This window comes from Vibrio sp. ZF 223 (genome assembly GCF_003050585.1).
In the GTDB taxonomy this organism is placed as follows: domain Bacteria; phylum Pseudomonadota; class Gammaproteobacteria; order Enterobacterales; family Vibrionaceae; genus Vibrio; species Vibrio crassostreae.
In genome coordinates this window covers 1-230,686 of the sequence record NZ_PIGB01000002.1, presented here as the reverse complement: position 1 = coordinate 230,686, position 230,686 = coordinate 1, and the positions used below count along the sequence as shown (strand labels likewise).

The 230,686-nt window shown below is 44.3% G+C and carries 199 protein-coding genes, 4 tRNA genes, 1 pseudogene and 1 riboswitch (1 of these 205 cut by a window edge); of the genes and pseudogenes, 90 read left to right on the top strand and 114 right to left on the bottom strand.

Annotated elements, in window-relative coordinates; translation table 11 throughout:
- A protein-coding gene (gene rne, locus CWO13_RS05765; protein WP_102432557.1) for a ribonuclease E crosses the window boundary here: on the top strand, window positions 1–2,488 show its 3' portion. The gene continues 629 nt to the left of window position 1, outside the view; 2,488 of the gene's 3,117 nt are visible here — the last part of the coding sequence; its start codon lies off the left edge, out of view; it ends in the stop codon at window positions 2,486–2,488.
- 258 nt (window positions 2,489–2,746) lie between these two features.
- On the top strand, window positions 2,747–4,294 hold the full coding sequence (locus CWO13_RS05760; RefSeq protein WP_060982310.1) for a SulP family inorganic anion transporter: 1,548 nt from the start codon (window positions 2,747–2,749) through the stop codon (window positions 4,292–4,294).
- Between the two features lie 114 nt (window positions 4,295–4,408).
- Here the strand turns inward: CWO13_RS05760 and CWO13_RS05755 are convergent, their stop codons facing one another.
- Window positions 4,409–4,858, bottom strand: a complete 450-nt coding sequence (locus CWO13_RS05755; protein WP_102432558.1) for a low molecular weight protein-tyrosine-phosphatase — start codon at window positions 4,856–4,858, stop codon at window positions 4,409–4,411.
- 84 nt (window positions 4,859–4,942) lie between these two features.
- Between CWO13_RS05755 and cobO the strand changes: the two genes are divergently transcribed.
- The gene (gene cobO, locus CWO13_RS05750) at window positions 4,943–5,548 is read left to right on the top strand and encodes a cob(I)yrinic acid a,c-diamide adenosyltransferase (RefSeq protein ID WP_048659722.1); all 606 of its coding nucleotides are present in this window, start codon (window positions 4,943–4,945) and stop codon (window positions 5,546–5,548) included.
- A 221-nt stretch (window positions 5,549–5,769) separates the two neighbouring features.
- Here the strand turns inward: cobO and CWO13_RS05745 are convergent, their stop codons facing one another.
- The 3 genes from CWO13_RS05745 to apbC all read right to left on the bottom strand — a co-directional run bounded on the left by CWO13_RS05745 (window position 5,770) and on the right by apbC (window position 9,978).
- Window positions 5,770–7,896 (bottom strand): AsmA family protein, encoded by a 2,127-nt coding sequence (locus CWO13_RS05745; protein WP_102479579.1) that lies wholly within the window; start codon window positions 7,894–7,896, stop codon window positions 5,770–5,772.
- 106 nt (window positions 7,897–8,002) lie between these two features.
- On the bottom strand, window positions 8,003–8,644 hold the full coding sequence (gene udk / locus CWO13_RS05740; RefSeq protein WP_004734002.1) for a uridine kinase: 642 nt from the start codon (window positions 8,642–8,644) through the stop codon (window positions 8,003–8,005).
- A gap of 257 nt (window positions 8,645–8,901) precedes the next feature.
- A complete protein-coding gene (gene apbC, locus CWO13_RS05735; RefSeq protein ID WP_048659724.1) occupies window positions 8,902–9,978 on the bottom strand; it encodes an iron-sulfur cluster carrier protein ApbC in 1,077 nt (358 codons plus the stop codon).
- Between the two features lie 158 nt (window positions 9,979–10,136).
- Here apbC and metG point away from each other — a divergent pair, with 158 nt between their 5' ends.
- The gene (gene metG / locus CWO13_RS05730) at window positions 10,137–12,197 is read left to right on the top strand and encodes a methionine--tRNA ligase (protein WP_060982307.1); all 2,061 of its coding nucleotides are present in this window, start codon (window positions 10,137–10,139) and stop codon (window positions 12,195–12,197) included.
- Window positions 12,198–12,417: 220 nt separating this feature from the next.
- Window positions 12,418–12,897 (top strand): DUF1456 family protein, encoded by a 480-nt coding sequence (locus CWO13_RS05725; RefSeq protein WP_010437231.1) that lies wholly within the window; start codon window positions 12,418–12,420, stop codon window positions 12,895–12,897.
- Window positions 12,898–13,084: 187 nt separating this feature from the next.
- Here the strand turns inward: CWO13_RS05725 and fadR are convergent, their stop codons facing one another.
- Window positions 13,085–13,924, bottom strand: a complete 840-nt coding sequence (fadR, locus tag CWO13_RS05720) for a fatty acid metabolism transcriptional regulator FadR (protein WP_017062161.1) — start codon at window positions 13,922–13,924, stop codon at window positions 13,085–13,087.
- A gap of 640 nt (window positions 13,925–14,564) precedes the next feature.
- Between fadR and nhaB the strand changes: the two genes are divergently transcribed.
- Together nhaB and dsbB are read left to right on the top strand one after the other, a co-directional pair.
- Window positions 14,565–16,157, top strand: coding sequence for a Na(+)/H(+) antiporter NhaB (gene nhaB / locus CWO13_RS05715; RefSeq protein ID WP_048659726.1), 1,593 nt, complete (start codon window positions 14,565–14,567; stop codon window positions 16,155–16,157).
- 132 nt (window positions 16,158–16,289) lie between these two features.
- The gene (dsbB, locus tag CWO13_RS05710) at window positions 16,290–16,814 is read left to right on the top strand and encodes a disulfide bond formation protein DsbB (protein ID WP_258186366.1); all 525 of its coding nucleotides are present in this window, start codon (window positions 16,290–16,292) and stop codon (window positions 16,812–16,814) included.
- Between the two features lie 106 nt (window positions 16,815–16,920).
- On the opposite strand, the gene CWO13_RS05705 is transcribed toward dsbB, so the two are convergent.
- Window positions 16,921–17,541, bottom strand: a complete 621-nt coding sequence (locus CWO13_RS05705) for a YecA family protein (protein WP_048659727.1) — start codon at window positions 17,539–17,541, stop codon at window positions 16,921–16,923.
- A 178-nt stretch (window positions 17,542–17,719) separates the two neighbouring features.
- Between CWO13_RS05705 and dusC the strand changes: the two genes are divergently transcribed.
- A complete protein-coding gene (dusC, locus tag CWO13_RS05700) occupies window positions 17,720–18,676 on the top strand; it encodes a tRNA dihydrouridine(16) synthase DusC (protein ID WP_048662073.1) in 957 nt (318 codons plus the stop codon).
- A gap of 30 nt (window positions 18,677–18,706) precedes the next feature.
- Here the strand turns inward: dusC and CWO13_RS05695 are convergent, their stop codons facing one another.
- The 3 genes from CWO13_RS05695 to yfbV form a co-directional block, all read right to left on the bottom strand.
- Window positions 18,707–20,173, bottom strand: coding sequence for a GGDEF domain-containing protein (locus tag CWO13_RS05695; RefSeq protein ID WP_048659729.1), 1,467 nt, complete (start codon window positions 20,171–20,173; stop codon window positions 18,707–18,709).
- A gap of 253 nt (window positions 20,174–20,426) precedes the next feature.
- Window positions 20,427–21,392: an ABC transporter substrate binding protein gene (locus tag CWO13_RS05690; RefSeq protein ID WP_102530178.1), complete on the bottom strand. Its 966-nt coding sequence runs from the start codon at window positions 21,390–21,392 to the stop codon at window positions 20,427–20,429.
- 317 nt (window positions 21,393–21,709) lie between these two features.
- Window positions 21,710–22,162 (bottom strand): terminus macrodomain insulation protein YfbV, encoded by a 453-nt coding sequence (gene yfbV / locus CWO13_RS05685; RefSeq protein WP_017062168.1) that lies wholly within the window; start codon window positions 22,160–22,162, stop codon window positions 21,710–21,712.
- A gap of 343 nt (window positions 22,163–22,505) precedes the next feature.
- Here yfbV and CWO13_RS05680 point away from each other — a divergent pair, with 343 nt between their 5' ends.
- Both CWO13_RS05680 and pta read left to right on the top strand, forming a co-directional pair.
- Window positions 22,506–23,702, top strand: a complete 1,197-nt coding sequence (locus tag CWO13_RS05680) for an acetate kinase (protein WP_017107306.1) — start codon at window positions 22,506–22,508, stop codon at window positions 23,700–23,702.
- Between the two features lie 147 nt (window positions 23,703–23,849).
- Window positions 23,850–26,015 carry a phosphate acetyltransferase gene (pta, locus tag CWO13_RS05675; RefSeq protein WP_048659731.1) on the top strand — a complete coding sequence of 722 codons (2,166 nt, stop codon included), beginning with the start codon at window positions 23,850–23,852 and terminating at the stop codon, window positions 26,013–26,015.
- Window positions 26,016–26,097: 82 nt separating this feature from the next.
- Here pta and CWO13_RS05670 read toward each other — a convergent pair whose 3' ends face one another.
- The 11 genes from CWO13_RS05670 to moaA form a co-directional block, all read right to left on the bottom strand.
- Window positions 26,098–27,036: a glutathione S-transferase family protein gene (locus tag CWO13_RS05670; protein WP_108082635.1), complete on the bottom strand. Its 939-nt coding sequence runs from the start codon at window positions 27,034–27,036 to the stop codon at window positions 26,098–26,100.
- A 198-nt stretch (window positions 27,037–27,234) separates the two neighbouring features.
- Window positions 27,235–28,227 (bottom strand): murein tripeptide/oligopeptide ABC transporter ATP binding protein OppF, encoded by a 993-nt coding sequence (gene oppF / locus CWO13_RS05665; protein WP_017632507.1) that lies wholly within the window; start codon window positions 28,225–28,227, stop codon window positions 27,235–27,237.
- Window positions 28,224–29,195, bottom strand: coding sequence for an ABC transporter ATP-binding protein (locus CWO13_RS05660; protein WP_048659733.1), 972 nt, complete (start codon window positions 29,193–29,195; stop codon window positions 28,224–28,226). Before CWO13_RS05660 ends, oppF begins: the two co-directional genes overlap by 4 nt.
- Window positions 29,196–29,237: 42 nt before the next feature.
- Window positions 29,238–30,140, bottom strand: coding sequence for an oligopeptide ABC transporter permease OppC (gene oppC, locus CWO13_RS05655; protein WP_048662067.1), 903 nt, complete (start codon window positions 30,138–30,140; stop codon window positions 29,238–29,240).
- Window positions 30,141–30,152: 12 nt separating this feature from the next.
- Window positions 30,153–31,073 carry an oligopeptide ABC transporter permease OppB gene (oppB, locus tag CWO13_RS05650; RefSeq protein WP_017062174.1) on the bottom strand — a complete coding sequence of 307 codons (921 nt, stop codon included), beginning with the start codon at window positions 31,071–31,073 and terminating at the stop codon, window positions 30,153–30,155.
- A 114-nt stretch (window positions 31,074–31,187) separates the two neighbouring features.
- Window positions 31,188–32,819: an ABC transporter substrate-binding protein gene (locus tag CWO13_RS05645; protein ID WP_102433496.1), complete on the bottom strand. Its 1,632-nt coding sequence runs from the start codon at window positions 32,817–32,819 to the stop codon at window positions 31,188–31,190.
- Window positions 32,820–33,469: 650 nt separating this feature from the next.
- On the bottom strand, window positions 33,470–33,943 hold the full coding sequence (gene moaE, locus CWO13_RS05640) for a molybdopterin synthase catalytic subunit MoaE (RefSeq protein WP_102433497.1): 474 nt from the start codon (window positions 33,941–33,943) through the stop codon (window positions 33,470–33,472).
- A gap of 2 nt (window positions 33,944–33,945) precedes the next feature.
- Window positions 33,946–34,191, bottom strand: a complete 246-nt coding sequence (gene moaD / locus CWO13_RS05635; protein ID WP_048662065.1) for a molybdopterin synthase sulfur carrier subunit — start codon at window positions 34,189–34,191, stop codon at window positions 33,946–33,948.
- Window positions 34,188–34,667, bottom strand: coding sequence for a cyclic pyranopterin monophosphate synthase MoaC (moaC, locus tag CWO13_RS05630; RefSeq protein ID WP_017093480.1), 480 nt, complete (start codon window positions 34,665–34,667; stop codon window positions 34,188–34,190). The genes moaD and moaC overlap by 4 nt, the downstream gene beginning before the upstream one ends.
- Before the next feature lie 12 nt (window positions 34,668–34,679).
- Window positions 34,680–35,192: a molybdenum cofactor biosynthesis protein B gene (moaB, locus tag CWO13_RS05625; RefSeq protein ID WP_004734027.1), complete on the bottom strand. Its 513-nt coding sequence runs from the start codon at window positions 35,190–35,192 to the stop codon at window positions 34,680–34,682.
- Window positions 35,193–35,562: 370 nt separating this feature from the next.
- Window positions 35,563–36,552 (bottom strand): GTP 3',8-cyclase MoaA, encoded by a 990-nt coding sequence (moaA, locus tag CWO13_RS05615; RefSeq protein ID WP_017632500.1) that lies wholly within the window; start codon window positions 36,550–36,552, stop codon window positions 35,563–35,565.
- Window positions 36,541–36,693, bottom strand: a riboswitch (molybdenum cofactor riboswitch). (Overlaps the previous gene by 12 nt.)
- A 194-nt stretch (window positions 36,694–36,887) precedes the next feature.
- On the opposite strand from moaA, the gene CWO13_RS05610 reads away from it, so the two are divergent.
- Window positions 36,888–37,775 carry a YvcK family protein gene (locus CWO13_RS05610; RefSeq protein ID WP_102433498.1) on the top strand — a complete coding sequence of 296 codons (888 nt, stop codon included), beginning with the start codon at window positions 36,888–36,890 and terminating at the stop codon, window positions 37,773–37,775.
- A gap of 108 nt (window positions 37,776–37,883) precedes the next feature.
- Here CWO13_RS05610 and luxU read toward each other — a convergent pair whose 3' ends face one another.
- From luxU to uvrB, 3 genes are all read right to left on the bottom strand, one after another.
- A complete protein-coding gene (luxU, locus tag CWO13_RS05605) occupies window positions 37,884–38,228 on the bottom strand; it encodes a quorum-sensing phosphorelay protein LuxU (protein WP_102433499.1) in 345 nt (114 codons plus the stop codon).
- Window positions 38,229–38,252: 24 nt separating this feature from the next.
- Window positions 38,253–39,641, bottom strand: coding sequence for a quorum-sensing sigma-54 dependent transcriptional regulator LuxO (luxO, locus tag CWO13_RS05600; protein ID WP_004734031.1), 1,389 nt, complete (start codon window positions 39,639–39,641; stop codon window positions 38,253–38,255).
- A gap of 302 nt (window positions 39,642–39,943) precedes the next feature.
- Window positions 39,944–41,974 (bottom strand): excinuclease ABC subunit UvrB, encoded by a 2,031-nt coding sequence (gene uvrB, locus CWO13_RS05595; protein ID WP_055319718.1) that lies wholly within the window; start codon window positions 41,972–41,974, stop codon window positions 39,944–39,946.
- A 509-nt stretch (window positions 41,975–42,483) separates the two neighbouring features.
- Between uvrB and CWO13_RS05590 the strand changes: the two genes are divergently transcribed.
- Window positions 42,484–42,559, top strand: a tRNA-Asn gene (locus CWO13_RS05590).
- A 205-nt stretch (window positions 42,560–42,764) separates the two neighbouring features.
- On the opposite strand, the gene CWO13_RS05585 is transcribed toward CWO13_RS05590, so the two are convergent.
- The 5 genes from CWO13_RS05585 to CWO13_RS05560 form a co-directional block, all read right to left on the bottom strand.
- The gene (locus tag CWO13_RS05585; protein ID WP_102286074.1) at window positions 42,765–43,205 is read right to left on the bottom strand and encodes a hypothetical protein; all 441 of its coding nucleotides are present in this window, start codon (window positions 43,203–43,205) and stop codon (window positions 42,765–42,767) included.
- 19 nt (window positions 43,206–43,224) lie between these two features.
- Window positions 43,225–44,556 carry an excinuclease ABC subunit B gene (locus CWO13_RS05580; RefSeq protein WP_102530173.1) on the bottom strand — a complete coding sequence of 444 codons (1,332 nt, stop codon included), beginning with the start codon at window positions 44,554–44,556 and terminating at the stop codon, window positions 43,225–43,227.
- Window positions 44,557–45,234: 678 nt separating this feature from the next.
- Window positions 45,235–46,722, bottom strand: coding sequence for a sphingomyelin phosphodiesterase (gene sph / locus CWO13_RS05570; protein ID WP_258186365.1), 1,488 nt, complete (start codon window positions 46,720–46,722; stop codon window positions 45,235–45,237).
- A gap of 102 nt (window positions 46,723–46,824) precedes the next feature.
- Window positions 46,825–47,190, bottom strand: coding sequence for a hypothetical protein (locus CWO13_RS05565; protein ID WP_241902320.1), 366 nt, complete (start codon window positions 47,188–47,190; stop codon window positions 46,825–46,827).
- Window positions 47,191–47,335: 145 nt separating this feature from the next.
- A complete protein-coding gene (locus tag CWO13_RS05560) occupies window positions 47,336–48,103 on the bottom strand; it encodes a winged helix-turn-helix domain-containing protein (RefSeq protein ID WP_240699189.1) in 768 nt (255 codons plus the stop codon).
- An 874-nt stretch (window positions 48,104–48,977) separates the two neighbouring features.
- Between CWO13_RS05560 and rsxA the strand changes: the two genes are divergently transcribed.
- The 9 genes from rsxA to CWO13_RS05515 all read left to right on the top strand — a co-directional run bounded on the left by rsxA (window position 48,978) and on the right by CWO13_RS05515 (window position 57,090).
- Complete coding sequence (rsxA, locus tag CWO13_RS05555; protein WP_004734039.1) at window positions 48,978–49,556, top strand: electron transport complex subunit RsxA; 579 nt, start codon at window positions 48,978–48,980, stop codon at window positions 49,554–49,556.
- A 2-nt stretch (window positions 49,557–49,558) separates the two neighbouring features.
- Window positions 49,559–50,152, top strand: coding sequence for an electron transport complex subunit RsxB (gene rsxB, locus CWO13_RS05550; RefSeq protein WP_017103577.1), 594 nt, complete (start codon window positions 49,559–49,561; stop codon window positions 50,150–50,152).
- Window positions 50,153–50,159: 7 nt separating this feature from the next.
- Window positions 50,160–52,730 carry an electron transport complex subunit RsxC gene (gene rsxC / locus CWO13_RS05545; protein ID WP_102431662.1) on the top strand — a complete coding sequence of 857 codons (2,571 nt, stop codon included), beginning with the start codon at window positions 50,160–50,162 and terminating at the stop codon, window positions 52,728–52,730.
- Window positions 52,730–53,776, top strand: coding sequence for an electron transport complex subunit RsxD (gene rsxD / locus CWO13_RS05540; protein ID WP_048662061.1), 1,047 nt, complete (start codon window positions 52,730–52,732; stop codon window positions 53,774–53,776). The genes rsxC and rsxD overlap by 1 nt, the downstream gene beginning before the upstream one ends.
- Before the next feature lie 12 nt (window positions 53,777–53,788).
- On the top strand, window positions 53,789–54,418 hold the full coding sequence (rsxG, locus tag CWO13_RS05535; RefSeq protein WP_048662060.1) for an electron transport complex subunit RsxG: 630 nt from the start codon (window positions 53,789–53,791) through the stop codon (window positions 54,416–54,418).
- Window positions 54,418–55,110 carry an electron transport complex subunit E gene (locus CWO13_RS05530; RefSeq protein ID WP_012603531.1) on the top strand — a complete coding sequence of 231 codons (693 nt, stop codon included), beginning with the start codon at window positions 54,418–54,420 and terminating at the stop codon, window positions 55,108–55,110. Before rsxG ends, CWO13_RS05530 begins: the two co-directional genes overlap by 1 nt.
- Window positions 55,111–55,274: 164 nt before the next feature.
- A complete protein-coding gene (nth, locus tag CWO13_RS05525; RefSeq protein WP_010437137.1) occupies window positions 55,275–55,910 on the top strand; it encodes an endonuclease III in 636 nt (211 codons plus the stop codon).
- A 127-nt stretch (window positions 55,911–56,037) separates the two neighbouring features.
- The gene (gene gloA / locus CWO13_RS05520; protein WP_004734046.1) at window positions 56,038–56,454 is read left to right on the top strand and encodes a lactoylglutathione lyase; all 417 of its coding nucleotides are present in this window, start codon (window positions 56,038–56,040) and stop codon (window positions 56,452–56,454) included.
- A gap of 201 nt (window positions 56,455–56,655) precedes the next feature.
- Window positions 56,656–57,090, top strand: coding sequence for a DUF2753 domain-containing protein (locus tag CWO13_RS05515; RefSeq protein WP_004734047.1), 435 nt, complete (start codon window positions 56,656–56,658; stop codon window positions 57,088–57,090).
- 95 nt (window positions 57,091–57,185) lie between these two features.
- Here the strand turns inward: CWO13_RS05515 and motY are convergent, their stop codons facing one another.
- A complete protein-coding gene (motY, locus tag CWO13_RS05510) occupies window positions 57,186–58,067 on the bottom strand; it encodes a flagellar protein MotY (RefSeq protein WP_004734048.1) in 882 nt (293 codons plus the stop codon).
- 188 nt (window positions 58,068–58,255) lie between these two features.
- Here motY and rnt point away from each other — a divergent pair, with 188 nt between their 5' ends.
- From rnt to CWO13_RS05490, 4 genes are all read left to right on the top strand, one after another.
- Window positions 58,256–58,900, top strand: a complete 645-nt coding sequence (gene rnt, locus CWO13_RS05505; RefSeq protein WP_017061178.1) for a ribonuclease T — start codon at window positions 58,256–58,258, stop codon at window positions 58,898–58,900.
- A gap of 65 nt (window positions 58,901–58,965) precedes the next feature.
- Entirely contained in the window at window positions 58,966–60,291 is a 1,326-nt protein-coding gene (locus tag CWO13_RS05500) for a Na+/H+ antiporter family protein (protein WP_048659751.1), read from the top strand.
- A 412-nt stretch (window positions 60,292–60,703) separates the two neighbouring features.
- On the top strand, window positions 60,704–62,047 hold the full coding sequence (locus tag CWO13_RS05495; protein WP_240699570.1) for a response regulator: 1,344 nt from the start codon (window positions 60,704–60,706) through the stop codon (window positions 62,045–62,047).
- 46 nt (window positions 62,048–62,093) lie between these two features.
- Entirely contained in the window at window positions 62,094–66,443 is a 4,350-nt protein-coding gene (locus CWO13_RS05490; protein WP_108082633.1) for a transporter substrate-binding domain-containing protein, read from the top strand.
- 42 nt (window positions 66,444–66,485) lie between these two features.
- On the opposite strand, the gene CWO13_RS05485 is transcribed toward CWO13_RS05490, so the two are convergent.
- Complete coding sequence (locus CWO13_RS05485) at window positions 66,486–67,115, bottom strand: DsbA family protein (protein ID WP_057622342.1); 630 nt, start codon at window positions 67,113–67,115, stop codon at window positions 66,486–66,488.
- A 98-nt stretch (window positions 67,116–67,213) separates the two neighbouring features.
- A complete protein-coding gene (locus CWO13_RS05480) occupies window positions 67,214–67,552 on the bottom strand; it encodes a Grx4 family monothiol glutaredoxin (protein WP_004741702.1) in 339 nt (112 codons plus the stop codon).
- Window positions 67,553–67,821: 269 nt separating this feature from the next.
- On the opposite strand from CWO13_RS05480, the gene sodB reads away from it, so the two are divergent.
- From sodB to CWO13_RS05465, 3 genes are all read left to right on the top strand, one after another.
- Window positions 67,822–68,406, top strand: coding sequence for a superoxide dismutase [Fe] (sodB, locus tag CWO13_RS05475; RefSeq protein WP_004734050.1), 585 nt, complete (start codon window positions 67,822–67,824; stop codon window positions 68,404–68,406).
- A 247-nt stretch (window positions 68,407–68,653) separates the two neighbouring features.
- Window positions 68,654–69,157, top strand: coding sequence for a VC2046/SO_2500 family protein (locus CWO13_RS05470; RefSeq protein WP_261378607.1), 504 nt, complete (start codon window positions 68,654–68,656; stop codon window positions 69,155–69,157).
- Window positions 69,158–69,435: 278 nt separating this feature from the next.
- The gene (locus CWO13_RS05465) at window positions 69,436–70,119 is read left to right on the top strand and encodes an SDR family oxidoreductase (RefSeq protein ID WP_048659756.1); all 684 of its coding nucleotides are present in this window, start codon (window positions 69,436–69,438) and stop codon (window positions 70,117–70,119) included.
- Between the two features lie 192 nt (window positions 70,120–70,311).
- Here the strand turns inward: CWO13_RS05465 and adhE are convergent, their stop codons facing one another.
- The gene (gene adhE / locus CWO13_RS05460) at window positions 70,312–73,017 is read right to left on the bottom strand and encodes a bifunctional acetaldehyde-CoA/alcohol dehydrogenase (protein ID WP_048659757.1); all 2,706 of its coding nucleotides are present in this window, start codon (window positions 73,015–73,017) and stop codon (window positions 70,312–70,314) included.
- Between the two features lie 639 nt (window positions 73,018–73,656).
- Here adhE and CWO13_RS05455 point away from each other — a divergent pair.
- Window positions 73,657–74,295 (top strand): YchE family NAAT transporter, encoded by a 639-nt coding sequence (locus CWO13_RS05455; RefSeq protein ID WP_004734056.1) that lies wholly within the window; start codon window positions 73,657–73,659, stop codon window positions 74,293–74,295.
- Window positions 74,296–74,444: 149 nt separating this feature from the next.
- The gene (locus CWO13_RS05450) at window positions 74,445–75,287 is read left to right on the top strand and encodes an ion transporter (protein WP_102478337.1); all 843 of its coding nucleotides are present in this window, start codon (window positions 74,445–74,447) and stop codon (window positions 75,285–75,287) included.
- Between the two features lie 410 nt (window positions 75,288–75,697).
- Here CWO13_RS05450 and asd read toward each other — a convergent pair whose 3' ends face one another.
- The gene (asd, locus tag CWO13_RS05440; RefSeq protein ID WP_017629874.1) at window positions 75,698–76,816 is read right to left on the bottom strand and encodes an aspartate-semialdehyde dehydrogenase; all 1,119 of its coding nucleotides are present in this window, start codon (window positions 76,814–76,816) and stop codon (window positions 75,698–75,700) included.
- Window positions 76,817–77,316: 500 nt separating this feature from the next.
- On the opposite strand from asd, the gene nhaC reads away from it, so the two are divergent.
- Complete coding sequence (nhaC, locus tag CWO13_RS05435) at window positions 77,317–78,753, top strand: Na+/H+ antiporter NhaC (RefSeq protein ID WP_017063453.1); 1,437 nt, start codon at window positions 77,317–77,319, stop codon at window positions 78,751–78,753.
- A 95-nt stretch (window positions 78,754–78,848) separates the two neighbouring features.
- Here nhaC and CWO13_RS05430 read toward each other — a convergent pair whose 3' ends face one another.
- The 3 genes from CWO13_RS05430 to yejK form a co-directional block, all read right to left on the bottom strand.
- Window positions 78,849–80,027, bottom strand: a complete 1,179-nt coding sequence (locus CWO13_RS05430) for a chemotaxis protein (RefSeq protein ID WP_102433624.1) — start codon at window positions 80,025–80,027, stop codon at window positions 78,849–78,851.
- 76 nt (window positions 80,028–80,103) lie between these two features.
- Entirely contained in the window at window positions 80,104–81,501 is a 1,398-nt protein-coding gene (locus tag CWO13_RS05425; RefSeq protein ID WP_102433623.1) for an Hpt domain-containing protein, read from the bottom strand.
- Between the two features lie 105 nt (window positions 81,502–81,606).
- Entirely contained in the window at window positions 81,607–82,611 is a 1,005-nt protein-coding gene (yejK, locus tag CWO13_RS05420; protein WP_017061190.1) for a nucleoid-associated protein YejK, read from the bottom strand.
- An 84-nt stretch (window positions 82,612–82,695) separates the two neighbouring features.
- Here yejK and CWO13_RS05415 point away from each other — a divergent pair, with 84 nt between their 5' ends.
- The 4 genes from CWO13_RS05415 to CWO13_RS05400 all read left to right on the top strand — a co-directional run bounded on the left by CWO13_RS05415 (window position 82,696) and on the right by CWO13_RS05400 (window position 85,525).
- Entirely contained in the window at window positions 82,696–82,923 is a 228-nt protein-coding gene (locus tag CWO13_RS05415) for a YejL family protein (RefSeq protein ID WP_017068253.1), read from the top strand.
- Window positions 82,924–82,951: 28 nt separating this feature from the next.
- Window positions 82,952–84,760 (top strand): DUF3413 domain-containing protein, encoded by a 1,809-nt coding sequence (locus CWO13_RS05410; RefSeq protein ID WP_108082632.1) that lies wholly within the window; start codon window positions 82,952–82,954, stop codon window positions 84,758–84,760.
- Between the two features lie 138 nt (window positions 84,761–84,898).
- Window positions 84,899–84,989 (top strand) — tRNA-Ser (locus CWO13_RS05405).
- A 445-nt stretch (window positions 84,990–85,434) separates the two neighbouring features.
- Window positions 85,435–85,525, top strand: a tRNA-Ser gene (locus CWO13_RS05400).
- Between the two features lie 65 nt (window positions 85,526–85,590).
- Here the strand turns inward: CWO13_RS05400 and CWO13_RS05395 are convergent.
- Window positions 85,591–86,511 carry a histone deacetylase family protein gene (locus CWO13_RS05395; RefSeq protein WP_108082631.1) on the bottom strand — a complete coding sequence of 307 codons (921 nt, stop codon included), beginning with the start codon at window positions 86,509–86,511 and terminating at the stop codon, window positions 85,591–85,593.
- Window positions 86,512–86,772: 261 nt separating this feature from the next.
- Here CWO13_RS05395 and CWO13_RS05385 point away from each other — a divergent pair, with 261 nt between their 5' ends.
- Both CWO13_RS05385 and CWO13_RS05380 read left to right on the top strand, forming a co-directional pair.
- Window positions 86,773–87,459 (top strand): SDR family oxidoreductase, encoded by a 687-nt coding sequence (locus CWO13_RS05385; RefSeq protein ID WP_102433614.1) that lies wholly within the window; start codon window positions 86,773–86,775, stop codon window positions 87,457–87,459.
- A 7-nt stretch (window positions 87,460–87,466) separates the two neighbouring features.
- Window positions 87,467–88,468 (top strand): DUF3080 domain-containing protein, encoded by a 1,002-nt coding sequence (locus tag CWO13_RS05380; protein WP_108082630.1) that lies wholly within the window; start codon window positions 87,467–87,469, stop codon window positions 88,466–88,468.
- Between the two features lie 18 nt (window positions 88,469–88,486).
- On the opposite strand, the gene CWO13_RS05375 is transcribed toward CWO13_RS05380, so the two are convergent.
- The 3 genes from CWO13_RS05375 to CWO13_RS05365 form a co-directional block, all read right to left on the bottom strand.
- Window positions 88,487–90,499, bottom strand: a complete 2,013-nt coding sequence (locus CWO13_RS05375; protein ID WP_108082629.1) for a DNA topoisomerase III — start codon at window positions 90,497–90,499, stop codon at window positions 88,487–88,489.
- A gap of 115 nt (window positions 90,500–90,614) precedes the next feature.
- Window positions 90,615–91,163, bottom strand: a complete 549-nt coding sequence (locus CWO13_RS05370) for an NAD(P)H nitroreductase (protein ID WP_017070328.1) — start codon at window positions 91,161–91,163, stop codon at window positions 90,615–90,617.
- Between the two features lie 206 nt (window positions 91,164–91,369).
- On the bottom strand, window positions 91,370–93,379 hold the full coding sequence (locus tag CWO13_RS05365; protein WP_048660802.1) for an NADPH-dependent 2,4-dienoyl-CoA reductase: 2,010 nt from the start codon (window positions 93,377–93,379) through the stop codon (window positions 91,370–91,372).
- 279 nt (window positions 93,380–93,658) lie between these two features.
- Here CWO13_RS05365 and sppA point away from each other — a divergent pair, with 279 nt between their 5' ends.
- Together sppA and ansA are read left to right on the top strand one after the other, a co-directional pair.
- The gene (sppA, locus tag CWO13_RS05360) at window positions 93,659–95,509 is read left to right on the top strand and encodes a signal peptide peptidase SppA (RefSeq protein ID WP_102478319.1); all 1,851 of its coding nucleotides are present in this window, start codon (window positions 93,659–93,661) and stop codon (window positions 95,507–95,509) included.
- Between the two features lie 118 nt (window positions 95,510–95,627).
- A complete protein-coding gene (gene ansA / locus CWO13_RS05355; protein ID WP_019823767.1) occupies window positions 95,628–96,644 on the top strand; it encodes an asparaginase in 1,017 nt (338 codons plus the stop codon).
- Between the two features lie 143 nt (window positions 96,645–96,787).
- Here ansA and CWO13_RS05350 read toward each other — a convergent pair whose 3' ends face one another.
- Window positions 96,788–97,069 carry a YeaC family protein gene (locus tag CWO13_RS05350; RefSeq protein WP_010437067.1) on the bottom strand — a complete coding sequence of 94 codons (282 nt, stop codon included), beginning with the start codon at window positions 97,067–97,069 and terminating at the stop codon, window positions 96,788–96,790.
- A gap of 113 nt (window positions 97,070–97,182) precedes the next feature.
- Here CWO13_RS05350 and CWO13_RS05345 point away from each other — a divergent pair, with 113 nt between their 5' ends.
- A complete protein-coding gene (locus CWO13_RS05345) occupies window positions 97,183–97,989 on the top strand; it encodes a DUF2989 domain-containing protein (protein ID WP_108019977.1) in 807 nt (268 codons plus the stop codon).
- Between the two features lie 178 nt (window positions 97,990–98,167).
- On the opposite strand, the gene msrB is transcribed toward CWO13_RS05345, so the two are convergent.
- Window positions 98,168–98,605: a peptide-methionine (R)-S-oxide reductase MsrB gene (gene msrB, locus CWO13_RS05340; RefSeq protein ID WP_080967323.1), complete on the bottom strand. Its 438-nt coding sequence runs from the start codon at window positions 98,603–98,605 to the stop codon at window positions 98,168–98,170.
- 319 nt (window positions 98,606–98,924) lie between these two features.
- Here msrB and gap point away from each other — a divergent pair, with 319 nt between their 5' ends.
- Together gap and CWO13_RS05330 are read left to right on the top strand one after the other, a co-directional pair.
- Window positions 98,925–99,920 (top strand): type I glyceraldehyde-3-phosphate dehydrogenase, encoded by a 996-nt coding sequence (gene gap / locus CWO13_RS05335; protein WP_017059382.1) that lies wholly within the window; start codon window positions 98,925–98,927, stop codon window positions 99,918–99,920.
- Between the two features lie 242 nt (window positions 99,921–100,162).
- Window positions 100,163–101,047, top strand: coding sequence for a D-hexose-6-phosphate mutarotase (locus CWO13_RS05330; RefSeq protein ID WP_102433609.1), 885 nt, complete (start codon window positions 100,163–100,165; stop codon window positions 101,045–101,047).
- A gap of 86 nt (window positions 101,048–101,133) precedes the next feature.
- Here CWO13_RS05330 and CWO13_RS05325 read toward each other — a convergent pair whose 3' ends face one another.
- On the bottom strand, window positions 101,134–102,102 hold the full coding sequence (locus tag CWO13_RS05325; protein WP_017063437.1) for a nucleoside hydrolase: 969 nt from the start codon (window positions 102,100–102,102) through the stop codon (window positions 101,134–101,136).
- A 204-nt stretch (window positions 102,103–102,306) separates the two neighbouring features.
- On the opposite strand from CWO13_RS05325, the gene rlmA reads away from it, so the two are divergent.
- The 5 genes from rlmA to CWO13_RS05300 all read left to right on the top strand — a co-directional run bounded on the left by rlmA (window position 102,307) and on the right by CWO13_RS05300 (window position 108,557).
- Window positions 102,307–103,122, top strand: coding sequence for a 23S rRNA (guanine(745)-N(1))-methyltransferase (rlmA, locus tag CWO13_RS05320; protein WP_048660809.1), 816 nt, complete (start codon window positions 102,307–102,309; stop codon window positions 103,120–103,122).
- Between the two features lie 75 nt (window positions 103,123–103,197).
- Window positions 103,198–104,151 (top strand): ChaN family lipoprotein, encoded by a 954-nt coding sequence (locus CWO13_RS05315; RefSeq protein ID WP_102530161.1) that lies wholly within the window; start codon window positions 103,198–103,200, stop codon window positions 104,149–104,151.
- 266 nt (window positions 104,152–104,417) lie between these two features.
- Window positions 104,418–104,771 carry a hypothetical protein gene (locus CWO13_RS05310; protein WP_048611520.1) on the top strand — a complete coding sequence of 118 codons (354 nt, stop codon included), beginning with the start codon at window positions 104,418–104,420 and terminating at the stop codon, window positions 104,769–104,771.
- Window positions 104,772–104,899: 128 nt separating this feature from the next.
- On the top strand, window positions 104,900–106,786 hold the full coding sequence (locus tag CWO13_RS05305; RefSeq protein WP_060982255.1) for a BCCT family transporter: 1,887 nt from the start codon (window positions 104,900–104,902) through the stop codon (window positions 106,784–106,786).
- Between the two features lie 193 nt (window positions 106,787–106,979).
- Complete coding sequence (locus tag CWO13_RS05300) at window positions 106,980–108,557, top strand: alkaline phosphatase (protein ID WP_108082628.1); 1,578 nt, start codon at window positions 106,980–106,982, stop codon at window positions 108,555–108,557.
- Window positions 108,558–108,732: 175 nt separating this feature from the next.
- Here the strand turns inward: CWO13_RS05300 and CWO13_RS05295 are convergent, their stop codons facing one another.
- A complete protein-coding gene (locus CWO13_RS05295) occupies window positions 108,733–109,170 on the bottom strand; it encodes a YcgN family cysteine cluster protein (protein ID WP_017059388.1) in 438 nt (145 codons plus the stop codon).
- Between the two features lie 159 nt (window positions 109,171–109,329).
- Between CWO13_RS05295 and CWO13_RS05290 the strand changes: the two genes are divergently transcribed.
- The 3 genes from CWO13_RS05290 (at window position 109,330) to CWO13_RS05280 (ending at window position 111,238) form a co-directional block, all read left to right on the top strand.
- Complete coding sequence (locus CWO13_RS05290; RefSeq protein ID WP_017059389.1) at window positions 109,330–109,578, top strand: YkgJ family cysteine cluster protein; 249 nt, start codon at window positions 109,330–109,332, stop codon at window positions 109,576–109,578.
- 93 nt (window positions 109,579–109,671) lie between these two features.
- Window positions 109,672–110,361, top strand: coding sequence for an aquaporin Z (gene aqpZ / locus CWO13_RS05285; protein ID WP_102433604.1), 690 nt, complete (start codon window positions 109,672–109,674; stop codon window positions 110,359–110,361).
- Between the two features lie 229 nt (window positions 110,362–110,590).
- Window positions 110,591–111,238 carry a porin family protein gene (locus CWO13_RS05280; protein ID WP_107898528.1) on the top strand — a complete coding sequence of 216 codons (648 nt, stop codon included), beginning with the start codon at window positions 110,591–110,593 and terminating at the stop codon, window positions 111,236–111,238.
- A 99-nt stretch (window positions 111,239–111,337) separates the two neighbouring features.
- Here the strand turns inward: CWO13_RS05280 and recR are convergent, their stop codons facing one another.
- From recR to CWO13_RS05250, 7 genes are all read right to left on the bottom strand, one after another.
- Entirely contained in the window at window positions 111,338–111,937 is a 600-nt protein-coding gene (gene recR / locus CWO13_RS05275) for a recombination mediator RecR (protein ID WP_019823189.1), read from the bottom strand.
- A 78-nt stretch (window positions 111,938–112,015) separates the two neighbouring features.
- Window positions 112,016–112,345 carry a YbaB/EbfC family nucleoid-associated protein gene (locus CWO13_RS05270; RefSeq protein WP_017062338.1) on the bottom strand — a complete coding sequence of 110 codons (330 nt, stop codon included), beginning with the start codon at window positions 112,343–112,345 and terminating at the stop codon, window positions 112,016–112,018.
- 152 nt (window positions 112,346–112,497) lie between these two features.
- Window positions 112,498–114,732 carry a DNA polymerase III subunit gamma/tau gene (gene dnaX, locus CWO13_RS05265; RefSeq protein WP_108082627.1) on the bottom strand — a complete coding sequence of 745 codons (2,235 nt, stop codon included), beginning with the start codon at window positions 114,730–114,732 and terminating at the stop codon, window positions 112,498–112,500.
- 18 nt (window positions 114,733–114,750) lie between these two features.
- On the bottom strand, window positions 114,751–115,296 hold the full coding sequence (gene apt, locus CWO13_RS05260) for an adenine phosphoribosyltransferase (RefSeq protein WP_019823185.1): 546 nt from the start codon (window positions 115,294–115,296) through the stop codon (window positions 114,751–114,753).
- 161 nt (window positions 115,297–115,457) lie between these two features.
- Entirely contained in the window at window positions 115,458–115,829 is a 372-nt protein-coding gene (locus tag CWO13_RS05255; RefSeq protein WP_029225617.1) for a YbaN family protein, read from the bottom strand.
- Window positions 115,830–115,903: 74 nt separating this feature from the next.
- A complete protein-coding gene (locus CWO13_RS23405; protein WP_017067606.1) occupies window positions 115,904–116,041 on the bottom strand; it encodes a hypothetical protein in 138 nt (45 codons plus the stop codon).
- A 148-nt stretch (window positions 116,042–116,189) separates the two neighbouring features.
- The gene (locus CWO13_RS05250) at window positions 116,190–117,293 is read right to left on the bottom strand and encodes a response regulator (protein ID WP_048660821.1); all 1,104 of its coding nucleotides are present in this window, start codon (window positions 117,291–117,293) and stop codon (window positions 116,190–116,192) included.
- Window positions 117,294–117,521: 228 nt separating this feature from the next.
- On the opposite strand from CWO13_RS05250, the gene CWO13_RS05245 reads away from it, so the two are divergent.
- Window positions 117,522–118,397, top strand: a complete 876-nt coding sequence (locus tag CWO13_RS05245; protein ID WP_048660822.1) for a LysR family transcriptional regulator — start codon at window positions 117,522–117,524, stop codon at window positions 118,395–118,397.
- 76 nt (window positions 118,398–118,473) lie between these two features.
- On the opposite strand, the gene purF is transcribed toward CWO13_RS05245, so the two are convergent.
- The 9 genes from purF to CWO13_RS05195 form a co-directional block, all read right to left on the bottom strand.
- Complete coding sequence (purF, locus tag CWO13_RS05240) at window positions 118,474–119,988, bottom strand: amidophosphoribosyltransferase (RefSeq protein WP_048660823.1); 1,515 nt, start codon at window positions 119,986–119,988, stop codon at window positions 118,474–118,476.
- Between the two features lie 34 nt (window positions 119,989–120,022).
- The gene (locus CWO13_RS05235; protein ID WP_009848678.1) at window positions 120,023–120,514 is read right to left on the bottom strand and encodes a CvpA family protein; all 492 of its coding nucleotides are present in this window, start codon (window positions 120,512–120,514) and stop codon (window positions 120,023–120,025) included.
- Window positions 120,515–120,575: 61 nt separating this feature from the next.
- On the bottom strand, window positions 120,576–121,151 hold the full coding sequence (locus tag CWO13_RS05230; RefSeq protein ID WP_048660824.1) for an SPOR domain-containing protein: 576 nt from the start codon (window positions 121,149–121,151) through the stop codon (window positions 120,576–120,578).
- Complete coding sequence (folC, locus tag CWO13_RS05225; RefSeq protein WP_108082626.1) at window positions 121,152–122,414, bottom strand: bifunctional tetrahydrofolate synthase/dihydrofolate synthase; 1,263 nt, start codon at window positions 122,412–122,414, stop codon at window positions 121,152–121,154.
- A gap of 42 nt (window positions 122,415–122,456) precedes the next feature.
- Window positions 122,457–123,383, bottom strand: a complete 927-nt coding sequence (accD, locus tag CWO13_RS05220; RefSeq protein ID WP_010436898.1) for an acetyl-CoA carboxylase, carboxyltransferase subunit beta — start codon at window positions 123,381–123,383, stop codon at window positions 122,457–122,459.
- A gap of 176 nt (window positions 123,384–123,559) precedes the next feature.
- Window positions 123,560–124,354, bottom strand: a complete 795-nt coding sequence (gene truA / locus CWO13_RS05210) for a tRNA pseudouridine(38-40) synthase TruA (protein ID WP_004734161.1) — start codon at window positions 124,352–124,354, stop codon at window positions 123,560–123,562.
- A gap of 193 nt (window positions 124,355–124,547) precedes the next feature.
- Complete coding sequence (locus tag CWO13_RS05205) at window positions 124,548–129,431, bottom strand: FimV/HubP family polar landmark protein (protein ID WP_108082625.1); 4,884 nt, start codon at window positions 129,429–129,431, stop codon at window positions 124,548–124,550.
- Window positions 129,432–129,638: 207 nt separating this feature from the next.
- Window positions 129,639–130,652 (bottom strand): aspartate-semialdehyde dehydrogenase, encoded by a 1,014-nt coding sequence (locus CWO13_RS05200; protein ID WP_052878954.1) that lies wholly within the window; start codon window positions 130,650–130,652, stop codon window positions 129,639–129,641.
- 12 nt (window positions 130,653–130,664) lie between these two features.
- Window positions 130,665–131,798, bottom strand: coding sequence for a 4-phosphoerythronate dehydrogenase (locus CWO13_RS05195; protein ID WP_048660828.1), 1,134 nt, complete (start codon window positions 131,796–131,798; stop codon window positions 130,665–130,667).
- Window positions 131,799–131,884: 86 nt separating this feature from the next.
- Between CWO13_RS05195 and CWO13_RS23760 the strand changes: the two are divergent.
- Window positions 131,885–132,178: pseudogene (locus tag CWO13_RS23760) on the top strand (hypothetical protein).
- A 79-nt stretch (window positions 132,179–132,257) separates the two neighbouring features.
- On the opposite strand, the gene fabB reads toward CWO13_RS23760, so the two are convergent.
- Complete coding sequence (gene fabB, locus CWO13_RS05185) at window positions 132,258–133,484, bottom strand: beta-ketoacyl-ACP synthase I (protein ID WP_057622324.1); 1,227 nt, start codon at window positions 133,482–133,484, stop codon at window positions 132,258–132,260.
- A gap of 56 nt (window positions 133,485–133,540) precedes the next feature.
- Here fabB and mnmC point away from each other — a divergent pair, with 56 nt between their 5' ends.
- Window positions 133,541–135,691 carry a bifunctional tRNA (5-methylaminomethyl-2-thiouridine)(34)-methyltransferase MnmD/FAD-dependent 5-carboxymethylaminomethyl-2-thiouridine(34) oxidoreductase MnmC gene (mnmC, locus tag CWO13_RS05180; RefSeq protein ID WP_102433598.1) on the top strand — a complete coding sequence of 717 codons (2,151 nt, stop codon included), beginning with the start codon at window positions 133,541–133,543 and terminating at the stop codon, window positions 135,689–135,691.
- 120 nt (window positions 135,692–135,811) lie between these two features.
- Here mnmC and CWO13_RS05175 read toward each other — a convergent pair whose 3' ends face one another.
- The 3 genes from CWO13_RS05175 to CWO13_RS05165 form a co-directional block, all read right to left on the bottom strand.
- Window positions 135,812–136,333, bottom strand: coding sequence for an NADPH-dependent FMN reductase (locus tag CWO13_RS05175; RefSeq protein WP_017632536.1), 522 nt, complete (start codon window positions 136,331–136,333; stop codon window positions 135,812–135,814).
- Window positions 136,334–136,508: 175 nt separating this feature from the next.
- A complete protein-coding gene (locus CWO13_RS05170) occupies window positions 136,509–136,772 on the bottom strand; it encodes a YfcL family protein (protein WP_017632537.1) in 264 nt (87 codons plus the stop codon).
- Between the two features lie 9 nt (window positions 136,773–136,781).
- On the bottom strand, window positions 136,782–137,312 hold the full coding sequence (locus CWO13_RS05165; protein ID WP_102433596.1) for an elongation factor P hydroxylase: 531 nt from the start codon (window positions 137,310–137,312) through the stop codon (window positions 136,782–136,784).
- Between the two features lie 299 nt (window positions 137,313–137,611).
- Here CWO13_RS05165 and CWO13_RS05160 point away from each other — a divergent pair, with 299 nt between their 5' ends.
- Window positions 137,612–138,235: a trimeric intracellular cation channel family protein gene (locus CWO13_RS05160; RefSeq protein WP_004734183.1), complete on the top strand. Its 624-nt coding sequence runs from the start codon at window positions 137,612–137,614 to the stop codon at window positions 138,233–138,235.
- A 112-nt stretch (window positions 138,236–138,347) separates the two neighbouring features.
- Here CWO13_RS05160 and aroC read toward each other — a convergent pair whose 3' ends face one another.
- Both aroC and CWO13_RS05150 read right to left on the bottom strand, forming a co-directional pair.
- Window positions 138,348–139,433 (bottom strand): chorismate synthase, encoded by a 1,086-nt coding sequence (aroC, locus tag CWO13_RS05155; protein ID WP_004734182.1) that lies wholly within the window; start codon window positions 139,431–139,433, stop codon window positions 138,348–138,350.
- A gap of 270 nt (window positions 139,434–139,703) precedes the next feature.
- Window positions 139,704–139,780, bottom strand: a tRNA-Arg gene (locus CWO13_RS05150).
- Between the two features lie 211 nt (window positions 139,781–139,991).
- On the opposite strand from CWO13_RS05150, the gene folD reads away from it, so the two are divergent.
- Complete coding sequence (folD, locus tag CWO13_RS05145) at window positions 139,992–140,849, top strand: bifunctional methylenetetrahydrofolate dehydrogenase/methenyltetrahydrofolate cyclohydrolase FolD (RefSeq protein WP_017629535.1); 858 nt, start codon at window positions 139,992–139,994, stop codon at window positions 140,847–140,849.
- Between the two features lie 117 nt (window positions 140,850–140,966).
- Here the strand turns inward: folD and CWO13_RS05140 are convergent, their stop codons facing one another.
- From CWO13_RS05140 to CWO13_RS05120, 5 genes are all read right to left on the bottom strand, one after another.
- Window positions 140,967–142,781 carry a cation:proton antiporter gene (locus CWO13_RS05140; RefSeq protein ID WP_108082624.1) on the bottom strand — a complete coding sequence of 605 codons (1,815 nt, stop codon included), beginning with the start codon at window positions 142,779–142,781 and terminating at the stop codon, window positions 140,967–140,969.
- A 164-nt stretch (window positions 142,782–142,945) separates the two neighbouring features.
- Complete coding sequence (locus CWO13_RS05135) at window positions 142,946–144,145, bottom strand: NupC/NupG family nucleoside CNT transporter (protein WP_019826134.1); 1,200 nt, start codon at window positions 144,143–144,145, stop codon at window positions 142,946–142,948.
- Between the two features lie 205 nt (window positions 144,146–144,350).
- Complete coding sequence (locus tag CWO13_RS05130; protein WP_108082623.1) at window positions 144,351–145,271, bottom strand: LysR family transcriptional regulator; 921 nt, start codon at window positions 145,269–145,271, stop codon at window positions 144,351–144,353.
- Window positions 145,272–145,405: 134 nt separating this feature from the next.
- Entirely contained in the window at window positions 145,406–146,404 is a 999-nt protein-coding gene (locus CWO13_RS05125; RefSeq protein ID WP_108082703.1) for a lytic murein transglycosylase, read from the bottom strand.
- Window positions 146,405–146,434: 30 nt separating this feature from the next.
- Window positions 146,435–146,725: a YcgL domain-containing protein gene (locus CWO13_RS05120; protein WP_017062372.1), complete on the bottom strand. Its 291-nt coding sequence runs from the start codon at window positions 146,723–146,725 to the stop codon at window positions 146,435–146,437.
- A 220-nt stretch (window positions 146,726–146,945) separates the two neighbouring features.
- Here CWO13_RS05120 and minC point away from each other — a divergent pair, with 220 nt between their 5' ends.
- From minC to minE, 3 genes are read left to right on the top strand one after another with little or no spacing between them, the layout of a single operon-like run.
- Complete coding sequence (minC, locus tag CWO13_RS05115; RefSeq protein WP_017629530.1) at window positions 146,946–147,608, top strand: septum site-determining protein MinC; 663 nt, start codon at window positions 146,946–146,948, stop codon at window positions 147,606–147,608.
- Window positions 147,609–147,629: 21 nt separating this feature from the next.
- Window positions 147,630–148,442 carry a septum site-determining protein MinD gene (gene minD, locus CWO13_RS05110; protein WP_009848498.1) on the top strand — a complete coding sequence of 271 codons (813 nt, stop codon included), beginning with the start codon at window positions 147,630–147,632 and terminating at the stop codon, window positions 148,440–148,442.
- Between the two features lie 6 nt (window positions 148,443–148,448).
- The gene (minE, locus tag CWO13_RS05105; protein ID WP_004737949.1) at window positions 148,449–148,712 is read left to right on the top strand and encodes a cell division topological specificity factor MinE; all 264 of its coding nucleotides are present in this window, start codon (window positions 148,449–148,451) and stop codon (window positions 148,710–148,712) included.
- Between the two features lie 113 nt (window positions 148,713–148,825).
- Here the strand turns inward: minE and rnd are convergent, their stop codons facing one another.
- The 8 genes from rnd to CWO13_RS05065 form a co-directional block, all read right to left on the bottom strand.
- Window positions 148,826–149,944: a ribonuclease D gene (rnd, locus tag CWO13_RS05100; RefSeq protein WP_102433594.1), complete on the bottom strand. Its 1,119-nt coding sequence runs from the start codon at window positions 149,942–149,944 to the stop codon at window positions 148,826–148,828.
- A 143-nt stretch (window positions 149,945–150,087) separates the two neighbouring features.
- Entirely contained in the window at window positions 150,088–151,782 is a 1,695-nt protein-coding gene (fadD, locus tag CWO13_RS05095; protein WP_048660836.1) for a long-chain-fatty-acid--CoA ligase FadD, read from the bottom strand.
- Window positions 151,783–151,888: 106 nt separating this feature from the next.
- Complete coding sequence (locus CWO13_RS05090; protein WP_048664622.1) at window positions 151,889–152,740, bottom strand: alpha/beta fold hydrolase; 852 nt, start codon at window positions 152,738–152,740, stop codon at window positions 151,889–151,891.
- 47 nt (window positions 152,741–152,787) lie between these two features.
- On the bottom strand, window positions 152,788–153,348 hold the full coding sequence (locus tag CWO13_RS05085; protein WP_048664623.1) for a Slp family lipoprotein: 561 nt from the start codon (window positions 153,346–153,348) through the stop codon (window positions 152,788–152,790).
- Window positions 153,349–153,387: 39 nt separating this feature from the next.
- Window positions 153,388–153,693 carry a hypothetical protein gene (locus tag CWO13_RS05080; RefSeq protein WP_017074520.1) on the bottom strand — a complete coding sequence of 102 codons (306 nt, stop codon included), beginning with the start codon at window positions 153,691–153,693 and terminating at the stop codon, window positions 153,388–153,390.
- Window positions 153,694–153,784: 91 nt separating this feature from the next.
- Window positions 153,785–154,486, bottom strand: a complete 702-nt coding sequence (gene tsaB / locus CWO13_RS05075; protein WP_048664625.1) for a tRNA (adenosine(37)-N6)-threonylcarbamoyltransferase complex dimerization subunit type 1 TsaB — start codon at window positions 154,484–154,486, stop codon at window positions 153,785–153,787.
- 59 nt (window positions 154,487–154,545) lie between these two features.
- Window positions 154,546–156,474, bottom strand: coding sequence for an ATP-dependent DNA helicase (locus CWO13_RS05070; RefSeq protein WP_048660840.1), 1,929 nt, complete (start codon window positions 156,472–156,474; stop codon window positions 154,546–154,548).
- A 160-nt stretch (window positions 156,475–156,634) separates the two neighbouring features.
- A complete protein-coding gene (locus CWO13_RS05065) occupies window positions 156,635–156,835 on the bottom strand; it encodes a hypothetical protein (RefSeq protein WP_102480712.1) in 201 nt (66 codons plus the stop codon).
- Between the two features lie 281 nt (window positions 156,836–157,116).
- Between CWO13_RS05065 and purU the strand changes: the two genes are divergently transcribed.
- Window positions 157,117–157,950: a formyltetrahydrofolate deformylase gene (purU, locus tag CWO13_RS05060; RefSeq protein WP_048660881.1), complete on the top strand. Its 834-nt coding sequence runs from the start codon at window positions 157,117–157,119 to the stop codon at window positions 157,948–157,950.
- 288 nt (window positions 157,951–158,238) lie between these two features.
- On the opposite strand, the gene CWO13_RS05055 is transcribed toward purU, so the two are convergent.
- Window positions 158,239–158,835: a VOC family protein gene (locus CWO13_RS05055; RefSeq protein WP_102433591.1), complete on the bottom strand. Its 597-nt coding sequence runs from the start codon at window positions 158,833–158,835 to the stop codon at window positions 158,239–158,241.
- A gap of 347 nt (window positions 158,836–159,182) precedes the next feature.
- Between CWO13_RS05055 and argS the strand changes: the two genes are divergently transcribed.
- From argS to CWO13_RS05040, 3 genes are all read left to right on the top strand, one after another.
- Window positions 159,183–160,916 carry an arginine--tRNA ligase gene (gene argS, locus CWO13_RS05050; RefSeq protein WP_048660842.1) on the top strand — a complete coding sequence of 578 codons (1,734 nt, stop codon included), beginning with the start codon at window positions 159,183–159,185 and terminating at the stop codon, window positions 160,914–160,916.
- Window positions 160,917–161,022: 106 nt separating this feature from the next.
- Window positions 161,023–161,451, top strand: coding sequence for an HIT domain-containing protein (locus tag CWO13_RS05045; protein WP_048660843.1), 429 nt, complete (start codon window positions 161,023–161,025; stop codon window positions 161,449–161,451).
- A 137-nt stretch (window positions 161,452–161,588) separates the two neighbouring features.
- Window positions 161,589–162,116, top strand: a complete 528-nt coding sequence (locus CWO13_RS05040) for a YqhA family protein (RefSeq protein ID WP_102433590.1) — start codon at window positions 161,589–161,591, stop codon at window positions 162,114–162,116.
- A 66-nt stretch (window positions 162,117–162,182) separates the two neighbouring features.
- Here CWO13_RS05040 and CWO13_RS05035 read toward each other — a convergent pair whose 3' ends face one another.
- From CWO13_RS05035 to znuA, 5 genes are all read right to left on the bottom strand, one after another.
- Window positions 162,183–162,413 (bottom strand): FeoC-like transcriptional regulator, encoded by a 231-nt coding sequence (locus CWO13_RS05035; RefSeq protein WP_048660845.1) that lies wholly within the window; start codon window positions 162,411–162,413, stop codon window positions 162,183–162,185.
- Window positions 162,410–164,683, bottom strand: a complete 2,274-nt coding sequence (feoB, locus tag CWO13_RS05030) for a Fe(2+) transporter permease subunit FeoB (RefSeq protein WP_055319700.1) — start codon at window positions 164,681–164,683, stop codon at window positions 162,410–162,412. Before feoB ends, CWO13_RS05035 begins: the two co-directional genes overlap by 4 nt.
- On the bottom strand, window positions 164,684–164,905 hold the full coding sequence (locus tag CWO13_RS05025) for a FeoA family protein (RefSeq protein WP_004734203.1): 222 nt from the start codon (window positions 164,903–164,905) through the stop codon (window positions 164,684–164,686).
- Between the two features lie 646 nt (window positions 164,906–165,551).
- On the bottom strand, window positions 165,552–168,935 hold the full coding sequence (locus tag CWO13_RS05015) for a helix-turn-helix domain-containing protein (RefSeq protein ID WP_108082622.1): 3,384 nt from the start codon (window positions 168,933–168,935) through the stop codon (window positions 165,552–165,554).
- 247 nt (window positions 168,936–169,182) lie between these two features.
- Window positions 169,183–170,067 (bottom strand): zinc ABC transporter substrate-binding protein ZnuA, encoded by an 885-nt coding sequence (gene znuA / locus CWO13_RS05010; protein ID WP_102433588.1) that lies wholly within the window; start codon window positions 170,065–170,067, stop codon window positions 169,183–169,185.
- An 83-nt stretch (window positions 170,068–170,150) separates the two neighbouring features.
- Between znuA and znuC the strand changes: the two genes are divergently transcribed.
- Entirely contained in the window at window positions 170,151–170,930 is a 780-nt protein-coding gene (gene znuC / locus CWO13_RS05005; protein ID WP_108082621.1) for a zinc ABC transporter ATP-binding protein ZnuC, read from the top strand.
- On the top strand, window positions 170,930–171,715 hold the full coding sequence (znuB, locus tag CWO13_RS05000) for a zinc ABC transporter permease subunit ZnuB (protein ID WP_048660851.1): 786 nt from the start codon (window positions 170,930–170,932) through the stop codon (window positions 171,713–171,715). Before znuC ends, znuB begins: the two co-directional genes overlap by 1 nt.
- Window positions 171,716–171,831: 116 nt before the next feature.
- Here znuB and sucD read toward each other — a convergent pair whose 3' ends face one another.
- The 8 genes from sucD to sdhC form a co-directional block, all read right to left on the bottom strand.
- Window positions 171,832–172,704 carry a succinate--CoA ligase subunit alpha gene (gene sucD / locus CWO13_RS04995; RefSeq protein ID WP_004734209.1) on the bottom strand — a complete coding sequence of 291 codons (873 nt, stop codon included), beginning with the start codon at window positions 172,702–172,704 and terminating at the stop codon, window positions 171,832–171,834.
- Window positions 172,704–173,870, bottom strand: a complete 1,167-nt coding sequence (sucC, locus tag CWO13_RS04990; RefSeq protein ID WP_010436793.1) for an ADP-forming succinate--CoA ligase subunit beta — start codon at window positions 173,868–173,870, stop codon at window positions 172,704–172,706. Before sucC ends, sucD begins: the two co-directional genes overlap by 1 nt.
- A gap of 206 nt (window positions 173,871–174,076) precedes the next feature.
- On the bottom strand, window positions 174,077–175,285 hold the full coding sequence (odhB, locus tag CWO13_RS04985) for a 2-oxoglutarate dehydrogenase complex dihydrolipoyllysine-residue succinyltransferase (protein ID WP_009847318.1): 1,209 nt from the start codon (window positions 175,283–175,285) through the stop codon (window positions 174,077–174,079).
- A 21-nt stretch (window positions 175,286–175,306) separates the two neighbouring features.
- The gene (gene sucA / locus CWO13_RS04980; RefSeq protein WP_102433587.1) at window positions 175,307–178,123 is read right to left on the bottom strand and encodes a 2-oxoglutarate dehydrogenase E1 component; all 2,817 of its coding nucleotides are present in this window, start codon (window positions 178,121–178,123) and stop codon (window positions 175,307–175,309) included.
- 97 nt (window positions 178,124–178,220) lie between these two features.
- On the bottom strand, window positions 178,221–178,934 hold the full coding sequence (locus CWO13_RS04975) for a succinate dehydrogenase iron-sulfur subunit (protein WP_010436773.1): 714 nt from the start codon (window positions 178,932–178,934) through the stop codon (window positions 178,221–178,223).
- 12 nt (window positions 178,935–178,946) lie between these two features.
- On the bottom strand, window positions 178,947–180,713 hold the full coding sequence (gene sdhA / locus CWO13_RS04970; RefSeq protein WP_048606450.1) for a succinate dehydrogenase flavoprotein subunit: 1,767 nt from the start codon (window positions 180,711–180,713) through the stop codon (window positions 178,947–178,949).
- A complete protein-coding gene (gene sdhD, locus CWO13_RS04965) occupies window positions 180,714–181,061 on the bottom strand; it encodes a succinate dehydrogenase, hydrophobic membrane anchor protein (protein ID WP_010436768.1) in 348 nt (115 codons plus the stop codon).
- On the bottom strand, window positions 181,055–181,447 hold the full coding sequence (gene sdhC, locus CWO13_RS04960) for a succinate dehydrogenase cytochrome b556 subunit (protein WP_019820486.1): 393 nt from the start codon (window positions 181,445–181,447) through the stop codon (window positions 181,055–181,057). Before sdhC ends, sdhD begins: the two co-directional genes overlap by 7 nt.
- A 417-nt stretch (window positions 181,448–181,864) precedes the next feature.
- Between sdhC and CWO13_RS04955 the strand changes: the two genes are divergently transcribed.
- Window positions 181,865–183,154 (top strand): citrate synthase, encoded by a 1,290-nt coding sequence (locus tag CWO13_RS04955; protein WP_019820487.1) that lies wholly within the window; start codon window positions 181,865–181,867, stop codon window positions 183,152–183,154.
- Window positions 183,155–183,257: 103 nt separating this feature from the next.
- Here the strand turns inward: CWO13_RS04955 and CWO13_RS04950 are convergent, their stop codons facing one another.
- Entirely contained in the window at window positions 183,258–184,016 is a 759-nt protein-coding gene (locus tag CWO13_RS04950) for a Nif3-like dinuclear metal center hexameric protein (protein WP_019820488.1), read from the bottom strand.
- Between the two features lie 90 nt (window positions 184,017–184,106).
- Between CWO13_RS04950 and CWO13_RS04945 the strand changes: the two genes are divergently transcribed.
- Window positions 184,107–184,865 carry a DUF1853 family protein gene (locus CWO13_RS04945; RefSeq protein ID WP_102433586.1) on the top strand — a complete coding sequence of 253 codons (759 nt, stop codon included), beginning with the start codon at window positions 184,107–184,109 and terminating at the stop codon, window positions 184,863–184,865.
- A 126-nt stretch (window positions 184,866–184,991) separates the two neighbouring features.
- On the opposite strand, the gene pgm is transcribed toward CWO13_RS04945, so the two are convergent.
- Both pgm and seqA read right to left on the bottom strand, forming a co-directional pair.
- On the bottom strand, window positions 184,992–186,638 hold the full coding sequence (pgm, locus tag CWO13_RS04940; protein ID WP_019820492.1) for a phosphoglucomutase (alpha-D-glucose-1,6-bisphosphate-dependent): 1,647 nt from the start codon (window positions 186,636–186,638) through the stop codon (window positions 184,992–184,994).
- A 92-nt stretch (window positions 186,639–186,730) separates the two neighbouring features.
- Window positions 186,731–187,270: a replication initiation negative regulator SeqA gene (gene seqA, locus CWO13_RS04935; RefSeq protein ID WP_019820493.1), complete on the bottom strand. Its 540-nt coding sequence runs from the start codon at window positions 187,268–187,270 to the stop codon at window positions 186,731–186,733.
- Window positions 187,271–187,363: 93 nt separating this feature from the next.
- Here seqA and CWO13_RS04930 point away from each other — a divergent pair, with 93 nt between their 5' ends.
- The 3 genes from CWO13_RS04930 to fldA all read left to right on the top strand — a co-directional run bounded on the left by CWO13_RS04930 (window position 187,364) and on the right by fldA (window position 189,044).
- Complete coding sequence (locus tag CWO13_RS04930) at window positions 187,364–188,125, top strand: alpha/beta fold hydrolase (protein ID WP_048660854.1); 762 nt, start codon at window positions 187,364–187,366, stop codon at window positions 188,123–188,125.
- A gap of 108 nt (window positions 188,126–188,233) precedes the next feature.
- Window positions 188,234–188,452 (top strand): DUF2788 domain-containing protein, encoded by a 219-nt coding sequence (locus tag CWO13_RS04925; protein ID WP_004737900.1) that lies wholly within the window; start codon window positions 188,234–188,236, stop codon window positions 188,450–188,452.
- Between the two features lie 58 nt (window positions 188,453–188,510).
- Complete coding sequence (gene fldA, locus CWO13_RS04920) at window positions 188,511–189,044, top strand: flavodoxin FldA (protein WP_010436745.1); 534 nt, start codon at window positions 188,511–188,513, stop codon at window positions 189,042–189,044.
- A 96-nt stretch (window positions 189,045–189,140) separates the two neighbouring features.
- Here fldA and CWO13_RS04915 read toward each other — a convergent pair whose 3' ends face one another.
- Complete coding sequence (locus CWO13_RS04915; RefSeq protein WP_019820496.1) at window positions 189,141–189,647, bottom strand: DUF4442 domain-containing protein; 507 nt, start codon at window positions 189,645–189,647, stop codon at window positions 189,141–189,143.
- 207 nt (window positions 189,648–189,854) lie between these two features.
- Here CWO13_RS04915 and fcrX point away from each other — a divergent pair, with 207 nt between their 5' ends.
- Both fcrX and CWO13_RS04905 read left to right on the top strand, forming a co-directional pair.
- Window positions 189,855–190,304, top strand: a complete 450-nt coding sequence (gene fcrX / locus CWO13_RS04910) for a ferric iron uptake transcriptional regulator FcrX (protein ID WP_048606469.1) — start codon at window positions 189,855–189,857, stop codon at window positions 190,302–190,304.
- A gap of 54 nt (window positions 190,305–190,358) precedes the next feature.
- Entirely contained in the window at window positions 190,359–190,976 is a 618-nt protein-coding gene (locus CWO13_RS04905) for a prepilin-type N-terminal cleavage/methylation domain-containing protein (RefSeq protein ID WP_102432779.1), read from the top strand.
- 119 nt (window positions 190,977–191,095) lie between these two features.
- Here CWO13_RS04905 and glnS read toward each other — a convergent pair whose 3' ends face one another.
- Together glnS and nagE are read right to left on the bottom strand one after the other, a co-directional pair.
- Window positions 191,096–192,763, bottom strand: coding sequence for a glutamine--tRNA ligase (glnS, locus tag CWO13_RS04900; RefSeq protein WP_108082620.1), 1,668 nt, complete (start codon window positions 192,761–192,763; stop codon window positions 191,096–191,098).
- 302 nt (window positions 192,764–193,065) lie between these two features.
- Complete coding sequence (gene nagE / locus CWO13_RS04895) at window positions 193,066–194,625, bottom strand: N-acetylglucosamine-specific PTS transporter subunit IIBC (protein ID WP_048612171.1); 1,560 nt, start codon at window positions 194,623–194,625, stop codon at window positions 193,066–193,068.
- 475 nt (window positions 194,626–195,100) lie between these two features.
- Between nagE and nagA the strand changes: the two genes are divergently transcribed.
- From nagA to asnB, 4 genes are all read left to right on the top strand, one after another.
- On the top strand, window positions 195,101–196,237 hold the full coding sequence (nagA, locus tag CWO13_RS04890) for an N-acetylglucosamine-6-phosphate deacetylase (RefSeq protein ID WP_019820501.1): 1,137 nt from the start codon (window positions 195,101–195,103) through the stop codon (window positions 196,235–196,237).
- 2 nt (window positions 196,238–196,239) lie between these two features.
- The gene (gene nagC, locus CWO13_RS04885; RefSeq protein WP_017062194.1) at window positions 196,240–197,454 is read left to right on the top strand and encodes a DNA-binding transcriptional regulator NagC; all 1,215 of its coding nucleotides are present in this window, start codon (window positions 196,240–196,242) and stop codon (window positions 197,452–197,454) included.
- An 84-nt stretch (window positions 197,455–197,538) separates the two neighbouring features.
- Window positions 197,539–199,125 carry a cation:proton antiporter family protein gene (locus tag CWO13_RS04880; protein ID WP_019820253.1) on the top strand — a complete coding sequence of 529 codons (1,587 nt, stop codon included), beginning with the start codon at window positions 197,539–197,541 and terminating at the stop codon, window positions 199,123–199,125.
- A 235-nt stretch (window positions 199,126–199,360) separates the two neighbouring features.
- On the top strand, window positions 199,361–201,031 hold the full coding sequence (asnB, locus tag CWO13_RS04875) for an asparagine synthase B (RefSeq protein WP_048664650.1): 1,671 nt from the start codon (window positions 199,361–199,363) through the stop codon (window positions 201,029–201,031).
- 81 nt (window positions 201,032–201,112) lie between these two features.
- Here asnB and rfaH read toward each other — a convergent pair whose 3' ends face one another.
- The gene (gene rfaH / locus CWO13_RS04870; protein ID WP_102432777.1) at window positions 201,113–201,619 is read right to left on the bottom strand and encodes a transcription/translation regulatory transformer protein RfaH; all 507 of its coding nucleotides are present in this window, start codon (window positions 201,617–201,619) and stop codon (window positions 201,113–201,115) included.
- A gap of 503 nt (window positions 201,620–202,122) precedes the next feature.
- Between rfaH and CWO13_RS04865 the strand changes: the two genes are divergently transcribed.
- Window positions 202,123–203,517 (top strand): peptide MFS transporter, encoded by a 1,395-nt coding sequence (locus CWO13_RS04865; RefSeq protein WP_017629610.1) that lies wholly within the window; start codon window positions 202,123–202,125, stop codon window positions 203,515–203,517.
- A gap of 105 nt (window positions 203,518–203,622) precedes the next feature.
- Here CWO13_RS04865 and hemH read toward each other — a convergent pair whose 3' ends face one another.
- The 3 genes from hemH to htpG form a co-directional block, all read right to left on the bottom strand.
- Window positions 203,623–204,585, bottom strand: a complete 963-nt coding sequence (gene hemH, locus CWO13_RS04860; RefSeq protein WP_048660859.1) for a ferrochelatase — start codon at window positions 204,583–204,585, stop codon at window positions 203,623–203,625.
- A 279-nt stretch (window positions 204,586–204,864) separates the two neighbouring features.
- Window positions 204,865–205,509 (bottom strand): adenylate kinase, encoded by a 645-nt coding sequence (gene adk, locus CWO13_RS04855; RefSeq protein ID WP_048660860.1) that lies wholly within the window; start codon window positions 205,507–205,509, stop codon window positions 204,865–204,867.
- 388 nt (window positions 205,510–205,897) lie between these two features.
- Window positions 205,898–207,802, bottom strand: coding sequence for a molecular chaperone HtpG (htpG, locus tag CWO13_RS04850; protein WP_048660861.1), 1,905 nt, complete (start codon window positions 207,800–207,802; stop codon window positions 205,898–205,900).
- A 272-nt stretch (window positions 207,803–208,074) separates the two neighbouring features.
- Between htpG and CWO13_RS04845 the strand changes: the two genes are divergently transcribed.
- The 3 genes from CWO13_RS04845 (at window position 208,075) to CWO13_RS04835 (ending at window position 209,949) form a co-directional block, all read left to right on the top strand.
- Window positions 208,075–208,986, top strand: a complete 912-nt coding sequence (locus tag CWO13_RS04845; protein ID WP_048660862.1) for a transcriptional regulator — start codon at window positions 208,075–208,077, stop codon at window positions 208,984–208,986.
- A gap of 1 nt (window position 208,987) precedes the next feature.
- Window positions 208,988–209,503 (top strand): regulatory protein ToxS, encoded by a 516-nt coding sequence (locus CWO13_RS04840; RefSeq protein WP_017066005.1) that lies wholly within the window; start codon window positions 208,988–208,990, stop codon window positions 209,501–209,503.
- A 134-nt stretch (window positions 209,504–209,637) separates the two neighbouring features.
- The gene (locus CWO13_RS04835) at window positions 209,638–209,949 is read left to right on the top strand and encodes a SelT/SelW/SelH family protein (protein ID WP_048660863.1); all 312 of its coding nucleotides are present in this window, start codon (window positions 209,638–209,640) and stop codon (window positions 209,947–209,949) included.
- A 25-nt stretch (window positions 209,950–209,974) separates the two neighbouring features.
- On the opposite strand, the gene yfcE is transcribed toward CWO13_RS04835, so the two are convergent.
- Genes yfcE through CWO13_RS04810 form a run of 5 tightly spaced genes read right to left on the bottom strand, consistent with a single transcriptional unit; the run spans window position 209,975 to window position 212,837 of the window.
- A complete protein-coding gene (yfcE, locus tag CWO13_RS04830; protein ID WP_102432776.1) occupies window positions 209,975–210,520 on the bottom strand; it encodes a phosphodiesterase in 546 nt (181 codons plus the stop codon).
- A 47-nt stretch (window positions 210,521–210,567) separates the two neighbouring features.
- Entirely contained in the window at window positions 210,568–210,975 is a 408-nt protein-coding gene (locus CWO13_RS04825) for a CBS domain-containing protein (protein WP_048660865.1), read from the bottom strand.
- The gene (locus tag CWO13_RS04820) at window positions 210,972–211,322 is read right to left on the bottom strand and encodes a P-II family nitrogen regulator (protein ID WP_048660866.1); all 351 of its coding nucleotides are present in this window, start codon (window positions 211,320–211,322) and stop codon (window positions 210,972–210,974) included. Before CWO13_RS04820 ends, CWO13_RS04825 begins: the two co-directional genes overlap by 4 nt.
- On the bottom strand, window positions 211,312–212,106 hold the full coding sequence (locus CWO13_RS04815) for a DUF1538 domain-containing protein (RefSeq protein WP_102479480.1): 795 nt from the start codon (window positions 212,104–212,106) through the stop codon (window positions 211,312–211,314). The genes CWO13_RS04820 and CWO13_RS04815 overlap by 11 nt, the downstream gene beginning before the upstream one ends.
- Window positions 212,103–212,837 carry a DUF1538 domain-containing protein gene (locus tag CWO13_RS04810; protein ID WP_048660868.1) on the bottom strand — a complete coding sequence of 245 codons (735 nt, stop codon included), beginning with the start codon at window positions 212,835–212,837 and terminating at the stop codon, window positions 212,103–212,105. Before CWO13_RS04810 ends, CWO13_RS04815 begins: the two co-directional genes overlap by 4 nt.
- A 289-nt stretch (window positions 212,838–213,126) precedes the next feature.
- Here CWO13_RS04810 and CWO13_RS04805 point away from each other — a divergent pair, with 289 nt between their 5' ends.
- The 6 genes from CWO13_RS04805 (at window position 213,127) to CWO13_RS04780 (ending at window position 218,257) form a co-directional block, all read left to right on the top strand.
- The gene (locus tag CWO13_RS04805; RefSeq protein WP_102432773.1) at window positions 213,127–214,041 is read left to right on the top strand and encodes a TIGR01777 family oxidoreductase; all 915 of its coding nucleotides are present in this window, start codon (window positions 213,127–213,129) and stop codon (window positions 214,039–214,041) included.
- 43 nt (window positions 214,042–214,084) lie between these two features.
- Window positions 214,085–214,912 (top strand): SDR family oxidoreductase, encoded by an 828-nt coding sequence (locus CWO13_RS04800; protein WP_102432772.1) that lies wholly within the window; start codon window positions 214,085–214,087, stop codon window positions 214,910–214,912.
- 398 nt (window positions 214,913–215,310) lie between these two features.
- Window positions 215,311–216,165 (top strand): co-chaperone YbbN, encoded by an 855-nt coding sequence (locus tag CWO13_RS04795; RefSeq protein WP_102432771.1) that lies wholly within the window; start codon window positions 215,311–215,313, stop codon window positions 216,163–216,165.
- A 210-nt stretch (window positions 216,166–216,375) separates the two neighbouring features.
- Window positions 216,376–217,305 carry an SPFH domain-containing protein gene (locus tag CWO13_RS04790; RefSeq protein ID WP_017063395.1) on the top strand — a complete coding sequence of 310 codons (930 nt, stop codon included), beginning with the start codon at window positions 216,376–216,378 and terminating at the stop codon, window positions 217,303–217,305.
- A 3-nt stretch (window positions 217,306–217,308) separates the two neighbouring features.
- Window positions 217,309–217,758, top strand: a complete 450-nt coding sequence (locus tag CWO13_RS04785) for an NfeD family protein (protein WP_048660872.1) — start codon at window positions 217,309–217,311, stop codon at window positions 217,756–217,758.
- A gap of 319 nt (window positions 217,759–218,077) precedes the next feature.
- Window positions 218,078–218,257, top strand: coding sequence for a hypothetical protein (locus tag CWO13_RS04780; protein WP_017061927.1), 180 nt, complete (start codon window positions 218,078–218,080; stop codon window positions 218,255–218,257).
- Between the two features lie 64 nt (window positions 218,258–218,321).
- Here the strand turns inward: CWO13_RS04780 and cueR are convergent, their stop codons facing one another.
- The 5 genes from cueR to zipA form a co-directional block, all read right to left on the bottom strand.
- Window positions 218,322–218,714, bottom strand: coding sequence for a Cu(I)-responsive transcriptional regulator (cueR, locus tag CWO13_RS04775; RefSeq protein ID WP_048660873.1), 393 nt, complete (start codon window positions 218,712–218,714; stop codon window positions 218,322–218,324).
- 93 nt (window positions 218,715–218,807) lie between these two features.
- Window positions 218,808–219,611 (bottom strand): DUF2057 family protein, encoded by an 804-nt coding sequence (locus tag CWO13_RS04770; protein WP_048660874.1) that lies wholly within the window; start codon window positions 219,609–219,611, stop codon window positions 218,808–218,810.
- A 98-nt stretch (window positions 219,612–219,709) separates the two neighbouring features.
- Window positions 219,710–220,849 (bottom strand): porin, encoded by a 1,140-nt coding sequence (locus tag CWO13_RS04765; RefSeq protein WP_048660875.1) that lies wholly within the window; start codon window positions 220,847–220,849, stop codon window positions 219,710–219,712.
- 525 nt (window positions 220,850–221,374) lie between these two features.
- Window positions 221,375–223,387, bottom strand: a complete 2,013-nt coding sequence (gene ligA, locus CWO13_RS04755) for an NAD-dependent DNA ligase LigA (protein WP_102432765.1) — start codon at window positions 223,385–223,387, stop codon at window positions 221,375–221,377.
- 92 nt (window positions 223,388–223,479) lie between these two features.
- Complete coding sequence (gene zipA, locus CWO13_RS04750) at window positions 223,480–224,523, bottom strand: cell division protein ZipA (protein ID WP_108082619.1); 1,044 nt, start codon at window positions 224,521–224,523, stop codon at window positions 223,480–223,482.
- Window positions 224,524–224,752: 229 nt separating this feature from the next.
- On the opposite strand from zipA, the gene cysZ reads away from it, so the two are divergent.
- The 5 genes from cysZ to crr all read left to right on the top strand — a co-directional run bounded on the left by cysZ (window position 224,753) and on the right by crr (window position 229,754).
- Window positions 224,753–225,511 (top strand): sulfate transporter CysZ, encoded by a 759-nt coding sequence (gene cysZ, locus CWO13_RS04745; RefSeq protein WP_108019956.1) that lies wholly within the window; start codon window positions 224,753–224,755, stop codon window positions 225,509–225,511.
- A gap of 237 nt (window positions 225,512–225,748) precedes the next feature.
- Window positions 225,749–226,717, top strand: coding sequence for a cysteine synthase A (gene cysK, locus CWO13_RS04740; RefSeq protein ID WP_060982183.1), 969 nt, complete (start codon window positions 225,749–225,751; stop codon window positions 226,715–226,717).
- Between the two features lie 302 nt (window positions 226,718–227,019).
- Window positions 227,020–227,277: an HPr family phosphocarrier protein gene (locus CWO13_RS04735; RefSeq protein WP_004734263.1), complete on the top strand. Its 258-nt coding sequence runs from the start codon at window positions 227,020–227,022 to the stop codon at window positions 227,275–227,277.
- 136 nt (window positions 227,278–227,413) lie between these two features.
- Window positions 227,414–229,138: a phosphoenolpyruvate-protein phosphotransferase PtsI gene (ptsI, locus tag CWO13_RS04730; protein WP_108019955.1), complete on the top strand. Its 1,725-nt coding sequence runs from the start codon at window positions 227,414–227,416 to the stop codon at window positions 229,136–229,138.
- Window positions 229,139–229,244: 106 nt separating this feature from the next.
- Window positions 229,245–229,754 (top strand): PTS glucose transporter subunit IIA, encoded by a 510-nt coding sequence (gene crr, locus CWO13_RS04725; protein WP_004737851.1) that lies wholly within the window; start codon window positions 229,245–229,247, stop codon window positions 229,752–229,754.
- 575 nt (window positions 229,755–230,329) lie between these two features.
- Here the strand turns inward: crr and CWO13_RS04720 are convergent.
- Window positions 230,330–230,686 (bottom strand): flagellin (locus tag CWO13_RS04720; RefSeq protein WP_258186364.1); only part of this gene is annotated, 357 nt, incomplete at its 5' end.

Here is a 230,686-nt window from a genome sequence, read left to right as displayed (position 1 = left end):
GAGTAACGTTATCGTTCGTGCGATTCGTGACTACCTACGTCGTGATATTGGCGAGATTCTAATCGACAGCAATACTATTTTTGAACGTGCACAAGCGCACATTCAATTAATACGCCCAGATTTCATGAATCGCGTTAAGAAATACGATGGTGAAGTACCACTATTCAGCCATTACCAGATTGAAAGCCAGATCGAATCTGCTTTCCAACGTGAAGTTCGCCTTCCATCTGGTGGTTCTATCGTAATCGACCCAACAGAAGCACTGACTTCTATCGATATCAACTCTGCTCGTGCAACAAAGGGCGGCGATATTGAAGAAACAGCACTTAATACTAACCTAGAAGCTGCCGATGAAATTGCACGTCAATTACGTCTACGTGACCTAGGTGGTCTTGTTGTAATCGACTTCATCGATATGACTCCGGTTCGCCACCAACGTGAAGTAGAAAGCCGTCTACGTGATGCCGTTCGTTTAGATCGCGCACGTGTTCAGATTGGTCGTATTTCTCGCTTTGGTCTTCTAGAGATGTCTCGTCAACGTTTGAGCCCATCACTAGCAGAAGCAAGCCACCACATTTGTCCTCGTTGTACAGGTACTGGTGTTGTTCGTGATAACGAATCTCTAGCACTGTCTGTTCTACGTTTGATCGAAGAAGAAGCTCTGAAAGACAACACAGCGCAAGTACTTGCAGTTGTGCCTGTGCCAATCGCTTCTTACCTTCTGAACGAAAAACGTCGCTCAGTAAACCACATCGAGAAGAACCAAGAAGTTAAGATCACTGTTGTTCCTAACTCAGACATGGAAACGCCGCATTTTGAGGTTATCCGTGTTCGTGAAGGTGAAGAGTTCGATCTACTGTCTTACTTGCTGCCGAACAAGCTAGAAGCTCTAAAAGAAGCGGAAAGCAAAGAGCCAGCTGAACAGACTATTCGTCCTAAGAAGATCGAAGAACCTGCTCTGAAAGGCTTTGCAGCTCCTGCTCAATCAGCACCAACTCCTGCTCCAGCACCTAAAGCTGTAGAAGAGAAGAAAGCTGAGCCAGCAGCGACTCAAGAACCAGGTCTAATTGGTCGTTTCTTCAAAGCTATCGGTAGCTTCTTATTCGGCTCTTCAACTCAAGAAGAGAAGAAAGAAGAAGAGAAGAAAGAAGAAGAAAAACCTAAGAACAATCGCAACAACGGCAACCGTCAACGCCGTGATCGTAACGATAACCGTCGTCGTAACCAACGTGGCGAACGTGGTGATAATCGTAACGAAAACCGCGACAACAAACGCCGTCGTAAGCCAGCTCGTGATGAGAAGCCTGAAGAGCAAAAAGAAACAGCTCCACAGCAAACTCGTCAGCCTCGTAAGCCAAAGCAAGACCGTCGCAACAAGCCACGTGATGAGCAGAAGCAACGCGAAGAGCAAGCTCCATCTAAATTAGCAGAAGAAGGTCTACAGCTAGCGGCAGAAGCACAAGCTGGAAAACCGGAAGCGCCTAAGGCTAAGCCTGAAGCGAAAGCAGCTAAGATTAAAGAGCGTCGTCAGCGTCGTAAACTGAACAAGCAAGTTCGCGTTAAAGACCAACAAGCTCAAGCTGAAGATAACGCTTCAAAAGAGCAAGTTGTTGCTAAAGAACTATCTGTTTCAAAAGAACAGTCAGTAGCTCAAGAGCAAAAAGTTGCGGAACAAGTAGAAGCAACTCAAGCGAATGCAGAGCAAACTGAACAGGAAGAGCCGAAACAACGTCGTAACCGTCGTTCTCCACGTCACCTACGTGCAAGTGGTCAGCGTCGTCGTCGCGGTCGTGATCGTCGCCCTAACCCATTCCGCCTACGTAAAGGTGGTGTAGCTTCTCCTGAGATGGCTATGGGTAAAGTGATGCCTCGCTTCATTCCAAAACCTCACCACAAGCAGGCAAAACCTGAAGTGACTGAAGTTCAAGTAGCAGCTGAAGCTCAAACATCTGTTCAAGATCAGAATGTTGCTCTCGAGACGGCACCACAAAGCACAGTAGTAATGGCAGGCGGTTTCGCATGTCCTGAACTTGCAATGGGTAAAGTTATCATCCGCCGTGAAGATGCTGCTGTTGAAGCTCAAGTAACTGAGACTCCTGCTGTAGTTGCAGAAGCACCAGTTGTTGAAGCACAAAAAGTTGAAGCTCCGGTTGAAACTGTGAAAGCAGAAGAAGTCGTAGTTGAAGCACCAGTTGTTGAAACTGCTGTGGTTGAACCAACAAAAGCAGTTGAAGCTCCTAAAGCTGAAAGTGCAAAAGTTGAAGAAGCACCTGTCGTAAAAGCAGAAGCTCCTAAAGCGGCACCAAAGGCAGCAGTTGCTAAGAAGCAAGCCAGTTCACCAATGACTAAAGCTCCTGGTCCTCAAGAGATCAAAGAGATTGAAGTGATTGCAGCTCCGTTCCGCACTGAACGTTTTGTATCGAAAGGTGCAGGCAGTCAGGCAGCGTCGAACAAGGCTGGCGCGGCGATGACTAAGCCAAACTACTAGTGATTACTGATAGATAATCGCAAGTAAATAGAATCAAAGGCTGCTTATTAAAGCAGCCTTTTTCATATCTACTAATCGAATAAAAATTAACAGATATATTACTCAAAGTTAGGTTCAACCTTGAACTTAATCACATTTTTGGGTAGCATTCGCGCACTTATCTTTTCGACACTTCGCTATTGCCGCTCTTTTCCATCACTGTTTGGCTACGCAATACACCCGTGTCGGTAAATCCATCTTAAGCATAGCTGAGCAAACATGTTCGAATTCCCACAATTTTCAAAGCACTCTGTAAAGAATGACGTGCTTTCAGGTCTTACAGTAGCCCTAGCTCTGGTACCTGAAGCCGTAGCATTCGCCTTTGTTGCTGGCGTTGACCCAATGGTTGGTCTTTACGCAGCATTCATCGTAGGTTTAATCACTTCTGTCTTCGGCGGTCGTCCAGGTATGATTTCTGGTGCTACCGGTGCAATGGCCGTTGTAATGGTTAGCCTAGTAGCAACCCATGGCGTTCAATACCTATTCGCAGCAGTCATGCTCGCGGGCCTTCTGCAAATTGCGGCGGGTGTATTCAAGTTGGGTAAATTTATCCGTATCGTTCCACACCCAGTAATGATTGGTTTCGTGAACGGTTTGGCAATTGTTATCTTCCTAGCTCAGCTTGGTCAGTTTAAAGCGCCAGACGTAACAGGTGCATTAACTTGGCTACCAAGCGGTCAAATGACACTCATGCTGGGTTTAGTAGCCCTTACAATGGCTATCATCCACTTCCTACCTAAGCTAACAACAGCGGTACCATCTTCACTGGTTGCTATTGTTACAGTAACGGCTTTGGTTGTCGGTCTTGACCTTGAAACTCGAACTGTTGTCGACTTCCTACGTACAATGTCTGGTGACGAAGCTGCAACGCTAGCGGGTTCTCTACCAACGTTCTCTATTCCTGCTGTTCCGTTTTCTTTTGAGACACTACAGATCATCCTACCGTACGCAATTATCCTTGCGGCTATCGGCCTGATCGAGTCTCTACTGACACTGACAGTACTAGATGAAATGACAAACACTCGTGGTCAATCTAACCGTGAATGTGTTGGTCAAGGTATGGCTAACGTAACGTGTTCAGTATTTGGCGCGATGGGTGGTTGTGCGATGATCGGTCAATCGATGATCAACGTAAACTCAGGCGGTCGTGGTCGCCTTTCAGGTATTGTAGCGGCAGTTGCACTACTGATGTTCATCCTGTTCGGTTCTGCACTGATTGAAATGATTCCTCTAGCAGCACTTGTGGGCGTAATGTTCATGGTTGTTATCGGTACATTTGAGTGGGCAACCTTCAAGCTTGCACGTCGCGTTCCTAAGCAAGACTTCTTCGTTATCGTTCTTGTTACCGTAGTAACAGTACTGACTGACCTTGCTGTAGCAGTGGGCGTTGGTGTTGTAGCTTCAGCGCTGATGTTTGCGTGGCAACATGCTAAACACATCTACGCCGACACGTCTGTAAACGCTGAAGGCTCTAAAGAGTACAAAGTTAACGGTCCAATCTTCTTTGGTTCAACGGCTAACTTCCTAGAGTTGTTTGACGCATACAACGATCCACAAGATGTGGTCGTTGATTTCGCAAACTCACGCGTTACCGACCACTCTGCAATTGAAGCGATCGATACGATTGCTGAACGTTACGCGGCATTAGGTAAAACACTTCACCTTCGCCACCTAAGCCAAGACTGTGTTGCTATGCTGCACAAAGCAGGTAGCTTAGTTGAAGCGAACGTTGCAGAAGACCCAATCTACAAAGTAATGTCTAAGTAATCTTAGCTGTAGCTTTAAGTTAGATTTAGAAAGGCCGACATTCAATGTCGGCCTTTTTTATACCTGTCGCTCAGCCCTTAGACTTATAACCCAACGACGTACATTGTTTCCACACTACACTGAACGTAATATCGCTTCGCTAGACTCTTCGATTAAGTCCAACACCAATTCAAAACCATTTCCCTCACCATAATATGGATCGGGGATCTCTTGATATTGTGACTCTCCAAAGCTTAAAAATAACGCTAGCTTGTATTGGAGGTGGGCGGGGCACTGGCTCATTAAGTCGTCTAAATTGTCCCTATCTGCCGCAAGTATCAGGTCAAATTCTTCGAAGTCATGACCAACCACTTTACGAGAAGTAATCCCCTTAAAGCTGTAGCCTCGCTTCTCTCCTGCAGATTTCGAACGCGAGTCTGGCGGGTTGCCTTGATGAAAACCAATCGTCCCTGCAGAGTCAACCACAACGTCAATATCCAGCTGTTGCGCTTTCTTCCTTAGCACCGCTTCACCTGTTGGCGAACGGCAAATATTCCCCATACAAACTACGAGTATCTTTTTCATCCCTAATCACCTGTTCTTCCGATGGTTTTTGCTATCGTTAAGTTAGGCTATGATAGGCGCAATCACAACTTAAAAGGATTTGTTATGTCGACTGAAGACAACAAAGAACAACGCCACAAAGCAAGACAACAGAAAGTAAAAGAACAAGTCGATGCACGTGTGGCTGCTGCCCAAGAAGTCAAAGGCCTATTGTTGGTCATCACGGGTAACGGTAAAGGTAAATCAACATCCGGTTTTGGTACGATTACACGTGCAGTCGGTCATGGTAAAAAGTGTGCCGTCGCTCAGTTTGTTAAAGGCACTTGGGATAACGGCGAAAAGAACGTTCTCCAAAAGCTCGACGTAGAGTTCCAAGTGATGGGTACCGGCTTTACTTGGGAAACTCAAAACAAGGCTCAAGATATCGAAGCCGCACAGCGCGTGTGGAAAGAGTGTCAGCGCATGCTAGCCGATGAGTCGATTGATGTAATTCTGTTTGATGAGCTGACTTACATGGTGAGTTATGGCTACATTGAACTGGATGAAGTGGTACAAGCTCTAAACAACCGTCCGAAAATGCAATCAGTAATCATTACTGGCCGTGGAGCGCACCGCACTTTAACGGACATGGCCGATACCGTGTCTGAAGTTCGTAATGTGAAGCACGCATTCGAATCTGGTGTTAAAGCGCTTCAAGGCGTTGACTGGTAATCACATGCAACCAGAGATCCCCGACTCGGCCACTCTTCCCTCTCGAGGATGACGACCACTAGACTGGCACGCCCTTAAACAAAGGACGAGTACCTGTCGTCATTCCCTAGAACGAGGGCCGAGTGTCATAGGGAATCTCTCGAAAGTATTATAAGCATCCAAAAAAAAGCGCCATTCCTACAACAGGAATGGCGCTTCTTTTATATACGAGTTAGAAACGTTTAGTTAAAGAAACCTTTCAATAAACCATCGACTGCTTCTTTAGTTTTCTCGTCTTTGATCTTGTCCGTTAGCTTGTTCACACCACGGTCAATTTCTTTCTGTGCTTTCTGTTTCAACACATCATCAAAAACAAGTGCGAATTTCGGGTCAGCCCACTGGCCAGTTACCTTAATTGGGATGGTCACATCTTTCAGGTCGTCAATGCTCTTACCGCCCTGACCTTCAAGTGAACCCACAATTGATGTACGTACAAGGAAGTCGACCGTCTCATTGATGAAGTTTGCTTTACCTTGACCTGTCACGCGTAACAGTGGCGACTGTGCTGATAAGTCGTTTGTTGAAACCCAACCTTTGTTGACCTTCAGCGTCGCTTTCATTGCACTGAAGTCCGTTTTTTGAGCTTCATTTGTGCTTTCAACTTTTTCGCCTTTGATCTTCGCGTAATTCTCACGAATCAGTTGAGCTACGTTGATGCCGTTAACTGCACCATCTTCAAAGTTAATCGCGATAGTACCGACTAGGTTTTTCTTGATACCCGTCGGAGTCAGACTCTTACCTTTCACGTTGACATCGATATTACCGGTACCTTCCAGCATATCGTTATCTGCAACATCAACCAGTAACGGCTGAACTTTCACACCTTTGATTTTCTTCTTAGCTGTGTAAGTCGCTGGTGTTTTACGTGCGTCTAACTTAGCTGTCGCAGAAATAGAGCCTTGGTAAAGGTTCGATGTGAATGAGGTAAGCTCTGCGATACCACGGTTAACCGAGAATGCTGTTTTAACATTCTGCATTTTCGCATTGTTCGCCTTAAACTTATCAATCGTGATGTCACCTTTCACATCTAATGTTTTCAGTGCCGACAGATCAGGTTCTACTTCTTTCGCAGGTGCAGAGCTGCCTGAGTTTGACGTTGAACCACCAGCAGACTCAGAGGGAGCCGTGCTCGCCGTTTCTGTTGTATTACCTAAGCCTAAGAACTCATCAAGGTCGATGTTCGGACTATGAAGAGAGAAACGCACCTTTGGTATTTCAGATAGGGTTACGTCTGCTTTACCGTCTAATGCAATAGCGTTAGCTTGTAGCTTCTCTAACACAAAGCTCAGGTGGCTCTTGTTAAGATCAAAGCTTAAGTCAGACAGCATGTCGACTTTCATTGGAGACTGAGGAAGCGTGTCGCCTTTGAATGTTGAGTCTAACGTCAATTTGTTCAACGTTACTTTTGAGATCGCGCTATCAACCGTAAGTTCACCGCCACCTTTAAGATCAAGGTCAAGACCCGCTGCATTACCGATTACAGCGTAAGTCAGTTGGTTGACCTTATCGAACTCAAACGTATTCAAGCCAATTTTTGCTGACTCAATCGACGTCGCTGGATCATTGAACTTAGCGTTTAAATCAATGTTACGAAGTGCGTAACTTGCAAAGCCTTCAGCTAATTTGAATTCGGCACTGCCCTCCGCTAAGAACTTCTGTTGGTTGTTTTCACCAGAAGCCGCAAATGTCGCGGTTGTCCATGTATCAACGGCAAACTCAGAAAGGTTCAAAGACACATCGTATAGCTTAGTGAATGAACCCGCTTGCTTGTCGTCCATTTCAAACAATGCGTTTGAGACAGTTACACCTGCAAGGTTGATCGTCCAAGCAGATGCGTCTGTAGCACTTTGCTCTTGAGGTGCAGGTGTTGATTCAGAACTTGCGCCAGCGACAGGCTCAGACTCTTGAGGCGCTGACGCTTGCGTTAGCGCATCAATGTTCTTACGACCATCTTTAAGCGTTTCTAAGTAAAATTCTGCACCATCTAGAGTAATGTTGCCTATCTCTAGTTGGTTGCTAAATAGCGGAGTAACCGAAACATCAACGCCAACGGTATCAACCTTAAATAGGTTTGGTTGGGTGAACCCTTCAGGGTTACGTAATTCAGTTTGACCAAGTTCGAAGCCAATAGATGGGAAGAATTGCCAGCTGATATCCCCTTCAATCACAAGCTCTAGGCCTGTGTGTTTTTGAGCTTGTTCGACAATTAATGGCTTAAATTGATTGGGATTCACTAACAGCACTAGTGCCAGAATTGCTGCAACGACAACAAACACTGGTACAGCTATGAAAATGAGTAGTTTCTTCATCCGCATATTCCTTGCTTAGATTCCAAAAGAAAGTGGCACTATAAAAGTGCCACTGATTCGGTAAAAAATAAAGCTAAGTGAGTCACTTAGGCAAAATTTTATTCGATTAAGACTTCAACAACTTCGCAATGTGCGCTTTTAGTACATCAATCGCAATACGGTTTTTACCACCACGAGGAACGATGATGTCTGCATGTTGTTTTGAAGGCTCGATAAACTGCATGAACATTGGACGTACTGTTTCTTGGTATTGCTTAAGTACAGTGTCCATTGTACGACCACGCTCTTCTACATCACGCTTAACACGACGTAGTAGACAGATGTCTAATGGTGTATCCATAAACACACTTGCGTGCATTAGTTTACGAAGACGCGGGTCTGTTAGAAGCAGAATACCCTCTAAAATGATCACTTTCTTTGGAGTAAGTGTAGTCGTTTCAGAAGTACGTGTGTGCTCTGTGTAGCTGTATTCAGGAACTTCTACGGCGTTGCCACTCATTAGCTGCTGTAGATGTTCACATAAAAGATCATGATCTAGTGCATTTGGGTGATCGTAGTTAGTTTTAACACGCTCTTCCATACTCAAGTGGCTTTGGTCGCTGTAATAGCAATCTTCCGTGATAACACCAATTTGATGGTCGCCTACTTTTTCGCGCAATTCATTATAAATTGTACTAGCAATCAGACTTTTTCCTGAAGCTGAAGCGCCAGCGATACCTACGATGACACATTGATTATTATCAGACATTAATTTTGCACCCGATATGGTTTGGTGGTGGGAAGAGATAAACCGCCTGATTATAGGGGCTAAAGCACATAGATTCTAGTCGCGATTTTAGCTAATTGCAGTCAAATTGATGATCTCAATACATTTACTTAAAACAATCGTTTGCTTTCAAATAACTTGCCTACAACTATTTGCACAAGCCCAATGGCTATCTGCCCAATCCAACCGTTGTTTATCTAATCCAAACTGTATTTAAACGACCCAGTAATTAACTTGCGCTATTCAACCATAGAGAAGTTAATCGCTTCTGGCCTTGCTTTCCCTGTCCAGAACATTTTCGCAGCCACATTTTCTGCGAGCTCTAGGTAGTGACGTGTATGTTCACTATCAGGACGACGAATCACCGTCGGGCAACCAGCATCGATATCTTCTCGCACGTCAATATGAAGAGGGATTTGGGCCAAGATATCGAGGTAAAACTCTTCTGACATCGCTTCTGCACCACCAGCACCAAAGATATGCTCTTTCTCACCACAGTGACTACAAATATGATAGCTCATGTTTTCAACTAAGCCTGCGACTGGCACACTCACCTTATCAAACATCGCTACGCCTTTACGCGCATCCGCTAATGCCAAATCTTGAGGGGTGGTCACCACTACTGCGCCCGTCACTGGGATCTGTTGCGACAACGTCAGCTGAATATCACCGGTGCCCGGTGGCATGTCGATAACAAGGTAATCCAACTCTGGCCATACAGTTTCATTAACTAGCTGCCCCAAAGCCTTCGCTGCCATAGGGCCACGCCAGATTGCCGCATCGTCTTTCGACACAAGATAGCCAATAGAGTGAGTGAAAATGCCATGAGCCTCGATTGGCATCATCCATTTATTGTTCTGTACTTCTGGTTTTGCGTCTAATTGGCCGAGCATCATAGGCACTGATGGACCATAGATATCTGCATCCAATAAGCCCACTTTTGAACCAGACTTAGATAAAGCAAGCGCAAGGTTTACAGAGGTTGTGGATTTACCTACCCCACCCTTTGCCGACGTCACGGCGATAATGTTCTTAACGCCCTTCAAAGGTGTCGCGACGGTTGTTTCTAACGCAGATGGCTTCACCTTCACTTCAAATTGGAAAGCACTCACAAGCTTTTGCTCAATCTGGGCATTAATCCAATCTTCAAGATCAACAGCAAGCTGATTGGCAGCAAAAGGCAAGGTAATAACAAATGATCCACGCGGATCAACCGATACAATATTTTGGTGTAGCGCCCACTCTGGTATGAGGATTGGTGACTCGAACTCATTCAACCATGAACAGAAATCTTGCTTAGAAGTAAAGTTACGCATTGAGGCTCCTTTTTTTATTTATGCTATCACCCACGAGATGAAGACTGAACCCCTAAAAAACTAGGGGAATCCTTTGTCTGATACCTTGGCGTATCACACGTTATAAAGTAGTATTACCTCTCAAAATTTATACCTATCAAAAAAGCGAATTATTAAGTATGGCAACTGATCCAAGACAACTTTTGGTAACTTGTGCGCTTCCGTACGCTAACGGCTCTATTCACCTTGGCCATATGCTTGAGCATATCCAAGCTGATATCTGGGTTCGATACCAGCGTCTACGTGGCAACACTGTAAACTTCATCTGTGCTGACGATGCTCACGGCACGCCAATTATGCTTAAAGCTCAACAGATGGGTATCACACCAGAAGAGATGATCGCTGCTGTTAGTGAAGAGCACCAAAAAGACTTCGCTGGCTTTGATATCAGCTTTGATAACTACCACAGCACACACAGCGAAGAGAACCGTGAACTGGCTTCTCACATCTACCTAGAACTTAAAAAGAACGGCTTCATTTCTAGCCGTACTATTTCTCAGCTTTTCGACCCTGAGAAAGAGATGTTCCTACCAGACCGCTTCGTAAAAGGTACTTGCCCTAAGTGTAAGTCAGAAGACCAGTATGGTGATAACTGTGATAACTGTGGTGAGACATACAGCCCAACTGAACTGATTAACCCTAAATCGGCGGTTTCTGGCGCAACTCCAGTAATGAAAGACTCTGAGCACTTCTTCTTCGACCTACCTCAGTTCGAAAGCATGCTGAAAGAGTGGACTCGTTCTGGCTCTCTACAGAATGAAACTGCAAACAAAATGCAGGAATGGTTTGAGTCTGGCCTGCAACAGTGGGATATCTCACGTGATGCACCTTACTTTGGCTTTGAAATCCCAGGCGAAAAAGACAAGTTCTTCTACGTATGGCTAGACGCACCTGTTGGCTACATGGCTTCTTTCAAGAACCTATGTGACAAGCGTGACGATCTAAACTTCGACGAATACTGGAAGAAAGACAGCACAACTGAGCTTTACCACTTCATCGGTAAAGACATCGTTTACTTCCACAGCCTATTCTGGCCAGCAATGCTAGACGGCGCAGGTTTCCGCAAGCCAAACAACGTATTCGTACACGGTTACGTGACTGTAAACGGCGCGAAAATGTCTAAGTCAAAAGGTACATTCATCAAAGCAAGCACGTACCTAAACCACCTAGACCCAGAGTGTCTACGTTACTACTACGCAGCTAAGCTAAACAGCCGTATCGATGATTTAGACCTTAACCTTGAAGACTTCACTCAACGTGTAAACGCTGACGTAGTAAACAAGATTGTTAACCTAGCTTCGCGTAACGCTGGCTTCATCACTAAGCGTTTTGAAGGCAAGCTTTCTGCTGAATTTGCCGAACCAGAACTTTACAACGAATTCGTTGCTGCTGCTGAGCGTATCGGTGAGCTATACGAAACTCGAGAGTTCAGCCGCGCTATCCGTGAAATTACTGCACTAGCAGACAAAGCTAACCAGTACATCGATGAGAAAGCACCTTGGGTTCTTGCAAAAGAAGAAGGTAAAGAGAAAGAGCTTCAAGAAGTTTCTTCTGTTGGTATCAACCTATTCCGCGTACTAATGGCTTACCTGAAACCTGTGATGCCTGAGCTTGCGGCTCGCACTGAAGCTTTCCTAAACGAAGAGCTAACGTGGGAAGCGATTGCTACTCCGCTAACTGATCACGAGATCACTAAGTTCAAAGCGCTATTCAGCCGTATTGATCCTAAGAAAGTGGAAGCAATGGTTGAGTCTTCTAAAGAAGATGCAGCCGCTGAAGCAGCAGCGAAAGAAAAAGCAGAAGCTGAAAAAGAGCAAGCAAGCCAAACTGAGTTAGACAAAGAGCCAATCGCAGACGAGATTGAGTTCGATGCCTTTGCTGCAGTAGACATGCGTATTGCTCGTATCATCTCTTGTGAAGAAGTACCAAAAGCGAACAAACTACTGAAGTTCCAACTGGACATCGGTGGTGAGACTCGCCAAGTATTCTCTGGTATCAAATCAGCATACAAACCTGAAGAGCTAGAAGGTAAGCTAACTGTAATGGTAGCAAACCTAAAACCTCGTAAGATGAAGTTTGGTATGTCTGAAGGCATGATCCTAGCCGCGGGCCCTGGCGGCAGCGACCTATGGATCCTTGAGCCACACGAAGGTGCACAACCTGGTATGCGTGTAATGTAATTCTGATTTCAGTCAGATAACAAGCACTCATCGCTAAATCCCTAATGCACTTATAACTTGAAAGAGTTAATAAGCATTGGGGATTTTTTATATCTACCGAAAATTTACGTTCTCTGTTAGAGTCGCCGTCAACTATGCTATGTAGAGTAGAAATTGGTTTGTCGACGATAATGGACTAACCAACACCTCTTTACTCTAAAACCCTTTTTAGGAATCCCCAGTGACTAACAACGAAATCTTGCGTCGTATTCAACACGCACTAAACCTTAAAAATGCACAAATCATCAAAGCTATCGAACAAGCTGATGTGACCGTTGCTCATGACCAAGTGATTAACTGGCTAAAAGACGACAACGACAAGTCATGCTCTAAGATGAAAGACAAAGAGTTAGCGGTATTCCTAAATGGTTTCATCAACCTTAAGCGTGGCAAAAAAGAGGGCGAGCAACCTAAACCTGAAGTTGCACTGACGAACAACATGATCTTCATGAAGCTTCGTATCGCATTAAACATGAAAGCAGAAGATGTTTTGGATGTACTAGAAGTGGTTGGCATTAGCTTGAGCAAGTACGAAATCGGCGCTTACTTCCGCAAGCCAGAAAACAAAAACTACAAAGTGTGCGAAGACCAACTACTTTGCGATTTTCTAAACGGTGTGCAATTTACCAACCGTCCAGACTCAGAAGAGTTTGCGGGTTAAGTCGCTACTCATAGATAAATTACTCGTCATAGGTAAGTAACTACTCGTAGGTAAATTAATGCCCCACGGGTAATTTTCTAGCAACGACAGATAAATAAAAAGCGGCGAGATAATTGAATTATCTCGCCGCTTTTTCGTTTTCTTTACGTCACTGACTAAACAGGAGCAACAATAGTAAACCTATAGCTTAGCTGTCGTCTTCAGTGAAGTTCGTTGGCAATGTCGTTTTCATTTCATTCCAAACTTGTGCACTTGCAATACCGTAGTTACGAATCACTAATGGCAAAGTTTCGCGCTCACCACTTTCACAGATAATGAACAACTCTTTATAAAAGTCCATCGCTAAACGTCGTGCTTCTGGGTTAGAGAAGTAGTAGCTACCGATACGGTCATACAGTTTACGCACACCGTTAAAGATTAGGCCGTAAATCTGGTTGCCTGAGTGGAATGCCAAACGTTGGAAAAGCATATAATCATAGAAGTTGAAAGTCTTCGCGATTAAGATCGTCTGACGTTTCGCTTCATCTTTTTCTGAATCTTCTTTTACCGCTTGCTTGATCTTGTCAGCGTATGGCGACGATTCTAAGAACTCATCCCAAGTCGGTGCCGCAAGTAGCGCTTCACAAGATTCAATCACGTTGCTGATAGTACGCTCTGAAGCTTCTTTGTTTGCTTTAAATGCATAACGCATAAAGATCGGGCTGATATTAGTACGGGCAGCAAGTAGGTCTTCTACCATTTTGCTTGCGTTATCAACGTCCAACGTCATTAGCGTATCAAGGATATGAAGACCTGAGGTTTCCATAAACTGGTTAACTTTAGTGGGTTTGCCGTGCTGGATTGTCAACCAACCATCACGAGCAAGACGTTGTAGTACTTCACGAAGCGTAGTACGTGTAACACCAATCAGCTCAGAAAGCTCACGCTCTGCGGGCAAGATAGAACCTGGAGGGAAACGGCCATTCCAAATACTTTCAATGATATACTTTTCTGCAAATCCTGCCGGGCTCTTCGCCTTAATGACCATCTACACTTCAATCCAATTTAATTATTCTGTTCTAATTTACTCATCATACCACTAGTTCACACCTAGCGGAAACACCCGCAAAAATTTTACTCACTCAAAATAGCAGTAGAGTTAAAACTCTAAAGTTCAGCACACGTTTGCACCCTAGGTTTGGAAAGCAAGCGACTATAAATCACCATTTCAACAAACCATTAACACAATAAATTTTCTTTTAAATCAATGAGATTAGTCATATTTTCAAAGTTATTAATTTGCAATATTAAGTTGTAATAATCATATATAAACCGTCGTTATTCTGTAAATTTCAATCATTTCGCTGAAATATTGATTCTAGTCGGTTTTTATCACATTTTAAGTGGTATGCTTGCGCTACTTTGATCGCGTTTCTCAACAAAAAAGAGGTATTTTTAGTGCTACAGGGCTTTTCCTGTTGACTAAATGTTATCGAAGAGTAGAGTTGCGCTCAAAAATAAGCAGTGCTTGAGTTTCTAAGGGAGTGACTTGGCAAGACCACAGAACATTACATGGAATGTAGTTTTTCTAAGTCACTGTTAGTTATAGTTTTTAACAATTTCTATAGCTCGATTCTCAAAATGTTGTATTGCTTGTCTATTCATAATCAACATAAAAGAGTATTAACATGCCGATGTCTCTCGGAAACGCTTTTATCAAGAACTTCCTTGGTAAAGCTCCTGATTGGTATAAACTTGCCATCATTTCCTTTTTAATCATCAACCCGTTTGTTTTCTTCCTAGTTGACCCATTTGTTGCGGGCTGGCTGTTGGTGGTTGAGTTTATTTTCACTCTAGCTATGGCTCTAAAGTGCTACCCTCTTCAACCGGGTGGCTTATTGGCAATTCAAGCCGTCGCCATTGGCATGACCAAACCAGAAATGGTTTATCACGAGCTACAAGCAAACCTTCCAGTATTACTCTTACTTGTATTCATGGTTGCTGGTATCTACTTCATGAAAGAACTACTTCTGTTCATTTTCACGAAGATCCTGCTCGGCATCCAATCAAAAATCTTACTCTCTGTCGCTTTCTGTGTCGCTGCAGCGTTTTTGTCTGCCTTCCTAGATGCGCTGACAGTAATCGCTGTAGTTATTAGCGTTGCGGTAGGCTTCTACTCTATCTACCACAAGGTTGCATCGGGCAAGGGCACGACGTCTGCACACGATCATACTCATGATGAAGAGATCTCTGAGCTAACTCGTGATGACCTAGAAAACTACCGTGCTTTCCTACGTTCACTGCTTATGCATGCCGGTGTTGGTACTGCACTGGGTGGTGTAATGACCATGGTAGGTGAACCACAAAACTTGGTAATTGCTAAGCAAGCGGGTTGGGAGTTCGGTGAATTTATCATCCGTATGCTGCCAGTAACACTGCCTGTTTTCTTCTGCGGCATTCTAACTTGTGCACTTGTAGAGAAATTCAAAGTGTTTGGTTACGGCGCAGAGCTACCAACGAATGTTCGCCAAATCTTGGTTGAATTTGACAACAAAGAACGTGCAAACCGTACAAAGCAAGACGTAGCAAAGCTATGGGTTCAAAGTGCAATCGCAGTTTGGCTGATTGTTGGCCTTGCACTTCACGTTGCTGAAGTAGGTTTAATTGGTCTTTCTGTAATCATCTTAGCAACTGCATTTACTGGTGTTATAGAAGAGCACTCTATGGGTAAAGCCTTTGAAGAAGCTCTGCCATTTACTGCACTTCTTGCCGTTTTCTTCGCGGTTGTTGCTGTAATCATCGACCAAGCTTTATTTAAGCCAGTAATCGATGCAGTACTTCACGTTGAAGATAAAGGTGCACAACTCGCTCTCTTCTATGTTGCCAACGGTATTCTATCGATGGTTTCAGATAACGTATTCGTCGGTACGGTTTACATCAACGAAGTGAAAACTGCATTAGTAGAAGGCATCATCACTCGTGACCAGTTCGACCTACTTGCTGTTGCTATCAACACAGGTACTAACCTACCTTCTGTTGCTACGCCAAACGGCCAGGCTGCATTCCTATTCCTATTAACATCAGCACTTGCTCCGTTAATTCGACTGTCTTACGGCCGCATGGTTATCATGGCACTGCCATACACCATCGTATTAGCACTGGTTGGCCTTGCAGGTATCGTGTTCTTCGTAGAGCCAATGACAGCATGGTTCTACGACGCAGGTTGGATCATTCAACGCACTGGTGAAGTCGTTGCTCCAGTTATCTCTGGTGGTCACTAAGCTAAACACTGTGTCGCAAACCAAAATAACTATAACTAACTAATCAAAAATATTAGTTGATTAGGAAACTTATCCAAGATAAAAAGCTCTGAGTAATCAGGGCTTTTTTATTTTATAGACGGGATTAAATTCGTGAACTTTTTAGCAATGATCAAAGACTTCTCTAAGGGACGTTTATCTTGGCTTTTACTGCTGGCTTTTATTGTCTTTTTTGAGGCATGTGCTCTCTTCTTTCAACACGTGATGATGCTTGGCCCTTGCGTAATGTGCATCTATGAGCGCGTTGCGATGCTTGCTATCGGTGTTGCAGCCATGATTGGTGCTATTTCCCCGAATAACCCAATATCACGTTGGTTAGGCCTTGCTAGCTGGGGATTTGGCGCATACAAAGGTTTGACGCTGGCTTTAGAGCACGTTGACTACCAGTTTAATCCGTCTCCTTTTGCTACTTGTGACCTGTTCGTGACCTTCCCAAGTTGGGCACCTTTAAACCAATGGGCTCCGTGGATGTTTGAAGCTTACGGCGACTGTAGCAAGGTTGTGTGGCAGTTCTTAGAACTTTCGATGCCACAATGGCTTGTGATTATCTTCGCGGGTAACTTAGTTGCTTTCGGTTTTGTAGCGCTTTCTCAATTCGTTAAATCAAAAAATGACTAACAATTAGCTCATCATCTTCAGAAACAAAAAGTCGACCCAAAGGTCGACTTTTTATTACTTAAACTTTTTATCACTTAAAGAAAGTCTGTTACTCAACAAGCCGTAATTAGCTGTTTTTACCACAGCATTGTTTAAACTTCTTGCCGCTTTCACAAGGACAAAGGTCGTTTCGACCAATATCTTTAAACGGGTTCACGCTCTGGGACTTATTGCCCAACATAGCTTCATCCGCTGCCATTGCCACTTCTGAGATCATCAGATCGACCTGGCCCACTAAATCAGCAAGCGATGGTGGGTTTTGAAGCCCAGCCGCAACCATTTGTTGTTGAGTTTGCTCTTCATCAATCGCGAGCATTAATGTAGTCAGCAGAGCTTGCAGCATGCGCAGAGTGCCGTCCGCAACCGTAATGCTTTGCCACTGCTCTTCCACTGTCGGCCAAACCATCATAAAACCTTCCGCAAAATCTGCGAACTGCTCATTGAAGTCGCCTTCTGCAAACACATCAGTCAGTAAGTATTCACTACGCTGAATCAGATTGTGCTGGCGGTTAATCTGTTCCGTCACTAATGTTACAAGCTCTTTGCCCGCTTCAGGTGCTACGATAGCAATCCATTCTTCAGGATCGAGTGGCTTGGTCGCTAAGTTAGACGCAAGGATTGCACCTTCAATAAACTGCGGCGTAATGTCTGAAATAGATTCTGGTAGGCTTAATAATTGGTATGTCATGAAAGCTCTGGATATTTGGGCATTTTCGATATTATAACGCCATACTCTCCAAGATGTCGCTATTAAGAGACGAAACCATCATTAAGGTAGACACACCACACTCATAGTGACAATCCTGTAAGCAAACCGTACAATCACGCCTCGATTTTTTCGGTTCACTCAGTTTAGGTAAAGCAACATGCGCGTAATACTTGGCCCTATGGAGGGCGTTCTAGACCACCTAATGCGTGAAATTCTCACAGAGATAAATGATTACGATCTCTGTGTGACAGAGTTTGTGCGCGTCGTGGATCAACTTCTTCCTCCGCATGTGTTCCACCGTATTTGCCCAGAGCTGCACCAAGGTTCTCAGACCATGGCTGGTGTGCCAATCCATCTTCAACTTCTAGGTCAACACCCAAATTGGATGGCCGAGAATGCTTTTCAAGCTGCTAGCTTAGGCGCTAAAGGCATCGATCTTAATTTTGGTTGCCCAGCAAAGGCGGTAAACAAAAGTAATGGTGGCGCTTCATTGCTAAAAGAACCAGAACTCATCTATCAAGTGGTGAAATCTTGTCGAGAAGCGGTACCTGCACACATTCCTGTATCCGCAAAGATCCGATTAGGTTGGGAGCATCCGGAAGAGTGCTTTGAAATTGTCGACGCCATCGAACAAGCTAAAGCTGACGAACTCACCGTGCACGCAAGAACCAAAGTTGGCGGTTATAAAGCCAGCGAAATTAAATGGGATTACATCAATAAAATAAGAGAGAAAACATCTCTGCCATTGATTGCTAACGGGGAAATCTGGAACTATCAAGATGGTCAAGATTGCATAGAAGCAACAGGCGTCGATTCATTGATGGTCTGCCGTGGTGCTTTCAATATTCCAAACCTTGGTAACGTCGTTAAGCACAACCACCAGAAAATGCCGTGGGATAAAGTCATTGAACTTTTGCTGCGCTATTCAGAGTTTCAAATTAAAGGGGACAAAGGTATGTACTACCCCAATAGAGTGAAGCAGTGGTTTGTTTATTTAAGTAAAGGCTACCCTGAAGCGAACGAACTATTTAAAGAAATTCGCACTTTCAAGAAGGCGCCGCCGATTGTAGAACGTCTTCAACGTTATCAAGAAGAACGCCGTCAACCTGTTTAAGACGAAGCACTTAATGATTCAATAACGTGGCTAAAATTCAAGACGGTCTTTACCCGTCGTCTTAGCCACGTACAGCTTTTCATCGGCGTACTTAAATATCTCATCGAAGTTAAGCTTACTTTGCTCAGTTTCAACAATGCAGACACCGCCAGATACCGTAAATCCATTTGGAATAATGTCGGCTGAAGTGGAACAAATCGCATTCTTCACCCGCTCTAAAGTTCTCATCAAAGTTTCACGATCTTCGCCTCTCATATAAACGACAAACTCTTCACCGCCAAATCGTGCTGCTACGTCACTGCTTCGTACACTGTTACCTATCTGACGTGACATATAACGAATCACATCATCACCCTTGTCGTGGCCGTAGGTGTCGTTAATTGACTTAAAATCATCGATATCAAATACAGTTAAGGCAAACAATTGATCGTGCTCTACGCTGCGCCAGAATGCTTCTAAGCCGCGACGATTCAATAAACCTGTCATTGGGTCTTTGGCCGCGAGATCTTTGAAGTAACCACGTTCAATATTGGAATTGACGTAGAAAAAGATAGTTACAGAGAACAGATAGACAATGATGGCAACAATAAGACTGTCTTTCTCATAAACGAAAAAGTGCTCAACCTCTTTCTCGATGTCTAACTCGTAATACATCGCATGGTGAGACGCGACACCATCTAGTTTGATCTCATGGTAGAAAGCTGCAGAATCTATCGGGGTAGCTAAAGTGGTGTCAATAATATCGATTCGACCTGCTAGATGTTGGTTCGAATTAGCAAGCAGCCTGCCAACATTAATATCCACCGACAGCATCCCTTGGTGAACGCCTTTATGGAATACAGGGATCGTCATACTAATTATACGGTCAAGGGAATCAAAACGATAACCAGGGCCTGAAAGGGTGAGTTGGTCAGGGTTGTTGGCTGTTTTCTGCCAGTAAGGACGACTCTTTATAGTCGAGAGCAGCTCTTTGCTCAGCCCTTTGGCAAAATCTTCTGGTGAAGAGATCACATAGCCGCTCGTATCAATAAAGTGCACGCCGTCATGGTATTCATCAAGCTGGGATAAAAATGAAAGAATAGGAGCTAACGCTATTTTTTCTGACGCGCTCTTATAACTATCACTGCTTTCAGAACAAAGAGACTCTTGACCGATTAGCATATAGTCGATATCGACAGAAGGAATGTCTGAAGTTTTACCATCTGCGAGGAGTAACACATCAATAGGCCAGATTTGGCAAAGCCCATCCACAACTTGTTTGTTGTGATCGAGAAAGAGAGGGTTTCCAGATTTGTAGTAGTTGGAGAAGCTGTAGTCTAGGGCAGTCACCACTTTTGTGGTTCTTTTGAACACATCTTCAATACGATGAAACTCACTACTGATATCTTTTTCTACCGCGTCAAAATGATTCTTTCCTATTAGGCCAAGTAACATCGCGGCGATCACTGCGGGAAACCCGAAGACAAAGGTAAGGCTAAAGTGCCTATTTACTTTCATATAGTGTGCTCTTAGCGTTCAGCTATTTTCATTTGCCCCATTAATATTATTACATTAATCGGCAATTCGCTCGACGTAAAATAATGTAAATTGATATTAACAACGCACCTGACGGTAAAATAACCGCTTACAAATGAATAAAATAGAGAAGCGCGAACATATAGAGCAGGTTAGTTCTGTTTATCTGAGCCCATTCCTATGCTGTTAATAATATGACTTATGACCTATTAGTTCACCTAACACCAAACTCAATTCACCGGCTAACGATTGCACGATCAATCACAGACTGAGGCACTGTCACGCCAAGCTGACGAGCAGCTTCTAAATTCACCACCAGCTGAGAACTCTGCGCAGTTTTGACACTTAGCTTCCCGGGCTTCTGTCCGTTCAGAATGGCAGCCACATAGTCTGCGGTTTGTACACCAACGTCATAGTAATCTAAGCCTAAACCTGCAATCGCGCCCTTTCCGACATAAGATGTGGCACCTGCGACGACGGGTGTATCCGCTTGGTTAGCCGCGTTGATAAGACCTTCCATGCCGCTCGCAACAGTATTGTCCGTTAAGGCGTAGATAACATCCGATTTCTTTGCCACTGATTCTGCTTTTGATTCCACATCATCAATGGTGAGTGCTCTTTCTGTGTAAAGAGTAAAACCAAAGTCTCGCGTCGCTTTCTTTAACAGCCCAACCAAGGCAACTGCATTTGCCTCTGCAGGGTTGTACACCACACCAATTGAATTAGCTTCAGGAAGCAGTTCTTTGATTAATGACACATGTTGAGTGATCGGAGATAAATCAGAAAGTCCCGTAACATTGCGCCCCGGCTTTTCCAGTTGTTTAACTAGCCTAGCGCCGATAGGATCGGTAACCGCAGTAAACACGATAGGAATAGAGCGAGTCGCCGAAACTAGGGCTTGTGAAGTCGGTGTTGCAATACCAACCAATACATGAGGATTTTCACTGACAAGCTCTCTGGCAATTTTGGCGGCTTGCGCTGGATTTCCGTCCGCCATTTCATAAGAAAACTCTAAGTTCTTACCGGGTTCATAACCTTTAGCTCTTAATCCTTCAAGAAGCCCTAGACGTGTCGCATTCAAATCTGGATGGTCTACGACCTGTGACACCGATACCTTGGCAATATTTGCTACCGCACTACTAGCCCACAACAACAGACAACCACTCAACGCCGTCGTTAATACTTTTCTTACAAAACCCATCAATACTTCCTTCATCAAGCGCTCATTGTTATTGCTCGCTCTAGAGAGAACACAACATTAAACTCACTATTGACATTATTACCAGTAAGCTTTGATGACTTGAAGTGATATTTAACAAAAACACAACAAAGCTCGAATTATGCGTCAAAAGGCTAGTTGGGTTGAATCCGCAGGTAAGAAACGAAGTGAATAACAAGAGGTAATTGAAACGATCAACAAAGAGTAAGATGAACCAACAGGATCAAGAGGAACTAATCTGAGAACATGCCATCACAATGTAGAGCTGTTCTCAGAAGATAGGGAGAAGTGAGGTTTTCTTAGAACCAGCGTTCCATTGAAGATTTGTCTAACTGACGAAATGCACGATTCAGAATGATCGCCAATTCCTTATAACGAGGGCGTGGCTTCATTGGCTCTAACGCAAAACCCGTTTCAGTGATCTTCTCGTGCAGTTCGCGGTACCAGGATACTAACGCTGGCGGAAGTTGTGTATTTGAGCGGTTACCTAACCACCACATGCCTTGAAGCGGCAAACTAATAGCAAACAAAGCCATAACCACAGCTTGTGGCATCGCTTGGTAATTATTAAAGACCATTTGCGTAAGAACGCTGATAGCAGCTATCGCGGGCATCACCTTAACACCAAAGCGCGTCGCTTTAATGATGCGTTGCTCAGGGAAAATAGCGTTTAACTCTTTTCGAACAGGCCAGAGATCCATGTACTTTTGGCCATCTTTTAAACTGCTAGCTAAACCAACTCTATTGCTCATATGAGTCTCCCATTAAAAAAAAGTTGAAATCATCAACTAAAAACACAAAAATTTGACGAAAAATAATATTCTTTCAAATTTTTTTGTTATATTTGCACAATATCGCTATTATTTGCAGACCTCAATCTCATTGTTGCCCTTATTCACAATTTAAGCAACTTTGAGAAGACTTCTGCAAGGAATGCACAAGCCTCTTTTTTTGAAAAAGTGCGCTTTCACTTTATACGGAAATTAACGTTTTTTTGACCAAGGTTAGTACGCAAGCTACCGTGCTTCGTCTATTCTTGAGATTAATTTTCATCCTTAACTGATTTCGATCAGAAAAATTAACAGGTAGTCATTAATGTCTAAGCTAGTTTTAGTTTTAAACTGTGGTAGTTCTTCTCTTAAATTCGCTGTGGTTGATGCAGAAACAGGTGCTGAGCACCTAACTGGTCTTGCTGAGTGTCTGGGTCTTCCAGAAGCTCGTATGAAGTGGAAACTTGATGGCAAGCATGAAGCACAACTAGGCGCGGGCGCAGCTCACGTAGAAGCACTATCTTTCATGGTAGAAACTATTCTTGCTTCTAAGCCTGAGCTTAAAGCTAACCTTGGCGCTATCGGTCACCGTATCGTACACGGCGGCGAGCAGTTCACTTCTTCTGCACTTATCACTGATGAAGTACTTAAGGGTATTCAAGACGCTGCGACTTTCGCACCTCTTCACAACCCAGCTCACCTTATCGGTATCGAAGCGGCTCAACAGAACTTCCCTGGTCTACAAAACGTTGCTGTATTTGACACTGCGTTCCACCAAACAATGCCTTCTGAGTCTTACCTATACGCTCTACCGTACAACCTGTACAAAGAGCACGGCATCCGTCGTTACGGCATGCACGGTACTTCTCACCTATTCATCACTCGTGAAGTTGCAGGCCTACTAAACAAGCCAGTTGAAGAAGTTAACATCATCAACTGTCACCTAGGTAACGGCGCTTCTGTATGTGCTATCAAGAACGGTCAATCTGTAGATACTTCTATGGGTCTTACTCCTCTTGAAGGTCTTGTAATGGGTACTCGTTGTGGTGACCTAGATCCTGCGATCATCTTCCACCTACACGACGCTCTTGGTTACTCTGTTGAAGAAATCAACAACATGCTAACTAAAGAGTCTGGTCTTGCTGGTCTAACTGAAGTGACTTCTGACTGTCGTTTCGTTGAAGACAACTACGGTGAGAAAGAAGAAGCAACTCGTGCAATGGACGTGTTCTGTCACCGTCTAGCTAAGTACGTTGCTGGTTACACTGCAACTCTAGAAGGTCGTCTAGACGCAATCACTTTCACTGGCGGCATCGGCGAGAACTCTGGCCCAATCCGTGAAATGGTTCTTAACCGCCTAGGCATCTTCGGCATCGAAGTTGACGGTGAAGCTAACCTTAAAGCTCGTTTCGGCGGCGAAGGTACTATCACTACAGCTAACAGCCGTATCCCTGCAATGGTTATCTCTACTAACGAAGAGCTAGTAATTGCTGAAGACACTGCGAAACTAGCAGGTCTTTAATTGATTTTCCTGACTAGCTTCACTCGAAGCTAGTCAGTTTTTCATATCAAGAAAATGGGGCTCAACTTCTATTCCTACCCCAATTTAAATATCGGTGGGAATAGCAGTTGAGCTTTTTTTATTTCCAATAGTCAAAGGTGTTCGTCAATGTCACGTACTATTATGCTTATCCCTACAAGCGCTGGTGTTGGTCTTACTAGTGTTAGCATGGGTGTTCTTCGCGCTATGGAGCGTAAGGGCGTAAGTGTTTCTTTCTACAAGCCAATCGCTCAGCCTCGCAGCGGTGGTAACCAGCCAGATCTAACGTCTACTATCATCAGCGCAAACAGCGACATTAAGATTGGTGAGCCAATCGCAATGACTAAAGCTGAAGCTTTGATCGGTAGCGAAAAAATGGACGAGCTTCTTGAGTCTGTTGTTGAGCAATACAACAAGATCAACAAAGACGCAGAAGTAACGCTAATCGAAGGTCTAGTACCTACTCGTAAGCACCCATTTGCTAACCAAGTGAACGCGGAAATCGCGAAAACACTTGGCGCGGAGATCGTATTCGTTGCGACTCCTGGTACTGACAACCCTACGCAACTTAAAGAGCGTATCGAAGTAGCATGTTCTAACTTCGGCGGTACTAAGAACAAGAACATCAAAGGCGTAATCATCAACAAGCTTAACGCTCCTGTTGATGAAGCTGGCCGTACTCGCCCTGACCTATCTGAAATCTTTGATGATGCAGACAGCGCTCAGCAAGCGAACCTTGAAGTAATGCAAATCTTCAACTCTAGCCCTATCCGTGTTCTTGGCTGCGTGCCATGGAGCATCGACCTAATCGCAACTCGTGCGGTTGATATGGCTAAGCACCTTAACGCTGAAATCATCAACGAAGGTGAAATCGCGACTCGTCGTATTAAGAGCATCACTTTCTGTGCACGTTCTCTACCGCACATGATTGAGCACTTTAAGCCAGGTTCACTGCTAGTAACTTCTGCAGACCGTCCTGACGTTATCGTTGCTGCGGCTCTTGCTGCGAAAAACGGTGTTGAGATTGGCGCAATCCTACTGACTGGCGGTTACGACATTCCAGAAAGCATTGCTAACCTTTGTGCACCAGCATTCGCTTCAGGTCTACCGATCTTCAAAGCTCAAGGTAACACTTGGCAGACGTCTCTAAACCTACAGAGCTTCAACCTAGAAGTTCCTGCAGACGATAAAGAGCGTATCGAGTTCGTTAACGATCACGTTGCAAGCCACATCGATGGCCCTTGGATTGATTCTCTATCTGAAGGTACTCAAGGCATTCGTCGTCTAAGTCCACCAGCATTCCGTTACCAGCTAACTGAATTTGCTCGTAAAGCGGCTAAGCGTATCGTTCTTCCTGAAGGTGACGAGCCACGTACAGTTAAAGCTGCGGCTATCTGTGCTGAGCGCGGTATCGCGACTTGTGTACTTCTAGGTAACCCAGAAGAAATTCGTCGTGTTGCTGCACAGCAAGGTGTTGAGCTTGGCGCTGGCGTTGAAATCATCGATTCTGCATCAGTTCGCGAAAACTACGTAGCTCGTCTAGTAGAACTTCGTGGCGCTAAAGGTATGACTGAAGTTGTAGCTCGTGAGAAGCTAGAAGATTCAGTATTCCTAGGTACTATGATGCTTGAAGCTGGTGAGGTTGACGGCCTAGTTTCTGGTGCTGTTCACACAACGGCGAACACTATCGTTCCTCCGTTCCAGATCATCAAGACTGCCCCTGATGCTTCTATCGTATCTTCAATCTTCTTCATGCTTCTGCCTGATCAAGTTCTTGTATACGGTGACTGTGCGATCAACCCAGATCCAACAGCTGAACAGCTTGCTGAAATCGCTATCCAATCTGCAGATTCTGCTGCGGCATTCGGTATCGACCCACGTGTTGCTATGATCTCTTACTCTACTGGTGAATCTGGTAAGGGTGCAGACGTAGATAAAGTACGTGAAGCAACCAAACTTGCTCAAGAGAAACGTCCTGATCTAGTGATCGACGGTCCTCTACAGTACGATGCGGCTATCATGGAAAACGTTGCTGCTTCTAAAGCACCAAACTCTCCAGTAGCGGGTAAAGCGACTGTATTCGTATTCCCAGACCTAAACACGGGTAACACGACTTACAAAGCGGTACAACGTTCAGCAGATCTAGTATCTATCGGTCCAATGCTTCAAGGTATGCGCAAGCCAGTAAATGACTTGTCTCGTGGCGCTCTAGTAGACGATATCGTTTACACGGTAGCTCTAACGGCTATCCAAGCAGACCAAGCTGCACAAGCTGAAGAAAAAGTAATTAACTAATTTTTCTTTTGTAGAAAGCAAAAACCCTAGATTTTTATCTAGGGTTTTTTTATGTCTGGAGTAAAAGAACTATTTGGTAAGCCTAGACTCGTCCATGTGGCGATTCTAAATCTAGCGTGGGTCCTTTAGGGACAACCTGAGTTGGGTTAATGCCCGAGTGGCTGTAATAGTAGTGACGTTTGATATGGTAAAAATCCGTCGTCTCTTGGATGCCTTCGATCTGATACAACTCTTTTAGGTAACCTTGAATATGTTTGTAATCGGCAATTCGTTGCTTGTTACACTTAAAGTGCCCTACATATATCGCATCAAACCGAATCAGAGTGGTAAACAACCGCCAATCCGCTTCTGTAATCTCGTTACCCGCCAGATAACGGTGTTCGCTAAGATGGGCATCCACTTTGTCTAACGCTTCAAATAACGCGTCATACGCTTCTTCGTAGGCCTCTTGTGTGGTCGCAAAGCCGGTACGATAAACGCCGTTATTGATGTTCGGATAGATGTAGTCGTTCCATTCATCAATCTTGCTCGCCAATTCCCATGGGTAGTAATCATCAGTGTTGCCCGTTAGCTCATTAAACTCTGAGTTGAACATGCGGATGATTTCAGACGACTCGTTACTCACAATGGTATTGGTTTTCTTATCCCATAAAACAGGAACCGTGACTCGACCTGAATAGTCCGGTTTGGCTTGGGTGTAGATTTGGTGCATTCGAGTGTGACCGAACAGAGGCTCAGGCAAGCCCATTTGCCAACCTTCACTCATCATGTCGGGGCAAACTACTGTCACATCAATATGATCGGTTAGGTCTTTCAGTTCACGGAAGATCAGCGTGCGATGCGCCCACGGACAAGCTAACGATACGTATAAGTGGTAACGACCACTTTCTGGCTCAAATTGCGCACCGGCTTTATTTTCAACCCAGTTGCGAAAGCCCGCATCTTCACGAACGAACTTGCCACCGCTTTCTTTGGTGTCGTACCACACATCGTGCCAAACACCTTCAACTAACTTACCCATATCCAAACCTCTGTGATGCTAACTTTTCTCTAGTATAAAAAAAGCCAACTTTTTCAAAACTAGAAGAAGTTGGCTTAGTTGTTCGAATATTTTGATGAAGCTTGTTGAGCGGACCTATAAGCCTAAGACAAAAAAAGCGCGACTCTAATAACTAGTCGCGCTTAAGCCTGTCACAGGCTGAACCGTTTTAAATAGGCTCTAGACTTGTACGTGCAAGCAAGATACTGCGTGAACGTCATCGCCTTGAATCGTTGGCTTAGTTTGCGCACACGCCTCTGTTGCTTGTGGGCAACGAGTACGGAACACACAACCTGATGGCGGATTGATTGGTGATGGTAGATCACCTTCCAACATCTGAATGGTTTTGCTGCGCTCTAAGCGAGGATCTGGAATTGGAACTGCAGACATCAACGCTTTTGTGTACGGGTGCTTAGGATCAGAGAACAAGGCATCTGATTCGCCAAGTTCTACCGCGTTGCCTAAGTACATCACCAACACGCGGTCAGAAATGTGTTTAACAACCGACAAATCGTGTGCGATGAATACCAAAGACAAACCTAACTCTTTTTGTAGCTCCTTCAGAAGGTTAACTACTTGAGCTTGGATAGATACATCCAATGCCGAAACCGGTTCATCACAGATGATCATCTTAGGCTTCAAGATAAGAGCACGTGCGATACCGATACGTTGACACTGACCACCAGAGAATTCATGTGGGTAACGGTTGATTACGTTTGGTAGTAGACCAACCTTTGCCATCATCTCTTTAACTCGGTCCTTCACTTCCTGTTTAGAAAGTTCTGGGTAAAAAGTCTCTAGAGGCTCAGCAATGATGTCACCAACAGACATACGCGGGTTAAGCGATGCTAGTGGGTCTTGGAAGATCATCTGAATCTCTTTACGAGTTTCACGACGCTGCACTTCCTGCATTTTAGTTAGGTCTTGACCTAACCACATAACTTCGCCGTCTGTCGCTTCAACCAAACCAATGATTGCGCGAGCAAATGTCGATTTACCACAACCAGACTCACCTACTACACCCAGCGTCTCCCCTTCGTAAAGGTGAATATCAACGCCATCAACAGCTTTCAGGTTTGACGGTTTTGCCCAAGGCCACGCTGATTTAGCTGCGATGCTAAAGTGAACTTTCAGGTCTTTAATATCTAATAATAACTGCTTATCTACACTCATTTTGTCCAAGTCTCCCAGTCAGAAAAACAAGCACGCTGACGGTCATTACCAAATGGCGTCAAAATAGGTGCTTCTTGCTTACAACGGTCCATTACACGGTGACAACGGTCTTGGTAAGGACAGCCTGTTGGCAGGCGAAGTAAGTTTGGTGGATTACCTGGAATCGTCGGTAGAATTTCACCTTCTGTATCCAAACGAGGAATCGCTTTCAGTAGGCCTTCTGCATATGGGTGGCTTGGCTCGTAAAAGATTTCATCAACCGTGCCGTACTCCATTGTACGACCAGCGTACATCACAAGTACCTTGTCACATGAACCTGCAACTACACCCAAATCGTGGGTGATCATGATGATTGCCGTGTTGAACTCATCTTTCAATTCGTTCAGCAATTCCATGATTTGCGCTTGAATAGTTACATCCAAAGCGGTTGTTGGTTCATCAGCGATAAGCAGTTTAGGACGACACAATAGTGCCATTGCGATCATCACACGCTGACGCATACCACCAGAAAACTCGTGTGGGTACATGGTGATACGCTTGCGTGCTTCAGGGATTTTCACCGCTTCAAGCATGCGTACTGATTCTTCAAACGCCTCTGCTTTACCCATGCCTTTGTGCAGCATAAGTACTTCCATCAGCTGATCACTTACTTTCATGTAAGGGTTCAGTGATGTCATCGGATCTTGGAAGATCATCGCGATCTGTTCAGCACGAACTTTGTTCAGTTCTTTCTCTGGAAGGTTAAGAATCTCTTTACCTTCAAACTTCGCGCTACCCGAGATGATGCCGTTCTTAGCCAGCAGACCCATGATAGAGAATACAGTTTGTGATTTACCTGAACCTGACTCACCCACGATACCCAGCGTTTCGCCTTGGTTGAGTGAGAAGTTCAGATCGTTTACTGCGGTTACGATACCATCTTGCGTGGTAAATTCGACGCGCAGATCTTTGACATCTAATAAGCTCATTATTGCTTCCTTAATCTTTTATAGCTTTTAATTGCTATTTCTTTATCTGTCTTTTGGATCAAGCGCGTCGCGCAGACCATCACCTACGTAGTTAAAGCAGAACAGCGTAACTACCATGAATGCCGCAGGGAACGTCAGTTGCCAGATTGCAACTTCCATTGTTTGCGAACCTTCTTGAAGCAATGCGCCCCAGCTTGTCATAGGCTCTTGAACACCAAGACCAAGGAAAGATAAGAATGATTCTGTAAGGATCATGCTTGGAATAAGCAGCGTAGAGTAAACCGCTACGATACCCAGTACGTTAGGTACGATGTGACGTGTAATGATCTTCCATTTACTCACACCACATACGTGTGCTGCTTCAATGAACTCTTTACTACGTAAGCTCAGCGTTTGACCACGTACAATACGCGCCATATCTAGCCAAGCAATCGCACCAATAGCAACGAAGATTAGGATGATGTTACGACCAAAGAATGTTACTAGAACGATAACTAGGAACATGAATGGAACCGCGTACAAGATCTCTAGGATACGCATCATCACTCGGTCAGTACGACCACCGATGAAGCCAGAAGCGGCACCGTAAAGCGTACCAATCAGTACCGCTACGAATGCACCCATCACACCAACCATCAGTGAGATACGGCCACCGATAAGCGTACGAACGTACAAGTCACGGCCTAAGCTATCAGTACCAAACCAGTGATCCGCATTAGGACCCACGTGCATTGCGTACCAGTCAGTATCATCATAAGTATACTGAGCTAGCATCGGTAAGAAGATAACCGCCAGTACCATAATAGTAAGGATGAACAGGCTGACCATCGCAGCTTTGTTACGCATAAAACGAATGCGAGCATCCTGCCACAAACTACGACCTTCAATCTCTAAACTCTCAGAGAACTTTTCGATCGCTTCTAAATTTTCTTTTTTCTTCAACATAACCAGTCCCTGTTAGTAGCGAATTTTCGGGTCAATCAGCGCTAGCAAAATATCAACGATTGCGTTGAACAAGATGAATAGGAAACCAATCAAGATGGTTACACCCATTACTAGCGAGTAGTCACGGTTAAACGCGGCGTTAACAAACAGCTTACCGATACCTGGTAGGCCGAAGATGGTTTCAACAACAACTGAACCTGTGATGATACCTACGAACGCAGGGCCCATGTAAGAAACAACAGGTAGCATTGCTGGCTTAAGTGCATGTTTTAGAATGATGTAACGGTAGCTTAGGCCTTTTGCACGTGCAGTTCGGATAAAGTTACTGTTTAGCGTTTCAATCATGCTACCGCGAGTAATACGAGCAAAGGTTGCTACGTAAAGAAGAGACATCGCGATAACAGGCAGCACGATGTACATGAATGTACCGCCATGCCAACCACCTGCTGGGAATATGTTCCAGTGCAGGGAGAAAAGGTAAATAAGCGCCGGTGCCAACACGAAGGATGGCATCACCACCCCGAGCATGGCGGTCGACATTATGGTGTAGTCGACCCAGGTATTGTGCTTCAAGGCAGCAATCGTCCCGACGGTGACCCCCATCAATAGTGTGAAGATAAAGGCAACGAAACCTACCTTCGCAGATACTGGAAGTGCAACCGCGATCAGCTCATTTACTGTGTAATCTTGGTATTTAAAAGAGGGACCGAAGTCACCTTGTAAGATATTTGTCAAATACGTGGTGTATTGTTCAAATACTGGTTTATCTAAGCCGTATTTAGCTTCGATGTTAGCCATAACTTCTGGCGGTAATGGACGCTCGCTTGAAAACGGGTTACCCGGTGCGAAACGCATGAGAAAGAAAGATATAGTGATCAACACCAACATGGTTGGAATCGCTTCAAATATCCTTTTCATAATGAATTTAAGCATAAACTCACTCTTTCAGTCTGTGACAATTAAAATTAGAAAGACGCTACATGCGCGCCCTGCGCATGTAGTGTCTGTATCGTTATAGTTATATTAACTTTTTAGAATCGAAGCTTATTATTGAGCTTTGATGTATAGGTCTTTCGAGAAGATCTTATCTTCCGCGTTGTTGATTGGGAAACCACCAACATGCGGGTTAAGTAGACGAGATTTAACGTATTGGTAGATAGGAGCGATTGGCATGTCGTTTGCCATTAGCGCCTCAGCTTCTAGGTAAAGTGCTTTACGCTCTTCTTCTGAAGTTGAGTTAAGTGCTTTATCGATGATTTGGTCGTAAGCCGCGCTGTCGTAGTGAACACCACCGGTAGTGTTGTTACTCTTCATTAGCGTTAGGAACGAAGACGCTTCGTTGTAGTCACCACACCAACCAGCACGTGCTACTTCGAAGTCACCAGAATCTTTAGAAGATAGGTACGTTTTCCACTCTTGGTTCTCAAGTGTTACAGAAAGACCCAGTGTTTTCTTCCACATAGAACCTAGCGCTACAGCAATCTTCTTGTGGTTCTCTGAAGTGTTGTAAAGTAGGTTGAATTTAAGTGGGTTATCTTTTCCGTAACCCGCTTCTTCAAGAAGACGTTCCGCTTCTGCGTTACGCTCTTTCTGAGACATCTTGCCGTAAGCAGGCAGCTCAGGATCGAAGCCAGCTGTGATTTCAGGCGTTAGGAAATACGCAGGTTTTTGACCTTGCGCTAGGATAGCACCTGTTACGATATCACGGTCGATCGCGTAAGAGATTGCCTGACGAACACGAACATCATCAAATGGTGCTTTCTTCGTGTTGAAGATGTAGTAGTAAGTACATAGGTTACCCGCTACAGATACATCTTCCGCGTACTCTTTTTGAAGACGCTTGAAGTGCTCAGTTGGAAGTTCGTTTGTGAAATCGATTTCGCCAGATAGGAAGCGGTTCATTTCCGCTACTTGATTTTCGATTGGTAGGAAGGTTACTTTATTTAGAACCGTCTTATCGTTGTTCCAATATTGGTCGTTACGCTTTAGAACTAAACGCTCGTTAACAACCCATTTATCAACAGAGAATGCACCGTTACCAACGAAGTGGTCAGGCTTAGTCCATTGATCACCGAATTCTTCAACAGTAGCCTTGTGTACTGGCTTCATTGTTGTGTGGCCCATCATCATTACGAAGTATGGTACCGCTGCTTCTAATTCAACAACAAGCGTGTTTGCATCTACAGCTTTAACGCCTAGCTCACTCTTGTCTTTCTTACCCGCTACGATGTCCTTCGCATTCGCCATCTTGGTATATTCCATGTACCAAGCGTATGGAGAAGCCGTTGCAGGATCAACTGCACGTTGCCAGCTGTAAACGAAATCTTCAGCTGTTACAGGATCGCCGTTAGACCATTTTGCGTCTTTACGTAGGTGGAAAGTGAATGTTTTGTTGTCTGTCGTTTCCCAGCTTTCAGCAACACCAGGGATAGTATTACCGTCGCCATCTTGGTTCACTAGACCTTCTAGAAGATCACGAATTACGTGAGATTCTGGTACACCTTGAGATTTGTGTGGGTCGATAGTCGCAACTTCAGTACCGTTACCACGAACAAGTTCCTGAACTTTTGCTAGTTCTGTGCCTGCTGGAACTTCAGCAGCGATAGAAAGAGTAGAAGAGGCAGCCACTGCCAAACCAGCACCTAGAAGAAGGGCCTGAGTGATTTTATTCTTGTACATTTAATAAACTCCAAGTTTTATGTATTGCATCCATGACTTCTTTGCTTGGTTCACTGAACGGCAGTGATTTAGATTTATTTAGCTCAAAATTTAAGCACAAAAATCTAAAACCTTACAAAGATTGAGGCACACACTATCAACCATTGAAGTAATTTGCCATAAACAAGTCGCAAAAAATCGGATAATTCTCCGAATTACTCAAGGTAATAGTGTAAATCTCTAATAAAAACCTTATGAATAGTGAGTTACACATAGGGATTAATTAAAAAACAGCCTTTAGTGTTGATGTATCTGTATTGATACTTTTTTTTAGCATCTTATGCTAGAACACTGTCGGCAAATTAACATTAATGCCACATGAAATCTAATTGCACATCACATATCCCCTAAATCGACTCCACTATTTGTGAGGGTTATCACTTTATACAAAACAGCATAATGCACTGCACCAAAACAGATTTAGAAATGCACCAAGACAGACAAAATCACGTATCGAATTTATATGCAACCTGAATGAGTAATCATTTATTAATACACCACTCATTTATAAATAGCTTTATAGCACGCACAAAAAAGCCGACCTTAATAGTCGGCTTTTTACTGTCTCAATCAACAGAACAAATTTTTGAAGCAACATCATATTGCGAGAATTATTTCTCCCAACGCTCCGCAGCTTTGGTATCTGAATCGCGAGAATCAACCCAACGAGTTGTTTCAGTGGTACGTTCTTTTTTCCAAAACGGCGCTTTGGTTTTCAGAAAGTCCATAACAAACTCACACGCTTCGAAGGCAGCGCCACGATGTGCACTTGATACACCAACGTAAACAATCTGGTCACCGATATCTAGGTCACCAACGCGATGAATCACTCGCATCTTCTGAATAGGCCAGCGCGCTTCAGCTTGATCACAGATCTCGCTCAGCGACTTCTCTGTCATACCCGGATAGTGCTCTAGAGACAAACCAATCACGTTGTCGCCAAGGTTCATGTCGCGAACTTTACCAACAAACGTCACTACCGCTCCTGCAGCTGTGCCTTGAGCTAGATAATCGTATTCGTCACCCACAGAAAAGTCTTCTGCAGTAACTACTACTCTTAGATCTATAACTCGAGAATCATTCATGACTAGCCTCCAGTCACTGGTGGGAAGAAAGCCACTTCATCGCCGTCTTTCACTTCAGTCGTCAAAGGTACGATTGATTGGTTAAGCGCAGCCAAAAGCTTGCCCTCTTCCAATGCGATATCCCATTTGCCTTCTTGTGTTACAAGGTGGCTGCGAATCGCTGCAATCGTCTTGAACTGTGCATCAACTTCAACGCTGTCCACACCAACAAGTTCACGAGTTTGAGCAAAGAAAAGAACTGTAATCATGATTCCACCTTAAAGTGACCAGACTTACCACCCGTCTTCTCTAACAGACGTACATTCTCGATAACAATATCTTTCTGAACAGCTTTACACATATCGTAAATCGTTAACGCAGCAACAGAAGCAGCCGTTAGCGCTTCCATTTCTACGCCTGTCTTACCCGCAAGCTTACAAACAGATTCGATGCGAACCTTGTTTTCAGACTCGATAGCTTCAAGCTGCACTTCTACTTTGGTTAATAGCAGAGGGTGACACAGTGGAATCAGATCCCACGTCTTCTTAGCCGCTTGAATACCCGCAATGCGTGCCGTTGCGAAAACATCGCCTTTATGGTGGCTACCAGAAACAATCAGCTCTAGCGTTTCAGCAGACATTTTTACGAAAGCTTCCGCTCTCGCTTCACGTACTGTCTCAGCTTTTGCCGATACATCGACCATGTTTGCTTCGCCAGACGCGTTAATGTGTGTAAATTGGCTCATACTCAAACCGCCTTATACAGAAAGGTGTGGCATGAAGTTACAAGGGCGGTGACTAGCATCCATTTGTTGCTTGATGATCTTAGTCCAACCTGTGCGACAAGCACCTGTAGAACCTGGCATCGCAAAGATAACTGTGTGGTTAGCAAAGCCCGCAATCGCACGAGATTGAATTGTCGATGTACCGATCTCTTCATAAGATACTTGACGGAATAGCTCACCGAAGCCTTCTACTTCTTTGTCAAATAGTGGCTTAAGCGCTTCAGGCGTGCTGTCACGAGAAGTAAAACCAGTACCGCCAGTGATCATGATCGCTTGTACGCTTTCATCAGCGATCCACTTGGATACGATCGCACGGATCTTGTACATGTCATCGATAACAATTTGCTTATCAACCACGTTGTGGCCTGCTTCTTTAGCATGCTCAGCTAGGTAACCACCGGACGTGTCATTTTCTTCTGTACGAGTATCTGAAACGGTTAGTACTGCGATGTTTGCTGCTTGGAATTTGCTTTCTGCGTGACCCATTTGTTCACCTATATAAATTTTTCAATTGTGAGGGCGTGTTGACCTTTCGTGATTAAATTTTGTTCGAGATAAAAGCGTTTTAATCGCGGCGAGGGGGAAGTAGCCTAGTCATTCTAAGCAAATCTCCCTCAACAAAGAGTAAAACGCTTTTTGCGGGGGCGCCCAGCTCGAACCCTTCGGGCAGCGTTTGCTGGTCATTTCTACTACGTTATCGGCTTCTCATGTAGGCTAGCTACACATCAAAGCCTCTGCCTTGTATAAATACCCAGCAACTCGCTGCAAAAATCAGCTCGAAAGAGCAACACGCCCTAGACTGATTCGCCCAGCCTAAAGAAGCTGAGCGATAAAATGCTTTAGAGTATATAGCGGGTTAACCGCCGATTGACGCCAAGTTTGGAGTCATGCCGCTGTTGCCATCATGTAAGAAGTGGCTAACAGACTTGGTTTGAAGCTGAGCCTGAATTCGATCAATGAGCTCTTGCTCTTGTTGATCTTCTTGAATCAGATCTCGCAGTTCAACACCGTGGTCGCCAAACAGACATAGGTGAAGTTTACCAGTCGCAGAAACACGCAGTCGGTTACAACTCTCACAGAAGTCTTTCTCGTAAGGCATGATCAAACCAATTTCACCCTTGTAGTCTGGGTGGACAAACACTTGTGCTGGACCATCGTTAACCGCTTTGACTTTTAACAGCCAACCGTTAGCAATAAGCTGATTGCGAATCGCAACGCCAGACACATGATGTTTATCGAACAACTCGTCCATCTCGCCGGTTTTCATCAGCTCGATAAAACGTAATTGAATAGGTTTGTCTTTGATCCAATTAAGGAAGGCTGGTAATTCCTGACTGTTGAGGTCTTTCATCAATACAACGTTGACTTTGACTTGTTCATAGCCAACCTCAAACGCTTTATCAATGCCTCGCATAACCTCAGTAAACTTATTCTCACCAGTGATCTGATGGAACATACGTGAATCTAAACTATCCACGCTAACGTTTATATGGGTTAAACCAGCATCACGCCATTGCCCTACTTGTTTCTCCATGCGGTAGCCATTCGTTGTCGTGGCTACTTTTTCGATGCCTGGAGTAGAAGCAACGGTATGTATGATTTCAGGAAAGTCTTTACGCAGACTCGGCTCTCCGCCTGTAATGCGGATCTTTGAGGTACCACAATCTGCAAACGCTTTTACAACGCGTTTGATCTCGGGAACACTTAAAAAAGACGAGTTTTTTTGCCCTGACGGTTTGTAACCATCCGGCAAGCAGTAAGTACATTTAAAGTTACAGACGTCTGTAACCGACAAGCGCAAGTAATAAAACTTGCGATGGAATCTATCTTCGAATTGTTGCGCCACGGAACACCTTTCCAAACACGGGAGGCATAATCATTTCCAATTAAGCCCTTGTGACAACATGTCACTGGCTCTTGATGCGTATCGGTACAGCAAATACCACTGTGCGACTTAGCATGCGAGAGCTCGGAGTTATGGCAACCGCACGTCATATTCATACGTGCAGTAGCTGAGTAATAAAATACTTAATATTTGTACGTGAATCTAGCTCTGATGGTAAAAAACGGGTCACATCGGCAAAAAAAACGTATCAAACGCTCAAAATAACTCTTGTTGAGTATATAGCGAGAAGCATTTAACCTAAATTATAGTTGGTAATAACCTAACAAGAACAAAAAATGAATATTTACGCTTCAAAGAAGGTCGTAGCAATCGGTGGAGGCCATGGCTTAGGTCGTATGCTTGCTGCACTAAAAGACTTTGGTAACAACGCAACTGGCATTGTTGCAACAACGGATAATGGCGGCTCAACCGGACGAATTAGAGACTGCCAAGGTGGTATCGCTTGGGGAGATACTCGTAACTGTATCAACCAATTGATCACTGAACCTTCAATCAGCTCGATGATGTTTGAATACCGCTTTCGCGGCCAAGGTGAACTCGACGGTCATAACTTGGGTAACCTGATGCTCACAGCATTAGACAACCTCTCGGTTCGCCCACTAGAAGCGATTAACCTAATTCGAAATATGCTCAAGGTCGACGTCAATATCGTGCCGATGACCGAGCACCCTTCTGACCTCACAGCCCTATCAATGGACGGACGTTGGGTAACCGGCGAAACCAACGTTGATGACATGACAGAAAAACTGCGCATGATGGATCTGTCTCCAGAAGTGCCCGCAACCAAAGAAGCCGTTGCAGCCGTCGAACAAGCCGACTGTATCGTTCTTGGCCCTGGCAGCTTCCTGACCAGTGTGATGCCCCCTCTTCTCCTTCCAGAGATTGGGAAAGCCATCGCTGAGAACACCAAGGCTAAGGTTATCTTCATTGAAAACCTATCTCCAGAACACGGTCCTGCAGGAAAAATGACGCTTCAAGAACAGCTTGAATGGTGTGAACGTACCTGCAAAGCGAGAAAAATTGATGTTGTGCTGGGCAATGCGCCGCACCCTGAACTTGAAGGGCTTTGGAACTGCGTGACCACCGATCTTGCCTCTCCTAATCGAGATTGGCGACATGACCGTTTAAAACTTCAACAAGCGATTCGGGCTCAACTGGCTTAATGCTTGCAGCCTAGGCTAAACCACAGAAACCAGTAAAAACAAAAAAGGAGCATCATGCTCCTTTTTTAGTCTCTGTATCTCTACCTGTAGATTTAGCGATTAACCGCTTTAGAGATCAGTCATCAACTGCTGATATTCAGTATAAGTCGATAGTAGAAGTTCCTGCATATCTTGAAAATCAATATCTGTCACAGGCAATGCTTGCTTCACTTTTGCGTCTAAGCTAATAGCAAAACTACACAAAGAATCGGCACCAAAACTCGCAGCACTGCTCTTCAACGCATGGCTGATATCGGCCAAATACTTAGACGTATCGGTATCTTTGTTTAGCTCTAGGTGCTCGTGGTATCCCTTCAATTCACCTAAAAATATTTCCAGTAATACTGGGACATTCTCTTGCCCTATTTCGCCGGCAAGTTCATCAACTTTTTGCTGATTTAATACTTTCGTCATTATTATTTTCTTATTGTTTGGTGATTACTGCTTCGCATTCCACGTTTGCAACTTACGGTATATGGTCGAAGGACTCACATCTAAGAAGCCTGCTGCTCGGGGGATATTGCCATCACACGCTTTAATGGCCTGTTCGATGGCCGTTTTCTCAGTGATCCACAATGGGAAAATATCTTTTACCGTGATGTCTTCATTCTGCTTTTCTTTCAATCGCAGGCTGTTTTCAATCGGTTGGTTCAATGGGGGCGGAAGCATGTTTAGAGTAATCTCTTTACCGTTATTCAAAACCACCACGTTTCGCAACACGTTTTGTAGCTGACGAACGTTACCCGGCCACTCATATTGATTAAAGCGATCAAGTACTTCTTGAGCAAAACGTACAAACGCCTTCCCTTCCTCTACCGACATATAGCCTAGTAACGAGTACGCAATCTCGATGACATCTTCACCACGCTCACGTAATGGCGGCAAGTGCAGCGGAATCACGTATAAACGATAGTATAAATCTTCTCTAAAGCGACCTTCTTGTACTTCTTTCCAAGGGTCACGGTTGGTCGCACACACAAAACGAACGTCCACACTCTTCATCTTCGAAGAGCCGACTTTTTGAAAAGTACCGGTTTGAATAAAACGCAGAAGCTTGGTTTGCAGTTCAAGGTCCATCTCACACAACTCATCGAGGAACAGTGTTCCACCGTCAGCCAATTCAGCAGCACCTTGGCGATCCGTTGCCGCGCCAGTAAAGGCACCTTTTACGTGGCCAAACAGCTCACTTTCAATCAAGTCTTTAGGAATTGCCGCACAGTTGATGGCGATGAAAGGCTTATCACCACGCTTACTCGCCGCGTGAATCGCTTCTGCACATACCTCTTTACCCGTACCACTTTCACCGGTAATGAAAATACTCGCTTTACTCGATGCGGCGGAATCGATAGTTCGGTAAACCTGCTGCATAGTTTGGCTACTGCCAATAAAACCTTGATAGTTCTGGTTTCCCGGATGTTCCGAACTGTTCTTAAGCTTGGTAGCCTTACGGATTGCGTTGTTCACCGTAATACGAAGTCGGTCGGCTTCACATGGCTTGATAAGGAAATCTTGAGAACCATGACGCATTGCTTCTACGGCGGTATCGATAGAGCCGTGCGCTGTCATGAAGATAACGGGCACTTCAGGGTACTTTTGTTTTACAGCAAAGAGCACATCCATACCCGTCATATCAGGCAGACGTAGATCTAATAAAATAAGGTCAGGGATTCGATGATTCAAACTCTCAATTGCATCGCGGCCAGTGCCGACAATGTTGATATCAATTTCGAGCGGTGTAAGATACGAGCGATATAACGCTGCGACTGAAGCCGTATCCTCCACCATCAACAAATACTTTGATTTGTTATCTAACGTTTTTGATTGCATATCCTAGCCATTTATAATTTGCATTTCTTATTATAGTCGCATTCCGCTTTGCATTATGCAAATTAGCCACAATATTTGTGATGTATTTTTTTACTTACTTCAAACAATCAATGTTTTATCTATCTGGCACGAACGATGCAGTAATATAAATGACCTTCGGGTCACCTAGCCAACTGACGTTGTTAGTGAACCGAGTGTTCACAAACGTAAGCCAGTAGAACAATTACTACTGGCTGTTTTTTTGTCTGAACCACTCTCAATTCTTATCTTGAGGGTATGAACTTCTTGAGTAAGAAGTGAGACTAGCTGTTGGTAATGAATTGCTTTCTCATCTGTTCAATCTCATCACGCTTTTGCGCCGCCAACTCAAACTCCAGATTCTGAGCATGCTGATACATCGCAGCTTCTAGCTTACTGATCTCTTTATCAAGCTGCTGTGGCGTAAGCACTGCATAACTTTCAGATGGCTCAGCCACCTTAGATAGTGGAACTTGCTTAGATTGACGCTGCTGTTTCGACTTGGTGATGTCACCCAGCTCCATAATATCTTTGATATTACGTTTCAGCGCTTGTGGTGTAATACCTTGCTCTTCGTTGTAGGCCTGTTGTTTCTCACGACGACGATCGGTTTCATCAATCGCTTTTCTCATCGACTTAGTAATCGAGTCACCATATAAGATCGCCTTACCTTCGAGGTTACGCGCGGCACGACCAATGGTTTGGATCAGAGAACGCTCAGAACGCAAGAAGCCCTCTTTGTCTGCATCAAGAATCGCCACCAACGATACTTCCGGCATATCCAAACCTTCACGAAGTAAGTTAATACCCACTAACACGTCAAACTCGCCCAAACGTAAGTCTCGGATGATCTCGACACGCTCAACGGTATCGATATCAGAGTGCAAGTAACGCACTTTAACGCCATGCTCACTTAAGTATTCGGTTAAGTCTTCCGCCATTCTCTTAGTTAATGTTGTGACCAACACGCGCTCTTCTTTCACTGAACGGATTCTGATTTCAGACAACAAGTCATCCACCTGAGTCGCGACCGGTCTTACTTCAATGATCGGGTCTAACAGGCCAGTAGGACGCACCACTTGATCAGCAATCTCGCCATCTGATTTTTCAATCTCGTAATTACCCGGCGTTGCCGACACAAAAATCGTTTGTGGAGCTATAGACTCAAATTCTTCAAACTTCATTGGACGGTTATCCAATGCAGAAGGCAATCTAAAGCCAAACTCGACCAAGGTTTCTTTACGAGAACGGTCACCTTTATACATCGCACCAATTTGCGGCACAGTCACGTGTGACTCATCGATGATCAGCAAACCATCCTCAGGCAGGTAATCAAATAACGTTGGAGGCGCTTCCCCTTCCGCACGGCCGCTCAAGTATCGTGAATAGTTTTCGATACCGGAACAGAAGCCAAGCTCAGTCATCATTTCAATATCAAACTGAGTTCTTTGAGAAATACGCTGCTCTTCGAGAAGCTTATTGTTGTCTTTTAAGTATTGAGCACGATCTCGCAATTCATCCTTGATGTTCTCAATCGCCTCGAGGATTTTTTCTCTTGGGGTTACATAGTGAGTTTTTGGATAAACGGTAAAGCGCGGTAAGTCTCTTTGCTTAATCGCACCAGTCAGTGGATCAAAGATACTAATGCAATCGACTTCGTCATCGAACATCTCAATTCGAACCGCATCTTGGTCAGATTCAGCCGGAAAGATATCGATCACTTCACCACGAACTCGAAACTGACCACGTTCAAAAGCGACGTCGTTTCTTGAATATTGCAGTTCAGCCAAACGGCGCAAAATATCACGCTGATCCATCACCTCACCACGACTCAAGTGAAGCATCATCTTCAAATACGACTTAGGGTCACCAAGACCGTAGATCGCCGACACAGAAGCCACAATGATGGCGTCTTTTCGTTCTAGTAAGGCTTTGGTTGCCGAGAGCCTCATCTGTTCAATATGAGCGTTCACAGACGCATCTTTCTCGATGAACGTGTCCGTGGTTGGAACGTAGGCTTCAGGTTGGTAGTAATCATAGTAAGAAACGAAATACTCAACGGCATTGTTTGGAAAGAAAGATTTCATCTCACCGTAAAGTTGAGCCGCCAATGTCTTGTTAGGCGCTAATAGGATCGCAGGTCTTTGAGATTGGGAAATGACGTTGGCAAGGGTAAAGGTTTTACCAGAGCCCGTTACCCCTAATAGAGTTTGATGTGCCAAACCAGAATCTAGTCCATCTAATAATTTGGTTATCGCCGTCGGCTGGTCACCGGACGGGCTGTAGTCCGATACCAAGTCAAAGAGTTTGCTCATAGGTCGCCATTTCCATACTGTTTTTTTAATCAGGTCATTGTCACTCTAGGTGGAGTGTCGTTGCAACTATTATCTAGAGAAATGCATCTTAAGATCAGATATCAGTTATAGCTTTTATTTTTAGAACTTGGTATTATCCGTGCCCCTGCAAGATCTCTTCAGCTAAATTACTCGATTTTTAATCCACTACTTTTCCCCAAAAAATCTAAAAATACCGCTTGTTTTACTGTTCGGTTTATAATCTACAAAAGTTATACAATCGCGATATTTTGATATAAATCTTTTAAATACATTGAGTTAGATAAAATTTTTACATTTTTCGATTTATCCCAATGATTGTTGTTAAAGTTTCACACACACACTTATCCACAATTTTGGTGGATAACTAAAGCAAAGCTAAATCCAATAAGGTGTTCAAGAAAGTAAAGTTTTTTATCTTACTTTTTTCTGATATTTTTTATTGACAGAAATTCGGACAATTATTAGAATTCGCGTCGCTAACAAGCAATTCCCCTTTAGTTCAGTTGGTAGAACGGCGGACTGTTAATCCGTATGTCGCAAGTTCAAGTCTTGCAAGGGGAGCCAAATTCAGAAAAAAGCCCAATCTTTCGATTGGGCTTTTTTCGTATGTAACTGCGACTAACTTGTTCCAAGTTAATGTCACAAACTTAGCCGCTCACGTTCATCGTTGATCAAAAAAGCCACGAACTAATCCGTGGCTCACTTAACTTTTGAGACTACAAACTACCCGAGAAGTAATGGGTATCTCGTAGAATCCATTTATATTGCATTATAGGTGACGAGCGATCGTGTCCGTCAAAACCGCAGCTACCTTATCATCGCCAGCTTGATCGCCTTTACTGTAGGTATTGATCTGACGCTTCGATGAATCGTGGATATTAGTGATGGCTACCACTTCTCTCTCAATACCAAATCCAACCAACTTAATCATCAATTCTTTATTTTTGAATGAGTCGCCAACGATCACGATAGAGTTAAAATCTTTCAGTAGCTCTTTAGTCAGATCTTCAACTTGAACATCATTACTATTAATAAAAAAGATATCCGCAGATTTCGCAGAGCTTCGCTCTCCAGCAGACTTCAGTTGGATTTGCTGCATCTCATTGAACACACCATTATCTTGCGTTCCAATGGTAGATAGGCTCGCAGCATTAGAAGCCAAAGACAATAGCAGTGTACTAGCAAAAACAGTACTTTTAACAAAATTCATTCTCTTTACCCTCTAATAACTAAAGAATTGTTTCTTTCATGATGCGGAACGTTTGACCTTTATCGTCAATATCGCAATCGGTATCGATCGTAATGCCGTAGTTAGAATCTCTTTGGTATAAAGTTGACTCATTCTCATTAATTGACCAACTACTGCCATACATATTGAGATAGGCGCGCGAAACCGTCACCGCATTGCCGAATACCAGTTTTTGGTCAACACAAGTATTCCAATCAGCAGTGTAGTTTTCTTGCCACGTCTCATAGCTCTTTAGGTCGTAAACTCGGTACAGGTCTTCACCCCAAATTTCAGCAGCGTTCTTTACATGCCAAAATTCTGCAGATGGAGCATCTCTGTAATACCCAGCTTCTCCCACAGCTTTTGTATTAATAGTCTGGACAACCGAGTGGCCGATATCATTGCCTTCATCAACCGAGGTGTAATTCAACATATTGTGTGTCTGACTCGATTCTTTAGTTTGGCTAAAACCAAACCCAACACCCAGACCAGCAGACGGACCATCTGATTTGCTCGCTTCAAAAGAGCCAGTAATATCGAAACTAAAAGACGTACTCTCAGCTAACGAAATCTCTTTGTTCAAATTACTCGAACTTGGAAAGCTTTGCTGGTTCACAAACAGATTTCCATGTCGTCTTTGAGGGAGACAGTAATCGTTGTTTTTATCGTTTTCACACTCTTCAGACAAGTACTTCCAAGTCAGCCTTGATTGCTCTTTCGCATTATTAGGAGCCTCATCAACGGCTTTCTTGTGAGCCCAATTGTAGGCATTGTCACCTGACATGAAATTAAATTGAGAATTACCATGGAAGATCTGACCTAAGTATCCTTCTGGGTAATAAAAGTGTGGCGCAACTTTCTCATCTTCCCACTCGAAAAAATAGCCTCCGTCGGCAAGGGTTTGACGCGTGACATTCATGCTACCGTCAACCGCCATAATATAGTTAGTCTTATTTGACTGAGAAAACATCAACAAATCGATGGTACGTGCGACATCAACCTGTTCATGAATTTTGTACTTCTCCTTACCATAGCTATAAGCACCATTCTGAGAAGTGATAATAAATTGCTCTTCAATTTGACCATCTTCTATTCTGGCATGCTGACAGAGGTTCGCAATTTTTCCAGGTAAACCCTGCTGCTCTAGGTGATTGTTAATGTATTCTACTTTGGCATTAAAGATATCACAGGCTGTCGCAGGATCATCGTACGCAACATACTCATCAGCCCCTTTGAAGTAGGCATCATCAATTCCAGGGATAGGAGATGCATTAACATAGCCAGATAACATAGAGACTGTTATCAAGCTCAAACTGAAGTGTTTTAATTTCATCACTCGTTCCTTTTAACTGCATTTGCACCAATATCGATGCCTTTTAAAATTAGCGAGTAAAAAAAATATATTCACAATAAAGTTGTAATAAAAAAATCTATTTATCGTTGAATATACCTGAAAATACCAAATTGGACATTTTATATATCGCAGGAGAAGTTAAGACCGTTCATTTTAGATTCTTCGTCCTTAAACCTCCGATAACAATGGGAAATAAGCCGACCTTGTTCTACACGATACGAGAGGCCTGAATGTCCTATGTTAATTCTCTTCCGCCATATTAGTAGGTCTTCAAGTGAATCTACCTTCTCTATTTGAATTTGTATTTTTTCAAAGTATCCATCAAAGTTCATAATTCAACATCTTACCAAAGCCAAAAACCATACCAACTAGTTTTTATAATTAAGGTACTTATAAAAACCAAATTTCAAAAATTCGGTTAGCCAATCACTAACCAACCGATAATTGAGAGAATTATTTTTTTATAATGTAAAAAGCCACACTAAAGTGGCTTTTTATTTAACGATGGTGACCTCTGGGCTGCATTGATGGCTAATCAACCTCACAGCTTACTATCACCAAACACACTCTAATGTTTCACTATTTACAATAAACCAAATGAGTCAAGTAGTACTGAAAATCAAGTAATTTCAAGAAAAATCAACATTTAGAATATGTTCATTTATAAGTTAGACTCAATTCCCAGTCAGAGAATTCAAAGTTATCCATCTCAATAATGAACAGCCCATTTTCGCTAACTGGCAGCTCCTTAGTCGCTTTGATGTACGTATTTATAGGCTCAAGATATTTGTCCGCTGATGTCCACAAATGATGCGCATGATCATAAATATATACGACATCACCATTCTGGATGCAGCTTTCGGATTCTGTTGGGCGGCTGATCTTCATGAAGTCAGAAGAGTCGTGATCTTCGGTATAATACGTATTACTACTATAGGTCCAGTAGTAATCTTTATAATCATCTTTCCTTGAGATCTGAACATAGTCATTGTCGTGAATACAAGTACCATTATATGGATGCCAGTTATCTAACTTAAACTTAGCGTTGGATTGCTCTCCATCGCGACCGTAGGTAAGCCAGCCATTAGGCACATTTGGATCCGCGTAAACATATTCACCAGTCGATCGATGCTTTAGCCTGATTGAGTTATATGGCTTATTGATTGGACGCACACTATGAATTGGCGTGCTTTCATCTGCATACTCAAACGCAGCGACAGGGAAATGGTCTGAATACTCATAAAAGTAATACGGCTCCTGTGTGCCAGGTAAAGCAACTCTATCCGATGCGATATCTAACACTTGGTTGTGCCAGTTCTTGGGTTGCTTGTGACTACGCTCGACCAGAACATAGTCAAGTAATTGCCCTTTTAGATCAGAATAGTTTGCGTGTGCTAAACCATTTACTGCAGGGTCCCATGAGTAAGGCGCACCGGCGTAATTGGTCGGCTCTGCTACATTTAAGGTCTCGAGCATTGAAGAAAACTCTTGTGACTCTTTTGCTACATTTAGATCACCAGCAATAAAAAACATTTCGTCAGCTGAGCGATTTGCCCCGAAAATATAATTCTCTATTTGTGCAAACTGGTCTTGTCTAACCACAGAGGGAGGAGTTTTGCAGGTATCATCATCAGCTTGAACGTGAGTGCCGATAATATTGTATCTCTCTCCACCTTTATTAATGACGGTATGTATAAAACCTTTTTGAGATGCCCAGTCTGCACCGCACCCATCTCTGAAGATCACTTGTGACTTGTACTCAATCGGATATTTACTGAATACAATCACGCCGCCATCATCAAGAGATGTCGATCGCCAACCTTCAGTGTGATCCCAGCCATTTTTTGTACGGCCTAAGACAGGAGTTAAATATCCAAACTTCTGAGCGAGTGCATCGATAAGTATTTGGCTCGCTTGGTTGTCGAACACTTCGTTAAATATAACCACGTCAGTATCATCAAAAACCGAAGAGTTCGCCAATAACTGTGCTCGTTTATTTGGATTAGTCCCACCAACGAAAACGCCGAGACGATGATCCAGCATATAAATGTTATAATTCATTATCTTGGGGGGTGAGCTGATCTCCTCAGCTAGCGAATTAAGACTGATCAGTATGAGCAAGACTGATATTAGATATTTAGTCATGGTTAGTGCATCTCCTATTAAACTGAGATGCATCCTCCCATAATGACACAATTGATAATAATGAAATAGACCTAAAAAAAATATCAAACCATAGTTAAAATATTAATAGTCATCATAAAAACCTTCAATTGGTAAATCCTCAACTTTTACAGCAACCATTTTCTTTACAGGACTATTTGAAATGATAAGCATATATTGGTTCGGCAACTCTTCAACAACTTGAACCGATTTAAAAAACGATAGCTTTTTTCGCGCTTCAATATATTTATCATAAACGAGCATGTCGTCATCATGTTCAAAATCAATGTCTCCATGATCAACGCGTTCTTCACGCAAGCTTACATTAAATAGCCCATTACTCTTGCGAATAAATTTTCCTTTTGTGTAAATATCTAAGGTGTTATTGAGTCCAGCTTCTTTTATAATCGTAACCGCCTCAAAATTTTCATCACTGATCACGACGTCCATGTGCTCCGTGGCCATATAGTCACCATCTATTGTCATATAAAGGGTCGTAGAGTTGACCAAAACATTATTTTTCGAACGTAGACTATATGCAATGGAAACCAGCATTAAACAAAGACAACACAGAAGAAAGTAAACACTTTTATTTTTAGTGAACATAGCGACTAAGCTCCGCTTTAACCATACCAACCAGATCATCCGTTGATTGAGGAGATTCAAACAAAACCACTAAATTGACAGGCGGTGCCAGTGGCTTGAGTATTACAATAGATAAACTTTCTTGAGAATGAGCAAGGATCAATCGGCTTAACCTACCTTGTTTAACTTCTTGAGAAACCAAAAGCTTAACGCCTTTTGCAACCAATTTGGCCTCTTCTTCATTATCACAATAGACAGTTAAAGCTTCGCTAGAAAACATTTTAGTCAGTGGAAGCCAGCTCGTTAACTTAGGGGCTTTTGCAGTGAACACCAACGGAAACAATGCCGCAATCGCTATGAATAAGCAGCCTAGAACAATATAGATTTGATTACGTCCGAATGTGAATCGTGTGTTTTTTTCGGAACTCTCTTCAAAGCTCTCAGTCTTACAACTTGGGTCTCCAGCTAATAAGTTGTCTTGGTTATCTGATTTATCATCATCGTCTTCTAGCCACAACACCGCCTCACTTTCGAGTTTATAACCAACCTTAGCGACCGTTTTTAGATACTTTTGTTGCTTCCCATTATCCTCAAGCAAAGTACGTATCGCGCTGATCGATTGTGTCAGTGAGCCTTCAGAGACATGTTTTCCTGGCCAAGCTCTTTTCAACAAATCTTCTTTAGTATTAATTTTTCCAGCGTTTTCACACAACATTAGAATCACAAGATGATCGTGATAGCCGATGCGCTTTTCTTCATTTTTGAGTAAATCAGTCACTAACGGGTGGTCTAAGTGGATTAACCAATCATTTACTTTGTACATAAATTAGCCTTGAAAAATGAATAACCATAATATTTATACAAATATATTTTCCATGGATAAATATTGGGGTTATTTAAAATAATTTTTATATGTCACTTGATTCATTCAACCATTTACCACTAACCGAACGTTAACAGGATTAATTAAATGGTTATTTAAAAAGGCAAAATAAGTAACTTTTTTGTAAACGCAACTATATATAAAAAAAACACCGTCATGAAACAAAAAAAACTAAAATACAGATATTTAAAAATTGACAACTAATTCATAAAAAAATAACAGATAATTACATTGGATTATTAAGAAATATTTAAACTTAGTTCAAAAATTGACTAATAATGACAAGAAATGTCTTTTAATTTTTTTTCTTACTTATAAGCACATCCGGTTATCTACGTTCACTAAAGGTTTCACTTACAACAAATTAATGTTTACAGATTAAGTTTTTGCGCACGTTAGGCTCATTTTAGGCTGACTATATTGGCTATCACCACCATCTCTATCGTGAAACCGATTTCTTAAAAGCTGATGCGTATAAGTCCTAAATCAAAGTAAAACTCCTAGCTTTAAACAAGAAAGATTGACAACATACTCGTTAAAATTGTTAATTTCATGCTCAAGAAAACCATACCCAACAGCCGTTGTACTTCCATGCCGCGAGCGTTTGTCGTAGGTTTTAGCCCAACCGATTTGTTGCGATTACATCTGCTATCCTCTTATTAAGCGTATAAATTTCCATCAGACATACAAAACCACACCGTTCACTGGTTGTTATTAGGTGAGCAAAGCAGGATAATATCGGGATCGGAATCTCAAGAATTAATCCATTATGACCGAATACCTTTTGTTGTTGGTTGGCACAGTGCTGGTCAATAACTTTGTGCTAGTGAAGTTTTTAGGGCTATGTCCTTTCATGGGAGTCTCCAAGAAACTGGAGACTGCGATTGGCATGGGCCTCGCGACGACTTTCGTTCTGACGTTAGCGTCGGTCTCTGCATACCTAGTAGAAACCTACATCCTTACCCCTCTGGGTATTGAATACCTGCGTACCATGAGCTTCATCTTGGTTATCGCGGTGGTTGTTCAATTTACGGAAATGGTGGTTCACAAAACCAGCCCGACTCTTTATCGCCTATTGGGTATCTTCCTACCTCTTATCACTACCAACTGCGCGGTGTTAGGTGTGGCACTTTTGAACATCAATGAAAACCACAACTTCATTCAGTCGATCATCTATGGTTTCGGCGCAGCGGTGGGTTTCTCTCTTGTTCTGATCCTGTTTGCTGCGATGCGTGAGCGTATTGCGGTTGCTGATGTTCCAATGCCATTCAAAGGTGCTTCGATTGCGATGATCACAGCAGGCCTAATGTCTCTGGCATTTATGGGCTTTACTGGGTTGGTGAAATAAGCATGAGTACCATTTTAATTGCGATCATTGCGCTAGCCGTTTTAGCCGCTATTTTTGGCGCTATTTTAGGCTTTGCTTCTATCCGTTTTAAAGTAGAAGCCGATCCTATCGTTGATCAAATCGATACCATTTTACCGCAAACTCAATGTGGCCAATGTGGCTACCCAGGTTGTCGCCCATACGCAGAGGCGATCGCTAACGGAGACAAGATCAACAAATGTCCTCCTGGCGGCCAAGCAACCATTGAGAAGCTAGCAGACTTAATGGGCGTAGAAGTTGAAGATTCCGCTCACGACTTAGATAACAAAGTAAAAACTGTTGCTTTCATTCATGAAGACATGTGTATCGGTTGTACTAAGTGTATTCAAGCTTGCCCTGTCGACGCTATTGTTGGCGGTACCAAGGCTCTGCACACAGTAATCAAAGACGAATGTACAGGTTGTGACTTATGTGTCGCACCGTGCCCTACTGACTGTATCGAAATGATTCCAGTGGCAACAACGACTGAAAATTGGAAATGGCAGATGAACATCATTCCTGTTACTGACATCACTAACCAAGCGACTGATGCGACTGCGTCAGAGCCTAAGGCATAGGGTTAGTATGATCTCTTTAATTGAACAAATTCGCACGGGCTCTATTTGGAACTTTCCGGGCGGCGTGCACCCTGCTGAAAACAAGAAACAGTCCAATACCACTGACATCGTTCATGCCAGACTTCCCGAGGAAATCGTTCTTCCTGTAAAACAACACATCGGTAAGCCAGGTAACTTATTGGTTGCTGCGGGTGACACCGTGCTAAAAGGCCAACAACTTACTGCCTTAGATACTGGTTTTACGTTACCTGTACACGCACCAACGTCAGGTGTGATTACCGCTATCGAACCAAGAACTACCGCTCACCCTTCAGGCTTGAGCGAAATGTGCGTAGTTATTAAACCTGATGGCTTAGACACTTGGATTGAAAAAAATCCAGTTGAAGATTTCTCGACAAAGACTTCTGACGAACTGCTTGATGTGATTCGCCAAGCCGGTATTTCAGGCATGGGCGGCGCAGGCTTCCCTACGGCTAAGAAGCTTCAATCAGGCCTTGGTCGTACCGACATTTTGATCGTCAACGCTGCGGAATGTGAACCTTACATCACCTCTGATGACAAGTTGCTTCAAGAACATGCCGACGAAGTATTAAAAGGCATCGAAGTCGTTGAACACATCCTTCAGCCAAAGCTGACGGTTATCGGTATTGAAGACAACAAGCCAAACGCGATAAAAGCGCTTGAGATTGCAGCGAAAGACAAAGATATCGTCATTCGTGTTATCCCAACTAAGTATCCTTCTGGTGGTGAGAAACAGCTGATCAAGATCCTCACCAACAAAGAGGTTCCGGCTGGCGGCATTCCTGCAGACATTGGTGTTTTGGTTCAAAACGTCGGCTCGCTTTACTCAATTAAGAGAGCGGTAATCGACGGTGAACCAGTGGTCAACCGCGTGGTGACTTTAACCGGTAAAACCTTTAAGCAACCTCGTAACGTGTGGGCACTATTAGGTACACCAGTACACGAGTTACTAGAAGAGTTTGGCTACAAAGCGGATAAAAAACTGCCACGTTTGATTTTGGGCGGCCCGATGATGGGCTTTACCTTGCCGCATGCCAATGTGCCAATCACTAAAACGTCGAACTGTATTTTAGCGCCAACGCGTCGTGAGATCTCACCAAGCACTTACGAGATGGAATGTATTCGTTGCAGCGCGTGTGCTGAAGCTTGTCCTGCGTCTCTACTTCCTCAACAACTGCAATGGCATGCCAAAGCCAACGAGTTGGATAAGTGTGAAGAGCTGAATATTAAAGACTGTATTGAATGTGGTGCTTGTGCGTTTGTCTGCCCAAGTGAAATCCCTCTTGTTCAGTACTATCGCCAAGCGAAAGCCGAAATCAAAACTCGAAAAGATGAAGCCGCTGCTGCAGAGCGCGCCAAGATTCGTTTCGAAGAGAAAAACGCTCGTATGGAGCGTGACAAAGCAGAACGTGAAAACCGCTTCAAGAAAGCTGCTGACAACCGTCGTAAAGATATGAAGTCTGCGGATGGGGATGATGCGATTGCAGCTGCAATTGCTCGCGTTAAAGCGCAAAAAGCTGCGGCAGACCAAGCTCCTAATACGGAATCCGCAGTGAAACCTGCGGTAGCCGCTGCAATTGCGAAGGCAAAAGCGAAACAAGCTGCGGCTCAGAAAGCGGATAGCACTGAACCTGACAATTCTGAAATGTCAAAACTGCGCGAAGAGCGTAAACGACAAGCTAGAGAACGCAAAGCACAACAAGCTTCAGCTGAGACTCAAGCCGAAAACTCTGGTGATGGCAAGAAAGATGCCGTTGCTGCGGCCATTGCTCGTGCTAAAGCCAAGAAAGCACAACAAGCGGAATCTGCTGCTGACGCTCCGGTTGAAAGCTCTGGCGATGCCAAGAAAGATGCGGTCGCTGCCGCTATTGCGCGCGCCAAGGCGAAGAAAGCTCAACAAGCTGAATCGGCTGTTGACGCTCCAGCTGAAAGCTCTGGCGATGCTAAGAAAGACGCAGTTGCTGCGGCCATTGCTCGTGCTAAAGCCAGGAAAGCTCAACAAGCGGAGTCAGCTTCTGATGCTCCGGCTGAAAGTACTGGCGATGCCAAGAAAGATGCAGTTGCTGCCACTATCGCTCGCGCTAAAGCGAAGAAAGCGCAACAAGCTGAAGCCGTTACTCAAACAGAAAGTGAAACTCCGGTTGAAAGCTCTGGCGACGCTAAGAAAGACGCCGTTGCTGCAGCTATCGCTCGTGCCAAAGCGAAGAAGGCGCAGCAAGCGAAACAGGCTGAGACAGTAGAAACTCCTAAGCCAGTACTCGAAGTGGTAGCTGAAACTCAACCAGAAGCTGTCGATCCTAAGAAAGCTGCTGTTGCTGCCGCTATCGCACGCGCTAAAGCGAAGAAAGCACAGCAAGCTAAGCAGGTCGAAGCTCAAGAAGTCGCTCCCGAACCTGTGGCTGAACCTTTAGTTGAAAAAGAGACTGTGGTTGAAGCTGAGGCTCAATCAGAACCCGCCGACCCTAAGAAAGCAGCCATTGCTGCCGCAATTGCTCGTGCTAAAGCAAGAAAAGCGCAGCAAGAGCAAGATAAAAAGAACAATGAGGAGAAAGAGTAGTGGCCTTCTTTATCGCCAGCTCACCGCACGCACACAATCGTAGAAGCACCCCAGATCTCATGAAATGGGTGGCTATTTGTGCATTGCCAGGTCTACTAGCTCAAACCTACTTCTTTGGATGGGGTACGCTCATCCAGTTAGTATTTGCTATCGCACTTGCTGTTACCTTTGAAGCAGCCGTAATGCTGTTGAGAAAACGTCCACCAGTAATGGCGCTACGTGATTACAGTGCTGTTGTTACTGCTTGGCTACTCAGTGTCGCTATTCCTCCACACTCACCGTGGTGGGTTCTAGTGATAGGTATGTTCTTCGCAATTATCATCGCTAAGCACCTATATGGCGGCCTTGGGCAAAATCCATTTAACCCAGCGATGGTCGCTTACGTTGTTTTGTTGATCTCATTCCCTGTTCAAATGACCAGTTGGAATGCACCGACCAGTTTAACAGCTGAAGCAACAAGTTTTGTTGACTCATTTTTGATGATCTTTACAGGCTTCAACAATGAGGGGCTGTCTCTACAGCAAGCTCGTTTAGGTATAGATGGCACCACAATGGCGACGCCGCTTGATGCATTTAAAACCGCATTAACGGCAGGCAACACCGCTTCTGAAGCTCTGTCTCAACCGCAATTCAGCTGGCTAGCTGGCGTGGGTTGGGAGTGGGTGAACCTTGCCTACCTAATTGGTGGCTTGGTACTTATTAAGCAACGCGTGATTCAATGGCATATTCCTGTGGCTTTCATCGGCAGCCTTGCTCTGTTTAGCCTAGTGTTCTTAATCTTAACTCCAGGTGAAACTGCTTCTCCAACCATTCATCTATTGTCTGGTGCGACTATGCTAGGCGCATTTTTCATTGCGACCGACCCAGTTTCAGCATCAACAACAGTGAAAGGTCGCTTAGTGTTTGGCGCTCTGATCGGCGGTTTGGTATTTATCATCCGCAGTTGGGGTGGTTTCCCTGATGGCGTGGCGTTTGCTGTCTTGTTAGCCAACATGTGTGTTCCACTGATTGACTACTACACCAAACCTCGTACATACGGTCACTAAGGAGCGGATGCCATGCTAAATGCAATTAAGAAAAACGGCCTTGTACTCGCGATTTTTGCGTGTGCATCGACAGGTTTAGTGGCGGTAACCCACTACCTAACAAAAGATCAGATCAAACAGCAAGAACAGGCTCAGTTACTGTCTGTTCTTAACCAAGTGATCCCGCACGATCTTCACGACAACGAACTGTTTTCGTCTTGTACTTTAGTACAAGCAGAAGAGCTTGGTACTGAGCAAGCGATGCCAGCTTACATCGCTAAACTTAACGGTGAGCCAAGCGCGATTGCGATCGAAGCGATTGCACCAGACGGCTACAATGGCGCGATTAAAGTCATTGTTGGAATGAAGATCGACGGTACTATTTTAGGTACTCGTGTGCTTTCTCACCAAGAAACTCCAGGTTTGGGTGATAAGATTGATTTGCGTGTAAGTGATTGGATTCTTTCGTTTGCAGGCAAACAAGTAACAGATTCTAATCTTGACCGTTGGAAGGTTCGTAAAGACGGTGGTGACTTTGACCAGTTTACTGGCGCGACCATTACTCCTAGAGCGGTCGTGAAATCTGTCAAACAAGCGGTTCAGTACGTTAACCAAAACAACCAAGCATTGCTTGCTCAACCTCTAAATTGTGGTGGTGAATAATGAGTGACCATAAAACACTGATCAAAAATGGCATGTGGGCCAATAACCCCGCCCTAGTGCAACTTCTTGGGTTATGTCCACTGCTGGCTGTATCGTCAACAGTCACTAACGCGCTTGGGCTCGGCATTGCTACCTTACTTGTACTGGTAGGCTCAAACGTTTCTGTTTCTTTGGTTCGTAACCATGTACCAAAAGAAGTACGTATCCCAGTATTCGTAATGATCATTGCATCGCTAGTAACGTGTGTTCAACTACTGATGAACGCATACGCCTATGGGCTTTACCTATCTTTGGGTATATTTATCCCGCTGATCGTAACCAACTGTATAATCATCGGTCGTGCAGAGGCCTTCGCTTCAAAAAATGAAGTGCTACCAGCGGCTCAAGATGGTTTTTGGATGGGTCTAGGCATGACATCAGTATTGGTCGTGTTAGGTGCGATGCGTGAAATTATTGGTAACGGGACCCTATTTGATGGCGCAGACCTGCTGCTTGGTGACTGGGCTTCTGTGTTACGAATCCAGATATTCCAATTTGATAACAGCTTCTTGTTAGCCCTGCTTCCACCGGGTGCCTTTATTGGTGTTGGTTTCTTAATTGCTTTGAAAAACATCATCGATAACCAAGCAAAATCTAGACAACCAAAACAAGAGAAACCAGTCATTGAACGCGCTCGCGTTACCAATGCCTAATAAGTTAAATTAGCTTAAACCCCGCTGAGCTAGCTCAATCACTCAGCGGGGAAAATCAGATCTAAACATTATATATAATAATGACGCTCATAAGAGCGCGTAACCGATGATAAAGAAGAAGCAATCCAAGCTTCATGCCCTAACTATTTGAAAGTAATGTCGCTATGAACAATGTAAAACGAGTAGAAATACTTGAGCGTTTAAGAGAAAACAACCCAAAACCAGAAACCGAGCTTAACTGGAACAGCCCTTTCGAGTTGCTGATCGCTGTGCTGTTATCTGCGCAAGCAACCGATGTCAGCGTCAACAAAGCCACGGATAAGCTTTACCCTGTGGCTAATACTCCACAAGCAATTTTCGACTTAGGTGTTGATGGCTTAAAAGAGTACATCAAAACTATCGGCTTATTTAACTCAAAAGCAGAAAACACTATCAAAACGTGTCGTATGCTGCTTGACCTACATAATGGTGAAGTACCGGAAGATCGCGCTGCATTAGAAGCCCTTCCAGGCGTTGGTCGTAAAACAGCAAACGTAGTATTGAACACAGCCTTTGGTTGGCCAACCATTGCCGTTGATACACACATCTATCGTGTATCAAACCGCACTAAGCTAGCGATGGGTAAAACCGTCGACGATGTCGAAGCAAAACTACTTAAAGTTATCCCAAAAGAATTCAAACTGGATGTCCACCATTGGCTCATTCTTCATGGACGTTACACCTGTGTCGCACGTAAACCACGCTGTGGCAGCTGTATCATTGAAGATCTCTGTGAGTTCAAAGAGAAAACGGACGTCTAGGCTCATAAGCTGTTAGCCCTAAGCGAAAGAAGCTAACAAGCCTATTGGCCAAAAAAGCACCGCGTTTATCCTGCGGCATAAAACAGAATTACAAAAACGTATACATAATTAAAGCTAGGAGCAAATCATGTCAAACGGTCGTATTTTACACACCATGCTACGCGTTGGTGATCTAGACAAGTCTATCGAGTTCTACACCAATGTAATGGGCATGCAGCTATTACGTAAGAACGAAAACAAAGAGTACGAATACACACTGGCTTTCGTTGGCTTTGGTGACGAATCTCAAGGTGCTGTGATTGAGCTGACTTACAACTGGGGCACGACTGAATATGACCTTGGCTCAGCTTTTGGTCACGTTGCTATCGGTGTTGATGACATCTACACAACGTGTGATGCGATTAAAGCAGCAGGCGGTAATGTGACACGTGAAGCTGGCCCGGTTAAAGGCGGCTCTACTCACATCGCATTCGTTAAAGATCCTGACGGTTACATGATTGAGCTTATTCAGAACAAACAAGCAAGTGCCGGTCTAGAAGGTTAATTCCTCAACCTCTTTGCGAATTTGGGCTTGAACGCCTGATGAAATGAAAAAAAGAAGTGAGCACTGTGCTCGCTTCTTTTTTATGTTTCCACGCACGAACAATACCCTTCACCAATTATTATTAACAATCTCACCAATGAAACTTTACATGATAATGATTATCATTTAAATTAAACACCTATTGATTAGTGAGGTAACACAATGATTAGCGAATGGGAAAAACACACGTTACTTGCCGATACTGCATTGCAGCTCGACGATCCTGTACGAAGTATTCTCCACTATCAGCAAGCATTGAACTTGAGCGAAGAAATCACTGAGCGTACCGATATTCAGGCTGACGAACGCCTACTGATCTCTGTGATCTCTTGCCACAATCTCGCGCAATTCTGGCGATGGGCTGGTGATACCGAATACGAGCTCAAGTATCTTCAATTGGCTTCAGAAAAAGTGCTGACACTGATCCCGCAGTGCCCAAACACTCAATGTTCCAGCTTTATCGATTCTATTGGTTGCTGTAAGAAAGCGCTGATCGATTTCATGAAACGCCATCCCAATCCTAAAATTGCTTCTATGGTAGAAAAGATCGATACCGCGACCAACTGTGAAATGATCGCTCGTTTCCGCTTGAACTAAACGAGTTGCGTTTAGACAATGGCTCCAAATTTTAAAGACAAAAAAGCCCGTCATTACGACGGGCTATCTGATTTCAAAACAAGCAATTATTCTGCTTAAACCTGCGTACGACCTAAAGAGATAACAACGCGTCGGTTCTTGTCTTTACCAATTGGCGAATTGTTGTCTGCAATCGGGCGACGTTTACCATAGCCCTGAACTTGGATACGATCTTCTGGCAAGCCTAAAGATTTGAAGTACTCTCTTAACGATTCCGCTCTGCGCTCTGAAAGGTTTTGGCTAATACCTTTGCTGTCGACAGAATCGGTGTACGTTGCCACCAGCACAAGATCGATGTCTTGGTTATAGCGAACGTAATCGGCGATCTGGCTCAGCCTTTTGCGCGACGACTTGTTCAGCTGATCACTGTTACGGTCATAGTGCAAAATAGTGAAAGAGATATCTTCAAAGCTGTAAGGCAGCAGGTTAGCAACACAGTCACTGAACACATTGTATTTTTCTTGGAATAACACCGATGACAGCGACACTTCGATTCGCTGGTCGCGGCTCTGCCACTCTTGGTAACTGAATGTCGGGTAGCGCCCTTTCTCCAACTCACTCAAGATTCCCCACGCCGTTTGACCGCCAACGTAGCCATCAAATTGTTGGAAGAACTTAATGGTTGTCATGCGATCAGCACTTTCACCCGGACGCCAAGGTGGCGGCATCGAAATCAAGCTGACATTACGCGTAGCACCCATCGGGCGACGCATTTTAAGCTCAAAGTCCAAAATGATTTTTTTACTCGCGCGAGATGAGAACTCAGCATCACCAAAATTTGGGATAGGGTGAACCAAGCGGCATTCGAGTGGCGTGTTGGCCACCATCTCCCACGTTGACTGTTGAGGAGATGCTCCGTAACGCTTTTCTTGTGCCATTACTGGTGACGACATAAGTAGCGAAAATAGCATTGAACCTGTTATGAGTTGTTTCTTCATAAAGTGGAGTATCTCTTAAGCAATTCGTTTAACAATGCAGCCAATTGCCGCATTTTTCTCTCACGTTTAAATATGCAATTATCAAGCCGCAATGGATTAGGTAATTTATGATTTATTGCCCTTCCCTAGTTTTTATCACTGCTATTATCTGCAATAATGCAGCCTTAATCACACTTATTTGGGCTAACATGACTGTAGAAAACGAAGCTCTGACCCTAAAAAAACGCTTTCGTGGCTATTTTCCAGTGGTCATCGACGTGGAAACCGCAGGGTTTAACGCTGAAACCGATGCATTATTAGAAATCTGTGCCATTACGTTAAAAATGGATGAGAACGGAGATCTGCACCCTGCATCAACGCTTCATTTTCACATTGAGCCTTTTGAAGGCGCAAATATAGAGCAGGCAGCATTAGACTTTAACGGAATTAAAGACCCATTTAGCCCATTACGTGGTGCTGTGTCGGAACAAGAAGCCCTTAAAGAAATCTACAAGCTAGTGAGAAAAGAACAAAAAGCTTCAGATTGCAGTCGCGCAATCATGGTTGCTCACAACGCTACATTCGATTTGAACTTCGTTAATGCGGCAAGTGAGCGCTGTAAGCTTAAACGCGTCCCTTTCCATCCATTTGCTACTTTTGACACTGCAGCTCTTAGTGGTCTTGCCTACGGTCAAACCGTTTTGGCTAAAGCTTGCCGCACTGCAGGGATGGAATTTGACAACAAAGAAGCACACTCTGCTTTGTATGATACGCAAAAAACCACAGAGTTATTTTGCGGCATTGTAAACAAATGGAAAGCCCTTGGTGGTTGGCCTCTTGTTGACGAAGAATAAAAAATAGAGTCGGTAAACGTTCACTCGTATTGCCTTCATAAAAAACACAACATCCCGAGAATAATATGAATCCTGTTGTAATTTCAGTTTGCATCATGCTTGTTTTAGCTTTGATGCGCGTAAACGTAGTCGTTGCTCTCACGTTCAGCGCAATTATCGGTGGCGTAGCCTCTGGTATGGGCTTGAACGACGCAGTCGCGGCTTTCGAAAGTGGATTAGGTGGCGGTGCAACTATCGCACTTAGCTACGCTATGCTTGGTACATTCGCTGTTGCTATCTCACGTTCTGGTATCACAGATCTCCTTGCTCAAAGTGTTATCAAACGCATTCACGGTAAAGAGAACAGTGCAGCATCGACTGGTCTTAAATACGGCATCCTTGCGTCGTTGATCTTAGTGACCATGTCTTCACAAAACGTGATTCCTGTACATATCGCCTTCATCCCAATCTTAATCCCACCTCTACTAGGCGTATTCGCAAAAATGAACCTAGACCGTCGTCTAGTTGCGTGTGTGCTTACTTTTGGTCTGATTACGCCTTACATGGTGTTACCGATTGGTTTTGGCGGCATCTTCCTAAACAACATCCTGCTTAAAAACCTTCACGACAATGGTCTTGAAAACGTTGTAGCGAGCCAAGTACCTATGGCAATGTTGTTACCAGCAGCAGGCATGATCTTCGGCCTTCTTACCGCAGTATTCTTTACTTACCGTAAGCCTCGCCAATACAAAGAAACCTCTCACACTGTTGTTTCAACAGAAGTGAAAGAGATCAACAAGAAGCACATCCTAGTTGCAGCGGCTGGTATCGTAGCAGCGCTAACAGTTCAACTGTCGACGGGTTCTATGATCATCGGTGCTCTAGCGGGCTTCATGGTATTTACCTTCGGTGGCGTCATTGCTTGGAAAGAGACACAAGATGTTTTCACCAAGGGCGTTCATATGATGGCAATGATCGGTTTCATCATGATTGCAGCGGCAGGTTTCGCGGCAGTTATGAAGCAAACGGGTGGCGTTGAATCTCTGGTTGAAGCTCTTTCAACTAGCATCGGTGACAATAAACCACTAGCAGCGCTACTTATGCTAGTGGTTGGTCTACTGGTAACAATGGGCATTGGTTCTTCGTTCTCTACGATTCCAATCCTTGCAACTATCTACGTTCCACTAGCAGCAGCATTTGGTTTCTCACCAATGGCAACGATCGCTCTAGTAGGTACAGCAGCAGCACTTGGTGATGCAGGTTCTCCGGCTTCTGACTCAACATTAGGTCCAACGTCTGGTCTAAATGCTGATGGTCAACATGAGCACGTATGGGAAACCGTAGTACCGACGTTCTTGCACTACAACATCCCACTGATCGTATTCGGTTGGATTGCAGCTATGGTTCTGTAGTTAAAGAGTCCTACGCTATCTTTTATAAAGACCGCCTCGTGCGGTCTTTTTTGTATCTGGATTCTTACCTATATTTTCAAACACGCTAACCTTCTGAACCAACGTCACTTTCTATACATTACCCCGTGCGCATTCATATGCAACTTATGGCTATTCATTGAAATCACTTCTACACTTAAGTGGTTAATAAATAAGCCGCTAATTCATAGAGAATACCAATCACAGTAAGTAAATGATCAGAAATAGCGCAGGAAAAAGGTCCGAGAACAAGGCAGATTTTTTGGTAAGTAGTTATTCTACAATCAAAAATTCTAACGCAGTTATCGAGCGTTTTAACCAGCTAGGATGATTAGTTGTTTACTACGATTGGGGTAATAAAGTGGCAAGACTCAATACGTCAGAAGGCTACTATATGGATATACTCGCCCGTTCGCGCTATCTCATCATTGATGACAGCAGTGTGATTCAAAGTGCAACACGCGCACTGCTTATCAAGTTAGGCGTACCAAATAACAATGTAATTAGTGCTTCCAATGCACAAAATGCGATTGGGGCTTGCCGCACACATCGGTTCGATATCTTATTGATTGACCACGATTTAGGCTCAGGAAGTAATGGCTTACAACTGCTTGAGTTTTTGCAGCAAAAAGAATTGATCAAGCCACAAACGATTGTCTTTATCGTCACTGGTAATGACAGCCAAGATACCTTCTTTGGTTATGCTAACTTCGAGCCTGATGGTTACTTGATTAAACCAATACGTGCCGATGACATAATAAAAAGAGTTACGTCGGCACTCTCTCGACAACAATACTTTTCAACATTAGAGCAGGCCTATCTCAAGAACGGACTCAACGCGGTAAAGCCACTCTTTGGACAAGCCCCTGACTCGTCGACATTGAAAGATGCCATCATCTATATGGCGAACATTCTGATAAAAAACCAACACCTCGATGAAGCACAAGCCATGTTGAATGGACTGCTGCAGCTTCATGATTACCAGCCTGCAAAGATCAAGCTCGTTGAAATCCATATCGCCAAACAGCATTATCACGACGCCCTCAGTCAAATAGATGGCTTGATTGAAGACAACCCTCGCAATATCAAGCTACAACAGCTTAAGGTTAAGATCTGCTTAAATACCAGTGACTTCGAGTCAGCTAACACTCTCATTGAGCAAGTGCTCACCGTCAATGGCAGCAACATCGAACTGACCAACACCATGGTTTGGCTTCAATTGCTCGATAACAATGTCGAACAAGCGACTCTGTACCTCAAATCGCTAGCCCAACTAGTCCCGCATTCGATTTGGGACTCAGCAGGTAAGCGAGCACTTATCTTGTGGGTAGACAGTTTAACCCTCTCTCAAAAAGAGTTAGTAAACTGGAAGCCAGAAGCCGCTTGGCAAAGGCTCTCTCACTCCGAAAAATCGAATGCGCTTAGTAAACCACTATTGAAGCTTTGCCGTACCTTGCAGCTCATTCAACTTGATCAGCAAGAGGTTGCGAAAGAGCGTATTGAGAGCATTTCAATGAATGAGTTCTCAGACAATGATGTCGAAGCCTTCTTCTTGTTGGCATTGTGTTATCAAGCCTTGGGTCGACAAGACAAGATCGATCAAGTAAAGCGCCAAATTGAGATCCACCTAAAAGCAGACCACACCAGCCTCGCCCTTTTGCAGCGTATGGCATTACAGCGAGCAGACAATTTTGCATTACCCACACTAACCAAAAAGCCTTTGGCCGCCGTTAGTTGAGCACACCGTCAAACCCAAATGAATACGTAAACGACAGGATGTCTTTATGCAGAACAATGCTACAAAAACGAAAACGGGGTGTGTCGCCTTTCTATTGAGTTGCCTTACGGTATTCATGTGGCCACTGCAGAGCCTTGCTGAAAGCACACCTTTAGAAAACTCGTCGAATAACCAAGTTGTATTACGTGTCGGCCTGCCTTCTTACAACATGGTTCCTTATAGCTATCAACATCAAACTCCCTCTGGGAACAGAGTTTCAGAAGGGCTACTTATCAGCATGTTGGATGAGGTATCGGCAAACGCAGGCTTCAAATATCAGATTGAGCTGTACCCAACATTTAGCGGCGTACTCAGTGCATTTGAAAAGGGTGAATTAGATTTGTTGGTCGGCGTCTCTTCGACCAAAGAGCGCCAAGAATACATGACCTTTAGTGAACCCATGTTCTCGATTCGACGAGCGGTCATTACTCAAAATCTGAAAATAAACGACTTGAGTGAACTGGCAACCGCAAACTTAGCGCTAGAGAAAGGGTTTGCGCTCAATGACCTTCTTCCGAGCTTGCTTCCAGAGAGTCGAATTACCACCTTGGACAGCACACAAGCGGCCTTCACTGCGATTGAAGATAATCGTGTCGACGCTTACATTGGGGATGCGCTTGCCCTTTCTGCGCTGCTACGTGAACAGCCTAAAGACTCACTCACACTATCCGTCCTTCCTGATCTGCCAGCTGACCACTTGCACTTCGCCGTCAAAAAAGGAAAACATAAACTACTCAGCCGAATCAACTTTGCTTTAGAGGACATCAAGCAAGGTTCGCTGCAATCGATTTACAATCAATGGCTTGCCCCATCTCAACACTCGATGTTGCTGGACTACGGAGCACTGAACTTAACCCAAGACGAAAAGAACTGGCTCGATAGAAATCCTAGCATCCCAGTAGGAACACACGCCAATTGGTACCCTTACGATTTTACTAACGAGCAACAGCAACACTCAGGCTTATCTGCTGACGTCTTAAATCTAATAAGTAATGTGCTCGGCGTGTCATTTGAAAGTACCACTTACCTAACTCCAGAAGCAGCCGAGGTCGCGTTCAATAATGGTGAGACAATGGTGCTAACCAACATCACGCCAACCACAGATAAAGCGCGATACATGGACTTCACTCAAGCCTACAGTTTTGAACCATGGGTGTTATTGAGTCGCTCTGATCGCTTAGGCAACTTTGCGCCAAGTGGCAACGAAGCGATTGGTGTGATTGAAGATTCTGGAGGCACAACAGTTCTACCTTCTCTCTGCCTGACTTGCCAAGCCGTCCCTTACATCAATCACGTGAGCACTTTCCAAGCATTACAGAAAGACGAGATCAGTTTCGCGCTCGCTTCACTTCATCATGCTGCACCTTTATTGCATCAAGACTATGTTGGGCAATTTAAAATCACTGGCACCATTAATGAGCAAAACAGCGCTCCTTTAGCTCTCGCGGTCAACTTCCGCCATCCCATGCTACTGAGTATTATCAACAAAGCCATTAGCGCATTGCCTGCCAATGAACTTGAGCGCTTGGAAAATAAATGGCTGACCTATGAATACCAAGAAGGCTTGTCGCCACGTGAAGTGGCTAAATGGTCGGTGATCATCGGGCTTGGGATCTTTATAGTCATCTTCGTGATCGTATTCTGGAATCGCAAGATGGCAGCGGAAATCGAGCAGCGAAAAGTCGCAGAACAACGGGCCAAAGCAGCGGAAGCCCATTTACAAACCCTGGCCGACAACATTGATGGGGTTGTGCTTAAACATATTCAAACAAACCTCGGGCAGCCTTTGAATATCCAGTTTAGCTTCGTCAGTGCCGGTGTAACCGATATGTTCGGCTTATCTGTTGATAGCGTAAAAGAGCATCCTCAACGTCTTTTTGAGCTTATCTCGAAAGATGGCTTGCCACAGTTTAAAACCAGCATGCTCGATGCCATTGAATCCGGGCATTGGGAAAATGAACAGCAAGTGCAGTTAGAATCAGGTGAAGCGAAATGGGTGAAATTTAATAGCCAAGTATCGAGCGGCCAAGCCATTGAGTGGAACACGGTGATAACAGATATCACCCTGCTGAAAAAACAGCAACAGGCTTTAGACAATGCTCGCCAGAAAGCAGAAAGTGCCACCGCCGCTAAGTCTCAGTTCCTAGCAACTATCAGTCATGAGGTTCGCACCCCAATCAGTGGGATCTTAGGGCTATTAGAGTTAATGCAGGAACATCAGCTGAGTGAAGAGTTGCTGAACTTACACGGTGGATTGAATCAGTCTGCTCGTAACTTACTGCACATCGTTAATGACGTACTCGATTACTCCAAGATTGAAGCGGGAAAACTAGAACTTAACCCTACCGAGATTGAATTAGGCAAAGTATTAGCGCGCATCGTACAACCGCAATCCATTCATGCACAACAAAAAGGCTTGGCCTTCCACTATTGGCAAGACCCAAACCTCGCTCAGTGGTTGTTTGCAGACGACATACGACTCCACCAGATTCTGAATAACTTCCTCAATAATGCGATTAAGTTCACCGAGCATGGGACAATATCGTTACATGTTGATGTGATTGGACAGAACGAACATCAGCAGAAAATTAGCCTCACTGTCTCAGATACAGGTATTGGTATCCCGAAAGACAGACAACAAAGTTTATTCCAGCCTTTTGAACAAGCCGACAAAACCACCAGCCGCCGTTTTGGGGGCACAGGGCTTGGGCTGTCTATCGCTTTGAAGTTGATTGAACAGATGAATGGCACCATAGAGTTGTCGAGTGAAGAAGGAAAAGGCAGCCACTTTACGGTTACCGTTACCCTCCCAACTTGTACTCCTGAACAGGCAGTCAACAACGCTTTGGCTCTGCCACAAACTTTACTCTGCACTTCGGATGTTGAAAATACTATTGAACTAGGTGTGGGCAATCACTCTCACGAGGTGTATGTGGTTGGTTACGTTCTGCAACAAGAAGAGCTGTGCCGATATCTGAAACACTTCGGCCTTGAACCAAAGGTTCTGCATATTAATCAAAAGCACCTGCTCAAAGAGATGGTCGTCAAACATCAGCCAAAACACATCTTTGTTACGATGTCTGTATGGCAGCAACTGGCGATTACCGATGCATGGATTCAACAACATACAAGCTCAACACGCTTCACGGTGATCAACCAAAATCCAATGCTCTCGCCTGAGCCTTTAGGCAACTCTTGGTGCTTGTCGGTCAATCCGCTGCTACCCGATAACCTTGTGCATGTTCTAACGAAACCCGTCAGTCACGACAATCTAATCTCACCAGTGGATAGCGAAGCTAAAGCGCCTATCGCTGAAGAGACTCGCGAACAAGCTGAGAACAATGGTAGGCTGATTCTGGTCGCGGAAGATCACCCTATCAACCAGCAAGTCATCGCTAAGCAACTTGAAAATATTGGTGTCCATGCCGACATAGTTGATAACGGAGTTCTGGCTCTGAACGCCTTGAAAGATAAACGCTATGGGTTGCTTCTCACCGATTGCCACATGCCGGAAATGGATGGATACACGCTTGCTTCAAGCATTCGTCAGGTAGAACAACGCAGCGAAGAACTTGCTCAAGAAACTCGAAGGTTGCCTATCGTCGCATTAACAGCAAATGCCGTACAAGGTGAGGATGCTAACTGTTATGCTCACGGCATGGATGACTTCTTGGTCAAACCCGTTTCTATTAAACAGATGAGATTAACCATTGAGAAGTGGCTGCCCGCAATCGACGATTCCAACCCGGTTCGTGAAACTGATGTTTACGATGCAAAGGAATTAAAGGCACAGAATCAGGAAGTCAGTGCTTCATCAAACTCCTCACCTAAAGACGAAGAAGCCAATGAATTTTCGATGCTGTTCCAAGATATTGAACAGAGCTTTGCGGAAGTGGAGATCAGTAACCCATCAGAGCCTAGCCAAGAGGTTACTCCTGCTAGCCCTCAAGACTCATTCAATCTTACTAACAATCAAGTTATCGACTACGCCGCGCTCTACGACCTATTTGAAGATCACGATGTCGTAATGACCTTGCTTAATGAGTTTGCCGTAAGCTTCATGGAAGATAATAAACGGATAGACGACCTGTGGGCTCACAAGGAATACAAGGAGCTAAAAACCACGGTACACCGACTTAAAGGCGCAGCAAAAATGGTGGCATGTGACAGGATTGCTTCTCCGCTCGCAATCATTGAGGCACGAGCAAACGATCTGGTAACCGAAGCCACGGACTTAGATCAAGTCAAATCAGAAATTGAAGCTTCAATCGCGGAAGTAACTACGACATTCGAACGGTTTACAGAGGAGATAAACCAATTACGTCAGACAAAAGAAAAGGCTTACTCTTATGAGTAAGCCTTAGAAGTCATTGCGCCAATACAGACAACTCTCGCTGAATTACGCAGCGGGAGCATTACTCACTAGAATTTCGCGAATAGACTTAAGCGTTGCTTCCGTTGAATGGTAATCCAATTCAACTTCACTAAAGATGCCGTTCACTTCAAGCATTAAAGTCGGATAAGAGAATACTCCCATCGCTTCTTTAAAGCCTAACTGGTCATCTAACTCACTTTCCAATAACTTGCTAGAAAGGTCATTTTCAAACTGTTGAACATTCATACCTAGCTCTTCAGCCAACTGCAGATGCGTTTCTTGGCTATGTGGCAACATCGCACGAAGATAATAAGCATGTTGAATCGCTTCAAGCATCGCTTCGTAGTGGTCTTGAAAACCAGCGGCAATCACAGCACGGCATGCAGGGTAAGTACTACGAACAGGTTGGCACTCAGTCCAAAATTCATGGTTAAACTCAGTCCCTAGTTTAGCTTCGATTTGCTTCCAAATCGCTTGCAGCTTGCCTTTCATCTCTTCTGACATTGGCTCATCAGAATCCGGGGCCAAACCACCCACTACATAGTTAAACTCAATGCTCGCAGGCAATTGTTGTTTCAATAACTCAAGTGTTGGCTTGTAACCCCAACACCAGCTGCACATTGGATCATGCACATAATGAAGTTTTACGTTCATTGTTCATTCCTTATCGAGTCAATGATTCGATCAATTCAAACAAAAAAGGAGCCTAATTAAGGCCCCTCATTTTAACTATTCAGCGCAAAGGCTAGAACTTATTCAGCGTCATCGCCAGCAACTTTAGCCGCTGCTTCTTTGATGATTGGCTGAAGTTCGCCTTTTTGGAACATCTCAAGAATGATGTCACAACCACCGATTAGCTCACCTTCAACCCAAAGTTGTGGGAAAGTTGGCCATTGTGCGTAAGCAGGAAGCTCTGCACGGATATCAGGGTTTTGTAGGATATCTACGTAAGCAAATTTTTCGCCACATGCCATTAGAGCTTGAGACGCTTGAGAAGAGAAACCACAGCTAGGTAGCTTAGGAGAACCTTTCATGTACAGTAGAATAGTGTTTTCTTCAATTTGCTGTTTGATTTTATCGATAGTTTCCATTGCTTCCTCGTTAATGGATTACGGCTTTTATTGCCTTTATTCTACCCCAAACCAAAAGAATAAAAACCATATAAAAAAAGAGGTTAACAAGCTAAGCTAACAATTCACACAAAAGTGATGAAATAAGCTTTTAATAAAGTAAAAACTTGCTAAACTATATCGCAAGTCAGCAAATTGACCATGGTTGGCAGTATAGCGAGCCATGAATAATAATATCACTGGAAGCAATCGAAAGAGTTAACTCTTTCATATCAATGGAGAATTGAGCAATGGCATTTGAACTACCGGCTCTTCCTTACGCGAAAGACGCGCTAGAACCACACATCTCAGCAGAAACGCTAGATTTCCACCACGGTAAGCACCACAACACTTACGTTGTTAAGCTAAACGGTCTTATCCCAGGTACTGAGTTTGAAGGCAAAACACTAGAAGAGATCGTTAAGACTTCTACTGGTGGTGTTTTCAATAACGCTGCTCAAATCTGGAACCACACGTTCTACTGGCACTGTCTTGCTCCTAAAGCAGGCGGCGAACCAACTGGCGCTGTTGCAGAAGCTATCAACGCTGCATTCGGTTCTTTCGAAGAATTCAAAGCGAAATTCACTGATTCAGCAATCAACAACTTCGGTTCTTCTTGGACTTGGTTAGTTAAGAAAGCTGACGGTTCTCTAGACATCGTTAACACTTCTAACGCTGCTACTCCTCTAACAGAAGAAGGTGTTACTCCACTTCTAACTGTTGACCTATGGGAACACGCTTACTACATCGATTTCCGCAATGTTCGCCCTGACTACATGGCTGCATTCTGGAACCTAGTAAACTGGTCTTTCGTAGAAGAGAACCTAGCTAAGTAATTATTACTTACGCTGAGCTATTTATAGCGAGTTATCTATTGAAAGCTCATGCTTCGGCGTGAGCTTTTTTGTATCTGTCGTATTCCACAAAATCTCGACATTTCGTAATCAACTTGCCGATAGAGATTACTTCTCGACCTATTGATATCGTTCTTCCCCCCGTTGTATAAATTCTCTATTTGCCTGTCATTAAACACTAAAGTTTGCCGACTCCATGCCGTTAAAGGTGTATCCAATGAGAGGCGACATGCAAATACATACTTTAGACAAAGCAGGAATCATCAACGAACTGAAGTTCGGCATCGGGATCAGCCAAGCGGTTGAGCAAGGTCGCCGTGCAGATTTCGCGTTGCTGTTATCTATGTTTTCTAATGATGTTCGTGATTGCACGCCGATTGACACCATTGAAATCACAGAGACCAATGAAGATCGCCTCCGTAAACAATTCGGCGTAGCAGAACCTCAACAACTGCGTTCAAACCAGTCGTCGTATGAAATTTCAGCTCAACAATCTAATCATTTTCATCAAGCCAGCCTTGCCAGCGCCAAGCTCAGCCATTACTTAAAGCCTGAAGCGCTTGCCTTCATGCCTGAAGATACGGGCGACTTACCCGAAGAGGTTTATCAAAATCTTTCTGGTCATGACCGACGCAAACTAGCAAGCAAGGATTCACCTGATTTGCCACATGCCACGCTCTACAATGATCTAACTACCGCGCAACGTCAGTATCAAATTCAAGCTCAAGTATAGCGGTCACCTAGCTTTCCCTTTTTCGCTGTCTATCCACCGCTCTTCTTGAATTAACTCGCGCACATTAAAGCATTCATGCGAGTGATATGAACCACTAGCCTTAGGCAAGCTAAAAACACTAGATGTCGGTTACCGCTTGAAGTTACTACAAAATGTGACGTGCCACTAAGTTCATAAAAACTTATTAATAGGTACAGCTTAGTTTGAGCCAATTCACACCCATTGTATGAAATTTAACCCATCCTTGTTCGACATGGACGATTTGTTTAGGTACTGGGATGAAAATAAAAAGCTCAATCATATTGGTGACATCTGCTGGCTCGCGGCTGGGAGGGACGATTGCGAACCACTTTGTTAACCTTGGAGCCACAGTCATCCTTTGTGATAAGGACTCAGAAGCACTTCAGGCAACTTATTTACAATGTGCCCGATTTTCTGACTCTGTTTACCATTACCCGCTCAAAGGCAATGACAACCAAGCGATTATCAGCGTATATGATTTTATTCAATCGACCTTCAACACTACACCTGATGTGCTGGTCAACAATTGGATAAGCTCCCCAATGCCAAGCCTAATTGGTGATCAGCCTGTCAGCAGCTTTATTAATGATCTCTCATCGATGGCATCGACCCTTTTCGCATTTGGGCAAATTAGTGCCGAGAGGTTGCGAGAGGAAGACAAGGAAGGCGTGATTGTGAATGTGATATCTCATGATGACTTTCACGATATGTCCGGTTTAGAGAGCGCAAACTCTATGATCACTGGCTTTACCCATAGTTGGGCTAAAGAACTGACTCCATATGGTATTCGAGTCGGGGGTGTTGTCCCCGCCGTTCATAACTCTGATGGCAAACTCAACCGATGCCATTGGGCGCAGCTGCAAGATGAACTTACTAGAACAACCGAATACATTGTCTCGAACGACTACTTCAGTGGGCGAGTTGTGGCGGCAGAGGTTTAACCCGTTCCCGACTCCAAAATATATAGTGACGAACACAGCTCATATTGAGTACAAGAGCTATCGCCTTTCAATCTGTTTTATAAACGAACCAAACATAAAAAAAGCCCCAGTCTCTCGACTGGGGCTTTCATCTTTTCCCGATAGATAAGTATCGTGCTAGCGAAAACTTATCTCAAAACTAATGCTTACTTATTATGCGTTAGCTTTTTCTTTTTTAGCTTTTGGCGCTTTCGCTTCAGCTGGCTTTTGGTCTGCTTTCTTAAGGATAACTGTAGTACCTTCGAAAGTTTCGCCTTCAACGTATGGTTGGCCGAAGTAAGAAGTTGTTAGCACTTCTTTTAGCTCAGTGATTAGAGGGTAACGTGGGTTAGCACCTGTACACTGGTCATCGAACGCTTCAACAGCTAGCTCGTCTAGTTTAGCGATGAAGTCAGACTCGTTAACACCCGCAGCTTGGATAGATAGTGGGATGTCTAGGTCTTTCTTAAGCTCTTCTAACCAAGTCAGTAGACGTTCAATCTTCTGAGCAGTACGGTCACCAGCTTGGCTTAGGCCTAGGTGGTCAGCAACTTCAGCGTAACGACGACGTGCTTGTGGACGGTCGTACTGAGAGAATGCAGTCTGCTTAGTTGGGTTATCGTTCGCGTTGTAACGTACAACGTTTGAGATAAGTAGTGCGTTAGCAAGACCGTGTGGTAGGTGGAACTCAGCACCAATTTTGTGAGCCATTGAGTGACACACACCTAGGAATGCGTTCGCAAATGCTACACCAGCGATAGTTGCTGCGTTGTGTACTTTCTCACGAGCGATTGGGTCAGCCGCACCATTTTTGTAGCTTGATGGTAGGTATTCTTTAAGCATCTTAAGAGCTTGAAGAGCTTGACCGTCTGAGTATTCGTTCGCTAGAACAGATACGTAAGCTTCAAGAGCGTGAGTTACTGCATCGTAACCACCGAACGCTGTTAGAGACTTAGGCATGTTCATTACTAGGTTCGCATCAACGATAGCCATGTTTGGCGTGATTTCGTAGTCAGCTAGTGGGTACTTAGCACCAGTCTTGTCGTCTGTAACAACAGCGAATGGAGTAACCTCTGAACCCGTACCTGAAGTAGTAGTAATACATACTAGCTCAGCTTTTTGACCCATTTTAGGGAACTTGTAGATACGTTTACGGATATCCATAAAGCGCATTGCTAGTTCTTCGAAGTGAGTTTCTGGGTGCTCGTACATAACCCACATGATCTTAGCAGCATCCATTGGAGAACCGCCACCTAGAGCTAGGATTACGTCAGGTTGGAAGCTCTTCATTGCTTCAGCACCTTTCTCAACAACAGATAGCGTTGGATCTGCTTCTACGTCGAAGAAAGTTTGAACTTCGATGCCTTGTGCTTTAAGCAGGCTAACTACGTCATCAGCGTAACCGTTGTTGAATAGGAAACGGTCAGTTACTAGGAATGCGCGTTTCTTACCTTCTAGGTCGCTCATTGCGATTGGAAGGCTACCACGACGGAAGTAGATAGACTTAGGTAGTTTGTGCCACAACATGTTTTCAGCTCGCTTCGCTACAGTTTTCTTGTTGATAAGGTGCTTAGGACCTACGTTCTCAGAGATAGAGTTACCACCCCATGAACCACAACCTAGAGTTAGAGAAGGTGCAACGTTGAAGTTGTACAGGTCACCGATACCACCGTGAGTAGTAGGGATGTTGATTAGGATACGAGCAGTCTTCATCTTGTCACCGAAGTAACGGATGCGGTCTGCGTTAGTATCTTGGTTAGTGTAAAGACCAGATGTGTGACCGATACCACCGATTTCAACCATAGTTACCGCTTGAGCAACAGCGTCTTCGAAGTCGTCTGCGCGGAATAGACCTAGAGTTGGAGATAGTTTCTCGTGAGCGAATTCGTCATCGTAAGAAACTTTACCAAGACCTTCACCTACAAGTACTTTTGTATCAGCAGGAACTTTAACACCAGCCATTTCAGCGATTGCTGGAGCAGGTTGACCTACGATTTTAGCGTTTAAGTTGCCGTCGATAAGAAGCACTTTACGTACTTTATCAGCGTCAGCTTTAGATAGAACGTGAGCTTTGTGAGAAGCGAAACGCTCTTTAACTTCGTCATATACTTCACCAACAACGATTGCTGCTTGCTCAGAAGCACATACAACGCCGTTATCGAATGTTTTAGACATTAGGATAGATGCTACAGCACGTTTGATGTCAGCTGTTTCATCGATAACTACAGGAACGTTACCAGCACCAACACCGATTGCAGGCTTACCAGAAGAGTATGCTGCTTTAACCATGCCTGGACCACCAGTAGCAAGGATAAGTGCGATACCGTCGTGCTTCATAAGCGCGTTAGAAAGCTCTACAGATGGTTGGTCGATCCAACCGATGATGTCTTTTGGAGCACCAGCTGCAACAGCTGCGTCTAGAACCAGTTTCGCTGCGTCGTTAGTTGAGTTCTTTGCACGTGGGTGTGGCGAGAAGATGATGCCGTTACGTGTCTTAAGAGAGATTAGAGATTTGAAGATTGCTGTAGAAGTTGGGTTCGTTGTTGGAACGATACCACAGATGATACCTACAGGCTCGGCGATAGTCATTGTGCCTAGGTTGTCATCTTCTTCTAAGATGCCACATGTTTTTTCGTCTTTGTATTTGTTGTAGATAAATTCAGATGCAAAGTGGTTTTTGATAACCTTATCTTCAACAATACCCATTCCAGATTCAGCAACTGCTTGTTGTGCTAGTGGAATACGAGCGTGGTTAGCAGCAAGAGAAGCTGCACGGAAGATTGCGTCTACTTTCTCTTGAGAGAATGTTGCAAACTCTTCTTGTGCTGCTTTAACGCGAGCTACTAGAGCATCAAGTTCCGCTAAGTTAGTTACAGGCATGGTGGATCTCCTAAAATAATAAATATTAAAAACTTTTTATTAATTTCGCTGCTTGCTTTTAACCTCAAACAACAACGTTCTTAGTAAATTGCTTTCAGGACTGAGTATATTATTTCACTGTATGAAAAAAATTGACCCAGATCAGTTACCCAAAAAGAATTAACCAAAAAGTAGTAAGACAATCGCAAAAATGAACCTAAGACGCTGATTTAAATAGATTAAAATCACATTTTCCATCAGCACAAAAAACAAGCAAACAGACGACTTTTTTCTACATTGCGTCATAAACTGTAAAAAAGTTTCATTTTTAGTCCGTTAAATTACATGTATACAGCTATATTCGTGCTACTGAGAGTATATCCATACCGTTGCAACGAGCTAGAAACTGTCATAATTTTTATTAAAAGCGTGCGTGAGATAACATTTAGTTCAAATTACATTACAGCACGAAACACGAGAAAACAATTTGTAACACTGACATTACACATCTCACACTCAATTAGTTTTTCTAAAAAATAGCCCCTTCTTCAAGTTAGTTTTTTTCATTCGCTCTCATTGAATTTGTCCCTTACATTACGCACTCTGACAAAGGTCAGATCAAACCCACTATCCTACTTAACGTTACTGGAGATCGCTCTCATGCAAGGTTTAGAACTCGCAATCTTTATGCAATTCTTCCTTGGGCTTGTTGCAGCCGTAAACCCAATCGGCATCATGCCTGTTTTTGTTTCTCTAACTGCTCATATGCCACCAGAAGAGCGAAACAGGACAGCCTTACAAGCCAACATTGCTGTTGCCGTTATCTTGATTGTGTCGCTTGTTGCGGGGCAAATGCTTCTTGATATGTTTAGCATCTCGTTAGATTCATTCCGCGTTGCAGGTGGCTTACTGTTATTGAGCATCGCATTTTCGATGATGAGCGGTAAGCTCGGTGAAGATAAGCAGAACAAACAAGAAAAATCGGAATACATCAGTAAAGAGCAGATCGGCGTTGTTCCGCTGGCTATGCCGCTAATGGCAGGTCCGGGAGCAATTAGCTCGACCATTGTTTACGGTTCTCGCTACCCTGCTGCTATTGATACGGTAGGCATCGGCATTAGCATTATTGCCTTCGCAACTTGCTCTTGGCTTTTGTTCCGTTCAGCGCCAGTTATCGTTCGTTTCCTTGGTCAAACCGGTATCAACGTTATTACACGTATCATGGGCTTGATTCTTGGCGCATTGGGCATCGAGTTCATCGCCAATGGCTTACGTAATTTGTTCCCAGGTTTGGCATAACGTTTAACGGCATTTCGGTTGCTCTATAAAGGGCAACAATATTGAAATATAGATGAGGCGAGTAAAGCAATTGGGCTTTCACTCGCCTCGTTATTATGAAGCTAGTATAATGACTGTTAATGCATTTAACAGAAGATGAATCTCTCCTTATGTCACGTAAGCCACTTAAGCATCATTTGTACGTCATTATCTTTGGCACTCACACTCCAGCCGGACGCGCATTTGATATTTCACTGATCGTTGCAATCTTGGCTTCGCTGTTGGTGCTTATCTTAGAGTCGATCCCTAATGTGATGACCGAGTGGTCACAGCAGTTGCGTTACATTGAATACAGCTTTACTGCCCTCTTTACGCTTGAGTATCTGTTGAGGCTCTATTGTTCTCCAAAACCAAAATCTTATGCCACCAGCTTTTACGGTGTCGTTGACCTATTAGCGATTCTTCCAACCTACTTAGCGATCATCTTCCCTGGTGCTTCGTTTATGGGTGTGGTGAGGCTGCTTCGTGTGATGCGTATCTTCCGAATCCTAAAACTGGTTCGCTACCTGCAAGATTCCAATATTCTGTTGCGCTCACTGTTAATGGCAAGACGAAAGATACTTATCTTCTTCAGCACAGTTGGGATCTTAGTCGTTATCTTTGGTGCTCTGATCTTTGTTATTGAAGGCCCAGAAAATGGCTTCACCAGTATTCCTCACAGCATCTATTGGGCAATCGTAACTATCACGACAGTGGGGTATGGTGACATGGTGCCGCAGACCGCGCTTGGCAAAGCCATAGCATCACTGACCATGCTATTGGGTTACTCAATTTTGGCGGTGCCGACAGGAATTATTACTGCAGAACTCAGTAATGAAATGAACTCACACAAAGAGTTGGTTAAGTGTCCTAACTGCAACCGAGCGGGTCATGATTCTGACGCCATGTATTGCAAACACTGTGCAAGCGAATTGGCAGATCCAGACAAGCGTGTCGTCACTGAAGAGAAATAAAAGCAGATGCGAGATTCGGGTAGCGAGATGCGAAAAAGATTTAATAGCAGTTTCGTGATTTGAGTATGTGACACAAAAATACTAAAAGGGTGGCGTTTATCGTCACCTTTTTTGATGTTGGTTCACTGAGCCAAAACGAGATTCCCGACTACGCTCCTTCGTCGCTATCGGGAATGACGCAATTTAAGTTAGAAGAAAAACGTCATCCTCAAGAGTGAGGAACGAACGAGTTGGGGATCTCTTCCTTGTCCCATTCCAATGAGAAGATTTAAGTGAAGTCGCGAGTGAAATTAATCAACCTTCCGCAAACAAAAAAGCCGATGTATTAACACCGGCCTTTGTCTCTCACGAAGCTAAGCATTCACAAAGAGTGGCGCCTGCTTTAACTTCTGAATAGAAAGAGCTTTCGATTACGCCTTCTCAGCTAAGATAATGCGTAAAGTACGACGTAGTGGTTCTGCAGCACCCCAAAGCAGTTGGTCACCAACAGTGAATGCGTTTAGGAAGTCGTTACCCATCGACATCTTACGCAGACGACCGACTGGTACAGACATAGTGCCTGTTACTTTCGCTGGTGTTAGCTCCTGTGCTGTGATGTCGCGGTCATTAGGAATCACTTTAACCCAATCATTGTGTGTCGCGATGATCTCTTCGATTTCGTCCATTGGAACGTCTTGCTTAAGCTTAATCGTTAGCGCTTGAGCGTGACAACGCATTGCACCGATACGTACACAAGTACCATCGATAGGGATTGGCTGACCATCTAGGCCAAGAATCTTGTTCGCTTCAACGCCCGCTTTCCATTCTTCTTTGCTTTGGCCGTTTTCACGCTTCACATCGATCCAAGGAATCAATGAGCCAGCAAGAGGAGCACCAAATTGGTCTGTTGGGAATGAAGATGAACGAATCGTATCCGCAACCTTCTTATCAATATCAAGAATCGAGCTTGAAGGATTTGCTAACTCAGAGCTTACGCTGTCGTTGATCACACCCATTTGTGAGATCAGCTCACGCATATTCTTAGCGCCAGCACCCGATGCCGCTTGGTAAGTCATCGCACTCATCCACTCGACCATGCCTTTTTCATATAGGCCGCCTAGTGCCATAAGCATCAAGCTCACAGTACAGTTACCGCCAACGAAAGTGTTGGTGCCGCTGTGAATGCCTTGCTGGATTTGAGCCAAGTTAACAGGATCAAGAGTGATGATTGAATCAGCATCCATACGTAAGGTAGAAGCCGCATCAATCCAGTAACCTTTCCAACCAGCTTGACGCAGCGCTGGGTATACTTTTGATGTGTAATCGCCACCTTGACAGGTAATCACAGCATCAAGCTGTTTTAGGCTATCAATATCAAAAGCGTCTTGAAGTAGACCCGCATCTTTGCCGCCTAGAACAGGGGCAGGAATACCAATCTGAGATGTGCTGTAATAAACAGGCTCAATCAAGTCGAAGTCTTTCTCTTCAACCATACGTTGCATCAGTACAGAACCAACCATACCACGCCAACCAACTAGACCTACTCTCATCGCTCACTCTCCATGTATAAATTAAAAATTGCTCTCCCCCATCTATAAGTTTTTCAGAAACAGAACTCAAGTGCTTTTTGTCAAAAAGTGTAACTTTTTCGTTTCTTTTAAGTGAACGTAATGAATCGTGCAGTTATCTCTGTATCGGCATTCCATCTCCACCTCATTGATTAAGCGCTCATTATCGACAAGTTCAAACATTTACAACGCCAAAACCGATTGAGTCGACGCCCATCACAAACAGTAAATCCCTCTTTCAAACCAAGGTTAATCAGAGTTTTATTTTACAAAACGAAAACAACGTGCGACAGATTTCAACATGTAACAATCATGAATTTAACAATATTTCAGATTATGAAACCACAATTGATTGGTTTAATAGTCAAATATCACAACTTGGGCGTATTTTTTCGATATAATAAACTAATTACTGTAGTGTCCGTTCTGCACCACACACTATAACGAAGCACTATAAATGCTCGAAATCACAAGAGGCTTTTATGAAGCAGAGTAAAACTCGCCTACCGAACCTATTACAGGTATTCATCGCGTTAGGACTATTTCTATCCCTTGCTTTTTCCTTTACTGCAAAGCTTGACCTTCCAATTCAACTTGCCTTGTATATTGGCTGGTTCATTATCATGGTTCTTGGTATTCGTCTTGGACACCAATACAAAGACTTAGAAAAAGCAGCACTCAAAGGAATATCCAATGGCTTAGGCGCGGTTTTAATACTTTTAGCCGTTGGCGCTCTTGTTGGTACTTGGATCTCAGGCGGAATCGTACCTACTATCATTTACTATGGTCTGAAAGCTATCCACCCTTCTATCTTCCTTTTAGCGACCATGATTATCTGTTCTCTAACCGCATTGGCGACCGGTACTTCTTGGGGAGCTGCGGGTACAGCAGGTATCGCGATGATGGGTATCGGCCAAGGCCTAGGTGTTCCAGCACCGATTACTGCAGGTGCAGTGCTGTCAGGTTGTTACTTCGGTGACAAGATGTCTCCGCTTTCTGATTCAGTGATTCTGGCTTCTTCAATGTCTGGTGTTGAAGTAGTTGAACACATCAAGGGCATGCTTCCAGTTGCATTAATCAGCTACGTGATTACAGGCATCATGTTTACTGCGTTTGGTTTCCACTATGCGGGTAACGTTGACATGAGCCAAGTAGACTCTGTAATCAAAGCAATGGAAGTTCAGTTCTACATCACGCCTTACTCATTCGTTCCGGTACTGATCGTGCTTGGTCTGTTGGCTTTCCGTATGCCTTCATTCCCGGTAATCAGCTTTGGTTCTCTGCTGGGTATTATCTGGGCGGTCATGATCCAAGATATCGACTTCCTTACGGCATTCAATACGGCTTGGGCACCGTTCTCAATCTCATCTGGCGTAGAGTTTATTGATTCGATTCTTAACCGTGGCGGCATGTCTTCAATGCTGGGTTCAGTTGCGGTTATCGTATTTGGTCTAGGTTTCGGTGGCTTACTGGATAAAGTGGGCGTACTAGAGACAATCGCTAAGGTGTTTGAGCGCCGCGTAAACAGCGCAGGCTCACTAGCGACTAGCACAATTGGTACGGCCTTCATGGGTAACGTGTTCGGTTCTGCAATGTACGTATCGTTAATCCTTACGCCAAAAATCTGTGCGAAAAACTACGACCGTTTAGGCTACAAGCGTAAGAATCTATCTCGTAATGCTGAGTTTGGTGGCACGCTAACGTCGGGTATGGTCCCGTGGAGTGATAACGGTATCTACATGGCGAGCATTCTTGGTGTTGCGACGCTGTCTTACGCACCGTTCATGTGGTTAAGCTTCATCTGTATCATCGTGACTATCGTGACATCTTACATGGGTTGGTTCGTTGATAAGTGTGAACCAACAGCACCAGCGTTTGAAGCTGAAGAAGCAACAGAGTTAAGCAAGCAACAAGCTTAAGTTCAGGAGCTAACGCTTTCGAACGTAACTCAAAACTTAATGGTTAAATGCAAAAAGAGCGCCCTAGAGCGCTCTTTTTTGATCTGATGATTTACTTATTTGTTGGCGGTTCGTTTACCCAACCAGTAACCGATACCTAACGGAGCAAAGAACACCACTAAGATAAACAGGATGAAGTAGATAATCACACCTTTGATTAACTCCATCAGTTTATCAATCGCAAGTACCACCACCTCTTGAGAGACGCGATCAAGGTCTTGTGTGAACAGTTCTCTCTCTGAAGTCACAATACCCGCAATCTCGATGCGCTCTTTGGCTATCATCTCAACCAGGGCTTCTCTCTCACGTGTCACCATCTTTTCCAGTGCCACACGTTCATCGCTCAACATCGCCAGTTTTTGGTCTGTTTTGTCACTAAGATCATTGAGCAATGGCTGCATTTCTGTCGACATAATAGAGGCTAGCGTTTGCATGTATTCTGGGTTGTTCTCAATAAAGTCTTGCATGCTTGCTGATGTTTGACGAAGGCTCTCTAGCGTCATCGATAGGTCTTCACCCGTTAGCGAGCTATTCAATGCAACCAACTCGGCTTTCCACGTCATCAGTTTCGGGGTCTGGTCAGCCATTAAGCTTAAGCGGTCTGATGCATCGCTCATTGCTTCTGGCATGGTGCCTAAGCTCTGGACGATTTGCGACTCGTCTTTACCAAGGTAACTTAGCCATTCACGGTAAGCAGGCGTGCTTCTGAATGTGAGGTCTTTAAATGGGTGGCTAGCGGCAAACTGAGCAACGAACGCTTTGCTTTTTTTGAAATCACTGGAGCTCAATACACCCTTTGCCAGTTTCTCTGCTTCTTGGTCAAGAAAACGAGCAGTCTCTATCGCATCATCCGTCGCGAACAGGTCCGCGCCATCGCCTTGGCTATAAAACTGATTCATTTGGGCAGTGAAAACCCACGAGTCAATTAACGCAGACATTGGGGAAGTTTGGTAAGCCGCTTGTTGTAATCCCTGCTCTGCATGGATCTTCCAAAGCAACACATAAGATTGATGTAAAGTGTCATCGGCAGGATAAGATTGCGCGATTAAATCAGCCGAGTCTTCTACTCGTGTAAAAAACATCTTGGCATATTCACGCGTCATGATCCGAGCATTTAACTCTTGTTGAGTGAGAGGCGTCGTTTGACTATCTAACTTAACTTCTAAGAGAGAACAACCACTTAGCACAATGCTAAGCACCAACACCATCCAACTTCGACTCGAAACTCGTAACATATAAACCTCTGACAAAGACTAAGGGCGCGGATTGTATGAGCACTTCGTCAGAGTATTGTCAAAATTCCTGTAAAAGTTAACGCTGACTGTCTAAATATTCATGAGCAGAATCCACAGAGGCTTTTATTGCCTGCTCTAGTTCTTCTAAGTCGTGTTCGCTGATGGCTCTGGACTGCTTCATTGTCATTTCAATACTCGCGGCAATAATCGCCAACCGAGACGCTTTGATACTGCCAGCCACACCTTTTAAGCTATGTACAATGCGAGCGGCAGAGGTTTCATCTTTGGTCAGCAAAGATTTAAACTTCTCGTAGTCACCGGCATGATCTTGTACAAACACACCAAGCAACAGTTCGACAGATTCAGCATCACCATCGAGTGTTTCTAACATGTCTTCGATATCAATTGCAGGCTTTGAATCTGTCACACTAGCAATGTGCTTTTCTTCTACTGGCGTCGGTTCAAGGCCTTGCTCTACAGAGTGTTGCTGAACATGCCTTGAGACGCTAACACTCTGCGGAGGTTGAGGGTCGGAATACTGGTTCGTTGACGTGTTCTCGGGCACATAAGCGTCATTATCTGCTTGTTTCACGGCTGAGGAAACCACGTCGCTTGAAGAAGCCTTTTCTTTACTGGAATCAATTTCAGGCTCAGAACTGAGTTCGTGACCGGCTTCTGTAATCGTTTTTTTGGATCTAACGCCCCACAACACTATCCCGCTCATTGCCACTAAGCTTAGACCTAGCATCACCAACAATAAGTTGAACTGACGATCGTGGAACTCAGCTTCGAGTTTAATGATCTGTTCATTCACTGAGTTTTTCTTAATCTTATCGACCAAATAGTTAAGCTGAGCATAATCACTCAACAATGCTGACGCATCAGCCAGTAGTTGTTGGAGTGCATCTTGTTCTTCGGTTTCTAATGAATAAGATTTTTCTAGAATGGAATCAAAGGATCGATAAGTCGCTGACGAACTTTGATTGTCAGAGTACATTGCTTCAAATACCACAACTCCGAATTCATTTAGTAGTGGCTTTAGCTTAGGGGAAAGCTCTTTATCAGCACGCAACATCTTAATGTTATCAACAATGTCTTGAACTTGGCTTTCGATCGGAATGAACTCATCGAACTTTTCTAGGAACTGATCGGCTACGTACAACAGTTGGTTCACATCAGGACGAAACAAGGCGTGTTGGAAATCAGATTCAATCTGCAGTCGGATCGAATAAACCAACTGAGCGTCGAGTGCAAGATCATTGATACGAGAGACTCGAAGCGGTTCTGAGAAATAGAGCGATTGCCTCAATTCGTTGACTCGAATACCGAGCTCTTCGATTTGAGCAAGAGAATTGGTGTAGGAACGGCTTAGATTAAGAAGAGCCAATGAAGGAAGTAGCCACAGAGCCAAGAGCACAACCAAGAAGGTCGCTGGTTTTTTAAAGCGTTTGGGCTTTGCTACTGATTGTTCCATCTATATTCCTTGTGCGTGTTAACTTGAAGCCATGACACTTACTAAAAGATTGAGCACAAAATAAGCGACAACATCCTGCTGCCGCTTTTATCCGTTAACTTCGGACTATGACTTATTGCGAGTCAGTTGGTCACGTAAGTTCGGTGGAGTGCCTTTAATCGTAAGCGTGTCTGTCTCCGGATCGTAAAAGATACGTTCGCCTAGAAGCAGACTATCAAAACTAACATTCAAACCACCACCAGCACCAACAAATTTTGTTAGTTTACGCATAGTTGCGCGATCGGCTGGGAAGCTGTCTTCTAGCTCGTAGCCTTGCTCACTAGTATAGTCAAAGAAGCTGGTACCATCTGTGCTTGCTGGCAATTCTCCAGAAAGTTCACGCACTTGTACTTCATCACCGGCTTTAAGCTGCTCGTTACAGTAATCCGCAACCTGCTTTTTGTAGCTGATCGCTTCTTCTTTTTCCAATTTAGAGTCAGAAACGAAGTCTTCTACCGCTTGCATCAGTACTTGGTTTTGTTGTTTTGCATCCAAACCGACTTCAGCTTGTAAGAAATCTAAGAAGAAATCCGCGACTTTACGGCCAACACGTCCTTTAATGTAAGTTAAGTAACGGTTTGACTCTTTGTCAGTCTCATAAGTAGAAAGGTCTAGGCGAGCCGCGATATCCATTTTTGAGATATCAAGGTAGTCAGTCGCACTAATATCAAGCCCTTCAGTTACCTTTAGGCTTTGGTTTGAAGGCAATAAACCAATGAAAAGGTAATCTGTTGCAAGTGACTGATATTCGGCCATTACCAAGATACCTTCGTCAGCGAATGGGTACTTTGATAGTTCGTCTTTTAGACGTTGCGCACTCTTTTGAGAAAAATCGTAAAAGTTTGTCTCACCAGCACGAAGTTGATGCAACCACTGCTGGAATTCGCTGTCAGATTTGAAAGAACCAAACCCTTTGCCTGCTTTTGAATTAAAAACACGGTGAAGTTCAGCAACTAGGCTTTCAGATGAAGCATCGTTTTCTAGAGATTCAGCACGATAGTTAACAATCAGCTCATCCTGATCGTTCTTACTCAGCTGGTGTAAAATTACGTTGGAAAGGTGAAGGCTCATAGTGAAAATATTACCGTTCAGGTTTCAGTTGTCGTGCATAGTAGGTTATCATAAGCCGCTTTTACTATCATTATTAGAGTCCTTATGCCGATTATATCTAAATACACAGATGATCAAGTTGAAAAAATCCTAGCTGAAGTAGGTGCTGTACTATCTAAGCACAAAGCTTCGCCAGAGCTTTCACTGATGATCGCTGGAAATATCGCAACCAATGTCTTAAATCAGAATGTTGCTGCTTCACAACGCAAAGGAATTGCTGAAAAATTTGCCGAGGCTTTAATTTCTTCTCTTGAAGATAAAAAGTCTCACTAAATTTGATTGACGGATAAAAGAATTATAAATGGTAGACAGCGCAAACTCATATAGCGATCGTGTATCTCGACTGGTTGGTTGGGGTCACTGGTTTGCATTTTTCAACATCATTGCTGCGATGTTGATTGGTACTCGTTATATTACTCAATCTGCTTGGCCAGAAACCTTGCTAGGTCAATTTTATTTGGCTGCATCGTGGGTTGGTCATTTTGGCTTTTTAGTGTTCGCGCTCTATCTATTAGTGCTGTTCCCGCTCACTTTTATTCTTCCGTCGAGGAAGTTATTACGTTTGGTTGCGGTTTGTTTTGCGACCATAGGTTTAACTGTCCTACTGATTGATACCCAAACGTATCAAAATATAAACCTCCACCTGACACCTGTCGTGTGGGAGGTTTTATTCAGTGGAGAGGAATCTGCATTCACGTCTGATTTGCAGCACCTCTTCATTGTTATGCCATTTATCTTCTTACTACAGCTTGGTCTGTCTGAGTGGGTTTGGCGTAAGCAGCGTAAACTGTCTCATAAACACATTGGCCGTCCGATTACTGCGGTCTTCTTCTTGTGTTTCATCAGCAGCCACTTGACCTACATGTGGGCTGATGCGTATTTCTATAACCCAATTACTAGCCAGAAAGCGAACTTCCCACTGTCTTACCCAATGACAGCGAAAAGCTTTATGGAAAAACATGGCCTATTAGATCGTGAAGAGTACCTTGAGCGTTTAGAAGCGAACAAAGAGAACGTAAACCTAGTTAGCTATCCGCTAGAAAAAATTCAATACAACCGCCGCAGTGATGATCTTAATATCCTGATGGTGAGTGTGAACAACCTTCGCACTGACGCACTAAATGCGACAGCGATGCCAAACAGCTATGCTTACGCACAACAGTCGATCAACTTCACCAACCACTACAGTTCAAGTAACGATATGTTTGGTATTTTCGGCTTGTTCTACGGCCTGCCGAGCAGCTACGCAAGCAGCATCGAAGCTCAAGGGTCAAGCGCAGTATTGTTGGATGTATTAGATAATCACGATTATAAGTTTGCTGCTTTCAGTGGCGACAACTTTAGCGATTCACTTTACTCGGATATTATCTTCCGAGGCCGTGATGTGATGCCACAGCAAGCAACTTATGATGATCAGAGTGCAATCAAAGCTTGGTCTGACTGGATTCAATCACCACAAGCTAAGCGCCCTTGGTTTAACTTTATTGAACTGACTACACTGGATAACTTCGCCAGCTACGATTCCAGTTCAGAGTCGGACTCAACGTTAACAACAGCAGAACGTTTTGCTGCAGATTATCAAAAGTCAGCAACAGCGGCCGATGCTCAGTTAGCAACTATCTACGCTGAACTGGAACGCTTAGAGCTCGCCGACAACACAGTAGTTATCATTACCTCTAACCACGGTACTGAGTTTAACGAAACCAAAACCAACAGCTGGGGTGCAAACTCCAACTACAGTCGTTATCAGTTACAAGTACCACTGTTTATCAGCTGGCCAGGTAAGTCTGCTTCTGAATACACCCACCGTTCTAGTCATCTAGACGTATCAGTAACACTGATGCAAGAGCTATTGGGCGTATCTTCGAACCCAACGGACTTCAGTAGTGGTCGCAGCCTGTTTAATGAGCGTAAGAGAAAGTGGATCCTCGCGGGCGACTCTCGTGAACTTGCTCTTGTTACTGACCAACAAACAACGGTATTAGATAAATTTGGCAACTACAAATTGTACGACCAGAATTACAAACGCTTGAAAAACGTAAGCCCTCGCTTACCTGTGTTGATGCAAGGCCTAACCGAGCTACAGCGTTTCTACACAAAAAATGACTAAATAATCAGCACACAGAAAAGGGAAGCCAAGCGCTTCCCTTTTTTATTGCCGTGAGTGATTAGAAAACAAGCAACAAAACAAAATTATGAAAATTAAGGGTTTACAAGATCCTCTGCCCCTTATATTATTCACGCCACTGGAGGGATGGCTGAGTGGTCGAAAGCACCGGTCTTGAAAACCGGCAACCGTTAATAGCGGTTCTAGGGTTCAAATCCCTATCCCTCCACCACATTAAAGAAAGCCGCTGAGAAATCAGCGGCTTTTTTGCATCTGAAGCTTTTTAAAATATAAAGCTCATCTAACAAGACTCTATCCACTCTCATTTTCAAACCCATTCACTTGATACCTACTCTTAAATTCCGATCTCAGAGTTCTAAGCTAAAAGCTCCTAGTTAAGAGTCCCTAGCTGAAAGTTCTTATGCCTAAACCACTTCCCTCACAACTTTACCTGCAAGCCAAATAGATACTTTCTTTTTAATGGCACGGAAACACTTCGCGTATAACGAAAGTTAAGAATTCTTGGCTTATTGAATATAAGGTTTGGTCTGCTTCTTAATAAACCGAGCGAAAAACAACCATCCAGAACAAAAACACCAAAAAGCGTTCATAAAAAAAGCAGTCAGTTGATAAGGGTATTTACAAGCGAAAGCCACCCTTATATTATATGCGCCATTGGAGGGATGGCTGAGTGGTCGAAAGCACCGGTCTTGAAAACCGGCAACCGTTAATAGCGGTTCTAGGGTTCAAATCCCTATCCCTCCACCACATTAAAGAAAGCCGCTGAGAAATCAGCGGCTTTTTTGTATCTGGAGAAAACCTAGTTCAGCAGGTCAACTATTCACGGCTAGTGCCGCTTTCAATAACTGCATGTGAATAGGAACCAGATCTTGATGCTGTGTTCGATAGCCACCACCAACAACACACGCCATCGGAATGGAGTCTGATTTCGCTAAGCCGATCATCAAGCAGTCGCGTTCAAATATGCCTTGAGTAGACACATTCAAATAGCCCAGTTCATCGTCTTGATGGATGTCGATACCCGCATCATAGATGATGAGATCAGGTTGATGATGGGCAATCGCCAGCTTGGTCACTTGTTCGAAACACCTTAGAAACTCTTCATCTTCAGTTTCACGGCTTAATGGCACATCTAAATCCGATAATGGCTTTCGTGCAGGGAAGTTTTTATCACAATGGAAAGACAGAGTAATAATCTCATCGCTATCTTGGCAAAGCGTCGCTGTACCATCGCCATGGTGAACATCACTATCGACAATCAACACTTTATCTATGTGCTCAAAGGTCAACGCTCGCTTCGCTGCCAGCACAAGATCATTCAACAGACAAAAGCCACTACCAAAGTCATGATGCGCGTGATGGTATCCACCACTCAAATGAATCGCTAAACCACTCTCTATCGCCATTTCTGCGGCCAAGCAAGTTCCTCCGCTGGAATAGAGCGTTCTTTCAATAAGTTGCTCACTCCACGGAAAGCCGATACGCCTCATCTTTGCCGCAGGCAGGTTTCCAGAAACAAGCAAATCGACATACTCGCTATCGTGTACCTGTTTTACTTGCTCAACCGAAACGGGCGTTGGTTGGAACACTTCAAACTTGCTCTTCCACAAGGGTTCACTATCCATTAGCGCCTCAACAGCACTGTGTAACAACTGATATTTGTTAATCGGATAACGGTGACCTTCAGGTAAAGGCAGTTGCGAATAGATTGGGTGGTAAATTAAAGGAATCATAATCAAGTTAATTGCGTATCTTTCTCAAAATCATAACAGCCTCAGACTTGGCGACAACCTTAATTAATGATAACAATTATCATTACCTAAAATCCATTTTAGAGGCAACAATGAAAAACGTAATACTCATCCTTGGGGTGATCTGCGGCTCGATGGCTGCAGTAATGATTTTTGTAGGAATGCTAATGGCCAGTTGGTGGACCGTTGATTTTCTCGTGTTAAGCCATCAAACTTAACTAATTGAACTGAAAAGGAATCACCATGAGCGTTATTTTTATTACTGGAGCGAACCGCGGCATTGGCTTAAGTTTGACTCAACAATACTTGAAAGGTAATCACAAGGTGTACGCAACTTACCGTGACGCCTCTTCAGCAAAAGAACTGCTCTCACTCGCAGACCACAACAGCAACTTAACCTGCATTCAGTTAGAAATAACCGATTACCAAACGGTGAGCCAACTTCCCTCTCAGATTCCGTCGATAGATATCTTGATTAACAATGCTGGCTACTATGGGCCAAAAGGTTACGGACTGGGTAACACCGATGTCGAAGAGTGGCGACGTGTTTTTGAAGTCAATACGATTGCGCCATTGAAGCTTGTCGAAATGCTATTACCTGTTCTAGAAAACAGTGACGTGAAAAAGGTCGCTTGCTTGTCTTCTCGAGTAGGCAGCATGACAGAGAACACCTCTGGCGGTGGCTACATCTATCGTTCCTCTAAAGCGGCTCTTAACTCCGTTGTGAAGAGTTTAAGCAACGACCTAACCGATGGTGGCTTTACTGTGTTAGCGCTGCACCCAGGTTGGGTACAGACTGAAATGGGGGGGCCAAATGCTCTAATCGATACAGACACTTCGGCATCAGGCCTTATCAAAGTCATCGAATCTGCCAATACCGAAGTAAGTGGTCACTTCTTCAATTTCGATGGCACCGAGATAGACTGGTAGGCTCCCCATGAATCCTCGCCTTCTTGCAAATTTACTGCGACGTTCGCCACTGGTTTTGTTAACCGTGGTGCTCGGTGGGTGTTTTGGGGAAGGCCCTGGAGACTTATTTGACGACTATCAAACTAAAATAGCCAGGGTACAAGACGCTGACGAGATAAAAGAGAAATGGGAATTTGAAAGCCTACCGAGAAAACGAGAGCTGCTGCTTGACGTGCCCTCACTCTCTATCGGCCTCATCGACAGCTACCAGCTTCGTCAGTGTGGATTGTTCAATCTGATTGCAGAAAGAAATTCAGTACTCGGAAAAGTCGCGGACGAGTTCCGAAATTATGATTATCAGGTCGATCTACTGGAAGGTGTGGGGCAATGTTTAGCTAATCACAAGCTAGACCCAGAGATCGTAGAATTACTAAAAGAAATTGAGCAACAGAAACTCGCACAGTTTCCGCTACATCAATGGAATCTCATCTATGCCAGTGATGCCATGCAGTCGCAAATGCGGGGGAGTCAGTGGTTGCGTGCGGATATTGGCGATCAAGTAAGACAGACAAGCGACGCCCTAAAACATATTAATCAAGCGTTAAACACGTCGCTCGTTTCGGGTAAAACCATTGAGGTGCAAGAAGTACTGGAGAAGAGTTCTACGCTTGGAGATTTGTACTACTCGCTCGCTCGTGCTTCGGCAGAATTGGATACCATTACTAAGCAACTCACCACCTTTGATGCCAATATCATCTGTGGTAAGCAACGAGACACCACTAAATTTCGTTATCTCAACAATGTGTTCGAACAACAGTATATTGGCAAGGTTCAGCCTTACATGGCTCAGCTGGATGGCTACTATCAGCAGTTAGCATCGCAGCTTGTTATGTTTGATGCTCAGCCAGAACTTCACAGCTATTATTTTCCCATCAAAGATACGCACCAAGCCTTTCGCGCATCAACTCGCCGCCATGTGGACTATTGGCAGCAACTGTTTAAACGTTGTGGGCGTAAAGTCGGACGTTAATCCTAACCTCAATAAGTCTTAGCTTTTGGTGCTCTTTTTAGCGGAAGTGCTTTTCTTAGCATAGGAACCATTCTTAGCATACGAACCGTTCTTGGCATAAGACTTCTTAGCACCACCACCTTTACGACGTTTAAACGCTGGTCTTTCGACTTTAGGAAGGTGGCGGAGTGATTCAGGCACTTCCCCTGTTTTCACTGTCCCCATTAAGCCATCAATCTTGCTTTCTAGCGCTTGCATGAAAGGTTGGTACGCTTGATTTCGTTCAGCCATGCCTTGTAACTGATGCTCCCAGTGTGCCGTCATGTCAGGAAAGGTAGAGTCCTCCGGTAGAGCATGAATCAAGCCTCTACCCGCAGGGCTACTATGTATACTCTTACCTTGACGCGTTAGCAGTTGTCTTTTGAAAAGGGTATCTAGAATGCCTGCACGGGTTGCCTCTGTGCCAAGGCCATCGGTCTCTTTCAAAATGGCTTTGAGGTCTTTGTTCGCAACAAAACGCGCGATACCTGTCATAGCTTGAAGCAAGGTCGCTTCAGTAAAGTGTTTTGGTGGCTCAGTTTTTTTATCACCAATCACGCCTTCACGACACGTCAACACAGTCCCTTTATCCAATGGAGGAACCGCATCCGTGCCATCACCTTTCTCTTCGGTGTCCGTTTTGCCCATCAACACTTTCCAACCTGGGTTGATAAGCTGACGTCCTTTCGCAATGAACACGCCACCAGCGATATCAAAGACTAGCTTAGCATCCGCAAAAACCGCAGGTGGGTAGAACTGCATTAGATACTGACGAGCGATTTGCTGATAGATTTTCATCTCATTGGCAGACAAACCATTCACCGATGATTTCTTCGGTGTTGGGATGATTGCATGGTGAGCATCGACCTTACTGTCGTTCCATGCTTTTGATTTCAGTGAGAGATCTGTGCCCTGCGCGCCACTTTGTAGCTCTTTCGCATTATTGGCGATGGCGTCTACGATCGACTCTCGCTGAGAGTAGTGTTCTTTAGGAAGATAGCGACTATCAGAACGTGGGTAAGTAATAAGTTTGTGCTTCTCATATAAAGACTGACAGGTGTCCAACACCTGCTGAGCACTCATACCAAAACGCTTAGACGCATCAATCTGCAAAGCTGACAGCGAGTAAGGCAGTGGCGCAGCTTGTTTACTTTGCTTTTGCTCTGATTCCGTCACCGTCGCGGGTTGATTCGCAATTCGCTGAGCAACGTTCTCAACCAGCTTTCGATTGAGCACGCGTCCTTCTTCATCTTGCCACGGCTTACACGCTTCACTTGGTTTCCAACGAGCACGAATATCAAAACTCTGACCGTTGTTTTGGTAAGGGATCAAAGCATGCAAAGTGAAGTAATCTTTTGGAATGAAGTTTTCGATCTCTTCATCACGCCTTACGACCAAACCAAGTACAGGTGTTTGTACTCGCCCTACCGACAACACGCCTTGGTAGCCAGCCTTTTGACCAAGCAAGGTATAAGCTCGGGTCATGTTCATGCCATACAGCCAATCGGCTCTAGAGCGTGCCAATGCAGAAATAGACAGTGGAATAAAGTCACGGTTACTGCGCATTTGAGAAAGCGCACGCTTCACAGCAGGTAAGTTCAAGTCGCTGATCAATAGCCTGTCCATCGACTCTTTTTTGGCCTTGGACACTTTGCAGTAATCGATCACTTCATCCACCAGCAACTGTCCTTCTCTATCTGGGTCTCCCGCATGGACAATTTGGGTTGCGTCCTTCAATAGCTTTCGGATCACCGTGAGCTGTTTGCTGGACGTCTTACGCGGTCTTAGTTGCCATTGCTCTGGCACAATAGGAAGATCGGCTAAATTCCACTTCTTATAACGATCATCATAAGCATCTGGCTCAACCTGCTCCAATAAATGTCCAATACACCAAGTCACCACATCTCCATTACCACATTTGATAAACCCTTGGTCTTTCTTCTGTGGATTAGGTAGTGCGGCGGCAATCGCGCGGCCGAGGCTTGGTTTTTCAGCAATAATAAGGCGAGACATGTTTTTCCAGATGCTACAAACAATTAAGGCCACATTATCTAATGTGACCCCTAGAAATCAAGGAAAACTGGTTGTTTATACAGTTAGCATTCCACTATTCAAGCTTCAGCTTTCTTTATAAGAACTCAACGAACTTTGAGAAGTCACGTTCTGGCACTTTCATTGGCGTACAGCCCGGAGTACCTAGGTATAGGAAGCCAACAATTTCATCGTCGCCTTCTAGGCCAAATGCTTGGTGTACTTCTGGGTGGAACATCCATTTACCTGAGCGCCAAAAGCCTTGGAAACCTTGTGCGACTGCAGCCATTTGCATCGCTTGAGCAGCGCAACCTGCAGAAAGATGTTGTTCAATCGCTGGTACTTTTTCATGCTCGGTTACTTTAGCAATCACGGTGATCACCATCGGAGCTCGGAACGGCGCTTTTTTTACTTTCTCGATAACCGCTTCTTCGCTTTCATCCGCTTCAGCGGCACGCACCAAGATGTCTGAAAGCTTTTGTAGACCAGAACCTTGCGCGATAACAAAGCGCCAAGGTGTTAGTGCACCGTGGTCTGGAGCGCGCAGCCCTGCTTTAATGATGTTTTCTAACGCCACACCTTCAGGTGCTGGATCAGAGAGTTTTGCGATTGAGCGTCTGTTGAGCAATAGATCCAAAGCATCCATTTGAAGTCCTTACTAATTTTTATTGTTTGTATAGTTGAACTTTAGCACAGAATACAAACGATAATAAATCTCAACGGCTGTCAATTTGGGCTAGATTAGAAACAATAAAGGCTCCTAAATCTATGACTTAGGAGCCTTGTTCAAAATCTAGCTCAGCAAATTAAGTAACAATATCTACCGATAAGATTACAGTTTGATAGATGATTCTATAACTTAATAGCTAACTCAACACCTTGACGGATAGCACGTACTGCATCCAGCTCACCGGCATAATCAGCACCGCCTATCACGTGCAGTTTGCCACCAAACTCTTGCCACATATCTTCAAATGGACGAACTGACACCTGACCTGCACACACGATAACGGAATCGGCATCGAGGACCTGTTCTTTCTTGCCAATACTGATATGCAGACCTTGGTCATCAATCTTGTTGTAGCTTACACCGCCCAGTAGATTCACACCTCGTTTCTCTAGCGTGCGTTTGTGAATCCAGCCTGTAGTTTTGCCCGGACCTTTACCAACGCGCCCCGCTTTACGCTGCATCACCCAAACCGTTTTGTCGCTGAATGAATCCGGGTAAGGATACAAACCACCTGGGTGTTCCATGTTCTTATCAATACCCCACTCATGCAGCCAATCGTCTAGGCTGTGTGAAGTCGGCTCTGTCAGCATGGTTGCCACATCGACACCGATACCACCAGCACCAACAATCGCGACCTTTTCGCCTACTGGTGTCTTTTCGCGAATCAAGGTTTGGTAATCGACCACGTTTTCTTGGTCAATGCCCTCAATATCGAGCTTTCTTGGCTCTACGCCAGCAGCCATCACTACTTCATCGTACTTCAACAACATCTCAAACGTTGCTTCGGTATCCAGTTTCAAATTCACGCCGGATGCATCGATTTGGTTAGCAAAGTAACGAATCGTTTCTCTGAACTCTTCTTTGCCCGGGATCTGCATTGCCAATCTGAACTGGCCGCCGATACGGTCATTTTTTTCAATCAAGTCAACCTTGTGTCCACGCTGCGCTAAAGTCGTTGCACAGGCTAAACCGGCTGGGCCTGCGCCGACAACCGCAATGGTCTTAGTCGCTTGCGCTGGCTGAACAACAATTTCAGTCTCGTAACAAGCTCGTGGGTTCACCAAACAGCTCGCTCGCTTACCCTTAAACACGTTATCAAGACAAGCTTGGTTACAGCCGATACAGGTATTGATGAACTGCGCTTGGTCTTGAGCAGCTTTATTAACAAAGTCCGGATCTGCCAAGAATGGACGCGCCATTGAAACCATGTCGGCCTGTCCTGAACTGAGGATACGTTCGGCCTCTTCTGGCGTGTTGATTCGGTTACATGTCACGACTGGGATCGACACGTATGGTTTCACTTTCTCGGTTACCCAAGAGAATGCGCCTCGTGGTACTTGCGTCGCGATAGTCGGAACACGAGCTTCATGCCAACCAATACCGGTATTGATGATAGTCACACCCGCTTCTTCTAGCTTCTGAGCCAAAAGAACAACATCTTCAAAGGTGCTGCCTTGCTCAACCAAATCCAGCATCGACAGTCGGAAAATAATAATGAAATCTTTACCCACCGCTTCGCGAATCGATTTGACGATCTCTAGCGGGAAACGCATACGCTTCTCGTAAGAACCGCCCCACTCGTCGTAACGCATGTTGGTACGCTTACAAATGAATTGGTTAATCAAGTAACCTTCCGAGCCCATGATCTCAATGCCGTCATAACCAGCAACCTGAGCTAGCTCTGCACTATTGGCAAAGGCACCGATGGTCTTTTTGATCTGACGAGGGCTCATCTCACTGGGTGCGAACTTAGCGATTGGCGCTTTAATGCCAGAAGCACTTTGCGCGAATGGGTGCATCGCATAACGACCGGCATGCAATAGTTGAAGCGCAATTTTACCGCCGTGCTTGTGGACGGCTTCGGTAACAACTTGGTGCGCTTTGGCGTGCTTTACTTTACTGAATTCAGCACTAAATGGGGTTAATCTGCCACGTAAATTAGGAGAGAAACCACCGGTAACAATAAGACCAACGCCTCCTTTTGCTCGCTCTTCATAAAACGCGGCAAGTTTGTGTAGGCCTTCTTTATTTTCTTCTAAACCTGTGTGCATTGATCCCATCAATACACGGTTACGTAACTGAGTAAATCCAAGATCGAGTGGTTCAAGTAAATGTGGGTACATGGCAGACATCACTTCTATTATTTTATCCTTGTGGTCTGACCACAGTATAGTTCAATCACCAAAAGTTCAAACAACCGTTTACATTTTTGTAACACCGATCATAATGCTGAAGGTATTAATCGTTCAGAACCCCTTAATTTGACTACACTTAATGAGAATATATATCGATTAACAATTCTTGGTGTAGTTTGAGCTTGGGAATTATCGTAGGATACTAAGCAGTTCATATTATTGAGATTAATGGTACTACGGCTTGTTAAAGCGACGTGATCTCACTGCGGAGACAGAATGAAAAAAATATTCAAATTTATAGGTATGATCTTTAAAGGGATTTGGAAGCTCATTACGTTTGTACGTCTTGCGCTGGTTAACCTAGTCTTTTTACTCAGTATCGCCATCATCTACTTTGTGTACTTCCATTCAGATACGGCTCAACCGACGGTTCCACAGGATTCAGCTCTGGTGCTTAACCTGTCTGGTCCTATTGTAGAACAAAGTCGCTATATCAATCCGATGGATTCGGTCACGGGTTCGCTGCTTGGCAAAGACCTTCCAAAAGAGAACATCCTGTTTGATATCGTTGAAACGATTCGCTACGCAAAAGACGATGACAAGGTTACAGGTATCGTTTTAGCACTCAAAGAGTTGCCAGAAACCAACCTAACCAAGCTGCGCTACATCGCTAAAGCGTTGAATGAGTTCAAAGCGGCAGGCAAACCTATTTATGCGGTGGGTGACTTTTACAACCAAAGCCAATACTACCTAGCAAGCTACGCAACTAAAGTCTTCCTATCACCAGATGGCGGCGTTCTTCTTAAAGGTTACAGCGCTTATTCGCTTTACTACAAAACCTTGTTAGAGAAGCTCGATGTGAACACTCATGTGTTCCGCGTTGGTACTTACAAGTCAGCTATTGAGCCTTTCATTCGTGACGACATGTCAGATGCAGCGAAAGAGTCCGCTTCTCGTTGGTTAAGCCAACTATGGGGTGCGTACGTTGATGACGTCAGTAACAACCGTCAGATCGATGCTAAAACACTGAACCCAAGCATGGACACCTTCTTGAAAGAACTTGAGTCTGTCGATGGTGACATTGCAAAACTGGCTGAAAAACTTGGCTTAGTGGATGAGTTAGCGACACGCCAACAAGTTCGCCTAGAGCTTGCAGATGTTTTCGGCAGTGACGGTCAAGACAGCTACAACGCGTTTGGTTACTACGAATACCGTGCAACCATGCTTCCCGACATGACCAGTGAATCACACGACGTTGCCGTGATTGTTGCCAGCGGCGCAATTATGGATGGCAAGCAGCCACGTGGCACAGTTGGCGGAGATACCACTGCAGCCCTACTTCGCCAAGCACGTAACGACGATAAAGTGAAAGCCGTTGTACTTCGTGTAGATAGCCCAGGTGGCAGTGCCTTTGCTTCAGAAGTTATTCGTAATGAAATAGAAGCGATCAAGCAAGCGGGTAAGCCAGTTGTTGTGTCGATGTCGAGTCTTGCTGCTTCAGGTGGTTACTGGATCTCGATGGGCGCAGATAAGATCCTAGCTCAGCCAACCACACTAACGGGTTCGATTGGTATCTTCAGTGTTATCACTACCTTCGAAAAAGGGCTGAATGATATTGGTGTTTACACGGATGGCGTTGGTACGTCACCTTTCTCAGGTCTTGGTATTACAACTGGACTTAGCGATGGCGCGAAAGACGCGTTCCAAATGGGCATTGAAAACGGATACCGTCGATTCATCAGCCTAGTTGGAGAAAATCGCGGCATGGAAGTCGATGCGGTCGACAAGATTGCTCAAGGTCGAGTTTGGACAGGTCAAGATGCGATTCAGAAAGGCTTAGTCGATGAGATTGGCGATTTCGATGATGCGGTTGCAGCGGCGGCTTCACTTGCAGAGCTTGAAAGTTACAACATCTACTGGGTTGAAGAACCACTTTCGGCGACTGAGCAATTTATTCAAGAATTTATGAACCAAATTCAGATGTCGATAGGCCTTGATATTCAGTCAATGATTCCAAGCAGTTTACAGCCCGTTACTCAACAGTTAGCTCAAGATAGCCAGCTGTTAGGCAACTTTAACGACCCACAAGGCCGATACGCTTTCTGCTTAAACTGCCAAGTTCAATAAGATAAGCTCAACGCTTTATTATCAAGAGGCACCTCTGTGTGAGGCGCCTCTTTTTATTGCATGATAATTCGCTATAATCGCCCCCCTGTTCCCTATATCACACTAAGTATTAATCGCCATGGAAAGAAAACACATCTATATCGCGTACACCGGCGGCACAATTGGCATGCAGAAGTCTATTGACCACGGCTATGTTCCTGTCGCAGGTTTCATGGATAAGCAGCTAGCCGGCATGCCTGAATTCCATCGCCCAGAGATGCCTGAGTACACCATTCACGAATACTCTCCATTAATGGACTCTTCAGATATGACGCCACTTGATTGGCAGACCATCGCTGATGACATTCGCGCGAACTACGATAAGTACGATGGCTTCGTTATCCTGCATGGTACAGACACTATGGCATACACCGCCTCTGCACTGTCTTTCATGCTTGAAAACCTCGGCAAACCTGTGATTGTTACGGGCTCTCAGATCCCCCTAGCAGAGCTTCGTTCAGACGGACAAGCAAACCTGCTGAATGCACTGCACATTGCAGCAAACTACCCTATCAACGAAGTGACACTGTTCTTCAACAACAAGTTGATGCGTGGTAACCGCAGCACAAAATCACACGCAGATGGCTTCAATGCGTTTACTTCTCCAAACCTGAATCCTTTGCTAGAAGCGGGTATCAATATCCAACTTAGCAATAACGTAAAGGTAAACGAACAACCTGAAGGCGCTTTCAAGGTTCATAACATTACTCCGCAACCTATTGGCGTAATCACAATGTACCCTGGCATCTCACACGAAGTGATTCGCAACACGTTATTGCAGCCTGTGAACGCAATGATTCTGCTTACTTTTGGTGTTGGTAATGCACCACAAAACCCAGAACTGCTTCAACACCTTAAAGACGCATCAGAGCGTGGTGTTATCGTGGTGAACCTTACTCAGTGTTTAGCGGGTAAAGTGAATATGGGGGGTTACGCGACAGGTTGTGCACTGGCAGAAGCTGGCGTTGTCAGCGGTTATGATATGACACCGGAAGCGGCACTGGCGAAGTTACATTATCTACTAAGCCAAAACCTAGGCTACGAAGAAGTGAAGGCTCAAATGCAACAAGTGTTGCGTGGCGAGATGAGTTTATAACCAGTTCACAGATTCATGTTAAACCCAGTTATTCGATGATAGCAACGGCGGCTTAACGTGAACTAAATCGTTTTATTGCTTATAAATAAACGAGTTAAACTAAAAGGGGTGGCACATTGCCACACCTTTGTTGTAATTTAAGCTTAATGATTCGGGTTAACCCTAACAATGTCTTCTTGATCTGACTTAAACTGTTTCTTTAGTTCAGACTTAGATTTAAAGCTAATTTCACCACCAGCTGCAATTGTCATATGTTGAGCTTCAGAGTTATGTTTAGATTGATATAACATAACCGCTTGCATACACGAGTCACGCTGTTCTTTTGAGAGCGCCGTACCTTCTGGCCATTTACCCGTTTCAACTGCGTAGGTTAAACGTTCGTAGACCTCGGGAGTCATTGCGCTAAGAAGTTGTTCTGCATCCATGGTAAAGCCTTAGTTTTAACAATTTTCACCAGAAAATAACCCGTAACAAAATTGAGTCAAGAACCTGACCGATAATAAGTGCATTTGATCACAAGTGAAGGAATATGAAAATTATGAAATGGTTGGCGATTAGCCTATTGCCTTTCACTCTGGTTGGGTGTCTTGAAGGGAACAAAAATACCGATCAACTGTGCCAAAGCAACCCGGGCCTTCAGTGTGAACAATTGAATATGAACGATGGGCAATGTCGCGTAGCACGTACCGATCTTATCTGGCATCGATTTGAAGTTCAGAAGCAACCCACCGAAATAAACAAAATTAAAGAATTCGAATTAGTCACGGCCTACAAAAAGTGCCTAGAACTCGCGGCGCAGATCGAAACAATCGATCAATCTAAGCTGCAAGAGCGTCGCTTTACCTCTTTAATGCACAGTATCGAAGAGTCTGAGCGCATTGTTGATGAGCTATCGAAATCCGATACACCAGAAACGCTTTACTTCTTGTGGTCGCAAACTGGGGACACCAACGCCAGACGCAGTTTCCTACAGCTAGAAGGAAAAGAAGCATTAAATACAGCAGAGATGCAATATGCCTTGGCAACCTTCTACACCACCCGCGATCATGCAAAGACACTTAAGTTACTCAATAATGCGCTAACGCTTTCTAATGGCTCAGTAGCCAACACTGAAATCTTCAAGTCGATGGCAAGTATCAACCATAGCCTTGGCCATATGGAAAAAGCGTACGTTTGGGCGATGGTTGCCAAAGACTTTGACGTGCCGATTGCTTCTGAAGCAGAGCTAACTGTGCTGTACCGTTTCGACAAGGCAACCTATAAAAAGCTAAATAAAGACGCAGACAAGATCGTCGAAGCTATTGAGGATGGAGTTTACAGCCCTTCAATCGTCCCGAGTTACTGAGCGCACCATTTAGTGTGTTCTAACCTAAGCTTCCGATTCATTCACCCGCTTTCAAAAAAAACAGCTACCTTTCTGGTAGCTGTTTTTATTTGTACTAGAGTTAATTCTGAAATCTTGGGTCATTCAGCATTCCTAAATCGGCAAATGCGACCTGTAAGGATTAGACAATAGTTACAAGTTATTTCGTACTTTCGTCATTTTTGTTGAAAATTAACGACACCGAATTAACACAGAATCGTTCACCTGTGGTCTTCGGACCATCAGGAAAAACGTGACCTAAATGGCTATCACAGGCGTTACAACGGATCTCTACACGCTTCATTCCGTGACTTAGATCTTCTATATAGCGTACTGCTTCATCATTCACTGGGGCATCAAAACTTGGCCAACCACACCCAGAGTCGTATTTGTTATCCGACAGAAACAAAGGGCTTTCACAGCATGTGCAGCTATAGACACCAGTCTTATGGTTGTGCAGTAGCTTACCGCTATATGGGGCTTCAGTACCACGTTCACGACACACTGCAAATTCGTCGTCTGTTAGGCGCTCACGCCAGTATTCATCAGGCTTTATCATATTTCCTCCCTTTTGAATCACGTTAATATTTCTCCACATTCTCAGTTATTATATTTACTTTTTTCTATAAAGGCTTGCATATCAGTCGTTTTGTAGCACATACTTTCTCACCAGGAAACATTGTACATATACACTCATAAGTGAATCATCATTTAGGGGTATTTTACCCAACTGGAAGGGTACAGAGCCACTTGCAATGGTCAATTTTCAACCACTTACACCCAATTGTTAAGAAAAGCGTCGCTTTTTTTTGACATTAAACAAGTTAAGTCGGATTATCTATTGCAGATGTATACTGGATTCTGTAATTTTACTACCAGTTATCTTTAATCAGAAATTAAGTTGTGGAGCAACTACAATGACTATCAAAGTAGGTATTAACGGTTTTGGCCGTATCGGCCGTTTCGTATTCCGCGCAGCTCAAGAGCGTGCAGACATCGAAGTAGTAGGTATTAACGATCTAATCGACGTAGAGTACATGGCATACATGCTTAAGTACGACTCAACTCACGGCCGTTTCAACGGTACTGTTGAAGTTGAAGGCGGTAACCTAATCGTTAACGGTAAAACTGTACGTGTTACAGCTGAGCGTAACCCAGAAGATCTTAAGTGGGATGCTATCGACGTAGACGTAGTTGCTGAAGCAACTGGTCTTTTCCTAACTGACGAGACTGCACGTAAGCACATCACTGCTGGCGCTAAGAAAGTAGTTCTTACTGGTCCTTCTAAAGATGCAACTCCAATGTTCGTAATGGGCGTTAACCAAGCATCTTACGCTGGTCAAGACATCGTTTCTAACGCTTCTTGTACTACTAACTGTCTTGCACCTATCGCTAAAGTACTTAACGATAAGTGGGGCATTGAGTCTGGTCTTATGACTACAGTTCACGCTACTACAGCAACTCAAAAAACTGTAGATGGCCCTTCTGCTAAAGACTGGCGCGGTGGCCGTGGTGCTTCTCAAAACATCATCCCATCTTCAACTGGTGCTGCTAAAGCTGTAGGCGTTGTTCTTCCAGAACTAAACGGCCTTCTAACTGGTATGGCTTTCCGTGTACCAACTGCTAACGTATCTGTAGTTGACCTAACAGTTAACCTAAAAGAAGCTGCATCTTACGAAGAAATTTGTGCTGCAATGAAAGAAGCTTCTGAAGGCGAAATGGCTGGCGTTCTTGGTTACACTGAAGACCAAGTAGTATCACAAGATTTCATCGGTGAAGTTCAAACTTCAGTATTCGATGCTAAAGCTGGTGTTGCTCTAACTGACAAATTCGTTAAAGTTGTATCTTGGTACGACAACGAAATCGGTTACTCAAACAAAGTTCTAGACCTAATCGCTCACATCTCTAAGTAATTTCTTTTTAGAAATAGCTTTAGATAAGCATTAGCGAAGACTGTTTTGAGCAGACTTTGAAAAAGGCGACCTTAGTGTCGCCTTTTTAATACCTGCTATCTTTTAAACCGCGTCTATCTAAGCTCATAAAGATAGCCCAAATGCAAAATTCAATTCTAATACTGGCTCTGCTTGTTACTTATGAAAACACAAGCATCACTCTAGTCAGCATTTGAATTCAATTTCCTTAGAAGGATCATGTAATGGATTTATCTACTCTACCTGCACTGGCGGTACTTTCTGACAACGTCACTATCGTTGAACACGAAGGTGTAAAACTGGTTCGCGTTATCCACGATAAAGCAAACGCAGCGATTTCACTGTTTGGCGGCCATGTGGTGTCATTCCAACCGCAAGGTCAAGAAGACCTGATTTGGATGAGCCAACAAGCTAAATTCGATGGTAAAACGGCTCTGCGTGGTGGTATTCCAGTATGTTGGCCTTGGTTTGGTCGCATTGCAGCACCTGCACATGGTTTTGCTCGTTCAAGTGAATGGCAATTGGTTGAGCACCGTGAAAGCGAAGCTGGCGTGATTGTTAGCTTAGGTCTGAAGCCAAGCGAAGAGACGCTAGCAGTATGGCCTCATCAGTTCGATGCACGTTTGAATGTTGAGATCGGTGAGCAACTAAAAGTAACCCTGGACGTGAAGAACACAGATTCACAACCATGGACTTTCTCTGGTGCGCTGCACACTTACCTAAACGTTGCAGACATTCATAACACCACCACCACAGGTATGGGCGCTAAGTACATCGACAGCCTGCAAGGTGGCAAGATCTGCCAAGGCGGTGATGAACTGGTACTAACCGACACGATTGACCGTGTTTACACGCAACCAGAAGCGCAAATTTTTGTTGCTGACAAGAAGCTAGATCGCACGCTAACAGTTGAAAACCACGGTCATAACTCTGCAGTACTGTGGAACCCGTGGGCAGAAGGCGCCGCTAGTATGGGCGACATGCAAGACGACGGTTACCTAACCATGCTATGTGTTGAATCAACACTGCACGCACCAAGCCTAGAAGCAGGAAAAACATTACAGCCTGGCGAAAGCCACCAGCTGATTACGGTGATTTCAGCTCAGTAAGCGACTCAAAAAACTCTTCAAAGGCCGGTTTATCCGGCCTTTTTTACAGCTATTTTTTACAACACTACGATGACGATTAGTTAGCTTTACTGCTGTGAATAGTGAACTAAAGTTTCTCTATAGAGTGACAATAGAGCATTGTTGTCCACTTGAACGCCGACCTTTTGTGCAGGGAATGAACTCCACTCATCATTCATATATTTACGTTGATCAACTTTCTGAATTGTCATCCCTTCAGCGGGGCCATCAGTCACTACTCTGACTGAGCCACTACGACAGGTAAATAGAGATGGTTGGATAACATAAGCAATGGCTGAAGGATCGTGAACATGACAACCCTCCATTCCTACTTTTTCAGAATAGAACTTTAAGTAGTAACGGCTAACATCCCAGATAAACTGCCCTACCTCTCCAGCATCATCTCGTAAATCATCAAGGTATTGACCAGTAAAGAAGCTCTCCTCAGTGACATCTAATCCGATAATCACGACAGGCCATGATGCCGTAAACACCTTATCCGCAGCGTGAGGATCATCATGGATATTCGCTTCAGCAAATGGCGTCACGTTACCTCGATGGTCATTTTCACCGAACGCGCCCCCCATAATGACCACTTCTTTTACTAAGTCGACAATTTCAGGGTCCGCTTCCAGAGCGAGCGCGAGGTTAGTAAGAGGGCCAACCGCCACAAGAGTGATCTCTCCCGGTTCAGCTCGAACACTATCGATAATGAACTGGTAAGCCGGCTTATCAAGCGCTGTAACATCTAATGAACTTGGCGCTTTCACATCCCCAAATCCAGCCTCGCCATGCACCACAACCGTGGCTCCAACAGGATCTCTTATTAACGGCTTATCCGTTCCCTTAGCCACAAGCGCCTTCATTCCAAACTTCTGCTTCAGATAAAGGGCATTTTGAGTCCCGTTGTCTATCGTCGCATTACCATAAACAGTAGTGATGCCCACTAACTCAATATCAGGATGTGCTTCCGCAAATAGGATGGCCATTGCATCATCGATGCCCGGATCTGTATCTAGAATGATTTTCTTTGTCATATCAGCTTCTAATTAAACAGTAGGAAAGCGTAGACGATACCCAGAAAAAACGCAGATAAACGTGACCTAAACCTAAGCTCTGATTTTTATTGTAATAAGCCATAAGCTCACTATTCTAGAAGCGGATATTCTCGCCTTTTTATTTAGCCTGATGCAGACCTTTTTGATAGAATCTTCGCCCAACTCTATGCCTCTGAGATCGTCATGACTTACCAATGCCCTTTGTGTCACCAACCTTTATCTCAAAACGATCGTACGTTTAAGTGTGAAAAGAACCATCAGTTCGACCTAGCGAAAGAAGGCTATGTCAATTTGATGCCTGCGCACCACAAACGCTCAAAAGATCCAGGTGACAACAAAGAGATGATGCAGGCACGTCGTCGCTTCCTTGAAGGTAACCACTATGACCCAATGCGCCAAGCGGTGGTGACGTTGTGTTCTCGCTACCTACCAGAAGAGGCGCCTAGCCTATTGGATATTGGTTGTGGCGAAGGGTATTACACCAACGAAATTGCTGTGAATCTTCAAGAAAAGAATGGTGCTACTTTTGGCCTAGACATTTCTAAAATTGCTATCAAATACGCCGCTAAGCGCTACCCTGCTGTCGACTTCTCAGTTGCATCAAGCCATCGTCTTCCCTTTGCGGAAAATAGCTTAGACGGCATTCTACGCATTTACGCACCTTGCAAGGCTGAAGAGTTACAACGCACCATCAAAGATAATGGTGTGGTGATCACCGTAACACCCGCTAGCCGACACCTTTATCAGCTGCGTGATGCGATTTATGATGGCGTTCGTTTGCACGATGAAGATCCAGAGATGATCGAAGGTTTTATGCTTGAGCATCAAGAGCAACTAAACTATATGATGGAACTATCGGGGTCAGATGCATTCGACCTGCTACAGATGACGCCGTTTGCTTGGAAGGCGAGTGAAGAGTTTAAACAACAACTCACCGAAGCCGAGCAATTCAACTGTGAAGCTGACTTTATGCTGCGGGTGTATCGCAAACAAAATTAATTGATATTGATTATCGTTTGCATTGAATTCTTATCTTGCCTCCTTTAGTATGCGTGTTCTTCAAGGAGGCATTTCATGCAACGTATTATTCTTATCGGATTAGCGACTCTTCTCACGGCTTGTGCTAGTCAACCAGCAAAAGACACTTCTCAAAAAGTGACTCAAAAGGAATCTGTTTCCACATTCTATGACTACCAGTTCGCTTCTCCACAAGGCGAAATACTTCCTCTCGATGCATTACCTAAACAGCTAATTGACGCTGATGTAATTCTTATTGGCGAATGGCACACTCATTCTGCTATTCACCGCTTCCAAACCGATTTTTTAAAAGCGCGCTTTAACGCGACATCAAACATTGCTCTTTCAATGGAACAGTTTACTCGAGAGCACCAAGCCACACTCGACCAATACTTAAACGGTGAAATTGGCGAACAAATTCTCATGTCTCAAGCGGCAGCGTGGCCAAACTACGAAAGTGATTACCGTGCGCTCGTTGAGTTCGCCAAAACCAACGACATCGATGTTATTGCAGCAAACGCACCAAAGCCTTTCGTTCAGTGTATTGGCCGTAAAGGGTTACCTTACTTAGATCAGTTATCGACCGAGCAACGCCAATGGATTGCCGCCGAAGTCGATACGGGTGATAGCCCTTACAAAGAAAAGTTTATGGCTTCCATGCATCACGGTACACCAGAACAAACGGAAAAGCAGTTTGCCGCTCAGGTCACATGGGACGAGACCATGGCCGAATCGATTGTGGATTACCTAGCATCAAACCCAGAGAAACAAGTGATTCATGTAGCCGGTAAATTCCACACAGAAGGTGGTTTAGGGACGGCGGCATCAATTCTACGTCGTAACCCTGATTTGAAAATCGCCATCATCAGCCCAGTTGAAGAGATCTCATCGGATAGCAGCGATTATCAGCTTGAAGTGCTTTCGCCACCGGCTCGCTTTGTTAAGAAAGAGAACCGAATGAAGGCATACAAGCACCTATCAAAACGCAGCGCTAGCCTAGAATGCGACTAAACCACTCTTCTAAGCTGAAGAGTCGGTGGGCTAATCCTAGATAATTAGTCCATCGTCACAACTTGATCACGTTCCCATCATTCATCCCAACTCTATCTAAAATCAAACATTCTTATCGGCACAAGATTTGCTTAGTAAATAGACGATTTAACCAAGCAGATGAAAATGTAATGTGCGAATAAAAAAACATCACTACCGATGATTAATTGCACAAGTTTTTCACACCTCTGCCGATACTATATTTAAGGATAGGTAAGGAGAGCGATATGACGCCAGTAGGAACGAGTAATACTCAGCTGTATTCACCTTCGCAAATGAATGCACAAGCTAAAAGCACTGAAGCTGAAAAGCCTGCACCGCTTAAGGTTGAACAAAATACCGTCAAGCTTTCTGATGAAGGCAAAGCCCTATTATCTGCCCTTAAAGAAATCGATAAAGAAGCCAAGAAAGTCGAAGCTGAAAACGCGACCGTAACCGATAAAGTAGAGTCATTTGCTCATGGCGCTTTAGGTATGGATCATCCAGATAAGATTGAAGAAGAGGACGATGGTTCTTATTCAGCTGGGCAATACTTATCCGCAGCGGCAACCGTGGGTGGCATTCTACTTGCCTTAATCTAACTTCCCCCTCTGTTACTGCACCTTCCTCTCTGCATTAAAGCGATTTGTCGTCACGACAACAGACCAGATTTGGTCTAAAAAACGAGTTCATTCCATAATTCCGCTCTCATTTTAATGGAATAATACTCGTGAAAAACACTTTTGAGCTTATTGATAAGCCTACCTTCTTTGGTGCGATTGCACTCCTACTCACGATAGTTTTCCCGCTCATTTTGTTCCCAGCTCAGGGCGCAGACTGGATTGCGGTTGCGAAAACATTCATGACGGATCAACTAGGATTTCTATATCTTGCGCTAGGCCTCGCTGCCTGTGCATTTATGGTTTACGTTGTGTTCAGTGATATGGGACAAATTAAACTAGGCGAAGCTGATGAAGAGCCTGAATTCAAAACAGCATCATGGGCTGCAATGCTATTTTGTGGCGGTATCGGTGCAAGTATCTTGTACTGGGGCTGTATTGAGTGGGCTTACTACTACCAATCACCGCCTTTCCAACTAGAACCTGGCAGTGAAGAAGCGGTTCGTTGGGCGGCAACTTACGGTCTGTTCCACTGGGGACCAATCGCTTGGTCTATCTATCTGATCCCTGCGATTCCTATCGCTTACTTCTTCTATGTACGTAAACAGCCAGTTCTAAAGATCTCTAGTGCGTTAATGCCTGTTCTTGGTGAACACCGCAGTAAAGGCGTACCTGGAAAAATCGTCGATATCCTTTTCATTTTCGGTCTATTAGGCGGCGCTGCAACAACGCTAGGTTTAGCTGCACCTCTGATCACTGAAGGTCTGAATCACCTATTTGGTCTACCTAAAAATAACCTAACGCAAGTGATGGTGCTTTTAGTGTGTACTGCGATTTTTGCTTACTCATCTTATGCTGGATTGGAAAAAGGCATCAAGATCCTAAGTAACATCAACTTCTGGGGTGCGATGGGCCTACTGGCTTTCGTTCTGATTGCGGGTCCAACAATCTTCATGTTAGAAACGGGGTTAGACTCTATTGGTCGTCTACTGTCTAACTTCTTCGTGATGGCAACGTGGGCTGAACCATTTGGTGGCTACGGTACATTCGAAAACACTCACTTCCCACAAGACTGGACGATTTTCTACTGGGCATGGTGGCTAGTATTTGCACCGAGTATGGGTCTGTTTGTTGCGCGTATCTCTCGCGGCAGAACCATCAAACAAATGGTGTCAGGTTCTATCTTCTTCGGTTCTCTAGGTTGTTTCTTATTCTTCATGATTCTAGGTAACTACGGCTTATCACTTCAGCTTTCTGGTGAGCTAGATGTGGTTGCTATCCTGAATGCAGAAGGCGCAACCAAAGCTATCTTCTCGATGCTTGCACAACTGCCAATGAGCACGCTAGTTATCGCAGTATTCACTTTGCTTTGTATCATCTTTACAGCAACGACGTTTGACTCTATCTCATACATTCTTGCGTCTGTGGTTCAAAACAATGTGACAGAAGAACCAATGCGTTGGAACCGTATGTTCTGGGCATTTACTCTGTCGTTTTTGCCAACGATCCTGATGTTCTTAGGCGGTCTAAGTACACTACAAACGGCGGCGATTGTTGGTGGCCTACCGCTGCTTGCTATCTCTGTCATGTTGATGATTTCAGCGGTTCGTGCGACTAACCTCGACCTACGTCATCAAGATGCGTACATCGAGCCAACGATCAACATCGAAGAACTACCAGACATGGACCCTTGGTCTGCTGAAGGTATGGCACTGGCTCAATTTGAGAAAGAAAAAGATGCTGCGCAAGAAGCCGCAGAACTTGAGCGTGTCGCTTACACAGAACTTGCCGCAGTGAAGAAAGAAATTCGCGCTTATGTGTTAGAACAAGGTTCACAAATGGAAACTCACGAGTTACCAGAGAACCTACAACAAGCACTTGAGCAGGCCGAGAGTAATCTTAGTGCCGCACAAGCGAAAAAGATCGAGTTATCTGAGCAAGCTCAGAATGCTCGTATCACGTTCAACCAGGTGGTTGCAGACTTACCGCTTGCTTGACATTAGCCATGACACAGTCCATTGATTTGGACCCTCCTAAATACGACAAAGGCTCACAGAAATGTGAGCCTTTTTTTATACTTTTCTAAAAACTTGAGTTAATGCTCAATTTCATATTGATGAAATAAATATGAAACGACTTTGACACAAATCGGTGTTCTAATCATCCCGCTTATATAAAAAGGGATAACTAATGAAGCAATTTATGAAACCAATTGTTACCGCAGTGGTAACCTCTACACTCTCATTCAACGTACTTTCAGCAGAAATCAAAAATGTCATTCTGATGATTGGCGATGGTATGGGACCTCAGCAAGTTGGTTTATTGGAAACCTACGCAAACCAAGCGCCAAACTCCATCTATAAAGGGAAAAAAACGGCCCTTTATCAACTTGCTCAAGAAGGGGTTATTGGTTCATCCCTAACACATCCGGAAGACGCAATCGTAGTGGATTCAGCTTGCTCTGCGACCATGCTTGCAACGGGTATTTACAGCGGTTCAGAAGTAATCGGTATCGATTCCCAAGGTAACCATGTTGAGACAGTACTTGAGAAAGCGAAAAAAGCAGGCAAAGCGACTGGCTTAGTTTCCGACACGCGCTTAACTCACGCGACTCCAGCTTCTTTTGCCGCTCACCAGCCTCACCGCTCTTTAGAGAATCAAATCGCATCCGATATGCTAGCAACGGGCGCCGATGTGATGCTATCTGGAGGGCTACGTCATTGGATTCCTAAATCGACCAACGACAAAGGTGAAACTTATAAGCAACTTGAGCAACTGACTCAAGGTGACATTTACCTAAAATCAAAGCGTAAAGACGACCGTAACCTTCTTACCGAAGCAGAGAAAGACGGCTACCAATTAGCGTTTAACCGCAACATGCTAGACGACGCTAAAGACGAAAAGTTACTTGGTCTGTTTGCCTACTCAGGCATGGACGATGGCATCGCTTATAGCAATAAGAAAAAGAGTGGCGAACGAACTCAGCCAAGCTTGAAAGAGATGACACAAAAAGCGCTCAACATCCTATCCAAAGATGAAGATGGCTTTTTCCTAATGGTCGAAGGTGGCCAAATAGACTGGGCAGGCCACAGTAACGATGCAGGTACGATGCTGCATGAATTACTAAAGTTCGATGAAGCGATCCAAACTGTGTATGAATGGGCGGAAGATCGTGAAGACACGCTCGTGATTGTGACCGCAGACCACGAAACAGGATCTTTTGGCTTCAGCTACTCTTCTAACGACCTACCAAAACCACAGAAACGCTCTGGTGAAGCCTTCGCCGACCGCGACTATGCACCTAACTTTAACTTTGGCGCATTCAATATTCTTGATGGTTTATATAATCAGAAGCAAAGCTACTACGGCATGATCAGTGAATTTCAGAAGCTGGATAAAGCGCAGCAAACACCTGAAAAGCTGGCTGAAATCGTTAACAAAAGTAGTGAGTTCCCTATCACAGCGGAACAAGCGAAAAACGTGTTAGCAAGTAAGCCGAACCCATACCGATTGGCTCAACACAAATATTTATCAGCAGAAGAAGTGCCTGCTATCAACGATTTCGATGCTTTCTTCCCATATAACGACCGTGGCAACTTGCTTGCTCGCGAACAAGCAACAGGCCAAAACATCGTTTGGGGTACAGGTACACATACTCACACACCAGTGAACGTGTTTGCTTGGGGCCCAGCAGAGAAGATATTGCCAGTTTCAAAAATCATGCACCACTCAGAACTGGGTGAGTACATTAAACAACAAGTAAACTAGCCTGAATCTCTTTTGCTCGTTTCACTTAGCGCCCTTCGGGGCGTTTTTTGTTTTAATTTTTTAAGTCTTTAAACCTTTAAACCTTTAAACCTTTAAACCTTTAAACTAAGTAAGTTTAAATTTAGGCGACGCCAAATAGCAAAACAGCCGCTCAAGAGCGGCTGTTTTAAAATAATTAGCGATTCGGGTGATTCAGGATGTGGTCTTCCCAATCGACAACATCAATTTCGTATACCACTTTATTACGAACGCTTTCACCTGCTGCATGCATCTCCGTTTTTGATCCGGTGATCAATGGATGCCACTCAGGGATCGGCTTAGATTCTGATAGAAGGCGGTAAGCACAAGTGTCTGGTAGCCAGTGAAACTCATCGATCTTGTCACGAGTCAGCTTTAAACACTCTTCACCTGAAGTGAAGCGGTTCGGGTAATCTTTACACGAACATGTTTTGTCGTTTAACCAGCTACACGCCACATTGGTGTAGTAAACTTCATCGCTATCTTCATCCATTAATTTATGTAGGCAACACTTACCACAACCGTCACACAGTGATTCCCACTCGTTCTCGGTCATCTGCTCTAGTGTCTTTTCTTGCCAAAATGGATTCGTCATAGGATTACTTCTTACTCTTTTACTGGGGTGCGTGTTATACCGCTAGCCCATAAAAAGTTCAAGGATAATAATTGTTCATTCTTTGATTCAATCAACAGCTGTCACTCTCATCATTTTTTGCTACTATCGCGCACCCTGTTATTTAGTGAGTTTAATTTGATGGAATGTCGCCTAGGTTGTGGAGCATGTTGTATCGCTCCAAGTATTACATCTGCAATTCCTGGAATGCCTAATGGTAAGCCTGCTGGCGTACGCTGCATCCAATTAAATGAGCAAGATCTGTGTAAGTTATTTGGTCAACCTTCACGCCCTAAGGTGTGTCACCAATTTAAAGCTTGCCCTGTCATCTGTGGTAAAACAGATCAAGAAGCGCTTGATAACCTGATTGAACTCGAAGCAATAACCTAACAATACTTTTCTTTTTATATATGCCCAAGATTTCACAACTTTGATAGATCTAAACTATCTTATTGATACTGGTAAAGATTAATAAGGATAGTTATGAATAGGTATATCGCAGAAATGTTCGGTACGTTTTGGTTGGTATTAGGGGGTTGTGGTAGTGCCGTGTTGGCCGCTGCTTTTCCAGATGTAGGTATCGGCTTACTCGGGGTCTCCCTCGCCTTCGGTTTAACCGTTCTCACCATGGCTTTCGCTATTGGCCATATATCCGGTTGCCACCTCAACCCTGCTGTTACTATCGGGCTGTGGAGTGGTGGTCGCTTTGATGCTAAAGATGTTGCACCCTACATTATTGCCCAAGTAATTGGCGGTATTATTGCGGGTGGCGTTTTATTCGTTATTGCTTCAGGCCAAGCTGGTTTTGATGCTGTCTCGTCAGGCTTTGCTTCAAATGGTTATGGTGAGCACTCACCGGGCGGCTACTCGCTCACAGCAGCTCTCGTTTGTGAAGTAGTCATGACCATGGTGTTTCTTTTCGTGATTATGGGTGCAACGGACTCGAAAGCACCTGCTGGATTTGCACCGATCGCAATAGGTCTCTGTTTAACCTTGATCCACCTTATCAGCATCCCTGTAACCAATACCTCCGTGAACCCTGCTCGAAGTACTGGTGTGGCGGTGTTTGTAGGTGATTGGGCTATTTCGCAATTATGGTTATTCTGGGTGGCACCGATTATTGGTGCTGTGATTGGCGCGATGATCTACAAAGCGGTAAGAGGTTCTGATTAGGCTCTCTGATTCACAAAAAACACATTCAATCAACACAAAGCCGCTAAATTAGCGGCTTTGTATTTTATGTCGTTTAGTTACTTATCAAGCTCTATCTGTATCTTCCTATCACACCTGTCACCATTAGCTTAATAACTTTTGGTTAACAAGACTATTCCATCGAATCATTAGCCGCAGGTATCTGGGCTACGCATAATGCACCTCATTCCCTATACCGATGGACATAACAATGAAAAAAACATTACTTGTACTAGCAATCTCTTCTTTAACGGCAACAACAGTTTTCGCTAGTGAATCAGCACCAACCCCAGAATTAATGCCAGAACCAATTAAGACCGAGTTTTTTGTAGGTGGTGGTTTAGGCTACCACTCTGCTAAAGCTCAAATTTCAGGGCCTGGCTTTAAAGAAAGTGAAACAGCCAAAGGCACTGCTTTTCACATTCGTGGCGGTGCTTATATTCAAGAAAATCACCGAATTACTGGTACAGTTAACTTCACCGGTGACAATGAACTGGTCAACTATAACTGGGGACAAGGAGATGTTACGACTCTTGACTTAAACCAAACTGAATTCTTAGTTTCATACGACTATGTTCATGCTCTGAACAATGATTTCTCAGTTTTCGGTGGTGCATCAACAGGTTTTGTTAAAAATAAGCTAACCATTAAAGATACAGAGCTTGGAAAGGAAAGTGGAAGTGAAACCGATTTTGTTTTCGGTCTTCAAGCAGGTGTTCAATACAAGATCATGAAAAACGTTTCTGCCGATTTCCAATATCGCCATATGTTTGAATCATATTCTGAGTCAGTAGAAGATGTGAAACTATCGGTTCCAAATAACAGCGAATTTACCGTGTCTGTCGACTACCGATTCTAACTGGGTTAGTCATATTCAGTTGAAGTGAATATAGGGAAGATATTCAGACTGCTTTAATAAAGAAAAAGCCGCTTAGTGATGATTCACCAAGCGGCCTTTTTAGATCTTATGACGACCGAGTAAGGAGTGCGAAAGCGTGGTGCCATCCACCAGCTCTAGCTCACCACCAACGGGAACACCATGAGCGATACGGCTTGCGTTCACTTCATGGGCATTACATAGCTCAGCAATGTAGTGCGCTGTCGCTTCCCCTTCAACTGTTGGGTTAGTCGCTAGGATTACTTCAGAGATATCACCACGACGTAGGCGGTAGTCCAAAACATCGAGACCGATGTCACTTGGACCAATACCATCGAGTGGTGAAAGATGACCCATTAACACAAAGTAACGGCCAGAATATTGGCCTGTTGCTTCGATAGCTGCAATGTCTGCAGGGCTCTCTACTACACAGATTTGACCATTTTCCTGACGTTTGGGATTGGTACAAATGTGGCAGGTATCTTCTTCAGTAAAAGTACGGCACTCATTACAATGACCAATTTCGGTCATTGCTTGGCTAAGAGCTTCAGCCAACTGTAGGCCGCCTTTTCTATCGCGCTGTAACAAATGAAAGGCCATACGCTGCGCCGACTTGGGGCCAACCCCAGGTAGACAACGTAAGGCCTCCATCAAATGCTCCAGCATATGACTGGTACGCATATTTAACCGTTCTAATTTTCAAGTAATAGCCTGTTTAACATAAGCCACTACCTGAATTAACCTTTAAGAATAAGTTACTTAGAAAGGCATCTTCATACCTGGTGGAAGTTGCATTCCGCCAGTTACGCTAGCCATTTTCTCTTTTTGAGTTTCTTCAACGCGACGAGCCGCATCGTTGAAAGCAGCTGCGATAAGATCTTCAAGCATCTCTTTATCGTCTTCCATTAGGCTTTCATCGATATCAACACGGCGAACGCTGTGGCTACCAGTGATCGTTACTTTTACAAGGCCAGCACCTGACTCACCTGTAACTTCCATATTTGCGATTTCTTCTTGAAGCTTTTGCATGCGCTCTTGCATTTGCTGGGCTTGCTTCATCATGTTGCCCATACCGCCTTTACCAAACATGTTAATACTCTCTGGTCTAATTGGTTTATTAAAATTAATTAAGCTATACGAGCTTAAATGGGGGTTAAAACAGTGTGATTCAACCCCTCGATGTTCAGTTCTCAGATTTGCTTATCTGGGATGATACGCCGGTCACTAAACAAGAAAATGTTCTAGATAGGACGAACGCTGTCTCTGTCGAGTTCTGCAGCAAAACGTCTTTCGATAAACTGTACGTTGGCATCGTTTTCCAAACTGGTAAACGCGTCTTTCAACTTGCCTTGGTACAACCTTTCTCGTAATTCTAGTGGTGTTTCTCCACAATCACCGATTTCAACACTCAAATGACACTCTTCTCCGAGCACTGTATTGAGAGACTGCAATAGCTCACTCTGTGCACGGTCCGTATTCAAGTGAGCTTGGCTCGCCCTTAACGTTAAAGTGATTGATGTGTCGTTTTTAGCAAACACTGAGTTCAATGCTAACTGTTCAACAAGCTTGGCTGTCTCTAGCTTTTGAATCGTAGCGGACCATTCATCTTGAGCAATCGACTCTTGAAGCAATTTATCGACCATTTCTGGTGTCTTAATATGCTCTAACGCACGCTTGATCTGAGTAGGTGTAAGCTCTTTGCTCACCTCTTTCACTACAGGTTTAGACGGTTTCCAGCGATAAGGTTCATTATCGTTGGTCACATTTTCTGTCGAAGAGGCTGACAAAGAAGCTGGCGACACCCGCTCAGAACCACCGTGTTGCTGAGCAACTCGATCAAGAACTGAAGTTTTAGCTGGTGTCGCTTTAGCCTTTTTTGGCGCCGAGCCTTTGTTTTCTGTTGCCGAACTGCCTCTACGTTGAGAACGTAATTGGTGGCGTAAACCACTCACAGGCGAAGTTGCACGCGCTGGCTGCTCTTGCGGAGCAGAAGGTGCAGCGCTTGGCTGTTGAACCGGACTCTGGTTTTGATAATTCGTTTGTTGCTGCTGAGGCTGCTCTGCACCGTAACTTGGACGCTCATCATAAGCAGGAGGCGCGTCATACTGGCTATGCGGGTAATCCTGCTCTGGATAACCTTGGTTGCCTGAGTGATCAGCGTAACCTTGCGAATCTGAATACTGTGCTTGATTCTGCTGCGGAGCCTGTTGTACGGGTTGCTGCTGCATAGGCTGCTGCATAGGCTGCTGTTGAGGCGCCTGTTGTTGCATCTGAGGCTGTCTCGGAGCTGCCATTGGCGCAGATTGGCTAACAGGCTGAGCAACGCTCTGAGCTTGAGCTGCTGGCGCTGGACTTGTTGACTGAGTCGAGATTACCGTAGCAACCGCTTGTTCAGCCGGTCTAAATGCCAACATGCGTAAAACCACCATCTCAATACCAACGCGAGCGGTTGGCGATAATGGTAAGTCTTCACGACCCTTCAACACGATCTGGTAGTAGAGTTGAATGTCTTGTGGACTTAGCGCTTTACTCAACAGTTCTAGCTTCTCAGCATCCGGCTGTGCTTTATCTAAGGTTGACGGCAGAGCTTGGAACATCGCCAAACGATGCAGTTGAGTCGCAAGCTGATTCAACAAACCATCCCACTCTACGCCATTCTCAGCAAGACTTTGGATACACGCCATCGCTTGTTGTGGCTGCTTACTGCTGATCGCTTCAAGCAAGTGGATAGCTTGGTCGGTATCTAGCGTGCCAAGCATGTGAGCCACGGTGTCTGTCACGACATTGCCGTTACCTAATGCGATAGCTTGGTCCGTAAGGCTTAGCGCATCACGCATACTGCCGTCAGCAGCATGAGCAATCATCCCAAGCGCACGAGACTCAGACGTCACACTCTCTTGTTCAAGAATGTGGTCAAGCTGCTCGTGAATATTATCAACGCTGATCGGCTTAAGATGGAACTGCAGACAACGCGACAAGATAGTCACAGGAAGCTTTTGTGGATCGGTCGTTGCGAGCAAGAATTTCACATACTCAGGCGGCTCTTCTAACGTCTTTAGAAGCGCGTTGAAACTATGCCTAGAAAGCATGTGTACTTCATCGATAAGGTAAACTTTGAAGCGACCACGCGCCGGCTTGTACTGAACATTGTCCAGAAGCTCGCGGGTATCTTCTACCTTTGTACGTGATGCCGCATCGATCTCTAGCAAGTCAACAAAACGACCTTCATCGATCTCTTTACAGGTTGCACATTCACCACAAGGTGTAGAGGTAATGCCTGTTTCACAGTTTAGACCCTTAGCAAATAAACGGCCGATAGTCGTTTTACCGACACCTCGAGTCCCGCTGAACAAGTATGCATGATGCAACCTGTTTTGGCTAAGTGCATTCTCTAATGCTGTTAAAACATGGGCTTGACCAACCACTTCTTTAAATTTGGTTGGTCGCCATTTTCGCGCTAACGCAAGATAGCTCATGAATAATTCCGAAAAGGATTAGTGACCGTCGAATTCGCAGATGCTAAACACTTCTAGACCTAAGCCTTGTAAGCGCTTGTCACCACCGATTTCTGGAAGGTTAATAACAAATGCAGCGTGTTCTACCACACCACCTAGCTGACGAATCAACTTTGTTGTTGCTTCAATCGTACCGCCCGTTGCTAGCAAATCATCAACCATCAACACTTTATCGCCTTCAACGATAGCGTCAGTGTGGATTTCTAGCGTATCAGTGCCGTACTCAAGCTCATAAGATTGTGCCACAGTTTCACGAGGCAGCTTGCCCGGTTTACGAACAGGGATAAAACCAACACCTAGCTCAAGTGCCAAAGGCGCACCAAATAGGAAACCACGAGCTTCAGTACCAACGATCTTAGTAAAGCCCATGTCCTTGTATGTTTCCGCTAGCAGATCGATAGTCGCTTTGTAAGCTGCTGGATCTTCCATCAAGCTTGTTACGTCACGGAACAAAATACCCGCTTTAGGGTAATCAGGAATGCTTTTGATGCTTGCTTTGATCAGAGAGATTTTTTCTGTGTTCATAATCTTATGCACTTCATTAGGCCGCTTTCCAAACTCTCGTTAACGAATTAAACATCAACGTTCGAAATTAAGGAAAGGTACGATTGGTATTCATTGCAACGAGAGTCATAACTCTGGTTGCTGAAATAATAAACGCCCGCTATACAAGCAGGCACACTGGCTTAATGGTAGTGATTTTCTTTGCTGTCAGCAACCAACTCATGAGTTGGAAGTCGCATAAACCATGTGAGAAGAATAACAAGTACGCAAATTAGGAAAGCCTTGACCCAAATGATAGGGGCAAAGTAGATCGATAACGCAAAACTCAACAAGATAAAGAATACGCCACGCGTTTTAACTTGTTTAGTCACAGCACCGTGCTGATACCAATTGTTCAGTAACGGGCCGAGCGTTTTATGCTCATGCATCCATTTGTGAACTTTAGGGTTACTTCGCATGAAGCATGCGCTAGCAAGAAGGAGGAAAGGTGTTGTGGGCAGAACGGGTAAAACTATCCCTAAAACTGCAAGAAATATACAAAGGCCACCAGCAATATTGAGGCTTAAAACTCGAACGCTAATTGTGGCCTCCTTGAGTTAGCTATCGCCAATTGGCGACGATAACGTCACTAGAATGTTGCGTAACCATTGAATACACGGATCAACGTAAGTGTTGCTGGTAGCAATGGAATCATTAAAAATGCGGCTAAAAATCCTAAAAAGTAGAATACATTAAACGGGTCTTGAAAGTCTTTGTTATCTGCCATGATTACTTCTTGTTTTTGTTAGTAAAGGTAAGTGTCTGGCGAACCAAACCCGCTTTGCTAAATCGACATTTAACAAAAAAGGCATAGCAACACCATTTGCGCAACTATACCTTAATCAATTATTCACAAAAACCGAGGAAATATAGGGTTAATCAGTAGACCCTTGATGTATGTCTAAGCTAAAACTCGCCGAACCAAGCAGGCTCAACGAAAGTTGGCAGCCCTGTTCAATCGGCAGATCCCGTGTAATGAAGTTCTTCTTACAATTCTCACCTAAGCGTTCGCCCGCGGCAATATGTTGATTCAATTCACCATTAGACCATTGTCCATCTAAACCCGCAGGCAAAATAGAGATAGTACCCTCGGCAAGATTGGCGACACCAAACAAAGCGTTAACGGGCGTTGCGCATTTCGAGCACTCAATCCCCTTCTCTAAAATCTCGGCAATATCTTTGAGATCAACATTAAAATCTTTTCGATTTCTTATGTAATCGTGGAATAAGGCTCTCACCAGCAGTGTTGACGCTGAACTGCCATTATCGGCAGAAGACGAATCGACGAGGTAAAAAGCAAATTGCCCATTCATCATCCAAGCGTAATCAAAGACGAGTGGCATCATCTCTGTTGATTGCAGTAGTCGGTAACTGCAACGCCATGAGCCTTGTCGTGTGTCTTTCTCTGGTAGCAACGCGTGCAATAAGTCTCTTGCCGCACTAGGGTTTTCTTGCAGGTAATTCAGGTGCCAATGTAGCTCTTGGTCTTCAGGGATCTCTCCCCCGTCATCAACGCAGAACCATTGGCTTGAAAAATCTCGTTGGTCTGAAATGTTATCGAACGAATCTGTCAATGTATTCGCAATCGCACTTCCTAAGTGACCGTGATCCTCTAACGGTTTCGCTAAAAAATCTTTAATACCAAATCGCAATGCTTTCGCCACATCAGACATGTCATCTGTGCCGGACACAACGATCATAGGCAGCGACGGGTACTCTAAACTGAGCTCTTCCACAAGCTCGATGCCATCAAGTATCGGCATTGATAAGTCACACACAATTAAATCTGGCGCTGAGTCTCTAAGCTTTTGCAGAGCGTCCAGCCCATTTTCAGCCTCAACCACTTTATAACCAACCTTGTCTAGGTATGCGCTGGTTATCCGGCGAAAAATAGGATCATCATCAACCAACATCACGCATTTTTGGTTAATTACTTCCTGAGCCGAGGTCATTACTGGCTGACTGTGAGTTTTGTACATAATCTATAACCTCACAAAACTAAGTCGAATTATTATTGTTATCTGTTCTAAGAACTAATATAAAACTTAGTAATAAAATGCTAAATACACAAATTTGCACTCTTTGCTGGTAATTCGTGACGAGGGTTGGAATACTTGTAAATAGTGCAACGAGTTGACGTAACGCAAACATTGATCTCACTGTTACGTATAAATTAGATGAGATTGTAAACAAATGTGTCTGGATTTATGAAATTAGATGATTTAAACCTCTTTCGACTCGTCGTTGAAAATGGGAGCTACACCGCAACATCGCGCAAGACTATGATTCCGGTTGCGACCATCACACGACGCATCCAAGCCTTAGAAGACTCTTTGAACCTTAGGCTTCTCAATAGACACGCGCGTAAACTTTCTTTAACAGAGGCTGGCGAACGTTTCTACAATGAATGCTCTCCGTTATTGCAGCGTCTCTCTTCTACTGCTGAAGAGTTAACTGACGTGTGCAAAGGAGCTTCCGGTAAGATTCGTATTACGGCACCTTCCAACCTGACCAAGCGCATGATGATGCCAATGTTCAGCGATTTCATGACTCAATACCCTGATATCAATATTGAGCTGATGATGAACAACCAAGCGGATCAGCTGGACCCAACTGAGTGGGACGTGATTTTCCGTGTCGGCCCACAACGTGATTCAAGCCTAATCGCTCGAAAAATCAGTGAAGTAAAAGATATTCTTATCGCGAGCCCTGAGTATTTAGCGAAGAACCCAGCACCAAGCCATGCTGAAGAGCTAGCGAACCATTCGCTACTCAAAGGCTACCCGCTGATTAAGTGGCAGCTGAGTAATTCGAATGAAGAGACGGTGGTGAATAGCGAGAAAGGCCGTTTCAATGCGAATGCGCTTAATGTCGTGAGACAAGCCTGTTCAGAAGGCCTAGGTATCACCCTAATGCCTGACGTGATGATCCGTGAATACATTGAAGATGGCAGCTTAGTCCAAGTTTTAGAAGACTGGAGCGCTAACCCTCGTGATATTTACATGCTTTATAACCACAAAGACCATCTACCAGAGAAAGTTAGATTGTTTATTGATTTTGTGATCGCGTACCACATTCATTAAAGTAAATCCCCTTCTCCGTAAACAAAAAAACCAGAGCCGATGCTCTGGTTTTTTATATTCTTGCCACTAACGAAAACTAAGCACCTTCGTTGTGTAACTCTAGGTTCGCTAGATCTTGTTGAATCTCACGCTGAACCTTTGAGTCGTCATTACGCAAAGAGTCTAGGAAATCTAGGTACGCTTGGTCGATATCACCCGTTACATACTCGCCGTTAAATACAGAAGTATCGAAACGAGAAATGTCTTGATTGCCCATGCCCACTGCCGAAATCAGATCTGGTAGTGTTTGGAAAATCAAGGCATCTGCGCCAATCTGCTTACAAATCGTTTCGTTATCACGACCATGAGCAATCAGCTCTGTCGCGCTCGGCATATCAATACCGTAAACGTTAGGGAAGCGAACCTCTGGAGCTGCTGAAACCATGAACACTTTGTTTGCGCCAGAATCACGAGCCATTTCAATGATCTGCTCTGATGTTGTGCCGCGAACGATAGAGTCATCAACCAATAGAACGTTCTTACCTTTAAACTCAGAACGGATTGCGTTCAGCTTACGGCGAACCGACTTCTTACGCTGTTGCTGACCAGGCATAATGAACGTGCGGCCAACATAACGGTTTTTTACGAAACCTTGACGGTATGGCTTATTGATCGCTTGAGCGATTCGCAGCGCAATATCGTTTGATGTTTCAGGGATTGGGATAACCACATCAATATCTAAGTCTGCGTACTCTTCTTTAATACGCTTACCAAGCATCTCACCCATCTCAACGCGTGCGCTGTAAACCGAGATTTTATCGATGAATGAATCTGGGCGTGCAAAGTATACAAACTCAAAGATACATGGGTTTAGTTGTGGGTTGTCTGCACATTGCTTAGTGAAAAGCTCACCGTCGAATGTTGCGTAGATAGCTTCACCTGGCGCTACGTCGCGCATGAAGTCGAAGCCAACAGCATCGAGTGCTACCGATTCAGACGCAACCATGTACTCTGTTTTACCATTAACTTCACGCTTACCAAGACACAGTGGACGAATACCATGTGGGTCACGGAATGCGATCATACCGTGGCCGATGATCATCGCAGTTACGGCGTAAGCACCGCGAATTGTGCGGTGCACATTTGCCACAGCGCGGAAAACATCATCCGAAGTCACGTTACCTTTAACAGTATCGATCTCATGAGCCAATACGTTCAGTAGAACTTCAGAGTCAGAGGTTGTGTTTACATGGCGACGGTCTTTTTCGAACAACTTCTCACGAACTTCGTTTGCGTTCGTCAGGTTACCGTTGTGCGCCAACGTAATGCCAAAAGGAGAGTTTACGTAGAAAGGCTGAGCTTCAGACGCACTTGAACTACCCGCTGTAGGATAACGAACATGGCCAATACCAACTTCACCTTGTAGGCGCTGCATGTGTTTTGCTTCAAAAACATCTTTTACTAAACCGTTCGCCTTACGCAGACGGAAACGATTGCTTTCTATGGTACAAATACCAGCGGCATCTTGGCCACGATGCTGCAATACCGTTAAAGCGTCATAAATAGACTGGTTTACAGGTGTTGAACCCACGATTCCAACAATACCACACATGTCCTAATCCTCGATTTTTCGACATTAACTGGCGCTAGAGCGCGCCAGATAAGAAACTAGATGTTGCTTGTAAATGCTCGAAGAACGGCGCAATGATTCGACTAAATTCCGGAACCAATTGCGAATTCTTCCACCACTCAGAACTTGGGAATGCAGTAAACGCATCCATGAAAAACAACACTGCAGAAACAATCAAAACACCACGTAAGCCACCAAAGACGACACCGAGGATTCTGTCTGTACCTGACAGGCCTGTTTTCTGAACTAGCTGACCGATGACATAGTTAACTAAGGCACCAACAACTAACGTTGCAACAAACAATGCTGCTATCGCAGTTCCGTTTCGAAACATCTCATCTTCGATATTGGTGAAGTACATCGCTAATTTAGCGTAGTACTGGCTAGCAATAAAAAATGCTCCAAACCAAATTACGAGTGACAAGGCTTCTTTAGCGAAACCACGAACTAAACTGATCACGGCAGAGAAGCCGATCACGCCTAAAATGACAAAATCTAACCAATTCATGAATTCTTCATCTTAAGTTGGCGCGCATTTTAACAGAAAAAATGCTGACGCAAACGTTTTCTTATGGATTTAACGGTTTAAATTTGAGCAATTGGCCTTTTGAACCCGTAATTTTTTCTAATTCCTTAATTTGTCGCTCAAGTTTGGATTTAGAGACATCCGGGCCAATAATTACTCGCGTAAAAGTTTTTTCTTGCTTGGTGTGAGCCTGATAACCACGCTTTTGCAGATCCTCAACAACGTTTTTTGCGTTGTCAGCATTCTTCAAAGCCATCAATTGAATAATCCAAGCACTGTCTTGGTATTCATTTTTTTCCGGTACTGGCTTAACTACTACTGCCACTTTGTCAGCTTCTTTATTATTGGAAGAAGACGCGGTTTGCGTGTTTGAATTATCAGTACGACCACTTTCAACCACTTGCTCAACTGGAGAATCCGGTAGCGCTATCTGATCTTCAACGGGATCGAGTACTTCAAACACTTCAACATTACTATCAAGCTCTGGCTTAATCGGAATGCTTGCAAACTCTTCTTTATAGTGGAGCTTCTTACCATCTAGCACATCGGGCAATACAATCACGCCAATGGCCACTAAAATGATGGTGCCGACTAATCGGCTTTGGAATTTACTTGCCATTTAGTTTCCTTTTTTCTGCCAATGCTCCAAGACTTCGCCTACGGTATGGAAAGAACCGACCACCAACACAACATCATCACCTTTAACAGAAGCTAAAGCCGCTTCAAACGCTGCTACAGGGTTTAGATACTGCTCTACACCTTCAGGCAGGCTTTGACACAATTCAGCTGCTGTCGCTGCACGTGGCCCTTGCAATGAAGCTGGATACCAATGAGTTGCGATTGGCGCTAATACTTCCAATGTCGCAGGGATATCTTTGTCATGAAGCATGGCGACTACAACGTGTAAATTTTTACCCGCATACTTTTTCGTAACTTGCTGCGCAAAGTATTCAGCGGAATGCGGGTTGTGCGCCACATCAAGCACAATCACGGGTTGAGCACTAATTTGCTGCATACGCCCAGGAAGCTTCGCATTCTTCATGCCGTTAACAACGTTCACGTCGCTAATATTAAGCTCTGATGTGCCCAATGCCATCAGCGCTGTTGCAGCGTTAGGTAACGGCAAGCTCGGAATAGGTAGCGATTCCAGCTGGAATGCACCACTGCGCCAGTTCCACGTATCACCGTCAACATCATAAGTGTATTGAATACCAACTTGATAGAACTCAGCCTTAATGTCATCAGCGTGCGCTGCAACCGTTGCCGGTGGTTTAGGTTGACCACAAATAGCGGGTTTACCACTACGATAAATGCCCGCTTTCTCAAAACCAATCACATTGATGTCATCACCTAGCCAGTCAACATGGTCGACAGCCAAACTAGTAATCACGGAAACATCATGCTCAACGATATTGGTCGCGTCTAGACGTCCGCCTAAACCAACTTCTAATAGCACAACATCAACCGCTTCAGTTTGAAATGCACGTAACGCCGCTAAAGTGCCATATTCGAAAAAGCTCAGGCTGATTTCGCCACGCTCTTTCTCAATAAAATCGAAAGACTGAACCATCTTTTCATCAGAGAGATCTTGGCCGTTGATACGAACACGTTCGTTATAGCGAATTAAGTGAGGAGAGCTGTAGACACCAACTGAGTAACCAGCGTCCAATAGAATCGCTTCCATCAGTGCACATGTTGAGCCTTTGCCATTGGTTCCGGCAACAGTAATAACATGTTGAGCAGGTTTGGTGAGGTTTGCCTTAGAGGCGACGGCCTGAACTCGGTCTAATCCAAGATCAATAGCGCTTGTGTGGATGTTTGATAAATAATCAAGCCACATCTCCAAAGAGGATGTGGCTTGAGGAATAGGTTGTTGACTCATCTAACTCATAACCATAATTAAGTTGGTTTGTTAGAAGGTACTTTACCCTTTTTCTGGCGCTTCTGGTACTTCATAAGTAGCTTCATTCGGTGAATCGTTCACAGAAACTACTAATGGTGAAGGCTGGTTGGTCATTTTAGCAACAAGGCTTGCAACGCGCTGACGCATCTCACGACGGTCAACAATCATGTCGATAGCACCGTGGTCTAGTAGGAACTCACTGCGTTGGAAACCTTCAGGAAGGTCTTCACGTACCGTTTGTTCAATTACACGACGTCCAGCGAAACCGATAAGAGCTTTTGGCTCACCAATGTTGATATCGCCAAGCATCGCCAAACTTGCAGAAACACCACCCATTGTTGGATCAGTCATTACTGAAACAAACGGTAGGCCTTTCGCCGATAAACGCTCTAGAGCAGCACTGGTTTTCGCCATTTGCATTAGAGACATCAATGCCTCTTGCATACGCGCACCACCACTAGCAGAGAAACAAACTAAACCACAGTTGTTCTCGATAGCAGCATCTACCGCTTTCACGAAACGAGCACCTACAACAGAACCCATTGAGCCGCCCATGAATGAGAATTCAAAAGCACACGCTACGATAGGTAAACCAAGCAGTTCGCCTTTCATTGCAACTAGTGCATCTGTCTCACCACTGTTTTTCTGTGCAGCAGAGATACGTTCTTTGTAACGCTTAGAATCTTTAAATTTCAGCTTATCTTGTGGCTCAAGATCAGTACCTAGTTCAACACGTTCACCTTTGTCTAGGAATGTATCCAGACGACGACGTGCTTTCATGCGCATGTGATGGTCACATTTTGGACATACTTCTAGGTTACGCTCTAGTTCAGCATGGTACAGAACCTGCTCACAAGAAGTACATTTAGTCCAAACACCCTCAGGGATAGACGCTTTACGAGATGTTACGATGTTGCTTTTTTCTAAAATCTTTTCAAGCCAACTCATGGAAGACCTTTTTGTTTCGATTCTTCCGCTTGATTGCGAAAGAAATAAATTTGGGAATTATGCGTGGGAATTAAAGCACATAAAACAGCGACTGTAGATAAAAAACTGGTTGTACCTATTTTCTGGGACTATCTTACGCACTAAACCGTAATAATTTTTGAACCTAAGTCTCACATTTAGTTCAAATTATCCGGCAAAAATAGAGGACCAATTGGCTCTCGTGGTAGTTCAAAATGTTCGGGATAATCAACATCCACCAGATACAAACCTTCCGCTTTTGCAGTTGCGCCGGCTACTTTTCGATCTTTAGCTTCTAAAAGCCACTGGATCCACTCTGGTTTCTGCTCACCCTTACCAACGGCAATAAGGCTACCAGTAATATTCCTCACCATGTGGTGAACAAACGCATTCGCTTTAATATCGATCACAATGTAGTGTCCATGGCGAGTCACATTCAAGTGAATCATGTTTCTCCATGGGCTACGGGATTGACAATGTGTTGCCCTGAACGAAGTGAAGTCATTCTCACCAAGTAAGTACTGACCCGCTTCGTGCATTTTTTTCTCATCAAGATGACCATGATAATGGCTCACGCCTGAATTCAAAATGCCTGGGCGAAGTGCATGGTTAAAGATAATGTAGCGATAACGGCGGGCAGTTGCTGAGAAACGAGCATGGAAATCCTCATTCACTTCTGTCGCCCAACGAACCGCAATATCTTTTGGCATGTTGGCATTCGCGCCCATTGTCCATGCCACCATTTTACGATCGACATTAGTTTCAAAGTGAACGACTTGTCCCGTACCGTGAACACCGGCATCTGTACGACCTGCGCACATAACTTCTACAGGGTGATTCGCGACAACTGAAAGAGCCTTTTCCAATTCTTCTTGGACACTTTTCACGTCTCGTTGGCGCTGCCAACCAAAGTAGTGGGTACCGTTATATTCAATACCTAAAGCAATTTTCATGTTCTTGTTCTCTTTGAAAATGGGCGAGAAGTATATACGGAAATCAGTGCTAGCCCAAATAGGATGGGGCTAAAACTTCAATAAACAATCAGCATCGACCGAGACGATACTTTTAAGAAACCAAATAATACAATGGCGCTCTGTATCGCCTTAAAACAAAGGGTAGCCAACGCTACCCTTTATGATTTTTAATTTATCGACCGTTTAACGAATCGATCAGGTTTTTTGCCTCTCGACGAATATCATCGCTACCGTCAACGATTGCCTCTTCTAGAAGCTTAATTGCACCTTGCGAGTCACTCATCTCGATGTAAATTTTAGCCAAATCAAGCTTACCTGCAGCCTCTGCGTTGCTATCAACATCATAGTTGCCAATGTCGCCGATAACGTCTGGGAATTCATTTAGGCCAACATCCAGTTTAAGCTCTTCATCATCCGGATTAATGACCTCTTCACCTTCTTGCTCGACTTGAGCCATCAGTTCATCAATGGTCATGTATTGCTTATCACGGCTGCTGCCTGATTCGGTTAGGTTGTCTTGTTGAGCCCAGTTCTCTTCTTTGATCTTCGGTTCAGCTTGCTGTTCAGCCGACGCCCAAATCTCTTGTTGGTCATCAGGCACATCATTATGCATGCTCGATTGTTGCTCTGGCGCTAGGTTAAAGCCTTTCCAGTCTTCGCCGCCAACTTCTAGCATGGCATCAATATCTAGCCCTGCACTATCAATCGATGTTGCATCCAATGGCTTATCGAACATGTTGTCGACAGAGTCTTGAACATCTTCAGAAAGCAACTCAGCTAATGCTGTCTCATCAAAGTCATCAAAGCCTTCTAGTGGCTCGTCTTGAACCGCTGCAGGCGTTGAGTTTAGCTCTGACGCAGCGCTCAGTGATTCTTCTGGCTGTGCAAAACCAGCCAACTCAGAATCTTGTGCATTCGAGAAATCTTCAGCGTGACTGAAGCTCTGCGGGTTTGAGAACAAATCATGCAACGCATCCTGCTCTTCGCCTTGTGGACTGAAAGACGTTAGCGGTGTTGGCTTCTCAGCAAAAGCATCAGAGATGGCTTCATCTTCACCGTATTCTGGTAAATCAAGTTCATTGAACTCTACGCCTTCATCTTCTGCTACTGGCTCAGCACTGCTTTGCTCAATATCATCTAAGACAGAATCGGCTTTCGCACTCTCTTCATCGTATTCAGGCAGATCAAGGTCATCGAATTCGAACTTCTCAGTGCCATCAGATAGATCTTGTTCTAATTGAGCTTCGTCTGGTTCGCTAACAACTTCAGCTAATGCATCTTCTTCACCGAATTCTGGCAGCTCAAAATCATCAAACGAGAACTCTTCTTCGCTTTCTGGTTTCGCAGTTTCAGCCTGTGGTGCAGCCTCTAGCTGAGGCTCAGCGGTTGGTTGCGATTCAACACTTGGTTGAGAGTCGATATCAGGCGTTGCTGGCTCTGATGTTGATTCAGCATCAGCTTCCGCCAGTGCGTCTTCTTCACTAAACTCTGGCAACTCAAAGTCATCAAACGAAAACTCTTCGTCGTCTTGACTCTTAGCTTCAGCTTGAGTCTCAACAGCAGGTACTACTGATTCTGGTGTTGCTTCAGCATCAGCTTCCGCCAGTGCGTCTTCTTCACCAAACTCAGGTAATTCGAAGTCATCAAACGAGAATTCGTCTTCGCTTTCTTGTTCTGCTACTTCCGCTTGTGGAGTAGCTTCAACTTGCGATTCAGCGTCTAATTTAGGTTCAACAACAGGTGCTACAGGTTCTGGTGTTGCGTCAGTTTCTGCTAATGCTTGTGGTGCAGACGTCTCATCTTCAATCAGCCAATCGTCGTCTTGTGGTACGCCAAATTCATTTGGAATAATTTCTGGCATATTGGCAGCACGAACTGGCTCTGGCTCTGGCTCTGGCTCTGGCTCTGGCTCTGGCTCTGGCTCTGGCTCTGGCTCTGGCTCTGGCTCTGGCTCTGGCAAGGATTCAACGACATCTTCAAACTGATCGCTACCTTGGATCTTCGGTTCAAAGTCAAAATCAGAGGTAACGTTCGCAGGCGACTCTACATCGTCGATCGCTTCAGCTAACCAATCTTCAACCGTCTCTTCATCATCGTCAGAGATATCATTTAAAGAGGATGGTGAAGCTTGATCTTCAAAGCTAGCAGCGATGTCTTCACGTTGCTCTTGGACGTCGGCTTCTTTCGGCTCTGGTTCTTGTTGTGCGGTTTCTTCTTGAACTCGCTCTTCAAAATCTGGTTTGTCAAAATCAGAATTCTCAGATAACAGCGAGTCGATATCCAGTTCATCATCTTCAACCGATGATGCGCTTTCTTCCGCTGATACTTGGTTGCTATCTGAAAGAGACGTTTGCTCTGGTTCAACCGTATTTTCAAGAGATGGTTCAGCTGGCTCTTCTGTCGCTGGCAGCGAATCGTTGTCATCAGAAGTCATTAACTCATCAATCAACGCTTCGTCTGTCGTTTCTAGCGAGTCATCAAGTAAAGCATCCGTTGCCGGTGCGACACCGAACAAATCATCGATAAAGTCATCACGATTAAAGTCTTCATCATTTTCTGGCTTAACGTCAGCACTTTCTTGGATCAGTTCCGAATCTAACGATTCATCACTAACGGCTTCAGGTTGTGGTGTTTCACTAATATCCGACGCGTGCTCAGGCTCAACTTCAGATTTTTCTGAGGTTAACGGAGTAAGGTCAACGTCTGAGCCCACTTCAGGTTCATCGTTGCCGTTGTCAAAACCAAAGGCTGCGTCTAGCTCTTTATCAAACGCATTCTCTTCAGATTCAAGCTCGTCTTCAATGCCAGTTGTCAGTAAGTCATCAAACGGGTCTAAAGATTCCGCTTTTGGGGCATCTGCTTCGTCTGCTGACAGCCCATCATCTGACAATTCACTATCAAGGAAGTCATCCAATAAGTCGGTACTTTCGGCATCAAGTTCGAAATCATCATCGTCAGAATCACCTATCAGTTCATCCAAGGTTTCCGTGCTGTCTTCTGCGATGTTTAGGTCATCATCGGTCGACAAACCAGAAAGCTCTTCAAGTTCAGATAATGAATCAAAACCTAAAGGCTCACTTTCAGACTCATCACCCGATTCGTCTTCCAACATTTCATCAAGAAGGTCGGTCGAGTTACTTAGATCAACGTCATCCCCAGCCAATTGCTCATCAAGCAGATCAACGCTGTCTTGAGGTTCTTCATCTACGATTGGCTTATCGAACTGAGACAAAATGTTTTCGATATCATCATCAGACGCTAAACCACTGTTTAGGTTAGTGGCAATCTCATCGTCGTTATCGAGGTTGAAAGGGTCATTCGCTTGATCGTTCTGAGCGGCAACCTGGGCAAAGATGTCATCAATATCGTCATTTGCTGTCGGTGACGCAGGCTCAGGGCTCTGTTGTTCAGAGATTAGAGCATCAATATCAAAATCGTCATTGCTCAAATCAGCAGGCTTGGTATCGCTTTGTTGCTCTGAGATAAGTGCATCAATGTCAAAATCATCGCTTGCTGGTGCTTCAGTGTTAGACGGCGAATTACTTTGCTCTTCCGAAATCAACGCATCAATATCAAAGCTGTCATCATCTTCGTCATCAAGAGCAAACAGATCATCTAACAGAGACTGGTCTAGCTCGTTGGAGCCGAGATCTTCAGTTTCAGACTCTTGAGATAACAAGGCTTCAATGTCATCAGCAGACATTGCATTATCATCAGAAAGGTCAAAATCGACTTCATCTGTATCAAGTGCGCTTTCCGCTGTTTTATCGAGCGCGCGCTCCATCTCTTCAAGACCAAGAGCCTTCTCTTCGCCATTAACACTAATGCCGTTACTGCTGTCTAAATCAAGATCATCGAAGTTGGTGTCTAAATCACCGTTTTCGCCAATGCTGGCAAACGGGTCATCATCTTCACCGTCGAGGTTAAAATCGAGATCCGACTCATCTAAACCGGCAAAGACATCGTCTTCTTCAGCTAGCGCTTGATCGTCAAACAACTTGTTGGCGTCATCTTCCGTACCAAACAAATCATCGTCTAACGACAGCTCGTTAAGGTCATCCATCTCGTCGCCCAATGCAATAGGCGCGACGACGCTTGGTTCTGGCTGAATCGGTTGCTCTTGAGTAGTTTGCTGTTGCTCATCATTTTTAGAACGACGGCCTAACAACATCACAATGATCAAACCAAGTAGCAGACCTGGAATAATCGCAAGAGCCGCCACTAACCAACCATTCGATAACAATTCGTCCATGGCACTTGGTGCCATCTTTTCAATTTCGGCGTTCTTTCTGCGCTCTTCATCAAGCAGCTTTTCCACTTCGCTACGAATGCGGTCTTCATCACTGAGCTCAGTTTTTAGTTCATCAACTTCCGATTGAACATTCGACAACATCAAACGAAGTTGGTGGTTTTTCTCTTCAAGTGACAAGAGTTCAGTTTCTGAAAGCTCTAGCTGCTTCTCTAACTTGTTCATCTCTTGGGTTGGAGCGGATTGTTCTAGAGAAGACTGAGTTAGAGACAATGGTTTTTTTGCAGTTTCAGCAGAGCTTACTTGCTTGGCAGGAGTAGTATTTTTTGCATCAGAACTCGAGGTTTTTGGTTTTGAAGCGACAGGCTTGCTCGCAGGAGCATCAAGCTTAGCAAGATGTGAGTTCATGATGTTGATAGCTTGCTGCGTCGAACTTGCACGTGTTTGCTCTAAAGAAGGCACACGTAAATTGCTGGCAGGCAGCAGACTATGGATATTCTGGTTTTCAAACGCTTGTGGGTTTAAGCGATAAATAGCCAACAGGGTTTGTTGGACTGAAACGGAGTTATCAGGGCGTAACTTTGAAGCAATAGACCACAATGTCTCTGAGCCGCGAGTTGGACCATAGAAACGTGAAGGCTCAGCGCTATTCGATTGCGCTCTTTGAAGAGGTTCTGAAAACGTAGGCGCTGATTGTATCTGACCATTAGGCCCTACAACTCGAATGGAATCTGCACGAACAACGGAAATCTGAGTCGCAATGATAAAGGCAAAAGGCATTAACCACGGCTTGAAAATTTGAAACATAAAAGGCTCAGCTAGGTGCTTAAATTCGGAAAAGTGATGATCTATTAAATATATCGGATAAATGACGTAAAACTATAGAGATGAAAACAAAAAATGTGTTGCAGCAACAATATTCGCAGCAATTTCACACAATTTGACTAACAATATTTTTAATCGATTAAAAAAGCCCCACTAAAGAGTGAGGCTTGTTTATCAAAGCAATAAAGCTTAGAAGTAATCGCGAATCAGAACTTCAGCGATTTGAACTGCGTTTGTTGCCGCGCCTTTACGAACGTTATCAGCTACAACCCACATGTTCACGCCGCTGTGATGGCTGATGTCGTTACGAATACGACCAACCATTATGTGGTCTTTACCACCGGCATCACGAACTTGAGTTGGGAAGTCTAGCGCTTGGAATACTTCAACACCTTCTGTGTTCTCTAGAAGCTGAACCACTTGCTCTGCACCGATAGGCGCGCGAGTTTCAATGTGTAGAGATTCTGCGTGACCGTAGAATACTGGTACGCGAACACAAGTCGGGTTCACTGTGATTGAAGAATCAGCAAAGATTTTTTGAGTTTCCCAAACCATCTTCATCTCTTCACGCGTGTAGCCGTTCTCTGTAAATTCATCGATTTGAGGAATACAGTTGAAAGCGATCTGCTGTGAGAACGCTGAATTTTCAGCTGGCATACCGTTAAGAAGCTTAGCTGTTTGACCCGCTAGCTCATCGATACCTGGCTTACCTGCACCAGACACAGATTGGTAAGTTGAGACGTTAATACGCTCAAGACCCACTTCATCGTGAATTGGTTTTAGCGCTACTACCATTTGGATAGTCGAGCAGTTAGGGTTCGCGATGATGTTACGGTTACGGAACTCAGCAATTGCTTCAGGGTTCACTTCAGGCACAACCAGAGGAACATCGTATTCGTAACGGAAACGTGATGTGTTATCGATAACAACAACACCTTCATCAGCAGCAATTGGAGCCCAACGCTCTGAAAGTTCGCTACCTGCAGAGAAAAACGCAATATGTACTTGAGACCAATCGAAGTCTTCTACGTTTTGTACTTGTATTGTTTTGCCGTTAAAACGGGAAGTTTTGCCTTCACTACGTTCACTTGCTAGTAAGTGCAGTTCACCGACAGGGAATTTACGCTCTTTAAGTACTTCAAGAATGGTTTCACCAACCGCACCAGTCGCACCTAAAATAGCAATATTAAATTCTTGGCTCATTGTTTCTCTCTTTTATAAAGTTGGCTTTACCATAAAACCGAGTTTAGATAACGGCGTTAAATTACAAGATTCGTCGCCCGTTAACTCGACTGCACTGTATTCTCTGCGGTCCCAATATTCTTTACGCATCTTGTCAAAAGAACCCGGCGTAGCGATATTGCGACGGAATAAGGCGTCGTCTTTGCGCACATCATAGATCAACTGAGTCAAATTGTGCAGTGTTGCTTCATCCCAAGCTCTATCTAATTTCATTTGAGGTACAGGCGCTGTCGGCAATAAGTCACTTGCATACGCACGCTGTTCAGTACCTAAAAACTCACAATAACTGTTGAAGATCATCGTGGTACCACGCGCTTTACCCTCTAAACCGTAGCCCGCTACGTGAGGAGTTGCAAAAGCGAGTAACGGAAGAAGTTCAAAGTCGACTTCAGGTTCAAATTCAAACACATCAAGAACCGCAGTAAATCCATCAGCTTTTTGTAAACGAGCTTTTAGCGCTTGGTTATCCACCACAGGGCCACGAGCGGCATTAATCAGAATTTGATCAGCACGTAAGTTGTTCAGCACTTGATCATTGATCAAGTGATGCGTTGGAAACTCACCCGTCTTAGTGATTGGCGTGTGCAATGTAATAACGTCTGATTGCTCAAGCAGAGTCTCTAGCTCAGTAAATTCGCGAGAATCACCCTCTTGTTGTTTTAGAGGATCGTTCAGCAGAACTTTAATACCTATGCCTTCTAAGCACTTCGCTAAGTAGCTGCCCACTTGACCACAGCCGATAATACCAACCGTTTTATCAAAAACAGAGAAGCCTTGCTGCTGCGCAAGAACCATCATCGCACTGAACGCGTACTCAGCAACACCCACCTTGTTACAGCCAGGAGCCGCAGTAAAGAAAATGCCACGCTCTTTCATCAATTCTTGGTCAACGTGATCCATACCAGCCGTCGCAGTCCCGACAAACTTCAGCTTATTGGCTTTGCTGATTAATGACTCGTTTACTTTGGTAACAGAGCGAATCATCAATGCGTCTACGTCAACTAGGTCGTCAGCTGTTAATGTGCGACCAGACTTCATTGTCACTTCCCCTAGCTGGCTAAATAGCGCTTCAGCGTAAGGCATATTTTCGTCGATTAAGATTTTCATTTGGCGAGTACTTTCGTTGGGGTCTATCGACCTAAATGTGAATTGAAATGATTGTGCAAAATTCCACACACGGTGTCGAGTAGCAATTGGAATACATTATAAATAAAGGGCTGAATCGGCTAGCCTTGACAGACAAGAACCGAAACCAAAGTGAACACCCAAGATCAAACGGCTAAAACGAAAAATGCCCGATTGAATAAACAATCGGGCAAACATCCAGAACAAAAGGATCCTATCTCGCTCTCCAGGAGACAGAGTCTTGCGTCTGTTCAACCAGTACTAACTAAGTCACTACTGATCAAGCTCTGGAAACCTTTCAACTTTTAAACCTAGATTTAAAACCCATGTTTATAAAGCTTTGTTCTGTGGTTCATAATTAATGAGTTACCTGTGCGTGTTGAATCTACACTCGCGTAACCCTTTAACGATTAACCTTTGTATATCTGACTCAAGCCTAAATTAAGCTTGGTACTTTTTGATTACTAGCGTTGCGTTCGTACCGCCGAAACCAAAGCTGTTAGACATAACCGTTGTTAGCTCTTGTTCACGAGCTTCAGTTACGATATCTAGGCCAGCAGCTGCTTCGTCTAGGTTAGAAACGTTAATGCTTGGAGCGATGAAGCCGTTGTCTAGCATTAGCGTTGAGTAAATCGCTTCGTGTACGCCAGCTGCACCTAGAGCGTGACCTGTCATCGCTTTAGTTGCAGAAATTGCTGGGCTGTTACCGCCGCCATTACCTTGAGAGAAAACTTCTTGGATAGCGCCTAGCTCTTTCACGTCGCCAACTGGAGTTGAAGTACCGTGAGTGTTCACGTAGTCAACGCCATCAACGTTTTGCATAGCCATCTTCATACAACGAACCGCGCCTTCACCAGAAGGAGCAACCATGTCGTAGCCATCTGAAGTTGCGCCGTAACCTACGATCTCACCGTAGATTTTTGCGCCACGAGCAACTGCGTGCTCAAGCTCTTCGATTACTAGCATGCCGCCACCACCAGAGATAACGAAACCGTCACGGTCTGCATCATAAGTACGAGAAGCCAGCTCAGGAGTGTCGTTGTACTTAGTAGAAAGTGCGCCCATTGCGTCGAACATCATAGTCAGAGACCAATCCAGTTCTTCACCGCCACCAGCGAATACAACGTCTTGCTTACCAAGTTGGATAAGCTCCATTGCGTGACCAATACAGTGTGCAGATGTCGCACATGCAGAGCTCATAGAGTAGTTCACACCACGGATTTTGAAAGGAGTTGCTAGACAAGCAGAAACCGTAGAAGCCATTGTACGTGGAACCATATATGGACCAACGCGCTTCACGCCTTTCTCACGAATGATGTCTACCGCGTTTACTTGGTTTAGAGATGAAGCACCACCTGAACCCGCAACGATACCCGTGCGGTCATTAGATACTTGATCTTCAGTTAAACCAGAATCAGCAATTGCTTGCTCCATTGAAAGATAAGCGAATGCCGCTGCATCACCCATAAAGCGCATTTTTTTGCGATCGATATGGTCAGCAGGGTTCATTTTTAGGTTACCCCATACTTGAGAGCGCAAGCCATTTTCCTTGAACTGCTCTGAAGCGGTAATACCAGATTTACCCTCTTTCAGTGATGCTAAAACTTCTTCGACGTTGTTACCGATACTTGAAACAATACCCATACCGGTGATTACGACTCGTTTCATGTGACATTCCTATAATTCTAAATTCAGCTAGATGATAACTAAGAAGCCTAACAAAAGTGGTCAGCTTTCCTAGAAATTCGTACAATCCCTACCAACATATCGCTTCAAATCACAAAATGATAGATTTTATGACTTCAATTACTAATGCAGAACTGGAATGGAATGAGTCTGGCACGCCAGTTTCAGACCAATTTGACGACGTTTACTTCTCCAATGTTAACGGTTTAGAAGAAACTCGCTACGTCTTTTTAAAGCAAAACCACCTTCCAGAGCGTTGGCTTGAACATGAACAACGCCGTTTTGTGATTGCAGAAACCGGCTTTGGCACAGGTTTGAACTTTCTTGCAGTTTGGCAATGGTTCGATGCTTTTCTTAAAGATAACCCACAAGCGATGACCAAAGAGTTACATTTCATCAGTTTTGAAAAATATCCTTTAAATAAAGAGGATCTCATCAAAGCACACCAATCGTGGCCAGAATTAGCCGAGTATGCGACGCAACTCCAACAACACTACCCTATCGCCCTGCCTGAATGTCACCGCATTGTGCTTGGCGACGGTGCAATCACGCTTGATTTATGGTTTGGCGATATTAAAGATTGCATGCCTAACGTACCAACCCCACGTGAAGGTTTGGTTGATGCTTGGTTCTTAGACGGTTTTGCTCCGAGCAAGAACCCAGAGATGTGGAATCAAAACCTATTCAACGGTATGGCCAAGCTCGCCAAGCAAGATTGTAGTTGCGCGACTTTCACCGCGGCTGGCTTTGTGCGCCGTGGCTTAATTGAAGCTGGCTTTGAAATGAAGAAGGTCAAAGGTTTTGGCACCAAGCGAGAAATGATTGCAGGCCGACTTGGCGAAAAGCATGCTCACACCAACATCAAACCTTGGTATGGCCTATCACAGCACAACGAATCGCAAGACATCGCTATCATCGGTGGTGGTGTTGCTAGTGCAGCACTCGCTAAAACGCTGAGCCGCCGTGGTAAAGACATCACGCTTTATTGTGAGCACCCACAAGCAGCGGGTAATGCATCAGGCAACAATCAAGGTGCGATTTATCCATTGTTAAGCGAAGCCACCTCGAACGTGTCTCGCGTGTTTGGACCAGGCTTACTGTTTGCTCGCCAGTTCATTAATCAGGCGGCGCAATCTATTCAGTTTGACCACAGTTGGTGTGGCGTGAACATTTTGATGTGGGACGAAGGCTCCACTAAAAAGCTCAACCGCATGTTGGAAGGCAATTTCCATACAGATTTGATTCAGCGTTTATCGCCAGAACAAGCGAATGAAAAGATTGGCCTACCGGTCGATAAAGAGAGCGTTTACTTCCCACTGGGTGGTTGGTTGAGCCCTCTGCAACTGACACAAGGCCTGATCGGGAAGTTAGAAGAGACCCACCAAGTTAGCACTCACTATCAACATCAAGTGACTCAACTAGAATGGCTCGAAACTGAACAACAATGGTTGCTCATCATTGAGACACCACAAGGTGAGATTCAAACCAAGCATGACCAAGTGGTGGTTGCGAACGGCCACAAGTTCACTCAGTTTGAGCAGACTCAGCCAGTACCACTGACACCGGTTAAAGGTCAAGTGAGCCACATTCCGACCACGGATAACCTCAGTAAACTAAAAACCGTGTTGTGCTTTGATGGTTACTTAACACCACAAAACCCAAACAATGGACACCATTGTATTGGCGCAAACTACGACAAAACCAACATCGACCAAGAGTTTGATATTGAGGTTCAGCAACATAATGGCGAGCGTCTGCATGGGTCACTGCCAGACCAAGCATGGACAAAAGATGTCGATACCAGTAGCAACCTAGCGCGCCAAGGTATCCGTAGCGTGAGCCGTGACCACTTGCCATTTGTTGGCAATGTGGGCGATTTCGAAGCCATTAAAGATCAGTACCAAGATCTACACAACTTTAACCCACAGCGTGACTCGGTTGATGATGTTGAAACGGTGACAAGCTTCCCTAACCTATACTGTTTTATCGGATTAGGCTCACGTGGCTTGAGCTCTGCGCCATTATTGGCTGAAGTGTTAGCATCACAAATTTGTGGCGATCCGCTTCCCTTACCTGTCGATGTGCTTGAAGCGATTCACCCAAGCAGAATGTGGGTACGCAGGCTGCGTAAAGGTAAAGCATTAACCGCTGGCTGGGTTGCAGATAAGCACTCAAAAACAAATCAGTAGTTTCTAGTTCAACTATTCTGAATATCTAAATATTGGAAATACCTGAAACTAAAAGCTAAAAAGCCCGAGCGACATTATGTCCCTCGGGCTTTTTGTTGTTCGTGTTGATCTAACTTGTATTTACAGCTTAGCAACCGCGTCTTTGATCTGCTGAGCAATCTCTTCGTTGCTGATAGAACCAGACTCAAAATCAAAGTTATCGTAGAAGCTTGGTACTGAAACTGACGCTTTTACGTTTCCGCCAAAGTATGGCGCTGAACCTGTTGCTGCGCCAAGTACCGTTTGTGCACCGCCTGGGCCAGGTGAAGTCGCTAAGTAAACCGCCGGCTTCTCGCCAAACACAGAGCGCTCAATGCGTGTCGCCCAATCAAATAGGTTTTTGTACGCAGCTGGGTAGTGGCCGTTGTGCTCAGCAAAAGAGATAACAAACGCATCTGCTTCAGCTAAATCACGTAAGAATGCTTGTGCGCCTTCCGCTTGGCCAATCTCTTTTTCAGTGTCTTCACTGAACATAGGAACGTTGTAATCGTTGATGTTTAGAACTTTAACTTCAGCACCTTCAATCAAGTTAGCTGCGTAAGTTGCTAGAGTTTTGTTGATAGAAGTAGAGCTTGTGCTTGCGCCGAATGCGATAACTTTCATGATGTGACCTTTTCTGTAAATCCGTTAAGTGGGATTAGAATAACGTAGTCAGAAAATGGAACCATCACAAGGATTGAACGGACTCATTCAAAAATTTCGAATGAGTCTCAAATAATTAACAGCTCAGCAAAATGGAAAGGAAGGGACTGAGCGGATAGTGATAAATTGTTAGCTATTAAGCTTGGTTTTGCAGTTCAACCCAAAGGTCATTAACGATGGTGCGATCTGCTGGCGTTAGTTCAGAGCGAGCGTCATCTAGGCTCTTCTCGATGCGTGCTTTTACTTCAGCTACGTCTTCAATGCCTTCTTCTTCACATGAAGCCACTGACAGAGAAATATGACCACGTAAGTAACCACCAGCAAACAGTTCATCGTCTGATGCGTTTTCAATGCGAGCATCAATTACTTCAAGTAGTTTTTCTTCAAATTCGATAATCATAATATTCTCTTATTTCACAATAAATTGGCTAGTACATAAAGGTTCTACATCGTAGAAGCTGCGTAATGCTTCAGAGAGCATTTTTACGCGAGGCGGAAGGCCAGCTTCAAAGATACCCATGACTTCGCTGTGTACTTTATTCATAAAGGCCAAACGATCTGGCTCAAAATCGCCGTGTAGATTGTCACAGCTGACATTAAAAGGAAAGCCTGCGCTCATCGCAATGATCCATTCATACGCTTGTGGGCGAATTTCTACTTTTTCAAACTCAGCTTGAACCGACTCAGTTCGACCATCAGGCTCATACCAATAGCCAAAATCTTCCAACAAACGACGCTCAGGACCAGCGACACACCAGTGCGCTATCTCGTGAAGTGCAGACGCATAAAATCCGCGAGCAAATACGATACGGTGATGAAGAACCTCCCCATCGGCTGGCAGGTAAATAGGCTCGTCTGCACCCAGTTCGAGTTTGGTATTGTAACTCTCGAAAAAGGTTTGATTGAAAATATCGATGATGTCTGGGTATTGGTGCGTCATAAAATCAAATTTAAGTAAAAAGAACCGGGGCATTTTGCGTTTTTTTAAGCGCTCGGTAAAGCCCTATCACGAGCAATGGCATTAGGTTGCCCCCAATACTTTACTGTGACAATCGATTGCTGATCCCAGATTACACTACTTTGAGGCGAATGATTAGTTTAGCTAATCTGAAACACCCATTCACGGTACAAATATTCATTCGTCAATCAGCGTTTTTACTACTACACTCGCGCTTCATTTTTATATCCCTAAGGCCTATAAGACTCCAATTTATAGACCTATATTATAGAGCTACAGCAATGCTACTAAGTGTTTTGTATATCATTGGCATCACGGCAGAAGCCATGACCGGCGCTCTCAGTGCTGGCAAACAAAAAATGGATTGGTTTGGTGTAATGTTGGTTGCCAGTGCAACGGCAATTGGCGGCGGTACAGTACGAGATATCTTACTCGGCCATTACCCTTTAGGTTGGGTTGAAAACCCACAGTATCTGGCAATCACCTGTATCGCAGGTGTTATTACAACCGGACTGGCTAAATGGGTTATCAAGCTCAAAGGGCTATTCATTCGTTTAGATGCACTAGGGCTTATCGTGTTCAGTATCATTGGTACTAAAGTAGCGATGACCATGGGTCTACATCCAATGATCTGCATGGTGTCTGCGCTAGTCACGGGTGTCTTTGGTGGTTTACTGCGCGACCTTATCTGTCGTCAAACACCATTGGTGTTGCATGAAGAGCTGTATGCCTCTGTTGCACTTGTCGCTTCAGGTTTATATCTAGGTTTGCTTGAACTTGGCATTAACGACGTAACCGCGACGATTGTGACGCTTGTAGTTGGTTACTTGCTGCGTATGGCAGCTGTACGATTCAAGTGGCGTTTACCTTCGTTCCAGCTTGATCCTGAAAGCTCGGTACATTAAATGATATATTCTCAATTACGCAGAATATAAAAAGGGTTGCTTCATCACGAAGCAACCCTCTTTGTTTTTATCAAATCAGTTTCAAATCTGTTCTGATTACAACGAAGCAGAACTAGATTTTTGGCGTTTCAGTTGTCACACCAAAGTTTTGACCACGGTGACGTAGCAAGTGATCAAGCAATACAATCGCTAACATCGCTTCTGCGATCGGCACGGCACGGATACCTACACATGGGTCATGACGACCTTTAGTGATTAGTTGCGTTGCTTCACCGTCTTTAGTGATCGTGTCACCAGGAACGGTAATGCTTGATGTTGGTTTAAGCGCAATGCTTGCAACAATATCTTGGCCAGTAGAAATACCACCTAAGATACCGCCAGCATGGTTGCTGCTGAAACCTTCTGGCGTTAATGGATCACGGTGTTCACTACCGCGTTGATTAACGACGTCAAAGCCATCACCAATCTCAACACCTTTCACCGCATTGATGCTCATTAGAGCGTGAGCAATGTCAGCATCTAGACGATCAAAAATTGGCTCACCAAGGCCTACAGGCACTTTAGTCGCAACCACTTGAATCTTCGCACCAATCGAGTTGCCTTCTTTTAGCAAGTCACGAATCAGTTGATCAAATTCTGGTACTTTGTCGGCATCTGGGCAGAAGAAAGCGTTGTTTTCAATCTCGTTCCAATCCACTTTATCAATTGAGATATCACCCATTTGAGAAAGGTATGCTTGGATTTCAACACCAAATTCTTGTTTTAGGTATTTCTTCGCTATTGCACCTGCAGCAACGCGCATTGCAGTTTCACGAGCTGAAGAACGACCACCACCTCGGTAATCACGTACACCGTACTTTTGATGGTACGTATAGTCAGCGTGGCCTGGGCGGAACTTGTCTTTAATTTCGGAATAGTCTTTAGAGCGTTGGTCTGTATTTTCAATCAATAGACCAATAGAAGTGCCCGTAGTTTGGCCTTCAAATACACCTGATAAGATTTTCACTTCATCCGCTTCACGGCGAGCCGTTGTATAACGAGAAGTACCAGGGCGACGACGATCCAAATCTCTTTGAAGGTCTGCTTCGGTAATTTCTAATCCTGGTGGGCACCCATCTACGATACATCCTAGTGCGATACCGTGACTTTCTCCGAACGTGGTCACGCGGAAATGTTGTCCGATACTGTTTCCTGCCATTACTTCCTCTAAATCAGCTATTGAGCAGAAGGTTTGATTCCGAAACCGACTGGCTAACAGCTTTACTTGTCTATTCTTCGTGAATTCATAGTGGCTTTATTACCAAATGATGTAAACCCCAAAAAACGAACAATTTTAACTTTCTATTACATGAGCCGAATGAAATGAATAACGCGGGGAAATGAGTGGCGCTTTGAGAAGAGTATTTTTATTATGGTAAGAAAGCAAAAAACCCGACAACTCGGAGAGTTATCGGGTTTCTTTAAATAATGGCACGCCCTGAAGGATTCGAACCTTCGACCACCTCCTTAGAAGGGAGGTGCTCTATCCAGCTGAGCTAAGGGCGCGCTACAGGAACGAATTATACGAATTCGAATCAGTAAAGCAACGGCTTTATGTAACATTCTGATCTAAGTGAGTAAAAAAAGGGCAACAAACATATAAGTGTTGGAAAATAGAACAAAGCAAACGTTTGCTTGATGGTAATCAAAAAGATTTTCTGGAATAATGCGCCAAAAACATCAGCCACTAACTTGAATATCAATACTAAGGAAATTCATGACTGCTCAAAATATTGATGGAAAGCTAATTTCTCAAACGGTTCGCTCCGAAGTTGCTGCACGTGTAAAAGCTCGTACTGAAGCTGGATTACGCGCTCCGGGCCTAGCGGTTGTTTTAGTGGGTGAAGACCCTGCTTCTCAGGTTTACGTTGGAAGTAAGCGTAAAGCGTGTGAAGAAGTTGGCTTCGTGTCTAAATCTTACGACTTGCCAGCCACTGCGACAGAAGACGAATTGTTAACACTGGTAGACCAACTGAACCAAGACCCAGAGATCGACGGTATTCTGGTTCAACTGCCTCTACCTGCTGGTATTGATAGCACTCACGTTCTTGAGCGTATCACGCCAGAAAAAGACGTTGATGGCTTCCACCCATACAATGTCGGCCGTTTGGCTCAGCGTATGCCTAAGCTTCGCTCTTGTACGCCAAAAGGCATCATCACGCTGCTTGACCGTTACAACATCGATTTACGTGGTAAGCACGCGGTTGTCGTTGGCGCATCAAACATCGTAGGTCGCCCAATGACGCTAGAGCTCCTTCTAGCAGGTTGTACAACGACAACATGTCACCGCTTCACCAAAGACCTTGAAGGCCACGTGCGTCAAGCAGACGTTGTTGTAGTTGCAGTAGGTAAGCCAAACTTCATTCCAGGTGCTTGGATCAAGAAAGGCGCTGTTGTGGTCGATGTGGGTATCAACCGTTTGGAATCTGGCAAACTAGTGGGTGACGTTGAATACGACGTAGCGAAAGAAAGCGCAAGCTTCATCACGCCTGTACCGGGTGGTGTTGGTCCAATGACGGTGGCGAGCCTAATCGAGAACACCATGATCGCTTGTGAGCAATTTCACTCGAAGTAATCCGCAGCGCATATAAATAAAATTAGAAGGCCGCAACGTGATGAACGCTGCGGCTTTTTTGATACTTAGACATTCGTTTTGAAACAGGGCGACTCGCTTTTGATGCACTGCTATTCGCTACTTATCTGGATTCTCGACTTTTTCCGTCTGTTCAGAAGGCGGTAATAAACTAATAAGCTCACACTCCGTTGATATGAGTTTTTCCAACTCAGATCCTTGTGTAATTAAACGGAAATCACCGCCAGTAATCACCCCAAGAGGAATGGCTTTAGGGTACAGCGCGTTAAACTCGTTTAAATCAAATGCCTCGGTCAAACCTGTACTTTTAATTTGGCTACCCTGAGCCATCAACGAGTTAAGCTTGGAATAGGTAACTCCTTCCGAAAACAAGCTTCTGTTGCCATCGCGGTTCACCTGATGCCTTTCATGTTTATTCTCTGATGACTCAAGCTCAAACACCTTATTTTCACCAAACTCGTCTTGATAGTGCATGCTAACTAATGGGTTGGTTTGACGATAAGGCGAGACGATCATCGCACGCCCTACTCCATCCAATTCCAGATTATTTTCAGCGTGACTCGAAGCTGGGTTACCAAAGTAGACATTCAAGTTATCCATGCGTGCTAAGCGAATGCTTTCCCAGTTGGTATCGGCAAGCACACTATTGATGTTGTGTGTCGCCAATACTTTGGCAAACTGGCGTGAAAACTGAGTCGCACCAAAGAAGATAACGCCTTGTGCCTTCTCTTGAGTCACACCTAGCCTTCTTGCCCACCAACTCGCGGTGAGGCTTTGAATCACAACTGTACCGATGATGATCAAGAACACCATTGGTACCAGCAGGTCTGCGCCTTCTATTAATTGTTTTTCTTGAAGCTTGATTGCAAACAGAGAAGAAACCGCGGCTGCAACGATCCCGCGCGGCGCCATCCAGCTCAAAAACCATTTATCCGCAGAGGTAAGATCCGTGCCGATCCCGCTGATCCACACACTTAACGGGCGAGCCACCAGCATAACCACCGCTAATAAACCAATACCGCCCCAACCTATCGAGAGGAAGGTTCCTGAATCGAGTCTACTCGCTAACAGAATAAACAACGCTGAAATGAGTAATACGGTCAGGGTTTCTTTGAATTCGATGATGTCTTCGATATCCAAGCCTTTCACGTTGGCAAGCCAGATCCCCATGATGGTCACGGTTAATAAACCCGATTCTTCACTCAAGTCATTCGAGAAAGAGAACGCAGCGAGCATTAGCGTCAATACAGCCACATTACGTAAATAGTGCGGTACCCAATGCCCTTGCAGCATCTTGGCAATCAAATAGCCACCGATGATCCCTAAACCTAAACCAATGGCTAAGGTTAGTCCCAGAGCTGAAAGTACATGTCCTGTAGGGTCGGCCGAAGAGACGATGTATTCATAAACCAGAACAGCAAACAGAGCGCCAATGGGATCAATCACTATCCCCTCCCATCGCAAGATACTGCCTAGAGAAGATTTAGGCTGAATACTGCGAAGCATGGGTACGATCACCGTTGGGCCAGTTACCACGACTAATGCACCAAACAATGCGGCTAACGGCCAACTAAAGTCCACAAAGTAGTAAGCACCCACCACGATACAGGCCCAGGTAATCAACATACCGAAACTCACGAGGTGAGTCACCATCCGGCCATGGCCTCTGATTTCTTTAAAATTTAGGGTTAATGCCCCTTCAAACAGGATGATGGCAACCCCTAATGAAATCATAGGAAACAACACATCACCAAAAATGGCATCGGGATTTAAGATATTCAAGCCAGGACCTAACAATAGGCCGACGATAAGGAGAGGAAGAATAGCGGGAAGACGTAAACGCCAACCGAGCAGCTGACAAGCTAGAGACAAAAGTCCAATTAACGCCAAAGAAGAAGTAATCGACAAATCCATTTGTGCCCCTAAAAGGTTTGCACCACACCCTGTGGTACAAACTATTCAATGAAATAAGAAAGCCTACGTTCTTACACTATAGGCTCTCTTTTTCACGCTAACCGAATATTATTGTGATTAATCAGTCACTTTACTTTAGGGGGAGTAAAGTCATGATCAGTTAGCTATAGAGAAAGTACAACACCAGCAATCGCTGCACTCATCAAGTTAGCAAACACACCCGCACAAATTGCTTTGAAGCCATATTGTGAGATGAAAGAGCGACGCTCTGGAACTAAGCTACCCAAACCACCGATCAAAATTGCCATGGTAGAGATGTTAGCAAAGCCACATAGAGCAAAAGTTACGATCGCTTGAGAGTGCTCACTCAGTGCCTCTTTAGCATCCATTAGTTGGATGAAAGCCACGAACTCGTTCACGACAATCTTGTTACCGATCAATGAACCTGCAACCACAGCCTCAGACCACGGTACACCGATTAGCCATGCAACGGGTGCAAACACATAACCTAGGATAAGTTCGAAGCTTAGGTTTACGCCAAACCAGCCACCAACAATACCTAGCAAGCCATTCAGCATTGCAATCACACTGATAAAGGCAAGAAGTGTTGCACCCACTGCAACGGCAATACGAAGTCCAGACATAGCCCCATCTGCCATTGCCTCAACTACGTTTGTTGCTCGTGGAATTTCTACATCAGACTCAATATTTTCTTGAGCGTCATCTGGGCTGCCAGGTACTAAGATTTTAGCCATCAGTAGACCGGCTGGTGCAGACATGAATGCCGCAGCGATCAGGAAGTTTAAGTCAACGCCAAGCGATGCATAACCCACTAACGTACCACCAGCTACAGAAGCCAAACCACACACCATCACAGCAAACAGTTGTGAATCCGTCATGTGCTTTAGGTAAGGTTTAACCACCAATGGCGCTTCAATCATGCCGACAAAGATGTTGGCAGTCGCAGACAGTGATTCTGCACGACCTGTACCCAAGAACTTCTGTAGCGCACCACCAATAAGGTTGATCACCTTTGGCATAAAGCCAATGTGGTACAAACCTGAAATCAATGCAGAGAAAAAGATAATGATGCCTAGAACGTTAATCGCGAAAACGAAACCGTTATTCGTTAGGCCACCAAATAGGAAGTTAATCCCCTCTTGACCGTAGTTGATCAAGCTAGATACCGCACCCGTGGCTGCATTCAACGCTTCTTTACCCATTGGTACATACAGAACCAACAGCGCGAATGAGATTTGTAATAAGAAAGCCAAAGAGACTGTTCTTAGTGGAATATTTTTTCTGTCCGTAGATAGTAACCAAGCGGCAACTAAAATAGTGATAATTCCAAGTAGGGAAGCCATGTGCGTCAACCTAAAAGTTGTAGATAGGAAAGGCGACGCATTCTATAGAGGAAATCGTTTGCGGCAAGCTGAGGTTGTTAACGTGATGTTGGGGTAATCAAGATTTAACTATGAGTATAATTAAGTTATTGAATTTTAATAACTAACTTTGATTAAAAAGCATACTTTTTCCATATGGAAATTATATTTATAGATTAGGAAACAGTTAGCGATGCAGTTCAACACAAGTTTTGAGGTTTTTGTCCCAATACGTCGGCGACCCTATATGATCTTTAATGAACTCAATCACCGCTGAAAGCTTCTTCGGCATGTTCTTTCTGCTTGGGTAAACAGCATAGAATGGCATCAGCTGACTGGCTCTCCACTCTGGTAATACTTGAATCAACTTGCCCGTTCTAAACTCTTCTTTGACTAAGTAGGTGGCTAAGTAAGCCACGCCCCACCCTGATACGGCTGCGTCTCGAACTGCCTCAGCCAAATCAACTGAGTAATCACCCGCGACTTTGACACTGAGGTTTTCTTGTCCGTTATCAAACGCCCACGATGTGTAATCTCGCTCTCGGCTGCGATAGATAAGGCAATTGTGGTCAATCAGATCAGAAGGCACATGTGGCGTCCCGGCCTTAATCAGGTAATCGGGCGATGCGGCCACCACAAACTGGCTGTCGGCTAATCGCTGCGCAATGTAACCTTCAGGCAAGTCTTCATTGTTGGTGATCCAGAGATCCAAACGCTCTTCAATCATATCCACCTTATAATCGAACAAGTGGACCTCGATTCTCAGCTGTGGGTAAAGCTGTCTGAGTTGGTCGATCGCGGGAATGATATGCAGCGTGCCAAATGACTGCGACAAACCGACGCGCAGTATTCCAGAGATATCATCGCGCTGGCTTTCCATATCCATCTGAGCTGATTTCACCGTGTTAAACAGCTGCTCACAGTGTTGATAGAACACGTCTCCCGCTTCGGTAAGCGTGAGGCTTCGTGTCGTCCTTTGCACCAGCTTGATTCCTATCGAGTCTTCAAGCAAAGCGACTTGCTTGCTGATATGAGACACTGAAACATTTAAGCTCTTTGCAGCACTGGTAAAGCCTTCATGCTTAATTAACGCATGGAATATCACCATCTGTGCAGCTCTATCTGTTAGCACAAGGCCACCTTCTCAAATCTCTAAAATATAAAATCAAAAAGGACTCCGAAGAGTCCTTTAGTTCGTTCTGCCTATGGTAGGCCAAATGCTATCAAAGCAAGCTATGCCAATTAATCAAACTTAATTCTGTCGGCTAGGTGGCTTACTGCCAAAGCAAAGTAGTAAGAACGATTCCACTTCATTAACACATTGTAGTTGTTATAAATGAGGTACGAACGTCCGGTTTCATCATCCGGCATGATTAACCAAGCTTTAATGTCTTCATCAAGTGTTGGCAGTGGGCGATCGTCATAACGCTTAATACCGAGTTCAGACCACTCTTTTAAGTATTTCGCTTTGTCTTCAGTTCGACCTTGTAAATCGATCGACACAGATGACGGAACATGAACCTGACGACCCCAAGTATATTTGTCATCCCATCCTGATTGGCTGAGATAATTTGCCGCTGAAGCAAATACGTCTTCTTCAGTGCCCCAAATGTCTTTCTTACCGTCGCCATTACCATCAGCCGCATATGCTAAGAATGAGCTTGGCATAAATTGAGGCTGACCCATTGCGCCCGCCCAAGAGCCTTTCATCTCTTTTGGTGCAATATGGCCTTGATCAAGAATCTTCAACGCCGCCATCGCTTCGCTGCGGAAAAACGCTTCTCTGCGTCCTTCGTAAGCCATGGTCGTTAGCGCATCGATAACACTGTAGTTACCAGTGAACTGACCAAAGTTACTCTCAACACCCCATAGCGCGACAATGAATCTTGGTTGAACACCATATTCATCACCAATACGCTTTAGCGCTGTGTAATGCTTCTTATAAAGTGATCTGGCTTGCTTCACTTTCCAATCAGGCACTGCTCGTGGAATGTATTCATCCAGAGTCAGTTTTTTCTCAGGTTGATTCTTGTCGGCTTTCACCGCTCTTGGCTTAAACGTTACACCATCAAAGGCTTCATCAATGATCGTTTCAGAGATGCCTTCTTCACGGCCTTGTTGCTTTAGTTTTTCTACATATTGTTCGAAGCTCAATTCTTCAGCGTGCACTGAGCTAATGGTCAAGCTATTACCCAATAGTAATGCCGACACAGCCAATATGGTTTTCGAAAATTTACTCAACAATCACTCCTCCTTGAATTGAGGTGGCTATCACTCTTCGTCTTGAGATTTCTGTTGAGCTTTACGCTCTTTATGAAGCTCAAGTTCGTTAACTGGTGGTGGCGGAACCTGCAAAAAGAAACCATCGGTATTCAGTGATTCTTTCACTTTTTCGATGTTCACTTGAGCCAGTTTACGGCCATCCATTTTAATTACCATTACAAAACTAGGTTTACCAAACATTTGCATCAATGCGTCAGGAACTTGTGAAAAATCATCCTTCTTAGGGATATAAAGGTATGTTCCTTCTTTCTTTGAGCTTTTATATATAGAACACAGCATGACAAACCTTTTTAATTGATTATGACTACAAAACTCTCACTTGCGAGATCAATAGTTTATGTTAGGGAAATATTGGGAACAAAACGTCCATTTGACAACAAGATTACTTGCTGTGCTTGGTTTGGGAATATAACATGATAAACCTAGTTTCAGGCAATGCCCTTTATTTTATTGATAAAGAAATTGTACCAATTCGCTATTGAGGTCCTGTAGTTTTTCGATGTCTAGTAACCCAGATCTAAAAGGTAGCAGCTTTACGCTATCTGTTTTGCACTTATCCGATGATCAAGTCGAAAATGCAGTGTCTTTTCTTCAAGAGAAGGTAGACCAAGCACCTACGTTTTTCGCCGCCGCGCCTGTTGTTATCAACATCAGTAAAGTCGCAGGCGATATCGATTTTGTGCAACTGAAAAATGGTATATCTCAAGCGGGCATGATCCCGGTTGGCGTGGCTGGCTGTTCTGATAAGCGTATGCAAAATCTAGCGAAAGAAGCGGGCTTTGCAGTCATGACGGCAAGTAAATCTCCATCGCAAGCACCGGCTAAGATGGCGCCGATTAAGGTGGTTCGAACCCCAATTCGTTCTGGTCAGCAGGTTTACGCGAAAGATGGCGATCTATTGATTCTCAGCCATGTGAGTGCGGGTGCAGAAGTGATTGCCGATGGCAGCATCCATATACATGGCACATTACGCGGCCGCGCGATTGCAGGTGCTAGTGGTCAAACTGAAGCAAAAATAATTTGTAATGATTTACAAGCCGAGCTGGTTTCCATTGCGGGAAATTACTGGCTCAGCGATCAAATTGAAAGCGAGTACTGGCAGAAGAAAACTATGTTCAGTATGGCAAACGATGTATTACACGTTGACGTCCTCGCAATATAAGAGAAATAAAAGGAAAACAGAATGGCACGCATTATCGTTGTAACGTCAGGTAAAGGCGGGGTAGGCAAAACGACCTCTAGTGCAGCTATTGCCTCAGGTCTGGCTTTAAAAGGGAAGAAAACCGCAGTTATCGACTTTGATATCGGTCTGCGTAACCTAGATTTAATCATGGGTTGTGAGCGTCGTGTCGTTTACGATTTCGTTAACGTTATCAATGGTGAAGCTACGCTGAACCAAGCGATGATCAAAGACAAGCGCACAGAGAACCTGTTCATTCTTCCTGCTTCTCAAACTCGTGATAAAGATGCACTAACCAAAGACGGTGTTCGTCGCGTATTTGATGAGCTAGATGAAATGGGCTTTGATTTCATCATCTGTGATTCTCCTGCGGGTATCGAACAAGGCGCTCTAATGGCGTTGTACTTTGCTGATGAAGCGATTGTAACGACTAACCCTGAAGTCTCTTCTGTACGCGACTCAGACCGTATTCTAGGTATTCTTGACTCTAAATCTCGTCGTTCAGAAGACGGCTTAGAGCCAGTGAAAACACACCTTCTACTGACTCGCTACAACCCAGCACGCGTAACTCAAGGTGAGATGCTAAGTGTTGAAGACGTTGAAGAGATCCTACACATCTCTCTACTGGGCGTGATTCCAGAGAGCCAAGCGGTACTGAATGCATCGAACAAGGGTGTTCCAGTTATCTTTGACGAAGCAACCGACGCAGGTATGGCTTACAATGATACTGTAGAGCGACTACTAGGTAGCCAAGTGGACTTCCGTTTCTTAACGGAACAGAAGAAAGGCATCTTCAAAAGACTGTTCGGGGGCTAATACGCAATGTCATTACTAGAGTTTTTCAGACCACAGAAAAAGACGACCGCAAACCTAGCCAAAGAGCGTTTGCAGATCATTGTTGCTGAGCGCCGCAGTCATGACGACCCTGCTCCATCGTACTTACCGCAACTGAAAGAAGACATCTTGAAGTGTATTGCAAAGTACGTTGAGGTAGATCCATCAATGGTTGATCTGACGTTCGAACACAAAGATGACGACATCTCAGTATTAGAGCTGAATGTTAAGCTACCAGAAGACGATAAGTGATCTTCGTTATCTTGTAAGTAGTCAGCAGATTAAATAAAAAAGAGAGCCTAGGCTCTCTTTTTTGTGTCTGCATTTTATATCTGTAACTGGCTAACTCTTAGAACAAGAACAGGTTACTTAATCGCTTTATTCAGCTTTTCGCCAACCAGATCTAAACGCCAGCCTTGCATAACATCAGGCAGTTTTTCTGGGTTACGATCGTGCTTCCACACCCAGCTTAACACTTGGTTAAGTTGCTTCTTAGATGCTAAGAATTCCGTAGCCAAACCGCTGTGCTGTGATGCTGTTTTCACTTCATCTTTCAGCACTTTGAAAAGTTGCTTGTAGCCAGGGAAGTCCATTAAACGTTCTACTGGTGCTGGGTACTCTTCTTCAGGCGTGTGTTCCGCCAACTTAACGATTGAGCTGATCTTCGCACCATGGCGGCGTACAGAGCGGTAATCAAAACCTTCTTGCTCCATGTGCTTAGGATCTTTCATCGCGAAACGAGCCACAGCCCATAGGTCTTGTTCTTTGAAGACAAAGTTCAGCGCTAAATCGCGCTTGATTGCTTCTTTTAGACGCCAAGTTGCTAAAGGTCGTAAGATCGCTAGCTGCTTAGGTTTAAGCTGCCACGCCCCTTTAATATCAAGGTAGGCAGTGTCTGGGTTTACTTTACGGATGCGCTTGGCAACTTGTAAATCAGACTCTTGCTGAGCCGCTTCCCACCAGCCAGCTTCCATCACTTTTTCTAGAAGCTTGTTGTACATTGGCATTAGGTAATGCACGTCTGCCGCTGCGTAGTCCAATTGCTTTTGAGAAAGCGGACGCGCTAGCCAGTCAGTGCGAGATTCACTCTTATCGAGATCGACACCGACAAACTCTGAAACCAGAGCAGCAAAGCCCGTTGATAAACCATGACCTAAGAAAGCTGCCATGATCTGGGTATCAACCATTGGTGTTGGTGTGCAGCCAAATGCGTTTTGGAACACTTCCAAATCTTCACCACAAGCATGCAGCACTTTCAGAACAGAGGCGTCTTTCAACAATCCAACAAATGGTGTCATTTCACCAAGAGCAATAGGGTCAATCAGTGACAGCGTTTCACCATCAAATAACTGAATCAAGCCTAATTGAGGGTAATAGGTTCTTGTACGAACAAACTCCGTATCAAGCATAACGACATCGGCTTCACGTGCTTGTTGGCAAACTCGCTCAAGGTCTTTCAATTGGGTAATGATTTGATAATCCACAAAAACTCTCACTGGTTTCTATTTGATCGCCGGATACAAAAATGCCGACATTAACTGTCGGCATTCTAACACCATTTTTCAGCGCTCGCTTAGATTAAGCGCCTCAATGGTTATGGTGCAGTACTTTCGCGTAAACGGGCTAATTATTCGCTAGCGCGTTTAGCCAATTCTGCATCGTTTTCTTCACGCAGTACGCGGCGTAAGATCTTACCTACGTTAGTCTTTGGAAGATCATCTCTGAACTCGACTAATTTAGGGATCTTATAACCCGTTAGGTGCTCACGACAGTGCGCGATAATGTCTTCTTTGGTTAGGCTAGGGTCACGCTTAACAACGTAGATCTTAACCAGCTCACCAGACACTTCATGAGGCTGGCCGATAGCTGCTACTTCTAACACTTTGCCATGCAGAGCCACTACGTCTTCAATCTCGTTCGGGTAAACGTTGAATCCAGACACAAGAATCATGTCTTTCTTACGGTCTACGATGTACAACAAGCCTTCGTCATCAAACTTAACGATGTCACCTGTAGATAGCCAACCGTCTTGATCGATCACTTCTTTAGTCGCTTCAGGGCGCTGCCAGTAACCTTGCATCACTTGAGGGCCACGAACCTGCAACTCACCCACTTGGTCATTGCCTACTACTTTCCCTTCATCATCAACAATACGAACTTCTGTCGATGGTACAGGTAGGCCGATTGCACCTGTGTAGTCTTTTAGATCGTATGGGTTACCCGTTACCAGTGGTGAACACTCGGTTAACCCATAGCCTTCCAATAGGTGAACGCCTGTTGCTTTCTTCCATTGCTCAGCAACAGCGCGTTGAACCGCCATGCCGCCGCCAACAGATAAACGCATGTTACTGAAATCCAATTCATGGAAATCTTCGTTATTTACCAACGCATTGAACAGGGTATTTACGCCAGTAATCGCGGTAAACGGAACCTTTTGTAGCTCTTTAATGAAACCTGGAATATCACGAGGGTTAGTAATTAGAAGGTTACGACCACCCATCTCAACAAACAGTAAGCAGTTCACGGTCAGTGCAAATACGTGGTAAAGCGGCAGTGCTGTTACAACCAACTCGCGGCCTTCTTGCAGAACAGGACCGTAAGCCCCTTTCGCTTGAAGTACGTTCGCAATCATATTGCGGTGCGTTAGGATTGCGCCCTTAGCTACACCCGTTGTACCACCCGTGTACTGCAGGAATGCAATGTCATCACCCGCCATAAACGGCTTCACATACTGAAGACGGCGACCTTTGTGCAGTGCTTTTCTGAATGAAATAGCACCCGGCAGGTCATACTTAGGCACCATGCCTTTTACGTACTTCACTACGAAATCGACAATTGTACCTTTCGCGCGTGGCAGCATTTGCCCTAGGCTAGTTAGAACTACGTGTTTAACCGGCGTGTTATCAACCACTTTCTCTAGCGTGCTCGCAAAGTTAGATACGATAACAATCGCCTTTGCACCAGAATCGTTCAGTTGATGTTCAAGCTCACGAGGTGTGTACAGTGGGTTGACATTCACTGCAATCATACCGGCACGCAATACACCAAACAGTGCAATTGGGTATTGCAGTAGGTTTGGCATCATTAGCGCGACGCGATCGCCCTTCTTCAGTTTCAAGTCATTCTGCAGGTAAGCGGCAAAAGCACGGCTGCGCTCTTCTAGCTTACGGAATGTCATAATCGAGCCCATGTTCTCGAATGCAGGTTGGTCTGCGTACTTCTGTACCGACTGTTCAAACATTTCTACAAGAGATGGGTACTGATCTGGGTTGATCGTTTCTGGTACGTCACTTGGATAACGTGAAAGCCAAGGTTTATCCACGATGTTACTCCTCGTTTATCAGCTGACGACTGCTTCGCCGCTTTTTATCATTGCGGTATTACAGCACAGCTTTAGTGCATGAGCACTAAAAGGCTCAAACACTTGTTTAAATTTTGTTAACTACACCAAGAATTAGCTCTGAAACTAGCTCTGGGCTCTCTAAATGACAATGATGTCCGCCAGGAACAGTCTCTATATGCAGAGGACTATGCACTGATTTGTAGCGATTATGCTGCAAATGTCGGAATCCACCATTCCCTAGGATTATTAATTGAGGGCATTCAATAGCCGCCATAATCGCTTCAGCGTGCGCCTGTGACATTCGATATAACGAGTCACATTTTAGATTAGGGTCGCATCGCCATTGCCAAGAGTTCTCGAACTCGACAATACCTCGCTCAACAATAGGAGCGATTAATTCAGCATTAATTTGGTTGGCGTGAGCTCTCAGCTTAATAGCATCCTCAAGGCTTGCCAAAGGACGTGAAGGCTTTCTTCGCTGTCGAAGACGACTGAGTACCCCATCCCTCAAGCGAGAGACTGTTTCGTGGGGAGCTTCAGAAAGAGGTCCGTGACCTTCAATTTGAATTAATCCTGACACCTTTTCAGGAAAGGCGGCACTATAGCAACTTGCTATCAATGCACCAAGTGAATGTCCTACCAGTACCAGTCTGTTTGGCGATAATTTAGTCACCAACTGATGCAAGTCATCAATATAATCATGAAATGGGTAATAACTTCCCGATTTATGCGACGAGAAGCCGTGTCCGAAGAGATCGATAGCAACAAGGTGAGCATTGGGCGCAAACTTAGCGACTTGCTGTATAACCTGATTAAAGCTGGACGAATTATCCAACCACCCATGAATAAAAACGACCGTCGTTGCGGTCGTTTGTGGGTTGCCTATCTGTTGTGTGGCAAGCGTCCCGCTCGCAAGGGAGTATGACTTTTCAATCATTGATTTTAAGTTGTCCCTGTCGTTAAGTGTGTCGGGGTAAGGTTCGACTATTCCACATCTTGAATCACACGCCCTGACTTAGGCATGGTTTGAAAACTGCGACAATGCAAACTGCGGCAAGAGTAATAGTTCGGCGAAAAATCGTTGATAACCACTCGCTCAGTGATCTGCCATAAACGTTGATTGTAGACATTCATGACTGGGAAGGTGTAAGGGTAATCACCAATGGTGCCATCTTCAGTGCCATTTGATGTGCCAACTAAAGTGACTAAGCGGCCTTCAGCAAAGCTCAATGGTTCAACGTAGCCATCAATGTAACCAACAAAACGTCCTTTTGGCTCGGCGTCAATATCTGGCTTACCATTGCTTGAAATAGGTAAATTAACCACTTCAACTCGAGTCTTATCTTTCAAGTTGGTTACTTTAGCAATCACGCCACCCAAGCGAACGTCACCCGCATCAGGCACTGTGTTAACCCACTCTTGGTAATCGGTGACCACTTGTTCAGAGTTTGCATTAAGTTCTTGAGGTAGCGAGGAGCACCCCATCACCATCGAAGAGAAAGCGATAAGGAAGAATAAGCGAGATTTAGAAATGAGAGAAAACATAATGCTGGTCCTTAGAACAGGATAAATAAAAGCACAAAGCTAGATGTAAATATCGACTCCAATAAGCTTCGCAAGTTCCTCTTTTTTAGCTTGATTCATCACATCCATATACTCTTCCATCGCACGTCGACCACGCCCTTCTGGAAGATCATACTGAACCTGAGCTTTGTGAATCTCAGATTCTTTGACTTGGCGAATGGAATGCGAGACAGCATTCGCGACCTTAGTTGGCTGACCAACTGAGGTTTTTGCATCGCCTTTTTTTACCTCATTCTTTTTATTGGTTCGATTGGTTTTGGATGTATTGCCTATCGAAGAAGGAGGTAAGCCGTTTATTGAAACCATGCTTAAGAAATTTTGTACCTAATTTAATGACTTTGTGTCTGGCTTTAATAGCGGCTCCGCAAAGTAAATGCAGAGCCAAAATAATATGTATTTACTCGCGGCCAGGCAGTTTTTTCCAAGTCACTTTATCACGAAGATAAACAGGCTCAGACTCTTCTGCTGCAACCGCCTTGCCTTCTGCATAAGCGAATTGAGCAAGGAAAGCCATATCTTGAGCTTCTGGGAATAGCACTTCACATGCTTTGGTGTTGATCGCTAGAGTATCCATATGTTCTGCGTACGCTTCCCAACCTGTACCGACTTTTGCCCATGTTTCAGAGTCCGCTTCAAGCTGCGCTGCCAACTCACTCGGTGGTGTAACACACTCTGCATCAACCGCAGTCCAACGACCATCTTCTTCACGGCTGTAGCGAGCCCAGTACACTTCACTCATACGCGCATCAATCGCTGTCGCAACATGAGTTTCACCAAATTTACGGTAGCTGCCTTGCGCCATCGCAGCCAGTGTAGAGACACCGATCATCGGTAAATCCGCACCAAAAGCCAAGCCTTGAGCAATACCAATACCAATACGTACACCCGTGAAACTGCCTGGACCTTGGCCAAACGCGATAGCATCAATATCGGTTAAAGCGACATTCGCTTCTTTCAGTACTTCATCAACCATAGGTAGAATTTTTTTTGTATGGTCTCGAGGAGCCTCTTCGCTACGTGCGAACACCTGGTCACCCATTACTAATGCAACTGAACAGTTTTCAGTTGCGGTATCTACTGCAAGAATTTTCGCGCTCATTTGTGTCTCAAATATCTGTTATCTAATCTAAAAATAATGGCTAAGCTCAACAATGCCAATTACTCAGCAGCGATTGAATGGTCTTTAGCTAAGAATTCTTTAATGACCCCTAAATCACGGGTACGTGGGATAGGCGGTAAACTCGCCAAAAATATGCCACCGTAATCGCGAGTCACCAATCGGTTATCGCAAATAATCAAAGCGCCATTATCGCGCTTGTCACGTATCAATCGGCCGACACCTTGTTTCAAGGTAATCACGGCGTCTGGCAACTGTACCTGTGCAAAAGGATCACCCCCTTTTAACTTACAGTCCTCGATTCGAGCCTTAAGTAAAGGGTCATCAGGGGCGGTAAAGGGCAATTTATCGATGATAACACAGCTTAATGCGTCGCCCCTAACATCTATCCCTTCCCAGAAAGCACCTGTAGCTACGAGCAATGCGTTACCTAATTCCATGAACTCGGCTAAGGTTTTTTGCTTGCTTGTCTCACCTTGTAATAGGACTGGTACAGTGAGGGTTTCTCGGAATCGCTCACCCAACTCTTTCATCATGCTGTGTGAAGTACACAAGAAAAAACAGCGGCCTTGGTTTTGCTCAATCACCGGAGTCAGCATTCGAACTAACTTATCCGCCAAACCCGGACTATTGGGTTCTGGAAGATAACGAGGCACACATAAACGTGCCTGATTCGGATAATCAAATGGACTCGGCAGTGAAAACTGAGCCGACGGCTTTAAGCCAAGTCGAGAGGTAAAGTGATCGAAATCATCTGACACCGCCAAGGTTGCTGAGGTAAATACCCAAGCGCCCGGTTTAAGTTCGATTTGCTCATGGAATTTATCCGCAACCGACAGTGGTGTGATGTGCAAAGCGAATTGCCTTGGTGTTGTGTCATACCAATAGGAGTAACCCGTAATCGACACATCGCACACACGTTCAATGCGTGACTTAATCATGTTCGCACGTTCAAAAGCGGTGTCTAACAGTTGGCTTCGACCCAATGCTAGCTTCAATACATCGACGGCCAGTTGCAACGCATCTTGTAGACGAACAAGTTCTCGTGCAATTGACTCAGACTTTAGTGCTTCACGCCAGTTACCACGAAAGCCGGTATCGCCCAACACAATGCGTAGGTCGGCAGCTGACTGAACAAGCCTGTCCCCCACCTTTTGTAACTGACGCATGTCTTTCGCTTCGGTTCGGTAGGCGATCTCGATGTCTTTAGCGAGCTCATTAATCTGTCGGCTCGACACGGACTGACCAAAGTATTGGCTGGCAATATCGGGAAGCTGATGGGCTTCATCGAAGATAAACACGTCTGCTTCTGGGATTAGCTCACCGAACCCGGTTTCTTTAATCGCTAAGTCCGCTAAGAATAGGTGATGGTTTACAACAACCACATCCGAATCCATCGCTTTTTTACGCGCCTTAAGCACAAAGCAATCGGTGTAGCTTGGGCACTCTTTACCTAAGCAGTTGTCGTTAGTGGAAGTAATCGTAGGAATGATTGGGCTGTCTTCAGCGATATCATCACAATCGCCTAAATCCCCCGTTTGAGTGGATGACGACCAACTACGAACTTTGACTAACTGAGCCAGCAGTGTTGGATCGGTATGAGCACCATGACTCTCGATCATTTGACGGCTGAGTCTGTCCAAACACAAATAGTTTGAACGCCCTTTAAGTAACGCAACCTGACCATAAAAGCCAAGCGCATCGACCATCAATGGTAAATCTCGGTGAAACAGCTGTTCTTGAAGGTTTTTAGACCCCGTACTAATGATGGTTTTCTTGCCACTAAGCAACGCTGGCACTAAGTAAGCAAAGGTCTTACCGGTACCCGTTCCCGCTTCAACAACTAATTGGCTCTGTTGCTCAATAGCTTGTGAAACCGCTTCAGCCATGTCTAGCTGAGCTTGTCGTGGCTGAAACCCGGGGATCGCTTTACCCAGAGCACCATCAGCAGAAAACGTTTTAGATATCATAGAGTACGAAGTTTAGAAAAATAGAAGACGAATTATGGCAGGTTTAGTGAGCCGGCGCGAATCAAGAATGACTTCGCACCGGAGGTGTTTGGTTTAGTTTGACGTGACTTGAGTTACCTTAAAGGTAAGAACTGAAGAAGTAAGAATTAGAGAGTCATTTTTATTTTCGACTTAGATAACGTGACAACCAAGAGGCGCCTTCAAAATGGTTATCACAAGGTTGTATGGCCTTCACTGCATCGGTTGGTGGGGTCTTACTTTCCCACATTTCATCTAGAATATTACCATCTAACTCGGTACCTCTCGCCAATGAATTCACTCGTTGGCAGTACAGTTTTTTGGCTAGTAACTCTTTATCCATAAGTATCACCTCTATTTTTGGCCAAGGCGTAAATGCCTCGGTTGAAGTTCAAATGCGTACTACGGTCAAAACTTTAAAAATGAAGCTTCTGCCTGTTTTCCTATCTAAAAACTGATATTTCCACATCAAACAATTTATCAAAGCGATAAATGAGCAGCAGAATTTGTTGAAACCAACTTGATAATAGATTAATTATAACGGTGATATTGCGGCTCAGTTCACCGTTCGACGGCCTGCATTTAATTTGAAGAATAAAAATATTTCATGGAAGTAAGATGCAAATGGAAAGAAAAACTTTACTAACACATTGTACTGATGCCCCGGGCCTCATCTCTAAGATCACCAACATTTGTTATAAGCACCAACTCAATATTATTCACAACAATGAGTTCGTAGATAACACAAGTGGCCACTTCTTTATGCGCACCGAGCTTGAAGGGTATTTCAATGACGAAACCTTGCTTGCCGATTTAGACCAGGCGCTGCCACAAAATACGAAGCGTAAACTTGTTGATTCATCTCGCAAGCGTGTTGTGATACTCGTGACCAAAGAGGCGCACTGCCTTGGCGACATTCTAATGAAGAACTTCGATGGCAGTTTAGACGTGGAAATCGCAGCAGTGGTTGGCAACTATGACATTCTACAAAGCCTAACCGAGCGTTTTGACATCCCTTACCACCATGTTTCTCACGAAGGGCTAAACCGTGAAGAGCATGAGAAGAAGATGCTAGAAGTGATTGACCAATACGAGGCTGATTACCTTGTTTTGGCTAAGTACATGCGAGTACTGACTCCGGGATTTGTTGAAAGGTACAACCACAAGATCATCAATATCCACCACAGCTTCTTGCCAGCGTTTATCGGTGCGAAGCCATACCAACAAGCGTATGAGCGTGGCGTAAAGATCATTGGTGCAACGGCACACTTCGTGACTAATGATCTCGATGAAGGACCGATCATTAAGCAAGACGTTATTCCAGTGGATCACAACTTCAGCGCGAAAGACATGGCGCAAGCGGGTCGTGACGTAGAGAAGAACGTATTGAGTAAGGCGCTAAACAAGGTGATCAATGATCACGTGTTTGTTTACGGCAACAAGACTGTGATTCTGTAAGTTGCTAATTTAAGTTCGACTTCCAGCTAGAATCCAATAAAAAACGCGCAATAGGGTTAACCCACTGCGCGTTTTTTATATTTAATGTTCAGGGTAACTTTAAGAGATTCCCGACTACGCTCCTTCGTCGCTATCGGGAATGACGTCGTTCTCTAGCTAGCAAAAACTATGGCTCGGAAACAATCCACTCAAACCGAATGATTGTAAGGCACAAGCCTAGCCCACATCCGTCATTCCGACGAGCCTAGGCGAGTTCAGGAATCTTTTCCTAGCGACTCTCTACTCAAATTAAGCCTGTTCAGATTCAACAATACGCTTAAGTGAGTGTGGGTGCAGCTTGATGCAAATCCCTTGATGTTTAAAAGCCACTGTTGGGTTATTCAAGCGTTCCCCCTCGCCTTTCGGACTAGAGAGTTTGATCTTAATACCTTGCTCAGCCAGCGTTTCAAAGTTAGCAGCGAACTGCGGGTAAGTTTCTTTAAGATCCGCTAGATACTCATCAGCCGTTTGGGCATGAGACGGAATCACAAACTCTACATGTTCCCAATCTTGGCTTGGGTAAATCTTACCTTCTGCTGGATATGGCAACTCCAAGCATTCAATTTTCCAGCCAAGGCTTTGCAAGGGTTCATCGAAAGCCAACACCACAATTGGACGACCATTGATCATCGCCTCTGAAATGGTAGAGCCGTACTCAGACCATGCTTGATGCGCAGATTTGGCTAACTCAGTGTCATTGACTCGCAGCGCAATATGATCCGCTTGAGCAAAGCTTAAATCTAAACCCAGTGTATTTCCTAGGTTCTCGATTTTTGCCATAAAGGTATCAAGGCGGGCGATCATTTGTTGTGGTTCTAGTTCAGCTTGCTTCAGGCTCATCATCATTGTCTGCGTTCTCCAAATAATGGCTGCATGTTATCAGTTTTGCCTTTTGCAACAAGCGTTGCTTTTACAAAAGATACTCAATAACTATGTTCTTTCCGATCCTTAAACATGCAAACGCGTCTTGGTAAAAGTCGATTGTCAAAAACCACTCAGGAAATGTTAATTTTCTATCAATTCGACCTATAAGAAACCCCACAAAATTGGTATGATTACCGCCATTTCTGTGAACTTAAACAGAGTCTGCTGCTGATTTTGGCATTAAATCGTTAACTAGAAGCATAATTAACCAGTTTAATGACCAAGAATTAACGGCCACTCTTATCATCCTTGAATTGAAGGAAACGCGTGTGAATATCCAAGCACTTATTAATGACAAAGTATCTCAGGCTCTAGAAGCCGCTGGCGCACCTGCAGGCTCTCCTGCTGCTGTTCGTCAATCTGCAAAACCACAGTTTGGTGACTACCAAGCAAACGGCGTTATGGGCGTTGCTAAACGACTAGGCACTAACCCACGAGAATTTGCTCAAAAAGTATTGGACGTTCTAAACCTAGACGGTATCGCGTCTAAAGTTGAAATCGCAGGTCCGGGTTTCCTAAACATCTTCCTAGATGAAGCTTTCCTAGCAAAACAAGCAGACGCAGCATTGGCTGACTCTCGCCTTGGTGTTGCAGTTGCTGAAACGCAAACTATTGTTGCAGATTACTCTGCACCAAACGTTGCTAAAGAAATGCACGTTGGTCACCTACGTTCAACTATCATCGGTGATGCAGTTGTTCGTACTCTAGAATTCCTAGGCCACAACGTTATCCGTGCTAACCACATCGGTGACTGGGGTACTCAATTTGGTATGCTTATCGCAAACCTTGAGCGCGTTCAGGCCGAGTCTGGCGAAGTTTCAATGGAACTTGCTGACCTTGAAGGTTTCTACCGTGAGTCTAAAAAGCTTTACGATGAAGACGAAGAGTTTGCAGTTAAAGCTCGTGGCTACGTTGTGAAACTGCAAAGCGGCGACGAGTTCTGCGCAGAGATGTGGAAGAAGCTTGTTGACGTTACAATGATTCAAAACCAACGCAACTACGATCGTCTAAACGTGTCTCTAACGCGTGATGACGTAATGGGCGAAAGCATGTACAACCACATGCTGCCAACTATCGTTGCGGATCTTAAAGAGCAAGGTCTTGCTAAAGAAGATGACGGCGCACAAGTTGTATTCCTAGACGAATACAAAAACAAAGATGGTGACCCAATGGGCGTTATCATCCAGAAACGTGACGGCGGCTTCCTATACACAACAACCGACATTGCTTGTGCAAAATACCGTTTTGAAGAGCTAGGCGCAGACCGCGTACTTTACTTCATCGACTCACGTCAGCACCAACACCTAATGCAAGCTTGGACTATCGTTCGTAAAGCAGGTTACATCCCAGAATCTGTTTCTCTTGAACACCACGCATTCGGCATGATGCTAGGTAAAGACGGTAAGCCATTCAAGACTCGTGCAGGCGGTACTGTTCGTCTTGCTGATCTTCTTGATGAAGCAGAAGTTCGTGCAGCACAACTGATCGAATCTAAGAACCCAGAACTAGCAGAAGACGAGAAGAAAGTGATCGCTAACACGGTTGCTATGGCAGCGGTTAAGTACGCAGACCTTTCTAAGCACCGTACTACTGACTACGTGTTCGATTGGGACAACATGCTTGCGTTCGAAGGTAACACAGCACCGTACATGCAATACGCATACACTCGTGTTGCTTCAATCTTTGCTAAAGCTGGCATTTCTATGGACTCTCTTGAGGGTGAAATTAAAATCACTGAAGAGAAAGAGAAAGCTCTTATCGCGAAACTTCTACAATTCGAAGAAGCGGTACAGTCTGTTGCTCGTGAAGGTCAACCACACATCATGTGTAGCTACCTGTTCGAACTAGCGGGTCAATTCTCTAGCTTCTACGAAGCATGCCCTATCCTAGTTGCTGAAGACGAAACTGTTAAGCAGAGCCGTCTGAAGCTTGCTGCACTAACAGCGAAGACTATCAAGCAAGGTCTATCGCTTCTAGGTATCGATACTCTAGAGCGTATGTAATTCCCTTAGGGTTACAAAGAATAAATACAAAGGTTGATGTGAGAGCATCAACCTTTTGTTTTATCTAACGTATACTGAATTCAAGAAATCGAAATGGATAATAATAATGAGCTTTGAACTTCACCCACAGTTAGCGAAAGACACCACGCTTATCGGCGAGTTTCCTCTGAGCCTAGTACTACTAAGCAAAGATAACGCAGTGCCTTGGGTTATCTTGGTACCAAAACGTGCCAACCTGAAAGAGCTGCACCACCTACCAATGAAAGAGCAACAGCAGTTCTTACATGAATCTCAAGCGGTAAGCCAAGCACTAGAAGCAACGTTCCAACCGGATAAGCTCAACCTAGGCGCGCTGGGTAACATGGTGCCACAACTGCACATTCACCATATTGCGCGTTTCAAAGATGACATTGCTTGGCCTGGTCCTGTATGGGGCAACACCAAAGGTGAACAACGTAGTGAAGAAGAGCAAGCTGCTATTCTGACTCGTATTCAGAACGTTCTGTCACTAAGCTCTATCTTTAAGAAAGCTTAACCTTCTGACACAGGTGATGCCTCCTAGCTAGGTATCACCATTATTACCGCTGCGTAATAATAATTCACAAAAACACCCAATTATCACAACATAGACTCCCACGTATACTCTCTTGCACACAACATAGAGAGAGCATCATGAAACAAACCTTCAACTTATTTCGTCATATCAGCTGGATCGCCATCATCTGTTCTATGCTCGCTTCCCTACTCTTATTCTTTATGGGAGCAACCAAGACTTACTCTGCTTTTGCGATCTTCATGCTCAATCAGGTACCACCAGAATCGCTCGCGCATTTAGACACAACAGATATCGCGATCTCGTACTTGATTAAGTCTCTGGATACATTCTTGATTGCTTTTGTACTCTTCATCTTTTCTCACGGTGTGTTCACTTTATTCATCTCGGATAAAAGTAATACCGCGAAAAGTGACCAGCAAATCAATAAAAGCAAAGTACTGAGTTGGATAAAAACACCCAACATTGGTCACCTGAAAAACATTTTGGCTGAAGTGATTATCATCATTCTCTTCGTGAAATTTTTGGAGCTTGTGCTCGTTAATTTCGACAGCATTGGATGGGACATTTTGGTTCTTCCAGTATCCATACTGTTACTGAGTATCGGCCTTAAAGTTCTTGGGTTAGGTGAGACCAAAGAGTCTTAAGTCTATAAACACAAACAAAAAAACCGCAGTTCATAGGCTGCGGTTTTTTATTAGATATTGACCAAACTACATCATCACATTCAGCGACAGGCCATCTTGTTTGCTGATGGTGTAGCGAACACGTGTTGTATGACCATGCTTGTTGGTGTCGACCAAGCGAGATACTTTCCCTTTCTTAACCCACACACTCAGCATCGCATCGACGCCATCTTCACTCATGCCAAACTTTGCAGCGAGTTCTTTACGAGCCGCAACACCTTGGCTATCAATGTATTGATGAAGTTCAGTTAAAATCATACGACTTGCACCTCTAGCGCTTTCTGCTTACTGCCGACTTTCTTGAACACGCGATACGTCACCACAAAACCACCAGCAATTGCCACCATCCACACTGCACTTGTCACCGGATGTGCAGCAAAGTTTGCTGCTTGGTAGTAGAAGGTCGCACCAAAGTAACCAAGCGCCATTGTCCAAACCGCAATAAAGCGTGCAAACATTTGACCAAATTCACGAACGTAAGCACCCATCGCTGCCACACAAGGCGTGTAAAGCAAGATAAGGATTAAGTAAGCAAATGCAGCATGACCAGAAACAAATTTGTCTTTTAGGTTACCGAAGATTGATGAGTCTACCTCTTGCTCTTCAGCAACTGCGCCTGAATCGCTTAAATCGCCAACCTCAATACCTAGCGGATCTGAGTAACTCAAGCCTGATAGGTTTTCAGGGATCGTCATTACCGCTTCTTGCAAGCTTGCTGCCAAATCGAATTCAGCTGCTTCTTCGTCTGATGGTGTTGTGTAAAGGCTATTCAACGTGCCGACTACCGCTTCTTTCGCGAAGATACCCGTAATGATACCTACTGTTGCTGGCCAGTTTTCTTCTGTGATACCAATTGGTTGGAATACAGGGGTCACTACTTGAGCTGCCTTAGAAAGTACTGAATTTTCGCTGTCTTCGTTACCAAAGCTACCGTCCATACCTAGCGAATTTAGGAAGCTAAGAATAGCCACAACCATCACGATGGTTTTACCTGCGCCCAGTACGAAACGCTTTAGCTTCTGCCAAGTTTTCAGCATTACGTTTTGCACTGTCGGCAGTTCGTAATCTGGCATTTCCATCACTAAGCTATCACTGCTACCCGGGTAGATCGTATTTTTCAGGAACAGCCCCGTAAATACAGAAGCAACGATACCCATGATGTACAGAGCGAATACTACGTTTTGGCCAGCACCAGGGAAGAATGCCGCTGCGAACAATGCGTATACCGGTAAACGAGCACCACATGACATAAACGGCGCCATTGATGCTGCCAATTTACGTTCGCGCTCTTGGTCAAGAGTACGAGTTGCCATGATTGAAGGCACGTTACAACCAAACCCTAGTACAAGTGGGACAAATGCTTTGCCCGGCAGACCAATCTTTTGCATCACTTTATCAAGTACGAATGCAGCACGAGCCATGTAGCCTGAACTTTCTAGCACCGCTAAAAATAGGTAAAGCGCTGCGATAACTGGAATAAAGGTCGCAACGGTTTGAATACCGCCGCCAATACCATCAGCAAGTATAGTAACTAACCAAACCGGCAAATGACCATCCAATAAGTGGTGTCCACCATCAACTAATATTGCCCCAACACCAATATCGAAGAAATCGATAAACGCACTACCGATATTGATAGAGAACATGAACATTAAGTACATGATGACGAAGAAGAAAGGAATACCGACCCATTTGTTCAAAATGAATTGGTCTGCTTTCTCTGTAAAGTTTCGGCTTAGTTTGCCTTCGCTGCGACGAACACGTTTACAAAGGTCATGTAAGAAAGTGTACTTAGCGTCAGCAACAGCAAGGTCAATATCGAAATCGGCACCTAGACGCACATTGTCAATTTGAGTGCGAGTTTGTGGAGCCAGTCCATTCAATACCAAGTAGTCATTTTCTAAAGCACGAATCGCGAGCGCTCGGTGAGATACGTCAGCATCATCAAATTGTGACTCAACAGAAGGGATGAGAGCTTCTAACGCGACATCGTAATCAATAGAGATAGGGTCAAGACTCACACCCTGAACAAGCAGTTTATGAAGGCGTTCTTTAAAGCGAACTACTTGACCTTTGTCGTTTGCGGACAAGCTCAGAACTGGGCAACCTAGCTCTTTCTCTAGCGCTTTAAGGTTAATCACCTGACGCTCGCGCTTTAATACATCCATTTTGTTCAACACAACGATCATTGGGCGACCCAACTCACGTAGTTGTAATGTCATGTATAAGCTTCGTTCTAGACAGCTAGCATCAACAACATTGATGATCACATCTGCAGGGTGAGTCAGAACAGCGCGAGACGCGATAGATTCATCGATGCTGTTCGCGTCATTACCACTGTCTAGCGCGTAAATACCGGGTAAGTCGGTAAGCTGGAACTGATCACCTGCGTGTGAGTATAAACCCGTCTTCTTCTCTACGGTGACACCAACCCAGTTACCAACGTGCTGCTTGGCACCAGTTAGTGCATTGAACAGTGTTGTTTTACCACTATTCGGGTTACCAACGGTAAGAACTTGATAATCCATTTAGATAACCTCGATTTGTTCTGCAATGCTTTCACGAATGGCGATCGAAACACCTCTCACTTCAACTTGAAGCGGATCCCCCATAGGTGCACGGCGGATAAGCGTCACCTCGGTTTTTGGCAACATACCCATGACCATAAGTTTTTTTCTTACGTCTGGAGTTAAACCTGTTAGTGCAACAATAGAAGCCGCCTTTCCTTGCTCTAGTTGTGAGAGTTTCATAAATACCCAATTCGTGACTGATAATGAGAAAGATTGTTATTACCGCCATGATACACATACATGTCCACAATTCCATTGTGTGAAATCAATGTTTTCGAAAATACATACTCGTAAATTTCGTTAAAAACGTTTACGTCAAAAACGTTACTTTCAACAATTAGCGAGAACTACCTCACTAGTACAAATCGCCCCCGCTAAAAACAAACTGAAAATTATCAAGCACTTAAGATAATGTCGGTTTTCTCATAGCCTTCTGTCGTTAATTTTATAAGTAAAATAAGTACCTGAACGTATAGTTATTCCATCGAAGAGAAACTCCTTCTCTTTAATTTTATTCCAGAGGTGATATGGCTTTGCTATATCACTCCGGCAGCAAGCGAAGGTGTCATTGGCACCCGTGGTATAGTCCCCCCGGCTATACCACGATATTTTTTTTCTTCCCTTTTGCTTTATCCCAACAACCTTTTTGCACTCCATATCAATCTCGTATCTCGTATCTCGTATCTCGTATCTCGTATCTCGTATCTCGTATCTCGTATCTCGTATCTCGTATCTCGTATCTCGTATCTCGTAGGAACATAAAAAAGCCCCAACACGAATGTCGAGGCTAAAGTATCTTTATCTATGTTCTATTATCTGCAGCTCACTACTCTTCGTTGTTTTCCGCAAATTTAGATGGTGACATACCAAAGTGGTGCTTAAACCTTTGACTGAAATAGGAAGGGTCATTGAAACCCGAATCAAAAGCGACGTCAGATATCTTTTCTCCAGCGAGTAAGCGCTCGCACGCATGCTCTAGACGTACTTCATTCAAGTGTTCTTTGAAGGTCTTGTTGTAAGCCAATTTAAAGCGTCTCTGCAAGCTTCTCTCAGACATGAACAAATACTTGGCAGCAGTTGCAGTGCTGAACTCAGCATCAGCGTAGTTTTCACTCACAAGCTGAGACACTCTGTTCTTCCACTCTTGTTCCGCTGTCAGTTTTTGCTGCTCTGGCGTTGAAACGGTAAGTTTAATGGTTTCAATCTGTTCAATTGTGCTGGCTTCAAGATTATCGAGTACTTGATATTCAATTGGCCACGAAAGCTGAACCTTATTTTGAGATTCCGAAACAAAGGCGTTAAGCTCGCCACCGCTTTGATTCATCAATAGAGGCAGCTTTTCGATGTTAAGATCGGTCGACTTTCCGGTATTGTCACTCATACTTGATGCCAGTTTAGGGAAAGGCATCCCATGATCTCGAATGGTAACAACAAGATGCTCCTTAACCTCTTCAACCAGAACCACCATACTCTGAGACTTAAAGTTTCTCTTGATGATGCTCGCAACCAAGCTATTGAAGATAATATCGAGATTAAAATACAGCAAAGAGACATATCGTTGCTTTGTTTCGACTTTAATATCCAGTTCAATACCGGCTTTGGCTAAGTCATCTTGCCAAGCTTTGAGTACCGCCTCTAAGATTAAAATTATATCGTAACAAACTTGCCCTTCCCCTTGAGGGGTATTACTCAATTGAGCTAAGCCATTTTTCAAGGTTAGAATTGGCGACTTCCCGTGCTCGTCATTCCAATTAGGGATCATCGCAGCAATATGATTCACTTCAGAAGAGAGTTCATTGGCAGTGTGAGATACAAACGCATTCTTAACCGATAGCTGCTTTTTAAGCTGTTGATTGGTCGTAAGTAGTATACGGCTTTGGTGTCTCAATTGATCCGTCTTCAATGCAACTTGCGCTTTTAAGTGCCTGTTGGCAAAAGTGACATAACGCGAACGCCAAAACACCAAGATAGTTACAACGCCAATCAGTAACATCAGAGAGCTTGCTGCAGCCCAATTCGTCAGATACCAAGGCTCCGCAATCGAAAAACTTTGGTTCGTTGACACAAAGCGGTAATGGGAGTCCTTAACCGGCTTCACTTCAAGTGTGTAATCTCCAGGAAGAAGATGGTCGAGCGTTAACAATCCCCCTTCAAACTCACTCCAAGGTTCATCATCGCTCAGTCGATACTCCATCGCAGGCGCGAACGTTGCTGGTAAGATGCCTAGCTTAAAACCCATCGAGGAACCATAAGGGATCTCATCCAGTTCAGCCGTCCTTCCGCCAAGAGATACCGTTTGTTGATCGACACTTATCTTACTCAATAAGGCACGGCTATGAGGTGTTGTTGATACCAGTAATTCGTTGGATAATGCGCTGACTACGCCATACTTTGAGCCGAAAACCAACCTCGAAGATTGGCTCTCTTCGCTGTAAAACAGAGCACATGCTCCCGCCGCCAATTCATTGGTGATCAAACCAAATGGTGAACCGATGTGTTTATGCAACTGTCCATCCAACCCGTAATAACTGATGCCTTTCGAAGAGCCTAACCACACACCATTATCATCGCTTATCAAGCAGTTAGGGCTAATATTATCTTCAACAAGCGTGATTTCTTGAATAATAGAGCTGTCATCAGGGATTCGATACACGCCATAACTGCTTGCAAACCACTGAGCCCCGTCCTTCGCTTTTTCAATATCGACGACTTTGCCAAAACGCTCGCTGGAACGACTAAAACTAATTCGTTTATCAATGAACGAGTAGAAGCCATGGTCAGTGCCTATATAGATACGACCGAGCAAGCCTATATTGAGATCAGTGATCTTCGCAGGCAAAAACTTGTCGACTAACCAGTCAGTGCCATAGCTCGTTAGTTTCATGGTTTCGATAGATAACGAATAAAGGTTTTGCCCAGAAGTCATCCAAAGTACGTTGTCTGCCTGAAGCGCAAAGTTTTCAACGTGTACTCCCTTAATCGGCCTTGGTAAATCAAGGGCTTCAGGTTGTAGCGTTTCCGTATTTAGACTAATGATGCCTTCTTCGGTCGCCAACCAAATTGACGAGCCAAAAATCTCAAAATCATTAACGGAATTAGAGTAAACACGAATTGGATTCTCTTTACTTTCAGAATCAACCAAGTAGAGCCCCATTGAGGACGCGACCCAAGATAACTGTTCACTGACAGGCAGTACTTTGTTGATCACCACACTACTCGAATGCATGCCCATACCAGTTAGGGGCGTTCTCGAAAAAGTTTTGCTGAACAGTGAGAAATATCGGATACCGTTGTTTGTCGCAATCCACATCCCACCTGCATGGTCATTGATCAATGAATATATTTTCTCACCCGGTAACGAGAAGTCTTGATTGGCGGCTTGTTTGAATCGAGTAATTTGTCCCGTAATAAAATTGTAGCTAATAAGGCCGTGCTCTGTACCAATCCAATACTGGTCCGAAGTTTCGGCCAACGAGAGAACATGCGACCCTTTAACGATGGTCTCTTTATCTGGGTTCGCGAGATCAACAATCACAGCACCATTTAAGGTACCAATCACTAACTCACGTCGAGCATTCGAAAAATAAACCGTCTCAATATGGCTCTTGTTTGATGCGGTGACATGGGTAAACTCTTGATTCTCTGAAAGGTAAACGCCTGAACTGGTCGCCAGTACCCACTTTGACAGCACCCACTCCGCATCGTTAATCGCAATGTCACTACTGTTATTGTATCGGTACAATTTAAGTAAAGAGTACGTGTTGAATTCTAAAGATTGAGTGTTGTAGGTATAAAAATTACTGCCGTCAGTGACCCAAATATAATCGCCTGATGCACCGATATTCGTTATTTCAGCGCCGGGACTTAGGCTAAACGCCAATTCATTGCCAATTCCTGGGCTATGTCGATACACCTCGTTGTCGAAAAATGTCCAAAACTCATCATTAAGAAACGCGACTCTTTCTGAAGAAAATTGCAGCAAGCTACCTTTGCGAGGAAATAAGGTTCGGCCATCGTAAAAAAGTATTTTTCCATGCACATCATGAACCCAAAGCCCACCTCCAGCACCTAGGTACAAGTTTTTAGCCGCAAGAAAATTCCCTTGCGCTTGAACGGGCAAAGGATAGAAAACGGAGGGTGATGTATTTACCGCTAGAACGCTAAATGAAATGCTCATAAACATGAACATTTTAAAGATAATTCGATACAACTCTTAATCCTGAACAGCAACAACGCATGAAATTTTGGACACCACAACGTCTTATCGTTGCTGAACCAAAAACTGAGTTTTTTTGTGATTATTATTATCTTTCTATTTTAGCGGAAATTAGAAAAGGAGAAAGGAGGTTTGCTATTTGTTAGGAGGTTTTATCTTAACGGTCACGAAAATGCCGCAAAAAGCGGCATCATTCATAAATTAACGAGAGCAAAGTAGAGTAAAGAATACTCGTTATGAATTACTTCCCACTTAAGCAGCTTGTGTAGCTATCTGTAAGTTGCTGAAGAAAATCGAAATAACTTCCACTCTTCACTTCAACCGTTGAACCGATCGGATCAAGCTGGCCTTGTTTAGCGTTACTTCCACGAGTCACCGATTCGATCACAGCCGGAGTAAATTGAGGCTCTGCGAATACACATTGAACATTGTCACGCACCAAGGTTTTCTTGATAGCAATCAGGCTTTTTGCGCCCGGTTTACGCTCTGGGCTCACCGTAAAGTGGCCTAAGTTATTTAGTTCAAACTCTTGCTCAAAGTAGCCATACGCATCGTGAAATACGTAGTAACCTTTATCTTTCACTGGCGCAAGTTGTTCATGAATAGACTGCTGCTTTTCTTTTAAAGCAATCAGGAATGAATCTAGGTTCTCTTGATACGCCATTGCGTTATCAGGGTCAGATTCAATCAACTTTGCTGAGATGTATTTTGCGGCCACTTCAACTTGATCGATACCTAACCAAAAATGCGGGTCATGGCTACCATGATTATGTCCTTCATGAGCATCGTGGTCATCGTGTCCGAACTCTCGCAAGTTAATTCCTGGAATCTCGCTGATCTTGATAACGTTTTCTTTTGAACCAATCACCTTAGTCAAAAAGGCTTCTAGGTCAGGGCCAAACCAGATAACCATATCGGCACTGTGAACTTTTTTGACATCAGATGGCTTAAGCGCATAATCGTGCGGCGAAGCATTGCTGTTCATCAACACATCCGGTTCACTAACGCCCTGCGTTAATTCCGTCACAATCATTTGAATTGGTTTAAAGCTTGTTAGAATAGTATTGGCACTTGCGACACTTGGCGCTAAAAGCAAAGTAGCAAGTATAAAAGATGAACGTGACATAATCCCTCGATAATAGAAAAGTAGCTTAGGCTTGAGGTAAATGTTACATTATAACATTAGTGAATTGCAAATGAGTTCTATTCATGGATAACTTAATCCAACTAGATTCTGTGAGCGTCGAATTTGACGGTCGAAAAGTTCTAGACAACATCTCTCTAAATTTAGAGCGCGGCAGAATCACCACCCTGATTGGGCCAAACGGTGCAGGAAAGTCGACATTAGTAAAAGTGGTACTGGGTTTACAGACCAAATTTTCAGGCACAATAACAAAAGCCAAAAAACTGAAAATTGGCTATGTACCACAAAAATTAAAGCTCAATGACTCACTACCGCTCAACGTAGAGCATTTTCTAAAGCTCACTGGCAAGTTCAGTCAGCAAGAAATCCTTGAAGCATTGAAGCTCGTTGGTGCTGAACATCTGCAAAAGAGCAACATGCACCAGTTATCAGGCGGTGAAAACCAACGTGTGCTCATTGCTCGTTCATTACTAAGAAGACCAGACCTACTGGTTCTTGATGAACCGGCTCAAGGAGTCGACGTTCAAGGGCAAATTGACCTGTATGACTTGATTGACACCATTCGTCACCGCTTTGGTTGTGCCGTATTTATGGTTTCGCACGACCTGCATTTAGTGATGGCAAAAACAGACGATGTTATCTGTTTGCACCACCACATTTGCTGTTCAGGTGCACCTGCAGACATCAAACACCATCCTTCGTATATTGCGCTCTTTGGCACCGCGACCCAAGAGACGCTAGCGTTTTATCACCACCAACACGAACATCACCATCATGATCTTGCAGGCCAACCAGTAACGGGCGGTGCACATGAATGTTCAAACCATAAACACGGACACCACTAATGCTTGAGTTTCTTCTTCCCTCTATTTTAGCGGGTTTGGGTATTGCACTGATTGCAGGCCCACTAGGTTCATTCGTGGTTTGGCGCAAGATGGCTTACTTTGGTGACACGCTTGCTCACGCTTCTTTGATGGGATTAGCACTTGGCTTCCTGTTCAACATTAACTTGTACTTCGCGCTGCTGATCTGTTGTTTGATGCTGGCTGTGTTGCTCGTAACATTGCAAAAACAAAAACTGGTCGCGACCGATACCCTACTCGGTATTTTGGCGCACAGTGCGCTCTCTTTAGGCCTTGTAGCGGTAAGCTTCTTAGACAACGTTCGAGTTGACCTAATGAGTTACTTATTTGGCGACTTGCTTGCGGTATCGCCGACTGATTTAGTGTTTATCTATGCGGGTGCAGCCGTGATTGGATTGGTACTTGCTATCTTTTGGCGCCCACTACTATCCACAACGGTTAACGAAGACCTAGCGGCGGTTGATGGCATCAACATTGATTTAATGCGTCTGATTTTGATGTTGCTTGTTGGTATCGTGATTGCTGTCGGTATGAAGTTTGTTGGTGCGTTAATCATGACATCGCTGCTGATCATCCCTGCGGCTACAGCAAGGAAATTCGCGAATACACCCGAGCAAATGGCCTTCATCGCATCGATTATTGGCTCTATCGCAGTGTTCGGAGGACTAAGCTTGTCTTGGTTCTATGATACGCCTGCAGGCCCGTCTGTTGTTATTAGTGCTGCAGCAATGTTTATGTTATCTCAAATGATTAGAAGTCGCGCTTAAGCGTACGATTTTCGTATCTCGTAAGATTGAAAACAGACAAAAAAGGCTTGGTCAGTGACCAAGCCTTTTTAATATCGTTCAGTTAACTTCTATCTCAATCGATAAAAGCCAGCTGATTACCAACCCGTGATTTCACGTAGGCCTTTACCGATGTCAGCAAGAGACTTAACAGTCTTAACGCCTGCTGCTTCTAGTGCTGCGAATTTATCTTCAGCAGTACCTTTACCGCCAGAGATGATTGCGCCAGCGTGGCCCATACGTTTACCCGGAGGAGCAGTAACACCAGCGATGTAAGATACAACTGGCTTAGTTACGTTTGCTTTGATGAACTCAGCCGCTTCTTCTTCCGCAGTACCACCGATCTCACCAATCATTACGATTGCTTCAGTCTCTGGGTCTTCTTGGAAAAGTTTTAGGATATCAATGAAGTTTGAACCTGGGATAGGGTCACCACCGATACCAACACATGTAGACTGACCAAAGCCTTCATCTGTTGTTTGCTTAACTGCTTCGTACGTAAGAGTACCTGAACGAGATACGATACCTACTTTACCCTTCTTGTGGATGTGACCAGGCATGATACCAATCTTACACTCGTCTGGAGTGATAAGACCTGGGCAGTTAGGACCGATCATGCGAACGCCAGTTTCTTCTAGCTTCACTTTAACGTCGATCATATCTGTTGTAGGGATACCTTCAGTGATCGTTACGATCAGTTCGATACCTGCATCAATTGCTTCTAGGATTGCATCTTTACAGAAAGGAGCTGGTACATAGATAACTGTTGCTGTTGCGCCAGTTACTTCTACTGCTTCGCGTACTGTGTTGAATACTGGAAGGCCTAGGTGAGTTTGACCACCTTTACCAGGTGAAACACCACCAACCATTTGCGTGCCGTATGCGATAGCTTGGTCTGAGTGGAATGTACCTTGACCGCCAGTGAAACCCTGACAGATTACTTTAGTGTCTTTGTTAATTAATACAGACATTATTTAGCCTCCGCAGCAGCAACAACTTTCTGAGCAGCATCTGTTAGAGATTCAGCTGCAATGATATCAACATCAGAATTAGCAAGTACTTCGCGACCTAGGTCTGCGTTTGTACCTTCTAGACGAACAACTACAGGAACTGTTACGCCGACTTCTTTAACCGCACCGATAATACCTTCAGCGATCATGTCACAACGAACGATGCCACCGAAGATGTTAACTAGTACTGCTTTAACATTGTCATCAGAAAGGATGATCTTGAATGCTTCAGCTACACGCTCTTTCGTCGCGCCGCCGCCTACATCAAGGAAGTTTGCTGGCTTGCCGCCGTGTAGGTTTACGATATCCATCGTACCCATTGCAAGGCCTGCACCGTTAACCATACAGCCAACGTTGCCATCTAGTGCTACGTAGTTCAGTTCCCACTGTGCTGCGTGTGCTTCGCGCTCATCTTCTTGAGATGGATCGTGCATTTCACGAAGTTTTGGCTGACGGTACATTGCGTTTGAGTCAATGTTGATCTTGCCGTCAAGACAAAGCAGGTTGCCTTCGCCAGTAATTACAAGCGGGTTGATTTCTAGTAGAGCTAGGTCGTACTGAGAGAACATTTGGCCAAGACCCATGAAGATCTTAACGAACTGTTTGATTTGATCGCCAACTAGACCAAGTTTGAACGCAAGTTCACGGCCTTGGTAAGCTTGAGGGCCCACTAGAGGATCGATCGCTGATTGGTGAATCAACTCTGGAGTTTCTTCAGCGATTTTCTCAATGTCCACACCGCCTTCAGTTGACGCCATGAATACAATTTTGCGCGTTGCACGGTCAACAACAGCACCTAGGTAAAGCTCGTTAGCAATGTTCGATGCTTCTTCAACTAGGATCTTTGTTACAGGCTGACCATTAGCGTCTGTTTGGTACGTTACTAGGTTTTTGCCTAGCCACTTTTGTGCAAACTCTTTAACGCCTTCTTTTGTGTCATGCAGCTCTACGCCGCCCGCTTTACCGCGACCACCAGCGTGTACTTGACACTTAACGACTTTCTTGGCTGTACTGATACGACCTGCAGCTTCGAAAGCTTCTTGTGCAGTATCACATGCGAAACCTTCTGGTACAGGCAAACCGAATTCTGCAAACAGCTGTTTGGCTTGGTATTCATGCAAATTCATTTTGATATTCCGTTTATTTTCCCTTAAGGGATTATTATTTCCATAACGACACAGTTTCCTGTGTTACGTCTGTAGGGTCTTCTCAAATCAACTGCTGTCCATTTTCTAATGGCTTTACAGTTCAATTGAAGGCCAGACGTTGAGCAGCCTAGCCTTTGAAACTTTTTACGTCTAGCTAACGGGGTTAACTAGACGTTTTAGCGATACTAAACGTCTAGCAGCAGACGTGCAGGATCTTCTAGAAGCTCTTTGATGGTCACTAGGAAACCAACTGATTCACGGCCATCGATTAGACGGTGGTCGTAAGAAAGCGCTAGGTACATCATTGGTAGAATCTCTACCTTGCCATCAACAGCCATTGGACGGTCTTGGATTTTGTGCATACCCAAAATTGCCGCTTGAGGCGGGTTGATGATTGGCGTAGACATTAGAGAACCAAATACACCACCGTTTGTGATAGTGAAGTTACCGCCCATCAGCTCATCAACAGTTAGCTTGCCGTCACGGCCTTTGATTGCTAGCTCTTTGATGCCTTTTTCGATGTCAGCGAAACCTAGTGTGTCACAGTCTTTCAGTACTGGAGTTACTAGACCACGTGGCGTTGATACTGCCATGCTGATGTCGAAGTAGTTGTGGTAAACGATATCTGTACCGTCGATAGAAGCGTTCACTTCTGGGAAACGTTTTAGCGCTTCTGTTACTGCTTTCACATAGAAAGACATGAAGCCCAGACGCGTGTCGTGACGCTTCTCGAATTGGTCTTTGTACTGCTTACGAAGGTCCATGATTGGCTTCATGTTCACTTCGTTGAAAGTAGTCAGCATTGCTGTACTGTTCTTCGCTTCTAGAAGACGGTTTGCAACTGTCTTACGTAGGCGAGTCATAGGTACGCGTTTTTGGCTACGAGCTGCTGCTGGCGCTTCAACTGCTGGTGCAGATGCTGCTGCCGGAGCCGCTTTCGCTGCTGCTAGATGTGCGTCGATGTCTTCACGAGTAATACGACCACCAACACCAGTGCCTTTAACGTCAGCTGGTTGTAGGTTGTGCTCTGCAAGCAAGCGACGAACAGCTGGGCTTAGTGCGTCGTTGCTCTCTTCTGTAAGAGCCGCTTTGTGGCGCTTATCAGGAGAAGCTTCTGTATCTTCCGTTGTATCTTTCGTTGGTTCACCAGCGACAGCACCCGGCTTGATTTTAGCCAGAAGCTGTTTAGAAAGTACCGTAGCACCTTCTTCTTCGATGATAGCTTCCAGAACACCCGCTTCAGGAGCTGGTACTTCTAGAACTACTTTATCTGTTTCGATATCTACAATGACTTCATCACGTGCAACCGCTTCGCCCGGTTTTTTGTGCCAAGTAGCAACTGTTGCATCAGCCACAGATTCAGGTAAATCTGGAACCAGAATTTCAATTGTCATGTGCGTATTTTCCTTTTACTTCTAGTTCTTAAGTAGGGTCAAAGCGTCGTCAACTAACGCTTTTTGTTGTTTCAAGTGTACCGACATATAGCCAACAGCTGGTGATGCTGATGCAGGGCGACCTGCGTATTGAATATCAGCACCCACTGGGATAGCAGCTCGGAAATTATGTTGGCTACTGTACCAAGCACCTTGGTTTTGTGGCTCTTCTTGACACCAAACGTAATCGACTACATTTGTGTACTGTGCGATGGCAGCTCTCACGTCCTCGTAAGGGAACGGGTAAAGTTGCTCGATACGCACAATAGCGACATCGTCTTGCTCGTTCTTACGTCGTTGGTCAAGCAGGTCAAAGTAAACCTTACCTGAACAGAACACGACGCGTTTTACGTTCTCAGGCACCAGATCATCAATTTCTGCGATAGCTGGTTGGAACGTGCCTTCTGCCAAATCTTCAAGAGAAGAAGTACACAGAGGGTGACGAAGCAATGACTTAGGTGACATTACAATCAGTGGACGACGCATTGGTCGAACAACCTGACGGCGAATCATGTGGTAAACCTGCGCCGGTGTTGAAGGAACAACAACCTGCATGTTTTGTTCAGCACATAACTGAAGGTAACGCTCAAGACGTGCAGAAGAGTGCTCTGGGCCTTGACCTTCATAACCGTGAGGAAGCAGCATAGTTAGACCACATAAACGTGCCCACTTTTGCTCACCTGATGAAATGAATTGGTCGATAACAACTTGTGCACCGTTTGCGAAGTCACCAAATTGTGCTTCCCAAAGGGTTAGACCGCTTGGTTCTGCTGTTGCATAACCATACTCAAATGCGAGTACCGCTTCTTCAGATAACACAGAGTCAAACACTTGGAATGGCCCTTGTTTATCATGAATGTTCGCAAGAGGAACATACGTGCTTGCATCTGATTGATTGTGCAGTACTGAGTGACGGTGGAAGAACGTACCACGACCTGAATCTTGGCCAGAGATACGAATACGCTTACCGTCGTCAACAAGTGTTGCGTAAGCCAGAGTTTCAGCCATACCCCAATCGACTTGTTTCTCACCATTCACCATGGCAGTACGATCGTTGTACAGTTTATTGACTCGGCTTTGCAGCTTGTGGCTGTCTGGGTATTGGCAAAGTTTAGTACCAAGCTCTTTTAGGCGCTCGATATCAATCTTGTTATCCCATTCGATGTTCCAGTCGTGACCTAAGTAAGGAGACCAGTCTACTGAGTGAAGTGCCATAGGGCGCCACTCTTTAACCACAACTTCACCGTGATCAAGTGCATCACGATATTCGTTAACGAGTTGAGTTGCCGTATCAATACCAAACTCACCGCGCTCCATTAGCACATCAGCATAAAGCTTACGTGGTGTTGGATGCTTCTTAATTTTTTGGTACATCAAAGGCTGTGTTGCATTCGGCTCATCGGCTTCGTTGTGACCGTGGCGACGGTAACAAACCAAATCAATAACAACATCACGCTTAAACGTATTACGGTAATCCAATGCCAAACGAGCGACGAAAGCGACCGCTTCTGGGTCATCAGAGTTAACGTGGAAAATCGGAGCCTGAACCATCTTCGCGATATCAGTACAGTACATCGTAGAACGAGTATCGCGTGGGTTAGACGTTGTAAAACCAACTTGGTTATTTACAACGATACGAACCGTACCACCCACACAGAAACCACGCGCTTGAGACATGTTAAACGTCTCTTGTACTACACCCTGACCAGCGATAGCTGAGTCACCGTGGATAGTAATTGGAAGTACACGGCTACCGTCATTATCACCAAGGCGATCTTGACGCGCGCGTACTGAACCGATAACTACCGGGTTTACGATTTCTAAGTGAGATGGGTTAAATGCAAGTGCTAAGTGAACGTTGCCGCCTGGCGTTGCGAAGTCCGCAGAGAAACCTTGGTGGTATTTCACGTCACCAGTACCCCACGTGTCATCGTGCTTGCCCGCAAACTCGTCAAACAGGTCTTGTGGCTTTTTACCAAGCACGTTGACCAACATGTTTAGACGACCACGGTGAGCCATACCAACAACAACTTCGCGCATGCCTTGTCCGCCAGCATGACGAATAATTTCTTTCGTCATTGGGATAAGCGCATCACCACCTTCCAACGAGAAGCGTTTTGCGCCTGGGAATTTCGCACCAAGATAGCGCTCAAGACCTTCAGCAGCAGTTAGCTCTTCTAGGAAAGCTTGTTTTTCTTCTTTGTTGAAAGAGGGTTGACCAGATACAGACTCTAAACGTTGTTGGATCCAACGCTTTTGCTCTGTATTTGTCATGTGCATGTATTCTGCACCAATAGAGCCACAATAAGTTTGCTTTAGAGATTTGTAGAGATCTTTAAGCACCATCGTCTCTTGGCCAATGGCGTAAGAGCCGACGTTAAACGTCTCATTGAGGTCATCTTCGGTAAGAGTGTGGAAAGAAGGGTCCAGTTCATCAACTGTCGCTCTTTTCCATAAACCTAGGGGGTCTAGATTTGCTGCTTGATGCCCTCGGAATCGATAGGCATTAATAAGTTGCAGAACCTTTACTTGTTTCGCATCGACATCTGGATCACTAACTTGGACACTGTAATGCTTTGTTTCTTGAGCGAGTCGACGGAAGTATTCACGAACACGAGAGTGTGGTTGTTCCACTGTCTCTGAAGCTTGCACAGGCAGTTCTTCAAAAACACTTCTCCATTCGTCACTTACCGAATCTGGGTCACTTAGATACAGTTCATAGAGTTCTTCTACGTACGTTGCATTGGCGCCAGCCAAGTGTGAAGACTCGAGCCATGCCTTCATCACGCCGTTGTGCATATTTTCCCTTAACCAGTAGTTTTCACGTTTGCTGCGGTCTATGCCGAGCTATTAAAAGGCCGCCCCAAAACTTCTAGGGCGGCAATTTTTATATAACTTAAACCGAACGATTCACTAGCATGGTCTTGATGTGACCAATCGCTTTCGTCGGATTTAATCCCTTAGGACAAACACTTACACAATTCATGATGCCATGGCAACGAAAAACGCTAAATGCATCATCAAGATCGGACAAACGTTCGTCTGTCGCTGTATCTCGGCTATCAATTAGCCAACGGTACGCTGCAAGCAGGCCTGCTGGTCCGATGAATTTGTCAGGGTTCCACCAGAACGATGGGCATGACGTTGTACAACATGCACACATGATACATTCGTACAATCCATCTAAATGAGCACGCTCATCAGGGCTTTGTAAGTTTTCGCGAGCCGGTGGCACATTGCCATCAGACACTAAGAATGGCTTCACTTTTTCGTAGTTATCGTAGAACTGAGTCATGTCTACAATTAGGTCACGAACAACGGGTAAGCCAGGCAGTGGGCGAATCACAATCTTGTCTTGGCCAGAAAGCGCAGACAATGGCGTGATACACGCTAGGCCATTTTTACCGTTCATGTTCAAACCATCAGAGCCACATACGCCTTCACGGCATGAGCGACGGAATGAGATTGTTGGATCTTGCTCTTTCAACAGAATAAGCGCATCCAAAAGCATCATGTCTGAACCTTCATCCACTTCTAGAGTGTATTCCTTCATATAAGGCTTCTGGTCGACATCTGGATTGTAACGATATAAAGAGAAATTCAGTTTCATGGTCATATCTCCTTAGTACGTACGTGCTTTTGGTGGGAACGCTTCACGATGGATAGGTTCCATGTTTACACCACGCTTAGTCATGCTCTCTGACTCTGGGTTGTAAAGTGAGTGGCATAGCCATTGCTCATCATCACGGTCAGGGAAATCGAATCGAGCGTGTGCGCCACGGCTCTCTGTACGGAAGTTTGCAGCAACAGCCGTTGCGAATGCCGTTTCCATCAAGTTTTCAAGCTCTAGACACTCGATACGTTGAGTGTTGAACTCTGTCGACTTGTCAGATAGGTGTGCATTCTTCAGACGTTCGCGAATCGCTTTAAGCTCTTCTAGGCCTTCAGCCATTGCTTTACCTTCACGGAATACCGAGAAGTTGTTCTGCATACATTGCTGAAGATCTTTACGAATTTGCGCTGGATCTTCACCGTCTGTGCTGTTTTCCCAACGGTTGTAACGCTCTAGTGAACGTTCAATGTCAGCTTCAGTTGCAGGCTTAGCTTCGTCTTGCTTCTTCAGTGTCTCACCTAGGTGTAGACCTGTCGCACGACCAAATACCACTAAATCAAGCAGTGAGTTACCACCTAGACGGTTAGCACCGTGTACAGAAACTGATGCAATTTCACCACAAGCAAATAGGCCTTGGATTTCAACATCGCTTCCGTCTTCAGTTTGCTTAATAGCTTGACCAGAAACTTGTGTTGGAACACCACCCATCATGTAGTGACATGTTGGGATTACTGGGATTGGCTCTTTCACTGGATCAACGTGAGCAAAGGTACGAGAAAGTTCACATACACCAGGAAGACGAGATTCAAGCGTCTCTTTACCTAGGTGATCAAGTTTCAGCTTGATGTGTGGACCCCAAGGGCCATCGCAGCCGCGACCTTCACGGATTTCAACCATCATTGAACGAGCAACAACATCACGACCCGCTAAGTCTTTAGCGTTTGGTGCGTAACGTTCCATGAAACGTTCGCCGTCTTTATTGAGAAGGTAACCACCTTCACCACGACAACCTTCCGTTACCAATACACCAGCGCCAGCAATACCCGTTGGGTGGAACTGCCACATTTCGATGTCTTGCATTGGAACGCCAGCACGAATCGCCATACCAACACCGTCACCAGTGTTGATGTGTGCGTTAGTTGTCGAAGCGTAGATACGACCAGCACCACCAGTAGCAAGGATTGTTGCCTTCGCTTTGAAGTAGCAAACTTCGCCAGTTTCCATACAAAGCGCGGTTGTACCTAAGATTGCACCATCTTCGTTCTTCACAAGATCCAGTGCATACCACTCAGAGAAAACCGTCGTTTTGTGTTTAATGTTTTGTTGGTAAAGCGTATGAAGCAGTGCGTGACCAGTACGGTCGGCTGCAGCTGCGGTACGAGCCGCTTGCTCACCACCAAAGTTTTTAGATTGACCACCGAAAGGACGTTGGTAAATAGTACCGTTCTCAAAACGTGAGAAAGGTAGGCCCATTTTTTCAAGTTCGATTACCGACTCAGGACCGTTTTTACACATGTACTCGATAGCGTCTTGGTCACCGATGTAATCAGAACCTTTTACTGTGTCATACATGTGTTGTTCCCAATGGTCTTCGTGCGCGTTACCAAGAGCAACAGTGATGCCGCCTTGCGCAGAAACCGTATGAGAACGAGTAGGGAAAACTTTAGAAAGCAATGCACAAGATAGGCCTTGCTCAGAAATTTGCAGTGCGGCACGCATACCTGCACCACCAGCGCCGATAACTACGGCATCAAACTCACGAACAGGAATAGTCACTTACGCACCCCACAAAATAAACAGACCAGAGAAGAAATATCCAAGAAGAACTGCAACAACACCAACTTGAAGACCAACACGCAGTTTTGCGCATTTGATGTAGTCAGTTAGTACTTGCCATAGGCCGATCCACGCGTGAACCAAAACAGAAGTAAGCGCTAACATGGTGAAGACTTTAGTGAATGTTCCACCAAAGAATTGCGTCCAAGATGCGTAAGAGATATCACCAGAGAAAGCACAGAAGCTTACTAGGTAGATAGTGTAAAGAGTCATAATGATGGCAGTTGCACGAATCAGTAGATAATCATGAACACCATTACGACCAAAAGTAGAAACGTTGTTTACCATACTAAGATCCCCGCTAGTAGAGACAATACCGCTGTTGCTGCGAATGCAACCTTAGCGCTCTTAGCGCCAGATTCCAGCTCTTCAAAGTGACCTAGGTCCATAAGAAGGTGACGAATACCACCAGCAATGTGGTAAGCCAAAGCGGTTAAAATGCCCCACAGAATAAACTTCACGAAGAAACCATCGACAATGTCGCTAGCTTCCATAAAGCCTACTGGGGATGAGAGGGAAATGGATAGTAACCAAAGCAAAATTCCAATCGCGACAAAAGTTATCACCCCAGACACACGGTGTAGGATGGAAGCTATTGCTGTGATTGGAAAGTGGATGGTCTGTAAATCTAAATTAACAGGTCTTGTCTTTCTTTCTTTCACGGGCTTGCTCACTCAGCTCCATTGAGCATTATGGTCATTAAATAACCTTATGATATTGTTATGGACAAAATTTGATTGCTAACCTTCAAAATTTAACATTAACTTAACAAATAACTGAAGTTGAGCCTTAGATAATTGTAAAATAATTGTTAACTGCTCGATTAAGAAAGACACCTCACATTTCTTCTTAGCCTTGCATTTATAAGGTTTTAACCAAACTTTTCAGCGCCACTATACGGCTGGCAACATTCTAATACAATTGATGTAACAAATAATGCTACACAGACCAGATTTTTAACGAATTTAATGTAAAAAACACTAACAAGTGCACACAAAGCTGCAGAAAAATTGACTTTCCCACGTAAGACCAGTAAAAAAATGGCACATAAACATCCTGGACGGATTAAATAATAAACAAAGGAGATTGTTATGGCGGATAAGAAAGCTACCCTTCACATTGAAGGTCAAGCGCCAATCGAGCTGCCGATTACAGAAGGTGTACTTGGTACTCCAGTGATCGATGTTCGTACACTAGGTTCTAATGGTTTTTTCACTTTTGACCCTGGTTTTCTTGCCACTGCATCCTGTGAGTCTCAAATCACTTTTATTGACGGTGGAAAAGGTATTCTTTTACATCGTGGTTACCCAATTGACCAACTTGCCAATAACGCTGATTACTTAGAAGTATGTTACATACTTCTTTACGGTGAAGCCCCATCTCGAGCTGAGTACGAAAAGTTCAAGACTACCGTGACACGTCACACTATGGTGCATGAGCAAATTGCTAGTTTCTTCCACGGCTTCCGCCGTGACGCTCACCCTATGGCTGTAATGTGTGGTGTTGTAGGTGCTCTAGCGGCGTTCTACCACGACTCACTTGATGTAAACAACGATACACACCGTGAAATTGCGGCATACCGCCTGATTTCAAAAATGCCGACACTGGCAGCAATGTGTTACAAATATTCAATCGGTCAGCCGTTTATCTACCCACGTAACGATCTTGGCTACGCAGAAAACTTCTTACACATGATGTTTGCAAACCCATGTGAAGAGTATGAAGTGAACCCTATCGTCGCTCGTGCAATGGATAAAATCTTTACTCTACACGCTGATCACGAACAGAATGCTTCTACGTCTACAGTACGTCTTGCTGGTTCATCTGGTGCTAACCCGTTTGCATGTATCGCTGCAGGTATCGCATCACTTTGGGGCCCAGCTCACGGCGGTGCAAACGAAGCTTGTCTGCGTATGCTTGAAGAGATCGGTAGCGTAGATAACATTGAAGAATACGTTGCGAAAGCAAAAGACAAAGATGACCCATTCCGTTTGATGGGCTTCGGTCACCGTGTTTACAAGAACTACGATCCACGTGCAACAGTAATGCGCGAAGCGTGTCACGAAGTACTTAAAGAGCTAAACATCCAAGATCCACTACTAGACGTAGCAATGGAACTTGAGCGTATCGCTCTATCTGATGAGTACTTTGTTTCTAAGAAGCTATACCCGAACGTAGATTTCTATTCAGGTATCATTCTGAAAGCAATCGGCATTCCAGTGTCTATGTTCACAGTAATCTTCGCGATGTCTCGTACTATCGGTTGGATTGCACACTGGAACGAGATGCACAGCGATCCGACGAACCGTATCGGTCGCCCTCGTCAGCTATATACTGGTGAAGAACAACGTGACTTTAAAGCACTTTACGAACGTGAATAGTCGCTATAAAGCATAATGTTAAAAGGGGTTGATGTAAGAACATCAACCCCTTTTCTTTTCTACGGGATACAATCGACTCGTATCCCTCATCTCGCATCTGTTCTTAAACCGGATTATCGATATCGATAAACTCAACATCCAATCCATGCTCTTTTGCTAACCACTCGCCCAATGCTTTAACACCGTAGCGTTCTGTTGCATGGTGACCTGCGGCAAAGTAATGGATGTCTTGCTCACGAGCCGAGTAAGTTGTGCGCTCTGAAATTTCACCAGAGATAAATGCATCAATACCTTGAGAAGCCGCCAGCTCAATGTAATCTTGACCACCACCAGTACACCAACCTACCGTTTCAATCATTTTATCGGCGTTTTCAGGAGCAATATGCAGTGGTTTACGATTTAGAACATGATCAATTTTTTCTGAAAACTCAGCACCTGTCATTGGTTTTTTTAATTTACCAAACATTGCAACCGATTGTGGGTGCCCTTCCAAGCCACCTTCTACCTCAATATCAAGCAGCTCAGCGAGCTTGGCGTTGTTACCAAGTTCAGGGTGGATATCGAGAGGTAAGTGATAACCTAGAAGATTAATGTCATTCTTAATCAGAGTACGAATGCGCTTGCCCTTCATGCCACGAATCGCTTCTGACTCACCTTTCCAAAAGAAACCGTGATGAACCAACAAAGCATCGGCATTCAATTCTACCGCTTTATCAATCAGAGCTTGAGAGGCTGTTACACCAGTAACGATGCGCTTCACTTCAGATGCACCCTCGACTTGAAGACCATTCGGGCAGTAATCTTTAATCTGTTGTGGCTGCAGTTTTTCGTTAAGTAGCTTTTCTAATTGTAAGTTATTCATTTTTATTTCCAGCTTACCTTTATAATAACGTCGTTATATCAATTTACGGGTAGAATGTCGAAAGCCCCACGATGAGTTTATGAGGAAGAGATGACAGCACTGCAACGTTTTTACCAATGGGTCATCGACTCACCACCATTACTAGAAATCAAGCCACCGATTTCTGATCTCACAGCATTCTCAAACCACCAAGAGCTCGACGACGCACATACTTATGATGGTAATCCTAGATTAGGCTTTCTCTACCAACACTTATGTGAACAAGTCATCACTGCTTCGGATAATTATTCAATCAAGCACGATGAGATCCAGATTAATGTTGAGGGTAGAACACTCGGCGCAATCGACTTTATTCTCGAAAAAGCGAACGACCAAAAGTTAGAACACTGGGAAGTGGCGATTAAGTTTTATCTGCTCCACGAACAAACTTGGTTTGGCCCCAACTCTCACGATCAATTGGATAAGAAGCTCGAAAGGATGCTCAGCCACCAGCTTGGTATGTCATCTTCATCCGCTTTTATTGAGCAGTATCCAGAGATCGATGTCGACTCAAAACATCTCCTCATGCAAGGTCGTCTATACACCAACCCATTCTTAGAACAAAACGTACCTACTGAATGTTTGGGCTACGACATTAACCCGAGCCAAGTAAACGGCTTTTGGTGCTATCAAAACCAAGCTCATCTAATCACTGAAGCGCTCTACCCTCTCACCAAAGAACAATGGGCGGCAGGGACGGATGATTTCAGCAGTAAGCCTATCACCGAGTTTGGTGATCGCTTCGTCCATGGGCAAACCAAGTCCGGGCAATTCTGGTTTGTGATGCCACAAAGTTGGCCACACGGTTAGTCGTCTAAGCTAACTCACTTACCTTTTCCCGCTTATTACACGCAACCAGCACAAATAAAAAGGGCTGATGTTTTCACATCAACCCTTCTATCTATTTAGCTTTTATATCCAGTAATCAAATTTCGATTACAGACCAGCCGCTGCAAATACTTGGTTCACAATCTCTTGAGCTTCTGCTTCGATTGCTTTCAGGTGCTCTTCACCCTTAAAGCTTTCACAGTAAATCTTGTAGATGTCTTCAGTGCCTGATGGACGAGCAGCAAACCAACCGTTCTCAGTGGTCACTTTCAGGCCACCAATCGCAGCGCCATTACCTGGAGCATGCGTTAAGCGAGCAGTAATCGCATCGCCAGCAAGTGTTTCAGCAGAAACCATCTCTGGAGATAGCTTTTTAAGCACGTCTTTTTGTGCGCCATTTGCTACCGCTTGAATACGGTTGTACTTAGATTCACCGTGTTTAGCGGCAAGTTCTTCGTAGTATTCTTGTGGGTTCTTACCTGTCACAGCTGTGATCTCAGCCGCAAGTAGGCAAAGAATCAGGCCATCTTTATCTGTTGACCAAGGCGTACCGTCTTTACGTAGGAAAGAAGCACCTGCACTCTCTTCACCACCAAAACCAAACTGACCGTTATATAAGCCATCAACAAACCATTTGAAACCAACTGGCACTTCACAAAGTTCGCGACCTAGGTCAGCAACAACACGGTCAATCAAAGCGCTTGATACTAGTGTTTTACCAACAGCAACATCTTTGCCCCAACCTTCACGGTTACGGTATAGGTAATCAATACAAACTGCTAAGAAGTGGTTTGGATTCATCAAGCCTTTAGGTGTCACGATGCCGTGGCGATCGTAATCAGGGTCGTTACCAAACGCTAGAGCGTACTCGTCTTTAAGAGCCAGTAAGCCTGCCATTGCGTATGGAGAAGAACAGTCCATACGAACCACGCCATCTTTATCTAGAGACATAAATTGGAATGAAGGGTCAACCGCTTCACTTACCAGAGTAAGATCTAGATTGTACGCTTTACCAATTTGACGCCAGTAATCAATACCGCTGCCACCCAGTGGATCAACACCAATCTTGATGTTTGCTTTCTGGATCGCTTCCATATCAACGACGTTAACCAAATCAGCGACGTATGGCGCCACTAGGTCGACTTCTTTTACTAGCTCAGACTGTTTAGCCTGTGCGATAGGCGTACGCTTAACACCTTGCATTTGCTCAGCAATGATCACGTTCGCACGGTCTTCAATCGCTTGAGTCAATTCAGCTTCAGCTGGGCCACCGTGTGTCGGGTTGTATTTAATACCGCCGTCTTGAGGTGGGTTATGTGAAGGCGTGATAACAATGCCGTCGGCTTTTTTGTCATTCACTAGGTTGTGCGTAAGAATCGCGTGCGAGATACCCGGTGTTGGAGTAAAGCCGTTGTTTTCTTGAATAATAACTTCAACACCGTTCGCTACAAGCACTTCGATAACCGTAGAGAACGCAGGCTCAGATAGAGCGTGAGTATCTTTACCTAAGAAAAGAGGGCCAGTTGTACCTTGCTCGGCACGAACTTCAGCAACCGCTTGTGCAATTGCTAGAATGTGATTTTCGTTAAATGTTGATTTGTCTGCTGTACCGCGGTGACCTGAAGTACCGAAAAGTACTTTATGATCTGGGTTCGTAGCATCCGGTTGCTGTAAGAAATAGTTAGCAACTAAAGCCGGGATATTATGAAGATCTTCCTGCTGAGCTTTCTGCCCAGCACGAGGGTGCATAGCCATTTTTCGACATCCTTATATATAAAATTTAAAAACAAAAAAACCTCATAATATCTTCTTATCCATGGATATTATGAGGTTTAAATCAGATTTCGTTAAATTGAACCTGTTACTTTTTCTATCAATTCTGCTTGGAAACTCATGCGGCTCATAAGCTGCTCAACCATCTGTCTTTTTCGGCTTGTATTGTTATTAGTAATAACCCAAAAAGGACTTTGTGGAATAGCTTTAGGCTTAGTCGTGTTGCCGTTTGCTAGCAACGTCGCTTCGTTATCTGCAAAGTAAACGCGCTTACGGCCTTTTACTTGAGTTGCTTCTGAAAAGCTTAAAGGGTCGATTTTATGCAGTGTTGATAACACAAGCATGAAACGATCAATGGCTTTCTTTAGTGATGCAAACTCATCTGATATTAGTAGTGAGCGCATTTCTTTAACGCCATCGAACTTCTCTGGAGTAAAGCCTACCTCTTTGCTAACAACGATACCTTTTGGCTCAACGATCTCTTCGATCGGAGCCATGCCTTGGCTATCAACCTGTAACAAGCGGCGCAGAATATCTGAAGCGCTTTCGCCAATACGTTCTGTCTGACCCGCAATAAAACGGTATAGGTCCTCATCAACCTCAATTGTTTTCATTCGCTTTTCACAATCTCAATGTTTAAACTCTGGGGGATTATAGCGAGATCCGCGCGGATACTCTACGTCAAACCCACCATGAATAAGATAAAAATGTCAGTACAGCTCAACTATAAAATTGAAGGTGAGGGTCACACCATTGTTTTGATCCATGGATTATTCGGTAATCTGGACAACCTTGGCTTGCTCGCTAGGGATCTAAAAGCCGATCATCAAGTGCTTAGTATCGATCTACGTAACCACGGCCAATCTTTCCATAGTGACACTCATGACTACCAAGCGATGGCGCAAGATGTCTCTCAACTGTTGAAAGATCTCGAGTTAGACGACGTCACTGTGATTGGTCACTCGATGGGTGGCAAGGTTGCCATGGCACTCACCCAACACCTAGAGCTACGTAAACTGATCGTACTGGACATGGCACCGGTCGCTTACACCCAAAGTCGCCATGATAACGTATTCGCAGGCCTTCAAGCCGTGATAGAAGAAAAACCAGAATCTCGCTCTGAAGCACTTAAAGTACTCGCAAAACATATTGAAATCGACGGGGTTCGCCAGTTCTTAACGAAATCACTATTCAAGTCAGAACAAGGCATTATGGAGTGGCGCTTTAACGTCGCGTCACTACTTGCAAACTACGCTCACATCATTGGTTGGGAACCGATCGACAAAACCTCGGTCAAAACCTTGCTAATAAAAGGTGGGGATTCTGACTACCTCACGGCTGAGCACCAAACTGCAGTTCAGCAGCAATTTTCTAACGCAAAGGCGCACGTCATTGCCAATACGGGTCATTGGCTACACGCAGAAAAGCCAGCTGAAGTACTCAGAGCAATACGAAAATTCATCGCTTAAGCGCGCTTTTTCATGCCGATAAATGAGAGCTGAGTAATCACTGCAGATTAACTTTATCTCGCAACAGTGATATAGTGCGCCCAAGCAAAATTGGTATATAAGGTTCCCATGCTTTACGACTACATGAACATCATTGAATCTGTTGGTTTAGATCTCCTGTTTGCCGCGATTTTCTTTTTAATCGGTATGGCAATTAAGGACGTTCTCAAGCAGGGAAATGTTCCTCCATTTGGTCGTCGCATCGTATGGTTAGTACTTTTCCTTGGCTGTGCGGGTTTTATCGCCAAAGGGATAATCCAACTAAGCTGGGAAGGAACTGGGATCTAACGATTCTCTTCCGAACTTTATCACACCGACAACAGACAAAATGAAAGGTAATGATTCTATGGCAAGTGTAGGTCTCTTCTTTGGTAGCGATACAGGTAACACTGAAGCTGTTGCTAAGATGATTCAAAAGCAATTGAGCAAACAGCTCGTTCACGTTCAAGACATTGCAAAAAGCAGCAAAGAAGATATCGATAACTTCGATCTACTGCTGCTTGGTATCCCTACGTGGTACTACGGCGAAGCACAATGTGATTGGGATGACTTTTTCCCAGAGCTAGAAGCTATTGATTTCTCAACTAAGCTTGTTGCTATCTTTGGTTGTGGCGACCAAGAAGATTACGCAGAATACTTCTGTGATGCTATGGGTACTATCCGTGACATCGTTGAAGCGAAAGGCGGTACTATCCTAGGTCACACATCAACTGAAGGCTACGAATTCGAAGCATCGAAAGGTTTAGTTGAAGGCGATGACAGCCAATTCGTTGGTCTATGTATCGATGAAGACCGTCAACCTGAGCTAACTGATGAGCGCGTATCTAACTGGGTTAAACAAATCCACGAAGAGATGTGCCTAGCAGAGCTAGAAGACTAATTCTCTAGTGGTTGTTAATTGTTACAATTAATAACCATTATGTAGATATGAAAAAACCTCCTTATGGGAGGTTTTTTGCTATTTAAAATCTATTAATTAGCACTCAGCTTCTAATGCTTCATCATCATCTCTAAATTGCGGCTTCTTTCTTACATAGAGGGTGCGTTGAATTTCTGAGACCACATTACCCTGCTTATCTTTCACGTGAATAATAAATTCAGGAAAACACTTTTCACCGAGCTGTGTCTGACGATAGATATCGTCAAGCTGCCCTTGGCTTATCTCAAAATCTGCATACAAGTCCGATTGCCCCGGCTTGATGAAGTTAATGCTCGCTTCTTTATCCCAAACATAATATCGCTCACCTAAAATTCCCATTAACATCAATGAGTAAACGGGATCGGTAAGAGAAAAGATACTGCCGCCATATTGAGTACGATTGGCGTTCTTATTCCACCAGCGTAGCTTAAGTACCGTCTTAACAACCCTAAAGTCAGCGCTAATGTGGGCTATTCGAATACCCGCTCCCCAAAAGGGAGGCCAAATATTAAGAGCAAATTTTACAATGTTGGGTTTATATATTTTTGCGAGTTGCTTATTCATAACAACATTCCATGTTCATATCAGAAACACCGTCACCTTGACTGGTCGTACCTCCACTATAAGTGAGATACTTCCAATTTACAAAACAGATTGTGATGTCAGTAAGTAACCCTTTGAAGTTCGTGGTTTATTGTTATGCCTGACTAAACTATAATGGTATTAATATTGAATTCTGTTAATTGCTGCAGATCATCAACAGGAAAGTATATGTCAGACAATAATCAAGCGCTAAAAGATGCAGGTCTTAAAGTGACCCTTCCACGGCTCAAAATTTTAGAAGTATTACAACAGCCAGACTGCCAACATATTAGTGCTGAAGATTTATATAAGAAGCTGATCGACCTAGGTGAAGAAATCGGTCTTGCAACCGTTTATCGAGTACTTAACCAATTCGATGACGCTGGCATTGTAACTCGTCACCACTTCGAAGGCGGCAAGTCTGTATTTGAACTTTCTACACAGCACCACCACGACCACCTTGTATGTTTAGATTGTGGCGAAGTGATCGAATTCTCTGATGACATCATCGAAGAAAGACAGAAAGAGATTGCTCAGCGTTACAACGTGCAACTGACAAACCACAGTTTGTACTTGTACGGCAAAAGCATTAGCGGAGATTGCAAAGGCAATCCAGACGCCCATAAAGCGAAGAAGTAATACAGAACGCTGGCTTAGGCCGGCGTTTTTTATATAGGGCTCCATAAAGTATCCATGAAAAGAATCCCGCTAGTTAAGGCTTTTACTTTAATTGAGATGTTGGTTGTTGTGGTGATTATCGCCGTACTTGCTGTTGTTGCCCTTCCCCGTTTTCTTAACATTCAAACTGATGGCCGTATCGCTCTGTTTGATGCTTCTCAATCTCAATTTCAAACTGCGATAACGTTCGCGCATAGTAAATGGCTAGTGAATGGAGGCGGTAATTCAGAAATGAACGACCTTCCAGGCTTCGGCGAGGATGCTAACGGTAACCCACAGCTAGATATCAACGATGAGGGTTACCCTTTAGGTGTTGATAAAAATTCGCCAATGGGCGCGCCCTACAATATAGGTCAAGGCCATCAAGGTTGTGTCGCTATCTGGGACGCGATTATGAACAGCGATCTTACGGTTACAACCGATCGAGACAATTTTGATGGATTCGATTTTGTATCGCGCCGCCAAAATCTAACCTTTTTAACTAAAGAGGGCGATTCTGTTACTGCTCAAGCGCTCTGCTATTACATCTTCACAGCTGAAGGTCATCATAGAAATCCAGACAGAGCTGAATACGTATTTTGGTATAACTCCCGCACTGGTGAAATCACGAACTCTCGACCAGATGATATATAACTTGAGCGAGTAGAGTAAATTAGCAACGTCCTCTCTAGGCACATATCCGCAGACACAAAAAAACCGGCTCTAAGCCGGTTTTTTATTGGGTCGTTTTTAACAAACTAAATGCTCAAGCATTAAGCTTCAGTTTTACCCCAAGTATCACGTAGACCAACCGTACGGTTGAAGACTAGTGCATCTGCTTTAGAGTCTTTCGAATCCACACAGAAGTAGCCTGTACGTTCAAACTGGTACGCTTGCTCTGCAACACCTTCTGCTAGGCTAGGTTCAACAAAACCGTTTAGCGTAACAAGTGATTCAGGGTTTAACGTTGCAGCGAAGTCATCAGCAGCGGCTGGGTTTGGCACTGTGAATAAACGATCGTACAAACGAATCTCAGCAGGTAGCGCTTTATCAGCCGACACCCAGTGGATAACGCCTTTCACTTTGCGGCCATCTGCAGGGTTCTTACCCAGTGTTTCATTATCGTAAGAACAGAAGATAGTCGTAATGTTGCCTTCTGCATCTTTTTCGATACGTTCAGCTTTGATCACGTAAGCGCCACGTAGACGAACTTCTTTGCCTAGAACCAAACGCTTGTACTTCTTGTTTGCTTCTTCACGGAAGTCATCACGCTCAATCCAAACTTCACGGGTAAATGGTACTTCGCGAGTGCCCATTTCTGGCTTGTTTGGATGGTTTGCAACAGTTAACGTTTCTACTGCATCTGCTTCGTAGTTTTCGATAACGATCTTAACTGGCTCCAGAACGGCCATTGCACGAGGTGCATTTTCGTTCAGATCATCACGAATGCAAGACTCAAGTGAACCGAACTCAATCATGTTCTCTTGCTTTGTCACGCCAATACGCTTACAGAATTCACGAATAGAGCTTGAAGTAAAACCACGACGACGCAGGCCAGAAATAGTAGGCATACGTGGGTCATCCCAACCTTGAACTAGGTTTTCAACCACAAGTTGGTTCAGCTTACGCTTAGACATCACTGTGTATTCAAGATTCAGGCGACTAAACTCGTACTGACGAGGTTGGCAATCAATCGTGATGTTATCTAGAACCCAATCGTACAAACGACGGTTATCTTGGAATTCAAGCGTACAGATAGAGTGCGTAATACCTTCCAGCGCATCAGAGATACAGTGAGTAAAGTCGTACATTGGGTAAATGCACCACTTGTCAGCTGTTTGATGGTGGTGAGCAAAACGAACACGGTAGATAACAGGATCGCGCATAACCATGAACGAAGAGCTCATGTCGATCTTAGCACGCAAACACGCTTTACCTTCTTCAAAGCCACCGTCACGCATTTTTTCAAACAACGCTAGGTTCTCTTCAGGGCTGCGGTCCCGGTATGGGCTCGCTTTACCTGGCTCTTTTAGCGTGCCACGGTACTCACGGATTTGATCAGGACTTAGCTCGTCAACATACGCTAAGCCTTTATTAATTAATTCCACAGCATAAGCGTAAAGCGTATCGAAGTAGTTTGATGAGTAACAAATATCACCAGACCATTCGAAGCCTAACCAGCTTACATCATTCTTAATTGACTCAACGTATTCAACGTCTTCTTTTTCAGGGTTTGTATCATCGAAACGAAGATTACATTGTCCCTGGTAGTCCTGAGCAATACCAAAGTTCAAGCAAATAGATTTAGCGTGACCAATGTGCAGGTAGCCATTTGGCTCCGGCGGGAAACGAGTATGCACGCTACTGTGTGTACCATCCGCTAAATCTTTATCAATAATTTGGCGAATGAAATTCGATGGACGAGCCTCAGCTTCACTCATCTATAGCACCTCTATGTATTTAGTATTGTCAGAGAAAGTTATCTTTCGTCCCCAAGAAAACGGTCGCTTTTAGCACCGGTCAAAGATTGAAAGATCATTGTTGCTAATCATCCACAATTCTTTGCCTTTGCACAATAAGAACCGTCCGTTAATTGCGAATATTTCTGCTATTCGATGAAGAATAGAACGAACCGTGTTCAGTAGCCTTAAACAGCAGGCACAAAAAAGCCTCCCATGTGGGAGGCTTTCAATTTGATACTTACTTAAGAGTAACTTTACGTCTTAATTAAGTACTTCCTTTACTATGGAAGTTTTACATCAGATAGGTCTTCACCTGCACCGATAGCTTTCATTTCGCCAGCTACGATTTCAGCTAGTGGGCCTAGGATAACCTGTAGGTTATTTTCACCTAGTTTTACCACACCTTTAGCACCTAGTTTCTTAAGAACAACTTCATCAGCGACAGAGCGGTCTTTAAGAGTTAGGCGTAGACGAGTGATACAAGCGTCGATTGAAGTTAGGTTGTCGTGACCACCTAGAGCTTTCAGGTATTGACGTGCAAGGTCGCCCTTTGGTGCGTCGCCAGCAGGAGCTGCAACAGCTTCGTCATCATCTTCACGACCTGGCGATTTCAAGTTGAAAGCGCGGATTGCGAAAGAGAAAGTGAAGAAGTATAGAGCACCGAAACCAAGACCGATTAGTAGTAGTACGAATGGTTTAGTTGCTAGACCCCAGTTCAATACGAAGTCGATAAGACCAGCAGAGAAACCGAAACCGTGCAGAGTACCAAACATGTTAGCAACTACTAGAGACAGACCTGTAAATACAGCGTGCATTGCGTATAGAGCAGGAGCTAGGAATACGAACATGAATTCTAGCGGCTCTGTGATACCTGTTAGGAATGAACAGAATGCAACTGAGAATAGTGCGCCACCAACTTGGCTACGTTTTTCAGCAGGAGCAGCTAGGTACATTGCAAGTGCAGCACCTGGTAGACCGAACATCATTACTGGGAAGAAACCGTTCATGAATACGCCAGCGCCTTTATCGCCGCCGAAGAAACGGTGTAGGTCACCAGATTTAACAGTTTCAGTCACTTCTTTAACTACAGTAGTGATTTCTGGAGTTACAGAGTTAGCGAATGTGAATGTGTGCTCTTGGCCAACAACTAGAGTTTTAGCCAGTGCTGGGTCAACACAAAGTTGAGTGATGTTAGCGAATGCGCCTTGACCAGCAACGATGATCTCTTGACATGTACCCATACCAAACCAGAAGTATGAGTTCAATACGTGGTGTAGACCTACAGGGATAAGTGCACGGTTAAGAGTACCGTAAACGAATTGGCCGATAGCGCCAGACGTTGATACTGCGTGAGCCAGTGCGTCTAGACCAGATTGAACACCAGGCCAAACCACACCAGACACAGCACCCGCAACAAGTGCAAATAGACCGGCCATGATAGGTACTAAACGTTTACCCGCGAAGAAAGCCAGCCACTCTGGAAGGCGTGTCGCGTGGAAAGCGTTGTAAGAGTGACCTGCGATGATACCTGCGAAGATACCGCCGAAGAATGACATGTTAACGTCTGCGTTAATTGTCGTTGCTGTAGCAGTTAGTACGAAGTAAGCAACTGCACCAGCAAGACCTGCTGCGCCGTTACCGTCTTTAGAAAGACCAATCGCGATACCTAGACCAAAGAGCAATGGTAGGTTACCGAAGATAGCACCACCAGCTTGCGCCATGAATGGAATATCAAGTAGATCGCCTTGACCTAAACGTAAAAGAAGCGCCGCAATCGGAAGCGTTGCGATTGGTAGCATTAACGCCTTACCAAGCTTCTGTGCATATCCTAGAATATTCACCAGTTGTTTCCCCCTATAGGATTTTTTAGAATTCGTTTGAGAAACTTATTTTAGTCGCTCAATTTAGTCCTATTCAGTGTATTCAATTAATTTTGCTCCGCAAATTAAAACCTTACCATTTGTGATCCTAATCACCAGTTTTTACCAAATCCAGAGGTTTTTGCTAGCGAGATCATAAAACTTATTTTATCATTCAAAAAAATGAACATTTATAGATAAAATCCAAATCTAATCATTAGGTAAAAAGATGGTATCTGCGGGCTTCTATTGCCGTATGAATAATCATTAACAATGAACCTAAATGTATAATAACGATCAGTTGTTCATATATTTTTCAACTACTTAAATAGCTTCCTATATTGAAGCCGTTTGCCCATAAAAGATAAATCGTTACGTAAATGATGCTCGCAAACTAAGTCCGCATTTAGGTAACGAACGAATTTAAAAGATCTCACGAAATAAGGATTAGCTGACTATGTACGCGCTAAGTAACTGTAAAATTTACACTGGTAGTGATGTTCTGACCGATCATGCTGTTGTAATCGAAAACGAACTGATCAAAAAAGTCTGTCCTATCTCTGAATTGCCAGAGGGAATCGAGGTTCGCGACCTAGACGGAGCAAACCTAAGTCCAGGTTTCATTGACCTACAACTGAACGGTTGTGGCGGTGTAATGCTTAACGATGAGATCACTGCAGAAACCATGCAGATCATGCACAAAGCAAATCTGAAATCTGGCTGTACTAGCTTCTTACCAACGCTTATCACCTCTTCAGACGAAGATATGCGTGCCGTTATTACGGCAGCTCGTGAGTACCACAACCAGTACCAAAACCAATCTTTAGGTCTGCACCTAGAAGGTCCGTACTTGAACGTTGCGAAAAAAGGCATCCACAGCGTCGATCACATTCGTAAGTCTGACAACGAAATGATTGAGCTTATCTGTGACAACAGTGACCTTGTTGCAAAAGTTACATTAGCTCCAGAGTTAAACGACCCTGAACACATTGAACGCCTGCACAAAGCTGGCGTTGTCGTTTCTATCGGCCACACCAACGCAACTTATGCAGAAGCACGCCAAGGTTTCGAATCTGGTATCACGTTCGCTACTCACCTATTCAATGCAATGACCCCTATGGTCGGTCGTGAACCGGGCGTTGTAGGCGCGATTTACGACACACCAGAGGTTTACGCTGGGATCATTGCCGACGGTTTCCACGTTGATTACGCAAACATCAGAATTGCGCATAAAATCAAGGGAGAAAAGTTGGTATTAGTGACGGATGCCACAGCTCCTGCAGGTGCTGACATGGAATACTTTATTTTTGTCGGTAAGAAAGTATATTACCGTGATGGTAAGTGTGTTGATGAAAACGGCACACTGGGCGGCTCAGCTCTGACTATGATTGAAGCAGTTCAGAATACAGTTGAGCACGCTGGTATCGCTTTAGACGAAGCTCTTCGCATGGCTACGCTATACCCAGCTACGGCTATCGGTGTAGAAAGCAAGCTAGGTCGAATTAAAAAAGGCATGGTTGCAAACCTAGCTGTATTTGACCGAGACTTTAACGTTAAAGCGACTGTTGTTAACGGACAATACGAGCACAATTAAGTATGAATGGCGGACAAATAGGTAACGTAGACTTAGTTAAACAACTAAACAGTGCGGCGGTATACCGACTTATAGACCAACAAGGGCCTATCAGTCGTATACAAGTGGCTGATGTAAGCCAACTCGCACCGGCAAGTGTTACAAAAATTACCCGCCAACTTTTAGAGCGCGGCCTAATTAAAGAGGTTGCGCAGCAAGCGTCTACTGGCGGTAGACGCGCTATCTCCCTAACCACAGAAGTAGAACCTTTTCATTCTGTCGCTGTGCGTTTAGGTCGAGACTACATTCAAATAAGCCTTCATGACCTTGGCGGTCGTGAGTTGGCTTTCCAACAGCAAGACCTGAATTATTCAGACCAGTCAGACCTTACCCAAGGCTTGGTTAATAATTTGAAGGCTTTCATTGCTGAACACCAACCAAAGATCGATCAGCTGATTGCTATTGGTGTCACGCTTCCAGGCTTGGTTAACCCAACGACAGGTGTTGTTGAGTACATGCCAAACACGGATATCGATAACCTGGCTTTAAGTGACATTATTCGCGACACATTCCATGTCGCTTGTTTTGTGGGCAACGATGTTCGCGGAATGGCGCTTGCTGAGCACTACTTCGGTGCAAGTAAAGACAGCCAAGACTCTATTTTAGTGAGTGTTCACCGTGGTACCGGCGCAGGTATTATCGTAAATGGTCAGGTTTTCTTAGGTCACAACCGCAACGTAGGTGAGATTGGCCATATCCAAATCGATCCGCTAGGCGAGCAATGCCAATGTGGTAACTTCGGTTGTCTTGAAACCGTAGCAGCAAACCCAGCAATCGTTGAACGCGTGCAGAAGCTGATTAAACAAGGCTATGAGTCTTCTTTAACAGAGCTTGAGCATATTACGATTCAAGACGTTTGTGACCACGCGATTAATGGTGATGAGCTAGCCAAGCAAAGCTTAGTTCGAGTAGGAAACCAGTTAGGTAAGGCTATCGCGATGACGATTAACTTATTTAACCCTCAAAAAGTTATCATTGCTGGCGATATTACCAAGGCACAAGAGATTGTTTTCCCTGCAATTAAGCGCAATGTGGAGAATCAGTCGTTAACGACTTTCCATAGCGGCTTGCCTATTGTAGCATCACAGATCGATAAACATCCTACGATGGGAGCTTTTGCCATGATTAAGCGCGCCATGCTCAACGGCGTGTTACTGCAGAAGCTTCTCGAAGACTAGAGAAAAACAATTCTGATTTTCCGCGGGCCGTGTTTGTATAAACACGGCCCGTTTTTTTAAGCTAGGGAACTACAACAACAAGTTATGGAACTTATATTAATATCCACTGCGTTTATCGCAGGATTTATTGCTTTAAAGTGTCACCTTCCCCCATTAGTTGGTTTTTTGGTTGCAGGCTTTGGGCTTTTTGCCTTTGGCTTTGAAACCAATGACACCATCATTACTTTAGCTGACCTTGGTGTCACGCTGCTTCTATTTACTATCGGCTTAAAGCTCGATATCAAAACCCTACTCTCTAAAGAGATCTGGGCTGGCGCGACAATCCACAACCTTTTGTCCACTCTGTTTTTCGCCGTCGCCCTGTTTGGCTTTAAGTTCTTAGGTATTTCATCGCTAGCTGCCATGTCGGTAGAACAGATCGTTCTGCTCGGTTTTGCTCTTTCATTCTCTAGTACGGTATTTGCGGTTAAGACTCTGCAAGAGAAAGGCGAAATGAATGCGACCTACGGAACGTTAGCGATTGGTATCTTGGTCATGCAGGATATCTTCGCCGTAGTATTCTTAACGGCTTCTACGGGCAAAATACCTGAGTGGTATGCGATTGCTCTGTTTGCCCTACCCTTATTACGCCCACTGTTCTACAAAGTGCTCGATTGGGTTGGTCACGGTGAGATGCTGGTTCTTTCAGGCATCTTCTTCGCATTAGTCGTCGGTGCTGGTTTATTCCATTTGGTTGGTGTGAAACCAGACTTGGGGGCTCTTGTTTTAGGTATGTTACTTGCTGGTCACCCAAAAGCCTCAGAATTATCAAAGTCGCTGTTTAACCTTAAAGAACTTTTCCTTGTCTGTTTCTTCTTGAACATTGGTTTGTCAGAGCAACCAACCATTCAAGGCTTTATGCTCGCAATCTTGTTCTTGCTGATGCTGCCAGTGAAAGGTGTTCTCTACTTCTTGGTACTCAACCGCTTCAAGTTCCGTGTTCGAACGTCTCTACTTGCCTCGCTATCACTGTTTAACTATAGCGAGTTTGGCCTCATCGTTGGTGGTCTCGCCTTCAAGATGGGCTGGATGTCAGGCGACATCTTGGTGGCTGTGGCGATTGCTGTTTCACTGTCGTTCTTAATCGCAGCACCTTTAAACCGAGCTGGTCACAAGCTTTATCAGCAGTCAGGTAAATGGCTAAAAGAGCATGCGTCAGAAAAGCTTCACCGACGTGATAAGCGAATTGACCCAGGTCGTGCCCAAGTGCTGATTCTTGGTATGGGACGAATTGGTACTGGTGCTTATGACGAATTACGTTCTCGCTACGGCAAGGTGAGCTTAGGTGTCGAAGTTCGTGAAGAAGCTGCGCACAACCACAGAAGCCATGGCAGAAACGTAATTTCTGGTGACGCAACTGACCCGGATTTCTGGGAACGCATCTTAGATACGGCCAACGTAAAACTGGTGATTTTGGCAATGCCTCACCACCAAGGTAATCAAACCGCTTTAGAGCAATTGAAGTCACGTAACTTTAAAGGCCAAATTGCGGCTATTGCTGAATATCCAGATCAACTCGAAACACTGAAAGAGAATGGCGTTGATGCGGCATTTAACATTTACAGCGAGGCTGGTAGTGGTTTTGCTCGCCACGTTTGCGAACAGTTAAATCCAAATATCAATAAAATCTAGTATTAGACCGTGTTCAACTAAACCTCTCAAAACTGACTATTTTTCGCACTTTTGAGAGGTTTTTGTTTAAAAAACCAACCGCAATTAAACACCACACACCAAAACCACATAAAAATTAGATAATTTCTAACAGATCACCCTTTATATTATTTTTTTGCTCACATCCGGTTGCTTTTTTTAGCCAGAATGGCAAATTGAATGCAGTTGATTTGGAAATTATTTAAAAGGAAGTTCTATGTGTTCAGTATTTGGCATTCTCGACATTAAAAGTGATGCCGCAGCACTTCGCCCTATTGCTTTAGAAATGTCTAAAAAGCTTCGTCATCGTGGTCCAGACTGGTCTGGTATCTATGCAGGTGAAAAAGCAATCCTTGCTCATGAACGTCTTGCTATTGTTGGCTTGAACAGTGGTGCTCAACCACTATACAGCCAAGACAAAAAGCACATTCTTGCAGTGAACGGTGAGATTTATAACCACAAAGAACTTCGCGCACGTTATGAAGATAAGTACCAGTTCCAGACTGATTCTGACTGTGAAGTTATCCTAGCGCTATACCAAGAGATGGGTGCAGACCTTCTAGAAGAGCTTAACGGTATTTTCGCCTTCGTTTTATACGATGAAGACAAAGACGAATACCTAGTGGGCCGCGACCATATTGGTATCATCCCGCTTTACCAAGGTTACGATGAGCACGGTAACTACTACGTTGCTTCAGAGATGAAAGCATTGGTTGAAGTATGTAAGACGATCAGTGAATTCCCTCCTGGTAGCTTCTACTCTTCGAAAGATGCAGAACCTCAACGCTACTATATCCGCGATTGGAACGAGTACGCTGCGGTACAAGGCAACAGCACAAGCAAAGAAGAACTGACTGAAGCACTAGAAGCAGCTGTTAAACGCCAACTAATGACTGACGTTCCTTACGGTGTACTTCTATCTGGTGGCCTTGATTCATCAATTACTTCAGCGGTCGCTAAACGCTTTGCTGCAATGCGTATCGAAGATGATGAGCAATCTGAAGCTTGGTGGCCACAACTGCACTCATTCGCAGTTGGCCTTGAAGGCGCACCAGATCTTATCGCTGCTCGTGAAGTTGCGGACAAGATCGGTACTGTGCACCACGAGATGACTTACACCATTCAGGAAGGCTTAGATGCGATCCGTGATGTTATCTACCATATCGAGACTTACGATGTAACGACGATTCGTGCATCAACGCCAATGTACTTACTTGCTCGTAAGATCAAAGCAATGGGCATCAAAATGGTATTGTCTGGTGAAGGTGCTGATGAAATCTTTGGTGGCTACCTTTACTTCCATAAAGCGCCAAACGCAAAAGAGTTCCACGAAGAAACAGTACGTAAGCTACTTGCTCTAAGCATGTTCGACTGTGCTCGCGCAAACAAATCATTGGCAGCATGGGGCGTTGAAGGTCGTGTACCATTCTTAGACAAAGAGTTTATCGATGTCGCAATGCGCCTGAACCCTGAAGACAAGATGTGTGGTAACGGTAAGATGGAGAAACACATCCTGCGTGAGTGTTTTGAAGACTACCTACCAGATTCAATCGCATGGCGTCAAAAAGAGCAATTCTCTGATGGTGTTGGCTACGATTGGATTGATACATTGAAAGCAACGGCTGAAGCAAAAGTAACGGATCAACAAATGGAAGCTGCTAAGTTCCGTTTCCCTTACAACACGCCAACAACCAAGGAAGGTTATGCTTACCGTGAAATCTTTGAGGAGCTATTCCCTCTAGAATCTGCGGCAGAGTGTGTACCAGGTGGACCTTCAGTTGCTTGTTCATCAGCAAAAGCGATTGAGTGGGATGAGTCATTCAAAAACTGTGTCGACCCATCGGGCCGTGCAGTACAAGCCGTTCACAACGATGCTTACAACGCTTAGAGCGTTTTGAACAAACCCTAAAGACTAAAAAAGGCGCATGATGCGCCTTTTTATTTTTAAGCCTATTTTTTATTGTTGCAGTTATGCGTGAGCTTTTAGTGCTTCGTTCTCAATACTGATAGGAACCACGTGGCTGATCATTTTTACCAACATAATCGATCGAGCCTCACCGTCTTTCTGATCGAAAATAGCCTCAACCCCGGCAAACTGGCCACTCTGAATCTTAACCACCTGCCCAGATTCAAACTCAACACAACAATCTTCAGTTTCGATGCTGTAGCACTTCTCAAACTCTTTGAGTTCAAAAACCAAGTCACCTTGGACCTCATGCGGCCTTGCGCCGAACTTAATAAAGTCCACCACACCGCGCGTTGAACGAACAGTCGTGAAGCTAGGACCTTGCTCATAGTCAAAGCGAACAAAGATGTAAGATGGAAACAGCGGCTCTTTGACCTGCTTTTCTTTCCCTCTCACCACTTTTTCGACTTCTATTTGAGGATAAAAGCACTCTACCCCTTGATTCTCTAAGTGCTGTTGAGCGCGTTTTTGATCACCACGCTTACAGTAGAGCAAATACCAACGTTTCATTTTACTAGCCATTTTCTATTTTTGAACATTTTACCACAAGCCTAAAACGGTTTAATCACCGTTAATAAAATGAAGACTGATAAGCAAGAAATTATGCGTAACAGACCAACTTATCAACAAAAAGTCATAGGTCCGAAAAGTGGTTAAGCATTGTACAGGGATCATTTACAGATAAAAAGGCGCATTCTTGTAAGCGTATGTATGCCAGATAAATTAAACACACCATACCCTATGAAGATCAAAATGATACAACAAGTCAATGCATTTCACTTTTATTATTCGGTAATTCTTTTAAAAAGCTCACTATGCATCCAGCCCAAAACTGGAAAATTAGTTTGCAGCACGCATTATCTGGGTAACATTGCATAGAAAACCCCTTATTTTCATGCAGTTATAAAAAATTAGTTATCGTAACCATAAAAGACGCCTATTGCAGATGGTTATTCCACTCTGTATACATAAGTGACTATAAAATCTTTTAATACCTAAAATTAGTAAAACTTATGCCAAGCACTCACAACATCTTTGGCCACCCTAGAGGCCTATTTCTACTATTTAGCACAGAGCTATGGGAACGTTTCTCCTACTATGCAATGCGAGCAATTCTTGTTTTATTCTTAACTGATACCACTCTTAATGGTGGCCTTGGTTGGTCAACAAAAGACGCTCTCGATCTCTACGGGATCTACACAGGTTTAGTCTACATCACACCATTAATTGGTGGCTGGATTGCCGATAACTACCTAGGACAACGTAAATCGATCCTAATTGGTGGTGTATTGATGGCTCTAGGCCAATTCACACTGGCTCTACCTAACGGCTTTATTGGCTTAGACCAAGTCAACGCTCTGTACCTTGGTTTAGCACTACTTATCAGTGGTAACGGTATGTTTAAACCAAACATCTCGACCATGGTTGGCGACTTGTACCAAGAAGGTGATAACCGCCGTGATGGTGCTTTCACCATTTTCTACATGGGCATCAACTTAGGCGCACTACTTGGTGGCTTGATTTCCGGTGCAGCAGTGGATTCATTCGGTTGGAAAGCGGGCTTCTTGGCTGCTGGTATCGGTATGGTTATTAGCTTGATCATGCAAATGACGATGGCTCAATCTTGGTTAGGCAACATCGGTTCTGTACCTGCGGCTGCTCGAGCAAAAGAACTGAACAAATCGAAAGAGAAAGCGCCACTAACTAAAGAAGAATTCGACAGACTAAAAGTTATTCTGATTATGGGTCTGTTCGTGATTGTATTCTGGGCGGGCTTTGAACAAGCTGGCGGCCTAATGAACATCTACACTCAACAATATACTGACCGTATGATTGGTGGCTTTGAAGTTCCTGCTGCGTGGTTCCAATCTTTGAACCCATTCTTCATCATTACACTTGCTCCAATCATTGCTGCGTTCTGGGTGAAACTGGGTAAGCGTGAGCCAAACTCACCTGTTAAGTTTGCGATGGCGCTGTTTTTCTTAGCACTTGGCTTTGTGTGCATGATGGGTGCGGTAATGGAGCAAGGTGGTGACCTAACAGTGAAAACATCGATGTTATGGCTAGTAGGTGCCTTCTTCTTCCATACACTTGGTGAGCTTTGTTTATCGCCTATTGGCCTGTCGTTGGTCACTAAGCTAGCTCCACTTCGTTTAGCATCACTAATGATGGGTGCTTGGTTTGGCTTCAATGCGGTTGCAAACTACGTAGCAGGCCTAGTGGGTTCTCACGTTGGTGAGCTTGGCGCGATGTCTATCTTTGGTGGTATCGCGATTACAGCAACAATTAGTGGCGTATTATTGCTTCTTTGTGCTGGTAAGCTTGTATCCTGGATGCATGGTGTAGAAACCAACATGACGCTTGAAGCAGAGCCAAAAGCTGAGACAGCAGAAACGTCTGTTGCTTAATATCTAGAGCTATTTCAAGAAGAAACTTCAAGTTCAAAAAGGGCTGCTCAATGAGCAGCCCTTTTGTTATTTATGCGATAAGACGTAATCAAGGCTCAGCAGCTGTTAGCGATATAGAGCGACTAACTCTGCCATCATATCGATGTGCGAGTCTCTGTCGTTCAAACACATAATGTAGCTAAAGTCCGAACCACCAGCGTCAATGAAAGTATCTTTACACTGGTCTGAAATCTCTTCTAACGTTTCCAAACAGTCAACCGAAAATGCAGGTGCCATGATGTCGATCTTCTTGATACCTTTGCTTGGCAGTGATTCAAGTGTCTCGTCAGTGTATGGCTTCAACCACTCCTCTCGACCAAATCGCGATTGGTAGGTCATGGTGATGTCTTCTTCAGATAAACCTAGCTCAGCAGCAAGCAGCTTTGTCGTTGCTTCACAATGCTGTGGGTAGATATCGCCTTCATCAGCTAAGCGCTTCGGAATACCGTGGAACGAACAAACCAAGTGATCGGCTCTGCCATTTTGTTCCCAATGGCTACGAACGCTTTCAGCCAATGCTTTGGCATAGCTAGGGTGTGAGTAGTAGTCACGAATAAAGCGATAGCTTGGGATAACTGGCATCTGTTTAAAGGCTTTGGTTAAACCATCAGAAACTGCCGCTGTGGTTGTGCCAGAGTACTGAGGATATAAAGGCAGTACGATGATGTCCTCAACGCCCTGGTCCATCAGTTGCTCAACACCAGTCTTAATGCTTGGGTTACCATAGGTCATACCCAGTGCAACCGGCATCTCTAGTTTCTTCTGGAGCTTTTCAGCTTGTCTTTGAGAATACACAAGCAGTGGTGAGCCTTCATCCATCCAGACAGATTGATACAACTTGGCTACTTTGGGTGCTCGAATCGGTAAAATCACCCCGTGCAAGATTGGGCACCAAAGCCAACGGGTTAGGTTTACTACTCGCTTGTCGTGTAAGAATTCACTCAAAAATCGACGAACGCCAGCTGGGGTCGCCGAATCTGGTGTTCCTAAGTTCACCAGTAAAACGCCCTGCTTTTTATTATTTTCCATAGATACCTGAGACCAATATGTGATTTTCTGGAAAGTAATATACTAATCTGCATAAGTTTAAGATCATTGGTTCCCACTAAATGTCTGAATAATCATTCTTTAAATGGGATATCGCAACATCTACTCTCGATTGTGAGCCACCTTCATCAAAAACGGTTTCATCTTGAATGGTGTGTAATCGAATTATCTAGATTGGTATCGTACTAAAAACTGAAACAAAAAAAGCGACCCTTAAGGTCGCTTCCAATATATCAAATTCTAAAACTGGCTGTTAGCCAATTATGCTAGTGCTTTCTCAAGTTCTGCACTAACTTCAGCAACTTGCTTAGTACCGTCAAACTTAAGGTACTGAGTGTTGCCTGCTTCAGCTTCTTTACCGTAGTAAGAGATTAGCGGAGCTGTTTGATCGTGGTATACGCCTAGACGTGCACGAACGGTTTCTTCTTTGTCGTCATCACGTACAACTAGCTCTTCGCCAGTTACGTCATCTTTGCCTTCTTCTTTAGGCGGGTTGTACACAGTGTGGTATGTACGGCCTGAAGGAAGGTGAGCACGACGACCAGCCATACGCTCAACAATCACATCGTCAGCAACGTCGAATTCAACAACGTAATCAACAGCGATGCCCATTTCTTTTAGGCCATCAGCTTGTGGGATTGTGCGTGGGAAACCGTCTAGTAGGAAACCTTTCTCACAGTCATCTTGAGCGATACGCTCTTTGATAAGACCAAGGATAATTTCATCAGAAACTAGCTGACCAGCGTCGATTACTGATTTTGCTTGCTTACCAAGCTCAGTACCCGCTTTGATAGCAGCACGTAGCATGTCACCAGTTGAAATTTGAGGGATACCAAATTTGTTCATGATGAAGTTAGCTTGAGTACCTTTACCCGCGCCAGGAGCACCTAGAAGAATGATGCGCATGTTTAATCCTCTTATAAAATTATGATTTATACCGAAGCTCACTATCCCACCTTCCTCGTTCATATTTAAGATAAACAGGAAAAGTTAGGTAACAGCTGAGGTTAAGCAAAACTGTAAACAGAAGCAAAACGGTAAGTTTCGGTATAACGTTTAAAAATCATACAACTGGAAGAAATTGGTTCCTAGCTCCAGCTGATTAGGTCGAGCATTCTATCACATTAATATTCAATTTGGCTGAATTTACGACTAAAGAATGTATCGGCAACATTTGTTGTGACGATAACGGTGACGTTGACCACGTTTAATAGATTTTCAGCGACGTTCATAAAAAAAGCCCGCATTTGCGAGCTTTTTATTACAATTTTTGGCTTAACCTAAAGTCGAAAGACTAACGCTTTGTCAGTAGCTCGTTGATTGCACCCAAGAATTGTGACGGATCTTCCATTGAGCCCTTTTCAGCCAGCATCGCTTGCCCAAGTAGCAACTCAACCCAACGACCAAACGCTTGCTCGTCTGCTTCATCGGCCATTTGTTTAACCAGAGCGTGCTCAGGGTTAATCTCGAAGATGTACTTCACTTCAGGCGCAGCTTGACCAGCAGCTTCAAGAAGCTTAGCCATTTGCGTGCCCATTTCGAAGTCGTCCGTTACTACAACCGCAGGTGTTGTTGCTAGCTTGAAGGTCGTACGAACTTCTTTAACGCGACCACCTAGGTAAGATTGAGTGCGCTCTACAACAGACTTGAACTCTTCTTCAGTCTCTTTCTGCTTCTCTTTCTCTTCTTCACCTTCAAACTTGCTTAGATCTAAGCCTGCTTTTGTGATCGATTGGAATTGTTTGCCATCAAAGTCAGTTAGATAGTTCATTACGTACTCATCAATGCGATCGTACATTAGAACCACTTCAATACCTTTCGCTTTGAACTGCTCCAAGTGTGGGCTGTTCTTAGCTGCAGCGTAGCTATCCGCTGTTAGGTAGTAAATCTTATCTTGGCCTTCTTTCATGCGTTCAACGTAAGATTCAAGGCTGATGGTTTGTTCAGCAGAATCCACTTCCGTTGACGAGAAACGGAGTAGACCAGCGATCTTCTCTTTATTCGCCATGTCTTCAGCTGGGCCTTCCTTCAATACTAGGCCGAACTCTTTCCAAAACTCTAGGTACTTGTCATTGTCATTCTTTGCCATGCGCTCAAGCATAGTTAGTACACGCTTGGTACATGCGCCACGAAGAGACTGAGTTACCTTGTTGTCTTGCAGGATTTCACGAGACACGTTCAATGGCAGATCGTTTGAGTCAATCAGACCGCGAACGAAACGCATGTAAGATGGCATGAACTGCTCTGCGTCATCCATGATGAATACACGCTGCACGTAAAGTTTCAAGCCACTCTTGTGGTCACGGTTCATCATGTCCCAAGGTGCTTTCGCTGGGATGTAAAGCAAGCTTGTGTAGTCGTTCTTACCTTCAACCTTGTTGTGGCTCCACGTTAGTGGATCAGCAAAGTCGTGAGATACGTGCTTGTAGAACTCTTGGTACTCTTCTTTCTCGATATCAGATTTGTTACGAGTCCAAAGCGCTTGCGCCTTGTTAATCTGTTCCCAATGCTTCTCTTCGGTGTCTTTACCTTCGTCATCTTTCACTGCTGTGAAGATAGAAACAGGAATGCCGATGTGATCAGAGTACTTACCAATCACTTCACGCAGACGCCATTCGTTTAAGAACTCTTTACCGTCTTCACGCATATGAAGAATGATGTCAGTACCGCGAGATTCTTTGGTGATGTCCTCGATGGTGTAATCGCCTTCGCCAGCAGAGTGCCATTGAACGGCTTCATTGTTTTCTAGGCCAGCTGCACGAGTGCGAACCGTTACCGCGTCAGCAACGATAAACGCAGAATAGAAACCAACACCAAATTGACCAATCAATTGAGAGTCTTTGCTTTGGTCTTCAGATAGCTTTGAGAAAAAATCTGCAGTGCCTGATTTAGCAATCGTACCTAAATGCTCAATAACATTGTCACGGCTCATGCCGATACCGTTATCAGAAATCGTTAAGGTGTTTGCTTCAGCATTGAATGAAAGTTTCACACCTAAATCAGCATCACCTTGGTAAAGGTCACCATTAGATAGAGCTTGAAAACGAAGCTTGTCAGCCGCGTCAGATGCGTTAGAGATCAGCTCACGTAGGAAGATTTCCTTATTTGAATACAGTGAGTGAATCATTAGATGAAGTAGTTGTTTTACTTCAGATTGAAAGCCACGAGTCTCTTTATTTTGCGTTGCCGTTTCGCTCATTTTTACTCCAAAACATCTATACTTTATGTTGAATAACCATAGGGGGAGTAACACTTGATGCCACTCTTATGTTCATTAACATGAGGATGACAAATGTAAATTCAAGGTCAAAAATCATAAAAACACTGTTTTTTTGATCTGTTTTTATTATCCTTGAGTCTGATAAATATAAAAGAACATAAAAGAAGCCATGATTTGGTGAAGAATTAACTGAACTTCACCTGAGATTTGTCTATTTCGCACCCCAAATCATCCAAAAGTAGAAGAATTCAATGAGCAATATCGGCACAAAGTTTATTCTCGCACAGCGGTTTGTCTTCGATCCAAACAGCAACTCACTTGTTGACCAAATGAGCGACGGCGAAGTCGTACGCCTTGGCAGCAATGAAAGCCGCATTCTCCTGATGCTGTCAGAAAGACCCAATGAAGTTATCACTCGTAATGAATTACACGAGTATGTTTGGCGAGACCAAGGCTTTGAGGTTGATGACTCTAGCTTAACGCAAGCAGTATCGACACTAAGAAAGATGCTGAAAGATTCGACCAAATCTCCAGAATTCGTAAAGACCGTGCCTAAACGCGGTTATCAATTTATTGCAACCGTTGAGCGCTCTGCCCCACTTTCATCAAATGATCAGCCAGTAGCTGCTGAAATTACCGAAAATGACGTAGAACCTATCTTGACGTTTGCAACGCCTGCAGCGACTGAAGAAACGATCACTGAAACGGTTGAATCAGAGCCAATTGCAAAAGTTCAAGAGACCAAGGTAGAACTAGAACCAGCAACCGCTCCTGTTACGGCTCCCGCTAAAAACACCAATAAGTGGCTAACATTTTGGTTACTGCTTGCCGCTTTCATCATGCCAATTCTCGTTTTGACGTTTACCAACCCGGCAGAGTCCGAGTTCAAAACATTGGCTGAAATAGATGGCGTAAAGGTTCAATCACCGATTAACCACCCAGATCTTAGCAGTTGGCTGCCAGCGATAGAGAAGTGTGTATTACGTTACAACACGAATCACACTGGCATGCTAAAGCCGACTGAAGTGATTGCAACAGGTGGGCAAACCAATAACCTTGCCCTCAACTACATTCACCCGCAAGAATACTCAAGCGAAAATGTAACTCTAAGAATTTACGCAAACCAGTCGGATGTAAACGACATTTGTAACGGTGGTCAGTAACATGAAATTAAAAGTATCGATTATTTTACTGGTTCTATCTGCATTTTTGAGTGGTTGGTTGTATTGGGGCAGCGATGCAAAAGTAGAGCGCTTGCTCACTCAGCATGAATGGCAATCTAAGATGGTGACGCTGATTAGCGATAACAAGCAAGCTGACTCAATCGGCCCACTTCGTAGAGTTGAACTATCATCGAATGCGAAGTACCTGCCAAATGGTACATATTTGAGAATGTCAGTGGTTAGACTTTACGGTAATCAAACTGAGCCTGCGAATGTCATCAACATCTCTGAAACGGGTCAGTGGGATATTAACGATAACTACTTACTGGTTTCGCCAACAGAGTTTAAAGATGTGACTTCGGCTCAGCGCCAAGACTTTTCAGAAGAGCAACTAGAGCTTATCACTCAAGTCATTAAGATGGACGCAGAGCAAAGCCGCCGCATAGACATTGTTAACCCGAAGGCACTGTTACTGACTAGCTTAAATCATGGTTCTACCGTATTGTTTTCGAACTAAAATCGAATAGCTCTTTACGGCATAGTAATAAAAAAGGAGCATGATGCTCCTTTTTTATTACGCTTAGCATCTGTTTTTTCATTGATACAGTGATATTGGTATTAAGAATTTACTCGCATTTAAAAGGATTACCCATGAGTACAGAGTCAGATCAAACAGCTTCCCCTATCACTAGAGCAACAATCACCATACACTATTGCCGTCAATGCAATTGGATGCTTCGTTCTAGTTGGTTATGCCAAGAGCTACTGCATACCTTCAGTGAAGAAATTGAACAAGTCAGTTTACATCCAGACACAGGAGGCAGGTTCGAAATCTTTTGCAATGGTGTGCAAATCTGGGAAAGAAAAGCAGATGGCGGCTTTCCTGAGGCGAAAGTTCTGAAACAAAGAGTGCGAAATATCATTGCTCCAGACAGAGACCTCGGCCACGTAGACTCAAAATAAGCCCTTTAACCGCCGATCCAATGGTTTAAAGCTGGCCACTCACGAGAACATCACCTTCAAGGCTAATAACTTTGAAGGTATTGTTTTCATAGATACCATAGCTCGCTGCGTGGCCATCTCGTGGGAATGTCACCGAACTAGGGTTAAAGATAAAGATATTATCTTGGTATTCAGCAACTGGGATATGAGTATGGCCGTGTGCAATAATATCGCCTGCCTTCAGCGCAGGGCGTTTATTGGTATTGTACAAATGACCATGGGTTAGGAAGATACGTTGGCCTGATTCTAATAGCACCCACGAGTAATCCATCATCATTGGAAAAGACAACAACATCTGATCCACTTCGCTATCGCAGTTACCACGAACGGCAATGATCTCTTGAGAAAACGCATTCAACTTATCTGCAACCGCCGGCGGGTTGTATCCCTCTGGGATCGGGTTTCTTGGACCATGATTCAGAATATCACCCAATAGAACCAAATATTGTGCACCAGAGGCTTGGTATAGCTCTAATACTTTTTCTGTTGCTGGCAGCGAACCGTGTAGGTCTGAAGCAAAAAATAATTTCACACGTACTTCTCCATAAAATTTATCAGCCTATTGTACGTATCAAAATGCTACACGTCATCTCTCGCCATACCGTTGATTACGATATTATTGTAACTAACCATACCGACTATCTTGTTGTCACAAACGACTGGCGCACGACTGATACCAAAGCGTTCAAATAGGCGAGCGCAGTATTTTACGTTCATCTCAGCAGACACGCTTAGCGCTGGCTTGGTCATGATCTCATAAACATTGGTTCGCTTCGGAGAACGGTTCTTAGCCAGTACTTTCTTAGCAATATCATTCATCAATACGATGCCGTATTCGTCATCTTCGTGGCGCTTATCGACAATGATGGCTTTCACTTTATGCTTCTTAGCCATCTCTATCGCTTCTAACACTGTGGTTAGCCCATCAATAATCACATAGGTATTTGCCATCACGTCACTGACTCGAATCTTGTCATTGGTATTCATAGTTCATCCTCCACAACCTTAGTTAATGTCTCGACTTGGTGTGCTACCCCGACTGCATCTTCGACATCGATCTGCACTGCTATACCTTGTCCCGATTCTTGGTCAAACTCACCCACGTCACTAATTCTTTCGAGAATATGCCTTGCTAGATGCTCCTCGACGACAAACAGCAACACATCTTTTTGCACCTCTAACGTTAAGCCAAAGAAGGTAGTTTTTTGGTTTAAGCCCTGCCCTCTGGCATTATTAATCACGGTTGCTCCGGTTGCGCCCGCATCACGCGCGGCATCGAGCACACTGTCTGTCTTGCTCTCTTCTACAAACGCTAAGATAAGTTTAAAGCGCATCTTTGCTCTCCTTAGAGGTGTGTAAACGGTTTAACCATTGTGTTATTTGGGCATAGCTCATCACTGAAATAATGGGAAATAAGCTGGCAAAAGCGATCAATCCAAAACCATCAATGACAGGGTTTCTTCCTGGTACGGTTGAAGCAAGCCCAAGCCCGAGCGCTGTCACCAAAGGGACGGTCACCGTTGATGTGGTTACACCGCCCGAGTCATAGGCCAATGGAATAATGAGTTTTGGGGCGTAAAAGGTTTGAATGACCACGACGACATAACCAAAAATGATGTAGTAATGGATCGGGTCTCCAGCAACAATCCGATAGCTTCCAAGCGAGATACCAATAGCGACACCCAATGCCACGGCGATTCTCAGCCCATTAACACTGATACTGCCGCCCGAGACTTGATTCGCCTTAATTGCCACAGCAATCAACGAAGGCTCGGCGATTGTGGTGCTAAAACCAATACAGAATGCAAAAAGATAAACCCAATAATAGTCAAACCAAACCAACGTAAGGCCAGAGCTGACCTTAAACTCAGTCAGGAAACTTGGCTCGGTCAGTTGCATGGCCATCGTCTCTCCCAAGGGAAACAGTGCAAGTTCCAATCCCATCAAGAAAAGAGACAAACCAAGGATGACGTAAAAGAAACCAATCAGCACCTTAGCTAAATTGTTCACAGGCTTACGTAATACCGCCAACTGAAAACCAAAGATGATAACCGCAATCGGAATTACATCCACCACGGTACCTAAAAAGGTGTCGACAAATTGCTGCACACTGATCATGTCACCACCATCCCATAAACCATGACAAACATCATCGGCAACAACGAAGCAAATGCAATCAATCCAAAGCCATCAATCATAGGATTTCGTCCTTTAATCGCCGAGGCTAACCCCACTCCTAATGCCGTCACTAACGGAACGGTGATCGTCGATGTTGTCACTCCACCAGAGTCATACGCAATCCCAATAATGTTTTCCGGAGCAAATGCAGTAAGCACCACAACTCCAATATAGCCACCGATGATCATGTACTGAATTGGCCAACCTTTTAAGATTCGCAGCACCCCAAGTAAAATAGCGATACCGACAGACAATGCTACGGTGAAACGCAGACCATCTGCATATTCTTCCATTTCATCTAACGTATTAGGGATGACGCCTCCCTCGGCGGCCACTTCCGCGGCTTCGGCCGCCACTGCGGTTAACGCAGGTTCGGCAATGGTGGTACCAAAACCTAAACAGAAAGCGAAGGTCAATAGCCAGAACACACTGCCCTTTCGCGCAAAAGCTTGAGCCATCGATTCGCCAATCGGGAACAACCCCATTTCAAGGCCAAAGATAAAGAAAGTCAGACCAAACACCACCAGCACTAAGCCAGTTAGAATTGATAACAGATGAGGAAGTGGCTCTTGCAAGACAGCAAGCTGGAAAAAAGCGATCACCGCCACGATCGGCAATAGATCTCTCAGGCTACCTAACATGGCTCGAAACAAAGCAAGCACCGCCGTCATCGCAATTCCTTGTCGCTGATTATGAGTTACTAATAATCATGGCAAATCCTTATCATTCCTTATGTGATAAATATTACGCAGTTGGTAACATATCCGAGTAAAACCCATAAGTGTGATAGCGGTATACTTCCTAGCCAAATGAATTTTATTTCACTCATTCTTAAATTTAAAAAGGCGTAATTTGGGGATCACACTATTGAAACCAACTGATCGTTATAGTGATTTTTTCGTATTGATTGGCGATTAAAAACAAGCCGTGTCTATAATTATGTTTAATAGGGAGATTGGTATGAAGATATTGTTAACGGGTGGTACTGGATTTATTGGCTCTGAATTGGTCAAGAGTTGGAACACTGACGACGTAACATTGCTGACGCGGAGTCCTGAAAATGCGAAACAAAACCTAAATCACCTCAACCAGAACAATCTTCATTACATTCAATCCCTTGATGAGCTCAGTGATCTCAATGATTTTGACGTTGTAGTCAACCTCGCAGGTGAACCGATTGCAGATAAGCGTTGGAGTACAGAGCAAAAAGAGAGGATCTGTAATAGTCGCTGGCACATCACTGAAAAACTGGTCGAATTAATTCAGGCCAGTAGCAACCCACCACAAGCTTTTATTAGCGGGTCAGCCGTAGGTTACTATGGTGACCAACAACAACATCCGTTTGATGAATCATTACGAGTGGAGGATGAAAGCTTTCCTCATAAAGTGTGTGCTCACTGGGAAGAGATAGCTAAGAGAGCTCAATCAGATAACACGCGAGTGATACTACTCAGAACGGGGATTGTATTGGGAGAAAATGGCGGTGCACTCAAGAAGATGCTTATGCCGTACAAGCTCGGAGTAGGCGGCCCATTAGGCTCTGGGGAACAATACATGCCTTGGATTCACATGCTTGATATGGTGAGAGCCATTAACCACTTATTGTCGATTCCTCACGCTCAAGGGGAGTTTAATATGTGTGCTCCGCACCCTGTCACCAATAAACTGTTCAGCAGCACACTAGCCAAGCAACTACGCCGACCGCATTTCTTGTTCACTCCGAAATGGGCTATGTCGCTTCTGATGGGAGAATCATCTTGTTTGCTATTTGACAGCATTCGATCCAAACCGAAGAAGCTCACTGAAACGGGATTCAACTTTAGTTACTCTAGGATCGAACCTGCATTAAAAAACTTGTTACAACATCAAGACTAATTCTTTACCCTAGAGCGATAGAGACTCTAATAAAGGATTAAGTGTGAACAAGTCGATTCTTATTACCGGTTGCTCAACAGGTATTGGCTATACATGTGCCCATGCACTTCAAAAGCGCGGCTTTCATGTCATTGCATCTTGTCGTGAACCACAAGATGTTCAACGCCTTCAAGATGAAGGTCTCACCTGCATTCAACTCGATCTTTCCAACCAAGAAAGTATTGAAAATGGTGCCAAGCTTGCGATTGAACTCGCACCTGACGGGTTGTATGGATTATTCAACAACGGTGCTTACGGCCAAGCGGGGGCGCTAGAAGACTTACCGACTCAAGGCCTCAGAGAGCAATTCGAAACCAACTTCTTCGGCTGGCACCATCTTGTTTGTCAGATCCTTCCGCATATGCGTGAACGTGGCGAAGGCCGAATCGTACAAAACAGTTCAGTGTTAGGCTTCGCCGCTATGAAATATCGCGGCGCCTACAACGCTTCAAAGTTCGCTATTGAAGGTTGGACTGATACTCTACGTTTAGAACTACATGGCAGCGGTATACACATTTCATTACTTCAGCCCGGCCCTATCGAAACCCAGTTTAGAGCCAACGCCCTGAAAGCGTTCAATAAATGGATCAACATTTCTGGCAGTGTCCACCAAGAAGCTTACCAACAGCAAAAAGACCGACTTGAAAAAGAGTCGTCGAACAACGCTTTTGTCCTGCCTGCTGCAAGCTGCATTGAACCCGTTTTTCATGCGCTGACTGCCGATAAACCTAAGTTAAGGTACCGAGTTACGACACCAACCAAGGTATTCGCTGTGTTAAAAAGACTCCTACCAAGCCGCTTGCTAGACCCTATTTTAAGAAAAGCAGCATAAATGAGTAACTTTGAATGCACAGTCGCAAACTTTAATGTAACGATGTAATTTATTCGTAACAATAAGATGTCATGATTTAGGCTATCTCATCAATTATTCCCAATTGATGAAGCTACTTCTGGATATTTCATGACTTTAAACCGCCTTAATTGGGTAGGTGTGAGTTTGGCTATTACGTTGTTTATTCTGTTTTGAATATCTTAAGTAATACCTCACTGGCCACCTCAATGAGAACGCTGTGTCTTCCGTGTTGAGATAACAACTCTATCAACATCGAAGCATGGCGTTTTTCTATTTTTAGCGCTTTTTATCTGAGATAACTGAGTTAGATCTTGAAGTTACCGACTTCTCACCCCATATTTGCAACGTATCCACAAAACAAACCTCAAGGAACGTAAATGCAATCTCCGCATATTGTTGAACTTAATGAGCAGAACTTTCGTCAAGTATTAGAAGGTTCGATGCAGACCCCTGTACTCATCCATTTTTGGGCACCAATGAACCAAGAGAGCGCCCAAGTCATTCCTGAACTCCAAACATTAACTCAGCAATACAACGGTGCTTTTACTTTGGCCCTACTGAATTGCGAGCAAGAACAAGCGATTGCTAGCCAGTTTGGTGTTCAAGCACTGCCTACGATTGCACTGTTTGTTAACGGTCAACCTGTCGATGGACTGGGTGGTCCTCAAAGCTTAGACGCGATTGTAGAGATGCTAAGCAAACACCTTCCTAGTCAAGATGAACTCGCGCTGCGCCAAGCTCTTGAGTTAATGCAAGCAGGCGATCACACTCAAGCTCTAGCGGCAATGCAGCAACTTCCTTCTGAGCTTACAAGCAAAGGTGAAGTAAGACTGGCGATAGCAGAGTGTTTGTTAGAAACACAACAGTTTGACCTTGCTGAAACTCAGCTAGCAACCATCCCTCTTGAGTACCAAGATAATTACTACAAAGGCTTAGTTGCGAAGCTTGAACTTCATAAACAGGCAGCAGACAGCCCTGAGATTCAAGCCCTAGAATCCGCTCTTCAGCAAAACCCAAGCGATGCTAAAACGGCCTCTGAATTAGCACTGCAATACCACCAAATGAACCGTAGCGAAGAAGCAATGGATCTACTGTGGTCTTTCCTAGCAAAAGATCTTAATACTCTCGATGGTGACATGAAGAAAGAATTCATGGATATCTTGAGTGCGCTTGGACAAGGTAACGCGGTTGCGAGTAAATACCGTCGACAGTTGTACTCTCTGCTTTACTAGTCAGGTTCTGTAACAGCTGAGTCGTAAGTTAACTATCAAATCTAAATTCAATCAAATCCACCTATTAGATTTTCGAATGTAAAACATCACAATGGGCCATAAAATCAATGTTTTATGGCCCATTTCTCATTTATAAATTTGCCCCGCCTTTAAATATGCGCCAGTATGAGTAATAAACATTCAAAAACTTAAACTTGCAAAGGACTTTGTATGCCTATTGATACCTTGATTACTATTGGCGTCTTTACTGCCGTCGCACTGTTATTTATCTTCGCTGGTGTAAAAACCGTTCCACAAGGCAACAACTGGACCGTTGAACGCTTCGGACGATACACACATACTCTCAAACCGGGTCTTAACTTAATCATTCCATTTATTGATAAAGTTGGACAGCGCATCAGCATGATGGAGCGTGTACTCGACATCCCAGCACAAGAAGTCATCTCTAAAGACAACGCGAACGTAGTTATTGATGCGGTGTGTTTTGTTCAGGTTATCGACGCCCCTAAAGCAGCTTATGAAGTAAATGACCTTGAGCACGCGATCCGTAACTTAACCCTCACCAATATCCGTACTGTACTTGGCTCGATGGAGCTGGATGAAATGCTCAGCCAGCGTGACATGATCAATACCAAATTGCTTAACATCGTCGATGAAGCAACTAATCCTTGGGGCGTAAAAGTTACGCGTATTGAGATTAAAGACGTACAACCGCCAGCCGATCTTACCGCTGCAATGAATGCTCAGATGAAGGCAGAACGAAACAAACGTGCTGATATCTTAGAAGCAGAAGGCGTAAGACAAGCAGAGATCCTAAAAGCAGAAGGTCACAAGCAGTCAGAAATCCTGAAAGCGGAAGGTGAAAAACAAGCTGCAATACTTCAAGCCGAAGCTCGTGAACGTGCTGCAGAAGCAGAAGCGAAAGCGACAGAAATGGTATCGACGGCGATTGCTCAAGGCGACATGCAAGCTGTAAATTACTTTATTGCACAAGGCTACACCGACGCACTGAAATCAATTGGCCAAGCAGAAAACGGCAAGATCATCATGCTACCGCTTGAAGCAACAGGCCTAATGGGTTCTGTGGCTGGTATTGCAGAGATGTTTGCACATAAGAATGACAAAGGTAGTAAGGACTAACTTATGGTCGAATTACTAGAACAAGTAAACCACTGGCACTGGCTGGCATTTGGTCTAGCACTGCTTGCACTTGAACTGGTTGGAACCGCTGGTTACTTTTTATGGATAGGCATATCTGCCATGTTGGTCGGTGCACTTTTGGGTGCTCTACCAATTGGTTGGCAGATGCAATGGCTGTCCTTTGCAAGCTTCTCACTTATCACGACTTGGTTGTGGTGGAGAAGACAACTCTCGAATGACAAGCAATCGGATGCAGGGCGAGAGTTAAACCAAAGAGAAAAGCAACTGGTAGGTCAAACCGTTATTCTAAGTGAAGACGTAAAGAAAGGTAGCTGTCGAATTAAGTTCGGTGACTCTTCTTGGTCTGCAAAGGCGAGTCAAGATATCCCATCAGGCACCGAAATTAAGATTGTCGCTTTAGACGGAATAGTTCTAATAATAGAACCTTTATAATCAAGTGCTATATGGAGCCTGCATTTTCAATAAATGCAGGCTTTTTCTATTTTTGAACCTTAATAATATTCGAATTATCATTGCGATAGATTGAATTGAAAAAAAAATAAGTTCTTATTTCGTAAAGCTAAAAAGTTTGATTAAGCTAAAAAGGTATAAGAAAGCCAGATTTCTTGCCCAAGATATATATGAATAATTAGCCTGACTCTCGCTTAATTATAATTATTAAAAATGTTAAGTCCGTCCATTTTTTGAAATTTTCTTTCCCTTGTCCATACTTTCATTTATCTCAATCAGAGATAAACCTAATGGAGTTTGTATGAGACATTTTTTAATCATTCTAACGGCTATTTTCAGCTTATCATTCGGAAGTGCTCTCGCGAGCAGTCAGTCTCCTGGTAACGGAAACATGGGGCCAATTGTAAAATGCTCAGATGGTAATGCAGTCACTCACGTACCATTGCTGATCTGTAAACATTACGGCGGAAAAGTGCTGTGATAGGAGACTAAAGTCAGGCTAGTAATGTAATTGCGGCCTGACGATTCTTTTTAGCTGACATAACCTAACTGCGGCCAGATAAATTGTTTAAGATAGGACATTCCGTTGAAGCATCACCAGGGCAATCATGAACCCAAGATTGCAGTTGAGCTTTCATCTTATTTAATTCAGCAAGCTTCAACTCTATTTCGTCTAACTTCTGCGTTGCCTTCTTTTTTACCTCGTAGCTTTCTCTATCGGGGTTCATTGCCAAATCAACTAGTGCTTTACACTCATCAAGGGTAAATCCAACCATTTTAGCTCTTAGTACAAACTCCAACTGTTCGATGTGAATCTCGCCGTATTGCCTATAGCCGTTTTCTGAACGGTGTGGAGGACTCATCATGCCTTTACTTTCGTAAAAACGAATGGATTTCGCTGTTGTACCAACACGCTTCGCTACTTCACCAATATTCACAATCTTACCTGTAAGCCTAAAATGAAAAACCGCAGTACTGTTGTTATACAATACTGCGGTTGAAAAACATAGTTAGGGCGTAACGTTAAAGGCTTACTCTTGCTCTAACAACCAAATAATAGTTTGAGATTTTTCTTCACTATCTAGCTTGTTGAACCAGTATGAAACCATTTCGATCTCTTTTGAGCCTTCTAGTGGTGCTGGGTTCGCGTTCTTACGATTCTTGAATGCCCAATCTGTCACTGCAGCTTGCTCTTCTTTGGTTGCTTCACCATACCAGTAATTCACCATCTCTTGTGCTTGTGATGCTTTTGGTTCTTCAGCAACTACAGCCGCAACAGGCACCGCTACTGGAGCAACAGCGATAGCTGTATGATTATTTGCGCCATTATAGATTGTGTCGATATACGCTTTCGGCACAATGAAAGTTGTACTCATTACTGAGTTTTGTCCATCAAGTGTAAATTCTAAGTTCTTTTCTCTTGCTTGCTGAATGTCAGCTTCGCTCAATGGAAATTCAATATATTGAGTCTTTGTGCAGTGTTCGCTGCAGCTCTCTCTTGGAACCTGTCTCTCTTCAAGGTCTATCGTCTTTCCAAAAAAGCTTACGGTTTCGTATTCTTTATAGCTCTGGAAGTAACTCACATCCATGATAATTGAAGATTCTGGAGCCGAGTTCTGTGTTACTTCTTTGTTGTATGTAAAGTAAAGTGACGATTTCAGGATATCAGCACCGACGTTCGCTTTACTTTCCGCTACATAAGATTGTCCAGTCACTTGAATGTAACCACCTTTTGGCTGTACATCTGCAACTGAGTCTGCAAAATTACTTTGTGAATCGAGTGAACTACAAGCTCCCAAAAATAATGATAATACAACTACACTAACTTTATTCATTATGACTAATTCCTTATGTTCACTATGGAAAAACGCTGGCAAACAAAATTTACCAGCGTTTTGATTTTTATCTAACTGTTTAAGCTAAAGATTCTAGCTTAGAAACCGTACTCAAGACCAACGCGAGTTACGATATCTGTATCAGCGTCACCAACAGTACGACCCGCTACACGTAGGTAAGGTACGAAACCGTTATGAACAGCCATTAGCTGACCAGAAATAGTGTTGCTGTCTGAGTTAGCATCTTTAGAACCATTTGTTTCAGACTCAAGGTTAGCTGCGTAACCTAGTTTGAAACCGATTGGACCATTCCAGTATTGACCAATGATTGAGTAAGAATCTTGAGTCACTTTACGGATTCCGTTATCTAGCTCTTCGCCTTTATATGCTGCTGCGATACCGAAACCAGCTGGTAGACTAGCTTCAAAACCTACGATGTATGCGAATGTATCGTCATCGTAACCAGCTACAGTATCAGTTAGGTAAATTTCACCTTTAGGCGTAGTTACGTTGCCGTTTGCATCTTTAATGTCTTCTTGAGCTACAACATACTCACCACCAGTCTCCGCTACTACACGAGTACCAGATTCAACCGCACCCATGAATGTTACTTTTTCGAAGCTGTACTTAGCACTTGCACCAACAAAGTTTGCATCACGAGTCGCTGCACCGCCACCGTTGTCGTTATCATCACGACCAACAGAAGCTGCAAAAGAGAAACCACCAAATTTAGCTGAATCGTAACGTACTTGGTTAGATTGACGATCGTAGTGACCGTTGATGCCGCCCCAATCGAATACAGAACCTAAACCAGGGTTAGAGAATGGCCAGTCGACGATTTCGTATAGTGGTGTAAGAACACGACCCACACGAAGGTTACCCCAAGAGCCAGAAGCACCAACGAACGTATCACGGAAACCTAGAACACCACCTGAAACGCCACCGTGAGACCAGTCTGTGCTATCTACGTAGCCAGATTCGATCTGCATTGTGATAGTAACGTCTTCAAACATATCTTTGTGAGCACGGAAGCCGATACGAGATTCGTTCTCTACTGCGTAACCAGAGCTAGAGTCATTGTTGTCAGTTGTGTTGTAGTTCACTAGAGAGATAGCTGCAACACCGTAAACGTCAACGTTGAAGTCAGAGTTGATACCAACTTCTTTCGCCATTACGCCTGTCGATAAAAGTGCAACAGATGCACCTAGTAGAGTACGTTTGAAAATTTTGTTTTCCATGGAATAAAACTCCTAAAAATGGATATAGCTGTTTGAATATTCCCCGCCTAAAGTTGGCCGCCGTAGAGAGAAATACCTTTTCTTGTTTGAGAACCCTAAACTCTGAATTCTCTATTTCCTTTCTGGTTATACACATCGTGTGCATCCATGGCATTAAGACTAACTTCGCCCTCAAAAAGATCAATGAGAACTTAATTTTCATCTAAAAAAATATGAGTTGGTGCAAATTTAGTAGGTACTTAGTGATCCAGATCGATAAATTGTAAAGCTCACAACCAAAAACAATAAAAACAATAAATATCAACCACTTGAATGGATTGCGCTCTTGTAAAAATAGAAGTGACTCGCATTTTTGATACAACTACAATGGTATTTCATTAATGTTGAGCAGCGTCACTGTCCTGATTTTAGAGTTCGTATAGGAACAAAATTCTCAACAATTAAAAAGCCCTCATTTTTATATCAGAAACAAAAAAGGCACTCCCTTGAAAGAAGTGCCTTTGAGCTTTTTTTATCTGTATTTACTTACGAAATAAGGGCTATTAGATCTTCTTCGGTTCTTATTTCGATACCTAAATCTTGTGCTTTGGTTAATTTAGAACCCGCAGCTTCTCCGGCAAACAAGATGTCCGTTTTCTTCGATACGCTACCCGTCACTTTCGCACCTAATGCTTGTAACGCAGCTTTAGCTTCACTTCGACCTAATTGCGACAATGAACCTGTTAACACAACGACTTTACCTTCCAAAGGCAGTTCTTGGTCATCAGGAGCTTCTTCGATCACAGGCCAGTTCACACCAAGCTCGATTAACTGATCAACAACCGCTCTGTTTTTCTCTTGTGAGAAGAAACTGGTGATGTGGCTAGCAACGATGTCACCAATATCTGACACTTCCACTAGCTGTTCATGAGTTGCAGCTTGAACCAGTTCCAACGTCTTAAAGTGTTGCGCTAGGTTCATCGCTGTCGCTTCACCGACTTCACGAATACCGAGTGAATAGAGGAAACGCGCTAAGGTCGTGTCTTTGGCTTTATTCAGCGCGCTCACGACGTTCTGTGCCGATTTAGGCCCCATTCGGTCAAGAACAGTAATCACGCCAGCACTTAGCTTAAATAAATCAGCAGGTGTTTCGACCATTTCACGATCCACAAGCTGCTCAATTACTTTCACGCCCAGTCCATCAACGTCTAGCGCCTTTCTAGAAACAAAGTGTTTAAGGGCTTCTTTACGCTGCGCCTGACACACTAAACCGCCGGTACAACGCGCTACCGCTTCGCCTTCTACACGCTCAACCGCAGAGCTACATACAGGGCAAGCATCAGGGAAAACAATGTCTTTCGCAGTCTCAGGACGACGATCTTGTACAACCGCAACGATCTGTGGAATTACATCACCAGCTCGGCGAATAATAACGCTGTCGCCTACCTTCACGCCTAAACGAGCAATCTCATCGGCATTGTGTAAAGTGGCATTACTAACCGTCACGCCGCCTACGAAGATAGGTTCTAGTTTAGCAACCGGCGTAATAGCGCCAGTACGGCCTACCTGAAATTCAACGTCATTGAGCAGTGTAATCTCTTCTTGAGCAGGGAACTTATAAGCAATTGCCCAACGTGGCGCTCTAGCAACAAAGCCAAGCACTTCTTGAGCCGCGATGTCGTCGACTTTGATAACAACGCCATCTATCTCGTAAGCCAGAGCATCACGACGAGTCATAATATCTTGGTAATAGGCTTTCACGTCTTCAAGAGAGGTCAGTTGCTTAGTCTCAGGGCACATAGGTAAGCCCCAGCCTTTAAGCTGTAAGAAGCGTTGGTAGTGACTATTTGATAGCTCAGCGCCTTGAACAACACCGACACTGTATGCGTAGAAAGCTAACGGACGTTTCGCTGTAATACGAGAATCAAGCTGACGTAGGCTACCTGCGGCGGCATTACGTGGGTTAACAAAGACTTTCTCGCCTTTCTTCAAAGCCATCTCATTCAACTTATCGAAGCCGGCTTTTGGCATAAACACTTCGCCACGAACTTCAATACGCTCTGGCCAGCCTTCACCTTGCAACTTAAGTGGAATTGAGCTGATGGTACGTACGTTTTCCGTGATGTTTTCACCCGTTGCGCCATCACCACGAGTCGCCGCTTGAACTAATGTCCCGTTCACGTAAAGCAAGCTCACAGCGAGGCCATCGAGTTTAGGCTCGCAACAGAAAGTTTTAAGGTTCGCGGTTGGTGCTCTATCGGACATACGCTTATTGAACGCATCCAAGTCTTCGTCAGAGAATGCATTGTCTAGAGAAAGCATTGGGATTTCGTGAGTCACTTGCGTGAAGCCATCTAAAGGCTGACCGCCAACACGTTGGCTTGGTGAATCCACCGTAACAAGCTCTGGATTCTCTTCTTCGATCTTTAGCAATTGCTGCATTAATCGATCGTACTCGACATCAGGGATCTCAGGGCTATCTTCTACGTAATAACGAACGGCGTGATAATGCAGAGTTTCTCTTAACTGCTCTAAGGTAACTTGAATCGATTCTTTCATATCATTCTCTGTCGTGATTGAAATATCAAAAAGGGCTCCCTTAGGAGCCCTTTTCTATAAATATAGATTATTTACAAGGCTAAACAATACGGCTAGGCGTTCGATGCCGTCATAAAGTCTCTGATTTGCTTGCGGTAATCAGATAAACGGTTTGGTGTCATTAAGTTACGTGACTCATCCAATACGTTTCCGCCCATATCATCAGCAATTTTCTGCGCCGCACTCAACATTACATTGAAGTTTTGATCAGCCTGACCGTAACAAGGCAACGTCATAAAGAACGAAATACCTTTAGTCGTGAAGTCAGCAGGGTCGTCATGTTCTAGAGTACCTGGCTGCATCATGTTCGCTACGCTGAAAATAACTTTTGGTTCGTCACTCGCTTGTGCAAAGCAGTGGTAGATAGACATCTCACCATAAGTTAGACCGTTGTTTTCCATGCTGCGGAACAGCTCAGTACCCACGAATGGGATCTCTCCAGCACAGTGAACATTAAGAACGATCACTTCTAAGCCAAGTTCTTCGTCTGGCTTCGCTTCTTCAACAGGCGCACTTTGCGGAGTAACAACTTCTTTCGCAACAACAGGCTCACCAGGGGTGAACGTTTCGTTTGGAACAAGTGGCTCATCAACCGTCTCAGAAGTTTCTTCAAACGAACCGTACTGCTCTTTAAAGCCTGCATGGTTTTCTTTTTGTTCGTCGGTCAACTCAAAGCTTGGAACTTCAGGCTCAATAACCTTCTCCTCCTTAAGCTCTTCCGGTTCACTTTCAACCTTGATTGGGTCTTCAACGCTGAAAGAAGGAAGATCATTCAATTCGATGTCGTCTTCGTGAACTTCTTTCACTTGTGGCGCTGTAAGCGGATCTGAATCGATTAGAGGATCAGTCGCAGATGGCGAAACAGCAAAATCCGGTTCTTTACGTTCTTTTCGGATTATCTCAAAATCATCTTCTGGGGCGAATGAACGGTTTGGGATAGTTTCTGCTTCATCTAAGCTGTCATTATCAAGCTTACCAAGCGGCTTATCACCAAACTTTGCTTTCCCTTCTTTTTTACTCGTCCACAGACCGTGGAACAATAATGCGGCGATAGCTAGTGCGCCAACAATAATGAGTACAAATCGCAATTCCTGCATTTTTCGCTCTCAGCTTTCTTAGTCAACTAGCGATAAACACGCTGTCACTAAGTTGGGTTAATTTGGCTAATCTCACTACTCTATCAAAAGTAGCTACTGTTTTAGAACAACTTAATACAATTAGTTCCTTACATGGTGTGATTTTCACCACGCTTTTTTTCTTAATTTTGGTCGAGTACACTAGACATGTTTGCTATTTAATCAAATTCACATGTGACCTAATTTAAATATGACTATTGAATCTATTCCCCGCTCCGGCTTTGGCTATTTTATTTTCGGAATAAAAATCGCTTTGTCACCGAGCATTCGTAAGTTTGTACTCATGCCACTTATCGCGAACGTGTTACTCGTTGGTGGTGCCTTGTTTTATATCTTCTCCAACCTAAACACTTGGATTGAAGGTTGGATTGGTGCGTTACCAAGCTTCTTATCGTGGTTGTCATACATTTTATGGCCATTACTAGTGTTAACCATCTTGGCCACGTTCTCGTATTTCTTTAGTACGCTCGCTAACTTCATTGCCGCACCGTTCAACGGCTTGCTCGCGGAAAAAGTTGAAGAGTTACTGAGCGGTAAAAAAGTGAATGACGATGGTTTACTTGATGTTCTCAAAGATACCCCACGTATATTAGCGAGAGAATGGCGCAAGCTTGTCTACGTTCTGCCAAAAGCGATCGGTTTATTCCTACTTTTGTTAATTCCAGCACTAGGGCAAACCGTTGCACCGTTTTTATGGTTCATCTTCACAGCATGGATGTTAGCGATTCAATACGCTGACTACCCGTTCGATAATCATAAAATCAAGTTCGATGACATGAGAAACAATTTGAAACAAAAACAAGGTAAGAGCTACAGCTTCGGTGCGCTTGTTTCTGTTTTCACGACCATTCCAATTTTAAACCTGATTGTAATGCCCGTTGCCGTTTGTGGCGCAACAGCAATGTGGGTTGCTGAGTTTAAAGACCAAGCCCTACGCTCACGTCTATAGTTCTCGTCTTTAACCCTGCCTATACTTCCTAGTTTCGCCTATCTTTTTGAAGTTCTGATTTCAATAAAGATAGGCGTCAATTCTGCTACATATCTATATGATATAACTTTTTAATCCTTTTACCTTTTTTTCAACTTGTTTAATCTAAATTCAAGCTGAACAAACATCGAAAGACACTAGACGGTAAAGTGATTGATATACTACGTTTAGTTCTGTCATTAAATGAAGGAATATCGCATGAGCAAGATCTACGAAGACAACACCCTAACGATTGGTAACACACCTCTAGTCCGCCTTAACAAAGTAAGCAAAGGTAACGTCCTAGCTAAGATCGAAGCTCGTAACCCAAGCTTCAGTGTTAAGTGTCGTATCGGTTCAAACATGATCTGGGAAGCAGAAAAAGCAGGTACTCTGAAGCCAGGTATTGAGCTTGTTGAGCCGACTAGTGGTAACACTGGTGTTGCTCTTGCCTTCGTAGCCGCGGCGCGCGGTTACAAGCTAACGCTAACTATGCCTGAGTCAATGAGCCTAGAACGTCGTAAGTTGCTTAAAGCGCTTGGCGCAAACCTAGTGCTGACTGAAGCACCAAAAGGCATGAACGGCGCGATTGCTAAAGCAGAAGAGATTGTTGCTTCAGATCCAAGTAAATACCTACTACTACAACAATTCAACAACCCAGCAAACCCACAGATTCACGAGCAGACGACTGGCCCTGAAATTTGGGAAGCAACAGACGGCGAAATCGACGTGTTTGTAGCGGGTGTTGGTACGGGTGGTACTATCACTGGTACAAGTCGTTACATTAAAGGTGAAAAAGGCAAAGCGATTACTTCAGTAGCAGTTGAACCAGCCGAGTCTCCAGTCATTGCACAAGCGCTTGCAGGCGAAGAAATCAAGCCAGCTCCACACAAAATTCAAGGTATCGGTGCAGGTTTCATCCCTGGAAACCTAGATTTAGAGATTATTGACCGTGTTGAATCGGTAACTTCTGAAGAAGCGATTGAGATGGCTCAACGCCTAATGAAAGAAGAAGGTATTCTTGCAGGTATCTCATCTGGCGCGGCAGTTGTAGCTGCGAACAGAATCGCAGAACTACCTGAATTTGCAGGAAAAACTATCGTTACCGTACTACCAAGCTCTGGTGAGCGTTACCTAAGTACAGCCCTATTTGCTGGCATCTTTACGGAAAAAGAGAACCAACAATAATATGTGGTCAAATCAATTTTTCGTCCAAAAAAGCCCCGTTTAGGGGCTTTTTTGTTGATCCCTGCCCCACCTTTGGTAATATCGGGTCTGTTTTATTTTTCGCTTCAAAATAAAAGAAGCAATAAACAAATTCTGAAAGTCATGAGTACTCAACAAAAGACGACCATGGCTGGATAAAAATTTATAACCAGTCTAAGTTCTAACACGAACATGGCGTACTAGCCTCTAGCGCATTTGGGCTAAAGCAGTTAAGCTAATCTGGTTACAAACTTACAAAAAATAAATTAATTGGGGTATATAAAATGTACGAGAAGCAAGTAGAAATCACAGCAGAAAACGGTCTTCACACTCGTCCAGCTGCACAGTTCGTTAAAGAAGCAAAATCTTTCGACGCTGACATCACAGTGACTTCTAACGGCAAAAGCGCTAGCGCGAAAAGCCTGTTCAAACTACAAACTTTAGGCCTAGTAAAAGGTACTAACGTTACTATTTCAGCTGAAGGTCCTCAAGCTCAGCAAGCAGTTGACCACCTAGTTGCTCTTATGGATCAACTACACTAATACGGTCTCCTTCTTTCAAAGCCATTTTGCATAGCAAAGTGGCTTTGTTCGAAATAGATAGGAATAAGCGCGACATTAGTCGACGACTTAAAGTCACACACTCTCCCGTTTACAGTTGAACAACTAAGGTAAGGCTATGATTTCAGGCATCCTAGCATCTCCTGGTATTGCTTTCGGTAAAGCACTACTACTTCAAGAAGATGAAATTGTCCTAAACACTCAATCTATCTCTGACGACCAAGTTGAAGCAGAAGTACAGCGTTTCTTTGACGCTCGTAACAAATCTTCTCAGCAACTTGAAGTTGTTAAGCAAAAAGCACTTGAAACTTTTGGCGAAGAAAAAGAAGCAATCTTTGAAGGCCACATCATGCTGCTTGAAGATGAAGAGCTAGAAGAAGAGATTTTAGCACTCATCAAGAAAGACAAAATGCACGCAGACAACGCGATCCACACTGTGATCGAAGAGCAAGCTGTTGCACTAGAGTCTCTTGATGATGAGTACCTAAAAGAACGTGCAACTGATATCCGTGATATCGGTACTCGTTTCGTTAAAAATGCTCTAGGCATCAACATTGTATCTCTAGCAGACATCAATGAAGAAGTTATCCTAGTAGCTTACGACCTAACGCCATCTGAAACTGCACAAATCAACCTAGACTACGTTCTTGGTTTCGCTTGTGACATCGGCGGTCGTACATCTCATACTTCAATCATGGCACGTTCTCTTGAGCTTCCAGCTATCGTTGGTACTAACGATATCACTAAGCAAGTTAAGAACGGCGACATGCTTGTGCTAGACGCGATGAACAACAAGATCATCATCAACCCTTCTGAAGCTGAATTAGCGGAAGCTAAGAAAATCAAAGCAGATTTCGAAGCAGAAGCGGCTGAACTAGCAAAACTAAAAGATTTGCATGCTGAAACTCTAGACGGTCACCGTGTAGAAGTTTGTGGCAACATCGGTACAGTAAAAGACTGTGACGGTATCCTGCGTAACGGCGGTGAAGGCGTTGGTCTGTACCGTACTGAATTCCTATTTATGGACCGTGACGCGCTTCCTACTGAAGAAGAGCAATACGTTGCTTACAAAGAAGTAGCTGAAGCAATGGAAGGCGAGTCAGTGATTATCCGTACTATGGATATCGGTGGCGACAAAGACCTACCATACATGGACCTTCCACAAGAGATGAACCCTTTCCTAGGCTGGCGTGCAGTACGTATCAGCTTGGATCGTCGTGAAATCCTACGTGACCAACTACGTGGCATCCTACGCGCATCTGCACACGGTAAACTACGTATCATGTTCCCAATGATCATTTCTGTTGAAGAGATCCGTGAACTGAAAAAAGCAATCGAAGAGTACAAAGTTGAACTTCGCGCTGAAAGCCTAGCTTTCGATGAAGAAATCGAAATCGGCGTAATGGTTGAGACTCCAGCTGCTGCTGCAATCGCACACCACCTAGCGAAAGAAGTATCTTTCTTCTCTATCGGTACTAACGACCTAACGCAATACACTCTTGCGGTAGACCGTGGTAACGAAATGATTTCTCACCTATACAACCCACTATCTCCTGCTGTTCTTACAGTAATCAAGCAAGTGATCGACGCATCACACGCTGAAGGTAAGTGGACTGGTATGTGTGGTGAACTTGCTGGTGATGAGCGTGCAACGCTACTTCTTCTTGGTATGGGTCTAGATGAGTTCTCTATGAGCGGTATCTCTATCCCTAAAGTTAAGAAGGTAATTCGTAACTCTAACTTCGCTGAAGTTAAAGCTATGGCTGACGAAGCACTATCTCTACCTACAGCTGCAGAAATTGAAGCTTGCGTAGAAAAATTCATCGCTGAGAAAACTCAGTAATCGCCAAATGCTTAATAAAGTTAGACGGCTAAAAATAGTCGTCTAATTTGTTAGATTGGTATAGTATATTCTACAGAATAAAACTAAACGTTAGGAGCATGACACAATGGGTCTGTTTGACAAACTGAAAAAGCTTGTATCTGATGACAGCGCTGATGCTGGTGCAATCGAAATCATCGCACCTCTTTCTGGTGAAATCGTAAACATCGAAGATGTGCCAGATGTAGTTTTCGCTGAAAAAATCGTTGGTGACGGCATCGCGATCAAACCAGCTGGCGACAAAATGGTAGCTCCAGTTAACGGTACTATCGGTAAGATCTTCGAAACTAACCACGCATTCTCTATCGAGTCTGACGACGGTGTTGAGCTTTTCGTTCACTTCGGTATCGATACTGTTGAACTTAAAGGCGAAGGCTTCACTCGTGTAGCTGAAGAAGGTCAATCTGTTAAAGCTGGTGACACTATCATCACTTTCGACCTAGCGCTTCTAGAAGAGAAAGCGAAATCTACGCTTACTCCAGTTGTTATCTCTAACATGGACGAAATCAAGGAGCTGAACAAGCTTTCTGGTTCTGTAACTGTTGGCGAAACTCCAGTTCTTAAAGTAACGAAGTAATCTCGATTACTTATCTGCTTTAATGAAAACGCTACCTAAGGGTGGCGTTTTTTGTGCCTGCTGTTTTTTTCAATACCTCAGATAGCAATACTGACTATCACACCAAAACTCTTCTCCAAGCTCCCTCAAAGAATCACAACCACACTGACCGTTTGCGCCCTACTATCCAACTAGGTTTTGACTAAACGTTATTAAGCGCTATTCAATGCATTTCGCCTATACATCAAATTACACTTGTGATGTGTAACAAACAGCAGTTCTCTGATATCTCGTTCTACTCGATTCTGAGATGACGACTAAAGACTTCGATTCAGGTAAGCAATAGAAGATCAATACCACCCTGTAGTCGTCATTCCCTACAGTGAGGAAAAAGCGTGATAGGGAATCTCGCTTTTGCTTCTGTTTACCCGCACTACACTTTTCCAAATACACCTTCACCAAATTTCAGGCAATAAAAAACCCAGCCGAAGCTGGGTCTGTTTAGCGCTCATCTCTCACCACGAGCTAATTTGTGGAAGCCTAGCGTTAACGCTTATGATCAAAAATACTTATGGTCAACGTGGCCTTTCAATCGATTAACCTAGTAAGCTAAGTGCCGAGTTCGGTGCTTGCTTCGCTTGAGCAAGAATCGAGCTTGAAGCTTGAGAAAGGATCTGAGACTTAGTCATCTGAGTCGTTTCTTTCGCGAAGTCGGTATCTTTAATACGGCTCTTAGATGCGTTAACGTTCTCGTTAATGTTGTCTAAGTTGCTGATAGCGTGGTCGAAACGGTTTTGGAAAGCACCTAGCTCAGCACGGTGGCTGTCTACGTACTTAAGTGCCGCATCGATAACCGCTACAGACTCTTGTGCGCCGCCAACAGACGTTACGTCGATAGTATCAACCGTTACGTCTTTGCCAGGTTGCATGCCTAGTTCGCCAGCAAGGCTACC

Coding starts and splice junctions, on each gene's coding strand:
- CWO13_RS05680 (WP_017107306.1), top strand. CDS start 22,506: ATGTCTAAGCTAGTTTTAGTTTTAAACTGTGGTAGTTCTTCTCTTAAA.
- CWO13_RS05415 (WP_017068253.1), top strand. CDS start 82,696: ATGCCGATTATATCTAAATACACAGATGATCAAGTTGAAAAAATCCTA.
- CWO13_RS05250 (WP_048660821.1), bottom strand. CDS start 117,293: ATGTACAAAACTCACAGTCAGCCAGTAATGACCTCGGCTCAGGAAGTA.
- CWO13_RS04835 (WP_048660863.1), top strand. CDS start 209,638: ATGAGTACAGAGTCAGATCAAACAGCTTCCCCTATCACTAGAGCAACA.
- CWO13_RS05270 (WP_017062338.1), bottom strand. CDS start 112,345: ATGTTTGGTAAAGGCGGTATGGGCAACATGATGAAGCAAGCCCAGCAA.
- fadR (WP_017062161.1), bottom strand. CDS start 13,924: ATGGTCATTAAGGCGAAGAGCCCGGCAGGATTTGCAGAAAAGTATATC.
- CWO13_RS05430 (WP_102433624.1), bottom strand. CDS start 80,027: ATGTTACGAGTTTCGAGTCGAAGTTGGATGGTGTTGGTGCTTAGCATT.
- folD (WP_017629535.1), top strand. CDS start 139,992: ATGACTGCTCAAAATATTGATGGAAAGCTAATTTCTCAAACGGTTCGC.
- rnt (WP_017061178.1), top strand. CDS start 58,256: ATGACTGTAGAAAACGAAGCTCTGACCCTAAAAAAACGCTTTCGTGGC.
- aroC (WP_004734182.1), bottom strand. CDS start 139,433: ATGGCAGGAAACAGTATCGGACAACATTTCCGCGTGACCACGTTCGGA.
- CWO13_RS05370 (WP_017070328.1), bottom strand. CDS start 91,163: ATGGATGCTTTGGATCTATTGCTCAACAGACGCTCAATCGCAAAACTC.
- CWO13_RS04825 (WP_048660865.1), bottom strand. CDS start 210,975: ATGAATACCAATGACAAGATTCGAGTCAGTGACGTGATGGCAAATACC.
- CWO13_RS05040 (WP_102433590.1), top strand. CDS start 161,589: ATGAAACAAACCTTCAACTTATTTCGTCATATCAGCTGGATCGCCATC.
- znuA (WP_102433588.1), bottom strand. CDS start 170,067: ATGTCACGTTCATCTTTTATACTTGCTACTTTGCTTTTAGCGCCAAGT.
- CWO13_RS04955 (WP_019820487.1), top strand. CDS start 181,865: ATGGCGGATAAGAAAGCTACCCTTCACATTGAAGGTCAAGCGCCAATC.
- sdhD (WP_010436768.1), bottom strand. CDS start 181,061: ATGGTAAACAACGTTTCTACTTTTGGTCGTAATGGTGTTCATGATTAT.
- luxU (WP_102433499.1), bottom strand. CDS start 38,228: ATGACGAAAGTATTAAATCAGCAAAAAGTTGATGAACTTGCCGGCGAA.
- folC (WP_108082626.1), bottom strand. CDS start 122,414: ATGAGTCAACAACCTATTCCTCAAGCCACATCCTCTTTGGAGATGTGG.
- CWO13_RS05165 (WP_102433596.1), bottom strand. CDS start 137,312: ATGACGCACCAATACCCAGACATCATCGATATTTTCAATCAAACCTTT.
- rsxA (WP_004734039.1), top strand. CDS start 48,978: ATGACCGAATACCTTTTGTTGTTGGTTGGCACAGTGCTGGTCAATAAC.
- CWO13_RS05135 (WP_019826134.1), bottom strand. CDS start 144,145: ATGGCTTCCCTACTTGGAATTATCACTATTTTAGTTGCCGCTTGGTTA.
- CWO13_RS04975 (WP_010436773.1), bottom strand. CDS start 178,934: ATGAAACTGAATTTCTCTTTATATCGTTACAATCCAGATGTCGACCAG.
- CWO13_RS05300 (WP_108082628.1), top strand. CDS start 106,980: ATGAAGCAATTTATGAAACCAATTGTTACCGCAGTGGTAACCTCTACA.
- fcrX (WP_048606469.1), top strand. CDS start 189,855: ATGTCAGACAATAATCAAGCGCTAAAAGATGCAGGTCTTAAAGTGACC.
- CWO13_RS04880 (WP_019820253.1), top strand. CDS start 197,539: ATGGAACTTATATTAATATCCACTGCGTTTATCGCAGGATTTATTGCT.
- rsxB (WP_017103577.1), top strand. CDS start 49,559: ATGAGTACCATTTTAATTGCGATCATTGCGCTAGCCGTTTTAGCCGCT.
- CWO13_RS05610 (WP_102433498.1), top strand. CDS start 36,888: ATGAATATTTACGCTTCAAAGAAGGTCGTAGCAATCGGTGGAGGCCAT.
- CWO13_RS05455 (WP_004734056.1), top strand. CDS start 73,657: ATGCAAGGTTTAGAACTCGCAATCTTTATGCAATTCTTCCTTGGGCTT.
- sucA (WP_102433587.1), bottom strand. CDS start 178,123: ATGCACAACGGCGTGATGAAGGCATGGCTCGAGTCTTCACACTTGGCT.
- CWO13_RS05350 (WP_010437067.1), bottom strand. CDS start 97,069: ATGGATGCAGAACAACTTCTTAGCGCAATGACTCCCGAGGTCTACGAA.
- CWO13_RS04790 (WP_017063395.1), top strand. CDS start 216,376: ATGCCTATTGATACCTTGATTACTATTGGCGTCTTTACTGCCGTCGCA.
- moaD (WP_048662065.1), bottom strand. CDS start 34,191: ATGATTACAGTTCTTTTCTTTGCTCAAACTCGTGAACTTGTTGGTGTG.
- CWO13_RS05705 (WP_048659727.1), bottom strand. CDS start 17,541: ATGACATACCAATTATTAAGCCTACCAGAATCTATTTCAGACATTACG.
- CWO13_RS05130 (WP_108082623.1), bottom strand. CDS start 145,271: ATGGTGATATTCCATGCGTTAATTAAGCATGAAGGCTTTACCAGTGCT.
- CWO13_RS04735 (WP_004734263.1), top strand. CDS start 227,020: ATGTACGAGAAGCAAGTAGAAATCACAGCAGAAAACGGTCTTCACACT.
- CWO13_RS04770 (WP_048660874.1), bottom strand. CDS start 219,611: ATGAATAAAGTTAGTGTAGTTGTATTATCATTATTTTTGGGAGCTTGT.
- CWO13_RS05565 (WP_241902320.1), bottom strand. CDS start 47,190: ATGGACGTCGTGATCAGTGATGAAAATTTTGAGGCGGTTACGATTATA.
- purF (WP_048660823.1), bottom strand. CDS start 119,988: ATGTGTGGTATTGTTGGAATCGTGGGTTCAACACCTGTAAACCAGTCT.
- asd (WP_017629874.1), bottom strand. CDS start 76,816: ATGAGAGTAGGTCTAGTTGGTTGGCGTGGTATGGTTGGTTCTGTACTG.
- CWO13_RS05380 (WP_108082630.1), top strand. CDS start 87,467: ATGAATCCTCGCCTTCTTGCAAATTTACTGCGACGTTCGCCACTGGTT.
- CWO13_RS04925 (WP_004737900.1), top strand. CDS start 188,234: ATGCTTTACGACTACATGAACATCATTGAATCTGTTGGTTTAGATCTC.
- ansA (WP_019823767.1), top strand. CDS start 95,628: ATGGAAAGAAAACACATCTATATCGCGTACACCGGCGGCACAATTGGC.
- CWO13_RS04810 (WP_048660868.1), bottom strand. CDS start 212,837: ATGACGGCGGTGCTTGCTTTGTTTCGAGCCATGTTAGGTAGCCTGAGA.
- CWO13_RS05090 (WP_048664622.1), bottom strand. CDS start 152,740: ATGATTGAAAAGTCATACTCCCTTGCGAGCGGGACGCTTGCCACACAA.
- sucD (WP_004734209.1), bottom strand. CDS start 172,704: ATGTCTGTATTAATTAACAAAGACACTAAAGTAATCTGTCAGGGTTTC.
- CWO13_RS04845 (WP_048660862.1), top strand. CDS start 208,075: ATGAGCAATATCGGCACAAAGTTTATTCTCGCACAGCGGTTTGTCTTC.
- CWO13_RS05055 (WP_102433591.1), bottom strand. CDS start 158,835: ATGATGATGAGCCTGAAGCAAGCTGAACTAGAACCACAACAAATGATC.
- CWO13_RS04915 (WP_019820496.1), bottom strand. CDS start 189,647: ATGAATAAGCAACTCGCAAAAATATATAAACCCAACATTGTAAAATTT.
- CWO13_RS05160 (WP_004734183.1), top strand. CDS start 137,612: ATGCTACTAAGTGTTTTGTATATCATTGGCATCACGGCAGAAGCCATG.
- CWO13_RS05140 (WP_108082624.1), bottom strand. CDS start 142,781: ATGGATTTGTCGATTACTTCTTCTTTGGCGTTAATTGGACTTTTGTCT.
- CWO13_RS05470 (WP_261378607.1), top strand. CDS start 68,654: ATGCAAATACATACTTTAGACAAAGCAGGAATCATCAACGAACTGAAG.
- fabB (WP_057622324.1), bottom strand. CDS start 133,484: ATGAAACGAGTCGTAATCACCGGTATGGGTATTGTTTCAAGTATCGGT.
- udk (WP_004734002.1), bottom strand. CDS start 8,644: ATGTCTGATAATAATCAATGTGTCATCGTAGGTATCGCTGGCGCTTCA.
- motY (WP_004734048.1), bottom strand. CDS start 58,067: ATGAAGAAACAACTCATAACAGGTTCAATGCTATTTTCGCTACTTATG.
- CWO13_RS05205 (WP_108082625.1), bottom strand. CDS start 129,431: ATGTTTCAAATTTTCAAGCCGTGGTTAATGCCTTTTGCCTTTATCATT.
- yfbV (WP_017062168.1), bottom strand. CDS start 22,162: ATGAGCAATAGAGTTGGTTTAGCTAGCAGTTTAAAAGATGGCCAAAAG.
- CWO13_RS04905 (WP_102432779.1), top strand. CDS start 190,359: ATGAAAAGAATCCCGCTAGTTAAGGCTTTTACTTTAATTGAGATGTTG.
- glnS (WP_108082620.1), bottom strand. CDS start 192,763: ATGAGTGAAGCTGAGGCTCGTCCATCGAATTTCATTCGCCAAATTATT.
- nhaC (WP_017063453.1), top strand. CDS start 77,317: ATGAAGCAGAGTAAAACTCGCCTACCGAACCTATTACAGGTATTCATC.
- rfaH (WP_102432777.1), bottom strand. CDS start 201,619: ATGAAACGTTGGTATTTGCTCTACTGTAAGCGTGGTGATCAAAAACGC.
- CWO13_RS04765 (WP_048660875.1), bottom strand. CDS start 220,849: ATGGAAAACAAAATTTTCAAACGTACTCTACTAGGTGCATCTGTTGCA.
- oppB (WP_017062174.1), bottom strand. CDS start 31,073: ATGCTTAAATTCATTATGAAAAGGATATTTGAAGCGATTCCAACCATG.
- CWO13_RS23405 (WP_017067606.1), bottom strand. CDS start 116,041: ATGGCAGATAACAAAGACTTTCAAGACCCGTTTAATGTATTCTACTTT.
- moaB (WP_004734027.1), bottom strand. CDS start 35,192: ATGGGTCACGCAGAAAGCAAATTCCAAGCAGCAAACATCGCAGTACTA.
- CWO13_RS04805 (WP_102432773.1), top strand. CDS start 213,127: ATGAAGATATTGTTAACGGGTGGTACTGGATTTATTGGCTCTGAATTG.
- rlmA (WP_048660809.1), top strand. CDS start 102,307: ATGACTTACCAATGCCCTTTGTGTCACCAACCTTTATCTCAAAACGAT.
- luxO (WP_004734031.1), bottom strand. CDS start 39,641: ATGCAATCAAAAACGTTAGATAACAAATCAAAGTATTTGTTGATGGTG.
- oppC (WP_048662067.1), bottom strand. CDS start 30,140: ATGTTGAAGAAAAAAGAAAATTTAGAAGCGATCGAAAAGTTCTCTGAG.
- CWO13_RS05200 (WP_052878954.1), bottom strand. CDS start 130,652: ATGAGCCAAGAATTTAATATTGCTATTTTAGGTGCGACTGGTGCGGTT.
- CWO13_RS05295 (WP_017059388.1), bottom strand. CDS start 109,170: ATGACGAATCCATTTTGGCAAGAAAAGACACTAGAGCAGATGACCGAG.
- purU (WP_048660881.1), top strand. CDS start 157,117: ATGGAAAGAAAAACTTTACTAACACATTGTACTGATGCCCCGGGCCTC.
- cobO (WP_048659722.1), top strand. CDS start 4,943: ATGTCGACTGAAGACAACAAAGAACAACGCCACAAAGCAAGACAACAG.
- CWO13_RS05345 (WP_108019977.1), top strand. CDS start 97,183: ATGAAATGGTTGGCGATTAGCCTATTGCCTTTCACTCTGGTTGGGTGT.
- CWO13_RS05170 (WP_017632537.1), bottom strand. CDS start 136,772: ATGATTATCGAATTTGAAGAAAAACTACTTGAAGTAATTGATGCTCGC.
- odhB (WP_009847318.1), bottom strand. CDS start 175,285: ATGACAATTGAAATTCTGGTTCCAGATTTACCTGAATCTGTGGCTGAT.
- aqpZ (WP_102433604.1), top strand. CDS start 109,672: ATGAATAGGTATATCGCAGAAATGTTCGGTACGTTTTGGTTGGTATTA.
- oppF (WP_017632507.1), bottom strand. CDS start 28,227: ATGAGTGTAGATAAGCAGTTATTATTAGATATTAAAGACCTGAAAGTT.
- gap (WP_017059382.1), top strand. CDS start 98,925: ATGACTATCAAAGTAGGTATTAACGGTTTTGGCCGTATCGGCCGTTTC.
- CWO13_RS05235 (WP_009848678.1), bottom strand. CDS start 120,514: ATGAATTGGTTAGATTTTGTCATTTTAGGCGTGATCGGCTTCTCTGCC.
- CWO13_RS05120 (WP_017062372.1), bottom strand. CDS start 146,725: ATGCTGTGTTCTATATATAAAAGCTCAAAGAAAGAAGGAACATACCTT.
- CWO13_RS05195 (WP_048660828.1), bottom strand. CDS start 131,798: ATGAAAATCTTAATCGACGAAAATATGCCTTACGCTGAAGCGCTATTT.
- minC (WP_017629530.1), top strand. CDS start 146,946: ATGTCTAGTAACCCAGATCTAAAAGGTAGCAGCTTTACGCTATCTGTT.
- CWO13_RS05580 (WP_102530173.1), bottom strand. CDS start 44,556: ATGAAATTAAAACACTTCAGTTTGAGCTTGATAACAGTCTCTATGTTA.
- truA (WP_004734161.1), bottom strand. CDS start 124,354: ATGAAAATTGCTTTAGGTATTGAATATAACGGTACCCACTACTTTGGT.
- apbC (WP_048659724.1), bottom strand. CDS start 9,978: ATGCGTAACTTTACTTCTAAGCAAGATTTCTGTTCATGGTTGAATGAG.
- CWO13_RS04780 (WP_017061927.1), top strand. CDS start 218,078: ATGAGACATTTTTTAATCATTCTAACGGCTATTTTCAGCTTATCATTC.
- tsaB (WP_048664625.1), bottom strand. CDS start 154,486: ATGAGCGCGAAAATTCTTGCAGTAGATACCGCAACTGAAAACTGTTCA.
- CWO13_RS05485 (WP_057622342.1), bottom strand. CDS start 67,115: ATGAACGTAAAACTTCATTATGTGCATGATCCAATGTGCAGCTGGTGT.
- CWO13_RS05395 (WP_108082631.1), bottom strand. CDS start 86,511: ATGATTCCTTTAATTTACCACCCAATCTATTCGCAACTGCCTTTACCT.
- minE (WP_004737949.1), top strand. CDS start 148,449: ATGTCATTACTAGAGTTTTTCAGACCACAGAAAAAGACGACCGCAAAC.
- CWO13_RS04815 (WP_102479480.1), bottom strand. CDS start 212,106: ATGATCAGTGTGCAGCAATTTGTCGACACCTTTTTAGGTACCGTGGTG.
- CWO13_RS05495 (WP_240699570.1), top strand. CDS start 60,704: ATGGATATACTCGCCCGTTCGCGCTATCTCATCATTGATGACAGCAGT.
- ptsI (WP_108019955.1), top strand. CDS start 227,414: ATGATTTCAGGCATCCTAGCATCTCCTGGTATTGCTTTCGGTAAAGCA.
- CWO13_RS05230 (WP_048660824.1), bottom strand. CDS start 121,151: ATGGCAAGTAAATTCCAAAGCCGATTAGTCGGCACCATCATTTTAGTG.
- CWO13_RS05515 (WP_004734047.1), top strand. CDS start 56,656: ATGATTAGCGAATGGGAAAAACACACGTTACTTGCCGATACTGCATTG.
- CWO13_RS05490 (WP_108082633.1), top strand. CDS start 62,094: ATGCAGAACAATGCTACAAAAACGAAAACGGGGTGTGTCGCCTTTCTA.
- fldA (WP_010436745.1), top strand. CDS start 188,511: ATGGCAAGTGTAGGTCTCTTCTTTGGTAGCGATACAGGTAACACTGAA.
- CWO13_RS05500 (WP_048659751.1), top strand. CDS start 58,966: ATGAATCCTGTTGTAATTTCAGTTTGCATCATGCTTGTTTTAGCTTTG.
- CWO13_RS05690 (WP_102530178.1), bottom strand. CDS start 21,392: ATGGGTTTTGTAAGAAAAGTATTAACGACGGCGTTGAGTGGTTGTCTG.
- msrB (WP_080967323.1), bottom strand. CDS start 98,605: ATGTGGAGAAATATTAACGTGATTCAAAAGGGAGGAAATATGATAAAG.
- recR (WP_019823189.1), bottom strand. CDS start 111,937: ATGCGTACCAGTCATATGCTGGAGCATTTGATGGAGGCCTTACGTTGT.
- sucC (WP_010436793.1), bottom strand. CDS start 173,870: ATGAATTTGCATGAATACCAAGCCAAACAGCTGTTTGCAGAATTCGGT.
- CWO13_RS05425 (WP_102433623.1), bottom strand. CDS start 81,501: ATGGAACAATCAGTAGCAAAGCCCAAACGCTTTAAAAAACCAGCGACC.
- CWO13_RS05745 (WP_102479579.1), bottom strand. CDS start 7,896: ATGAAGAAACTACTCATTTTCATAGCTGTACCAGTGTTTGTTGTCGTT.
- minD (WP_009848498.1), top strand. CDS start 147,630: ATGGCACGCATTATCGTTGTAACGTCAGGTAAAGGCGGGGTAGGCAAA.
- CWO13_RS04785 (WP_048660872.1), top strand. CDS start 217,309: ATGGTCGAATTACTAGAACAAGTAAACCACTGGCACTGGCTGGCATTT.
- dusC (WP_048662073.1), top strand. CDS start 17,720: ATGCGCGTAATACTTGGCCCTATGGAGGGCGTTCTAGACCACCTAATG.
- CWO13_RS05670 (WP_108082635.1), bottom strand. CDS start 27,036: ATGGGTAAGTTAGTTGAAGGTGTTTGGCACGATGTGTGGTACGACACC.
- apt (WP_019823185.1), bottom strand. CDS start 115,296: ATGAACACAGAAAAAATCTCTCTGATCAAAGCAAGCATCAAAAGCATT.
- nagA (WP_019820501.1), top strand. CDS start 195,101: ATGTACGCGCTAAGTAACTGTAAAATTTACACTGGTAGTGATGTTCTG.
- CWO13_RS05025 (WP_004734203.1), bottom strand. CDS start 164,905: ATGAAACTCTCACAACTAGAGCAAGGAAAGGCGGCTTCTATTGTTGCA.
- CWO13_RS05330 (WP_102433609.1), top strand. CDS start 100,163: ATGGATTTATCTACTCTACCTGCACTGGCGGTACTTTCTGACAACGTC.
- CWO13_RS05310 (WP_048611520.1), top strand. CDS start 104,418: ATGACGCCAGTAGGAACGAGTAATACTCAGCTGTATTCACCTTCGCAA.
- asnB (WP_048664650.1), top strand. CDS start 199,361: ATGTGTTCAGTATTTGGCATTCTCGACATTAAAAGTGATGCCGCAGCA.
- sodB (WP_004734050.1), top strand. CDS start 67,822: ATGGCATTTGAACTACCGGCTCTTCCTTACGCGAAAGACGCGCTAGAA.
- CWO13_RS05080 (WP_017074520.1), bottom strand. CDS start 153,693: ATGGTTTCAATAAACGGCTTACCTCCTTCTTCGATAGGCAATACATCC.
- CWO13_RS05085 (WP_048664623.1), bottom strand. CDS start 153,348: ATGTTTTCTCTCATTTCTAAATCTCGCTTATTCTTCCTTATCGCTTTC.
- pgm (WP_019820492.1), bottom strand. CDS start 186,638: ATGGCTATGCACCCTCGTGCTGGGCAGAAAGCTCAGCAGGAAGATCTT.
- CWO13_RS05410 (WP_108082632.1), top strand. CDS start 82,952: ATGGTAGACAGCGCAAACTCATATAGCGATCGTGTATCTCGACTGGTT.
- cysZ (WP_108019956.1), top strand. CDS start 224,753: ATGACTATTGAATCTATTCCCCGCTCCGGCTTTGGCTATTTTATTTTC.
- CWO13_RS05760 (WP_060982310.1), top strand. CDS start 2,747: ATGTTCGAATTCCCACAATTTTCAAAGCACTCTGTAAAGAATGACGTG.
- crr (WP_004737851.1), top strand. CDS start 229,245: ATGGGTCTGTTTGACAAACTGAAAAAGCTTGTATCTGATGACAGCGCT.
- znuC (WP_108082621.1), top strand. CDS start 170,151: ATGGATAACTTAATCCAACTAGATTCTGTGAGCGTCGAATTTGACGGT.
- CWO13_RS04865 (WP_017629610.1), top strand. CDS start 202,123: ATGCCAAGCACTCACAACATCTTTGGCCACCCTAGAGGCCTATTTCTA.
- CWO13_RS05325 (WP_017063437.1), bottom strand. CDS start 102,102: ATGACAAAGAAAATCATTCTAGATACAGATCCGGGCATCGATGATGCA.
- nth (WP_010437137.1), top strand. CDS start 55,275: ATGAACAATGTAAAACGAGTAGAAATACTTGAGCGTTTAAGAGAAAAC.
- CWO13_RS04795 (WP_102432771.1), top strand. CDS start 215,311: ATGCAATCTCCGCATATTGTTGAACTTAATGAGCAGAACTTTCGTCAA.
- uvrB (WP_055319718.1), bottom strand. CDS start 41,974: ATGAGCAAACTCTTTGACTTGGTATCGGACTACAGCCCGTCCGGTGAC.
- CWO13_RS05465 (WP_048659756.1), top strand. CDS start 69,436: ATGAAAATAAAAAGCTCAATCATATTGGTGACATCTGCTGGCTCGCGG.
- CWO13_RS05070 (WP_048660840.1), bottom strand. CDS start 156,474: ATGATATCTAAAACGTTTTCTGCTGATGGTGCTCTGGGTAAAGCGATC.
- hemH (WP_048660859.1), bottom strand. CDS start 204,585: ATGGAAAATAATAAAAAGCAGGGCGTTTTACTGGTGAACTTAGGAACA.
- adhE (WP_048659757.1), bottom strand. CDS start 73,017: ATGCCTGTAACTAACTTAGCGGAACTTGATGCTCTAGTAGCTCGCGTT.
- rsxG (WP_048662060.1), top strand. CDS start 53,789: ATGCTAAATGCAATTAAGAAAAACGGCCTTGTACTCGCGATTTTTGCG.
- gloA (WP_004734046.1), top strand. CDS start 56,038: ATGTCAAACGGTCGTATTTTACACACCATGCTACGCGTTGGTGATCTA.
- nhaB (WP_048659726.1), top strand. CDS start 14,565: ATGCCGATGTCTCTCGGAAACGCTTTTATCAAGAACTTCCTTGGTAAA.
- CWO13_RS05695 (WP_048659729.1), bottom strand. CDS start 20,173: ATGAAAGTAAATAGGCACTTTAGCCTTACCTTTGTCTTCGGGTTTCCC.
- sph (WP_258186365.1), bottom strand. CDS start 46,722: ATGACTAAATATCTAATATCAGTCTTGCTCATACTGATCAGTCTTAAT.
- CWO13_RS05660 (WP_048659733.1), bottom strand. CDS start 29,195: ATGAGCTTATTAGATGTCAAAGATCTGCGCGTCGAATTTACCACGCAA.
- sppA (WP_102478319.1), top strand. CDS start 93,659: ATGAAAAAAATATTCAAATTTATAGGTATGATCTTTAAAGGGATTTGG.
- zipA (WP_108082619.1), bottom strand. CDS start 224,523: ATGCAGGAATTGCGATTTGTACTCATTATTGTTGGCGCACTAGCTATC.
- CWO13_RS05045 (WP_048660843.1), top strand. CDS start 161,023: ATGAGCTTTGAACTTCACCCACAGTTAGCGAAAGACACCACGCTTATC.
- CWO13_RS04930 (WP_048660854.1), top strand. CDS start 187,364: ATGTCAGTACAGCTCAACTATAAAATTGAAGGTGAGGGTCACACCATT.
- CWO13_RS05315 (WP_102530161.1), top strand. CDS start 103,198: ATGCAACGTATTATTCTTATCGGATTAGCGACTCTTCTCACGGCTTGT.
- CWO13_RS04945 (WP_102433586.1), top strand. CDS start 184,107: ATGACAGCACTGCAACGTTTTTACCAATGGGTCATCGACTCACCACCA.
- cysK (WP_060982183.1), top strand. CDS start 225,749: ATGAGCAAGATCTACGAAGACAACACCCTAACGATTGGTAACACACCT.
- CWO13_RS05450 (WP_102478337.1), top strand. CDS start 74,445: ATGTCACGTAAGCCACTTAAGCATCATTTGTACGTCATTATCTTTGGC.
- CWO13_RS05645 (WP_102433496.1), bottom strand. CDS start 32,819: ATGTACAAGAATAAAATCACTCAGGCCCTTCTTCTAGGTGCTGGTTTG.
- CWO13_RS04820 (WP_048660866.1), bottom strand. CDS start 211,322: ATGCGCTTTAAACTTATCTTAGCGTTTGTAGAAGAGAGCAAGACAGAC.
- htpG (WP_048660861.1), bottom strand. CDS start 207,802: ATGAGCGAAACGGCAACGCAAAATAAAGAGACTCGTGGCTTTCAATCT.
- CWO13_RS05035 (WP_048660845.1), bottom strand. CDS start 162,413: ATGATTTTAACTGAACTTCATCAATACATTGATAGCCAAGGTGTTGCG.
- CWO13_RS05365 (WP_048660802.1), bottom strand. CDS start 93,379: ATGTCTGCCATGTACCCACATTTACTTGAACCACTCGATCTTGGATTT.
- CWO13_RS05530 (WP_012603531.1), top strand. CDS start 54,418: ATGAGTGACCATAAAACACTGATCAAAAATGGCATGTGGGCCAATAAC.
- CWO13_RS04950 (WP_019820488.1), bottom strand. CDS start 184,016: ATGAATAACTTACAATTAGAAAAGCTACTTAACGAAAAACTGCAGCCA.
- moaE (WP_102433497.1), bottom strand. CDS start 33,943: ATGAATGATTCTCGAGTTATAGATCTAAGAGTAGTAGTTACTGCAGAA.
- dnaX (WP_108082627.1), bottom strand. CDS start 114,732: ATGAGCTATCTTGCGTTAGCGCGAAAATGGCGACCAACCAAATTTAAA.
- CWO13_RS05755 (WP_102432558.1), bottom strand. CDS start 4,858: ATGAAAAAGATACTCGTAGTTTGTATGGGGAATATTTGCCGTTCGCCA.
- CWO13_RS05480 (WP_004741702.1), bottom strand. CDS start 67,552: ATGGAAACTATCGATAAAATCAAACAGCAAATTGAAGAAAACACTATT.
- yejK (WP_017061190.1), bottom strand. CDS start 82,611: ATGAGCCTTCACCTTTCCAACGTAATTTTACACCAGCTGAGTAAGAAC.
- pta (WP_048659731.1), top strand. CDS start 23,850: ATGTCACGTACTATTATGCTTATCCCTACAAGCGCTGGTGTTGGTCTT.
- nagC (WP_017062194.1), top strand. CDS start 196,240: ATGAATGGCGGACAAATAGGTAACGTAGACTTAGTTAAACAACTAAAC.
- CWO13_RS05290 (WP_017059389.1), top strand. CDS start 109,330: ATGGAATGTCGCCTAGGTTGTGGAGCATGTTGTATCGCTCCAAGTATT.
- CWO13_RS05280 (WP_107898528.1), top strand. CDS start 110,591: ATGAAAAAAACATTACTTGTACTAGCAATCTCTTCTTTAACGGCAACA.
- metG (WP_060982307.1), top strand. CDS start 10,137: ATGGCAACTGATCCAAGACAACTTTTGGTAACTTGTGCGCTTCCGTAC.
- ligA (WP_102432765.1), bottom strand. CDS start 223,387: ATGAAAGAATCGATTCAAGTTACCTTAGAGCAGTTAAGAGAAACTCTG.
- adk (WP_048660860.1), bottom strand. CDS start 205,509: ATGCGCATCATTCTTCTAGGTGCTCCTGGCGCGGGTAAAGGTACTCAA.
- feoB (WP_055319700.1), bottom strand. CDS start 164,683: ATGGATTATCAAGTTCTTACCGTTGGTAACCCGAATAGTGGTAAAACA.
- CWO13_RS04840 (WP_017066005.1), top strand. CDS start 208,988: ATGAAATTAAAAGTATCGATTATTTTACTGGTTCTATCTGCATTTTTG.
- seqA (WP_019820493.1), bottom strand. CDS start 187,270: ATGAAAACAATTGAGGTTGATGAGGACCTATACCGTTTTATTGCGGGT.
- CWO13_RS05375 (WP_108082629.1), bottom strand. CDS start 90,499: ATGTCTCGCCTTATTATTGCTGAAAAACCAAGCCTCGGCCGCGCGATT.
- CWO13_RS05385 (WP_102433614.1), top strand. CDS start 86,773: ATGAGCGTTATTTTTATTACTGGAGCGAACCGCGGCATTGGCTTAAGT.
- accD (WP_010436898.1), bottom strand. CDS start 123,383: ATGAGTTGGCTTGAAAAGATTTTAGAAAAAAGCAACATCGTAACATCT.
- CWO13_RS05175 (WP_017632536.1), bottom strand. CDS start 136,333: ATGAAAGTTATCGCATTCGGCGCAAGCACAAGCTCTACTTCTATCAAC.
- znuB (WP_048660851.1), top strand. CDS start 170,930: ATGCTTGAGTTTCTTCTTCCCTCTATTTTAGCGGGTTTGGGTATTGCA.
- rsxC (WP_102431662.1), top strand. CDS start 50,160: ATGATCTCTTTAATTGAACAAATTCGCACGGGCTCTATTTGGAACTTT.
- CWO13_RS05585 (WP_102286074.1), bottom strand. CDS start 43,205: ATGAATTTTGTTAAAAGTACTGTTTTTGCTAGTACACTGCTATTGTCT.
- CWO13_RS05065 (WP_102480712.1), bottom strand. CDS start 156,835: ATGGATAAAGAGTTACTAGCCAAAAAACTGTACTGCCAACGAGTGAAT.
- moaC (WP_017093480.1), bottom strand. CDS start 34,667: ATGAGCCAATTTACACACATTAACGCGTCTGGCGAAGCAAACATGGTC.
- CWO13_RS05245 (WP_048660822.1), top strand. CDS start 117,522: ATGAAATTAGATGATTTAAACCTCTTTCGACTCGTCGTTGAAAATGGG.